The organism is Cytobacillus sp. Bva_UNVM-123 (genome assembly GCF_046351715.2).
GTDB lineage: Bacteria > Bacillota > Bacilli > Bacillales > Cytobacillaceae > Cytobacillus.
Map to the genome: position 1 here is coordinate 863817 of NZ_CM177772.1, position 230686 is coordinate 1094502.

Consider the following 230686-nt stretch of genomic DNA (forward strand, 5'->3'; position numbering starts at 1 on the left):
GTAACAGGGCTGGAGTTTGTTTTTAAGATGTATGATCTGAGATTTGGAATTTTGTAGGAAAAGCAGGAAATATGTAGGTTTATGTATAATTCTCATAGAGGAGACTTTTAACCTAATTTTTTTACATATTTTAAAAGTTATAGATATTTAATTTATTAACAAGTAAGGAGTTGACGGACTTTGGTGAATCATAAGGAACCTAATAGTAAGGAGGCTAGATTAAAAAATACTCATGTGCCTGACAAAGTTTATGCGTATTCATTACAAGTAAGGCATGCGCTTTTTGAACTACTAGATTGTACGGATTCTGAAATAGTAAGTATAGAGGTTTTTGATGACATTGCTATAGAAAAAGATGATGGAAGTATTGAAGCAGTGCAATTGAAAAGTGTTCTTTCAAATAATAATCCAATTTCAGATCGAGCTGTTGATTTATGGAAAACATTATACAACTGGTTGATAGCTGTTCAAGAAGGAGAACTGGACCCGGATAAAACTATTTTTAAGTTATTTATTGCGGCAGATAGAAAAGGGAACATTGTTAAACTATTTAGTAATGCAAACTGTTCCACAAAAGCAGAAGAAGTGTGGAAAAAAGCTAGAACTGAATTTTATGATGACACTGGAAATGAAAAAAGTATGGGTGATCAATATTCACTTTTTGTTAGAGGTTTTTTTAATCCAGTAAATAAATCATCTGCATGTAATATAATAAAAAATTTCAAACTAGTTACAATTGATAGTAGTCATACTACGGCTTTATACAATAAATTCTGTCAGAAAGCAATAATTCCTGACGAGCTTTTAGAATATGCATTTGATTATATTTTGGGGTGGATTGATAAAAAAACTGCAAAATTAATAGAAACAACTCATGTTATGTCTATAAGCTATTCAGAATATAAAGCTCAGCTTGTTGCAATCACTCGAGAATTAAATCAAAAACTAAGTCTTAAAGAATTAGCTCCAAGACCTTCAAAGGAAGATATAGAAAATGAATTAGTTATTTTGAAAAATTACTTGGGACAATTAGATCTTATTGAATGTGATTATACAGATAAAATTGAAGCAATTAGTGATTATTTAAGAGCATCAATAAACAGAACAATATGGGCGAGTCATGGTGATATAAGTGAGAGTAATTTATTAATTTATGAAGAAGAACTAGTAAAAAAGTGGAACAACAAAAGAAAGATTATTAATCTTACAGAAAAAAGTTTATCTCCCGAAGAAAAAGGAAATCTTCTATATTTGCGGTGTAAAGATGATAGTTTAAATATTGATTATTTAAGTGTACCGGGATTTTTCACACCAGGCTGTTATCATGCATTATCTGATGATTTGATAATTGGTTGGCATCCTGAGTACAAAAAATTATTCAAGATTGGATGCGAAAAAGATGGGACATCTGAGTAAAGAAGTAAGGAATATTCAAAATCCAACTTTTGGAGGATTTGTTATTTGGAATTTTGTACGTGGATATTACAGTAATAATTCTTCATTTACACCTTTTCCACTACTGTTCATTATATTGCCTATGGTATGTAGAGAAGATGTTGTTGAAGTATTAAATAGTACCAATAGACCATCTGGATTACGACAATTTGCTGATAAATTTCTGACTACTAAAGTATCAAAAAATGATATGTTATTGCAGATACATAGTGGAAGTTCAAATATGAAAGGATTAACTCTTGACTCTATAAGGGTTGCTTTATATTCATCTTTGATTTCAATGGATTATGAAAATGCCCTTGTTTTTCCAATTACAACAACTGAACATAAGAGCGAACCCAAATCAATAATTAAGTTTGGAAAAGCTTCAGAAAAGCTAGGATTCTGGTGTTCTCAGCTCACAATGCATGAGGTCTCACAAATTTTGAAAGTGAGGTTTTAATATGAATTTTCAAATAAAGAAATTAATATTATGGCCCAAAAAACCAAATTTCAAACCCAAAGAAATTGAGTTTAAACTCAATGAAATCAATATTATTACTGGAGCTTCTAGAACTGGAAAATCTGCAATTATTCCAATTATTGATTATTGTCTTGCTTCAGGTACTTGTTATATTCCTGTAAAAACTATAAGAAATGCTTGTAGTTGGTTTGGTATTGTGATTCAAGCGGAAAATAAGCAAATACTTCTTGCGAGACGTGAACCGGGTATACAAAAGTCTACTGACGATATGTATATTGCGGAAGGGGTAGATGTTGTTACACCTGAATTACCTGTTAAAAACACGAATAAAAATGTAGTAAAGAAATATTTAGACGAATTGGCAGCCCTTTCCTTTTTAGATTTAGAAGCAGACACAGATAATAAATATTTTGGAAGGCCTTCGTTCAGGGATTTAATGGCATTTTGTTTTCAACCGCAAAATATTGTAGCCAATGCTAATACTTTATTTTATAAAGCTGATACTACTGAGCATAGGACAAAATTAATTAATATCTTTCCATATATACTTGGGGCTGTTACACCGGAAATCATTGCTAAACGACATGAAATTAATGTTTTGTTAAAAGAATTAAGACGTAAAGAAAAGGATTTAGCAAAATTAATAGATGTGGCACAAAAGTGGAAAACAGAAATGGGCGGTTGGCTTGCTGCTGCCGTTGAGTATGGGCTATTAAAAACAAATGATGATTTGACGCAATTAACATTTGAAGATCAAATTGAGTTATTAGCTTCATTATCTCAAAAAAAAGCATCTGATGCTGGTGTTTTACGTGAAAATATCGAAACATCTTCTCAGGAAATAGTATCACTAAGAAAAGAAGAAAATAAGATTTCCCTTATGCTAACATCCTTTAAAAAAAGATACACCGAAATGACCCAATTAATGGAAAGCGTAGAAAGTTACAGAGAATCATTAACAATCCAAGTTGAAAGATTACACGTTTCAAAATGGTTAAGAAGTCTTAGTAATAACGACGAGACTTGCCCTATTTTCGGAAAGATAGATAGACATCCCAAAGAATTAATTGAAAAATTCTATACTAGTTTAATTCAATTGGAGAAAGAATCAGCATTTACAGAAAGTATACCCGCTGCATTTGAACGAGAATATGAGAATGTTAAAACTGAAATAATGAAACTAACAGAGCAACTAGTAGCAATACAGAAGAGAATCAATATTCAAAGTAATATTTTAAACGCTTCTGCTGAAGAAAAGTATACCATTGAAAATATCTCGAGATTTTTAGGTCAAATTCAGTATGTGAGTGAAACATTTAAAACAATTGGATTAGATAGTGATTTATCAACAGAGATAACTGAAATAAATGATAGACTAATAAGATTAAGGTCCCAAGTTAATGAATTTGCTATAAAACAAAGGATAAATTCAGCATTAAGAAAAATTGAAGGTTTTACTATCAAATTATTGCCTCACCTTGATTCAGAAAGACCAAATGATCCTGTAGAAATGGATTATGAAAATCTTTCTATTAAGGTTAGTGGTGAAGATGGCCGTGATGATTACTTGTGGGAAATTGGCAGTGGATCAAACTGGTTGGCATATCATATTTCTGTAACGCTAGCTTTCCATTTGTTTTTTAATAGTCAAACCCATTCTTCTGTTCCTAATTTCATGGTTTATGATCAACCAAGTCAAGTATATTTCCCGCAAAAATTATCAATTAAAGATTCAGGAAAAGATCTAGATCCTAAGTTAATTAATGATGAAGACCAAATCGCAGTAAAAAAAATATTCTTAACAATGTCAAAAGCATTGAAGGATTCAAACAATGGTTTCCAAGTAATTGTTTTGGAACATGCTGATAGTAGTATTTGGGGGGATATAATTGGAGTACATGAAGTATGTGAATGGAGAGGCGAGAACAATAAGTTAATTCCAGAAGAATGGATTAATTAAATTGGTTGTAAGGGAAAGAACAAATTTAAAAAGAGTAAAAATGAGATTTGAAGTATGTACAAATGATTAGGTTGGTAATCAGAATGGATTCAAATATTATTGCTATATTGGTCGGAGTAAGGGATGGTGTAACTTAATGGAATTTTCGTCTTTAAAAATCAAATGTTTTAGAAATTTTGAAGAAATTGACATACAATTGACAAATAAAAATGTAATTTTTGGATTAAATGATATAGGAAAAACTAATTTTTTGAGTGCTTTAAGGTTTTTGTTAGACCGAGATTATAGGAAATACGGACTTATTGATACTGATTTCTTTAATAAAAAAATAGATAGTGAAATATTTATTACTTTGGAAGTTAATATCGAAAATGAGAATAATGATGATAACAAAAAGATTTATACTGCTATGAAGGGAGCAATTTCATCTGATGCAAACGTAGTATATTTTCAACTCAGGGCTAAATATGATACAGAAACTCTCAGGGGTGAGCCTGAATTGTTTTGGGGGTCAGACCTAGATAATTTAGAACCAATTCCAAGTAATCAATCATTTTTTGAGATCGATAGATTGTTCAATGTAGTTTATATAGACTCGTCCATAAAGTTAGAAAATGAATTTAAGCGATATACAAAAGAAATTTTAAGAAGCGATACAAGTTTAGATGAAACTGAGAGAAAAAAGGTTAATTCTCATATTACAAAGTTAAATAAAAGTATTGGTAGTTTAAAAAGTATTAAGAAATTCGAAAACGATTTAGTAAGTGAATATAAAAATTTTCGGGATGAGAAAAATCTTAAAATTACAATTCGCTCAGAGATTGAGTTAAGTAATCTTTATTCAAAGTTGACACCGTATATTTTGAATAAAGATGATTCCGAAACATATCCAACAGGAGGTGATGGAAGAAAAAAGATTTTAGCATATACACTATTAGCACTAGAAAACAGAAGAAATGAAGATAAAAAAATCAATATATTTTTAATTGAGGAATTAGAGAATCATCTACATCGCTCTATGCAAATTGCGTTATCATATCAACTATTTAGTGATAATATTTTTAATTATTTATTTATTACAACCCATTCTTCTTTAATAGTTAGCCAAATGGATAATGTAAACCTTATAAAACTTTATAAAGATAAAAAAATTAAGGTTAAATCGTACACATATATAGTTCCAGAAGATTATAAAACTGTTAAGCAAAAATTAAATGAAAATTTATCTGAAGCTATTTTTGCAGATGTCGTATTACTAGTTGAAGGACCATCAGAGAAGATACTTTTTGAAAGAATAATGAAAGATAAATATGAGAGATATGAGAGTAACGGAGGATACATTCTACAAGTAGATGGAATAGATTTTAGTGAGTATTACAAGGTTTTGACTAGATTAGGAATAAAGGTAATTGTAAAAACTGATAATGATTTAAAACTAAACAAGACTAAAGGTGAATGTAATCTATTAGGATTGAATCGTGGTTTAAGACTAGCAGGGATTCCCCAAAAACCTAACATAACTGGAATTGATGTAGCAAAATATGAAAATGATCCTGAATATAAAAAAACATTACAAAAAATTATCTATGGAATAGATTACTTTGATGATTTTAAAATTTTGAAGGAAAAAAATATTTATATATCTCGCATAGATTTAGAAAATGATTTATACGAGATTGTTCCACAATTAATGGATCAACTTGCAAAGGAGCGCAATAGTAGCAAGAGTGGTATAGATTTTATGCAAGATGCAAAAATGATTAACATGATTGAGTTGTGTAGACTATTAAATATTAGAAAGTGCAATTCTATTTACAAACATGAATTTTTTGATTGTATAAGGGAGTTGAAAGAATCATGTACCCAATAGATATCGATATTCGGGAAAAGATACTGAATACGTCTGGAAATATTGTTGTAAGTGCAAATGCGGGAACAGGAAAAACATATACAACTGTAAAAAGAATAATACAAGATGTTAATAAAGTAACAAATTACCAAACATTTGCTGCAATCACTTTTACACGTAAGGCTGCAAAAGAAATAAAAGATAGATTAGGGTTATTCAGAGGTTCTGGTTTTATTGGTACTAATGATAATTTTGTTCTAACTGAAATTATTCAACCCTTCATGTACGATGCTTATGGTATAGATTTTAAAAAAGAAATCTTCCCAGACTATTCAAATCAAAATACAATTAACGATTTTAATGAAGGAATTGATAAAATAAGATCAAATGGCTTTATGTGTAAATATAGAGATAATCATAAAAACTTTGCCTTTCAATTAGGATTGGATATTCTTAAAAAATCACTTTCAGCAAGAAGATACTTAATGTCTAAATATTTTAGAATTTATATAGATGAATATCAAGATTGCGATGTTGATATGCATAAATTATTCATATATATATGTGATTACTTTGGAATATCATTATTTGTTGTTGGAGATATCAAACAATCAATTTATGGATGGAGGGGTGCATATAGTGATGGATTCAAAAATCTCATGATAAGAGAGGGATTCAGTACTTTTAACCTATGGCATAATTTCCGTTCAAATAAAGCAATTCAAAATTATTCTAACATATTTATGGCAGAGGCAAGGAGCAATTACAATGTTGTTGAATTTAAGAACGAGGTGCAATTAGTAATATACAACGAAGAAATGGATGCAATAAACTATATTGAAAAATGGATAAATAAAGAAACTAGCTGTTCTTTTTTGAACTATAGAAGAGATTCCGCGGAAGAATGGAGCAATTTATTGCAACAAAAAAATATTGATTTTGTTTATATTCCACATTCACCACTTGAAAATGGAGATATTGAAAGTGAACACGTTTGGATATCTCGCGTGATAGCATCTTATCTTTTAGAAGATAGGTACAACGAATACGATGTTTATTTAGAAATACCAATGCCGGAATCTTTTGAATTGAGAAAGATTAAAAGCTTATTGTTAAGAGTTGAGAAAAACAAAGAAGATGCAACTAAGTTCCACAATAGTTGTTTGGATTTATACTATTATTTAGGATACAGTTCAATAAATAGTAAAATAAATAATGAGATTAATGTATTATTTAGCGTTGTAAATGATCCAAAGTATATTCCATTTTATAATGCGAGTAAATACAAACTAACTACCTCTACAATTCATTCATCTAAAGGGCTTGAATTTGAGCAGGTAATAATAATGGGTAATGAATACAATTTCACCAATGATAATGATAGATTTTTGCATTATGTATCTGTTTCTCGACCCAAAGATAGGCTTTTAATATTACTAAAAAATAACTATAGGGGCCAAAAGTATCTAGAAGAAATTAGGAATGTTATAAATAAAACAAAAGAAATGGGATTCGAACTTAAATCTTCAGATGTAATAGAAGTTATCAATTTTACTTCAAATAAGGAGATTTTTTCAAACAGTTAAGATTTTGTATACTGTAATAATCTTGTAAATAATATTATCTAATTGATGGGGATCATTTTTTATATTGATTCTTCAATCAATTCTATTGGGAATAAAACTATAAATATTATTCTAATAAAAATGAAAATATGAAGATGAGTTTTAGCAAATATAGAAATTAAAGTGTTTTCAAAGAATTTGATCTCAACTCTTTCTGGTTTCATTTAAAAAGCAGATATAGGTAAAACCGAATCTGAAATAAACCTAAACTCCCATATTGCAAATGACCAATACTGGTATTTTTATATAATTTATACGGATATTTCTTATAATTTAATCTTTTTGCAATGTATCTCCTTACAGTTTTATTCGCCTGCAATGCCCTATATTTTATAGTTAAAGTTGCAAGGTTTAGCTATTTAATAATCCTTGCATTTTTACAGAACAAATCATTTTTAATGGTTAGACCGGTTTTTTCGGTGCGAAACATGAGTTTATACATATATCCATTAAAAAATTTAACTAAAAGGGGAATACTTTCATGAGCGGATATAACGCAGTATTAGCAAGAAATACAGAAAATGCTCCAAACGGTAATGGTCTATATTCACAAACTGTAGCTTTCTCTCATTACAATAATCTTTCAGCTCAATTACCTATCGAACCGAAAACAGGTAAATTGGTAGCTGGTGGTGTAAAAGAGCAGGCTGAACAATGCTTTAAAAATATTAAGGCAATTGTAGAAAGCATCGATCATGTTATGAGCGATGTTGTTAGAATCACTGTATTCGTTAAGGATATCCAAGATGTTGACGCTGTAGATGAAGTTTATAAAACATTCTTCCCAACGTATGTTCCTACACGCACGACAGTTGCAGTGGCAGCCTTACCTATGGACGCTTTGGTGCAAGTTGAAGCACTTGTTACAAACGGTGAAGGTACAATTCCAAACGCACCACAAGCAGGCGACCTTATTAAGCTTACAAATAACACGACAAATGCACCAACAAGTGCTCTATCTACACAAACTGTTTCTTTCTCTCATTACAATAATCTTTCAGCTCAATTACCTATCGATCCGAAAACAGGTAGATTGGTAGTTGGCGGTGTAAAAGAGCAGGCTGGACAATGCTTGAAAAATATCAAGGCGATTTTAGAAAGTATCGACGTTCCTTTTGATGATATTGTTAAAATCAATATTTTCCTTAAAGACTTGTCTGATACTGAAGCTGTAAATGAAGTTTATTCAACATTTTTCCCAGACTCAGCTATCGCGAGAGCTGTAGCCTATGTCCCTGCACGTACAGTAGTTGCAGCTTCAGCATTACCTATGGATGCTTTAGTACAAATTGAAGCAGTGGTGTCACACGGAGATGGAACACCTCCACAAGCTATTGAAGACAGACATGGAATCGTTATCTGGGCAAACAACACTGAAGATGCACCAAAGTGTTCACTATCTACACAAACTGTTGCGTTTTCTCATTACAATCACCTTTCAGCTCAATTGCCGTTGGATCCAAAAACTGGCCAATTGGTAGCTGGTGGTGTAAAAGAGCAGGCTGAACAGTGCTTGAAAAATATCAAGGCAATTGTAGAAAGCATCGACCACGTTATGGAAGATGTCGTTAAAGTGAATATCTTCGTTAAAAATATTGAAGATATGGATGCTGTAGACGAAGCTTACAAAACATTCTTCCCAGGCGGTACTCCTGCAAGAAGAACAGTTGGCGTATCAGCTTTACCTAAAGACGCTTTAATCCAAATCGATGCAGTTGTATCAAATGCTGAAGGAACACCTCGAAAAGCATAACAGGCATTTGTAAATACAGTAACGATCAAAGTTGCTTGTTAATGCCGATGCTGAATGCGAAATTGCATATCCTATTATAAAAAGGAGCTGTCTCAAAAGATAATTGAGACAGCTTCAGTTTTTTAACAGCGCAGCTTACTTCTCACTAATTGAGCAAATTTATGAGAAGTCTTTTTATTCATTTCTTTCGTAAATGCAGATAAACGTTCTTAGTAGTTTCAACATCACAGTGACCTAATCAATCCTCTAAGCCTCTATCGCTTTTTCAAGTAACAATGTATGAGTATGGTTCAAAGTGTGAGGTGTCAGCTCTGAATTTAATTTTGCTAACATCAGTAATCCCAAGTAGGAATCTTTCGAGTAGAATGGGAGAGCAGGCTAACAGTAATGTTCCAGAATTATTATTAAAAACAATGGTAATTATTGCTATAAAACATAATAATGGTATACTAAATATAGAGAAATATGGAAGGTGGAATTGGATTTGCCAACATCTTTGTAATGGTTAAATAACTAAATAGTACATTTCTTTTTTGAACATTATTGTTCAGTGACGGGAGAAGTGTGCCTATTTTTAGCCATTACAGGGAACGCAGGATAGTCAGTTGTTTTAATTCCAGCGGGATACCTATAAGGGTATTCTGCTTTTTTAATTGGGAAGTCTTTCTCCATTCAACCGTTTTTTTTTTTGCGTTCCTCTGAAAAAATAGGAGGAACAGGTTATGAGTTTTAATAATATATTTACTTATGAGATCATTGCTCAGGAAACACCTTATATAAAAAGAAATTGTAGTAAATGTAAAACGAACACAGAATTTTATTGTAGTGAAAAATTCAGGGTAAATGCGAATCAGAAAATAGTTGATATTTGGCTTATTTATAACTGTATACATTGTGAGGGAACTTGGAATTACCCTATTTTATCGAGAGTAAATATTAATAAAATTGACTCTATGTTAATTCAAAAGTTTATGAATAATGATAAAGAGACAATCTGGTACTATGCTTTTCAAATCAACAAATTAAGAAAACTATGTAATGATGTAAATACAGATATACGATACGAATTAAGAAAAGAAAAGCTCGATTCATTATCTAACGAGGTTACTATTAGACTTTGCTATAAATATGATTTTGGTCTTAGAATAGATAAATTAATAGCAGAAATTTTTGGCATTTCAAGGTCAAAAGTAAATAAATTGTCTCAGAACGGGACTATTTCACTAAATCCAAACATTAATATGAAGAGCAAAGTTATAGATAATTTACAAATTACAGTCAAAGGTGATTGGTACAAAGTTGATTCTTCGACATAAAAGTCCACTATCATTGTTAAGGCTATTCTCTAAGGGTTTCGTAATTTCAAAGTTTTGACATAGTTATTTGCGATTGATTCGTTAATCGCTGTCTTGATGGTATTCAAGCGTTTCATAAAAGTTCAGCGTCAATAACTCATTAAAATAAAAAATAGAAATATTTAAAAAGTTGATTGATCCTTGATTTAAGGGATTTGATCAACTTTTTTGTGCTTAAAAAGAAAAAAGTCCTCTGTATGCATTAGTATGACGATACGATGTGTATGAAATAATTCATATCCAAAACCTCTAATTTATATTACAATAGAACTAGTAGATATTTCCTGTATAAGGTACATTCTGTCAGATTAGGAATTATCATGTGTTTTTGAAATAAATAATTTAATACAAATGCGGAGTATGTAAATGGGAATTATTATAAGAGATATTATAGTTATCATAGCGATCTGGTTATTTGGTAATGAAGCACAGAAAGAAAAACAAAGAGAAAGCTTTAAACTTGCAGGGGTAATATTACTTGTATTTATCGGGCTACCAGCTGCTATTATTATAGGCATCATATTATGGCTTGAATTCTACGCCTAAACTAGATAAAAAATTTTAATACACATGCTAGTTTATTTAAACGGTTTCTAGCGATTAATTTTTGAATTATTAGAATTAGGGGGAAATAATGGAACAAAATTTTTGTAGTCAATGTGGAAATGAGCTTACAGTAGGATCTATATTTTGTGATAAATGTGGAGCTAGACTTGGCGATAGCAATAATCAAGTTGCAGCAACAATTCAAACTGGAACGGATCCTAAGATTAAAAAATACATATTCAATACGCTTTTAGCAATACTTCTTATACATTTAGCAGTATTTTTTGCTATAGGACTATTTTTATTCGCGACGATAAACAAAGCGATGTATTTTATATTACCTGTTCTCCCGATATATTTCGCAATACTTATTGGTTGTCTTGCCGCTGTTTATTTGTATTCCCGTTACTTTCCAACATCAACAATATCAAAATGGTTAGTAAAAATCTTTTTCTCAGGTTGTATTCTTAGTACAATTTTACTAGCATTAAATTTAATTCCATTTGGATTTGAATTTATTTTTATTGATAATGTAATTGATAAATATAATGCAGGTAACTATTTTTCAAGTTCTGATTTACGTAAAGTAATTTTAGTAGGAATAGTCATAGTGTTAATCACAATGGCAATTATTCTAGGATTCATTTCTTTAGTAATGAAAAGATGGTTTAAGAAAAATAATGAGACCTTTAAACAAGGGATTAAAAATTTATTTAAACCAAAATTCAACTGGAGATTAATGATGAAAATTATAAAAGAAGTACAATAATTTGACTGTAGACGAATTAAAAAATCCTACTGACAGGATGTAGTAATTTTTTAAGAAATTAAATGTAAAAATGGTAAATTCCCAATAAAGAGGCTGCACTTGAAATTTGTAAAAAACTGGTATTTTCGTACATATCGTTAAGATCGGTATACACTTTCATTTCACATGTAATTTATCTCCGAGGCACAGAGACAGGAACTTTGTCCCACCTGGGTAAAATAAAAAGACTTTCACATTAACGAATGTTGATGCTGGGAGTCTTTTTTTGTTGGATGCGTAGCAGAAGTTACAGAAGGAGGTTGGTTTTAATGGACAAATAGGGGAGTGCGCAGGGGGAAAAATGGTCAATAGAAGGTTCTAATAGACAAACTGGCGAGTGTACTGGGGGAAAAATGGCCAATAGAAGGTTCTAATGAACAAACCTGTGAATGTACAGGAGAAAAATGGTCAATAGGATGGTTCTAACGGACAAACAGGGGAGTGCACAGGGGGAAAAATGGTCAATAGAAGGTTCTAATAGACAAACTGGCGAGTGTACTGGGAAAAAGTATCCAATAGGATGGTTCTAACGGACAAACTGGCGAGTGCTCAGGGGAAAAATGGTTAATAGAAGGGTTCTAATGGACAAATCAGCGAGTGCACAGGGATAAAGTGTCCGATAGAACAGCTTCTAATAGAAAAAACAGCCAACATGTAGAGCGTAAATTGCCATGCACGATTCGACAACGCCTTAACCCTATTAAATTCTGTCATTTACTGTGAAAAATGATTATATTGCAATGGGATTATTAAAATGATATAAATGTTAATCAATATTGTGTTTCGGAATCAAAATTTTTAACTATTCCCATTGATTCGTTATAATGGGGATATATATGTGGTTCGGGGGTGTAAAAGATGTACATGTTTCTTACATATTTTGTTTCCCTTATTGTCATTATGATATCCGTATTTATTACACTTTTTTTCAAGAACGAGCTAGAGCGAATGTTTGGCGAAAAAAAAGACGTGCTCGCTTTTCATATATGTAATGTGATTATTATTTTAATGGTTTCTTATGGGGCGCAAGCAGTTATGATGATTTATGTAGCTGGCAAGGAATTCAATTATCTATTGCAATTCGTCCTCCTCCTATTCATGTGCCTGCCGATTTATTTTTTAGGGCACCGTGCTTTTGAAAAATATAACTCAGTTTATCGAAAATACGAACCTGCTGAAAACGGGAAAGTGATTGTTCTTAACGAGAAGTACTTAAAGAAGAAAAAACTGCCTTCAAAATTAAGAAATTATAATGAGGTTTTTAAGGAAAAATAAATTAATGATTCCTTAACAGAGTATAAACGACGTGCTCCTTTTGCAAAAAAAATACCATCATATACAAGCATTGACTAATTACTTGTATATGATGGCTTATTTTTTCTGTTCATTCACAATGGCGTCTGATTTTAGGAGACACTATTTCCATCACTCATTATCTAGTTATATCTAAAATGGCCACCGGTGAAGTGAAGCTCAATCAGTGGGGGTTTTCTTCATCCCCCACTGATTGTTAGTCACACCGAGCCTGATTGACTTTTCTAAGGGCTGAAGCCCAAAGAAAAGTCTTATTTCACTAATCACACTCAAAGCGCACGTCCTGTGGCTTTGCCTGACTAGGACATCCTGTCCGTCGTCGGGCTTTTACGGGCAGTTGATTCCCACTTAGAAATTTTTATTTCCCTCTATTACTTGAAGTGGGGGTCCTACTGCCCGTTAATCTGCGATAACCTCTCTGGTGCAGCATTGCGCAAAAAGGGGCTCGGTTCGCCTACACTGTATAGCTGCAAGTAGTGCATAGCTCTAGTACAGGCAGTGTAAAACAATCTTCGTAAGCTTTCATCACCGTAACTTTGAGCCGAGGCGTCATATATGATGACGGCATCGAATTCGATTCCTTTCGCCAAATACGCTGGTATGACGACAACCCCTTGCTCAAATTCAATCGAGTCCCTCTTCACAAGCTTTATTTCATCGAAACGGCTCAAGGCGTCGTATGCGGCAGTGCTTTCTGCAGCTGATTTGCATATGATGGCGATCGTATGATACTGTCCCTTTTGCAAGTCTTTTATTTTGGAAGAAATGGCGTGGTGCAATTCGGTATGATCGGATAGTTGTGTGAGTACAGGCATTTCACCTTCACGTTCAAAAGTGTGAATCTGTTCGCCACCAGGTACAAGTTTGCGTGTAAATTCAGTGATCGGTTTTGTTGATCTGTAGCTGCGTGTCAAGCTGATTGTATCTGTTTCATCCGCTCCATATAAGCTTGTAAGAGTATAGAAATCAGCCATTTCACTAGCATGGGCAAATATCGCTTGGTTAAAGTCCCCAAGCACAGTCATTTTTGCTGAAGGAAACAAACGTTTCAAAAACTCGAATTGAAACGGAGAATAATCTTGCGCTTCGTCTACAAGCACGTGTCTGATTGAGCTGTTTGTCTGAAACCCTTGAATCAGCTCTTTCAAAAATAAAAACGGAGTAGCATTTTCATAGAGCAGTTTTCCATCACCTAGCACTTTCAGTGTTAACTGACAAATATCCTCCCATTCCTCAGGCTTGTTCCCGTCAATCCATGGATTCATTCGCTCTGGATCAGTGAAAAGCTGCTGGTATATTCCCGTAATGTCGATGAAATGAAGTGCTCGAATCCATTTGCGCAATGGCTTCAACTTCTTTCGTAAAATCATCCGCCCGAGCCATCTACTTTCTCTTTCATAATCTCCAAACGAATCTTCCGAAAAGCCTCGTTTTTTCTGTAATTGGGAATAAGCCTTTTGATATTCTTCTTTACTGAGCAACTCGATTTCATCCTCTACCCAAGGCTTGTTCAGCTCGAGTTTTTCGGTTTCATTTATTCGCTCATTCAGCCATTCTTTCAGCTTTTCAATTCTGTTGTGAAAGCGGAGTGAGGTGTCAATCGTGTAAAACCTTTCTGTGATTTGTTGGGCGGTGACAATCGGTCTTCCTCTGAATTTAATTCCTTTGAATAGCATACCTGATAACTCAAGAGACTGTCTGTAAGCTTTAATCGTTTTGAAAAAATGGGTTGAGGCCTTGAAGCGGAGGCCTGCTAATCTAGTCTGATAAGACAGGTCGTCCGTTTGAGTTAACACATATTCCAGTTGCTCGTAAGGATCCTCGACGTAAAATGCATTGCCTAGCCGATGGTATAAGTACTCCTGAAATGTAACCTGTTGCATATTTTCTTCACCTAGTTCAGGCAATACATTGGATACGTAGCTATTAAACATTGTATTAGGCGAAAACAGAATGATTTGATCGGCTTTTAACCATTCACGATATTTGTAGAGCAAGTAGGCAATTCTCTGCATGGCAGCAGATGTTTTGCCACTGCCAGCCGCACCTTGAACAATGAGCAGCCTCCCACGATCATGGCGGATGATCTGGTTTTGCTCCCTCTGAATGGTAGCCACAATGCTGTGCATATGTTTGTCTGTTCCTTTGCCAAGTACCTGCTGTAAAATCTCGTCTCCAATCGTGAGACTCGTATCGAACATCGATTCCATAACGCCGTTGCGGATTAAGTATTGCCACTTTTTCTCCAGCTTACCGCTAATCACTCCTCCTGGCGTAGTGTATTCTGCTGGTCCTGGCGGGTAATCGTAGTAGACACTTGAGACCGGAGCCCGCCAGTCATAGATCAAGAAGTTTTCTCCGCTTGAATCTGTAAGTGTGGAGACGCCGATATAGATTTGTTCCTTAGTAGAAGTTCCTTCTTCCGTGAAATCAATTCGTCCGAAATAAGGAACTTCATGCATTCTTCGCAGGGCAGATAGCCGATTGTACGCATGTCTGTGGGTGCTTTGGCTGACGCTTAAGTCTTGAGCCTGTTGTCTTAAGCCAATAATCGTCTCCAAATAATCGTCAAAAGTGTCGATATTAACCTTGACGTCATCCCAAAAGTGTTTACGAATATGGACCACTTCTTTACGTCGCTTGCCAGTCTCGTCTTCCAGCTTGTCAATTTCCGTTGTAATGGTCTCTATGACGCTGTCTAATCGTTCTTGCTCCTGCCGAAGTTCTCTGTTCATATCAAGCACTCCTTTTAAAAAAAATGAAAAATGGGGGTTGACTCAAAAGGAATCTATAGTGTATAATTAAAATAGGGATAAATATACACTATAATAATAAAGATATGCATCTATATAAATTTACCATGTTTTTGTACTTAAATCAATGTTTTTTGACATTTTTACCACAGTCTTTTCGGCTGTGGTATTTTTATTTTTGTAGTGAGAATATTTTAAACTTTAGGGGAAAGTTCAATGGGCTCATTTTAATGGAGAAACATGTAATCCATAGGTAATAATTGAGTGAATGTTCATTCATTTTATGATAAAATCAATAAAAACAGAGAATAGTGAAGGAGGGATAATCCATGCTACTTAAGAAGGATTTTGAAGAAAAAACGATAAATGGAGTTCTGATGGGCAACGGAACCATTTCTTTTAAAAATGTAAAATTAAATGTGTATAGTTTTTTTATTGATGGTGTCCTCATTGATACTGGAGCTAAAACTTTAGAGAAAGAATTTAAACCTTTTTATAAGCAACTAGACATTGATCAAGTCTTAATCACACATTTTCATGAAGACCATACAGGGTGTGCAGCGTTTTTACAGAAAGATCTGAAATTACCGCTTTTTATGAGTGAAATTATGATCGACAATTGCAAGAAGAAGGCGGATTATCCATTGTATCGTCAGTTGTTCTGGGGCAAGCGTAGACCGTTCCAAGCAGCCGCAATCGGTGAAACAGTAACCTCTTCAAATGCGGCATGGAAAGTAATCAAAACCCCAGGGCATGCCATCGATCATCTTGCTTTTCTAAATGAGGGGACAGGTCAGCTTTTCACTGGCGATCTTTATTGTCAAGAGAGGACAAAGGTTATTCTCCGGGAGGAAAGCATCCCGACCATTATTGAATCATTAAAGAAAGTGTTAACGTATGATTTTGAAGATGTTTTTTGCAGTCATGCAGGTTACTTGGATAATGGGCGCACAGCTCTAAAGCGAAAGCTGGATTATCTCCTTAACCTGCAAGGAGAAATATTAAGGATGTTTGATGAAGGGAAAACGCCTGAACATATTACTTCTGCAATGTTTCCGAAAAAATATCCAATAACACGATTATCTTCGGGTGAATGGGAATCTATTCATATTGTGCATTCAATTCTTCGTGAACAGCATAAATTTTTTGCACAAAAATAGTATTATAACGAGTTTGGTATCTAAAAAGGGTGGGATTGTTAATTTCATGTAGATTTTCAAAAACATTATAAAACATATAGGTTTGATAAAATTAGAAAAACCTTTTCATTTTTCTATGGGTATTATTGATTTTTAAAAAATGGAAGTCCGAAATAGTTAGAGTAATGGAATATTGATATAACCAGCATCCGTATAAGGGTGCCGTTTTTTTGATCTCAGAAACACTAAACTTAAATGAACATCAGGTAAAAAGTGGTTAGTAACAAAGTCCATTTGTGTTAAAATTTTCTTTTGGGGATTACTTAATTCTCTTTAATTCACGTAATTCTGTTTCTTGTTCAATTGAACGGAATGAAAGTGTTTGAAGTATTTTTTCCTGGCGTTCTTGATTTTCTTTGAGGAGGCTTACATCGCCTTTAATGTAGTTAACATCTTCTGACAAGGATTTTAATGTAGCATTCGTTACTTCTTGATTGTAGCGGATGGCTGAAATCTCCTCTTTCATACCATCCTGGCGCATCTCAATAGCTCCTAACCTTTTTTCAATACTATTAAATCTGTTGTCAATACCGTCAAATCTGTTGTCAATACTGTCAAATCTTTTTTCTATTGGCCGCAAACCTTCCTTTAATATAGATTCAAGCATCATTTTTAACTCACTGTTCATTCGTTATTCTCCTCTCTACCCTTTTGGGGCGAATATTTCTGTATGGAATAATACCTCAGCATGGATTGTTTATAGTTTCATTATAGATACAAGCTGTATCAAAATAAAGCAGAAAATATAAAGTGGATTGAAAGGTTGATGGTGATACTGAATTAATAAATGAATGATAATGATGAGAAGTCTTTTTTGTTAAAGATTCCTCTGTGGAATTTTCTGTGAATTTTGAGTGGATATTCATTCGTTTCTTGTTAAGCTGAAAATATTTCAGCATTAACTTGTTCGGGTGTTTTGCCTCCATCATCCAGCTTAATTACTTCTTTTGGGGGACATTATTATAAGTATAACTGAAGAGTTCGATTTCCTTTAGTCAACTAACTGATTTTTTACCGCATATAGAGCAGCCTGTGTGCGGTCGGCGAGCTCAAGCTTTGCTAGTATGTTGGATACATGAGTTTTAACCGTTTTTTCGGTGATAAACAGGGAGGAAGCGATTTCTTTATTGCTTTTTCCTTTGGCAATTTCTTTTAACACATCAAGCTCTCTTTTGGTTAGTTCCTCTGTTGCCTTCTTCCCTTGTTTTCCTTTATTGGACAAATTATTTAATAGGTGAGAAGTTGCTTTCGGATGAAGATCATTTTCTCCTCTCATCATTTTCTTCATGGAATTTACAAGCTCATCAGGCTGGATATCTTTTAACTGGAATCCGGAGGCACCTGCTTCAAGTGCAGGAATCACATGATCTTGATCGGAAAAGCTCGTTAACATCATAATTTTTATATAAGGATGTTCCTTTTTGATTATTTTTGTCGCCTCGATTCCATCCATTTCAGGCATGACTAAATCCATCAGAATAATATCAGGCTTTAGTGATTCAGCAAGCTCTACAGCTTCCTTCCCATTTGCAGCTTCCCCAACAATATCGAGATCCTTTTGGGTTCGAAGAAAGAGGACAAGCCCTTTTCTTACAACATGATGGTCATCTACGATTAATACGCGTATAGTCACGAACTATTCCCCCTTAGAGCTGAATTTGGATTTTGATTTCCAACATTCAAACAAATATACTTTAAAGCCTAAAGCGGAATCTGAATTTGAATTTCTGTCCCGCTTCCAAGCCCACTTGTTAACTGAAATTGACCATGCAATGCTTCTGTACGTGTTTTCATATTCCTTAAACCTAATGAAAGAATAGAAGGATTTTCTTCATAATGGAAACCGCAGCCTGTATCCTTAATGCTCATCACTACTTCATCTTTGTCAGCGTGAAATGTTAAAGCCACTTCTGTTGTATCGGAATGCTTTTTACAGTTGGCTAGAGCTTCTTGCCCGATTCGCCACAAAGCTTCCTCTACTTTTCCAGGAACATTGGTAGCTCCGGATACCTTCGTTTCTATGCATAGTCCGAGCATTTCAGCATAGCTTCTCAATGCACTTACTAAACCATTTTCTAGTCCAAGTGGCTTCAATTGCCATATTAATGCTCTCATTTCTCCAAGTGCCTGCTGAGCTAAATCTTGAATATAGCTGAACGTATGTTTAACCTCATCGTCAGGTGTCATTTCAACACCTGCTCTAGCTGTAAGGCTAAGAGAAAATAAGAGTTGGTTAACAGAATCATGGAGATCCTTTGCGAGGCGATTTCTTTCAGCAACGAGTGCAGTCTCCTGTTCTACTCGGGTTAACTTGATTCTCTTCAATGCTGTTCCAATTTGGTAAGCAACTGCTTCAAGCAAAGCGAGCTCATTCTTCTGAAAATGTGTCTTGTTTGGTGAACCGACATTTAAGATGCCGAACCGTTCCTGTCCAGCACGGAGCGGAACGGTAGCATGATGAGTCAGCCCACAAGTATCCCCAGCATTTTCTAACATCGCATCTTCAATTCGTTTACATTCGATAATATTTGTAGCCTTATGCAATTTTTGCTTTTTGTATTTATTTACGCACCAGCAATCTCCTTGGCACATTCTCCGCTTATTGTCATTAGCTAAAGCAGGAGGCAGAGCGACATCCGCAACAAGCTGATGCGAGCCATTTTCATCGATTAAAAAAATCCAGCCAGTATGCAAACCTGTCACATGAAGAAGCTTTTTCAAAACACCAGAGAGAATATTAGTTGTGTCTGTTCCTTCGTTCAGGAGCTCGGCAATTTCTTTTAAAATGGTTAATTCTTCATATTTAGCCTCTTCAGACATGCCTGTTCTCCTCCACGGACTTCGTATTTATTGTTATTATAACTTATTTCCAATCTTAAGGAACTCGATGATTTCTTGATTAGGCCCCTTATAAAAAACAGTTTCCCAGCCATTTTGCAGCTTATATGGCCCCTCGAGCTTGCGATTACGATCCATCAGGTGAACCACATCAAGAAGATTATCAACCTCGAAACAGATATGAGTTGTTTTAACGTTTTCTGTGGTTGCGATTAATTCAAGCCTGAAATTGTCCGAGGCTAGAAATGTGATTTCCTCATTCATAAAAGCAAACTGGCTTTCAATCTCTAAACCGAGAAGATTTTTGTAAAAAATAATGGCTTCCTCTAGATCATCAACTTCAATTGCATAATGATGAATACGCATGTGAGACCCTCCTATAAAGTGAAACTTCAATCAGTGGGGGTTTTTTGACGCACAGGATGTGTTAGTACAGATTAGCGATAGGACGTCGCGTTCTTAGTCTGCCTCATCCCCATTGATTGTTAGTTGAACCAATCGGACCTTTACTGACAGTTGATCTCCCACTTATGCTGCTTTGTTCCTCGCACCCTTGAAGTGGGAGTCTTACGACATACAGGACGTATTAGTGTCGACGTTGCCACAGGACGTGGCGTTCTTAGTCGACCTGCGAGTTAATAGTGAGATACAATTAAATTCATGTCCCCGAATTCATGCCATAAATAGCGTGATTGAATAGCTTCATCATATGCTTTTTGTAAGTGCTCTTCAGAAACAAAGGCTGACAGCATATCTAAGTGGCTTGCTTTCGGTTCATGAAAGCCGGTAATGATTCCGTCAACGATTTTTAAAGGATACTGTTGATGAATATAAAGGTTTGTCATCCCTGAAAGTGTATTATTTTGAGCTGCACTTTCAAGCGCGCGAACAACGGTTGTTCCGGCAGCAATTACTCTATTTCCAGCAGCTTTCGTCTTAAGAATCTTCTCCATTGTGTTCTCAGAAATATGATACTCCTCATGATTCTCTTCTGGTGATTGTTCAAGCTCATCATCGAGTAAATAACTTAGCCCAGTATGCAATTGAATATAGTCGAATTGAACGCCTTTTTGCGTGAGCGTAAATAGCAGTTCCCAGCTAAAAGCTCGACCAGCCGACGGCATTTCAACTGAACCCGGATGACTGGCAAATACGGTTTGATAATAATCTAATGCCCAAGGATGATGAATATATTCATAGCGAATCGGTTCGCCAAGATTATAGATAATATTGAATAAATCGGTTCCTCTTTTCGAAAACTGAATTGTTTTTAATGGTGAAGGGCCATTGTTTTCGATGATAGTGGCAGAAAAGTCTGGTGAAAATTGTAGGGTATCTCCAGTTTGAACATGGGCTGCAACGATTAATGCCTCCCATGTATCCTCATTTAAGCGTCTTGCCAAACGAACTTCCACTTGTGGTGCCAATTGTTCTAGTCTTCTTAACCATTTCCCTTTTAAAACGGCAGGGATTGTTCGACTATTATTCAAAATGACTAAATCCCCAGGTTCGAGATAATTCATTAAGTGATTGAATCGGTCATGACGAATGTCCCCTGTTGTGCGATTGAGTACCATCATTCGAACGTGATCTCTTCTTACACCTCTTTTTTCAGGAGGGTGGGTAGCATTTAATTCATCAGGAAGATAAAAATCCAATGCTTTAATGGCCATTATGACTCACCTTCTGACTGAGCCTCAAAACGCTGCCCGTTAATCGATTCAGACTTAGCCGAGGCTAAATATAAAAAGATATCTACAACATCCTCAGGCTTAGCTAAAGAATAATCACAATCAGGGACGGCTAATTTATGCATGTCTGTGTCCATTTCACCTGGATCAACCATGTTTACTCGTACATTCGTATGACTTAATTCATCTGCCCAAGTTTCGGTAAGTCCTTCAACAGCAAACTTGGAAATGCCGTATGCGCCCCATCCCGCATAGCCTGTATGGCCCGCTTCAGATGTCACATTAATAATGGAACCTTCGTTTCGCTCAAGCATGCCAGGAATCACTCTTCTCGTCACTAAAAATGTCGAAAAGACGTTGATTCTCATCACATCGATAAAATCCTCTTCAGGATAGTCGAGAAGCATAGGCATCGGACTTGGTCCCAATATCGAAGCATTGTTGATTAAAACATCAATAAATCCATACGCCTTCTCCGTTGTCGCAACGAATCGCTCGACATCCCGTGAGTTCGCTACATCAGCGGCTATAGCCAGCACTTCCGCTCCCAGCGCCTCAGCTTCTTTCTTCACCTTTAGAAGACCTTCTTCAGACCTCGCACAAATCGAGAGCCTTGCCCCTTCCTTCGCAAAAGCCAATGTCAATGCCCTTCCTAAACCTCTAGACGCTCCTGTAATCATCACAACTTTATTCTTCATTTGTTTTCTCTCCTTTTATCCTTGATAACTAAAGTATATAGATGACTTACAGTTTTTCCCTCGTAGAAAAGCTTGAACTTTTCTACGACTTTTGATGGAGGAGATGAAATAATGATGTGTTTTTTATCGTGGGAAATTGCGGACCGTGTCGGTGTGGGAAGGAGGGAGCGTCATGAAATAAAAAGTGGTGAGTGAGTGGTCTTGTAAGGAGTGAATGAGACCATGGTTAAGGTAAATTGGTGTGTTGAGTGGTTTCAAAGTGAGAGAATGAGACCGTGGTAAAGGTGAATTAGTGTGTTGGGTGGTCTCAAAGAAAGGGAATGAGACCGTGGTAAAGGTAAATTAGAGTGTTGGGTGGTCTCAAAGCGAGAGAATGAGACCGTGGTAAAGGTAAATTAGTGTCTTGTGTGGTCTCAAAGCGAGGGAATGAGACCGTGGTAAAGGTAAATTAGTGTGTTGGGTGGTCTCAAAGCGAGTGAATGAGCCCATGGTCAAGGTAAATTAGTGTGTTGAGTGGTCTCAAAGCGAGAGAAAGAGACCATGGTAAAGGTAAATTAGTGTGTTGAGTGTCTCAAAGTGAGAGAATGAGACCACGGTTAAGTAAATTGGTACCTGGAGTGGTCTCAAAGAAAAAGGAAGAGACCATCGTTAAGCCAAAAAGAAGCACGCTAAAAATAGGTTACTTTAAGCTCCAAAACATACTTGCAACCGAAAAAGATTGGTACTATTTAAAATAAGGGAATCACGAAGAAGAAGTATTCTTTTGTTCCTTTGATTCTTCAAGATTTGAAATTAATTCATTTTCATCTTTAATATTAAAATGGTTGAGAAGAAGATTTATTTTGCGGTTTAAAACAGAAAGCCGATAAACGACGTAAATGATAAAGGTTGATAGAGAAACAATGGCAAAAATCCATAAAAAAATAACGGTATATCGATCCATAAAGACACCATTCCTTTTTTTATCATTATAGCAATCTGACAATTAATTGGGACAAGATTTCTAACCCATATCCCGAAGCTTAAACGAAAAAGGTAGAAAAAAATCTTGTCTTTTTGGTGAATGCCGATTATAGTTAGGAGAGTAATTACACCTGTCAAGACAACGGAGGTTCATGATGGCAGAAAAAACGATTTCTCAGCGAAAGCTTCTTGGCATTGCAGGACTTGGATGGATGTTTGATGCAATGGATGTCGGAATCCTTTCGTTTATTATTGCAGCATTAAAGGTAGACTGGGGTTTGTCACCTCAACAGATGGGGTGGGTTGGTAGTATAAATTCTATTGGAATGGCAGTGGGTGCTCTCGTATTTGGTTTATGGGCAGATAGGATTGGCAGGAAGAATATATTTATTATTACTTTGCTATTGTTTTCACTAGCGAGTGGTATCTCTGCATTTACAACAACTTTATTTGCCTTTTTAGTTTTACGTTTCTTTGTTGGTATGGGACTCGGTGGAGAATTGCCAGTTGCCTCAACACTCGTTTCAGAAAGTGTGTCAGCAAAAGAGCGGGGACGTGTTGTCGTACTACTGGAAAGCTTTTGGGCATTTGGCTGGCTAATTGCTGCACTTATTTCCTATTTTGTTATTCCGTCATTTGGCTGGCGCGTTGCCCTTATTCTTACTGCTTTGCCAGCTTTTTATGCGATATATTTACGGCTCAACCTTCCAGATTCTCCGGCATTTTCACCTAAAAAAGTTGAGAAGCGAACGGTCGGACAAAATATTCGTGATGTTTGGTCGAAGAAAAATGCCCGCTCCACTTTTGTGCTTTGGGTTGTTTGGTTTATGGTTGTTTTTTCATACTATGGCATGTTCCTTTGGCTGCCAAGTGTGATGGTCATGAAAGGCTTTAGTATGATTCAGAGCTTTGAATACGTATTGATTATGACGTTAGCTCAGCTGCCAGGCTATTTCACTGCAGCATGGCTCATTGAAAAAGTAGGAAGAAAGTTTGTACTTGCGACCTATTTGTTAGGGACGGCAGGGGCTGCTCTCGTTTTCGGTCATGCTGAAACGACAGTAATTTTAATTGTATCAGGTATCTTACTATCCTTCTTTAACCTTGGGGCATGGGGAGCTTTATATGCATACACGCCTGAACAATATCCAGCGGTTATTCGCGGTACTGGCGCTGGCATGGCGGCAGCGGTTGGTCGTGTAGGCGGGATACTAGGACCACTCCTTGTAGGCTCCCTTGTTGCTGCAGGTTATTCAATCGGTTTTATTTTTTCACTGTTTTGTATAAGTATCGTCGTCGGTGTCATAACTCTTATATTTTTAGGAAAAGAGACACGGCAGATCGAATTAACATAGAATGCAGTAGGTATGAGAAACATAAAGTCGCTGAAGGACAAATCCGCGTTGAAAATCGTTAGAAATGTCCTTCACGAGGTCGTTGAAGGACAAAATTCTATTGAATCTCGGTAGAAATGTCCATCATGAGGTTGCTGAAGGACAAAATTCTATTGAATCCCGATAGAAATGTCCTTCATGTTGCCGTTGAAGGACAAAATCTTGTTAAAACTAGGCAGAAATGTCTTTAATGATTACTTGGAAAAGCATATGTGAATTGAATCGAGAGTTAAGTAATGAAAAACTTTCGAATGATAGAGAGTACATGTTTTCCCTTTTTCGCAAATGTCGCTAAAAAGTAATCAATTTATTAACTGCCAAAATAATGTTTGAATGAGCCTCAGAGTCGAGCGACTCTTCTGGAATGAGTATGAAAGAGCAGTTATTACTTTTTAAATAACTATAAATAATTTGAGCTTCGTCGATTTCATCTTTGCTAACTTCAATGGATGAAAGGCTGTCCTGATTTTTGAAGAAAGTTAGGATTGAAGATTTTATTTTTTCAGCCAGCAGATCTACGTCTGCTAGTGAAAACTGCTGACTGAAAAGGACAGTAGTTCGTTTTATGAGAAAAAGTTTCATCATCTCTTCGTTTAATTTTTCGCTGATGACGAGATTATGATTTTCTTCAGTGAACTCAATTACTTTTTCTTTTTTTAAAAGAGCATTAACGGCTTGAATACAATCCCTATATTTTGAGGCTGTTTCAAAATCATAGTTTTCAGAAGCGTGTTCCATCATTTGCTGCAAATCTTCGAGTATGCTCATGTTATTGCCTTGAAGAAAATCGATAAATTTCTCGATAATTTCATTGTATTGTTGAACGGCTGGGCCACCAAGGCATATGCCAAGACAAAGGCCTAAAGAATAATTCAAGCAAGCTGTATTCTTCTTAGTAGAATGACTACAGCATAATTTAAAGCACTCCTTAACCCCTTGAACCGCTCTTTCCACATGATTCTTACTAGTAAAAGGACCAAAATAAAGAGAACCGTCGTTTTTATCGATGCTACTAGTAATCTCCATTTTACGGTACCCATTGTCAATCTTGAACACGATATAAGTAAACGACTGTGGATTTTTCATCATTCGATTATATAATGGCTTATATTCCTTAATTAACTGACATTCTAACAGGAAAGCTTCAAATTCTGTGTCGGTTACGATATAGTCAAAATCCTTTAAATGCTTTTTTAGTTTGTTAATCTTTGGAGAATGCTGTTTCGAATTTTGGAAATAGGACTGAACTCGATTTTTTAAATTCTTTGCCTTTCCTACATAAATGATGTGACCAACGGAATCTTTCATTAGATAAACACCTGGAGATAAAGGCAGTTTTTTTACCTTTTCAGTTAGAAAAATATACAATCAACCCTTTGCTGGATACTATGTATCTAGTATTTTATCATGAGATGATTATGTTGTTTGTTTTTCAGTGTAAAAAACGTCGTTGGATTTTGTGAGTAAGACTGAGCAATGCAAAGGGTCAGGCTTGAGAACCTGACCCTAAAAATTTATATTAATCGTAAATTCCATTCCTTCGAAAGATGCTTTAGCATATGAACGCCAGCGGTGCTATTGCCATGCTTATCAATGGCAGGGCCGTAAAGACCAATTCCCCAACAGGTTGAACGATTGTTTGTCATTTTCGCGCTTGGAGGAACAGCAGCCATAATCCCTCCGGAAACACCACTTTTTGCAGGAATGCCAACGAACGCAGCAAATCGACCAGAATAATCATACATCCCACATGTGAGCATCAACGTTTTTGTTAAACTGGCAAGCTCTGTCGAAAAAATCTGTTCATTATGCTGAGGATGAACACCATCATTAGCTAAAATGACCCCTATCTGAGCCAGTTCAGAAATGTTCAATTCGATAGAGCATAATTTTAAATAAACTTCCATCGCTTCTTCCACTTCACCAAGAAGATATCCGGTTTGCTTGAGCCAATAAGCAATGGAACGATTTCGGTCCGCCGTTTTCCACTCTGACCAAAAAACCTCCTCATTGATGCTTGGCTTTCGGCCAATCATTTTTTCAATAAAAACGAGTAACGCATCTACTCTCTCTGCTGGGGAGTTTCCTGGCAGCAACGAAGCAACCGTAATCGCTCCAGCATTGATCATCGGGTTGAATGGCCGACCTGGATGACTTAGCTCTAACCGAAAAATCGAATTAAACGCATCACCTGTAGGCTCCACATCAACATATTCTAATACATTATTAATACTCCGCGTTGTACAAGCGTAAATGAAACTAATCACCTTTGAAATACTTTGCAGTGTAAAAGAATGCTCTGTATCTCCAGATTTCAAAACCGTCCCATCAGATGAAATGAGGCAAATCCCAAGAGCATTTGGATCCGCTTTTTGTAAAGCGGGAATATAACTAGCTGTCGCCCCACTTGTCGTAAACTTCTTATATTCTAAAATCCAATCATCAAGCTGCTGCTGCATGGAGTTTGTTTTGTTTGTTGGGTTCATTGGTTTATGTACCTCCGAAATATATTGTTGTCTTTCCAAAGTTCTATCAGTTACTGTATGGTCCTACGAAGAATGTTTTATTCCTCTTAAAAATACCATTTCTGAAATGGATATAGTAGTTAATTCTCTAAATTATCTATAACTAAAGTTAAATCCGAAAGAACAGCTATCATCCTGTACTTTCGGATTTTTGTTTTCGCCAACTTTTCTGTCCTTTTCCGAATTCAACAGGAGACTTACTGTAAGTGTCTCGTCAAAACACTGGGGTTCACGCAAAAGGTATAAATCAGTCCCAGCAAATTTCCTCACATATACATATGATTGAATCTTAAGATTTTTAATTAAGTAACTAAAAGGGTGATGATATGTTATGGGAATCATAAAACCAACTTGTAAGGTGCTCAGGCATGAAGCAACAATAGACATTGGACAACCAGCTGATTCATTTGTCTATTTCACGGATTTGACCGAAAATCACTATAAGGCACTGATCGACGTAAGCCTTGAAAGTCTGACCGGTGCACCTCTAAACGCACAACTTATCGTGACGCCACGAACCGGAAATCCCACCACTATCGATTTCACTGGGGCAGCTGCCATTCAAATAGAAGATGCTCGATCTGTAGCTTTAAGTTCTCCTATTGGATTTACAGGAGTTATTAAGATCATAAAAGACTTTTGTATTTGTTGTCCAAATTTTGGTGAGGTTCATAGACATGAAGATACTGTTTCCTTTAGAGATCAAAATTCCTTTTTACGGATTTGACTGAAAACCATTATAAGGCAATGGTAGTCGCCAAAGGTAGACAAGGGGGACAAGTCGTTGTGACACCACGAATGGGAAATACTCCGCCTATTCCAATCCCACCCCTTGGGCAAAGTGTCATTCAAATAGAAAATGCGCAAGCTTTATCAGTTACGACTGGTGCTACTCCTGAAGGAGCTCCAAATACTGTCCAGATCATAAAAGACTTCTGCATTAGCTGTCCCTAGGTAAGTTAGTTTTACTCTCCTAACGATTAAGTGAAAAATACAAGATAAAGGTTGATTTGTACTAAAAGTCGAAGAGGAAGTATATTTATAGGGAATTAATATGATGGCTGTAGCACAAAGAAACGAGCGGAGAGCCAGTATGTAATGCAGATTTAGCATATTTTACTGAAAATAAGTGTTATGTTAGAATTTAGTAAAATTGTACTATAAAAGTGACTGTCCCTTGATGATGTATAGTTGTTATACATAATTGGGGACAGATACACTATTCCTAAGGAGCATGTCATGAACAGTAATCTACGCATAAGCCTTCTAAAAGTAATGAGTGAATACCTAACTGCGAAAACAGAAAGCTTTGGCAGTCATCCACTTGGGGCATTTGTGAGAAGAGAGATTCCCAAAGAATTTACAACCCTCCCATTCATTGATGCAACAAAATATATTGTGACTGGATCTGTTGGGCAAGGAAATTGGGCTTCTGTTCCTTGGATCGCAATTATGAATCGAGTTATAACCGACTCTACACAAAGAGGGTACTACATTGTCTATCTTTTTAGCGAAGATATGAGTAGTGTATATTTGACTATTGCACAAGGCGTAACGGAAACGTCCAACAATGAAATGTTAAGGATTAAACTAGAAATCAGACAATCTATCCCAGATTCTAGTAATGTCCAAAAAGATGATAGTATCCTACTAGGAAAAAGCAAGAAAGCAAAGGATTATGCTTATTCTACGGCTATTTTTATAAAATATGATTTTGATAATATGCCAGATGAAAATATACTAGTTTCTGATTTAAAAGAAATGATCGATATTTATGAACATTTTATTAGTCTCAAGGAAGGAAAATCAACAATGAATTATGAGGAAGCTAATAGCAATGAAAGTATGGTCATTGAGCAGAAACCTATATACATAGCATACAAAGATCTCATCACCCATATTCACACCTACATAACTACTAAAGGATTCCTCTACACCAAAGATGAAATTACAAATCTCTTTCTATCGCTTAAAACAAAGCCCTTCGTCATCTTATCTGGGATTTCAGGTACAGGTAAAACGAAAATGGTTCAATGGTTTGCGGAAAGTGTGGGGGCAAATGAAGACAATGGCCAGTTTACAATGATTCCGATCCGTCCTGATTGGAACGATGGAAGCGATCTATTAGGCTACAAAGATATTAAAGGTGAATTTATTGAAGGGCCATTAACGAAGGTTATTAAGAAGGCAAATGAGCATTCTGATAAGCCTTACTTTGTTTTATTGGACGAAATGAATTTGGCCCGAGTGGAGTATTATTTTAGTGATATTTTGAGTGTGATGGAAAGTCGGAAATGGAAGGATGGGGAAATCGCTTCCTTGAGTTTACTCACAGAAGAAACAGCGGGATTTGATCTTAAGCTGCCAAATAATCTTTATATCATTGGAACCGTTAACATGGATGAAACGTCTCATCCTTTTAGTAAAAAAGTGTTGGATAGGGCTAATACGATTGAACTCAATGATGTTGATTTAGGGAATTTTACTTTTTTAAATGAACGTGAAACGTTAGAACATAGGAAGATTCCTCATGAAAGATTTGCATCAAACTATTTGTATATAAAAGATATGTTTCCAAAGCACAAAGAAGTTGTAGAAAAGGCGACGGGTGCGTTATTAAAACTTAATGAGGCTCTTCAAAAGATGCATGCACATGTTGGTTATCGTGTTCGTGATGAGATTTGCTTTTACCTTGCTTATAACGAAGAAGCTGAGCTTTTTACATTTAATGAGGCGTTTGATTATTGTGTATTGCAAAAAGTTTTACCTCGAATTGCTGGAAGTGATACGCGTGTTGAAAAAATGCTTCAGGAGCTTTATACGATTTTTACAAATAAGGCATATGAAGATGGGCAAGTCGACGTTGTAACTGACTTAACAAGCGCGAAGTATCCACGAAGTGCTGCAAAAGTTGCTGAGATGCTAAGGAGGTTTGAGGAAGATGGCTTCACTTCCTTCTGGGTCTCGTGAGGATGTAGAACTCGTACTGATTGAAACTGAACAATGCTCACTCGTAATCAAGGGGAAGCCCTATCATGAAAGATATGAAGGATTGAAGCAGTACCGAACGATGGATTTTAACGATTTGATGAACTTCGATGTTCGTGGTGAAGGAATTCTTGAACAGAAGGTATTAGATATAAATGAAGGGAAGCTAGTTACTTCTGATAAAGTACGGCCTACCTTTTTTGAAAATGGAATCTATCAGGTTATTGTTGTTCCTAAAGTGGAAGGAGAATTTTCTTTCTACCATGAGCATCCGATATTGAGACAAGCTGTTACACCAGTAAAGATAGGAAAGCAAAAGTTATTGATGGGAAATCTCCAATTTCAGAATGAAGTGGGGTATACCACTTTTGAAATTCGTTTAGAGAAGCAAACGATGCTTGAAGTGACCTTAGAAATTTTCCCAACGAAGCTTGATTATAAAGAGGACTATAAGAAGCTACTAGAAGAAGTAAATGATGAGATATATAATTTAGCCTTTCATTTCATTAGAAAAACATACTTAGGAGCTAGCTTGAAGTCTAGAGCAAATCCTTCGAAAGCGGAATTCTATCGGTTAATAAGCAAGCATTTCCTGCAATTCACACAGGCATTGCAACGAATCGAGCAACAACCCCATCGACAGCTTCAAACGACTCACGAAAAAGTGCGAGGGGATCAACTCAGCAAGCTTGATTATACAAGTCGTAGTTATTTACGAAAGAGAGCAAATTTGTTTGTCGAAGTGAAAAATGGAATCAAATTAGGCCAAAAACAAGTTATGCCAATAGAAGGTCTCAGAATTAAAAAAGAGGTCACAAGCGATACCCTTGAAAATCGTTATGTAAAATGGATGATCGAAAGGTTGATTTACAAATTAACCGATTTGCTAGATTCGATTCAAAAAGAAAGTAAGAGATGGAAGGATAGTTCTGATTCTGAAATCATTGGCCAAATTGAGAATATGAAAAAGCAACTAAAAGGCAAATTAAAGCAAACTTTTTGGAAATCGATTGGTCCGTTAAAACGCTCTGTTATGAGTTTGGTCCTACAAATGGCTCCAGGCTACCGAGATGCTTTCCAAATATATTTAACAGTCTCGAAAGGATTAATGCTTCAAGGAAAGTTTTATCAAATGTCTGTTAAAGATGTAGCAACTTTATATGAATATTGGACATTCCTTAAACTAGGACAAATTCTAGGCCGTAAATATAAAATGATTAGCCAAGATGTGATTAAAGTGAATCGGGAAGGACTGTATGTAAATCTTGAGGCAAACCAATCGGCTAGTCGTATTTTTCAACACCCAGTAACCGATGAAAAAATTATCCTCGCCTATCAGAAGAGAGAAAGGAATCTCCCAACTGTTAATCAAATACCGGATACGGTGTTAAGCATAGAGAAGAAAGGAAGGAATTATGCTTTCAACTACATTTTCGATGCGAAGTACCGGATTGATTACGCTCAAAATGGAGGCTATTATCATTCACGTTATGATAAGCCAGGTCCGATGGAGGACGATATTAATACGATGCATCGCTACCGAGATTCAATCGTAGCAGCTAATCAAGGTCCTTATGAACGAACTGCTTTCGGAGCTTATGTTCTTTTTCCATGGACTTATGAAAAGTTATATCAAGAGCATCATTTTTACAAAAGTATTAATGAAGTCAATATTGGAGGACTGCCTTTTCTTCCTAATGCAACGACGATGGTGGAACGATTTGTCGAAAGATTAATAGAAAAGAGTCCTGAAGAAATCCAGCGAGAAGGCATTCTACCAAGGGGAACACTAGAAGAATGGCAATCTAGCCTAGATGAAAAAGTATTAGTTGGACTTGTTTCAAGTGAGGAAGAATATGTTCGTTTTATCCAAGAAGGCTATTATGAAATTAGTAATTCTAGCTTGAAAAAAGGCTGGCAGGAGGCAAAATATGTAGCTCTATATGTGAAGTGCGGTGTTTTAAAGGAGAATGGTGTTATAGTTTATGGAAAAATCAAGGATTTAATGTGGATAAATGAAATAGTCCAATTTGAAGTTGAGCATTGGAAAAATCTTCAGACCGTTATCAAACCAGTAAACTATGGAATTGCTAGTTATATAATGACAACAATTACTAATCTTAACGAAGCAAAAGAGCTTCCTGAGCTATTCTTGAAATCTAAGGATGAACTGACCCTTTGGAAAATGCTTAGAAGGGTTTCAGATCGAATAAAGCTTGATTTAGATACTGTTAATATCGATGAGGCTGTGATGATAAAAGAATATCATATTAAAGGTATCAAAATAAATCTTGAACAGTCTAGGCAAGAGATGGTTTTTACCAATGGGAAAGAACAAAGTATTATCCCAGTGGAAAAATTGACGACAAATCCAACGTTTGTTTTTAAGATGTTAGTGGAGATGTTGACGAAATAGAGTGAATTATGAATTGTATCAGACACTAAGATTTAAGCATGCTGACCTGGTATCTTTTAAGGAAATTTAGCGAGCAATCTTACGCGTAATTCGCAAAAAGATGTAGTTCTTGAGAAGGAATTTTTCAAACTTAAGTAGAATTACTATTAGGCAGTCCTAAAAAATGCTTGGAGGTCATCTTTTGTTACTTTACAATTGATTCATATCATCTTTCTAAAAGTTAATATAAATTAGGAGAAGATGATGATATACAAAAACGCACTTGATGGTATTACTTCTGATATGTTAAAAGGATTTTTCGTGGATTGGCCTAATCCACCTAGTCCAGAAACACATTTGAAGCTGTTAAAAAACAGCAGCAAAGTGGTTATTGCGTTAGATGAGGCTACGAATCAAGTTATTGGATTTATTACAGCCATTAGTGATGGTGTTCTTTCTGCCTATATTCCACTTCTTGAGGTTTTACCAGAATACAAAAATAAAGGAATAGGCAAGGAATTAGTCAATCGGATGCTCAAGGAACTTGATAGCTTCTATATGATTGATTTATGCTGTGACGACGACTTAGTTCCTTATTATGATAAGTTCGGAATGATGAAGACGAATGGAATGATCTATAGGAACTATAAAATGCAAGCTGGAAACTAATAATGTGAAGCTAAGAGCGCTTGGGGGTTTTTTTGCCCAGGCGTTTTTGTGCTTTTGGTGGCCATTCATTCGGTTAGAAGCAACCGTTGAATATTAGAAAAGTTGTACAAATAAATACGAATAAATGTTCTATCTATGGTATAATCATGTATAACAAACCAAAAGGATGTGGTAAACTAATGGTAATTAATTTCGTATTGGAACAGCCTCCTGAGTATGGGTCAGTTGTTGATTATGATGGACTTTGGAAGAAGTTAATTTACGAATTGTTTGAGGAATTTGTCTTATTCTTTGCTAGCGATTTGTATGAGGATGTTGATTTTTTAAAGGAGTCAGAATTTTTGCAGCAGGAGCTTTTTCAAGAAATTATTCAGGAAAAGAAGGGAAGACAAGTAGCCGATCAAATTGTAAAGGTTTGTTTAAAAAATAGTGAGGAGAAATGGGTTCTCATTCATATTGAGGTACAAGGAAGCCGAGACCCGGACTTTTCAAAGCGGATGTTTCGTTATTATTACAAGATTTTTGATAAGTATAATCATGATATTGTTGCCATTGCCCTTTTAACCGATGACTCTAAACATTTTCGTCCCAGTCAATATCAATCCTCTTCCTACGGAACGAGCCTAGTATATAACTTTAATATGTATAAATTTAGCGATCATGATGAGGAAGAATTACTGAATTCCAACAATCCATTTGCCATCGCCGTCTTAGCCGCAAACTATGCCAACGAAGCCAAGCATGATGATTTGAAACGCTACCGATTTAAAAGTAAGCTTATGCGCCTGCTCTTAAAAAGAAGCGATTATCCCCGAGAACAACAACGTATTCATATTTCTACACTTATATACTTCATTGATTACCTATTGCAAATTCCAAAAGAACTAACTGAAAAGCTAAGAGAAGAGTTTATTTTAACAAAGGAGGACATCGATATGTTGTACATTGATAGGAAAAATCCACCGCCTACTTGGGGTGAAGTGAAGAGAATGGAGAGAAAAGAAGGAATTGTAGAAGGAATAGAAAAAGGCATCAAGAAAGGTAATGAAGAAGCAAGGAAAGAAGTTGCCAAAAAGATGTTAAAAGAGGGCTATTCCATTGAAATTATTGCGAAGTTGACGGAATTACCTGTAGAAGACATTCAAAATCTTAAGGAATAATAACTAGCATGGACCGCAAAACTCAATAAAAACCTCCAAACCATGATTTGGAGGTTTTTATAAGAAAAAAATCCCTCCCACCTTCCCCAAAACATTCTAAATCTTCCCTACTGAATTCCCCCACCCACTCTAGTACAATAGTAGTATCAAAAGTAAGAAGAAATGTAGGTGAAATTTCAATGGATACGATAAAAAGCATGCTTGCTGCCTTCAAGAAAAAAACAATTGCGCTCGCTGAACTTGAGCACATGTTGAAACCTTTTATTCATACATACGAAGAATTTGCTAACATGATTCTCACATTGGAAAATGAAGAAATTTTAACGATGGTGAAAGCGAAAGGACGGACAAACCGCACACCTTCTTTAGCCTTTCAGTATCGGATTAATAAAAGCGAGCTCGCTAGTGATTATCACAAGGAATTGCAGCGTTATCGAACGATCTTACATCCTGGTATCAATCTTGATGATTACTATTGTGACGACCTAGCCATTTGGGCGGAACACTTACCTTTCTTGTTAAAAATAGACGAATATGTGAAACAAAATGGATTTCCGAAGGACGAAGTACCAGCACCTGAACGCAGCTTTGAGCTAGTTGGCGATGAGAAATGGATAATAGAAAAGGGTGGAAAGGCCATTCTCGAGAAAACGGGGCTCTTTTCAGCATTTCATATTATTCCCGTTTCGGAACCCCTCATGTTTGCGATTAATCCCTTAAACATAAAGGAAGAACAACAATATCATCTCATTGTCGAGAACAAGACGACCTATCAAGGTTTACTTCCTGCCTTAAAAGAAACACATTTTTCCACCTTAATTTACGGTTGTGGAAAGGCTGTCATTAAGAGCATCGAGCAGTTTCCCATGCAATATCCAGTCTTAGCCAACCATCAGTTCTTTTATTTCGGTGATTTAGATAAAGAAGGGATTTCTATCTAGGCCTCATTGAATGAAAGAGAGGCTGCTCATCTTGCTCTACCGTTTTATTTAGCATTTTTAGAAAATGTTCCAGCAATCGGTAAAGAATATCAGCAGGAAAGAACTGCCGCAATTGAACAATTTCTCTGTTTCTTCTCATTCAAACAGCAGGAGCAAATTAGCAATCTGCTTGAGAAAGGAAAATATTATCCACAAGAAACGCTAAAATCAAAAGAATTACAGCAAATATGGAGGGAATCGGATTGGACAAGCATGACTTTAAAGATATAACGAACGGCTACCGTGAACGAATGCGACGCCTTGCCCTTTTCGATCCCTTATATGAATTGGATAGGAAAAGAGAACACGATCTTGTCGAAACGGTCATTGATATGAAGGGACTCGGCCTCCTTTCTTTGCTTTTCTTTTTCGAACAAAAGCTAATCAGACAATATAAGACGGGAGCCAAGCAACTTGCAACCTTTTTAAAACAGCTAACAGAAGGACAATACAGGCTAGATGAGGCAAATGTTGAAAAAATCGCCCGAACGATTATTCAAACGTTTCGGCCAACAACAGGGAAGAAACGAAGCTATTCTTTTTTCAATTGGGAAACGAATCAAGTTGAAATCATAGAGTACTCGATTTTAAAAGCAAATAATTTCGATATGAAAACAAACACACAATACTATACCTTGGATGAGGACGGCCTCGAACTAGTCTTTGCAACGAAAGAATTCTACAGTGAATTCCAGCTTTCGATTAATCAATTAATGTTAAGAAAACAACTCGATAAAGGAGAGTTCAAAGGTGCTTTAAGACAAATCAATGAAATGCGCATCGATGTCGAAAGCTTAGAAGAAAGAATCATGAAGCTTAAATATGAGATTCAACGGAGTATCGTTTCCGAGGAGACGTTTGAACGGTATAAGCAGCTTCTTGAAGATATTAATGGGCGGCTAACGAGAGAGGATGAGGAATTTAAAGAGCTTCGGCAGTTTGTGAAAGAAACACGGGAACGCCTTTATTCGAAAGATGTTCATAAAAAAGAAAAAAAGACATATGATCTGATTCTTTCAATAACACGAGAGCTAGAATCGGTTCACTATGACCATTCCCGTCTCTTAGAGCAAACATTTGCCTTAAAGAATACGACATTATTGACTGCACAGGAGTCACTCTACTATACAGGGATACAAGCATTTAACTTTGATCAGGATCTCGTTTCCAAGATTATCTCCATACCTCTGCCTCTTGAGGCGATGATCGGCGTACTTCATCCATTTTTCAAAGTTGAGGAAAATCTATTATGGTCTCCTTTAACAGTATTAGCAGTGCAAAATATAACGGAAGAGCGGGAAGAAAGAATAGAAAATAGTTTTGTCGAAGTGGAGAAGGAGCATCAAGATAATCCATATCGATTAGCACTAATAAAAAAGTACAAAGCATTGATGCAGTTATTTTTACAAGCATATGAGCTTAATAGAGGGAATACGCTCTCTCAATTTATCGATTATCTTGATGAAATGGGAGAAGCAAGCATATATGAGCAAAGATATTTCTATGAATTTTGGCTTGTTCTTCACCAACGTACTCCGATTGTGAATGGGGAAGTGAACGAGGAAGAAGGGAAAACGTTACTTGGTGAGGCATTCTCACTGCTAAGGAGTCGCACGTTAATTGTTCAAGAAGGTATCGGAGTCTTAAAATGCAATAAGCGTTTTTCGATGCAAGAGCTCATGATGAAGCTAGAGGGGGAAGAGGATGAATTACGCTGAACAAACGGTCATAAAGGCTTTTCAAATCTATACGACATTGGCTCGTGACGGGGTAGCTGATAAGGATGCTGTCCAGCAGTACCGAGCTGATGATGAAATCCGCGGACTACTCGATGCCTTTAGTCGCGAGGTCGATTGTGTCATTGTCGGTACGAGTGAACAGCTCTTTCTCATACCGGAGACGAGACTTTCTCAGTTTCATGTGAGCAATGATTGGATTAAACGAAATTATTTACGTTCAGGATCAACAAATGGAGATATTTATTTGCTTTATTTTTCGACCATTATCTTATTTGCTAGCTTTTATGATACATATCAAAGTGAGGAGCCGACAAGGCAGTTTTTGCGGATGGAGGAATGGGTGCGTTCTATCCAAGAGCGGATTGATCAATTAAAGACGCATGAGGAAGAAGAACTAAAACAATTAGAAAAAGAGTTCTCCTATAACTGGAGTTTAATTATTGAAAAATGGGAAGACATGGATGATATAAAGGAAACAGCGAAAAAGCAAAGTGGAAACACGATTAGCCGTTTTAGTTTCATGGATATGGTAAAACGATTTCTTGCTGCTCAAGAATTAATTCAAGATATTGGAAATGATGAGGTTGCACTAACGGAAAAAGCAAAAACGATCATTCAACGGTATTTTATGGAAGTCGAATATAATAAAGGCATTTTTGAGTTCATATTTGGCTTTGAGAGGAGGAATGACGATGCCGGCCATTAGTAAAGTACGGTTAACAAATGTCGTATATGAAGAGGGAAACAAGCGCTACAATGATGAAGTGTTTTTATTTGATGGGCATAATGGTGCGATTTTATTAGAAAACGGCGGAGGAAAAACGGTATTAATCCAAACTGCTTTGCAAGCGATTTTGCCGCATACCGATCTCGCCGATCGGAAAATCAAAACGACGCTTATACTAGAAAATGCGCCTGCCCATATTGCTATTGAATGGATTACAAATGATTCCCCGCGTCGTTATGTGGTCACAGCCGTTTCACTTTTTACGACGAAGCAGGGTCTAGATTCCTTACGCTATGTGTACGAATATGATGCGAATGATGCAAATGGTATTGAGGGCATTCCGTTTGTCCGGGAAGGAAAGGAAGGAAAACGGACGGCTGAACGAGGGGAAATGGTAGATTACTATGGGCAAATGCGAGATAAAACGTTTAGTGCTCAGACGTTTCCAACGATGAAGGAATACAAGGCTTATCTTGAAGAACAATATCATATTATTTCAAGTGAATGGGAAAGCATTGCGAAGATTAATAGCTCAGAGGGCGGAGTTGAAGTATTTTTCGATGAATGTAAAAGCACAAATCAACTGTTTGATAGACTATTAATTCCGACCGTCGAGAGCTCCATCGTTGGTCATGATACTGAGATGTTCGTGAATATGTTTGAACAACAGCATGAAAGCTTTAAGAATTATAAACGGCTCAAAGATACGATTGAAGAAAATAAGCAGATTAGCCAACAGCTTGAGGATTATGCAGGCACTTACGAGAAGCTCCATAAGCTCGAAGAGGAATACGAAAAGACAAAGCAGCGGGCAAAGGGAGCATGGAACGAAACGATTAGCGAGAAACAGAAGTTTATGGAAGAACAAATGGCGACCATTGAAAAGCATAAGGAATGGGAATCAAGCTCAAATGCCTATCATGTTAAAGCTGCTTCCTATGAAATTTTTGCGGATGACATACTGTTTAAGCATTTAGAAGCTGATTATTTAGAAGGTTTAGCTGAACTAACTGAGCATGAGGAAATGTTGAAAACATATAGCAAGGACTATTATTCTTTAAAGTTAGCGGAATTAAGGCTAGTACATAAAGAGCAAACTGATACATTGAGTCAAGTAGAAGAAGAATTGGATAAAATTGCGCAAACGGATGACGCTGTAGATTATGAAAATCAGTTAGAAGAATCGAAGCAAGCACTGTTAGGTTGGTTTTTGTCCAAAATGGAGGGGCTAGAAAAGGACAGGCATGGGCTAAGGTTTCAATTAAATCCGATTCTACATGAGATTCAGCAAGCTGAGAATAGCAACAAGGCATTGGCAGAGGAAGAAAAAACGCTGCGTGAAGTGCTTTCGAAATCTGTTAGTGTGATTGATACAAGAACAAAGGATATAGAAAGGCTGAAACAGCAATTACTCGCTAATCCTGATCAAGAACAGGTGAAAGAAGAATGGAATAAGTGGCAAGTACGGACACTGTTTCTTGATGAAGAAATTATACGCTTACAGCAGGAGTTAAAGAGGTTCACGCTTGAGGAGCAAGAAGCAGAAGGACGACGAGACGAGCTTCACAACGCTCAATCGAAAACGGTAATAGAGATGAATAAAACCGTTAATGAGCTTTCGAATAAGGAAAACGCGGAGAAGCTTTTAATTGAAAAACTAGCCACACTACGTCCGCAATGGCTGAAGCTAGAAAACATTCACTTATCACAAGACTCGGTTGAGAAAAGACTCATTGAGACGATTGATAACTTTGTGAAGGAAAAGAATAAGCTACTACATCGTGAACGTGTTGCGTATCGCTTTGAAGATGATTATGGAGAACAAGCTACCTTCTTCAGTGATCCTTTTCTTGCAAAACAGGTAGCCTCATGGAAAAACCAAGTTGATTTTCTTGCTACCGGTGTCGAATATGTTCAAATGCTCGAAAATAGCGAAAAGGAAAAATGGCTACAGTATCCATTATGGCCGATCACCTTAGTCACAACGAATAAAGCAAAGATGAAGGTGATCGAGAAGCTGAAGCATGTATGTGATCAGCTACAATTCCCTATTCAAGTTATTTCGACAGAAGAAGCTCTATCCATTCATAAAGAAGCTTCGTCAACGTCAAATCAGTGGATTTCTCCAAGACATTGGCACAACAATATGGATTCCCTTTCATTCGCTGAGTGGAAGGAACAAATTGGAGCATATGCGAAAGAAATGACCTTATTAAGGGAGCAAAAGGAAAAAGAAACGAAGCAATGGGAAGCGGTCTTACATGCCTTTGATCAATTTTTGACTACTTTTCCATATGAGCAAATAACAGTTCTTCAAGAAAAACATACACAATTGAAAAATCAACTTGCTGAACTAAAAGCAGCTGAACAAAAAGAAAAGGATTTAATAGAAGAATTTCGTCTAAAAAAGCTACGCAATCAGCAAACTTCAGAACAATACCGTGATGAAAAACAAGGATTAGATGGAAAAATAGAAAAAGGTATACAGTACTTCCAAATAGAAAAAGAAATAGAAGAAGAACAGAAAAAGGCAAATGAAGTGAGTGAGCGGCTTCAGGTAATAACGAGAGAGCTTACAGCATTAAAACGGCAATTAAAAAATCTAACAGAAGAGCGAAATCAGCTTCAGGAACGTGAAAATAACATAATTGCTCAATTGAGCGTAATGAAGCAAGACGAGGAATACAAATCACTAAACGGATTGACGCCCATTTTTACAAATGAGAGCAGTAAAAGCATCAAAGATAAAATCCTTACGACAGAAATGAAGCTTCATAAAATTAATATCGCACAAGGTGTATGGATTACCAAATGGGATGCAGCGACAGAAATGATTAAGCAGTTGAATTCCCAAATGAATGAACTGCAGAAAGAGCATAGCTACATTGATGAGGCGAGAGACTTTCCTGGCGATGGAAAACAACTGTTACAAACAATATGGAAACAAATAACGACCGCAAAAGAAAAAATTGATAAATTAACTACTGCTGTGAAAGAAAAGAGTACGAAGCAGGATAAACAAAGAGGTAAATGTGAAACAAAGATCGAGCAATTTAAACGTAATTTTCCAAATACGGAAATCGTCCTCTTTAACGATTCGCTAGAAGAGATTCAAATTGAACTAACAACAGAAAAAGAAAGCTTAGCACAGAGAAAGGATTACATTACTCAGGAGTTAAGAAGAATTGAGAAAGAACTGAAAGCAGTAGAACAAGCAAAGCTTGGTTTGGATCTTTTCGTAGAAGCACATCACTTCAATGCACCTTATGTCGTTCCACTTTCTGTACATCTAGAGGAAAAACTAGCCTTTACCTACAACCGGAAAGCTTTTGTCGAATCGATTACAGATGAGCTAAAGAGAAATAAGACACTCGTTGAAAAAGAACGAGTCAAAGTTGAGCGGGCGAAAAGGAAATTTCGAGATTTTTGTCTCAATCACATTACCGATATGAAGCTACAGCAAATGGCTATTAATGGCGTTGAGCATAAGCAGCAATATGAAGATATTCTTGATTTTAAGAAAAATATGCTATTGCGCATTGAGAAAATAACAAACTATGCAAATGAATATATTCGAAAAAGTGATGAAGACTTGCAGCTTTTCATCAACCAAATTCATTCACATCTAATGAATCTAGTCGAAGAGCTCAAGCAAATTCCGAAAAAAACAAAAGTGAAGGTGCTAGATGATTGGAAGCAAATCTTTTCGTTTACAATTCCAGAATGGGATGAAGAAGTTGGCAAGATGAGAATTCGGGATTATATTGAGTGGATTTTACAGCAATTAGAGTCCGAGCGTTTTATGAATGAACACGGAGTGCAGGATAACAGCAAAGCTCGAAAAGAACTCGAAATGTGGCTCCATTCGAAGCAGCTCCTGCGATGGGTAATGAATAATGAAGTGATGAAAGTGAGTTGTCGAAAAGTAACGAATGATAATAAAGTGACAACCCGTTCTTACTCTTGGGAGCAAAGCAACGTCTGGTCCGGCGGTGAGAAGTGGAGCAAAAACATGACCCTCTTCCTAGGAATTCTAAAGTTTGTTGCCGAGAAAAAGAAGCACTCCCCGTCCAATATGAAGCGTCACCGTTCGGTCATCCTTGATAATCCATTTGGAAAGGCGTCGAGTGGTCATGTGCTTAGTCCAGTATTCTTTGTCGCCGAGCAATTAGGCTTTCAAATCATTGCCTTAACGGCCCATGCAGAAGGGAAGTTTCTCCAAGATTACTTCCCAGTCATCTATAGCTGCCGTCTAAGAGCATCAGCAGATCCGAGCAAGAAAGTGATGACAAAAGAAAAATGGCTCCACCATGCCTACTTCCAAGACCATGAACCGAAAATACTTGACCGGTTAGGAGAGATTGAGCAACTTGCATTATTTGAGTAGAGACATGAGTTAGTATATTTGTTCCAATAAAATAGCTAAATATCGATTACACCAACATTTTGAGCGGAAAGTCTTCAGTATAATAGAAGGAATCTTCTAATTTAATTAGAATTACTATAGTGAGAAGTTCTAAACGCTTGAAGCAACTTATATTGAAGAAACAAGGGAAGGCGCAGCTCAGTCCCCTTGTTTCTTCTTATTAATTATTAGTTAAAACCCATACTCCTCATCCTTCCTCGCCCGAATACTTGCAAAAGTCTCAACCAGAATAACAGTATCTTCTACAAGACGCTCCAAACGGAAGATGATATCATCATTAACGATTTCCTTTCGTAAGAAATCTTTTTCTTCAATGAAGACATAGGTTGGGACAATATGTGCTTTCATATACGATAAAATGGGTTTTAATTGCTGTTCCACCATTAAATAATGTTTCGCTGTACCAGCGGTGACAATTGTGCTGACGACCTTATCACGGAATGCATTAACGGGTAAAAGGTCAAAGATGTTTTTTAATGTAGCGGGAATGGAGGCTTGGAAAACGGGCGTCCCGATTATAAGCGCGTCAGCAGACATGATCATTTCCGTTACATATTTCGTATCACCCTCATATTCAAAGTAATTGCGGCCATCGCTGAATGCCAAGTCGTAATCAGCAAGGTCAATTAAGGTAATATCATGGTCAGGATAACGACGCTTTGCAGCTTCCACTGTATAATTGAGTGCTGTGCGTGTTTTAGATCCGACTTTTGAGCATGAAAGGGCAACAATTTTCATCGATCTCACTCCTTCTATATGAATGTATTCGCCTTGGACTGGGCGAAACCGAGTTAACGTAATGAATGGAACCTATTTGTGTCAATTAATCATGTCAAAATGATAGTGGGTCCGAAAAACATGTCGTAACTGGTACAAGGAACCTTTCCCCATGTCCCTCCCCATGTCACTCTTATTTCGCAGTATGCTTTTTAATAACTGGCAAAATCTCAGTTGCAATTAATTCGATATTTTTCATAATTTGTTTAAATGGGACTCCTCCAAAGTCAATTTGTGCCATGAAGCGTTGTTGACCATATAATTCATGTTGATAGAGCATTTTTTCAATAATTTGCTGTGGGCTGCCGACCATTAGTGCATCACGGTAGTCTAAGCTTTGAGCAAATTGCTGTTTCGGATAGCCGCCTCCTCGAAGTGAAAGAAAGCCTGTATTAATATGTGGATAATATTCACGGAGGGCGTCCTGTGAATTTTCCGCTGTATAAAATAAACTTGTTGTTGCGATTGGCAATGTCTTAGGGTCAAAGCCATTTTGTGCCGCTGTTTCGCGATAGGCATCGACTGAGATTTTGAAATTCATAGCAGGTCCGCCAAGTGTCGTTAGCATCATGGGAATGCCGGCATTGCCTGCCTTGATTGCACTTGCTGGTGGACCGCCAACTGCACGCCAAATGGGTAATGAACCATTTTTCGGCTGTGGATATATTTCCGCTTTTTTCAATGGAGGGCGGAATTGGCCTTCCCAAGTAATACGTTCCTCGTTGTTTAGCTTCACTAATAATTCAAGTTTCTCTTCAAAAAGTTCTTCATAATCATTTACATCATAGCCCAATAGATCATAAGCCCCAATACGTGAACCGCGTCCAGCGACAATTTCTGCTCGTCCATGTGAGATTAAATCAATAGTGGCGAAATCCTCATATACACGAACAGGGTCTGAAACACTCAAAACGGTTGCGGAGCTAGCGATTTTAATATTTTTTGTAGCCTGTGCGATCGCACCAAGAATGACGGTGTGCCCTTGTGAGACAAAAAAGCGTTGATGGCTTTCGCCAACCCCAAATACATCGATTCCCGCTTCGTCTGCTAATTTGCTTGCCTCAATCAACTCATGAATACGCTCCTCAGCACTAATTCGTTTTCCTGTTAATGGATTTAATATATGATCGCCGAGTGAGTATAAGCCAAATTCAAGTCCTTTTTTCGGATCAATTCGATAGTTTTCCATTACTTTCAGCTCCTTAATCTAATGGTTCGAGCACAGCTTCAATTTCAGCTCGCTTTCCTTCTAAAAATGGTGGAAGACTGAGGTGTTGACCTAATTCTTCAAGTGAAGAGTCAGAAGTAAATCCAGGTCCATCTGTTGCGAGTTCAAATAGAATGCCGTTGCCGTCTCGGAAATAAAGGCTTTGGAAGTAGTAGCGATCGATAACTCCGGATGAATGCAAGCCTCGATTTCGAACTTTTTCCTCCCATTCATGAAGCTCCTCTACATTATTTACACGTAATGCTAAGTGGTGGATGCTGCCACGACCTGGTTTCTCACTTGGCCCCTCTAGCTGCTTGATGACAACTTCTCCAAAAGGTTGCTCCTTTACAGACTGAAGAAGTGCTTCATCCCCTGTCTTTGATATAACCGCAAAATCAAATAACTCTGTTAACATATTGACCGTGCGATTGAGGTAACGAACAGTTATTTCGATCGTACCCATTCCAAGTATTCGATGATTCTCCTCAACAGATGAATCTAGCCATGCTTGCCAAGCGGGTGGTGTTTCGGCATGGTTATGATTTAGCAGCACAAGTCTTAGTCCTTCATAATCCTCGAAGAAGAGTGCGTCACGCCCAGCATAGGTTGTGATTTCACTATGCTGCACATTTAATGAAGCAAAGCGATTTTTCCAGTACATTAAACTTTCATATGAGGGAACTAATAGACCAATTTGTGTGATTGCATTTGTTCCTCGAACGGTACGTCCTGCAACTGGCATTTCAAAGAATGTAAGCTCTGTGCCGGCACTGCCTGTTAAATCTCCATAAAATAAGTGATACATGGATGGGGCATCTTGATTTACCGTCTTTTTCACACGGCGTAAACCAAGAACTTGTTGATAAAACTCATTATTTTGTTTTCCGTTTTTCGTTAACATTGAAATATGGTGATGTCCTTTAATTAGGCTCATATGATTCTCTCCTTTTTTGATTAACTTGACTAATCAAGTGATAGGGTAAAAAAATTAGTCTTTTATTTTTTTCAAGTGACTATGTTTATGAACACGCGTGATTAATGAATACAAAGTTTTTAATTCCTCATCAGATAAAACTTCATTGAAAAAGGAAGATTGAAAGGCGAGCTGCTCTGGCAACGCTTCGTCAATAACAGAATGTCCCTTCCTTGTTAACTTTATTGTTTTTGTCTTCCAATCTTGCTCGCGCTCAATAAGACCTTCTTTTTCAAGGCGGGCCAGCATCCGAGAAATTCCCCCCTGTGTGACGGTCACTTTTTCGGCAAGCTCTGTTTGTGTTAAAGGTTCATATGTTTTTACTTGAACGAGCACATCAAATTGTGCTGTCGTTAAATCAAACTGTTTTAAAAAGTCATTTGACAGCTGATTACTTTGATTAGTGAAGCGCATAAGACGCAACCAGATGAGTGAGCCAATAGTATTGTTACGCAACTTACAATCCCTCCTTTGTTTAAAAGCTTACTATCACTTTACTACGCAATTGATAATAACGCAAGTAAAATATCTTGAATTAAATATATTCAACAAAAATGATTTCAGGCAATTAAAATGGGATAAAAATTTGTAAGTATTTTTTCCTGTGGGTAGAAAAAGATTTGTACTATGATAACGCTTTCAAACATAAAGTGAACTAATCTATATTTAGTTCACTTTATGTTTGAAAGGGGAATGGGAATGAATATTTTACTATGCTGTGCAGCGGGGATGTCTACAAGTCTACTAGTAACAAAAATGGAAAAGAGTGCTGCTGACCAAGGGTTAGATGTGACGATTTGGGCGGTTCCCGGGGATGCTGTCAGACATCATATTGATAAGGCAGATGTCCTCCTCGTTGGACCGCAAGTAAGGTATATGCTTCCACAATTGAAAAAGTTAGGAGGTGAGAAAGGGATACCAGTAGATGTCATAAATACGGTTCATTATGGAATGTGCAATGGGGCAGAGGTGTTGAAATTTGCAAGACAGCTAGTCACTAAATAGGAGAGTGATAGGGATGAGCAAATTTAATCATGTTTTGGAAAACAAGGTGATGCCAGTTGCAGCTCGAATTGCTGGACAACGACACTTACAAGCGCTGCGTGACGGACTTATTTTAACGATGCCTTTAATTATTGTTGGATCGATATTTTTAATATTAGGGTTCCTCCCGATTCCAGGATATGCGGAATTTATGGCAAGGACGTTTGGGGAAGCTTGGCTCACAAAGCTATTATATCCTGTTGGGGCGACATTTGATATTATGGCGCTTATCGCTGGATTCGGTATTGCCTATCGCCTAGCTGAAAAGTATGGAGTTGATGCGTTATCGGCTGGCGCCATTTCGGTTGCGGCCTTTCTACTAGCAACTCCATATCAAGTTTCATTTTTAGCAGAGGGGGCTACAGAAGAAGTACTCGTTGGGGGAGCGATTCCAGCTGCACTAATGGGGAGTAAAGGCTTGTTCGTTGCAATGATTATTGCGATGCTGTCTACTGAAATTTATCGATATATTATTCAGAAGAAAATTGTTATCAGAATGCCTGAAGGAGTTCCACCAGCAGTTAGTAGGTCCTTTGTTGCCTTAATACCAGGTGCTATTGTCATCACCGTTATTTGGCTTTTGCGCTTGCTTGTGGAGCAGACAGACTTTGAAAGCTTGCATAATATCGTAGCAATTATTTTAGGGAAACCACTCGGCGCTCTTGGCGGAAGTCTTATTGGAAGTTTAGTAGCTGTATTTCTCATTCAATTACTCTGGTCATGTGGATTGCATGGGGCTTCAATAGTTGGAGGGGTAATGGGCCCAATTTGGTTAGCATCAATGGATGCGAATAGAATTGCCTTTCAAGGCGGTGCTGAGGAACTGCCGAACATTTTCACACAACAGTTTTTCGATATTTTCATCTATATCGGCGGCTCAGGAGCGACATTAGCATTAGTTATTACCATGCTATTATTTGCTCGAAGTCAACAAATGAAGCAATTAGGCCGCTTAGCAGTAGGTCCTGGCCTATTTAATATTAATGAACCCATTACATTTGGGATGCCAATTGTTATGAACCCACTCTTGATTGTTCCGTTCATATTAGCTCCGCTCGCAATTACCGTCATCACTTATATTGCGATGTCAACAGGCTTTGTTGCAAGACCTTCAGGAATTGCAGTTCCATGGACAATGCCGCCAATTATCGGAGGCTACTTAGCTGCAGGCAGCAAGTTTTCTGGTGCTATTTTACAATTTGTCAACTTCATTGTTGCTTTTCTGATTTATTATCCATTTTTTAGAATGTGGGATAAACAGAAATTAGCTGAAGAGCAAGGAGCTGCTAAATAAAGAACTTCTAATGATGAAAAAGAACAGGAGGCTATAATGTCGAAACTAGTAATCAATGCAGATGATTTTGGCTATTCAAAAGGAGTTAATTTAGGCATTATCGAGGCATTTCAAAATGGAGTCGTTTCTTCAGCAACGATGATGACGAATATGCCTGGAGCGGAGCATGCGGCTGCATTAGCTCTAGAAAATCCAAAACTAGGAGTTGGAATTCATCTTGTTTTAGATTGTGGAGTACCCGTCAATGGTAATGTCCCCTCTCTAGTTGATGAGGAGGGCAGATTTCATAAAGCAGAAACCTTACTTCATACAGCGAAGCTTTCAGAGGTTGAGAAAGAGTTCATTAGTCAAATTGAAAAATTCCATTCATTTGGATTAGTTCCAACTCACCTTGATAGTCATCATCATATTCATGGACACGATAAAATATATCCAGTTGTTGAGAAGATTGCTGCGCTTTATCATCTACCAATCCGTAAAGTTTCGGCTGATCCGAATCATTCTAGCAACCGTCTTTTACAAACTGTGCAATTCTTTTCTCATAAATTTTATGGGGACGATTTATCTATTTCACTTTTCTTAGATTTACTAGAAGAGTTTGCTGGCTATGAAACAGTTGAATTGATGTGCCACCCTGCTTTCATTGATGAGCCTTTACTTGCAGGAAGCTCATATGCTCTCCAGCGTGTAAGAGAATTGTCTATTTTAACAGATCCATCTATTCGTGAAGCAATTGCAGCTAAAAAGATGAAACTCGTTACGTATAAAGAAGCGGTCAATGTTTAATTTGAGGGAGGGATAAGATGGAAAATCTGGAGCAAATAATCTTTCACATGATTCTTCATGGAGGGAATGGGAGAAGCTCGGCAATGGAAGCAATCGCTGCGGCAAGGGAAGCTAATTTTGTAAAGGCAAAAGAAAAATTGCAGGAATCTGCAGAGGCTATCGTGGAGGCACATAAAGTTCAAACTGCTCTTATTCAGGCTGAATTACAAGAAGAAAAAGCGATGATTTCTTTATTAATGGTTCATGCTCAAGACCATTTAATGAACGCGATGACGATTAAAGACTTAGCTGCTGAATTTGTTCATTTATATGAAATCGTTCAAGCAGAAAAGTAATGGGAGGTAAATGATTTGGCGAAAGGACTTAAGGTTGCCACCATTGGAGGAGGTTCAAGCTATACCCCTGAATTAATCGAAGGTTTTATTAAAAGATATCATGAATTTCCTCTAAGTGAGTTATGGCTTGTTGATATTGAGGAAGGGAAGGAAAAGCTTGAAATTGTCGGAAACCTCGCGAAACGAATGGTTCAAAAAGCAGGGCTTCCCATTAATGTGCATTTAACATTAGACCGTAGGGCAGCTTTGAAGGAAGCCGATTTTGTGACAACTCAATTTCGTGTTGGCTTGCTGGAAGCTCGTGCAAAAGATGAAAGAATTCCGTTAAAATATGGGGTTCTTGGTCAAGAAACGAATGGTCCCGGTGGGTTATTTAAAGGGTTGCGTACGATTCCAGTCATATTGGATATTTGCGAAGAGATGGAAGAATTATGTCCTGAGGCATGGCTAATCAACTTTACAAACCCAGCTGGCATGGTGACAGAAGCAGTCCTTCGCTATTCGAATATTGATAAAGTGGTTGGGCTGTGTAATGTTCCTATCGGTATGGAAATGGGAATTGCGAAGCTGCTGAATGTTGAACATTCGCGAATTCGAATCGACTTTGCCGGTTTAAACCATATGGTATATGGACTGGATGTATTTGTAGATGGAGTAAGTGTCAAAGATAAAGTGATGAATCTATTAACAGATCCGAAGCATACAGGCTTTGTCAAAAATATCCCAGGGTATGGATGGGAACCAGAATTTCTTCAGGCACTCGATGTCCTTCCATGCCCATATCATATGTATTATTACAAAACAAAAACGATGGTGGATAAAGATATTGAAAATGCAGAGAAGGAAGGCACACGTGCTGAAGTCGTTCAACGATTGGAAAAAGAATTATTTGAGCTGTATAAGGATGAAAATCTTGCCATTAAACCTCCACAGCTAGAAAAGCGCGGAGGCGCCTATTATTCTGATGCTGCTGTTCGACTCATTACTTCTATATATAATGATAAGGGCGATATTCAACCTGTTAATACGATGAATCGAGGGGCGATTGCAAGTATTCCTTATGAATCAGCAGTTGAAGTGAGTTGTATGATTACAAAAGATGGTCCTAGACCGATAACGGTGGGTGCTCTACCTGTTCCTGTTCGGGGGCTCGTCCAGCAAATTAAATCATTTGAACGGATTGCGGCTGAGGCAGCAGTAACAGGCGATTATAATACGGCATTACTCGCTTTAACCATTAATCCACTCACTCCGTCTGACAAAATTGCCAAAGCAATTCTTGACGAAATGCTGGAGGCGCATAAGGAGCATTTACCGAAGTTTTTCACGGTGCTCAATTGAATATAGATATAAAATATACGATAGAAGAATAGAATACAAGGGGCTGTCCGAAAACAAAGAGCCTGGCACCTCTAACACAATATATAGATAAAAAGTAGTTAAATCTACTCTATATTTTGTGTTGTGAGGAGAGAGCCAGGCACTTATCGGAAAGCCCCTTGTGTATTAATCACTTATAATCTCAAAACCGTTTTCGTTTTTTATTTGGCAATTTCGGCCAATATGGATGTGGAACATATTGAAGCATTGTTTTGAAAACAATTGCCCATTGCCTTTCATTAAGTGTTCCAATCGGGGTTTCAATACTTATCTTTAAGCTTCTTCGCAATTGCTTTAATTGCGGTGATGAAAATATCCCTCGTAAAGCTGCATTAATAGGAGCAGAAGCATTCCTGAATGCGTATTCTATCAGTCCAAGGAAAGCAAAGTAATCTTTGTTTGGAATAAACGGTTCCTTTCTTCTTACAATTTTAATCATCGCTGACTCTACTTTTGGCGGAGGAGAAAAATGCTCTTTTGCAATTCCTTTTACATAATAAATATCAAACCACATTCTCCAAACTAATATATATGGGTCCTTTATTGTTTTAGAGGTAAATCGTTTTGCTGCTCCTTTTTCCATGATGATGACTCCCCTTTGAAAGCGATTCGCTGGATTACTCAGAAGCATTTTCATAATGGGTGTCGTAATGGAATAGGGAATATTGGATACAACAATAAAATTCTCTTTGGGCAAATGGATTTTCATAATGTCTTGATGGATAATTTTCGTATTATGATTTTGTACTGTTTTTTCTCTGAGAATGTCAATAAACCTCGCATCATATTCCACTGCTAAAACTTTTCCAGCTTTTTTAGTTAATATGGTAGTTAAGGCGCCTTTGCCAGCACCTAATTCTAAAACCGTATCATTCATGCTTATATTTGCTTGTGCAACAATTTCATGAAGCAGTTTTTTATTATGCATTAAATGCTGTCCAGAAAAATTGGGAGGCTCACCACGACTTAATTTTTTGTTACTATACTTATGAATTTTCTTTGTCATCTTTATCATCCCTTCAAAATAAAAAAACACAGGCAATCTGCCTGTGATAGAGAGCAAAGGGAAAAAGCCCAACCATTTTATCATGATGGTTGAGTGAATAAAGATAGTTCACCAAATAAACCTCTCCTGAAAAAAGGAAAGTTAAAAAAGGGCATAAAAAAGAAAGGCAGCATGAGCCGCCTTTCTTCACTTTTATACTTTAATAATAAGATAGAATGAAGGTTTATTAAAAAAGGGCAGACTTATCCCGTTTACTCTGCACACAGACAGAGACTTTAAGCACTATTAAATTAGCGGCAAAAAGTACGAAAACGAAGTCTAATAAAATAAATCATCCCCATTTTTTAACAACCCTCCTTACGTTATTGAAACCCACTATTTATTGTACATATAATTCTAAAAAATGTCAAAAGACGGTTTTAAACGCCTTTCCAACTATGTAACCGCTTCAGCAATTTCCACCGTCCTTTAATAGAATTACCAATAGTCTTAGGAAGGTAGTTTTAGAAACATCTGCTCCAATTCAAACGAACTAAGCATCCTGCAAAAATCGACAAATATAAAAAATGGGTTTTTGTCCCAAAATGATAAAGATGTACTACAAAATTTAACATTTGTAATATTAGAAAGCTGAAAATAGCTATTTTATTTACAGTTGATTCAAAAAATGACTAATGGACCCCATTCATTTTAGTTCGTTACTCCTAATTAATATTTTGGCTTCGAGATAATTGCAGGAATTATATAACAGACATTTTTCGACATCGTTTTTGGGAGTATTTGACCAAATTGTGAACGGGTGGTAGAAAATAGATAAGCAACATAAATATTAGTGGATTTGTATAAAAAAACCATTTCATGTGATTTATGGGGGAATACATTGAATGTTGGAGTCAAAAAGGCGTGCATTTATATTTTTATCCATTTCATTACTATTAGCAATTATTGCAGGCTTATTCTTTCTACAGAAAATCAAAGAATTAAATAGCGAGTTAGGAGGAATGACGAAAATCTATGTGACCGCGACAGATATTCCATCACGAACATTGGTTCAGCCTAATCATGTCAAACAAGAAGAAATTCCAAACCGCTATGTTAATAGTTCTCATGTTACAAATGTGGATGATTTGATCGATATGGTATTGGTTGTACCGCTTGTTGAAGGAGATATTATCACTAAATCAATGCTTAAACCTGTCTCGAATACAATCGACGAGAACAATAGATTAGTTACTTTAATGCAATCTGATCGAATCCGATTTGACGAAGAATTAGAAGGATTAGATCGAATTGATATTATCATTTCCCATACATTTGATGGGAAACCAGTAACAGAAGTATTTATGAAGGATGTTTTAGTAGCAGGTGTTTTAAAAAGTGAGCAGCAGTTTACTGGAATTGCGGTAGAAATACAAGCAGACGCTGCACCTAAAATAATTCACATGCAAAATTATGCTGACTCTATGAGAATATTAAAAGCTAATGTGGGTAAAGCTGCTCGAGCTGCCGATGAGGAGGTAGAAGAAGTCGTTCAAGAAGAAGCGAATGAAATGACAGAGACATCTTCTCAAGAAGAAGCAGAGAAAAAAAATGAAAATGCAGAGAGTGAAAATGATAAATAGGTTGAACCGAATTTTGGAGGATGCTGATGAGTACTGAAATAAAAGTTTTACTCGTTGGGGAACATGAACAGTCAATAAACCATATTAGAGGCATTTTAAATAGTATGGATAAGATTGAAATTCTCTCATATTCCGATATGAAAAATGAATTGGATCGATTAGCACCAGATTTAATATTTTTAATTGAAGCAGAAAATGAGTCTCCAATCGATGCATTGGAATTTATTCTTGCAATTAACCCTTTAGCTGTAGTTGTTTTTATAGCTTTCTCTCAAGACTTCGATTTGCTAAAAAGTGTAATGAGAGCAGGCATTTCAGACTTCTTTGTTTTACCTGATGAAAATTCCATGCTTTATGGAAGATTAGACAGCATTACACAAATGGTCGTTAATCGAAAAAAGCAATTGGATGAAACAGCAGCCTCGAGTCAAACCTTCAAACGTGGAAGAGGAAAAATCTTTTCTTTTTACAGTGGAAAAGGTGGCTCAGGAAGAACACTAATTTCAAGTGCGTTTGCCCAAACATTAAAGTTCGAATCAACAGCTCAAGTCATTTTAATTGACTTGAATTTACAATATGGCGGGACAGAAACATATTTATCTATTGCCTCGAATCGCTCATTTGCGGATTTATTGCCAGTCATAAATGAATTAAATGAAAGTCATATTCGCAACGTATCTCAAATAGAAAAGCTATCTAAATTAGAAGTATTGCTTAGTCCAAGGGATGCGGAAATAGCAGAGCAATTGCCTGAAGGCTTTATCGCAAGATTATTAAGAACATGTAGAAGAAGCTATGACTTTGTGATTGTTGATTTGCCTGTAGCAATGAGTGTACATTCTTATGCGGCACTTGAAGAATCTGACAAAATTTTTTACGTATTAAATTTGGACACGCCATCGATTACGACATTGAACCAAGCCCAAGAGTTATTCCAAAGACTCGGAATTGAAACGGAAGGGAGATTAGAAATTCTCGTTAATAAAGTAGGCAGGGAAAATGAGCTGAATCCGAATGATTTAAAAAATATTTTAACGTACCCGATTGTTGCGAAACTCCCACGGGACCAAAAAGGTGTACAAGCGAAAATTAATAAGAGCGAACCTTTTAGAAAAGAGTCTAATGAAAAAAAGCTTGTTCCATTTGCTAAAGGAATAAGAAAATGGGTCATTCAAATGGTGGAATAAATCTTTAAAGGGATTGATGACGAAAATGTCATTGTTATTTGAAAGAAGGACGAAAATAAACAGAGAGCATCGAGATATAGTTGAAAATCATTATATTAATGAATTAGTTGATCATTATAAAACGCGAATTTTACGTGAAGCGAATTTAGAGAACTTAACAAGTCTTCCTCAAGGTGAGCTGCGCTTAAGAATTGAGCAATTAATCAGCCAATTTATGAGTGAAGAAAAGGTCATTATTCCGAGAATGGATAAAGATAAGCTCTTAACGAGAATCATTGATGAATCAGTTGGCTATGGTCCATTAGAACCGTTCTTGGAAGACCCGACAATTACAGAGATCTTAATAAATGGCTATAAAGAAATCTATATTGAAAAACTTGGCAAATTACAGCTAGCTCCAGCTTCTTTTAAAGATGATAACCATGTTCGACATGTTATTGATCGTATTGTTGCCCCATTAGGGAGAAGGATAGATGAAAGCTCGCCAATGGTGGACGCAAGGCTGCCAGATGGAAGCCGGGTAAATGCGGTTATTCCTCCGATTAGTTTAATTGGTCCTGTTGTTTCCATTCGGAAATTTCGGAAAGAGCCATTTCAAATGGAGGATTTGCTTCAATTTTCTTCCTTAAATGAAGACATGTCGATATTTCTAGATGCAGTTGTTCGAGCGAAAATGAATATTCTCATTTCTGGTGGGACAGGTAGTGGGAAAACAACTTTATTAAATGTGTTAGGAAACTCGATTCCTAGTGGTGAAAGAATCGTTACAATTGAAGACTCTGCTGAGCTTCGTCTTGATAAACCGAATGTCGTGGGATTAGAAGCAAGACCACCTAATGTTGAGGGAACAGGTGAAATTACAATCCGTCATCTAGTTAAAAACTCTTTACGGATGCGTCCAGATAGAATCATTGTTGGAGAGGTCCGTGGAGCTGAGGCATTCGATATGCTCCAGGCGATGAATACAGGTCACGAAGGTTCGATTACGACTGTTCACGCCAACACACCTTTTGATGCATTACGTCGTGTTGAAGGTATGGTCGTCATGGCTGGGATGGATTTGCCAACTCATATTATTAGAGAATATATCGTTGGTGCTTTAGACATTATTGTGCAAGGGGAACGTTTAACAGATGGAAAGCGAAAACTAACATCAATATGTGAGATTCATCGAGAAGATAGCGGAGAAATCGTGATTAAAGAAATATTTAAGTTTAATAGAACTGGAATGAAGAAAACGGGAGATGTCGAAGGTTATTTTATGCCAACGGGTGTCATTCCGAGATGTGTAGAAAGAATAAAAATGTTTGGAATTGAACTGCCAGACAGACTGTTTCAAACGAAGTGAGAGTTTTCTATTACATGTTGTTTTCATTTTTGCTTAATAGAGCGGATGAATGATGGGGGTGAGTACATTGGAAGTAGCAGTCATTTGTGGTCTTGCCGTATTGTTTTTCATTTGGGGTGCTTACAATTTATTAGGTTATCGAAAAGAAAAACGAGAAATCACGAAAAACTATGAAACGATGTTTAAAAGCGGCGAAGGAAGAGATAGCTTTATTTCTACGCTAGGAATTCGCTTTGATCGAACACCTTTTGCGAAAAAATATCGAAACAAATTATTACAGGCTGGTATTCATCTGCTTCCATCAGAGTTTTTTGCCATCATATTGCTTGGCTTGTTTGCCATTACTTTTATCATGAAGAATTTCTTCAAACTATCATTGCCTCTAAGTGTAGGAATTTCAATTTTAGTTTGTATTTTAGCGTATTGGCTCCTCTTTTTATTAAGACGAAACAAGTATGTGGATAAATTCAATAATCAAATTTCTGAAGTTTGCCGCCTGCTCGGAAACAGTACGAGAGCAGGATTAACGATAAGTCAAGGAATTGAAGTCGTTGCTGCTGAAGTGGGTTCACCTGCAAGAGAGGAATTTAAGGAGCTTGCCTACAATTTACGATTAGGGGTTAATTTCGAAAGTGCCTTAAAGGAAATAGAGAAAAAAGTACCGACTCGGGAAGTAAAGTTATTTGTTGCGGCCTTGTTAATTCAAAAAAAGGCTGGCGGTAATTTAACTAAAGTGCTAGAAGAAATGGCCAAAACGCTTGAGGAACGAAAAATACTTAGGCAAACGGTAAAAACAGCAACGGCTGAGCAGCGTTTTGTCTCTTATATTTTGCCGATCATGCCAGTCGTTATGATCTTAATGTTAAACACGACGATGGATAATTTCCTTCAACCGATATTGACCGTCCCAGGTTTAATTTTAAGTAGTGTCTTTATCATTGGAATGGTCATTGCATTTATTCTCGTGAAAGCTATTACGAATATTAAGGTGTAGACGATGGATGGAATTATATTAATCTCAATTATATTATTTTGGGTCTTTCTACTATTAAGCTTTATAAATATTTACAGCTACACGAAGGAAAAAGCAGCATTAAATATACATCTTAATGAGCTCATTGTGACAACACAATATGTGAAGTCAAAGCGGAAATCGTTAGATGAGCGCATAATACGGTATTTAATAAAGTATGCAAATGATTTTTCTACCTTAGGGGAAAGAATTAATTTCTATAGCGAAACGGATGATATTGAAGTATTGCTTCAAAAATCGGGGAATCCGTATCGTTTAACGACTTCTGAGTTTCAAGGAATGAAGATTGTCGGAGTTATTATTGGCTTTGGAATGGGCGTAATCTTTTTCTTCCTAGGATTGCCGTTGGCAAATGTTTCAGTCATAGCATTACCGATAATCGGGTTTTTAGCACCTATATATCTATTAAAACGAACAGCAAGAAATAGACAAAGTTTATTGCGAAGGGATTTGCCCGATTTCCTCGATACGATGAGCATAAGCTTGCAGGCGGGCTCAGGATTGGACCATTCAATAAAGGAAATTATCCATTACTATCCAGGCCCGATTGAGGAAGAATTTTCACGCTTATTATCAGAAATTGATTTAGGGATGCCGAGAGAAATTGCCTATCAGCAGCTCATAAATCGTAATGATAATGAAGATTTCCAATACTTTATTAAGGCCCTTGTTCAAGCGACAAGATTAGGTGTACCGATTTCACGAACTTTCAAGGAGCAAGCAGATGAAATTCGGGCGATCACATTAGAGCAAGTGAAGGAAAAGGCTGCTAAGGCGTCTCCAAAGGTGACACTCGTTATTACGTTTATCCTTGCCCCGTTAATTATGTTAATGGTTCTAGGGCTTGTCATTCTTAATATGATTTATGGCGAAAACAGCATCATAAATTTATTCAATCAATAATTGTCAGTACAACTAGACATTCATCTAACTTTTATAGCGGTTTTTGAAAGGGGTGATTGCCTATATGCCAAGGAAACCTATGTGACAAATAAATGTTATAACGTATCAAATAGCTTTTAGAATAATACGATTAAAAATATTGGAGGTAATAAAGAATGAAAGCAAGATTCAATACGATGGTAGGAAAATTTAAGGGGCTTTTAACGAATGAAAGAGGAGCGACAACATTAGAGTGGGTAGGACTTGCATTTGTGATTTTAATGCTGATGTTTGCAGTATCAGAAGCTATGTCAAATAATGGGGATGGCTTAGCGCAATCGATCGCAGGTAAAATTGCTGAACTAGTAGGAAGAGTTGGCTCAAATTAATTTGAATCCATAAACTAGGAAGGTTTGATTATGTTATGAAAATGCATCAAAGACTATTCGGAATTATGCTTATTTTTCTTCTCTTAGTTAGTTGTTCACAAAAAAAAGAGCAGGCTAATCAGCCTGCTCCTTCTGAAAAAAGTGAACAAACCACTGTGAGTGAGCAAGCAGAAGACAAGGGGAATGAAGAAAAGGTGGAGGTACAGGATGAGCAAGATCCTTTAAAGGCGCTTGCTTCAACACCTTTACCACAAACACTGGAGGAGATTGTCCAATATCCTGTCGGTAAATTTTCTTCCATGAATGAACCAGGAGTAGATGAAGCGTTAAATAAAGTACCTAAGCTTCCTGAGAGTATAAGTGAGGAGGATGAGGAGACATTATTAGCTTATTTATATTCTTTAATTAAGAAGGAATATAAAATGCCTGAACAAGCTTTCGCAGGTATTAATTCTATCGACGGTTCTAATCCTGATAAAACGGAGGAGAAAGAAACGTTCAATGTTGAAATCATTCTCGATGCGAGCGGAAGTATGGGGAAGAAAATTGGACAGAAAACGATGATGGAAATTGCGAAGGAAGCGATTAAGAAGTTTGCAGCTGACCTTCCAGAAGAGGCAAATGTCGGATTGCGTGTTTATGGACATAAAGGGAGCGGCTCAAATGCTGATAAAGCCATTTCCTGTGCCTCGAATGAATTAGTTTATCCGATTCAGCCGTACAATGAAGCGAATTTATCAGCGGCACTTGCAAAATTTAATCCAGCAGGATGGACTCCGTTAGCGCAAGCAATTATTGAAGCAGAGCAAGATTTAGCACCATATAAAGGGGAGCATCATCGCAATATTATTTATTTAGTAAGTGATGGAATTGAAACTTGTGGCGGGAATCCAGTAGCAGCTGCCAAAAGCTTAAAAGATTCAGAGATTTCCCCCATTGTTAATATTATTGGTTTTGCCGTGAGTGGAAAGGATCAGCAACAACTAAAAGATGTTGCCGCAGCGGCAGGTGGGACGTATGTGGATGTTCGCAATCTTGAACAGATGAACGAGCAATTTAAAAAAACAGTTGAGGAATTTAGTAAATGGATTGGCTGGAAGATCGAGGAAGAAAAATCAGTCATTCAAGAAAGAAATGAGCAGTTTTCCATTGCACACCAATCCATAATGAACTGGGGAGCAGATTTACGCCAAGAGCAGTATTTAATTCAAGGTGCCCTCATAAAGCTACAATCTGAAGGTAAAATCACAAATAAACAATTGAATCAAATTTATGATCGAACGACGAAATATTACCGTGAGCGGCATGATCAAGTAAATGAGTTAAACAAGGAATTAAGGGAAATACGAGAAGGAAATTTTGACGAAAAGCTAAAGAAAATTAGAGAAATGTACAAAGGAAAGTCTACAGATACAGATTAACTAAGAGAGGTAGATGGCGAAAGGGGGATTAATAAGAATGTTAAAAAGGTGGGTAAAAAATGAACGCGGGTCAGCCACAATTGAGTTTCTTTCAATGATTCCCCTTATTTTACTCGTGATGATGATTTTTTGGCAGTTTCTTGTGGCTGGCTATGCCGTGATCATTACGCAATCTGCCGCAAATGAAGCGGCAAAAATTTATTCAGTGACCGAGAGCAAAGAGCAAGCAACAGAAGCTGCCAATAAGATTGTTAGTACTTCGGGTGATAACTTAAAGCTACGTACGGATTATGAAATTATCAATCGCAGCTCTGGCAGCAGGGATTTTACAGCAACTGTAACAGTAGATATGAGGTTACAGTTTTTACCGAAGAAAATTCTCGGTGTCCTTCCACCAATTACATTCAATAAGGAAATTAGTGGAAAGGTGTTGAAGTAGTGGACAAGCATATTCGTAACGAAAGAGGCAATACGACCATCTTCATCATGGGAGCACTTGGAATTATGGCATTAATGTTCACCATTATTGGAAGCTTTGCAAACATATTTATTACGAAGGAGAGAGCATCGAATAATGCTGAACAGGCAAGTATTGTTGCAACAGGAGAAATTCTATTAGGGCTGGAAAATGCAATCGCAGCCTATGACAAATATCAATTTGACTATTATTCTTCAACAAATAATCTTGGAGAATATTATCTTGATTCAATTTTAAAAAAACTAGGTGATGCTAAGTCTGCTCTTTCAGGGCAAGGCTATTCACAAATTGAGATCGATCATCTAGCTAGTAATGCGGTCATAAAATCGAATTTACCAGGACTTCATAGTAATTTAAAAATGAATGTAGATATTGAACTGAACAGTGCAATTGGCAGAATTCACTCTGCTGTTGAAAATAATATTAGAGAAAATAAAGGGGAGCTTTCAGGGACCATTGTAAATATATTTAATAAGAATAAAAGAGTTGAAGTACAAACATCCACAAATTATAAAGCATTAAAATATGACCATCTTTATCCAGATGATAAACGAAAGCTGAAGCAAAAGGGAGAAGGATTGAAATTCGATTTTCTTGACAGCTATGGTTCTTTCAGCAGGCAAATTCACTTCCCTTAATTAGAATGAAAGGACCGAAAAAATGAATAGATGTTTGCGAGTTTTATTTGCGTCGATTGCTATTTTTGCGCTATTATTTGTTAATTTTGGCTCATATACAATTCAAGCATTTGCGAACGGAAGTGGCTCGTCTGGAGGCTCTGCACCGAAATGGGAAAAGCCAGTATGGGAAAAGCCTCAGTGGGAGAGGCCGAAGTTAGAAAAACCTCAATGGGATAAAACAGATTGGGAGAAGCCTAATTGGGATAGACCAGAATGGGAACAACCAAATTGGGAAAGGCCAGACTGGGAGCAACCAAATTGGGAACAGCCGGAGTGGGAGCAACCAAATTGGGAACAACCAGACTGGGAGCAACAAGATTGGCAGCAGCCAGATTGGAATGATCCGAGCGGGAATCATGACCCAAATATAAATGGCAGCCAAAATCCAAGCAACCCGACAAATCCATCACAGAACGGAACGAATGATCCAACAAATCAAGGTAATAATAGCCCGAATCAACAGCCAGGCGGGACAACAGATAACGGGGCTAATGATGATCCTTTTATAAACTGGAAACTTCCCTCATTTGAGGATGGCAGCAAGCATTTCTATAAGGATTTTATAGTCAAACCTGTTGAATTGCTAATGAAAGATTTAGACGGTACTCTTACCGATAAAGATATCGATAAATCAATAAAAAATTTATATAAAAATGGGTTTAAGCTTTTTACAAAGGATGACCCAACGATTAGTGGATTATTTGATGCCTATGATTTTGGAAAGAAAACGAAGGAATACTTTGATAAGGCTAAAACCTTTGAAACGTATAAAAAAATTAATGACTTAAAAAAAGCTGGAAACATTGCTGACGCAGCAAGAGAGTTGGAAAACTTAAGACAGGCTGGGAAGGCTTTTTCAACTGGAAATGCAGTCGTTTCGGCACTGACAATGCCGTTGACCATAATGGATACAGTTAATAATGTTGATAAGTTTAAAAATGCAACTACCTCGGAGGCAAAAGAAGATGCGGCGTGGGGACTTGTAGATAATGCGGGCAGCTTTTTAACAGGAGCAGCACCATTTGTTGCTATGATCCCGGGCGGACAGCCAATTGCTGCTGGAATGGTCGTTGTAGGAGTAGCTCTTAGTGGGATCGCTTTAGGTCGGAAGTTATGGAAAAACCGCGAAAAAATTTGGACTGATGTAAAACAAAAAACGAAAAAAGTCGTTGATACAGTTGTGAATACAGGGAAAAAAGTTGGAAAATGGTTTAAATCGATATTTGGCTAAAGGATGGGTTCAACAATGATCAATACAAAACCAACTCCAAAACATTTAGAAACGATACAAGAGTATAAAAAAATGTTTGAAAAATGGGACATGTGGGACTTCGCTTATTTTGACGGCAGTGAATATTATTTCCTCACTCTTTATAACCAGCCAATTCGAGGAATAACTGGATATCTCATTCTGAATCAGGCTGGTTTTGCCATTCCATTTTCCGAAGCCAAGCATCCAGCCTATTGCTTAATTAGTTATAACACCCTTGTCCATTTTGCGATATCTAATATTTTGCCACAAATACATAAGGAAATGGCTCCATATAAGCAGTTTGTTTCCTTATTACAAAAGCACCGGGCAGTAATACTGGCTGAATCACCCAATATGGGGGACTCTATTCATAAAATGATTACTTACACAGAGGATGCTTTACAGAATAGTGATAAATTAAATGAGATTATTCGTTCACTTTCTTATTATCAAGATAAAATTACAAAAGAAGTTGGGTTTTTCGATGACACCCTCCTAGCAAAGATGCAGGAGGAGGGTGCCAAGTATAATGAGATCATGTACGTGTATGGATTGAGGGAACGGGAAATGATGCCAGACTATCAGCAGCTCATTGATTTCATCCATTCAAACGCCTCTTCTCGTATACCGCGAATGGATAAATGGAAGTTGCTTCACTTAATAAAGGCAGCCATGCAATCAAATAAAGGTGCACTTGAAAAGTCACTTGCAGGATTTGAGCAAGATGAGAATGGCAATCGTGTAACGTTTGATTTAAATAATATAAGGGAATCACTTCAAAAGCAAAGAACGGCAGACGGTGTAGTGGCATTTAATAAAAAAAGCATTCCACTTATTCGGAATCAAAGATAATGGCGGGGATTACTGATGAAGAAAATTTTAGCTAACTCTCTTTATTTATACTCTAGCAAATTTTTACCGCTTATTTGCTTGTCATTATTAACGTTTGTGCCCTTATTATTATTGCATACAATTATCGTAAACTATATTTATCAAATATCAGCATTTATGGAATATCCAGGTGTCGTCGGGGATGCGGCCAATGGTATTTTTATGCTCATCTTTTTAATAATAGCTCAAGTGCCTTTTATTAAATTCACGATGCTTTATCATGAGGATGAAGACTCCTTATTTCGCAAATCATTAAGTTTCTTGCTTGATAAAATGATGTCCATTTATATATTTGCATGTCTATATGCAATTATCGTCTTTATTGGGGGTTTATTGTTTGTCATACCTGGCATTATCGCTTTATTACTATTCTATTATGTCCCCTATTTCATTGCAGATGGAGTAAATAAATATCGAACGGCGATAAGGAAGTCCGTCGAGATGATTAAGAAAAATGCAATGATTACAATTATGACGATTATTGCATTAACTTTGATTCAATTGTTTTTCGAAAATGTTCTTTTACTATTTATCTCACTCTATACTGATTCATATTTTGTGTTTTTAATAACAAAAATCATTCTGCAAATGCTGTTTTTGCCTTTACAAATTATTATTGTTACGAATGTTTTTATTCATATAAAAATGGCAGCAATTCATGAAGTTCAGCCTCGTATGGACTTTAAATATTGAGTTTAATTTAAAAAAATGCCGAGAAAAATTAGTAGAGGAGCTTGTTGTTTTATGTTCAAACTAACGTTTAATCGAAATACAAAAATAATACTCCTGCTTATTGCTGTTATCTCGGTTTTATTTTTAATGATAAATGGAACGAAAAATGCTGCGAAGGAAGCTCCTAAGGCGAATGCCATCGTTGAAGATGAAGCTGTCATGAGTGAGCAGGAGCGTGCTGATGAGCTTCGGATGAAACAATTAAATGTTGAGGAAATTATGGCAAACCTGCCTTCGACCTTGGAAAAGGTTGACCAAATCGTGAAATATCCAGTTGGCCCGTATTCAGGACGAAGCTATCAAGAGCTGACAGATGCTGAAAGAACGGAAATATTGCAGCAGTTTGAACAGCTGTCACAAATTGATGAAGCAAGCTTAAAGGGTCGATTGGAGTTAAGCAAGGAGTTAGAAGCGTATTGGAGACTTTCCTATTCATTGTTTCATGAAAACTATCCTGGACCAGATGAAATTTTAAAAGAATTAAATACGGTTTTATTTGGACGACCAGATCATGATGACGACCGGTACCGTTTTAAGGAGCATTTAAATGTTGAAATTATTCTAGATTCAAGTGGAAGTATGGCGAAGAAAATTGATGGGAAATCCATGATGGATATGGCAAAGGATGCAATTCGTGAATTTACTTCTGAGCTTCCAAAAAATGCAAAGGTTGCCCTCCGTGTATATGGTCATAAAGGGGGTGGCTCTGAAAGTGATAAAGCAATATCGTGTGCAAGCAATGAGCTTGTTTATGATTTGACAAAATACCGGCCAGCAAAATTGAATTCATCCCTCCGCAAGTTTAAGCCATCTGGTTGGACCCCGCTTGCAAAGGCAATTGAAGAAGCTCAAAAGGATTTAGCGCCGTATGACGGGAAAACACATACGAATATTATTTATCTCGTCAGTGATGGAATTGAAACATGTGGAGGCGACCCTGTTAAAGCAGCAAGTGAAATTGCCCATTCGGAAATAACCCCAATCATCAATATTATTGGATTTAATGTCGACAGTGAAGGGCAAAGACAGCTTAGGCAAATTGCTGATGCTGCTAAGGGAACCTATACAACAGTATTAAATCAGCAAGGCTTATCAGATGAATTCGACCGTTCGAAGGAAATCGCCAAGAGATGGGAGGAATGGGTCAATAGTGCCGTGGAGGAACTAGATGTTGAAAATGACCAGCAATGGGATAATATTTTCAATGCGGCAAATACATGGCTCGAAAAAAATAAGATGCAGCGGGAAAACATTATCGCTGTTATAGATGATTTACATAAAAGTGATCAAATCAGTGAACAAGCTGCAGATTTTCTTAAAAGAAAGGCCAATGATCAATCAAGAAAAATATTAAAACTAAGTACGGATTTAAGAGATGGACTTTGGGTTCTCAAAGACAAACAATATGTTGAAGTGAAGGAAGAAATCGAGAAATTATTTGATGAAAATGTAACGAAAATAAATAAGAAAAGGTGATCCTTGCCAGTTATTAAACCTTTCGTAAATCATGATGATACAAACCTTGGTTGGCGGAGTACCGCTCAAGGTTTTTTTGCTGATCAAGTTTCGATTACTGTTACAGTAGTGACTTTAGATTGTATTTTCTCTAATTATATGTAGGGATGTTGCTGAGAGTTATAAAATGAAGTCCGAGTTTCGTAGTAAACGGACAAAGTATAGTCTCAAAACCTTCGAGTGAGACCAAATATAGCAAAAAAACCACTTAATATGGTCTCAAAGCCCCCGAATGAGACCATGCAAAGCAGAAAAACCACTTAGTATGGTCTCAAAGCCTTCGAATGAGACCACGCTCCGCAGAAAAACCACTTAATATGGTCTCAAAGCTCTCGAATGAGACCATGCAAAGCAGAAAAACCACTTAATATGGTCTCAAAGCCCCCGAATGAGACCACGCTCCGCAGAAAAACCACTTAGTATGGTCTCAAAGCCCCCGAATGAGACCATGCAAAGCAAAAAAACCACTTAATATGGTCTCAAAGCCCTCGAATGAGACCACGCTCCACAAAAATCCAATCGAACATGGTCTCAAACCGAATATTTAAGCACTTCCCAAGACTATCAATATAAAAATTAGTTGAAGAAACCTTGCTCGTGAATAAACAAAGAGTTATTTTCCTAACCTAATCGTTTCACCTAATTTCAAAATCTTTAGCTTTTCCTGCTCAATATTTGCTCGTTCCCAGCTTTCATTTAGTCGGTCTAATGCTTCCCTAGGGGTATCATCTGCCAACCGAAAAGCATCATAATGCATAGGGATAAAGTAATTTGCACCTAATTCTAGGTGAATTTTTACCGCTTCCTCTGGTGTAATATGTTGGTTGTTCATAAACCATTCGGGCTCATAGGAACCAATCGGCATCATGACATAGTCAATGCTGAATTTGTTAGCAATCTCATTAAATTCGTCGTGATAGCCAGTGTCACCGACGAAGTAGAGTGTTTTTTCACAGCCTTCCAACATCCAACCGCCCCAAAGTGATTGATTTAAATCAGTTAAGGTTCTTCTCGTCCAGTGTCGAGAAGGGATAAAGGTAAACTTGATTCCTTCATAGTCGATGCTTTCCCACCATGATAACTCTTCTACTCTTGAAAATCCTTTTTTCTCAAATTGTTTTTTCAGCCCTTTTGGGACGAAATAAACTGGATGGCCTGGTAGTTTTTTTATGGAAGGGTAGTGTAAATGGTCGAAATGGCTATGGGATATAAGCACGACATCAATTTCAGGCAGTTCAGAGAGCTGTAAGCCAGGTTCTGATAATCTTCGTTCAAACCCCATTTGCATGGCCCATACTGGATCTGTCATGATATTTATGCCACCGAGCTGAATTAAAAAAGTCACATGTCCATTCCAAGTAATGGATGCTTCTGTGCGATTTTCCTGGAGAAAAGTGTAATCCACTTGTTCAATATGAGGAACGGAAAAACTAAAATCCTTCTTTTTAAAAAAGCGTTCATATCTCCATTTAAAAATATCTCGAAACCGAGGATTTTCAACAGCAATAAATTTTTTCTTCTTTTCTGTAGAAATGATAATCACCTCTAAATCAACAAAAATAGTTCAATCTCGTTTTAACTCAGCTTGTTTCGTTACTTTCACGATAAATAATTAAATATGCTTCGTTGTATTTTCTACGATACACAAGAAATTTAGTTTGGTAAAGAAATTGAACAGAGCAAAACATTTTTTGTGTTTGCACCTGAATGAATCCACTTTCTTATAACTTTGACGAATAGGATTCAATTCAAATATGATGGAAGCAAATGTTCATGAAAAAAAGATGTTAGGGTGTTTTTGATGAAAATTTTATTAGTAGAAGATGATAAAACGATTGCCTCTGGATTGGAATATTCCTTACAGCAGGACGGTTTTGAGACAATTATTTGTTTCAATGCAGAATCGGCAAAAAAGGTTATTTCTGAGCAATTAGGCGTCATTGATTTATGTTTATTTGACTTGTCCTTGCCTGATGGCAGTGGTTATGATTTATGTCGATTAGTTAAACAGCAAAGTGATAAGCCGGTTATTTTTCTTACTGCTTTAGATGATGAAGTCAATGTTGTAATGGGCCTTGATATGGGAGCAGATGATTATATTACGAAACCGTTCCGAATTCGGGAGCTGTTTTCACGAATTAAGTCTGTATTACGTCGCTACCATAAGCAATCGCACACACAAACGAAAACAATGATTGAAATTGAAAATATTCGTATTAATCCATTGGAAGGCAAAGTTTATAAAAATGGGGAGGAAGTGCTCGTAACCGCATTGGAATATCGGCTATTATTAATTTTTGCTAATCATATCGGACAAGTTTTAACGCGAAATCAGCTGCTCGAGCGGATTTGGGATGTAGCCGGAGACTTTGTCAATGACAATACGCTCACTGTTTACATCAAACGATTACGGGAAAAGTTAGAGGAAAATCCACAGCAGCCGACAATTATAAAAACAGTACGCGGTATGGGTTATAAGGTTGGTGACTAAGTATGCTGCGCAATCGTGAAATTCAATTGCTTGTCTTGATTCTAGGAATCATTTGTTTAGTCGCTACTGGCTTAGCAAATATTCTCCTATCATCACAAGCGGCTTTGTTCGTTTTTATCACTTTGATTGTGTTTATTAGCTGCACGTTAATATTTACAAGATGGCGTTATCAAGAGATGGCAAAGCTTTCTGGCTATTTGCGCCGTATTAGTAGCGGAGACTATATGCTTGATGTTCGTGATAATTATGAAGGCGAGCTAAGTATTTTAAAAAGTAATATTTATAAAGTAACTATCATGCTTTCAGAGAAGAGCAATTTATTGCAGCAAGAAAAAATAAGATTAACCGATGCGATTTCTGACATTTCACATCAGCTCAAAACACCACTTACCTCAATGATGGTGATGACTGATTTATTATCTGACCCGAAGCTTAATCCGACAAAGCGAGCAGAGTTTACCCATAATGTAGGTGTGCAATTAGAAAGAATGGAATGGCTTGTTTCCTCACTATTAAAACTATCGAAAATTGATGCAGGAACTGTAGTCTTTAAGAAGGACAAGATTCCCGTTCATAAATTGATTGAGAAGACTGTAGAGCCGATGTTAATTCCAATGGATATTAATGAGCAAACACTTAAAGTGAGTGGAGACCATCATGCTGCATTTGTTGGTGATCTTAATTGGACGACTGAAGCAATGATTAATCTCCTAAAAAATAGTGTGGAGCATACTGGAAATGGTGGAGAGATTACAATTTCTTTTCATGAAAATGCTTTATTTACTGAAATAATAATTAGAGATAACGGAAAAGGCATTCCGAAGGAAGATCTCCCCTATATTTTTAAGCGGTTTTATAAAGGGAAAAATGCAGATGAAGACAGTGTCGGAATCGGTCTAGCAATGGCGTATAGTATTATAAAAAATCAACATGGTGATATTGAAGTGGTGAGCGAATTAGGAAAGGGTACACAGTTTACGATAAAATTTTACAAACAAATCATCTAGACTTTGCTTTCTTCAATTTCCATTTATCTTTATATGAAAAACAAAATTGTCGTTGGTTTTATTGAACAAGCCTCGACGTGAACGAAGTAGTCGCCAAGCGTAGAGAAATAAAGCCGACGACATTTTCATACTGGATTGATAGTGAAAATTTCAATGATAGCTTTATCCCACTCTTAACTGGCAGTAAGACTCCCACTTCATAGATGCGAGGAACAAAGCAGCTTAGGTGGGAGATCTACTGCCAGTAAAGGTCCGATTGGTTCAACTAACAATCAGTAGGGGATGAAGGCAGACTAAATGCGCGACGTCCTGTCGCAATGCCTGCACTAGCACATCCTGTGCGTCGGAAAACCCCCACTGATTGAAGTTTCACTTTATGACTAAACTGTCACTTTAAAGTCACTTAATAGTCATTTTAGGCAGATATACTAAAAACCAACATGAATGCTATGGAGGTATAACAATGAATATTTTACAAATAGAAAATCTGTCTAAAGTTTATGGTAAGGGAGAAACGGCAGTGAAGGCGCTTGATAATGTTTCTTTCTCCGTTAAAAAAGGAGAATTCTGTGTCATTATCGGGCCTTCTGGTTCAGGGAAATCGACTTTATTGCATTTATTAGGTGGCGTTGATCGGCCGACGAGCGGGAAAGTTCTTGTTGATAATACTGATATTTATCAGCTCAATGAAACACAGCTTGCTATTTTTAGAAGAAGACAAATTGGTTTAATTTATCAGTTTTATAACCTTATTCCGATTCTAACGGTTGAAGAGAATATTACATTACCTGTGCTGCTGGATGGTCATAAGGTCGAACAAAAGCAATTTCAAGATATCGTTTCCATTCTAGGATTAAGTAATCGGTTATCTCATTTACCGAATCAGCTTTCTGGCGGTCAACAGCAGCGGGTTTCGATTGGCAGAGCTTTAATTAGCAATCCAGCAATCATGTTGGCTGATGAACCGACAGGAAATTTAGATAGCAAGAATAGCGGCGAGATTATGGAATTGCTGAAAATGTTCAACAAAACATACAATCAAACACTTATTGTTATTACCCATGACGAACGGATTGCTATGCAGGCGGATCGCGTCATTTCAATGGAAGATGGAAGGATTGCCAAGGATGAGGTGATTCGTCCATGAATATTATTAACAGACTGACATTACGTCATTTAAAGGAAAATAAAAGAAGGACACTTGTAACCATTGTTGGCGTTATTATTTCAGTCGCCATGATCACAGCGGTTGCCACACTCGGTGTATCTTTTATGGATTTAATGAAAAGACAAACAATTGCCGAGAATGGTGAGTGGCATGTTCAATATACGAATGTTAACGATGATCAGCTTACAGAAATTGAAAAGGATGAAGCAACGAAAAGACTCATCATTTCAGATGAGCTTGGCTATGCAACACTACAAGGTTCACAAATTAAAAGTAAGCCGTATTTGTTTATACAAAGTTTTAATGAGGTAGGATTGAATGAATTTCCGATTGAATTAAGTAAAGGACGTCTTCCACAAGCTGAAAACGAGATTATTATTTCCGAAGAGATTGCAGCTAATGCGAAAGTAAACTACAAAATTGGTGATCAAATAACAGTTGATATCGGTGACAGACATGCTGAGGGAGAAGAAACCCCACTATCACAAAATGATCCACTGCAAATGTCTGAGGAAGATGTGAGTGAAATACTGTCAACTAATCGGTCAGAAACGTTTACAGTTGTAGGGACAATTAAGCGACCAAATTGGGAGCCCGCTTGGTCGCCTGGGTATACAGTTATTACTTATGTTGATCAAAGCTTGCTGAAAGAAACGGATACGGTCGATGCAATTGTTGTTCTAAATAAAGTGAATTATTCTCTTTATAAGCACGCAGAAAAACTTGCTCAGAAAAATAATATTGAAAAAGTCTTTTATAATAGTGAATTACTTCGTTACTATGGATTAACGAATAATGATAATTTTAAATCGACGCTCTTCTCCTTAACAGCCATTATTATGTTAGTCATTATTATCGGGTCTGTATCTTTAATTTATAACGCCTTTTCGATTAGCGTCTCTGAACGATCCAGACATTTAGGGATGCTTTCTAGTGTAGGAGCCACGAAAAAACAAAAGCAAAATTCGGTATTTTTTGAAGGTGCCGTGATTGGTGCGGTTAGTATCCCGATCGGTATTATCGCTGGTCTTGCAGGAATTGCCATTACATTTATGTTTATTAATTCCATTATTTCAGGTGCGCTAAATGTGTCAGAGAAGCTTGAAGTTGTTATTACACCAATATCACTCATAGCAGCATGTGCCGTCTCGATCATTACGATATTTATTTCCGTGTACAGTCCAGCACGAAAGGCTTCCAAAATCTCGGCCATCGATGCCATTCGGCAAACACAAGATGTTAAATTGTCTGGAAAAATAGTAAAAACATCAAAGCTCATCCGGAAAATATTCGGGATGGAAGCAGATATCGGTCTGAAAAACTTGAAAAGAAATAAAAGAAGATATAAGGCTACTGTCTTTTCACTTGTCATTAGCATAATCCTCTTCTTATCTGTGTCGTTTTTTACAGGAAATTTAAAAAAATCAATCGAATTAACACAAGATGGGTTTAACTTTGATATACAAGTATCTAATTTTAGTGGAAATACAGCAGAGCTAGAGCCGCTAAAGAACCTTGAATATGTGACGAAATCAAGTATGATCGAGCAAATACACTTTTATTCATGGATTAACAAGGAAGCTCTTCCCGACATACTGAAAGAACAAGTGAATATAGATAAGCAGCTCCTTCAGGATGGAAAATATAACTACATTGTAAATGTGTATGCATTGGATGAAGAAAACTTTAAATCATACGCAAAAGAGGTAGGGGCAAATCTTCAAAAGCTTCAAAACCCAAATAGCTTATCTGCCATCATCATTAATAAGCTTACCTATGAAGATAAAAATATAGGCAAAGTTGTTGAAACAAAATCAGTCCATATGAAACCTGGAGAAAAAATTGAATTATATGATACGTATGATGAAATCGGAAATCAAAAGTATTTAAATGAAGTGGAGATTGACACAATAACGGATCAATTTCCAATGGGGGTTCGCCCTGCTGAAATCGGCGGAATCAATATCATTGTCTCTAAAAATACTCTGGATCAATTAGTTAATGAAGAGATGGATTATGGGGTTGGAGCATATTTGTACTTGAATAGTTCTGATCCAATGGCAACGCAAAAGGCCATTGAAGAAGTGAAGGATGCAAAGGTAAGTGTGTTTAACGTATACCAAATGAGAGAACAAGATGAACAGACAATTATGCTTATGTCAGTATTTACGTACGGATTTATTGTCTTGATTTCATTAATATCCATTGCGAATATATTCAACACGATCTCCACAAGTATTTCTTTGCGTAAGCGTGAATTTGCCATGTTAAGATCGGTTGGCATGACACCAAAGGGCTTCAATAAAATGATTAATTACGAAAGTGCTTTTTACGGAATAAAGGCTTTGTTATACGGACTGCCAATTAGTATCGTAACCATGTATTTTATTTACTTTTCACTGCGAAACAGCTTTGAATATGGATTTGCACTTCCTTGGCTGAGCATCCTTTATGTCATTGCGGCAATTTTTATCATCGTCAGCTTAGCGATGCTGTATTCAATTAAAAAGATTAAAAAAGAAAACATAATAGACGGATTGAAACAAGAAAATATTTAAAGCATTTTGCCAAGATGAATTAAATAGTAAGATTCTGTTCAAAAAAACCATTCTGATTTTCAGGATGGTTTTTTTATGGTGCCTTTACGGTGCCAGGCACCGTTCGTGGACAGTGTGATGGTTTTGTCATTATGGGGAGGACAGTACAATGGAGAGTGGCTGGAATTCTCCATTTTTTCGTAAAATTGAAGAAAATGTGACATTATTGCTTAGACGCTTTAATTCATTAAAAATAATAATTGTATCCTCTATTACAGTTATGTTACTATCGAAATATTATAAATAATTGAAAACATAGAAAATTTTAGAGAGAAAAGGGAGAAGAGGTTAATGAAGAAGTTTATGTCAGTCATCCTTTGTGTAGCATTGTTAATGCTTGCTGCATGTGGATCGGGGACAAAAGAAACAAGCAATGCTAGCGATAATAGCAACAAGGACGAATCGAAAACAATAAATATCGGAATCATTCAGCTTGTGGAGCATCCTTCTTTAGATGGAGCGCGTGAAGGCTTTATCGAGGCACTTAAAGATGCAGGCTATGAGGAAGGAAAAAACTTAAAAATTACTTATCAAAATGCCCAAGGTGATGTGAATAATAATTTAACAATTGCCCAAAACTTTGTTTCAGATAAGGTTGATTTAATTCTTGCTATCGCAACATCAAGTGCACAAGCAGTTGCTCAATCAACAAAAGACATTCCCGTTTTATTTACTGCCATTACTGATCCTGTTGGGGCCAGTCTTGTCAAAAGTCTTGAGGAACCTGGTGGCAATGTAACAGGTACATCAGATACACATCCTGAAGCGATTAAAAAGACAATTGGCGCGATAAAAGATTTCATTCCTGATGCTAAAAAGGTCGGAATCATTTATAATTCTGGGGAGCCTAACTCTGTTGTAAACGTTCAAAAAGCAAAAGAAGCGATTGAGGCGAATGGGCTAGAAGCGGTTGAAACAACCGTAACGGCTAGCTCTGAAGTAAAACAAGCTGCTGAATCACTAGTTGGAAGAGTGGATGTATTCTATATTCCGAAAGATAACATGGTCGTATCCGCTCTAGAATCAGTGATCACAGTTGCGAATGAAAAGAAAATTCCCACGTTTGCCGGAGAAGGTGATTCAGTAAAACGTGGAACATTTGCTTCATACGGATTTGAATATCATGATCTCGGATATACAACAGGAAAAATGGCAGTCGACATTTTGAATGGCAAAAAACCAAGTGAAATCCCAGTTGGTTTTCCTGAAAACTTAGAGCTGTTCATTAATAAGAAAGCGGCGGAACAAGAAGGCATTACATTAACGGAAGATATGCTGAAGGATGCCAAGGTCGTTGGCGAGTAACAGTTGCCAAACTAAAATAAAAGAAGGGCTCTCATAATGTCGAAATCGTCGACTTGAGTGACAGCCCTTCTTTTATTGATTATATAAAACTTAGGCAACTAACATGACTGAGCTTGATTTAATAATCACTTTCACATCAGAGCCAACAGTCAAATTTAAATCCTCGACAGCAGATATTGTAACGACAGAAGTCACTGCTTGCCCATCAATATCAACAGTCACTTGGGTGTTGACAGCCCCTTTTTCAATGGCAGTAACTTTTCCTGTTAATTGATTTCGAGCACTTATTTTTGCATCCCCAACCATTAGCATCGTAGAACTAGATTTAACGATTGCTTTTACATGTGAGCCAACTTCCAATGCTAGATCTTCGACAGCCGTTATTGTAATGATAGAAGTAATGGTTTGTTCACCTAATTGAACAGTGACCTTCGCATTTACAGCTCCTTTTTCAATTTCAGTAATTTTTCCAGCTAGTTGATTACGGGCACTTAACTTCATATAAATATATCCTCCCTCGACAAAATTTGACTTCTTTTGACATTGGTTACAATTTCAATATAAGAGGGATTTTGGGGCAATGTCAATTATTACGAGGATAAAATATCCAGTTAGTAAATGTTCAGTCAATCGTATTTGACTGTTTCGCAAGAGCTGCACGTTGTGGCAAATGCTTACGAATGGCGAAAATCAATTCCACAATGAAATAAAGAACAACAAATGGCGACAGCCAAATCCAGTATGAAGCTATTTGTCCATACATAGACGCAATGACTGGATGAATCCATTTCAGACAAATGACGGCTAAAAAAATCCAGCAAATTGAAAAGGATACACATATATGCCCATGAAACTGTAAGGGCAGCTTTGAATAATCCCACCATTGACGATGAAAAAAGGTTTGCAGCAGAAAGCCACTTACATACTCAACGACAGTAGGAATGAATAAACATAAAAGTAATATGAAGAGCCAATTTGTTTCAGGTGTAATCAAATAAACTAACATAACTGGAGCAAACCCATACATTGGCTTAACAGGGCCCCATAAAAAGCCATCTTTAAAAAATTTCCTCGTTGTTACAAAGCTATAACTGTTTTCTAGCAACCAGCCGAAAAATGAATAAATCGTAAAATAAAAAATCACTGCTGCAATCCCTAACATACTGATCATTTTTGAAAACCCCCATCATATAATAAAGCTTGATGGCTTAGGTTAGGCAAAATCTAACTGAAGTATGCAAAATTTTCCTGTTTTCAAAATGAGGAAAAAGTTTCTGCAAAAGTTCAACTCTAATTCGAAGGAGTATTGCTCTTAATTAACGCTGTTTCATTATGTAAAAGTTTTTCAATCTTGTCTGCTGGTAATGGTTTACTAATTAAGTAGCCCTGAATGCCATGGCAGTGATGGCGCTCTAAAAAATGAAGCTGTTCCAATGTTTCAACCCCTTCGGCTGTTAAATCAAGCTTTAAATGATGTCCAAGCGTAATGATTGTTTCGACAATTGCTTCATTATTCCTATCCTTTAATAAATCCCGAATAAAGGATTGGTCAATTTTTAGCTGGTCAATGGGCAGTTGGTGTAAGTAATTAAATGAACTATATCCCGTACCAAAATCATCAATGGCAATTTGCAGACCAAGCTCCTTTAAGGAATTTAGCATTGGAATGGCACGCTCAACATTCATGGCTAAGCTTTCTGTTATTTCTAGCACTAAAAAATGCGGTTCAAGCTTTGTTTTTTTCAATGCCTGTGCAATTGTATCAACTAAATCATCCTGAAAAAATTGTCTTAATGATAAATTGACCGAAATTCGTAAATGACTAAGCTGATTATTATGCCACTCCTTTAGCTGCCTACAGGCTTCATTGAGTACCCATTTACCAATTGGAACAATAAGACCGGATTCTTCTGCTAAAGGGATAAAATCCCCTGGTTGAATCAATCCTTTTTGAGGATGAACCCAGCGAATTAATGCTTCAACACCTACTACTTTCCCCGTTTTAATATTTAATTGTGGCTGGTAATGTAAAGTTAATTCATTTCGCTCAATGGCGTGATGTAATTCGTTTTCAAGAAGAATATTTTCTAATCTTGCCACATTCATATTTGGATGATAGCTTTTTAATGGCTGAGCGAATTTTTTTGCTTCATGTAACGCGATGTAAGCTTGCTGTAATAGTTGCTCTTCATTCGCAACATCTTTCGTATAGGTTGAAATGCCGATGGTAACATCAATATAAAAGGTAAACCCTTTTGATTTCATTGGCTCTTGTAGTTGCTTAATAATAGCTTTCGCCAAGTCATCAACGGAATTATTATCTGAATAATCCTCTAATAAAATGGCAAATTCATCACTTGCTAGTCTAGCAACTATCTTATTATCTGACTTTGTAAACTCTACTAGTCTATTTGCAACAGTTTGTAGAAATAAATCCCCAACATCGTTTCCGAGCGAATCATTAATGTTTTTAAAGCGGTTAATATTGATTAATAAGATGGCTAGCTGCTTAGCGCTACGAGGCTTATAAAAACTTTCGATTAATCGATCCTTAAAATAATTTCGATTCAGTAAACCAGTAAGCTCGTCATGATAGGCTATATACTGATTTTTTTCCTGTGCTTTCCTAAGAGCTTTTTGGGTTTCCTTCTGTTTTAAATAAGGTTCCTCAATCGTTTTTGAGTAAATTCCTTTTAGCAAAAAAAAGTAGCTAATGACTTTAAAAATATGGCCTAATAAATTCTCAAAATCATAGACCCCACTGTAGATGGTGAAAATAAATTCAGCGATTAATCCAAATCCAAAAGCGGCTATTAATGCTAAGTAGGATGAATTTTTATTGTTTTGATAGCGGTGAAATACGATTAGCAAGGAGATAAATAATAAAATACTAATGATATACTCTATCGTTACTTTCAAAGAAGTTAAACCAATTCCCTCCATGATTAAAGGCGGAAGGGAGGAAGGAAAAGCTAGAATAATGATGCATACAACTGCTGCAAAAATAAGTGAAATTGAAAAGAAAAGACCTCGCGTTTTTTCCCTAATGCTTCGATCCTTTACTACGAGAATAATGAATAATCCTAAAGCTACTGTTAATCTAGCCATAATCCAAAACCAAGTCGCAGTCTGAATAGAGCTTTCGACAAGAAAAAATGGCATTCCATCATATGTAAGAATGTGAAATACATCTAAAAGACAAACAGCTAAAAAAATGGAAGATACAAATAAACGATGAAGTGATAAACTATGGGGGAAAATAATCCAACCTTGAACGATAATGGAGAAAGCAACCGCCACACTAAATAACTCCAGCAAAATGTGGAGGGAGAGGAAGTTTTCAGGGTTATAAAATGAGTAAATAAAATCTTGAAATCGATGTGCGAATATTAATACAAAAAAGCCTATTAACAGCAAACCAACTGTTTTTATTTCGGCAGCTTTACCCATTCGAAAAACTCCCTCTAATGACAGTTTCACTTTATTGCTAGTCTATATTACCTGTATTTTATCATACTAAAAATTATGGCAATTACAATAACTTAATGCCCGTATTGAATTTTACACCATGATAATAGTGGAATTATTGTAGGCTATATTATAATGGGGGAATGAGTCGAAATTCGTTTTATTTTTACGAAAAGGCTTTGTTTTTTACAGGATTTCTCAATAATCTATCGAATAGAATAATATGTGAAGTTTGGAAAAATAAGATGAATGATCATATTCATTATTGAATGTTTAATAGATAACAGGAGGTTCTTTATGATCTATGAGCAAATGCACCCTTTAATTGAAAAAGTTTTGAATAATATTGAGAAAGTAATGATAGGAAAACGGAAAGTAGCTGAATTAAGTGTAATTGCCTTGCTTTCTGAAGGGCATGTCCTTTTGGAGGATGTACCAGGTGTTGGAAAAACAATGATGGTCCGGGCTCTCGCTAAATCTGTCGGGGCAAATTTCCGAAGAATTCAGTTTACACCAGATTTGCTGCCATCTGATGTTACCGGTGTTTCCATATATAATCCGAAGGAAATGGAATTTCAATTTAGGCCTGGTCCAATAATGGGAAATATTATTTTGGCAGATGAAATTAATCGAACTTCGCCAAAAACCCAATCTGCTTTGCTTGAAGGAATGGAAGAAAGCAGTGTTACGATTGACGGGGTTACACATAAGCTTGAAAAACCTTTTTTTGTTATGGCGACTCAGAACCCGATCGAATATGAAGGAACCTATCCTCTTCCAGAGGCACAGCTTGATCGATTTTTATTAAAAATGAAAATGGGCTATCCAGAAATGGCAGACGAATTGGAAGTATTAAATCGCGTCCAAAAATCAAGTCCGATTGAAGATTTACAGCCAGTCATTAATTTAGAAGAGCTTAGAGCTTTACAAGCCCAAATTAGAGAGGTTCGCGTAGATGATACCATTAAATATTATATTGTTCAGCTTGCAAACCGAACACGCACTCATAACAGTGTTTATTTAGGAGCAAGTCCAAGGGGCTCCATTGCATTAATGAGAGCGGCTCAGAGCTATGCATTCATGTATGGCAGGGACTATGTCCTTCCTGATGATATTCAATATTTAGCGCCAGCCGTTTTTGCCCATCGGATCATTTTAAAATCAGAGGCGAAGTTTGAAGGTATTACCGCTGAGGAAGTGGTTGAACATGTAATTGCTAGAACGCCTGTACCTTTTCAAAGGCTCGTGAAATAAAATGAAGCGTTTATTTGGCAAAATATTAGGAATATGGAAATTAATTATCCTATTCTTGCTTATATTGATTACTTTTTCTTATGCAATGTTTCAAGGTGGATTTGTCAGTTGGTTTTTGTTTTATAGTTTTTTGCCATTTGCACTGTATGCATTGATCATTGCCTTATATCCTTTAGGTTCTTTTTCAGTTAAGCGAGTTTTTCTGAAGAACGAGTATAATGCGGGTGAATCTTTAAAGGTTACGTTAATTTTAACTAGAAAAACAGCTTTTCCATTATTGTTTATAGTAATAGAAGATTGTGTAGGGAGCCAATTGAATTTTTCCAGACAAAGAAACACAGCGAAGTCACTCATATTTCCCGGCTTTCAAAAGGAAGTTGTTTACGAATATGAAATTGCTCGTCTACCAAGAGGAGAGCATTTCTTTCAGGCAGTTCGCTTAAAAACGGGGGATCCGCTTGGATTAATAGAAAAAGAGAAACATATTTCCATTCAAGATAAGATTATTGTTTACCCAAGCTTTGAGGAAATGATTTATCGTCCTCTAGAAAGTCAATATGACCAAGGGATGACTACATCTAAAGAGCGTGTTCAAAGGGATACGTCGATGGCGATCGGGATAAGAGAGTACCAGCCCGGCGATCGCTTTTCTTGGATAAATTGGAAAGCAACAGCAAAGCGTAATGACATAATGACAAAAGAATTCGAACAGCGACAATCCCATGATGTGTATATTATCATGGATTGTACATCGAATAGCCGCTTTGAAGCGGTTGTTTCATTTGCAGCCTCTCTCACTAGGGCAATTATTCGCAAAGGTGCCCAAGTCGGTTTTCTTGCTTCATCTGCAGAACGAATCGCCATTCCGATTAGGGGAGGAGCGAATCAGCAGCAGATGATCTTTTATCAGCTCGCAAAGGTAAAAGATGATAGCCAAGTTCCATTAGAGAGGATTTTAAAAGTTGAGGGAATATCTGTGCTGCAGAGTAAAAATCTTATGCTAATAACAGCAGAGCTTACTAGTCAGCTAATTGATGGAGTAGCCTCGAGTGTTGCAAATAAGAGTGCTGTTACGATTTACCTTGTAAAAAATGAAAAAGAATCACTGTCAAAAGGCGAGATTGCGCTAAAATCAGCGGCAAATGCTAGAGGATTGCGAGTGTTATTAGTTCATGATGGTCATTTCTCAACTGTTTTTAGTGGGGAGGTGGCAAAATGAGGGCTCGAAAAGTACAAAGAGATTTTGCGACATTTCTATTGTATGTGTTTGGCTTTCTTTTGCTTTGGGAATGGCTTAGACCTGTAGAACAACTAACCGATACTGCGAATTTATTTATTTTCCTTTTGTTTATAATCGTCTCATTTTTGTTAGCATATGTAGGAGCTCCGGTTATTTTATCAGTTTTCATTAAATGTTTATTCATTGTTTATGCCTTGCGCTATTTATATTTTGAAGAACCCTTTTTTCAATTTGATTGGTTTAAGGCTTTAATAGCTGATACGCTTGAAAATTTTACTTTCGTAATCGAGCGGGATTGGGAAAGCTTGAGCAATATTTTTCGCAGTCTTCTCTTTTTTGTGCTTCTATGGCTTATGACTTATTTACTTCAATATTGGTTGATTGCACGCAGACAATTATTCATTTTCTTTTTTATGACGTTAGTATATATAACGGTTCTTGACACGTTTACGGCTTATGATGCTGGATTTGCGATCATTAGAACGATCGTGTTGGGTTTTATGGTTATGGGAATGCTGACATTTTATCGATTGTTAGATAGGGAAGCGATTGTAAAGACAGGTTTATCACGAAAGTGGATGGCTCCGTTAATGATTTTGATCGCTTTAAGTGTTGGGATTGGATTTATTGCCCCAAAGGCTGAGCCAATATGGCCTGACCCTGTACCTTATCTTAAATCGTATGGGAAGGAAGGCAGAGGAGGAAGCGGCGGTATTCAGAAGCTTGGATATGGAATGGATGATTCCCGTCTTGGTGGTCCGTTTATTCCAGATAATCAAGTTGTGTTTAGTGCAGAAGTGGAATCGCGCCACTATTGGAAAGTAGAAACAAAAGATGTTTATACAGGTAAAGGGTGGATTTCATCCTTTTCAAGGGAAGAGAGAACATCATTTGAACTTGAAGATGAGGTTCCGATCGTTTCATTTAGTAATTCAGATGCAATAGAGAAGAAGTTGGAAACAGGTACGATTACAACCTTCCTTAATTATCCTCATATTGTATATCCGTTAGGAATTCAAAAGATATTAGTGCCACCGACGGTTTCTTTTGAATTAGAGGACGCAACTGAAAAAATTCGTACAGTCGAAAATGGAAATCCTGTTTCGTTAAAACAGTATGCACTTCAATTTGAAGTACCAAAGTATAGTATCACAGCTCTAAAGGAAGCAACTTCTGATGAAAACAGTCTCAATCAACAGTTTATGGAAAGATACACACAGCTGCCAGGTAGTTTGCCGCAACGAATTCAAGATTTAGCATTAGAAATTACAGCAGAGAAAGGCACCGTGTATGATAAGGTAAAAGAGCTCGAAAGATACTTCAATCAAACTGGGTATATGTATGATCAAACAAATGTTGCTGTTCCTGAACCAGAGGATGATTATGTTGAGCAATTTTTATTTGAAACGAAAAGAGGTTATTGTGATAATTTCTCCACTTCGATGGTTGTCATGGCAAGGTCAATTGGCATTCCTGCTAGATGGGTGAAAGGATATACTGAGGGAGAATATAAGCGACTTGGTAATTTTGGGAATAGTATTTATGAAATTACCAATAATAATGCCCATTCTTGGGTAGAAGTATATTTTCCTGGTATTGGGTGGGTTCCTTTCGAACCGACAAAAGGATTTACAAGTAATGTTCTATTTAATTATGATGTGACAAGTGATGATGCCCTTCAAGCCCCTGTTGTCGAGCAAAAGAATAACGACAGTACAAAGCCTGAACTAGATGAAGGTAAGAGTGAGAAATCTTCATCCTCTAGCTTTTCTTTTAAAAAAATCATCGCTTCTGTAAAAGAGTTCTTTGTGAAATCGTGGAAAAAGCTAGTCATAATTGTTCTAATCATCGCAGCTATGCTGTTCTTTATGTATCGAGTTCGAGGAAAATGGCTCCCACATTACTTAGCTTGGCGATTTAGATGGACAAAGAAGGATGAAAACTTTCCAAAAGCTTATTTGCTCTTACTAAGAGAGCTTGAACGCTTTGGCTTACCTCGTCAGGAAGGACAAACGCTAAGAGATTATGCAGACTATGTCGATCAATTTTTTCGAACAAAAAAAATGCGCCAGCTGACTTCACGCTATGAAGAGCTCATTTATCGTGGAGAGCTAGAACAAGGAAGTTGGGAAGAAACAAAGGAATTGTGGGAAAATTTAATTAAAAAAACTATTGCTTGACCAGAAATTTAACCTGTTGTTACAATAGGTTCGTTAAGTGAGATTATAAAATAAAAACTGAATGCAACCTTCATATATCCTCGATAATATGGTTCGAAAGTTTCTACCAGATCACCGTAAATGATTTGACTATGAAGGCAGAATAGTTTCTTTAGTGTTATTGTATGAACCAGGATTCTGCCTTCATGATTTTTGTGGAGGAAGAATTCTGTTTTTTTATTGGATAAATCAGAAGCTAATGCACTTCCGTAATTTCAATAAAATTACTATTGAGATTATCGTATGACGAAAGGATGTAACAAAAGCTTCATTTTTCTAATATTTTTTTTGCAAAGGTAAACAATAAGGAAAATATCGTTAATTTTCATTCAGTAGAAATTAAATCCAATGAGGTGAACCGTGTGACGGGGAAAACAGAATGGCAAAATCAAGAGAAAATTATTGTGCTTGACTTTGGAAGTCAGTATAACCAATTAATTACACGAAGAATTCGTGAATTTGGGGTTTACAGTGAATTACATCCTCATACAATTACAGCTGAGGAATTGAAGGAATTAAATCCAACGGGAATTATTTTCTCTGGTGGCCCAAATAGTGTGTATGAAGAAAATGCATTTCGTTGTGACGAGAAAATCTTCGAACTAGGCTTGCCGATCTTTGGAATTTGCTATGGAATGCAATTAATGACGATGCATTTCGGTGGAAAAGTAGAAAAGGCAAAGCAAAGAGAATATGGGAAAGCAGTCTTAAAGGTCGAGAAGCAGTCGAAGCTATTTGCCGATCTTCCTAACGAGCAAACTGTTTGGATGAGTCACGGGGACTTAGTTGTGGAAGCACCAGCTGGATTTACTATCGATGGTACGAATCCATCTTGCCCAATTGCTGCGATAAGTAATGAAGAGAAAAGCATGTACGGTGTGCAGTTCCATCCAGAAGTTCTCCATTCAGTTTATGGAAATGATATTTTGAAAAACTTTGTTTTTGGTGTATGTGGCTGTAAAGGCGACTGGTCTATGGAAAACTTCATAGAGGCCGAAGTTGAGAAAATTCGTCACACTGTTGGCAATAAAAAAGTTATTTGTGCTTTGAGCGGCGGTGTTGATTCTTCTGTAGTAGCTGTGCTTATCCATAAAGCAATTGGAGACCAGTTAACATGTATTTTCGTTGACCATGGGTTATTACGTAAAGGTGAAGCTGAAGGAGTTATGAAAACATTAGCAGACGGCTTCCATATGAATGTGATTAAAGTTGATGCACAGGAGCGTTTCTTAGGAAAGCTTGAAGGAGTTAGTGACCCAGAGAAAAAGCGGAAGATTATCGGAAACGAATTTATATATGTATTTGATGATGAAGCAGCAAAACTTGAAGGAATTGAGTTTTTAGCACAGGGAACGCTTTATACGGATATTATTGAAAGTGGTACGGCAACAGCTGCGACTATTAAGTCACATCATAATGTCGGCGGACTGCCTGAAGATATGCAGTTTACATTAATTGAGCCTTTAAACACTTTATTTAAGGACGAGGTTCGTGCTCTAGGAACAGAGCTTGGCATGCCTGATGAAATTGTTTGGAGACAGCCATTCCCAGGACCAGGTCTTGGCATTCGCGTTTTAGGAGAAATTACGAAGGACAAGCTTGAAATTGTGCGTGAATCTGATTATATTTTACGTGAGGAAATCAAAAAAGCTGGATTAGATCGTGACATTTGGCAATATTTCACGGTACTTCCTAATATCCGCAGCGTAGGTGTAATGGGAGATGCCCGAACGTACGATCATACGATTGGTATTCGTGCTGTAACTTCGATCGATGGAATGACTTCTGACTGGGCAAGAATTCCTTGGGATGTGCTTGAAGTGATTTCAACAAGAATCGTTAATGAAGTGCCACATGTAAATAGAGTTGTTTATGATATTACAAGTAAGCCACCTGCAACGATTGAGTGGGAATAGCAGTTAAATACGAACAATACAAAAAACGAACGGAAAAATGTTCGTTTTTTGTATTGACGCCTGCAAATTATGCTGATAAACTAAAAATGAAATTAGTTCATGTCGTATTACGTCGTATAATCTTGGGGATTTGGCCCAAAAGTATCTACCGAGCTACCGTGAATAGCTTGACTACGAGGTAAGTGTATGAATGCGAGTTTAATTATTTTAGAAAAAGGACTTTAGATAAGTTATATATAGATGATAGATTTCATCTATATTTATGTATACTTAGTTTAGTACTTTCCTTTTCTTAATGTCTCGTTTACTTTTACGCTTAACTTGTTGTCAACGCTCCGGTTATAAACCAGAGCGTATTTTTATTGTTATCGGTGTAAAACTAGTAAAAAGACTTTAGGGGGAAAAGTATGAAGAAGTATTTTCAGTTTGAAGAGCTTGGAACAAACTATCGTCGTGAATTTTTAGGCGGTTTAACAACGTTTTTGGCGATGGCTTATATTTTAGCTGTCAATCCAATGACATTAACTCTTCAGCATGTTACGAATTTTCCTGATGAATTAAGAATGGATTATGGTGCTGTATTTGTTGCGACAGCTTTATCTGCAGTAATTGGCTCAGTAATAATGGGACTTGTTGCGAGGTATCCGCTTTCCCTTGCACCAGGATTAGGGTTAAATGCTTTTTTTGCCTATACAGTTGTGCTTGCTAATGGAAGCCCTTGGCAGCACGCGCTTGCAGCAGTTTTTATTTCTGGGGTATTCTTTTTGCTTTTAACACTTACAGGATTGCGTGAAAAACTTATTAATGCCATTCCAATTGAATTAAAATTAGCAGTTGGGGCCGGGATTGGTTTGTTTATCGCATTTATCGGTTTTCAAAATGCAGGAATTATTGTCAATAATGATGCAACACTAGTAGGACTTGGTGATTTAACGAATGGAAATACATTGCTTGCGATTTTCGGAATTGTTGTTACTGTCGCATTGATGGTAAAAGGAATTAAAGGCGGTGTGTTTTATGGAATGATTATTACTACAATTGTCGGGATGATTTTTAAATTAATAGATGTCCCTGAAAAAATTGTAGATAAAGTTCCAAGTCTTGAACCAACATTTGGTGCATTATTTTCTTCTTTCGGTGATAGCTCCTTTTATACAGCAACAATGCTCGGTGTTATTTTAACTTTTCTTTTTGTAGATTTCTTTGATAACGCTGGAACACTTGTAGCAGTTGCAAACCAAGCTGGGTTTGTGAAGGATAATAAGCTTCCACGTGCAGGGAAAGCGTTAATCTCTGATTCTATTGCGACTATTTCTGGCTCGATTTTAGGAACATCAACTGTTACTTCTTTCGTAGAATCAACGGCAGGGGTTGCAGCGGGTGCTAGAACTGGATTTGCATCATTAGTTACAGCAGGATTCTTCTTATTATCTATGTTCTTCTTCCCATTATTGGCTGTCATCACGCCAGCTGTAACAGCACCAGCTTTAATTATCGTTGGTGTATTGATGGTTTCTTCTCTAGGGAAAATTGATTGGACAAAACTTGAAATAGCTGTTCCAGCTTTCCTAACGATGATATTTATGCCTCTTTCTTATAGTATTGCGACAGGCATTGCCGTTGGATTTGTTTTCTATCCTATTACAATGATTGTAAAAGGAAAGGCGAAAGATATACATCCGATTATGTACTTCTTCTTTATTATCTTCATCCTATATTTTATGTTTTTAAGCTAATGAAAACGGAGTCCTACAGTCATGGGGACTCCGTTTTTTGTATGCTTAATAAAAAATGATTTAAAAACTACTATTTTTTATTGACGAGTGAGGTGTATGATGTTATTATAGTAAAACAGTCATTGAGAGGTTAACGACTTTGTGAAAGAAATAAAAAAGTTGTTGACATCAAGATTGTTAAATGATATATTAATAAAGTTGCTTTTGAGCGACGTATTAAAAACTATTAAAATTATTTTTTATGAAATGCAGTAGCTTTGTTCTTTGAAAACTGAACGAACAAAAACGTCAACGTTAATTCTTTAGTCTTTTTTGAAAAGACAATTTATGAGCTAATCAACTCTTTATTGGAGAGTTTGATCCTGGCTCAGGACGAACGCTGGCGGCGTGCCTAATACATGCAAGTCGAGCGAACTTGCGGGAGCTTGCTCCCAAAAGTTAGCGGCGGACGGGTGAGTAACACGTGGGCAACCTGCCTGTAAGACGGGGATAACTTCGGGAAATCGGAGCTAATACCGGATAACTCTTTTCCTCACATGAGGAAAAGCTGAAAGATGGCTTTTGCTATCACTTACAGATGGGCCCGCGGCGCATTAGCTAGTTGGTGAGGTAACGGCTCACCAAGGCAACGATGCGTAGCCGACCTGAGAGGGTGATCGGCCACACTGGGACTGAGACACGGCCCAGACTCCTACGGGAGGCAGCAGTAGGGAATCTTCCGCAATGGACGAAAGTCTGACGGAGCAACGCCGCGTGAGTGATGAAGGTTTTCGGATCGTAAAACTCTGTTGTTAGGGAAGAACAAGTATCGGAGTAACTGCCGGTACCTTGACGGTACCTAACCAGAAAGCCACGGCTAACTACGTGCCAGCAGCCGCGGTAATACGTAGGTGGCAAGCGTTGTCCGGAATTATTGGGCGTAAAGCGCGCGCAGGTGGTTCCTTAAGTCTGATGTGAAAGCCCCCGGCTCAACCGGGGAGGGTCATTGGAAACTGGGGAACTTGAGTGCAGAAGAGGAAAGTGGAATTCCACGTGTAGCGGTGAAATGCGTAGAGATGTGGAGGAACACCAGTGGCGAAGGCGACTTTCTGGTCTGTAACTGACACTGAGGCGCGAAAGCGTGGGGAGCGAACAGGATTAGATACCCTGGTAGTCCACGCCGTAAACGATGAGTGCTAAGTGTTAGGGGGTTTCCGCCCCTTAGTGCTGCAGCAAACGCATTAAGCACTCCGCCTGGGGAGTACGGCCGCAAGGCTGAAACTCAAAGGAATTGACGGGGGCCCGCACAAGCGGTGGAGCATGTGGTTTAATTCGAAGCAACGCGAAGAACCTTACCAGGTCTTGACATCCTCTGCCAACCCTAGAGATAGGGCTTTCCCCTTCGGGGGACAGAGTGACAGGTGGTGCATGGTTGTCGTCAGCTCGTGTCGTGAGATGTTGGGTTAAGTCCCGCAACGAGCGCAACCCTTGATCTTAGTTGCCAGCATTCAGTTGGGCACTCTAAGGTGACTGCCGGTGACAAACCGGAGGAAGGTGGGGATGACGTCAAATCATCATGCCCCTTATGACCTGGGCTACACACGTGCTACAATGGATGGAACAAAGGGCTGCGAGACCGCGAGGTTAAGCCAATCCCATAAAACCATTCTCAGTTCGGATTGCAGGCTGCAACTCGCCTGCATGAAGCCGGAATCGCTAGTAATCGCGGATCAGCATGCCGCGGTGAATACGTTCCCGGGCCTTGTACACACCGCCCGTCACACCACGAGAGTTTGTAACACCCGAAGTCGGTGGGGTAACCTTTTGGAGCCAGCCGCCTAAGGTGGGACAGATGATTGGGGTGAAGTCGTAACAAGGTAGCCGTATCGGAAGGTGCGGCTGGATCACCTCCTTTCTAAGGAAAATGAAGTGGAAACTTCATAAAAAGACGTCATTTGTTCGTTCAGTTTTGAGAGAACAATCTCTCTTAATTGTCTTACGTAAGTAAGACGAAATTGCTGCTTAACTTTATATTGATTTGTGAATGTAAAGAGTGTTTGCTCCTGCGCCACAGCATATTCGAGGAAGTAATTCTTCAGCTCGTCGCAAGGTAGCACGAAGCTTTATCTTAGAAGCTTGTTCACGATGTGATTGAAGTCAGTGGCCTCGTTCCTTGAAAACTAGATAATGAAAGAAGAAGAAAAACCGAGTAATCGCCATTTTAGTATTTCTCTCTATTATTTAATAGAGTAAAAACCAATCACAATTCTTGCGAATTGTGAGGGTAATGAGAAGCAAGTAGATCAAGGAACCAAGTGAGTGAACCCCGGAGTGTGCATCAGCACATGAGGAGGTGAACGAGCGCAGGTGACGCAGAGATACGCCGCTTATCATTAGCCGAACAGGTTAAGTTAGAAAGGGCGCACGGTGAATGCCTAGGCACTAGGAGCCGATGAAGGACGGGACTAACACCGATATGCTTCGGGGAGCTGTAAGTAAGCTTTGATCCGGAGATTTCCGAATGGGGGAACCCGCTGTTCGTAATGGAACAGTATCTTTACCTGAATACATAGGGTAGAGAAGGCAGACCCGGGGAACTGAAACATCTAAGTACCCGGAGGAAGAGAAAGCAAACGCGATTCCCTGAGTAGCGGCGAGCGAAACGGGATTAGCCCAAACCAAGAGGCTTGCCTCTTGGGGTTGTAGGACACTCTACACGGAGTTACAAAGGAATGAGGTAAATGAACAGGTCTGGAAAGGCCGGCCAGAGAAGGTAAAAGCCCTGTAGTTGAAACTTCGTTCCCTCCAGAGTGGATCCTGAGTACGGCGGGACACGTGAAATCCCGTCGGAAGCAGGGAGGACCATCTCCCAAGGCTAAATACTCCCTAGTGACCGATAGTGAACCAGTACCGTGAGGGAAAGGTGAAAAGCACCCCGGAAGGGGAGTGAAATAGTTCCTGAAACCGTGTGCCTACAAGTAGTCAGAGCCCATTAACGGGTGATGGCGTGCCTTTTGTAGAATGAACCGGCGAGTTACGATTACATGCGAGGTTAAGTTGAGAAGACGGAGCCGCAGCGAAAGCGAGTCTGAATAGGGCGAATGTAGTATGTGGTCGTAGACCCGAAACCAGGTGACCTACCCATGTCCAGGTTGAAGTCCAGGTAACACTGGATGGAGGACCGAACCCACGCACGTTGAAAAGTGCGGGGATGAGGTGTGGGTAGCGGAGAAATTCCAATCGAACTTGGAGATAGCTGGTTCTCTCCGAAATAGCTTTAGGGCTAGCCTCATGTAGTAAGAGTCTTGGAGGTAGAGCACTGTTTGGACTAGGGGCCCCCATCGGGTTACCGAATTCAGACAAACTCCGAATGCCAAAGACTTATCCATGGGAGTCAGACTGCGAGTGATAAGATCCGTAGTCAAGAGGGAAACAGCCCAGACCACCAGTTAAGGTCCCAAAGTATACGTTAAGTGGAAAAGGATGTGGAGTTGCTTAGACAACCAGGATGTTGGCTTAGAAGCAGCCACCATTTAAAGAGTGCGTAATAGCTCACTGGTCGAGTGACTCTGCGCCGAAAATGTACCGGGGCTAAACGTATCACCGAAACTGTGGATGGACACCGTATGGTGTCCGTGGTAGGAGAGCGTTCTAAGGGCGTTGAAGCTAGACCGTAAGGACTAGTGGAGCGCTTAGAAGTGAGAATGCCGGTATGAGTAGCGAAAGATGGGTGAGAATCCCATCCACCGAATGCCTAAGGTTTCCTGAGGAAGGCTCGTCCGCTCAGGGTTAGTCGGGACCTAAGCCGAGGCTGAAAAGCGTAGGCGATGGACAACAGGTTGATATTCCTGTACCACCAAATTACCGTTTGAGCAATGGGGGGACGCAGGAGGATAGGGTAAGCGCGCTGCTGGAATAGCGCGTCCAAGCAGTTAGGCTGATAATGAGGCAAATCCCATTATCGTGAAGGCTGAGCTGTGACGGCGAGGGAAATAGAGTACCGAAGTTCCTGAATCCACACTGCCAAGAAAAGCCTCTAGCGAGGTAACAGGTGCCCGTACCGCAAACCGACACAGGTAGGCGAGGAGAGAATCCTAAGGTGAGCGAGAGAACTCTCGTTAAGGAACTCGGCAAAATCACCCCGTAACTTCGGGAGAAGGGGTGCTCATTTGGGTGAATAGCCCGGATGAGCCGCAGTGAATAGGCCCAGGCGACTGTTTAGCAAAAACACAGGTCTCTGCGAAGCCGCAAGGCGAAGTATAGGGGCTGACGCCTGCCCGGTGCTGGAAGGTTAAGAGGAGGGGTTAGCGTAAGCGAAGCTCTGAATTGAAGCCCCAGTAAACGGCGGCCGTAACTATAACGGTCCTAAGGTAGCGAAATTCCTTGTCGGGTAAGTTCCGACCCGCACGAAAGGCGTAACGATCTGGGCACTGTCTCAACGAGAGACTCGGTGAAATTATAGTACCTGTGAAGATGCAGGTTACCCGCGACAGGACGGAAAGACCCCGTGGAGCTTTACTGTAGCCTGATATTGAATTTCGGTACAGCTTGTACAGGATAGGTAGGAGCCTAGGAAGCCGGAGCGCCAGCTTCGGTGGAGGCATCGGTGGGATACTACCCTGGCTGTATTGAAATTCTAACCCGCGCCCCTTATCGGGGCGGGAGACAGTGTCAGGTGGGCAGTTTGACTGGGGCGGTCGCCTCCTAAAGAGTAACGGAGGCGCCCAAAGGTTCCCTCAGAATGGTTGGAAATCATTCGTAGAGTGTAAAGGCACAAGGGAGCTTGACTGCGAGACCTACAAGTCGAGCAGGGACGAAAGTCGGGCTTAGTGATCCGGTGGTTCCGCATGGAAGGGCCATCGCTCAACGGATAAAAGCTACCCCGGGGATAACAGGCTTATCTCCCCCAAGAGTCCACATCGACGGGGAGGTTTGGCACCTCGATGTCGGCTCATCGCATCCTGGGGCTGTAGTCGGTCCCAAGGGTTGGGCTGTTCGCCCATTAAAGCGGTACGCGAGCTGGGTTCAGAACGTCGTGAGACAGTTCGGTCCCTATCCGTCGTGGGCGCAGGAAATTTGAGAGGAGCTGTCCTTAGTACGAGAGGACCGGGATGGACGCACCGCTGGTGTACCAGTTGTCTTGCCAAAGGCATAGCTGGGTAGCTATGTGCGGACGGGATAAGTGCTGAAAGCATCTAAGCATGAAGCCCCCCTCGAGATGAGATTTCCCATAGCGCAAGCTAGTAAGACCCCTGAAAGATGATCAGGTTGATAGGTTTGAGGTGGAAGCGTGGTGACACGTGGAGCTGACAAATACTAATCGGTCGAGGACTTAACCAAAAACAATGATTACTCAATTTCTTCTTCTGATTATCTAGTTTTGAGGGAATGAAACCTCAACATAATTTGTTTATTAATAAATTATGCAATACATAGCACATTGAATGTTTGCTCCTGCGCCGTAGCATAATCGGAGAAGTAACTCCTCAGCTCGTCGCAAGCCAGCAAGGAAGATGATTCAATGATGTAGGCTTAGTGGCGATAGCGAGAAGGTCACACCCGTTCCCATCCCGAACACGGAAGTTAAGCTTCTCAGCGCCGATGGTAGTTGGGGGCTCTCCCCCTGTGAGAGTAGGACGCCGCTAAGCAAAATGAAGAACTGCTGAATAAGCTGTTCTTTTTTATTTAGAGATGTTCGTAAGAACATCAAGTAAGTAAATACGTGTGGGATATAAAATTTAGAGTAGAAACCCGAGGGTTTGAAGAAGCAAGGAGGTCAAGGAAGCAAAGGAGTGACACCCGGAATGTGCGACGCACATGAGGATGGAACGAATGCAGCTGACGCAGAGATCCGCCGCTTATTCAAAGCCGAGGGCAGCGCCGATGGTAGTTGGGGGCGCCCCTGTGAGAGTAGGACGTCGCTAAGCAAATGGAGAACAGCTGAATGAAGCTGTTCTTTTTTTATTTGAAAATGTTCGCAAGAACATCAAGAAAGTAAATACGTGTGGTAATAAAATAGAGAGCAGAAACTCCGAGGGTTTGAAGAAGCAAGGAGATCAAGGAAGCAAAGGAGTGACACCCAGAATGTGCGACGCACATGAGGATGGAACGAGTGCAGCTGACGCAGAGATCCGCCGCTTATTCAAAGCCGAGGACAGCGCCGATGGTAGTTGGGGGCGCCCCTGTGAGAGTAGGACGCCGCTAAGCAAAATGGAGAACAGCTGAATAAGCTGTTCTTTTTTCATTTCTTGATGTTCGTAAGAACATCAAGAAAGTAAATACGTGTGGTAATAAAATAGAGAGCAGAAACTCCGAGGGTTTGAAGAAGCACGTTTGAATATGCACCCTTGAAAAAGCTTCAGCGTACCGATTGAGCCACATCTAGCATATGCTTTCTGAAATCGGGACGAGGATATTGATGCATAATATAATTATAATCAATAAATAAATAGGAATGTGCGACGCACATGAGGATGGAACGAGTGCAGCTGACGCAGAGATCCGCCGCTTATTCAAAGCCGAGGGCAGCGCCGATGGTAGTTGGGGGCGCCCCCTGTGAGAGTAGGACGCCGCTAAGCAAATGGAGAACAGCTGGATGAAGCTGTTCTTTTTTATTTGAAAATGTTCGCAAGAACATCAAGAACGTAAATACGTGTGGTAATAAAATAGAGAGCAGAAACTCCGAGGGTTTGAAGAAGCACGTTTGAATATGCAACCTTGAAAAAACATCAGCGTACCGATTGAGTGACATCTAGCATATGTTTTCTGAAATCTTGAATAAGAACCTAACTTACAAGAGATTTATCGGACTCAAAATTATTTACAATAATAAAGTATTATAAGGCAATATGACAATACATTAAAAGATAAGTCAGAATGCCTTTTTTATTCCGCAATCTAGTCATTAAAGGGAGTCAATCTAACGTTTCCTTTAGAAACAGTTAGATTGACGAAAGAAGTTTATTCACTCGTATTTCTTTAAAATTATAGCTGCATTATGACCCCCGAAACCAAATGAGTTAGATAGACCAGTATTTATTTTCACTTGGCGAGCAATAGAGGGTACATAATCGAGATCACATAATGGATCAGGATTTTCTAAGTTAATTGTTGGAGGAATTATCCCTTCCTTTAAACTAATTGCTAAAGCAATGGCTTCAACTCCACCGGCTGCCCCCAACATATGACCGAGCATAGATTTATTAGCTGTTACTGGAATCTGATAAGCTTGTTTGCCAAACAGGCGCTTAATAGCCATCGTTTCGGAGATGTCCCCCACCTTTGTACTTGTTGCATGAGCACTAATAACATCAATTTCTTCAGGCGATATATTGGCATTTTTTAAAGCTGATCTCATTGCAAGATAGGCCCCTTTACCTTCCGGATGTGTAGCTACGATATGGTGTGCGTCAGAACTTGCCCCATATCCAATGACTTCTGCATAAATCTTTGCCTTTCTACGTAAAGCATGAGTTAAAGATTCTAAGATCAGAATTCCAGCTCCTTCTGACATGACAAATCCATCTCGATTTTCATCAAATGGACGACTAGCTTTTGTGGGATCATCGTTTCTAGTTGATAATGCTGTAGCATTACCAAAGCTTGCTATTGATAAGTCTGTTATCGCTGCCTCTGTTCCACCTGCAAACATAACGTCAACTTCTCCATAACGAATTAGTCTAAAGGCTTCTCCAATAGCTGTATTTCCAATTGCACAAGCAGAAACTGGTGACATAGAAGGTCCCATCGCGTTCCACTTGATACTAATTTGTGCTGCCGCAGCATTAGAGATCATGGCAGGTACTAGAGTTGGACTGACTCTTTTTGGTCCCTTCTGTCTAAGCACATCAATATTTTCGATCAGGGTTTCAATTCCCCCTATACCTGAACCTACGTATACACCTAACCTTTCAACATCTATCCGATCGAGATCTAACTCAGAATCTTCCCAAGCTTGTTCAGCTGCGGCCAAAACAAATTGAGAAAAACGATCTAACCGTCTTGCTTCTTTCTTTCCTAACACTTCATCCGCATCAAAATCTTTGGCAATACCTGCAATTTTTGCCTTATGACTAGTAACATCAAATGTATCAATAGTGGATATACCAGATTTCCCGTTAATCAAGTTGTTCCAAAATGTTTGGATGTTGTTTCCTATTGGGGAAACTACGCCCATACCGGTAATCACAACTCTTTCCACTTTTCATCCCTCCAAATTAGTAATTTACTAGTATTTTACTTCTTTTTTATCCTATTACAAGGGATAGTTTATCCTGGTATAATTACTACTAGGTTAAATTGATATGATAAGGAGTTTTTAAAAAATGAATGATAAAACTAGACTTGAAGCTTTGTCGACATTCTTAAAAGCTAAGCGTGCCCAAATTAAGCCTGAGTCTATTGGTTTGCCTGCCGGAACCCGGAGAAGGACTCCGGGGTTACGAAGAGAAGAGGTTGCACAATTAGCAGGTGTAAGTACCACTTGGTATACATGGCTAGAGCAAGGAAGGGATATAAAAGTTTCTTCAATCGTACTTGATTGTATTTCTACAGCTTTGCAATTAAATAATGATGAAAGAGGCTACTTATATGACCTAGCATTAGAGGCAAAACCGGAAATTACAAATCCAAAAAAAGATCAATCAGAGCTGAGTCCTTCTTTAAAACGAATACTTGCTGAACTAACATATTGTCCGACTATCATTACGGATCGACATTGCCATATTGTGGGCTGGAATCCTTCAGCTGCTTATGTTTTTTTAGATTTTGAACAAATACCGTATGATCAAAGAAATTTGATTCGTTTAGTGTTCACTAGAAAAGAATTAAAAGCATTGGCCGTCAATTGGGAACATTTTGCGAAAGGTTTTCTTGCCATTTTCCGTACCTATTATGGACACTATTTAGGCGATGGATGGTATAACCAATTTATTAAAGAAATGAGTCATTCACATTCAGAATTTCAGGATTTATGGCAAGAAAGTCAAGTAAGTAAGGCTCCAGAAATGATAATTGAATTCAGGCATGCTAAGGCAGGCAAAATGTTGTTTAATTTAACTTCTCTTCAGGTTCAAGGTGATATGGATTTACGGTGCAGTATCTATACACCAGTAGAGGAAACAGATACAGAAAATAAGCTAAAGCGATTAATGAAGAGGGTTTCCGTAGAAAATTATTAAAGTAATTTCATTACACTAGGTACAATAATATTGATTTCTGCTGCTGTTGCATATTTGATTAAAAGTCAATTGTAATTAAAGCATTGAGGGTACACTATAACTATTAATGAATGAAGGAGATTGTAGATTATGATTAAACCTTATTTGATGTTTAACCGAGAATGCAAAGAGGCTTTTCTTTATTATCAAAAAGCTTTTGATGGAGAAATAGTAGCTATGCAAACATATGGGGATATGCCTCCAAATCCTCAATTTCCTGTTGAAGAACATGATAAAGACCTTGTGCTACATGCGGAATTGAAATTAACTGAATCAGGTTATTTGATGGGATCAGATGGAAAAAGGGAATTACAGGATGCTGAAAAGGTGTGTATTAGTGTAGAGCTACACTCTGAAGAACGTGCGGCTTATGCTTGGAATGTACTTAAAGACGGTGGAACAATTCATATGGAGCTTCAACCAACATTCTTTTCTAAACTCCATGGTTCTGTAAAGGATAAATATGGGGTTACCTGGATATTTACAGTTAGATAGGGAGGAAATAAGGAATGACAATCGCAGTCATATATGGAGGCACCCGTCAAAATGGTAATGCAGAGGTACTTACAGAACATGTAATAAAAGGAATCGCTTCTGAAAAAATTTACTTAAGTGATCATACGATCCAACCAATCATAGATATGCGTCATTCACAAGAGGGATTTCAGGAAAGAAATGATGATTATAACTCGATCATCGACCGTATATTACCGCATAACATCATAATCTTTTCTACGCCTATTTATTGGTACAGCATGTCAGGAACGATGAAAAACTTTATTGATCGATGGTCCCAAACATTAAGGGACGCAAACTATCCAGATTTTAAAAATAAAATGGCTTCAAAAAAAGCATTTGTTGTTGCAGTTGGTGGAGATGATCCACAAATAAAAGGACTGCCAATGATTCAGCAGTTTAACTATATTTTTGATTTTGTTGGAATGAATTTTGGAGGCTATATACTTGGAGAAGGAAATAAGCCTGGAGATGTCCTTCAAGATCAAACAGCATTATTCGCAGCTTCACAACTTCATAATCAGTTAAAAATGATGTCATAAACAATTCTATATTCGAAAAAGACGACTCAATTTTTTGGAACAAAATGAGTCGTCTTCTTCATTTCATTTTCTCCTGCCAAATAGAAGTTGTACTTATGTTATCATTTTTATTATAGATGGTTAGAAAATATCGTTTCTATCGCAGATTAACGGACTGTAAGATCCCCACTACAAGATATTTAGGAAATAAAAATTTCTAAGTGAGGGATGAGGGTGCCCCCCTCTGATTGAAGGTTCGCTCTATTTTAAAGAAGGAGAGATGAGATTGTTAGAAAATAGTTTTATTATGGTTATTATTATTTTGACGATTAACATTATCTATGTATCCTTTTTTACGATAAGAATGATTTTAACATTGAAGGGAAGGCGGTATTTAGCCGCATTCATTAGTACAATTGAAGTTGTTATTTATGTTATTGGGCTAGGGCTCGTACTCGATAATCTTAATGAGATTCAGAATTTGATTGCTTATGCAGTTGGTTATGGAATTGGTGTAATTGTCGGAATGAAAATTGAGGAAAAGCTTGCTTTAGGGTATATTACGGTTAATGTCATAACGAAAGAATATGATAAGGACTTACCCAAAATGCTTAGAGAAGAAGGCTATGGGGTAACGAGTTGGGCTGCAAATGGATTAGAAGGTGATAGGATGGCCTTGCAAATTCTAACGCCGAGAAAATATGAGTTAAAGCTTTATGCGAAAATAAAAGAGCTCGATCCGAAGGCATTTATTATTGCATATGAACCAAAAACAATTTACGGAGGATTTTTAGTAAAATCCGTGAAGAAAGGAAAATTGTCTTCATGAGTAAAAGTAAAAAGAAAATGCTTTTTGAGGTTCATGAAAATGAAACAATTGATCATTGTCTGGAGCGCATCAAAAAAGCAGGATATACGCCAATAAGAAGAATGGAAAAGCCCATTTTTAAAGAAATAAAAATAGGTCAATCAGTGGAGTATGAACCGATCGGCAGTCAGATCATTTTTGAAGCGAAAGTCATTGATTAGAAAAACACGAACATTAAATATGGACTATATTTATAATGTTCGATTTTTATAGTTGACAGAGGTTCATTATCCTTGCTAAGATGTGACTAGATACTAAAAAACTAAATAACTACCCCCTCGTATAATAATGGGAATATGGCCCATAAGTTTCTACCCAATGACCGTAAATTATTGGACTATGAGGGAAAGCTATATGCCAGGAGCGGTGAAGAATAATTATTCTATGAGGATTATTCTTTTTTTCCTATGGTTATTATTGCCCGGACAAATTGCTTTCTCTCAACAAGAAGAAAGCTTTTGTGCGGGCTTTTATTGTTGGATTCTGTTAAAGGACAATGTTGATTTATGCATGTTTTGATTGGAGCGGAAGGTGCGAGACTCCTGCGGGAGGAAGGGACAAGGGAGACCCCACAGGTGCGTTAGCACCGAGGAGGCTCCCGGACCGCCCGCGGAAAGCGAGCAACCTGGAGCGGGAATCAAAAGCTAAAAGAACAGATTGTTAAAGTAATATCTATTAAATGGAGGCTACGAATGAAGGTACAAGTTGGCGTAATAATGGGAAGCAAGTCCGATTGGGAAACAATGAAGCATACGTGCCATCTCCTTGATGAACTTGAAATTCAATATGAGAAAGCTGTTATCTCAGCTCATCGCACTCCAGATCTAATGTTTCAATATGCACATGAAGCTAGAAATAAAGGGATAAAGGTAATTATTGCTGGTGCCGGTGGAGCAGCACATTTGCCAGGAATGGTTGCTGCCAAAACAACACTCCCCGTTATTGGTGTACCGATCCAATCTAAAGCTTTAAACGGTCTTGACTCTTTACTCTCTATCGTTCAAATGCCTGGCGGTGTACCCGTTGCAACAGTTGCCATTGGCAAAGCTGGAGCAGTTAATGCTGGACTGTTGGCCGCACAAATATTAAGCACATTTGATGTGAATATTGCTGAGCGGCTAGAACAAAAAAGAGAGAAGACGAAACAAGAAGTGTTAGAAAGTAGTGATGAGCTTGTCTAGTCGTGTTATTTTGCCAGGACAAACAATTGGAATTATTGGCGGCGGTCAGTTAGGACGTATGATGGCACTGTCTGCGAAAGCACAAGGATTTAGAATAGCTGTATTGGATCCAACTGAAGATTCGCCATGTGGACAAGTTGCGGACTACAAAATTATCGGGGAATATGGCAGTTTAAGCGCAATTAAGGAATTGGCCAATGTAAGTGATGTGATCACATATGAATTTGAAAATATTAATGCCGAGGCATTGAATTGGCTTTGTGAAAATGCTTATGTGCCACAAGGTACGTCATTACTTGAAATTACTCAAGATCGAATAACTGAAAAAACTGCCATTCAAAGAGCAGGTGCTGTCGTGGCACCATATGCCGAAATCCGAACGATTGAAGATATTTACGCTACTATCGATAAACTTGGATATCCTGCAGTTCTTAAGACTGCAAGAGGTGGCTATGATGGGAAAGGGCAATTTGTCATCAATGATGTGCAATTAGTTCCAGAAGCTGCTGAACTTCTTGAAAAAGGGGTTTGTGTTCTTGAAAAGTGGATTCCATTTTTCAAAGAAATCTCCGTCATTATTTGTCGGAGTGTTTCCGGGGAATCAGTCGTTTTTCCGGTAGGGGAAAATATTCATCAAGAAAATATCCTTCATCAAACGATTGTTCCAGCGAGAATATCGCATAATGCTCAAGAAAGAGCCATTCAGGCAGCTAAGCAGCTTGCGAATCACTTAAACCTAGTAGGAACTTTAGCTGTTGAGATGTTCTTAACAGAAGATGAGGATTTATATATTAATGAGCTTGCTCCACGGCCCCATAATTCAGGCCATTATTCAATTGAAGCTTGTGAAACTTCTCAATTTGAACAGCATATAAGAGCTATTTGCAACTGGCCACTTGGAAAAACAGATCTATTAAAACGAGCGGTTATGGTCAATATATTAGGAGAGCACCAAGAAGCATTGATAGAAAAAATTCCTTCTCTAGTCGATTGGAACATTCACTTATACGGAAAAAAGGATGCAAAACATAAACGAAAAATGGGTCATGTAACGTTGTTACGAGATTCAATAGAAGCTGGTTTAGAAGAAATTGAAAATAGCGGTATTTGGAACAAGGGACCTGTCCCTATGTTACACGATCGGAGGATAAAACATGATTGAACGGTATACACGCCCAGAAATGGGGGCGATTTGGACAGAGGAAAATCGTTTCCAGGCATGGCTTGAAGTGGAAATTTTGGCATGTGAGGCTTGGGCAGAATTAGGTGATATTCCAAAAGAGGACGTTCAAAAAATTCGTGAACATGCTACTTTTAACATTGACCGAATTAAAGAAATTGAAGAGGAAACAAGGCATGATGTTGTTGCTTTTACGAGAGCTGTTTCTGAAACACTTGGCGAAGAGCGTAAATGGGTTCATTATGGCTTAACTTCAACAGATGTCGTTGATACGGCACTTTCATACTTAATTAAACAAGCAAATAAAATTCTCCTTAATGATATCGAAAGCTTTATTGAAATTTTGAAAAATAAAGCGATTGAATATAAACATACGGTTATGATGGGACGTACACATGGTGTTCATGCAGAACCAACTACGTTCGGGTTAAAGCTTGCTCTTTGGTATGAAGAAATGAAACGTAATCTTGAGCGCTTTAAAGAGGCAGCAGCTGGGGTTGAGTTTGGAAAGATTTCAGGAGCGGTCGGCACTTACGCAAATATCGACCCATTTGTCGAAAAATATGTGTGTGAAAAGCTTAGCCTGCAACCTGCACCAGTCTCCACACAGACACTGCAGCGGGATCGGCATGCACACTATATGGGTACGATTGCTTTAATCGCAACATCCATTGAGAAATTCGCAACTGAAGTGCGTGGCTTGCAAAAGAGTGAAACACGTGAAGTGGAAGAGTTTTTTTCTAAAGGTCAGAAGGGTTCCTCAGCAATGCCACATAAACGAAACCCAATTGGCTCAGAAAATATGACAGGGATGGCAAGAGTGATTCGTGGCTATATGATGACGGCATATGAAAATGTTGCATTATGGCATGAACGCGATATTTCTCATTCCTCTGCTGAACGAATTATCATTCCAGATGCGACAATAGCATTGAATTATATGTTAAATCGCTTCGGAAATATCGTAAAAAATTTAACTGTTTTCCCGGAAAATATGAAACGAAATATGGATCGAACACTCGGTTTAATTTATTCGCAGCGTGTTCTATTAGCACTTATCGATAAGGGGCTAACTCGCGAGGAAGCATATGATACTGTTCAACCACGAGCAATGGAAGCGTGGGAAAAGCAAGTTCCTTTCCGAAGCCTTGTTGAACAGGACGAGACGATTTCAGCAAAGCTAAATACAGATGAGATAGATGATTGCTTTGATTATCATTACCATCTCAAGCATGTTGACACAATTTTTGAACGATTAGGATTATAAAGGGAAAGAGCAGTCTTTCCCCTGTTTATTGGTTTAAAATTCCCAATCTTCCGAATTAAAAGGAGTGAGACTATGGAAAAAGGAAAATTAATGTACGAAGGTAAAGCAAAGCGAGTTTATGAGACAAATAAACAAGAAGTCGTTTGGATTGAATATAAGGATTCCGCTACGGCTTTTAACGGAGAAAAGAAAGCGATGATCGCTGGAAAAGGCCGTTTGAATAACGAGATTACGAGTTTACTATTTGAGAAGCTGAAAGAGCGACAAATTGAATCTCACTTTATTAAAAGAATCTCGGAAACAGAACAGCTTGTAAAAAAGGTAAAAATTATTCCGCTTGAAACCGTCGTTCGTAACCTCTCAGCAGGGAGTTTTTCGAAAAGAGTAGGGATGGAAGAAGGAATCTCGCTACTAAGACCGATAGTTGAGTTTTACTATAAAGATGATGAATTAGGAGATCCGCTTTTAACTGAAGATCATATTGAGATTTTGCAGTTAGCTAGTAAAGCTGAGATTGAAGTTTTAAAGGAAAAAGCACTAAAAGTAAATAATGTTCTTTCGGAATTATTCGCTGAAATTGGCATCCGCCTTGTTGATTTTAAGCTTGAATTCGGTAAGCTCAGCTCAGGAGAAATCGTCCTTGCGGATGAGATTTCACCAGATACTTGTCGCCTTTGGGATATGGATACAAATGAAAAGCTTGATAAAGATGTATTCCGCAGAAACCTTGGAAGTTTAACAGATGCCTATGAAACTATTTTTGCTAGATTGGGAGGAAAATCGCATGTATAAAGTAAAAGTTTTCGTCACGTTAAGAGAAAGTGTATTAGACCCGCAAGGTACAGCTGTGAAAAGCTCGCTGCATTCATTAAATTACAACGAAGTTACAGACGTTCGCATCGGAAAATATATGGAATTAATGATTGAGAAATCGGAGCGTAATGTAGAAGAGATTATCAAGGAAATGTGTGAACGCTTATTAGCCAATGTAGTGATTGAAGATTATCGTTATGAAATCGAGGAGGCTGTTGCAAAGTGAGATTTGCGGTCATCGTTTTTCCAGGGTCGAATTGTGACATAGATATGTATCATGCTGTGAAAGATGAACTTGGATCTGAAGTTGAGTATGTATGGCATGACGAGGAAAGCTTAGATGGATTTGACGGAATTTTGCTTCCAGGAGGTTTTTCATACGGTGATTATCTTCGCACTGGTGCGATTGCTCGTTTTAGCAATGTGATGAAAGAAGTTATAAAAGCAGCTGAAGCTGGAAAGCCAGTATTGGGCGTCTGCAATGGTTTTCAAATTTTACTAGAGGCTGGACTTCTTCCAGGTGCGATGAGACGGAATGAAAGCTTGAAATTTATTTGTCGACCAGTCCAGTTAAAAGTAGAAAATCATGAAACGTTGTTCTCCTCAACATTTGATAAGGACGAGGTTATTACGGTTCCGATCGCCCATGGTGAAGGAAATTATTATTGTGATGAGGAAACACTCGCAAAATTAAAAGAAAATAAGCAAATTGTCTTTACGTATAACGGCTCCAATCCAAATGGAAGTCTAGAAAACATCGCAGGAATTATGAATGAAAAAGGCAATGTACTTGGCATGATGCCGCATCCTGAGAGAGCAGTTGATCAACTTCTTGGTGGAGCGGATGGGTTAAAGATTTTTCAATCAATCGTGAAAAAGTGGAGGGAAGCAAATGTCGTTAATGCTTGAACCAAATCCAGAGCAAATTAAAGCAAATAAAGTGTATACAGAAATGGGATTAACGGATGAAGAATTTGCGATGATTGAAAAGATTCTAGGTCGCTTACCGAATTATACGGAAACAGGTCTCTTTTCCGTCATGTGGTCGGAGCATTGCAGCTATAAAAATTCGAAGCCAGTTTTGCGCAAGTTTCCGACAAAAGGTGAAAGAGTGCTCCAAGGACCAGGAGAAGGAGCGGGAATTGTAGATATTGGTGATGAGCAGGCAGTCGTTTTCAAAATTGAAAGCCATAATCATCCATCAGCGATTGAGCCATACCAGGGGGCAGCAACAGGTGTCGGTGGCATTATCCGCGATGTGTTCTCCATGGGGGCACGACCAGTAGCAATGCTAAATTCCTTACGCTTTGGCGAATTGGACAATGCACGTACGAAATATCTGTTTAAGGAAGTCGTTGCAGGGATTGCAGGCTATGGAAACTGTATCGGCATCCCAACTGTTGGCGGTGAAATTCAATTTGATTCGAGCTATGAAGGGAATCCGTTAGTGAATGCGATGTGTGTCGGATTAATCGATCATAAGGATATTCAAAAAGGTCAGGCACATGGCATAGGCAATACCGTTATGTATGTCGGAGCAAAGACTGGTCGGGATGGAATTCATGGAGCAACATTTGCTTCAGAAGAACTAACTGATCAATCAGAGGAAAATCGTCCAGCCGTTCAAGTGGGCGATCCGTTCATGGAAAAACTTCTACTTGAAGCTTGTCTTGAACTAGTAAAGTCTGATGCACTTGTCGGTATTCAAGATATGGGGGCAGCGGGACTTACAAGCTCTTCAGCTGAAATGGCAAGTAAAGCAGGCTCAGGAATTGAAATGAATCTTGATCTTGTTCCACAAAGGGAAGCAGGCATGACTGCTTATGAAATGATGCTTTCTGAATCACAGGAAAGAATGCTGATCGTTGTCAAGAAAGGAAGGGAGCAGGAGATTGTTGAGCTGTTCTCCAAATATGATCTTGAAGCAGTAGCAATCGGCAAAGTAACAGATGATAAAATGCTCCGCCTTGTCCATAAAGGAGAGATTGTTGCTGATGTACCTGCAGATGCACTTGCAGAAGAAGCGCCTGTTTATGATAAGCCTTCAGAAGAGCCAGCCTACTTCCGTGAGTTTCAAGCGATGGAGAATGATATCCCTGTAGTGGACGATTATAAAGAAACATTACTTAACTTATTGCAGCAGCCGACCATTGCTAGCAAAGAATGGGTTTACGATCAATATGATTATATGGTTCGGACGAACACAGTCGTTGCACCAGGCTCTGATGCGGCAGTCATTCGAATTCGCGGTACGAAAAAAGGGTTGGCTATGACAACAGATTGCAACTCTCGCTATTTATATTTAGATCCGGAAACGGGTGGGAAAATTGCTGTTGCGGAAGCAGCGAGAAATATCGTTTGCTCTGGTGCCGAGCCATTGGCTATTACAGACGGGCTAAACTTTGGAAATCCAGAGAAGCCTGAAATTTTTTGGCAAATTGAAAAAGCGGCAGACGGTATAAGTGAAGCTTGTCTCGCACTTAATACACCGGTTATTGGCGGTAATGTCTCTTTATATAATGAAACGAGTGGAGAAGCTGTTTATCCAACGCCGATTATCGGTATGGTCGGTTTAGTAAAGGATCTGAAGGATGTAACAACTCAAGCTTTTAAAGCAGATGGGGATTTCATTTATCTTTTAGGAGAGACAAAGGATGAGTTTGGTGGTAGTGAACTGCAAAAGCTCACATACGGAAAAATCTTTGGTAAAGCGCCTGAAATAAATCTTCATGTAGAAGAAAAGCATCAGAAGCAAGTATTACAGGCTATTCAAGCAGGACTTATAGCCTCAGCCCATGATGTAGCAGAGGGAGGTTTAGCGGTAGCACTAGCGGAGAGTCTGATTAGTTCAAATAATCTTGGCGCAAAAATTTCGATTTCGGGTAATAACGTTTCAGCATTATTTAGTGAATCACAGTCTCGTTTCCTCCTTTCTGTTAAAAAGGAGCATCAAGCAGAATTTGAAAGCTTAGTAGCTGCAAAGCTAATTGGAGAAGTAACAGAGATGCCTGTTCTTCATATTACTTCAGAAGATGAACTTGTTTTAGTTGAAGACGTTGCAGAGCTTGAAAAGGCTTGGAAAGGAGCTATCCCATGCTTGCTGAAATAAAGGGCTTAAATGAAGAATGTGGTGTTTTTGGCGTATGGGGCCATCCAGATGCTTCACAAATTACTTACTATGGACTCCATAGCCTTCAGCATCGTGGTCAGGAAGGAACGGGAATCGTCGTTTCAGATGGGAAAAAGCTTACGGGAAAAAAAGGCGAAGGATTAGTGACAGAGATTTTTACAGCTGAAGCAATTGAGGAGCTTCACGGGAGATCGGCTATTGGGCATGTACGATATTCAACTGCAGGTGGAGGCGGCTATGAAAATGTCCAGCCTCTACTATTCCGTTCGCAAACTGAAAGTCTTGCATTATGCCATAACGGCAATATAACAAATGCCACGGCACTCAAAACACAACTTGAAGGTCAAGGCAGTATTTTTCAATCAAGCTCAGATACTGAAGTACTTGCCCATTTAATCAAGCGTGGGGGATTTTCCTCGTTAAAGGATCGAGTGAAAAATGCGTTATCAATGATTAAAGGTGCTTATGCATTTCTAATAATGACGGAAACAGAATTAATGGTGGCACTTGATCCAAATGGCATGCGCCCGCTTTCCTTAGGTAAAATTGGTGAAGCTTATGTGATTGCCTCAGAAACATGTGCGTTTGACATTGTGGGGGCAAAATTTATTCGCGATATTTTACCAGGAGAGTTATTAGTAATCGATGATAACGGCCTCCAATCTGAAATGTTTGCCCATGCTTCTAACTTGGCTATGTGCACGATGGAATATGTGTATTTTTCCCGTCCTGACAGTAATATTAATGGGATTAATGTTCATACAGCACGGAAAAATCTTGGCAAACAATTAGCACTTGAAGTGCCGGTTTTAGGGGATGTTGTGACAGGTGTGCCTGACTCAAGTATTTCGGTTGCAATTGGTTACGCAGAAGCGACAGGTATTCCATATGAAATGGGCTTAATCAAAAATCGCTATGTCGGGAGAACCTTTATTAAGCCGTCCCAATCGTTAAGAGAGCAAGGGGTAAAAATGAAGCTTTCTCCAGTTCGAGGGGTGGTGGAAGGAAAAAGAGTCATTATGGTTGATGACTCGATTGTGCGTGGAACGACAAGCAAACGAATTGTCTCGATGCTAAAGGAAGCGGGAGCAACAGAAGTGCATGTTTTAATTAGTTCCCCACCAATTGAGCACCCATGCTTCTATGGAATCGACACGTCTACAAAGGAAGAACTGATTGCTGCAAATTATTCGGTTGAAGAAATAAGACAGATCATTGGCGCAGACTCTTTAACCTTTTTAAGTGTTGAAGGGATGGTAAAAGCGATCGGGAGAAAATCTGATCATGGTTCTTGTGGACAATGCTTAGCCTGCTTTACCGGAAAATACCCAACAGAAATTTATCCAGCTTTGGTAGATGAGAAAGTTCCGGTCATTTAAGAGGCTTCGTATTTTAACTGTAAAAGGTGATTTTTTGCACCTGTTGATTGGAGCGGAAATCAACAGCCAAGTTAACAGAGCCTATAAGAATATAGCTCTTATTAAGAAGAATGTTGAATAAGCAGTAATAAATAGGAGGAACGGGAATGGCAAATGCTTATAAACAAGCAGGCGTGAATATTGAGGCTGGCTATGAAGCGGTATCTCGCATGAAAAAGCATGTGCAGAAAACAATTCGTCCTGGGGTGCTTGGCGGATTGGGCGGTTTCGGCGGCATGTTTGATTTGTCTGTCTTGAATTTGAAGGAACCTGTGCTCGTTTCAGGAACAGATGGAGTCGGGACGAAATTAATGCTCGCCTTCATGATGGATAAGCACGACACGATTGGAATCGATGCTGTAGCAATGTGTGTCAATGATATCGTCGTTCTGGGTGCTGAACCGATTTACTTTTTAGACTATATTGCTTGTGGAAAAGCAAATCCAGCCACAATTGAAGCCATTGTTAAAGGAATTGCAGAAGGCTGTGAACAAGCGGGCTGTGCATTAGTAGGCGGAGAAACAGCAGAGATGCCTGGCATGTATAAGGAAGAAGAATATGATCTTGCTGGTTTTTCCGTAGGTGCTGTTGAAAAAGCAAACATCATTAACGGGGCTAACATTGTGCCAGGAGATGCGTTAATTGGCCTAGCATCAAGCGGTATTCATAGTAACGGCTATTCGCTCGTAAGGAAGATTTTTTTCGAAAAAGCAAATATGGCTCTAACCGATCATGTTGAAGAATTAGGCTGTACATTAGGGGAAGAACTACTTCGCCCGACAAAAATCTATGTAAAATCCATTTTGTCCGCTCTAGAAAAATTCAAAATTAAGGGAATCGCTCATATTACAGGTGGTGGCTTTATTGAAAATATTCCCCGCATGCTTCCGGCTGGCTTAGGTGCTGAATTAATAGAAAGCAACTGGGAAATTCCAGCTGTATTTTCATTAATGGAGTCAATTGGTCAGCTTGAGCGCAAGGAAATGTACAATATTTTCAATATGGGCACGGGCATGGTATTAGCAGTCGATAAAGACATCAAAGATGACGTTATTGCCTATTTTAATGCTGTCGGTGAAAAAGCCTATCCTCTTGGAGTAGTAGTTGAGAACATTGGCGTTGAAATTAAGTAATTGTTTTTTGGTGGAAAGACCGATAAATCGCAAAATTGGCCGATAAAATTGTAAAAAAGGCCGATAAATCACGAAATTGGCCGATAAAATTGCGAAAAAGGCCGATAAAATCACAAAAAAGGCCGATAAATTGAAAAAGAGACCGATAAATCGGGAGAATCGCCGATATTTCTTCCAAACTAACCAATTAGAATTGATATATCCGAAAACTAGCAGATTAGTTTAAAAATTGTTCCAATTAATCGGATGAAACCGATGTTTTAGGGGGAGCCCATGAAAAAAATTGCGGTATTTGCTTCGGGAAGCGGTACAAACTTTCAAGCTATTATTGATTCCGTACAAGCAGGCAAGCTTGATGCAAATATTAAGCTACTAGTGTGTGATCGTCCACAAGCTTATTGTATTGAAAGAGCTGAGAAAGAAAAGATTCCGACTTTTGTTTTTTCTGCTACAGATTATGAGAAAAAGCAAGATTATGAACAAGAAATCTTACAAAGATTAATAGAACTTGAGATAGATTATGTTGTATTGGCAGGGTATATGAGGTTAATTGGCTTTACCCTACTCCAACAATTTGAAGGTAAAATCGTCAATATCCATCCATCCTTATTGCCAGCTTTTCCAGGTAAGGATGCAATCGGACAGGCGCTTGAAGCGAACGTAAAAATGAGTGGGGTGACCATCCATTTCGTCGATGAGGGAATGGATACGGGACCGATTATTGCCCAGCAGTCAGTTCAGCTTAGCGAAATAGAAACAAAAGCAAGCTTGCAGGCAAAAATTCACCATATTGAACATGAGCTTTATCCATCTGTTTTGCAAAAATTATTCAGTGAGATAAGTTTACACAGTCGCTGAAACTGACAAATTTTTTTCGAATAAAGTGGACTACATTTCATGATAATGTCGCAATGTCACGATTAAATCAGGAGGAGAATAGATGAAAAGACGGGCATTAATCAGTGTTTCCGATAAAACAGGAGTAGCTCTATTTGCACAGCAGCTAAGTGAGCAAGGGTTTGAAATTGTTTCTACAGGAGGAACAAAACGAGCGTTGGAAGAGCAAGGGATACCTGTTATTAGTGTGAGTGAGGTGACAGGCTTTCCTGAAATTTTAGAAGGACGTGTAAAGACGTTAAATCCAATGATTCATGGAGGATTGCTAGCTAAATTCAATGAGCCGAGTCATAAGCAGCAGCTAGAAGAGCATCATATCCAACCGATTGAAATGGTTTGTGTAAACCTATATCCTTTTCAGCAAACGATTGCTAAACAAGATGTATCAGTAGAGGATGCGATTGAAAATATTGATATCGGTGGACCTGCCATGCTTAGAGCTTCAGCTAAAAATCATGAATATGTAACAGTTGTTGTCGATCCCGTTGATTATGAAATTGTGCTTACCCAATTAAAGGACAATGGTGAAGTAGATAAGGAAACGAAACGTAAGCTTGCTGCTAAAGTATTCCGTCATACAGCTTCATATGATGCGATGATTGCCGAGTATATGACTGAACTTGTAAACGAAAAAACACCGGAAAAGCTAACGGTCACTTTTGAGTTAAAGCAGTCATTGCGTTATGGAGAGAACCCACATCAAACTGCAGCTTTTTATAAAAAGCCATTAGGCTCAAAATCGTCAATTGCTTCGGCTAAGCAATTACACGGGAAGGAGCTTTCCTACAATAATATTAATGATGCGGATGCCGCACTTCAGATTGTAAAGGAATTTGCTGAGCCAGCTGCGGTAGCGGTTAAACATATGAATCCATGTGGTGTTGGAACTGGAGAAACGGTATTTGCGGCATTTTCAAAGGCGTTTGCTGCCGATCCGGTTTCCATATTTGGTGGAATTATTGCTTTCAATCGAGAGGTTGATGCTGAAACGGCACATAAGCTTCAAGAGATTTTTCTTGAAATGATTATTGCACCATCCTTTTCAGAGGAAGCGACAGCGATATTGACAAATAAAAAGAACCTTCGTTTATTAACGATCCCTTTTGAAGCTCAGAAGCAAAATGAGGTGAAGTTAACTTCTATTGAAGGTGGATTACTTGTCCAAAGCTATGATCAATTTACATTAGAGGATGCGACTGTTTCAATTCCGACTGATCGAAAGCCAACTGAAGATGAATGGAATGCATTGAAGCTCGGTTGGAAAGTCGTCAAACATGTAAAATCAAATGCCATTGTCGTTACAAATGAGGAGATGACTTTAGGAATCGGTGCAGGGCAAATGAATCGTGTCGGAGCAGCCAAAATTGCACTTGAACAAGCTGGTAAACGGGCTGTTGGGGCCGTGCTTGCGTCAGATGCCTTTTTCCCAATGGATGATACAGTCGAAGCTGCGGCAAAAGCAGGGATTAAAGCAATAATACAACCAGGTGGTTCCGTCCGGGATGAAGATTCCATTAAAAAGGCGAATGAATATGGAATCGCAATGGTCTTTACAGGTGTACGCCACTTTAAACATTAGTACGTATGGGAGGTGTAAGTATGAAAATATTAGTTATTGGCAGAGGCGGACGAGAGCATGCGATATGTCGCAAAATAAGTGAAAGCCAAAACGTTTCTCAAGTGTTTGCTGCTCCAGGCAACAGAGGGATGGAAGATGTAGCAGAACTTATCGATATTCAAGAAAATGAACAGGAACGCCTCATCCAATTTGCATTAGAAAAGGATGTAGGGTTAGCGATCATTGGACCAGAAGTTCCATTACTGGAGGGGCTTGCAGACCGTTTTGAAGAAGCTGGTTTACTTGTTTTCGGTCCGAAAAAAGCTGCGGCTGTTATTGAGGGCAGCAAGGCTTTTTCAAAAGAACTTATGAAGAAATACGAAATTCCAACAGCTGAGTATGCTGTTTTTTCCAACTATGAGGAAGCGAAGGCTTATTTAGATAAAAAAAGTGTCCCGATTGTTATAAAAGCTGATGGACTGGCTGCTGGAAAAGGGGTTACCGTAGCCCTGACAAAAGAAGAGGCGGAAAAAGCTTTACAAGAAATGCTTCTAAATGATAGGTTTGGCGAAGCTTCCTCAACTGTTGTTATTGAAGAATTTCTAGAAGGAGAAGAAATATCTTTAATGGCATTTGTTAATGGAGAAAATGTCATCCCGCTTGAGATTGCTCAAGACCATAAGCGAGCATTTGATGGCGATATGGGACCGAATACTGGTGGAATGGGTGCCTATTCCCCTGTTCCGCATATTCGGAAAGAAATCATTCATGAAGCTGTAGAGAAAATAGTAAAGCCAACGGCAAAAGCTTTAGTTAAAGAAGGAAGACACTTCTGTGGAATATTGTATGCTGGCTTAATCATTACGGATGCGGGTCCAAAAGTGATTGAGTTTAATGCCCGCTTTGGTGATCCAGAAACACAAGTAGTCCTTCCGCGAATGAAGTCAGATTTAGTAGAAGTGATCCTTGCTGTTTTGAAGGGGGAGACTCCTGAAATTGTCTGGCATGAAGAGGCAATGATTGGCGTTGTTGCTGCATCGATCGGTTATCCAAATGAATATGAAACAGGCTCTGTCATACAAGGATTGAATGAAATTCAATCTGATGTTTTCATCTTCCATGCTGGTACAGATAAAAATCATTTAGGTGACTATGTTACAAATGGTGGTAGGGTCTTTCTTGCTGCAGCGAAGGCGACAACGTTAGAAATAGCAAAAGCAAATGTATATTCACAATTAGCAAATATTCAATGTGATGGGATTTTTTATCGAAAAGATATTGGGAATAAAGCTATCGAGCGCGTCCTTTCCTAGACTTTCGTAAAAAAGCATAAAGTAAAGCAACAATCCCGCCAATAAGGATGATTAACACAAAAGACATATCAGAAAAATATTCCCAAAACATCTCGTTCATCTCCTTTCGCCCCCAAATTGGGGGCTATTTTTTATCTTTAAAATTGGATAAGTGTCTAGCTTCAGCCTGCACTTTTCTTAAGTTGGATTATGAGGAATAATATCATGAAGATTTAATCCTTCCTCGTTATCCTTTTTCATCTTTACACCATTTTCAAACAGTGCGGTAATCGGACAGAAACGAACAATCCCTTCTCCTACCTTCATGGCACCACACATTGCCATGATTATATAAGATTCACGCAAAGGCATTTTTACAAACTTTGCCGTGCTCCAAGATAAAATGGTTAAACCGATTGTAATTCGAATTAATGCATTAACGATGCCGATATTCGGTTTGCAGCTCATATTCTACACCCTCTCCATTAAAATTATATTAAACTTTTCCTTCTTTACTGCGCTAAATAATGAAATGTGATACGATTAAAAAAACTGTGAAAAGGCTTTCTTTTTCGAATTAGATGCGTGTTAGCTTCCGCGCTTATCTACTTTATGTTTTTCTTTCTTAATTCAAAATCAACTTGGTTGTGCTGCGCAAGAAATCGTGTACTTTGTCGTTGAACTAAAATCAAGGATATTTCAGTCAAACACAATAGAATTAAGTGCATATAAATTTAAAAAAACCAAAACAAATGAGGAGGAGGGATTATTCGTGCTGGAACAGCGTTATCGTTGGAAAAATAAGCACTTGCGTGAGCATGTTTCCGTATTAGATGGAAAATTGCCACCAACAAAATTATTGAAAAATGCTCGATACTTAAATCAAGCATTTCGCAAGTGGATGACGGCAAATATTTGGATTTATAATGATCGCATAGTTTATGTAGGAGAAAAGCTTCCTGATAACATAAATCAATGCGAAGTCATAGACTGTGAAGGCTTTTTGCTCGTTCCAGGCTATATTGAGCCCCATGCTCATCCGTTTCAATTATATAATCCCCAATCTTTAGCTAGCTATGCATCCCAATTTGGTACGACAACATTGATAAATGATAATATGGTTCTCGCTTTACAGTTGGATAAAAAGAAAGCGTTTTCCTTTTTGAAGGAAATGAGAGCAATCCCTTCAACCATGTATTGGTGGTGCCGTTTTGACGCACAAACAGAAATACATAATGAAGAAACAATTTTTTCCCATAGTAATATTAAGGATTGGCTGGAGCATGATGCAGTTCTACAAGGTGGCGAATTGACAGCTTGGCCAAAATTATTAGCTGGTGATGATTTAATGCTCCACTGGGTGCAAGAGACGAAACGGATGAGAAAGCAAATCGAAGGGCATTTTCCAGGAGCATCTGAGAAAACTTTAGCAAAACTAATGTTGCTTGGGGCTAATTGTGATCATGAAGCCATTACAGGAGAAGAAGTATATAATCGTTTATTGCAAGGGTATATTGTTTCGTTACGATACTCATCGATTCGTCCTGATTTGCCTCAATTATTAGATGAAATGCATGAATTAGGCATCGATCAATATGATCATTTTATCTTTACGACTGACGGCTCATCATCTTCTTTTTATGAAAAGGGAATGAATGATGAGATGATTAGAATTGCCATGAAGAAAGGTGTACCCGTTATGGATGCCTACAATATGGCCACGATTAATATTGCGCGCTATTATAATATCGCTCATTTGCACGGGAATATAGCGACTGGTAGGGTTGCAAATATTAATTTCCTGGAAAATGAAACAAATCCAACCCCTATTTCTGTACTTGCAAAAGGAAGATGGGTTAAAAAAGATGGAGCTTCAACAGATGCCTATGAACCGATCATGTGGGACAATAGTGGTTTTGAACCGTTAAATATTAACTGGGATTTAAATATGGATGATTTACAATTTTCGATGCCTTTCGGGATTAAGATGGAGAATGCTGTTATCACGAAGCCTTATTCTATATCCTTAGATGTGACAGGCTCCGAATTATCAACCTCTCACGATGAATGCTTCTTCATGCTTATCGATCGACATGGGAAATGGCGCATTAACACTATCTTGAAAGGCTTTGCCACTCATTTACATGGCTTGGCAAGCTCTTTTTCTAATACTGGGGATATTATCTTAATTGGGAAAAATAAGCTAGATATGATGAAGGCTTTTAATCGGATCAAGGAATTAGGCGGGGGAATTACTGTTTCTGAAAATGGGGAAATTGTTCAGGAGATCCCACTTACATTAAAAGGAGTTATGTCCCAGGAAAAAGTAGAAACCTTAATTAAGCTAGAGAAACAGCTTTTGAAGTATTTGCGGGAAAGAGGCTATCTTTTTGCTGATCCAATTTATTCTCTCTTATTTTTTTCTTCTACACACTTGCCATATATTAGGATTACACAACAAGGAATGTTCGATGTAATGAATAAAACAGTTCTCTTTCCAACGATAATGCGTTAAAATATAAAAGGAAGGTAGAATAATCAGGGGTGTCTTATGATAAAAAAATGGATGGCGGCTTCTGTCGTGTTGCTCCTTCTCGTAACGGGCTGCAGCAAGAATGAGAAAACAGCCAACGATGAAAAAGATGATGAAATTGAAGATGTAATATCTGAAACAGATGAAGAAGCAGAGCTTCCATTCCAATATCCATTAACAGGAGTTGGTACTGAGGTTAAGGCGAGCGGTCGAGCTGTAGCGGTCATGATTAATAATCATCCTCAAGCACGTCCTCAATCAGGATTAGGGCAAGCAGATGTTGTATATGAATTGCTTGCTGAAGGAGATATCACCCGTTTTTTAGCAATTTTCCAAAGTGAGCAGCCTGAGAAAATTGGTCCCATTAGAAGTGCACGTGACTATTATATTGAATTGGCAAAAGGATATGATAGTGTATATATTGCACATGGCTATAGTCCAGATGCGAAAGCTATGCTTGATAAGGGCTACATCGATAATTTAAATGGAATGAATTACGATGGTACACTTTTCTATCGATCAAATGATCGGAAAGCTCCTCATAACTCCTATACTTCTTTTGAAAATATTTTAAAGGGAGCGGAGAAGCGAAATTATGAGATGGAGAAAGCTCCTGCTTCACTTGTGTTTTTAAGCAAGGAAGAAGTAGAAGATTTAAATGGAGAAAAAGCTCACTCAGCGATGGTTACCTATTTTACGAACAGCATCTTTAATTCTATTTATGAATATGATGAAGAGCTTGAAAAGTATAAGCGCTATTCAAATGGGGAATTAACAGCTGATAATGATTCTGGTAAGCCAGTGTTGCTGGATAATATCTTTATGGTTGAAACAGATCATAAAGTGATTGATAGTGCTGGTCGACGTTCCATTGATCTAACTTCTGGTGGCAGAGGTTATTTATTGCAAAAGGGTCAATGGAAAGAAGTGAACTGGGAGAATATAAAGGGGAAAATTCTTCCTGTCTCAAATGGGAAGCAAGTCGGGCTTGTTCCTGGAAAAACGTGGATAAATGTTATTCCTACTAATCCTGGATTAGAACAAACGGTTTCTTTTGATGTAAAGTAATCATTTTTCTTATAAAGGGGAATATAACATGCAAATTGATAAGTTAAGAGGAAAAGAGCTTGATCAATTATTCAATTCTATTTTGGCTTTAAAGGATTTAGAGGAATGCTATTTATTCTTTGATGACCTTTGTACTGTAAACGAAATTCAGTCACTTGCACAACGGCTTGAAGTTGCACGTATGCTCCGTGAAGGAAACACTTATCATAAAATAGAAACTGAAACAGGTGCGAGTACAGCAACCATTTCTCGTGTGAAACGAAGCTTGAATTATGGAAATGATGCGTATGAAATTGTGCTAGAACGAATTAAGAAAGAAAAAAGCTGAATAATTAGGCACTGAACAACTTGCCGTTTTATTTAAGAAAGTCACAAATCTCGAGGAGATTGTGACTTTTTTTGCTTAAAAGAGATTAAAAGCTCTCTGTTACAATGTGAATACTGTTTCGTTTCTGTATAGATAAACAAAGAATAAGTCCAACGATCACTACCGAAATTACCATCACATTAACATATTTACAAATAATGGATGTTAAGATCATCACATACTAAATGGATTAATTCGCTCACTAGCTTGCATTATTTGCTCATCCTACAGTTAATAGGAAAGTAACTCCAATCACTTGATCTGTTTTTTCTTACCATGACAAGTGATATAATATTGGAATGGAATGAATGATAGAATGGGGGAAGTATGGTGTACGATATTCACAAGTGGCGACATGTGTTTAAGCTTGATCCGAATAAATATATTTCTGATAATGATTTAGAGAGAATTTGCGAATCTGGAACAGATGCGATTATTGTTGGCGGGACAGATGGCATTACGCTTGAAAAGGTCCTCGATTTAATGGCAAGGGTTCGAAGATATACCGTTCCTTGTGCACTTGAGGTTTCAACCATTGATTCGATTACCCCAGGGTTTGATTTTTATTTTATCCCGACAGTGCTGAATAGTGAAGAAACAAAATGGATGACAGGACTTCATCATGAGGCAGTAAAAGAGTATGGTGAAATAATGAATTGGGAAGAAATTTTTGTCCAAGGCTATTGTATTCTTAATGAAGATTGTAAAGTAGCAAAGCTTACAAATGCAAAAACATATTTAACCAAAGAAGATGTAGTGGCTTATGCGATGATGGCAGAGAAAATGTTTCATTTGCCTATCTTTTATTTAGAGTATAGTGGAGAATACGGTGACCCTGAGCTCGTGTCGGCAGTGAAAAAAACACTCAAAAACACGACTTTATTTTATGGTGGGGGAATTGAAACACCTGAACAAGCAAAGGAAATGGCTGCAAGGGCAGACGTCATAGTCGTAGGCAATATCATCTATACAAACATCGAAGCAGCCTTAAAAACAGTCTAATCGGTGCCATCTAATTGGTGCCAGGCACCGGTCGTGGACAAAAGCCCTGTTTTTGTATGTCTGTGGTGGACAGTTTTAAATTAGTTCTAACTGTAATGATCGATTGAATAGAAGACGAAAAAGAGTTAAAATAAATAAAGAACATATGTTTGTATGGCGGTGAATATTAATATGAATTATTTAACGGATAAACTGTTAAATGGATTGAATTCCGAACAGCAAAATGCGGTTAAAGCTACTGATGGTCCTTTATTGATTATGGCTGGAGCAGGCAGTGGAAAGACGAGAGTATTAACCCATAGAATAGCGTATTTAATGGTTGAAAAGGGTGTAAATCCTTATAATATTTTGGCGATTACATTTACGAATAAAGCCGCACGTGAAATGCGTGAAAGAATTGAACGGATGATGGGGGGAGTAGCTGAGCAAATTTGGATTTCAACCTTCCACTCTATGTGTGTACGGATTTTAAGAAGGGATATTGATAGAATCGGCTATAACCGGAATTTTACCATCTTAGACACGACTGATCAGCAATCTGTCATAAAAGCTATTTTGAAGGATAAAAACCTCGATCCGAAAAAGTTTGATCCTCGTGCGCTTCTTGGCGCAATCAGCTCTGCTAAGAATGAGTTAATGACCCCTGAGGAGTACAGCAAAACAGCAGGTGATTACTATCAACAAGTGACAAGTGATGTTTATGCTGAATATCAAAAAAGATTAAGAAGAAATAGTGCGCTAGATTTTGATGACCTTATAATGATTACAATCCAGCTCTTTCAGAGAGTCCCCGAAGTCCTCGAATATTATCAGCGTAAGTTTCAATATATTCATGTTGATGAGTATCAAGATACGAATAGAGCACAATATATGCTCGTAAAGCTTCTTGCAGCACGTTTTCGTAATCTTTGTGTCGTTGGTGATTCAGACCAGTCAATTTATCGCTGGAGAGGGGCTGATATTGCGAATATCCTCTCATTTGAAAAGGACTATCCGAATGCACAAGTCATTTTACTTGAGCAAAACTATCGTTCCACGAAGAGAATTCTCCAAGCAGCGAATCATGTGATTAGCAGGAATATGAATCGGAAGGCGAAAAATCTTTGGACTGAAAATGCCGAAGGAAACAAAATATCCTATTATCGTTCTGATAGTGAGCAAGGAGAAGCACAATTCGTTGCTGGTAAAATTAAAGAGTTAACAAGAGATGGAAATCGAAAGTCGTCTGATATCGCGATTCTTTATCGAACAAATGCCCAATCTCGTGTAATGGAGGAAGTTCTGTTAAAATCAAATATCGAATACTCCATCGTCGGCGGCATAAAGTTCTATGACAGGAAAGAAATAAAAGATATGCTCGCTTATTTACGTCTAATTGCGAACCCAGCCGATGATATTAGTCTGCAGCGCATCATAAACGTGCCAAAAAGAGGAATTGGTTCTGGTTCAATAGATAAACTTGCTAATTTTGCCAACCTTCATGAATTGACAATGTTTGAGGCGCTTGATTCAATTGAACTAGTTGGACTAAGTCCAAAAATTACGAAATCGATTGCTGAGTTTAGAGATTTAATCAAAAATTATACGCAAATGCAGGAATATCTTTCTGTTACAGAGCTTGTTGAAGAAATACTTGAAAAATCGGGCTACAGGGACATGCTTGTTGCTGAAAAGTCAATTGAAGCTCAAAGTCGTTTAGAAAACTTAGAAGAGTTTCTCTCTGTCACAAAAAGCTTTGAGGATAGCAGCGAGGACAAAAGTCTAGTTGCATTTTTAACGGACTTAGCGCTTGTAGCCGACATTGATAAATTAGATGATGACGGAGAAAAAGCCGACGCTGTCGTATTAATGACACTCCATTCGGCGAAAGGACTTGAGTTTCCAATCGTCTTTTTAATCGGGCTAGAGGAAGGCGTTTTCCCACATAGCCGTTCTATAATGGATGATGCCGAGATGGAAGAGGAACGCAGACTTGCCTATGTAGGAATAACAAGAGCGGAAGAAGAGCTTTACATTACGAACGCGCAAATGCGTACATTGTTCGGCCGTACCAACATGAATGCTCCTTCACGTTTTATCAAAGAAATACCTGAAGACTTATTGGATGGATTACAGCCAGCTCAAAAAGCGGGAGCGTCATTCGGTCATACGCCATTCGGAACCTCGTTTCAAAGACAGCCTCAGAGAAAGCCTGTCATTCGACCAGCAACAAATGCAACAGGTGGAGATGAACTCGGTTGGAAAGTGGGCGACAAGGCTGTACATGGAAAATGGGGAACAGGCACCGTTGTGAGTGTTAAAGGAGAAGGAGAAGGGACTGAGCTTGACATTGCTTTTCCAAAACCTACTGGCATTAAACGCTTGCTTGCGAAGTTCGCACCTATTACGAAAGGATAGAAGGGGTTGAATAAATGGATCTTCAAACGGCTGAAAAAAAAGTAGTAAATTTGCAAAACCTCCTTAATCAATATAATTATGAGTATCATGTACTTGATCGACCTTCTGTTCCTGATGCAGAATATGATCGGCTTTTGAGAGAACTGCTCGAATTGGAAGAAGAATTTCCAGCGTTGCGAACAGCTGATTCACCGACACAGCGGGTAGGTGGAGAAATTCTTGATATGTTCGAGAAGGTTCGGCATGAATCACAAATGCTCAGTCTCGCAAATGCATTTAATGAGCAAGATTTAAAAGATTTTGATAGACGGGTGCGACAAGCTGTCGGAGATGCTATTTCTTATGTGTGTGAACTAAAAATAGATGGTTTAGCGGTCTCGCTTCGCTATGAAGCTGGTTTATTTTCACTAGGTGCGACACGTGGAGATGGAACTACTGGAGAAAATATTACGGCTAACTTAAGAACCATACGTTCGATTCCGCTTCGATTACAAAAAGAAGTTTCACTTGAGGTACGTGGAGAAGCATTTATGCCTAGAAAGTCATTTGAGTCTTTAAATAAACGTAGAGCAGAGAATGAAGAAGAAGCATTTGCAAATCCGAGAAATGCGGCGGCTGGTTCTTTACGACAGCTCGATCCGCGAATCGCAGCCTCCCGTAATCTTGATATTTTCTTATATAATATCGCAGATACAAGAAACATAGGGGTTACCTCTCATAGTGAAGCACTCAATTTCCTTGATTCACTCGGTTTTAAAACGAATAAAGAGCGAAGAACATACTCAAATATTGAAGAGGTTATTGAATATATCGAGTATTGGACGAAGGAAAGACCTAATCTTCCATATGATATTGATGGAATTGTCATAAAAGTAGATTCACTAGATCAGCAAGATGAACTAGGAGCTACAGCAAAAAGTCCTCGCTGGGCAATTGCCTATAAGTTTCCTGCTGAGGAAGTCATAACAACTTTAAAGGCAATCGAATTAAGTGTTGGAAGAACAGGTGTTATTACACCAACAGCTCTCCTCGATCCGGTTAAGGTTGCTGGGACGACTGTTGGGCGAGCTTCTCTTCATAATGAGGATTTAATTCGCGAAAAGGATATTCGCATTGGCGATCAAGTTGTTGTGAAAAAAGCCGGAGATATTATTCCGGAAGTTGTCAATGTGCTCGTAGAGCGTAGAACAGGAGAAGAAATTGAATTCCAAATGCCAACTCATTGCCCTGAATGTGATAGCGAACTAGTGCGTTTAGAGGAGGAAGTTGCGTTACGTTGCATCAATCCGAAATGTTCTGCACAAATTCGCGAAGGGTTAATTCATTTCGTTTCTCGTAATGCAATGAATATTGATGGTCTTGGTGAAAAAGTCATTAGCCAGCTATTTAGTGAAAACTTAATAAAAGACGTAGCGGATTTGTATAAGCTCACATATGAGCAGTTAATTCAGTTAGAGCGAATGGGTGAGAAATCTGTTACGAATCTTTTGCAAGCCATTGAAAACTCAAAGCAAAATTCTCTTGAAAAGCTTTTATTTGGTTTAGGGATTCGTCATGTAGGTGAAAAAGCTGCGAAAACACTTGCACAGCAATTTGAAACTTTAGATAAACTAAAGAGTGCCACACATGAAATGTTAACAAACATTAATGAAATTGGTGAAAAAATGGCAAGCTCCATTGTCACTTATTTCGAACAGGATGAGGTACAGGAACTCATCAATGAGCTTATTGCAGCAGGAGTGAATACGGAATACAAAGGGCCGAAGCTCGTATCTGTTGAGAATATTGATTCAATTTTTGCAGGAAAAACGGTTGTTCTAACTGGCAAGCTAGAGCAGCTGACAAGAAACGAAGCAAAAGAAAAAATTGAAGCATTAGGTGGAAATGTTTCTGGCAGTGTTAGCAAGAAAACAGATCTTGTCATTGCAGGAGAAGATGCCGGTTCCAAACTTGCTAAGGCTAGAGACTTAGGCATTGAGATTTGGAACGAGGAGAGGCTAGTTGAGGAATTAACTTAATTTTGATTTAAATAAAAGGTGGAAAAAGCCGTGAAGAAAATAATTGTGTTAACGTTATCTCTTGTCTTATTGCTTTCAGGCTGTGCACCGAACTTTAATAAGCAGGAAGAAGTTGTGCAGAACAAGGAAGATTCGAAAGCGAAAGCGATCATTCCTAACTATAAGATCTCAGATAAATATTATCATACCATTCTACATGATAAACCTGGGGAACCGAGTTATAAACCTGGGGAAACGAGAGGTCTTGTTGTTCAAAATATTAATACAAGAATTGACATAAATGAGTTTGAAACTGGATTGATGCGGGTTGCTCAAAACACATTCAGTACTGATAAATATATGTTTCAAGAGGGGCAATTCCTAAAAAGGGATGTAGTTAAGCTCTGGTTAAATCCGAAATTTACTAAAGAAGAAGTAGAAGCTAGAGGCTTAAAAGAAGAGCAAAACATCGGACTAAACCCGCTTGATAATGCTTCAGATGGAAAAAAGGAGTATTTGGCCCATATTCTGGAACATAACTACTATGCTAAAAATGATGATGGTAATTATAAATTAGCAGGGGCTGTGATAGGTTTAGCTCTGAACTCGGTTTACTATTATAAGGATGAGAATGACATCATGCGTGAAACAAAAATTAAACATGCTGAACTTGAAAAAGAAGGTAAGCAAATTGCGGAAGAAGTCCTTCGTCGTGTAAGAAATATAGCTGACTTAAAGGATATTCCAATTACCATTGCCTTATTTGAGCAGGAAAGCAAAACATCGGTTGTGCCTGGGAACTTTTTTGCCTATGCGAATGCAGGAAAGGAGAGTTCAAAGCTAGGCAACTGGGAGAAAGTTGATGAGAAATATTACCAATTCCCTTCAAGTGCTGCAAATGAAGCACATCGAGATGATTCAAATTCATTTTTGAATTTTAAACAAGATGTGGAAACTTATTTTCCAAATTTTAATGGTGTCATTGGCAGAGCTTTATATGCTCAAGGTCAATTACAGGAGTTAAACATTAATATTCCGATTCAGTTTTATGGAAAGGCAGAAGGAATCGGTTTTGTTCAATATGTAACAGGACTTCTTGTGCAACATTTTCCTGACTATATTTCTATACAAGTAAGCATTACATCTGTTAACGGTCCAGAAGCATTAATTGTTCGTAAAGCAGACCAAAAAGAACCTTTTGTTCATATCTATCAATAACTCGAACAATTTCCTTATTAAAATGGAATTTAAAAGCTAATTCGGAGTAATGATAAAGGGGATTCGATTCTAACTTCGCAATTTTTCGACGTTTGAAGTGATTTGACGATTCATGTTAAAATATGATGGGTACGGAAATATTATTAATATAGCAACAAGGAAATTTCTTGTTGTTATATTAGATACATAGGAGGATGGAATAATGGTACAACCATACAAGCATGAACCATTCACAAATTTTAAAGTAGATGAAAACCGTCAAGCTTATTTAGCCGGTTTAAAAACAGTTGAAGGTTATTTAGGACAAGATTATGATTTAGTCATTGGTGGGGATCGCATTACAACTGATGAGAAAATTGTATCGTACAATCCTGCTCATAAAGAAGAAGTAATCGGCCGTGTCTCAAAGGCAAACAAAGAGCTTGCAGAAAAAGCGATGCAAGCAGCGGTTGAAGCATTTAAAACATGGAAAAAAGTAAAGCCGGAAACGCGTGCAGATGTATTATTTAAAGCAGCTGCGATCATCCGTCGCCGTAAGCATGAGTTTTCTGCTCTATTAACAAAGGAAGCTGGAAAGCCATGGAATGAAGCGGATGCAGATACAGCAGAAGCGATCGATTTCTTAGAATATTATGCACGTCAAATGCTGCGCATTAAAGACGGCCAACGTGTGCATAGTCGTCCAAATGAATTTAACCGTTATGACTATATTCCATTAGGAGTAGGAATCATCATTTCTCCTTGGAACTTCCCACTTGCGATTATGGCGGGAACAACGGTTGCGGCGATTGTAACCGGAAATACGGTTCTTTTAAAGCCGGCTTCAACAACACCAGTTGTTGCGGCAAAATTCGTTGAAGTGATGGAAGAAGCAGGGCTTCCTGCAGGTGTGCTGAACTTCGTCCCAGGAAGCGGTGCGGAAGTAGGCGACTATTTAGTGGATCATAAAGATACTCGTTTCATCAGCTTCACAGGTTCACGTGATGTCGGTCTACGTATTTTCGATCGTGCTTCAAAAGTGAATGAAGGGCAAATTTGGATGAAGCGTTTAATCGCAGAAATGGGCGGTAAAGATACGATTGTTGTCGATAAGGAAGCTGATCTTGAATTAGCAGCTACTTCTATCGTCGCTTCTGCATTCGGATTCTCTGGCCAAAAATGTTCTGCATGCTCACGTGCTGTCATCGTTGAAGATGTGTACGATCAAGTGTTAAACCGTGTGGTTGAGCTGACAAATGACTTAACACAAGGAGACCCAGCAGACCAAAACAACTATATGGCAACTGTGATTGACCAAAGCGCTTACAATAAAATTATGAGCTATATTGAAATTGGCAAGCAGGAAGGAAAGCTGATGACAGGTGGAGAAGGAGACGATTCAAAAGGCTACTTCATTAAACCAACTGTATTCGCTGACCTTGCGCCAAATGCTCGTTTAATGCAGGAAGAAATTTTCGGACCAGTCGTTGGTTTCTCAAAAGCAAAAGACTTCGATCATGCGATTGAAATTGCGAATAACACAGAATACGGCTTAACAGGTGCGGTTATTACAAACAACCGTGCAAACATGGAAAAAGCACGTGAAGATTTCCATGTTGGAAACCTATACTTCAACCGTGGCTGTACAGGTGCGATTGTTGGCTACCAGCCATTCGGCGGCTTCAATATGTCAGGAACAGACTCAAAAGCAGGCGGCCCTGACTATTTATTGCTTCATATGCAAGCTAAAACAACATCTGAAATGTACTAATTTTTGTAAGAGTGGTTTGCCCAGTGGGGGGACCACTCCTTTTTTTGTTCGAAGAGTATGCTAATGAAATATCTAGATAGAAAGAGACTGTCCTATTTATATAAGCAAACAGAACAGTCTCAGAATAAAAATAATGCTACATAGCAGATCAAAAAAATCACGAGTAGAAATCATATTAAAAGGGCGATATTAGTCCTGATAACGATATCTCAACAATTAACTATACTGAGGACGCAGCTTCGCCCGTTTGTTAACATGCTGCTCTGCACTTAATGCTGCAACAGCACCATCAGCAGCAGAAATAACGGCTTGCTTGATCGGAGTTCTTCTCGCATCTCCTCCTGCAAAAACACCCTCTACATTTGTACGTAAAAGCTCATCAACCATGACATAACCTTCTTCATCTCTTATGACAAAGCCTTTTAAGAAGTCTGTGCCTGGCTTCATTCCGCCAAGATACAAGAAAACGCCATCAATCTCCCAAACTTGTTCTTCTTTTTTATCAGTCAAAATGACAATTTTCTCAACACTATCTGTCCCTACAATTTCTCTAAGACGATGGCGTTTATAAATTTCTACGTTCGCAAGAGATTCAAGACGAGAAAGATCAACATCCCCTTTTAAATTCTCAGTTGGTATTAAAAGCTTAACTGTATGACAGTATTTTGCCAGTGTTTCCGCCTCATGAATCGCTTCTTCATTATCACCTACAACCGCAACAACCTGATCTTGGTAGAACGCAGCGTCACATGTTGAACAATAGCTCACACCACGTCCAGTGAATTCCTCTTCGCCTTTAATCTTACTAGATGGAGCTTTTGCTCCAACCGCTATAAAGACACTTTTTGCTTTAACCGTCCCTTCGGCTAATTCAATTTTTTTAATTTCGTCTGTAAAATCAACTGAAAGAACCGTCGATCGAACGAATTCTGCTCCAAAATCATATGCTTGTGCTTGCATTCTCTCTAATAGTTCAAGCCCTGTAAGCTCTTCACGTACTCCTGGATAGTTGGCAATTTTATGTGTTATGGCAAGTGTACCCGCTTTAGGTGCTTTATCAATAACAAGCGTTTTTAATTTTCCTCTTGCCGCATACACTGCTGCCGAAGCCCCCGCTGGACCGCCACCAATTGTAACGAAATCATATACATCCTCAAGCATTTTTTCACGAACAGATTGAAAAATAGAGTGAGCAGCTTCATTGTTTTGTTCAGCATTTACTGTAGTTGCTGCTGCACGAACCGTTTCTTCAGTTAACCCAAGCAGTTTGAAAAACTTTTTTTCTTGAAAGCCTAGAACTAATTTTCCATCAATATATGTAGCAGGCGTACCGAAAACTTTACGTTCTTTTAATTGATCAAAATACTCTTTATGTATGGAAGCATTACGTTCTTCATATTCAAAACCCCATTCTGTTAGGGCAGCTTTTACTTTTTCACAATAAGGACAGCCAGTACTACTATAAACAATGATTTCCGGTTTAGCCATTAGATAAAACCTCCAAAATGTATTGTACATTTATAAAATACTATCTATTACAATCATAATATAAATACTAAATAAAAGTCAAACTCATTTAATAATTATTATAATTAAATTGATGAATTATTTACATTTTCTTCTGATTAACTGAGAACGGAACATGAAAAGTTTCATAGTACGATATGAGGTACAACTGTTGCTGCAAAAAGGTAAATTGATGTCCATTTTAAATTTTCTAAAAAATGGGTAAAAAAGTGTTTCATTTCACAAACTTCTGTTATATAATACAAATTAGTGAAATATATTGTATTATAACAACTGTAGTAAACATCATGATAACAGCTGAAACAAAATGCAACGGCACCTAATGATTTCACTTCAAGTATTTTTTGAACAAAGGAATTAATAATTGAGGGAGGAATAGTTTCATGTCTGATGCAAGAGTGCAACAACTAAAGGAAAGCTGGGAATTGGATGGACGATGGAAGGGGATTGAACGGCCATATAATGCGGAAGAGGTGATTAAGCTTAGAGGTTCGATTGATATTGAACATACATTGGCACTTAGAGGTGCGAAAAAGCTTTGGAAGCTAGTGAATGAAGAGGATTTCGTTCATGCATTAGGTGCTTTAACAGGAAATCAAGCCGTTCAACAAGTGAAGGCAGGCTTAAAGGCAATTTATTTAAGTGGCTGGCAAGTTGCTGCGGATGCGAACCTTTCGGGACATATGTATCCAGATCAAAGCCTCTATCCTGCAAACAGTGTACCAAGTGTCGTTAAGAGGATTAACCAAGCGTTACAGCGTGCAGACCAAATTCATTATTTGGAAGGGGATTCCACAGTCGACTGGTTTGTGCCTATTATGGCAGACGCGGAAGCAGGCTTTGGCGGGCAGCTCAACGTCTTTGAATTAATGAAGGGAATGATTGAAGCAGGAGCAGCAGGTGTCCATTTTGAAGATCAGCTATCATCGGAAAAAAAGTGCGGACATTTAGGTGGAAAGGTTCTGCTTCCAACGCAAACAGCAGTGAAGAACTTAATTGCTGCAAGACTTGCTGCAGACGTTATGGGGGTGCCGACATTAGTCGTTGCAAGAACGGATGCGAATGCGGCAGATTTAATTACGAGTGATGTGGACCCTTATGATGCACCATTTATAACAGGTGAACGTACACCTGAAGGATTTTTCCGAACGAATGCTGGTTTAGAACAGGCGATTGCGAGAGGATTAGCTTATGCACCATATGCAGATCTCGTTTGGTGTGAAACGGCAGAGCCTAATTTAGATGAAGCAAGACGGTTTGCCGAGGCGATTCATGAGAAGTTCCCTGACAAGCTGTTAGCTTATAATTGTTCACCATCCTTTAACTGGAAGGCAAAGCTTGACGACGAAACCATTGCCAAATTCCAGATTGAGCTTGGAAAAATGGGCTACAAATTCCAATTCGTTACACTTGCTGGCTTCCATTCATTAAATCACAGCATGTTCGAATTAGCTAGGGGCTATAGAGATCGTGGCATGGCTGCATACTCTGAGCTGCAAGAGGCTGAATTCGCAAGTGAGAAGGATGGATATACGGCAACACGACATCAAAGGGAGGTGGGGACAGGATATTTTGACCAAGTTTCAATGACCATTACAGGTGGGACTTCATCAACGACAGCGTTGAAAGGTTCAACTGAAGAGGAGCAGTTTACGGCTGCTAATTAATTATTACTTGCTTTAATGTCAGGTTCCATTCTATCGTGATTATTTTTTCTCCTATTATGCACCTCTCTTCGTTTGAAGAGAGGATTTTTTTGCTTACTTAGTAACATACTAACTTAATACAAACAAGTAAGAATAAAAGTGATGATATTTGCACCCTATGTTAAAATGAATCATACATAATTTATAAACGAAGTGTGTTAGGAGGTTGAAAGGTGTCAAATAACATCGACGACTATCTTCAACAAGGGATTCATGGTCAAAAACAAACAAATCCGGATGAGAGACGGAAATTTTTAGGGACAATTAGAGAACGAATTGTTATTGCCCTAACTCAATCACAAATTCGTGAAGCAGGAATTTATCCACAAGTAAGCGAGGCCTTTAAGAATAACAGCAATGCACATTTATATTTAAATGGAAATATGAATTACGCTGAGCTATCAAAATATACAGCTTTAGCGAATAAATATAAGATTGATTATACGATGGTAACGAATAAAGAACATAATTCTGACATCGGCCTTGCTCTTGCTTACGATTATGCGATTGATAAGGAAGAGATTTTTGTAACAAAGAAAATAGAAAAGAGAAAACTTCCGAATGAAAAGAAAAAAAAGGGAATGTTAAGCATCTTCTCGAAGGTTTTCAAGCGAAGAAGTCAAGAATGACTTCTTTTTTTGAGAAAAGAAACAAAGTGATAAGATTTCAGCTAGACGGTAAGTCAGATTAGAGTAATAGCAACCACTTTTCGAATATACTGGTCAGTTTTGAGAAAAAATCAGCGGCTTTTCCGATATACCGGCCAGATTTGAGAAGAAATCGGCCATTTATCGGAAATATCGGCCAGTATTGAGAAGAAATCGGCCATTTATCGGTTATATCGGCCAATTTTGAGAAGAAATCGGCCATTTATCGGAAATATCGGCCAGATTTGAGAAGAAATCGGCCATTTATCGGAAATATCGGCCAGATTTGAGAAGAAATCGGCCATTTATCGGAAATATCGGCCAGATTTGAGAAGAAATCGGCCATTTATCGGAAATATCGGCCAGTATTGAGAAGAAATCGGCCATTTATCAGTTATATCGGCCAATTTTGAGAAGAAATCGGCCACTTTTCGAATATATCGGCCAGTTTCGAGATATATCAGCAAGTCCCCAGATATTCCCCACTTCATTCCAATTAAACTTAATACTAAGAGAAATCCAATTATTTGGTGGTGATAGAATGAATCTAGTCGAATTAAGGCCGAAAAAACGCTCAGATTTTAGAATCCAAGTAGGCAAGTGGTTCTATACAATGAAGCGATATGTTGAATGGATGACAGACGGAAAAAAATATAGTCAGAATAGAAGCGAAAATCTTTTCTCGTATTCATTGTTTAGGCATCAAACGGTTTTATTAAGACAGCTAAAAGATGTCGATATGATATTACAATATAACAAGATTACTAATTTACAGATAGCAGTTCCACAATTAAATAAGATCATTGTTCATCCAGGAGAAACCTTTTCCTATTGGAAGCTACTAGGAAAAACAACATATAAAAAAGGTTATGTGGACGGGATGGTTCTTCATTACGGGACATATAAAAAGGGTGCTGGAGGAGGATTATGCCAGCTCTCCAATTTAATTTATTGGATCACTTTACATAGTCCATTAACTGTTACGGAAAGGCATCGCCACAGCTTTGATGTGTTTCCGGATACTAATCGGACTCAGCCATTTGGAAGTGGTGCCACATGTTCCTATAATTATCTTGATCTACAAATAAAAAATGAAACGAATCAATCTTATCAATTGCATCTTTATTTAACTGATACTCATCTTGTTGGTGAATAGAGGGGAGAAGAGCCGCCGCTTTATTCGTACGAGGTTTATGAAAAACAGCATGCAATCACACCAGCATATTGGGGAGGGTATCTTCGCCACAATGAAATACATCGGAAAGTGTATAATCGACAAAATGTCCTGCTTGAAGATGAATATATCACTGAAAATCATGCCATTATGATGTATGAGCCACTACTAGAAAGTAAAAATATAGATCGTTTATGAAGGAAAATATAGATTGTGGAAATCTACGACGGTGAATATATTTTTACCTTCATTCGAGAAACTGATGGAAGTTTCAATTTTGTGATAAAATAGCAGAGGAAATGGTTTACGTACGATATTTCATATTGCTTTAACGTGAGAAAGTTTGATAAGATTTAACTATTGTGTGATGGAACGAACATATTTGGAGGTGACGATCATGTCAAGAATTTCGATTGATCAAGTAAAGCATGTCGCGAACTTGGCAAGACTTGCAATAACAGAAGAAGATACAGAGAAATTCGCAAAGCAGCTCGATGCGATGATTTCTTTTGCTGAACAGTTAAATGAAGTGGATACAGACGGTGTAGAGCCTACCTCCCATGTATTACATATGAAAAATGTGATGAGAGAAGATATACCGCAAGTAGGATTGCCTCAGTCTGACGTACTGAGAAATGCACCAGATCATCAGGACGGGCAAATTAAAGTACCATCGATTATGGAGTAAGGGGGGAAGCGTCATGAGTTTATTTGATCATAAAGTATCAGACCTTCATGAGCTTTTACATAAGAAAGAAATAAAGGTGTCTGATCTAGTTGATGAATCATACAAACGTATTAAAGAAGTCGAGGATAAAGTACAAGCATTTCTAACATTAGATGAAGAAAATGCTCGTGAAACAGCTAAAAAAATGGATGAAAAGCTCGGAACGGAAGAGTCCAGTGGATTGCTGTTTGGAATGCCAATTGGTTTAAAGGATAATATCGTTACGAAAGGTCTGCGAACAACGTGCGGAAGTAAAATTTTGGAAAAATTCGATCCGATTTATGATGCGACCGTTGCAGGCAAATTACATAATGCAGAAACAATCACAATTGGAAAACTGAACATGGACGAATTTGCCATGGGATCATCCAATGAAAATTCAGCTTATAAAAAAACGCACAACCCTTGGAATTTAGACACGGTCCCAGGAGGTTCGTCTGGTGGATCTGCTGCATCAGTTGCGTCAGGTGAAGTATTGTTCTCACTAGGATCTGATACAGGAGGATCGATTAGACAGCCTGCAGCATACTGTGGTGTTGTTGGTTTGAAGCCAACATATGGCCGTGTGTCCCGTTATGGTCTTGTTGCATTTGCTTCATCCCTTGATCAAATTGGACCTATTACGAGAACGGTTGAAGACAATGCTTATTTGTTGGAAGCCATTTCAGGACTTGATCCGATGGATTCTACTTCTGCTAATGTCGCAGTTCCTAGCTTTGCTAACGCCTTAACGGGTGATGTAAAAGGAATGAAAATTGCTGTACCGAAGGAATATTTAGGTGAAGGTGTTGGAGAAGTCGCACGACAATCTGTATTAGATGCATTAAAGGTGCTAGAAAAGTTAGGAGCAACATGGGAAGAGGTGTCTTTGCCACACTCTCAATATGCGCTTGCGACTTATTATTTACTATCTTCTTCTGAGGCTTCAGCAAACCTTGCTAGATTTGATGGTGTTCGTTACGGCTATCGAACTGAAAATCCCCAAAATTTACTTGATTTATATAAAAAGACGAGAGCTGAAGGGTTTGGCGAAGAAGTGAAACGCCGGATTATGCTTGGAACATTTGCATTAAGCTCAGGCTATTATGATGCTTACTACAAGAAAGCCCAAAAAGTTCGGACATTAATTAAAAACGATTTTGATGAAGTGTTTTCTAAATACGATGTTATTATCGGACCAACTACGCCAACGCCTGCTTTCAAAATTGGCGAAAAGATTGATGACCCATTAACAATGTATGCAAATGATATTTTAACCATTCCAGTAAACCTTGCAGGTGTACCAGGCATTTCAATTCCTTGTGGATTTGCTAACGGCTTGCCGCTTGGTCTGCAAATTATCGGCAAACATTTTGATGAAAGCACGATTTATCGTGTTGCCCATGCGTTTGAGCAGGCAACAGACTATCATAAACAAAAACCTGCACTGTAAGGGGGGAGAAAGAATGGAATTCGAAACAGTTATAGGATTAGAAGTACATGTGGAATTAAAGACAGAGTCAAAAATATTCTCAGCAAGCCCGAATCATTTCGGTGCTGAACCGAACACGAATACAACAGTCATCGACCTTGGTTATCCAGGTGTATTGCCCGTTTTGAATAAAAAAGTTGTTGAATATGGAATGAAGGCTGCGATTGCACTTAATTGTGAAATTGCCCCGGTAACAAAGTTCGATCGAAAAAACTACTTTTACCCAGACAATCCGAAGGCATACCAAATTTCTCAATTTGATAAACCGATCGGTGAGCACGGCTGGATTGAAATTGAAGTAGATGGTTATAAGAAAAAAATAGGCATTACCCGAATTCATTTAGAAGAAGATGCTGGAAAGCTTACACATGGTGACGGTTATTCACTCGTTGACTATAATCGTCAAGGAACACCTCTTATTGAGATTGTGTCTGAACCAGATATTCGCACTCCAAATGAAGCATATGCTTATTTAGAAAAACTAAAATCAATTATTCAATATACAGGTGTGTCTGATTGCAAAATGGAAGAAGGCTCATTACGCTGTGATGCGAATATTTCCATCCGTCCAGTAGGTCAAAAAGAATTCGGCACGAAAACGGAATTAAAAAACTTAAACTCATTTAACTTTGTTCGTAAAGGACTGGAATATGAGGAAAAGCGCCAGAAGGAAGTAGTTCTTTCTGGAGGGGTGATCGGACAAGAGACACTTCGATATGATGAAGCGACAAATACAACGATACTCATGCGTGTAAAAGAAGGGTCAGATGATTATCGTTATTTCCCTGAACCAGATTTATTAGATGTTCATATTGATGAGGAATGGAAGGCGCGCGTTCGTGCAGAAATTCCAGAGCTTCCAGATGAACGGAAAAAACGTTATGTAGAAGAGCTAGGTTTACCTGCCTATGATGCGGCTGTTTTAACTGTAACGAAGGAAATGGCTGATTTTTTTGAAGCGACAGTAGCCTCAGGTGCAGAAGCAAAACAAGCTTCAAACTGGATGATGGGAGAAGTATCTGCTTATTTAAAGGCGGAGCAGAAAGAGCTTGAAGATACGGCTTTAACTCCAGCTGGTCTAGCTGGTATGATTAAGTTAATTGAGAATGGTACGATTTCCTCAAAGATTGCCAAACAAGTTTTTAAGGAGCTCATTGAAAACGGTGGCGATGCCGAGAAAATCGTCAAAGAAAAAGGCTTAGTACAAATTTCCGATGAAGGTGCTCTATTAAAAATTATTACAGAAGTATTGGATAATCATCCGAAAATTGTGGAGGATTATAAAAACGGAAAAGAAAAGGCTGCTGGTTCACTTGTTGGTCAAATTATGAAAGCAACAAAAGGACAAGCAAACCCTCCGTTAGTAAACAAGCTGTTATTAGAAGAATTGAAGAAGAGATAATAAAGGAAAGGGCTGTCCGATAAGTGCCTGGCTCTCTCCTCACAACACAATATAGAAAGTCGCTTTAGCTGCTTTTTATCTATATAAAGTGTTGGAGGTGCCAGGCTCTTTGTTTGGACAGCCCCTTTTAAAGTTGTTTTTTTCGACAGCGCCTTTAAATATTTCCCAGGAAAAGATACCGTTTTACAAAATTGGACAGGCATTAATTCATTTATGAAATTTGCTATATTTACTAATGTTAATAAGGTGATTGTCAATGAGTGTTTTAATCATTAAAGAGCTAGAAAAGCATGATGAATATACGATAGTATTTCCGGCTTTTAGTTTGGAAATTTCGGAGCATGAAGTAGTAGCTGTACATACGAGCACAAACGTTAGGTCTGCATTAATAAAAATGTTTATCGGTGAGCTTCCGATTGCGAATGGTGAAATAACTGTAAAAGCAAAAAGTCTTAAGCTTTCAAAACGAGATTATTTTTCTCACGTCGGCTTTCTTTTTCTCAATGAAGGACATTATGAGAGGCTTAGTGTAAAGGATAATTTTTCGTTTTTTAAGAAGCTGTATAACTCTCCTCTTTCTATTGCTGAGGCAATGAGTATTGTTCAGCTCGAAACGAAGAAAAATAAACGACTAAGCGAATTATCCTACTCAGAAAAGAGAAGGCTTCAAATGGGAAGATTGCTATTTCAAAATCCATCATTATTTATTTTTGAGGAACCTGATCAAAATGTTGATTTAGAAACGAAGCGGATATTTATAAAGCTACTGAGAGAACTAAAGGAAAAAGGAAAAGCAATCTTAATCATAACAGGTAATTTGGAAAGTGCAGTAGCTGCAACGGATCGGGTTTACCGTCTTGATGAAACTGGATTGCATCCTCTTGATATCCATCAGGAAGAGGAGGAGCCTTTTAAGGAACATACAGAAGTTGAAGAAAAAGAATTAGTGGATGAAACGAGAAAAGATGAAGAAATCATCGTTCAGCCAGTACGCTTCGAAAAAATTCCAACGAAGATAAATGATAAAATTGTGTTATTTGATCCACCAGAAATAGATTATATTGAAAGCAATGATGGACAATCAACGATTTATATTAACGGTGAGCTGTTTCCAAGTGTATTTACAATGAATGAACTAGAGAAGCGGCTGAATCCTTATGGATTTTTCAGATGTCATCGCTCTTACATTGTTAATCTGCAGAAAGTTCGTGAAGTCGTAACTTGGACGAGAAATAGTTTTACATTAGTGTTAGGCGATGCGAAAAAGTCATCTATCCCATTATCAAAAACAAAAATGACAGAATTAAAGGAAATGTTAGGGTTGAAGTAATCTCCATTCTACTTAAATAATGTACCATTCATCCTCAAAATAACTCTTTTCACAGAGAAAATAATGCGGCGATTCATAATGTCTAATACGATTAAGTCAGAAAAGCGAAAGCGTTTGGCTTAATCGCTGTTGTGAGACAAATCGATTTGGAGGATAAAAATGGAGAACATTATCGAAGTAACAAGATTAGCGAAAATGTTTGCAAATCAACCAGCATTAAAAGACGTTTCATTTAATGTGAAAAAAGGGGAGACATTTGGTTTTTTAGGACCTAGTGGTTCTGGAAAAACGACAACAATCAAAATATTAACAGCTCAGCTCGCACAAACAGATGGAGAGGCACTTTTATTCGGGGTGCCAGCTTCAAAGTTAAAAGAGGCCAATTTTCGGAAAAGAATTGGCGTATTGACAGATAATAGTGGGCTATATGAGCGCTTAACTGTATATGAAAATTTAAAGCTTTATTGTGATCTGTATGATGTAGCATATACACGAATCGATGAAGTATTAGAGATTGTCAATTTAATAGAAGCAAAAAAGAAGGCTGTTTCAAAGCTTTCTAAGGGAATGCTGCAGCGTGTAACTTTAGCAAGAGCATTTTTGCATAATCCAGATTTATTATTTTTAGATGAACCGACATCGGCACTTGATCCAGTAAACACAAAACATATTTATAAAGGTTTAGAAAATATGAAGGCGCAAGGAACGACAATATTCCTGACTACACATGATATGAATGAAGCAGAGGAACTTTGTGATCGCGTAGCTTTTTTAAATAATGGGGCGATTCAATTGCTTGATTCACCAAAAGCGCTTCGACAAAAATTTGCGGATGATACGCTAACAGTGGAGCTGACAGATGGGACGAAGGAAATTATTAATCGAGGTCCTAGCGGTGCAAAGAAAATGTATGATTTTATGTCAGAAAATAAAGTTGTTTCTATTTATTCTAATGAGCCTACACTTGGAGATATTTTTGTTGAAGTTACAGGGAGGAAACTATCATGATTTTTTCATTCAAACGTTCGATTGCGATTCTTCAGAAAGATTATAAAGATATTTCAAAAAACTTATTTGTTTCCTCATCGATTTTCATGCCGATTCTTCTAGCTTTTTTTTACGGTCAATCGGGAGTTGGAACGATTTATGAGCATTATATGGTTATCAATCTATCATTTTGCATAGTAGCTGCTTATATTCAATGCTCACTTATAGCCGAAGAAAAAGAAAAGAATACATTGCGCGGATTAATGCTTTCCCCAGCAAGCACACTTGATATATTAGCAGGCAAGAGTTTATTAAGCTTCATAACGACCATTCTTGTGATTGGGGTCTGTGTATATTTGACAGACTATAAACCTGAAAACTTGCTTATCGTTTCGATTGCGATTATTTTATCTACACTTTTTTATATCGGTTTAGGAACAGTGCTCGGGTTAGTAACAAAATCAGTCATGGAAGCATCCGTTATTATTTTGCCGTTTTTGTTCTTCTTCTCTTTCGGATCAATCTTAATAAATTTTGCTGATAAATACCCTATTTTAAAATTAGCTGAGTATTTGCCAAATGTCCAAATTATTGAATTGGCAAATGAGGTTCAACTAGGTGCTGGATTTACGGATGTGTGGTTTAATTTAATGATTATTGCTGCTTGGGTGGTTGCGATATTTATACTTGTAGTAGTCGTTTTTAGAAAAAGGATGATGGATTAAAAAGAAAAGCGCTAGGCGCTGGAGCTAGACAATTCTATATCTCTACACAGCAATAAGTAAAGCCGGTGTTGGCCTTATTCGAAAGTGAAACGAATAGGACATACCGGCTTTTACACTAGGCTAATCAATTTTTATTTTTCAGCTAATGCTCTTGTCAAGTTAGGAACGATTTGCTTTTTACGTGATACGACCCCTTTTAAAAGGGCGCTGTTATTTTCAAGTGTAACATCATATGCCTCTTCAACTGCTTTTGTTTCATTCCCAATTGCGATGACAACAGAGTCGCTGTTTAAAATATCTGTTAGGACAAATAGGAATAAATCTAATTCTTTCTTTTTAACGACTTCAGAAAGAATGGCCTCAAGTTCTGATTGACGACTAAGAACATCATTTAAATCAATGGCGTTAACTTGAGCAATTTCCGTTTTGTAGTTGCCCATTTGGAATTCTTTCGCATCAAGAGAAATTAACTCTTCTAATGATTTATCGCTTAAGTCTGCACCAGCTTTTAACATAGCAAGTCCATATTCTTCTGCATTTACTCCAGCAATTTCAGCAAGTTCACGAGCTGCTTTCACATCTTCTTCCGTGCAAGTTGGTGATTTAAAAAGTAATGAATCCGAAATAATTGCTGAAAGCATTAGACCAGCTGTTTCTTTACTAATTTCAATATCATTTTCACGATACATTTTTTTCAAGATTGTTGCCGTACAGCCAACTGGTTCAGCGCGATAATATAAAGGATCACTTGTTTCAAAGTTAGCAATTCGATGATGATCAATAACTTCAAGAATTTTTACATCACGAATATCATCTGCACTTTGTTGAAATTCATTATGATCAACAAGAATAACTTCATCAACTTCCTTTGATACTGCTTCAACAAGGCGAGGCGCAGAAGCTTTGAAATACTCTAATGCATAGTTTGTTTCACCATTTACTTGGCCTAAACGAATAGGTTCAGCATCAACACCTAGTTTTGTTTTTAATTGTGCATATGCAATAGCCGAGCAAATTGAGTCAGTATCAGGGTTTTTGTGTCCGAATACAAATACTTTTGACATAATCTTTCTCCTTAAATAAATAAAATAATAATGATCGTAACCTGTTGTTATTTTACCATATAAATAATCATGGGAAAAATCAAATTGCCTTGTTTTTTGGCGGAATACGGTCATCTTTCAGGTGCTTGTCATTTATTTTGGGTTCTTTTTTGTGAATATAATTATTGATGTTTGAGCGGTGAAGAAAAATTAATAATAATAGAAAAAGAGAAAAAATAAGTTCATGCCCTTGACCGGGTGTAAAAAATGAATAAATAAGCAATGAAACGCCAACTGACAGAGACCCATAAAAAACATATTTAGTTAAATAAATAATAAATACGAAAGAAAAATAGGCTACAAAAAACATCCAAATATTTGAGACAAGTAAGACGCCTGCTGTTGTAGCAATAGCTTTCCCACCTCGAAAGCCTGCAAAAATGGGAAAACAATGTCCGACTACCGCAATAAGTCCCGTAAACAATGGTTCGACTCCAATGTGAAAAAGGGCAGGCAATGATGCAGCAAGCACACCTTTTCCAACATCGACTAGTAAAACAAAAATAGCTGCTTTTTTTCCAAGCACTCGAAGGGTATTTGTCGCGCCGGGATTATGGCTTCCATGTTCCCGGATATCAATATTATAAAGAAATTTACCAACAAGAAGTGCAGTAGGAAAAGAACCGATTAAGTAAGCAAGCAGAAATAGTAATATTGTCATCAAATCATCCTTTATCGCAGATTAACGATCTGTAAGCTCCCCCACTTCAAGAAGTTGAGTTAAGGAAAAAATTCCTAAGTGGGGGATCAACAGCTCGTAAAGGCCCGATTGGTTTAACTAACAATCAGTGGGGAATGAAGGCAGACTAAGTGCGTTACATCCTGTCGCAACTCTGCACTAGTACATCCTGTGCATTGGAAAACCCCACTGATTGAAGTTTCACTTTATCGCAGATTTAAGATCTGTAAGCTCCCCCACTTCAAGAAGTTGAGTTAAGGAAAAAATTCCTAAGTGGGGGATCAACAGCTCGTAAAGGCCCGATTGGTTTAACTAACAATCAGTGGGGAATGAAGGCAGACTAAGTGCGCTACATCCTGCCGCAACATCTGTACTAGTACATCCTGTGCATTGGAAAACCATCACTGATTGAAGTTTCACTTTATCGCAGATTAATGATCTGTAAGCTCCCCCACTTCAAGAAGTTGAGTTAAGGAAAAAATTCCTAAGTGGGGGATCAACAGCTCGTAAAGGCCCGATTGGTTTAACTAACAATCAGTGGGGAATGAAGGCAGACTAAGTGCACTACATCCTGTCGCAACATCTGCACTAGTACATCCTGTGCGTCTGAAAACCCCACTGATTGAAGTTTCACTTTATCGCAGATTTACGAGAAATATTATCGATATTTTATCATAAAAAGTCTAGTATTGAGAGTTCCTAATAGGAAATACAAATCGTTTGTATCTTTATTTTAAGTTTATAACTATAATAAAGATATATAACAAAGAAAATGAAGGTGTTTAAAATGACAACTGCTATTATTTTAGTTATCATATTGACGCTCGCCTCAATTATATTTACACTTCTTTTTTTACGAAAAGGAGATCAAAATTATAGTAATTCTGCTAGACGAAACACGACGAATCTTACTGTCATATATGCTATAGCCATTTTTTTATCACTAATAGCTCTAGCTATATATATTCGGATATTTTAGTTTGTATACAAGCTCTTTTTTCATTGTAAAAAAATTTTTAAAAGAATGCTTGGGATTTGCTATTATCTCTCTTTTTGATAATAGCATTTTTGATCTCAGGCTTTTTTTTCTGTTCTAAAAAAATTTTTTAAAAAAATTTTATTTTATGTGTAGGGGAAAGTCATTTTATTTTCGTCTATTATGATGGAAGCTGTCAGAAAGGGGGAGAGAGTGATTAGCGACCAAGATCTGATCCTAAAAATTAATCATGGCAATGATCATGCTTTTCGTTTATTAGTCGAAAAATACCGTAATGATTTGTTCCGGACAATTTATGCGGTATTAAGAGACAATAAAGAAGCGGAAGATGCCACACAAGAAGTGTTTATTAAGATTTATACCTCTCTCTCCCAATATGAGAATCAAGGCTTTAAAACATGGATAACGAGAATTGCTGTTAACCATGCAATCGATGTGAAAAGAAGGAAGGATCGCAAGCAAGAAGATATGCTTGATTCAGTCCAATATGATACTATCGGCTCAGAAAGGGAAAGTGTTGAAACAGAAGTAATAAATAATGAGCGTCGAAACCTCGTGCGTAAAAAGCTTCACGAGCTTCCAGAAAACTATCGAAATGTCATTTATGATTTTTATATCGCTGAAAAAAGCTATCAGCAAATCGCTGAAGAGCAAGAAGTTCAAGTAAAAACAATTGAAATGAAACTATACCGCGCCCGTAACTGGATTAAAAAGCATTGGAAGGAGGAAGATTTTTCATGAAACATTATTCTTATGAAGAGTGGATGACATATGTGAAAAATGAGGTAGACAAAGAGGCCCGCGTGGCATTTGAAAACCATCTTTATAACTGTGACCAATGCTTAAATAGCTATCTTCAGGCGGTTGCGGAGGTGGAAAATGATTTACCGATCATTGAAAATGAAGCAGAATTTACGAATCTTGTTATGGCACAAATTGCTGAAAGCAAGCTGCCATCCCTTAAGGATAAAAAAGAAAGACGGAAGACTGGAAAACCATTTTATCAAACGGCTATTTTCCATTATTCAGTCGCAGCAGCAATGACGATTCTTTTAATGTCGACTGGGGTGTTTCAGTCGATTACAAAATATACTGAAAGTGTGCAAATGCCAAGCTTCCACCAAAAAGAGCTATCTGTAACGGAAGGGCTTGTTGATAAGACATTTGCTTGGATGGATTCATTAGACAAGAAAAGTAAGGGGGCAAAAAAATAATGAAAAATCCAATTATTGCATTTCTGCTGGGATTTTTCCCGGGAGGGGGCTTGCTATATTTAGGAAAAGTATTACGTGGGCTTGGCTATCTGTTCGGTGAGTTTGTTCTTATCGCCATTACCTTTTTGATCGTCGTAGATGGGGGTGGAGATATTGCTTTAATTGTCGTGTTCATCGGTGTAGTACTTTATATTATTAGCTTAGTTGATACGGGGATTACCGCTTCAAAGCTTCTTCATCCTAAGCAGCCTGTGCTTCAGCCAAATGGTATTGAAACAACGAGCGAAAACGACGTTGAGCGATTCCGGACAATTCTCCTTTCATTTATCCCAGGAGTAGGCCATTTTCAACTTGGCTTAATGAATCGAGGCATCACGATCTTAACTGCATTTCTTGGATTAGGTGTGATGGTATTTTTCGTAGCCATTTTGACACATAGAAGTGAGTTTTTAATATTTTGGGCTATTTTGCCCGTCATTTGGGTGTACGGTTTTTTCGATGCAATCCAGCAATTAAATTTAAAGCAGCGTGGTGAACAATTAGTTGACCGCACCATCTTGGAGGATTTCGAATCACGTCGAGAAGAGGGGAAAAAGAGCAAAGCAATTGCAACATTTCTATCGATTTTCCCCGGTGCAGGACATCTGTATCTCGGAATGCAGCGTAGAGGAATCCAATTAATGGCAGCATTTCTTTTCTCAATCTATATATTAGATGTATTGCGCTTAGGAATTTTCTTATTCTTCATTCCAATTATTTGGTTTTATAGCTTCTTTGATGGATTGCAAAGAGCTTCTAAATATGGGGATGAAGAGTTGGATGACACACCTATCATTTCTTATTTAATTAATCATCAAAAATGGCTAGGGATCGGGTTTGTTTTGTTAGGCTTGTATTATTTAACGACAAATATTCTTCTTCCGATTATGTCGCCAATGCTGGCCGAATTAATTAACATTGATCTCAGAAATTGGTTTGAGCGTTATTTCCAAACAGCTGTTGTGTGTGTACTGCTAATAGGTGGCGGTTTGAAGCTGCTTTTAGGAAAGAAAGACAAGAAGATCGAAGTGCCTGAAGAGTAGGATGGGCAGTATGATGGAACAGACAATGATCCATTAAATAAAAATGAATCACATAGAAAGGTGGTTTTTACATGAGAACGTGGCGGGTTGGTACTTTTTCAATGGGAGCCTCGCTCCTTTTTCTCGGTATCTTTCTTCTATTATCTCAAATATTCGGCTTTAAACTCGTACATGTTATGATGTCATGGTGGCCAGTCATTTTAATAGTTCTCGGACTTGAAATATTAATTTTTCTTTTTCTATCACGCCAAGAGAAGCCATTTTTAAAATATGACTTTTTTAGTATCTTTTTTGTAGGAATATTAGGAATGGTTGGGATTGGGTTTGCGATCGTCAGCTCGACTGGAATTTTAGACAAAATGGATGAGGCTTTACAAAGGGAAGAAAGAACGATCGATCTTCCTGAACTTGAATATAGCATTAAGAACACCGTACAGAGAATTGTTGTGGATACAGGTGACTATCCGCTTGCCATTGAAGGTACTTCAGATAATGCTATTTCTCTATTTGGAACGTACAGGGCTAACGCTGGGAAGAAAGAAAAGCTCCTTTCAAATGCAAATGATTACGTTTTAATTCGTGAAAAAGGCGATACGCTTTATGTGAGTATAAAAGGCCTCCCTAGTGAATCAGTCGGACCATTCAATCGATACAGCAGTAGCAGTCTTTCAGCGACAATTCTTATTCCGAACGATATTAAACTAGAAGTTACTGGAAATGATAATTCGATTGTGTTAAAGCCACGAGCCTTAACGAGCGATTGGACAATTGATCGAGCTTCGACCCTTTCTGTACAGATGGAAAAAAATAGTGATGTAATGGTTTTGGCAAAAGGGTTACTAGAGATTCAAGGTGATCAGACTAATTGGAATGTGACACGTGAGCAAGTAGAAGATGTAGAAGAAGTAGAAGAAACATACTCCGATGACGAGGTTTCGGAGCAGCCGATTAAACTAGCTACATACCAAACAGGTCAAGGAACTCACAAGCTGCAAGTCACGAATAGCTATCGGGTTGATGTAAACATAGTTAATTAAAGAAAATCGGTGTATATTTTGAGTAAAAGTCCAAAAGACGCGGTATTAAAGTTAAAAAAACACTAATTTCTTTGAGGGCTTCCGATTCGGAAGTCTTCTTTTAAGCCTATTTATCGTAATAATGAGAATAGGTTATGGATAAGGAAAAAAGTGGGTAGGCTAAATGTGGATTCCGATCGTTGAAATCCGTAAAAATTGCTTCCATTGAGGGTTTTCGATATGATGATTAAAAGATGGAATAAGGATATTAAGTTGACAAATAGGATGATGGGGAATGAAAAGAGCAAGAATTATTTATAATCCAACTTCTGGACGTGAGATTTTTAAGAAGAATATAGCGGATGTGTTACAAAAACTAGAAAGAGCTGGTTATGAAACATCTTGTCATGCAACAACTGGTGAGGGCGATGCGACAACAGCGGCTCGAATTGCAGTAGAGCGCCGTTATGATTTAGTGATAGCTGCAGGGGGAGATGGAACAATTAACGAGGTTGTGAACGGATTAGCCGAACAAGATTATCGTCCTAAGCTTGGGGTTATTCCTACAGGAACGACAAACGACTTTGCGAGGGCTCTCCAAATTCCACGTGATATTGATGCAGCCATCGATATTATTGTGAAGGGCGATACGATCCCTGTTGATATCGGCCGCATAAATGATAAATATTTTATTAATATTGCTGGCGGAGGAAGATTAACAGAGCTTACTTATGAAGTTCCGAGTAAGCTAAAAACGGTGATTGGTCAGCTCGCTTATTATTTAAAAGGGATTGAAATGCTCCCTTCCATTCGCTCCACTGAAGTAAGCATTGAGTATGACGGAAAGATTTTTGAAGGAGAAGCTATGCTATTTCTCGTCAGTCTTACAAATTCAGTCGGTGGCTTTGAGAAACTAGCTCCTGATTCTTCGATTAATGACGGAATGTTCTCGTTGCTAATTTTAAAAAAGACGAACCTTGCAGACTTTATCCGTATTGCAACATTAGCTATTCGCGGAGAACATGTAAACGATGCAAATGTTATTTACACTCAAGCGAACCGAATTAAAGTGCAGTCAAGCGAAAAGGTTCAGCTTAATCTAGACGGTGAATTCGGAGGGTTTTTACCTGCTGAATTCGTGAACCTTTATCGACACCTTGAAGTATTCGTACCAATTGACCAAATCCGTGAACAGGACTTGCCGAGAGATTGGGAAAGCAGCAGTAAATCATAGAATGAAGCTCGTTCCGATGAGGAGCGGGCTTTTTTAGTGTATTTATATAGAGTTGGGCAAAAATAAATGAACGTATATAGCTGATAATTTGGGTGCCGGCCAATGAGGTCGATTCTCTGGAAAGACGGAAAAGAATCGGCCTCAAAGGGTGCGAATAAGGTCGATTCTCTGGAAAGACGGAAAAGAATCGGCCTCAAAGGGTGCGAATAAGGTCGATTCTCTGGAAAGACGGAAAAGAATCGGCCTCAAAGGGTGCGGATAAGGTCGATTCTCTAGCAAGATGGAAAAGAACCGACCTCAAATAGTGAGAATTGATTCAGATCTCAGCAGTAATAATGAAGGAGATTTCGTATTCTTTCTCAGAATATGCTACAATTTCTTTTGGCTAGTAGGAAAATAAAAATTTATTAACGCACTAAAGGAAAAAACATTTAAATAAAATTAGCGTTTAAAATACCGCATAAGAAAAGCTAAGGTATTTGCTGAAAGTACTTGGCGAATTCCTAGTTTTTCCAATTAAATAATTTGGTGGGGAAGTAAAGAATGAATAGAACATTACCAGTGCAAAAAAATGATTATATAGATGTTATCGTTGAAGATTTAACGCATGATGGAGCAGGGGTTGCGAAGGTTGATGGCTATCCACTATTTGTCCCGAACACGCTCCCAGGTGAAAAGGCAAAAATAAAAGTGATCAAAGTAAATAAGGGGTATGGTTTTGGTAAGCTTATCGAGATTTATGAAGAGAGTCCATATCGAGTTAAACCTTCCTGCTTAATTTACAAGGAATGTGGAGGCTGCCAGCTTCAGCATGTAAGCTATGAAGGACAGCTGAAGGCGAAGGAGAAGCAGGTTCGTGATGTGTTAGAGCGGATTGGCAAGCTTGGAAACGTGAAAGTCCATCCCGTTCTAGGAATGCAAAATCCATGGCGCTATCGCAATAAGGCCCAAGTTCCGATAGGTGAACAAGAGGGGGGACTCATTGGCGGTTTTTATCAGCAACGCTCCCATCAAATCATTAATATGAAGGAATGCATCATTCAGCAAGAAAAAAATGATGAAGTGGTGCAAACGGTAATCGACATTTGCAGCCGTTATGGTGTTCATGCATATAACGAGGGAAAAAATAAAGGCGATCTTCGCCACATTATGGCACGCTACGGACTTGTAACGGGTGAGGTAATGGTCGTTCTCGTTACAAGAACGGCTGATTTACCTCACAAAAATAAAATGATTGAAGACATTATTTCACAAATTCAAGGGGTTAAATCCATTGTTCAAAATATAAATCCGAAGAAGACGAATGTGATTTTCGGTGAGGAAACGAAATTATTATGGGGAGAAGAAGTCATCTACGATTTCATCGGTGACATTAAATTTGCTATTTCTGCGCGCTCCTTCTACCAAGTAAACCCAGAGCAAACGAAAGTTCTTTATGAAAAAGCGTTAGAATACGCTAATTTGACAGGTGAAGAAAATGTCATCGATGCCTATTGTGGAATTGGTACAATCTCCTTATTCCTCGCCAAAAAAGCGAAAAAGGTATTTGGGGTAGAAATTGTCCCTGAAGCGATTGAAGATGCCAAACGAAATGCAGAGCTTAATAGTATTTCAAATGCTGAATTTGCAGTTGGAGAAGCAGAAGTCGTTATCCCGAGATGGTTTGAGGAAGGGAATGCTGCTGACGTTTTAGTTGTTGACCCGCCTCGTAAGGGCTGTGATGAAGCTCTTTTGCAAACCATAATTGACATGAAGCCCAAAAAAGTAGTTTATGTCAGCTGCAATCCGGGAACATTGGCAAGAGATTTGCGAATATTAGAAGATGGTGGATATAAGACAGTAGAAGTGCAACCGGTCGATATGTTTCCGCAGACGATGCACGTCGAGTGTGTCTCGCAACTCGTTTTAAAGATGTGAATCATAATAAACACTTCGCAGTAATAATAGACATCCATAGTGAGAGGATTTGGATTTGACATGATAGATAATTTTTGGCGTGATTTACCACGACCATTTTTTGTACTTGCACCAATGGAAGATGTGACAGATGTTGTTTTTCGTCATGTAGTAAGTGAAGCCGGTCGACCGGATGTATTTTTCACAGAGTTTACGAACTCGGATAGCTATTGTCACCCAGAGGGCATGAAAAGTGTGCGTGGCCGTTTGATTTTTACAGAAGATGAACAGCCAATGGTGGCACATATTTGGGGGGATAATCCCGAATATTTTCGTCAAATGAGTATTGGCATGGCAGAGCTGGGATTTAAAGGCATTGATATTAATATGGGTTGCCCAGTACCGAATGTGGCTTCAAGAGGGAAAGGGAGTGGCCTTATTCTCCGTCCAGACGTTGCGGCAGAACTTATTCAAGCAGCAAAAGCGGGCGGACTCCCTGTCAGCGTGAAAACACGACTTGGCTATAACGATGTAAATGAGTGGGAGAAGTGGCTGACACATATTTTAAAACAGGATATTGCGAACCTTTCTATTCATTTACGTACAAGAAAGGAAATGAGCGAAGTAGATGCGCATTGGGAGCTAATTCCGGAAATCAAAAAATTACGTGACCGTATCGCACCAAATACGCTTCTAACTATCAATGGTGACATTCCTGACCGTCAAACTGGGCTGCAGCTTGCTGAACAATATGGCATTGATGGCGTGATGATCGGGCGAGGTATTTTTAAAAATCCTTTTGCTTTTGAAAAAGAGCCAAAAGAGCATAGCAGTAAAGAATATCTTGATCTATTAAGACTGCAGCTTGATCTTCAAGATCAATATGCGGAAGTACTGCCGCGCTCAATCACAGGGCTTCATCGCTTTTTCAAAATTTATGTCAAAGGATTCCCTGGAGCTGCAGAATTAAGAAATCAATTGATGAATACGAAATCAACAGATGAAGTGCGTGCATTGCTTGATAACTTTGGAAAAGAATGTTGATGGGCGTGGATAGTAGTTGCGAAGCTTGAATTAATGTTGTAAACTGAAAAAACTCTTTCGATAAGAAGCAATCGTTTATTATAAAAAAATACATGGCAACTAACCGACAATGGCAGTTGCCTTTTCCTTTTTAATCAAAGATCTAATATGCTATAATTTGAGACTAGCTTACATATGGAGGAGGATAATCATGACAAGAAAGGCTTATGATGCGAAAGGGACGGTTGCTTCAGGACCGTATTCACATGCAGTAGATGCAGGGGAATTAGTATACTTTTCAGGACAAACGGCGATGAACTCAGTTTCAGCAGAAAAAATGAGCGGGGATATTACTGCTCAAACGAAGCAATGCTTTATTAACTTATTTGAAGTCTTAGAATCAGCTGGCCTGACACCAGATGACGTCGTTAAAGTGAATGTATATTTAACGGATATGAAATACTTTTCTGAGATGAATGAAGTATATAAAACACAGTTCTCTGAACCATATCCTGCTAGGACATGTGTAGCTGTTTTAGCATTGCCACTTAATGCGGATGTAGAGATCGAAATGATTGCAAAAAGACCATAACTTCTAGAAATTTAGTAAATGACTCCGGTATGCGTATGCTCCAGAGTCATTTTTTTCATATTTTAGCCTAAGTATTCTTGCTTGCTTCTTAAATATTCAGTATATTTTAATTAACACTACTAACGATTGAAAAAAAGATTCGGATATGAGAGATAATAGTCATGATGAAGGGAGGAAAGCTATATGTATGAACTTAAAACGAAGGAAAATGATCATAATGTCATTGAATTTATTGAAAAAGTTGAAAACATCAAAAAGCGGAAAGATGCCTATGACTTGCTAGATATTTTTTCTGAAGTGACAGGATTTGAGGCTAAAATGTGGGGACCTAGCATTATTGGATTCGGCTCTTACCATTATGTATATGCGTCAGGGCATGAAGGGGAAGCACCGTTAGTTGGCTTTTCACCTCGTAAAGCAAAAATCAGTCTCTATTTTACAATGGGGGAGAAAGAGCGAGAAACATTGCTAGAGAGTTTAGGAAAGCATACAACTGGCAAAGCTTGTGTTTATATTAATAAACTTGCGGACATAGATGTAGATATTTTAAAGAAGCTAATTGTCCATTCAGTTAACTACTTAGAGCAAAAATACTCTAAGAACTAATTTAAAAAAATGCTAATTATTCTATTGAGATTTAACAAAATTTCAATATATCTATTCAAAAATTTATTTCATTACAGGAGGTTTATTATGGGAAGAGTCGTTCATTTTGAAATTCATGTTAGTAATATGGAACAAGCAAAAACATTTTATGGAGAGGTATTTGGCTGGACGTTTGAAGACTGGAGCGGTTATGCAGGAATGCCGTACTTTGGAGTAAAGACAGGAAGTGAAGATGAGCCTGGAATAGATGGTGCTTTAATGCAACGGCAAAGCGCCTCACCTGAAGTAAATCAAGCCTTAAATTCATATGTTTGTACAATTGGCGTGGAAGATTATGATACAACGGCGGCTAAAATCTTGAAGCAAGGTGGTCAAGTGGCCATGCCTAAATATGCTCTCCCTGGAATGGCGTGGCAAGGCTATTATTTAGATACTGAGGGTAATATTTTCGGGATTCATCAGCCTGATGTGAATGCTAAATAAAGTAACATGATTGTCTAAAAAAGCTCATCCGATTCAATGGTTGAGCTTTTTTGTATGATATTTAAATGATAAATTGCTAAAAACGAATTTCTATAAACTAGTTCCTATGTTCAATAAAATTTTGTGCAAATTGATAAATATTATCAGATGGTACAGCCAAATTTAAATTTTGACCTTTATCAAATCCTGCTGTTATGAGTCCGACTAGCCTTCCATACATATCTAGCAAGGCTCCACCAGAGCTGCCATCAGAGATAGGAGCCGTAAATTGGATCATCGACATATTTCGAATTTCTCGGAAACCGGAAACAATGCCATCGGAAATTGTATTAAATAATCCTAACGGGCTACCAATTGCAACAATTTTCTGTCCTCTTACTAAATGACCGTCCGTTTTAACAGGAAGTGAAGAACAGTTTTTATTCACTTTAATAATCGCTAAGTCATGTTGCTGGTGATATTTAATGAAATGATCTGTTACATATTCATCCGTTTCATTTTCGTATAGTACTGAAAAATGATGTCCACCCTCAACGACATGTAAATTTGTTAAAATATACCCTTGACTATGAATAACAACACCAGATCCATAGCAAATTACATTGTTTTCACGATCATAGTTCTTAATCATTACAACCGAGTTTGATAGACTGGCCAGTTGTTCATAGCTAAGTTCTTCTGTTATAGGCAAGATTTTCCTCGGTTTTTCCATATTGGGTATCTTCGGCTGGGGAGCAAGGTTTGGCGTTGAAGACAAAGAAGCATTCCCGATAGTTACTGCAGGTGTGAATTCAGGGATTGATATGTGCTCCGTATACAGATTGCTACACTTATATAGTGTCGAGTATTTGTTAATTTCAGGATCTAAATCAATAATATCCCCTTTTGGATTCATATAGCATATATCACAGCCAAGCTTTGATAAAAAATATAAAAATAATAATTCATGATGTTTCATATCCCCGATAAAAACGACCTTTGGAGATAGGCTAGTAGACTTAAAAAGTTTTGGTAAATAGATTTCCATCCAATACAAAAATTTAATAACAAAGTTTTTAAATTGAGTAGCATTGGAAAGAGGATGAATTTTTTTAAACATTGAAAGAATTTGTTGAAAGGCAAGCTTTTTCGTCCATTCGAGTGTATCGTTATCTAGTTGTGTACACAGAGGTGTTTGATAAAGTGAATAAGAATCAGTTTGTGATTGATGAACAGATGTTTGCCAAAGATCCCAAATATTTGATAATCTGTTAATATCATTTATACTTGATATTCTTTCAAGCCGATGTAACCGTAGATAGGGTGGAGCTGACATGTTTAAAGAAAAACTTTGATCGATTTTATGAATATGCTCTATGTAAAGTTTAATAGAATTTGGTATACCAATATATCTCACAAATAGAACTTTTTTTGTAACAGAATCATTCTTATTTCTATTTAAAAGCATAAAATCCTCGAGAGGATTATCTGTTTCAATCAATTTAATTTTTAAAGGTTTTGTTTTTACGATCATTTCGATTCTCCAGTTAAAATTATTTATCTATTCCAATTATAGTTAAATTTTGAACGAGTGCCTAGTCAGATTATTTTTAGATTCATATTTGGTCGGTATTATGATTTAGTAAGCAGATTAAAAGCGAATATGTGAGAAGCGAAAGGGATGATAGGAAGATGAGTAAAATAAGTGAAAAAACAAGATTTGAAAATAGATTCACTGAAAATGTAATCGAGATTGCTGCTGTTACTGGGGCTTCAGGGACTGGAGCGGGAAGAGCAGGCGGTGACATAATGTGGAATGCCTCTATTGACTTGATTGCTTGGAGAAATTTACATAACAATGAACCTATTATAATAGAAGAGATGAGGCTAGAATGGTTAGTTGATGATAAAGAATGGGAAAAATCACGAGAGCTATTACAGAAGAATACCGTTGTGAGATTACAAGTACGTAAGTCAGAGAATTCCATGATGCTCGTTAAAGTTCTCGAAGCAAACTATCAAGATGACGAGCTGGAATTAATCTTGCAGGACTCACTGAAGCCAGTTTTTTATCATGATGAAATACTTGGCAAGTTCGAACTTGATAAGAGCATTAAACTTTTTGAAAAGGAAATTTCTTGGGCTGGAGAAGAGGGCACGTTATATTTTGATTGGGATGAAGATGAAAATACGATGAAGTCTGCATTGAAAACGGCTTATACACTTTTCAACGAGCAGGATGACTGGAATAGAAAAATTAGAATGTTTGCCTCTGAAGAATTGGTAGACTTAGCAAATGACTGGTTGCAAGATAATGATGAGGCAGAGATCGAAGAAATTACGAAGGAAATGTTCGTAAATTTCATGGAATTAAGCAGTATTTCAGTTTATCCAGATGGCGAGTTTGAAATCTTCTTTTTTGATGGAGATATGTTTTGGGGACATTCAATCATAGTCGATGGGAATATTAACGGAGAAATCAGCTCAGCTCATATTGCAGGATAAAATGAATAAGAGGATGTCCCAAAAGTATAACTTTGAACTGCACCCCAAAAGTTAGAGTAAAATCTGACTTTTGGGGTGCAGTTCACTTTTTGGGACACCCCTCGCAAAAATTAGTATGAACTTTGACAAAAAAATATTATTCACGAGCTCTTTAGGGTCAACTTCTTATAATCTTAATCTACATAAAAAACTTGTTTACTCTCAACATCTAAACAATTCAACCGTCCACCATATGCACAGCCACCATCTATTCCAATGATGTTATTTTTCCCAAAATAAACATCGTTGCTATCATGTAAGTAATTTGTTGGTGTATGCCCGAATACAACAGTCTTTTCTCCTTTATATCCAAGGTGGAATTCCTCACGAATCCAAACGAGTGTATGAGGATCTGTCGACCTTATTGGTGTTTCTGGATGAACTCCGGCATGAACAAAGATGTGAGTGTCTGTTTCATAGAAGAATGGAAGTTCTTTTAGAAATTCAATATGTGTACGAATGTCATCATTGATTTGAATAAGCTCAGGCATTTCATCCGTTGTATACCAATAGTCCGCATCGTCCTTGTCAATGTCATAGCCGTAATTTTGAAGCGTCTTAATTCCGCCGTTATAATACCATCTTTTCAAGCACATCGGGTCACCTTGAAAAGCTTCAATCATCATTTTTTCATGATTGCCAATTAAAGCAATGGCTCCCTCTGTCTTCAATTGTATGACCTTATTTAAAACAGCTCTTGAATGGGGACCTCGATCGACAAAATCTCCTAATAATAAAAGCTGATCCTCATTTTTGTCATATTGAACAAGCTCTAAAAGTCTTTCGAATTTTTCTAAATTCCCGTGAATATCACTAATAGCAAGCATTCGCTTCAACTGTCCCACATCCTTATTTACACTGAAAAAATAGTTCTTTTTATTCTAACATATTTATATTTAGATGATTGATAGATAGGCACATAAAAATATTCCTAATCTTTCCTCATATGTGAAAATGCCTAATGATTGCTATAATATTTATGATTATAAACGAAAAGAACGGAGCCATATGAGACAGATGAAAAAAACAATTGGGATCTTAGCACATGTTGATGCAGGGAAAACGACTTTTTCCGAACAGCTGCTTTACTATACGAAAAGTATTAAGAAGCGTGGACGAGTTGATCATCAAAATGCCTTTCTTGACAATCATGAGATTGAAAAGCAGCGTGGTATTACGGTATTTGCCGATCAGGGAATGTTTGAGTTTGGGGATACTACCTATTTCTTAATTGATACACCTGGACATGTCGACTTTTCTCCAGAAATGGAGCGGGCCATTCAAGTAATGGATGTGGCAATTATAATAATAAGTGCGGTAGAAGGGGTAGAAGGCCATACAGAGACAGTTTGGAGTCTATTAAGAAAGCATCGCATTCCAACTTTTTTCTTTATTAATAAAATGGATCGAACGGGTGCAGATATAAACCGGGTTTTAGCTGAAATTCGCAGTACTCTAACGAAGGAGGTTTGTGATATTTCGACGGCATTTATTGATGGAAAAATGGAAGATGAATTAATAGAATTTATTGCTGAGCGGGATGAAAAACTTTTGGAGCATTATATGGAAAAAGGGTATGCCCCTGATGTATGGCTTCAGAAAATGCAAATGATGATTCAATCTGCTCAAATTTTCCCCGCTTCAAGCGGATCTGCTCTACAGGATGTAGGAATAAATCAATTTCTAGAAAAACTGGAATTATTGTCGGCTACTGATTTTCCTACTCGTGATCCTTTTGCCGGAAGAGTTTATAAAGTGCGTTATGAAGAAAACGGTACGAGAGTCACTTTTATAAAAGCACTAAGTGGTGTGTTAAAAGTGCGGGATGAAATGACGTATGGGGATGATATGACAGAAAAAGTGACACAAATTCGCCGTTATAATGGAAGTCAATACGAGCAAATCAATCAGGTAGAGGCAGGTGAGCTTTTTGCGGTTACGGGATTTTCTAACGCTCACATAGGGGATGGAGTTGGTGCTTTGAAGGAAAAAGCGATATACGAAATGGTCCCGACATTGCGTTCGAAAGTGGTGTTTGAATCTGGAGTAAACATGAAAGAGGCTTTACGACATTTTCGTATGCTAGAAGCAGAGGACCCTTCACTAAATGTTGTATGGGAGGAGCGTATGCAGGAAATCCATCTGCATGTCATGGGGGCCATACAGCTAGAGGTTTTAGAGCAAATGGCCTTAGAGCGCTTTCGGTTAAAAATAGGCTTTGAGAAACCAGAGATCCTGTATAAAGAAACGATTCATTCAGAGGTCTTTGGATATGGTCATTTCGAGCCGCTTCGTCATTATGCAGAAGTCCATCTGAAGCTAGAGCCTGGAAAAAGAAATAGTGGTATCGTTTTTGAAAGTGAGTGCCATACTGATGATTTATCACGTGGATTACAAAATCTTGTTGGACAGCATTTTGTTGAGCGGGAACATCACGGTTTACTGACTGGATCGCCATTAACTGATATGAAGGTTACATTGTTGACAGGCAGAGCTCACAATCAACATACACATGGCGGTGATTTTCAGGAAGCCACCTACCGTGCATTAAGGCAAGGATTGGAAAAAGCTGATAACATTTTGCTTGAGCCATATTATCAGTTCAAAATAAAAGTAGATATAGACCAGATGGGGCGGGTGTTAGCAGATATCCAGACAGCTTTTGGACGTTTTCATCCCCCAGTTACAGAAGGAGAAAAGGTCATGATAACAGGGATTGCTCCTGTTGCGACCTTTATGGATTATAGTACAGCACTTGCCTCTTTCACCCAGGGAAAAGGGCGAATTAGCTTAACGTATGCAGGCTATCATCACTGCCATAACGAGCAAGAAGTGATCGGAACAATCAAGTACGATAAGAATGCCGACCCTGATTATACTTCTTCCTCGATTTTTTGTACAAAAGGCCAAAGCTATACTGTCAAATGGGCTGAGGCTGAAGGAATGATGCACTGTTTAACGCAAATTAACAGGTAATAAGAGAGCTTCAAGATGTTGAGGAAACTATAAAAGCAGACGATTTAACAGATGCAGAAAGTGATGTTCTGTTATAACGTCTGCACTCGCACATCCTAATCGAACTCAATATGAAAAGTCTTGCCATCAACTAATAAATCATGAGAACCCCCATCTCGTATGTCATCTGTCGTGAATGTGAAAGAGCTTAGTTTATTCATTGATGTAGCTGATTCATTTAATAACGCAAGCACTCCTTTTCGTTCTTCATTTGGCTCATAATCAACACGACTAACACTTTTTGTTCCCATTAAAGTATCTTCAGAATAAATAAAGTTTTTTTCAGGCACATCATAGATCATGTTGTTATTAAAGGAAGCAGTTTGCATACTGAAGAATTGAAGTTCTTTAGAACTCGTGTTTTCTACAGAGTAGGAAATTTCATAATAAGTAATGTCCTTGTCAATTTCTTTTCTTGATAAGGATACTCGATCTTCTATTTCTTCGTAGCTTAAATTTTCATCAGAATATAATTGAAAAATTTCTGTTTGATCTAACCCAGTGAAGCTCTGTAAATACTCCTTTGTCTGTTCGGTCATTTTTGATAAGTTAATCACTTTTATTTCATGGATCGTCAATTTCATTGGTAAAATATCAAATGTTTGATTGATTTTATATAAATGTAAAAGAGTAAATGTCCCCCAGTCATTTTGTCGGACATTTTGTCCAGCTTCCGTAAGGTAAGTTCCTCCGTAATCATCAACCGTCATTATTTCTTCTACCTCTTTTATTTTCCCTACTGGTTGATTTGTCTGCTGTTCTTTAGGTGAATCTTTTGGAGAAATGGCGAGATAGGCAATCGGAATCAAGCTTATGAAGATAAATGCCGATAAAGATATAATAAGTTTTTTCTTCATTATTGAATTAAGTCCTCTACTGTGAAATATTTAAGGCCCTCACTATAGTATCATTTTTAAAAGTATTTATAAAAATAAAATTACCTACTCGTTGAATAGGAGAAGTATTTTCAAATGGCAGAAAAGAATCTAGAAGCATGACTCAGAAAATATATTGCCTAAATAAATGATAAAAGTTAGAATAGATTCACTATTGAAAAGGATTAGAGGAAAAAACACATGACTTCATTTAGAAACTTGCATCCATTAGTATGGAATATTGTGATCGGAACGGTTTTTGGAAGAATGGCAACGTCTATGAGCATTCCCTTTTTAGCGATTTATTTAACGAAGGTAAAAGGGGTTTCAGCAACTGAAACAGGCATCATTATTGCGGTTAGCTCATTTGTCGGAATTGCGACTAGCTTTTTTGGCGGTTATTTTTCCGATCGATTTGGACGAAAAAGAGTTTTATTAATCTCTATTTTTCTTTGGTCATTTGTATTTATTGGTTTTGGCTTAGTTGAAGCGGTTATCGGTTTCTTTTTTATGAATGCGTTAAATGGCTTTTGCCGTTCTGTATTTGAACCTGCTTCACGAGCATTGCTTGCTGATTTAACAGAAGCAAAAAATCGTTTGCTTATTTTTAATCTTCGATATACGGCGATAAATGTCGGTGTCATCTTTGGTCCGCTGCTTGGCTATTATTTAGGATCATCTGAATCAACCTATGCTTTTTTTATCGCTGCAGGTGTTTATGCTTTATACGGTTTCTCACTCCTATTAACTTATCAAAAGACATCTATTAAAACGACCCCAATAGAAAGTGAAGATAATAGTAAGCGAGTTACAATGAAAGAAGCTTTACTAATCACGAAATCAGATACGATCTTATTGTGGTCTTTAATCGGCTTTATTTTAACCATTACGGGGTATTCTCAAATGTCATCTACCTTGCCCCAGTACTTATCGAACACGTCACTTATCGAAAATGGGGCAAAAACCTTTTCAATCTTATTAGCCTCGAACGCAGTGATCGTCATTCTCATTCAATATCCGCTCTTAACGATTGGAAAAAAGTATTCCCCTCTCCTTTCGATTATGTGTGGCAGTATGTTGACCACTGTAGGTCTACTTGGCTTTGGTTTAGCAAAAGGGATGCCATCCTGGTTTTTGGCTATGTTATTGTTTACGGCTGGAGAAGTGTTAATGTTCAGCATGACAGATTTATTCATGGATAATATTGCGAAGCCCCATTTACGCGGCACGTATTTTGGGGCGATGGGTTTTACACAGATAGGGAATGTCATTGGCCCTGCACTAGGCGGTTTTTTACTCGATTTCTATGGGTATGATGAGCCTATTTACGTATTTGGCTTATTAAGTTTATCCTCCTTGCTGGCGATTCCAATCTTATTAGGGGTCATGAAAAGGATGAAAAAGCAGAAGGAACATGCGGTTCATACTTCTTTGTAAAAGTGTTATAGATTTGATAAAAAGGTGGGGAAGCTGATCACAGGATAGCTTTGCCGCCTTTTTTGTTTTTTCGAAAAGAGTAGGAAACTTGTGGAAATAGTCAGGCAAACCGATTCCCGAAAAGCTCCCTCAGCTTGTGTAATGGGAATTAGTCAAGCCAACTGATTCCCGAAAAGAGTAGTCACCTCGTGGTACGGGAATTAGTCATGCTAACTGATTCCCGAAAAGCGTCCTCACCTCGTGTAACGGGAATTAGTTAGGCCAACCGCTTCCCGAAAAGCGTCCTCACCTCGTGTAACGGGAATTAGTTAGGCCAACCGCTTCCCGAAAAGCGCCCTCAGCTTGTGTAATGGGAATTAGTCAAGCCAACTGATTCCCGAAAAGAGTAGTCACCTCGTGGTACGGGAATTAGTCAAGCCAACCGATTCCCAAAAAGCGTCCTCGCCTCGTAGCATGGGAAATATAATGAGCCAGATGACTATTTTTAAATAGAGCAATTAATCATGCTTGTTTAATGTGTTCAATGCATTTTTATTATAAAATTGTATTGATAAATGATAAAAAGAGGATGGCAATTGTTTGAATACTGTTATATAATTTAATCATAAAATTAAATTTGTTATATAACAACCCACAAAAAAATCAATGAAGGGAGCAATAAAACATGAGCAAAACGGACTCGATTGCACGGAGAATATTAGGGTGGAAGTTAAACAGATGGGATCGTTGGTATGATCGTGAAAAGGGTGTTTTCATTCATGATTCAGAGTTTCAGCCGGAAGAAAATCTTGAGCATGCCATGCTAATAGTAGAAAGATTGGAACTGCTTGGGTTTAAATATACGACAGATGGGTCTTTTGAGGTTGCCTTCAATGATGTGAAAGAAACTGGTGAAACGTTAGCTCAGGCCATTACGAATGCTGCTTACACAATTATCGAAAATAATTCAGTAACAAGTACAAGTAGAATGTGGTAATCTTTGTTTTTCATAGATACATTTTTTATGAGCACAGACAATATGTCTGTGTTTTTTTATATTTCTAAACATTGATTTTACTCGATAATACAAAATATTACAAAAAATCACCCTATTTGACTGTACTATTTTTCGTATGTCTGTATAATGGATGTTACAGAATATTTTCCGTTAAAATCCAAAATAGGGAATAATAGAATTTTTTGCTATTTTAGATGATTGGAATAAGAATAAAACCTTTTGTTTGCTAGTAGGAAAGTTTAAGTGTTTATGAACGCACTAAAAAATACTCTTCAAATAATACGACTGCTAGCAACATCGTATAAGAAAAGCTAGGGCATTCGCTGAAAGGACTTGGTGAATTTCAAGTTTTTCTACTAAAAAAGGTGCAATAAAGGGGAGTCAAAATGAATAAATCGATTATCATCCATGAGTTTAAAATGATGAGTACGAGTAGGAAAAATATATTATTTGTCATTTCTTTAGTTGTTTTGATTTTGAGCTATTGCTTTTTAATTCTTCCAAACCAGCAAACATCTGATTCTTTTAATCCTAACGAGGTAAAGAAGGAGCTTGAAGATCTAGCTGCTATTCAGAAGGGAAAAGAGTCGAGAGGGGCAACAGGTTTTAATAGTATGTCTGGACAATCCCCGTATGCAGAAAATGCATTAAAGTATAATATTCAAAGCAAGCTTGTTACGGCTTTTGAAGACGGAGATTTTGTTCGATTCACCCATTTGCGGATACAAGATTTTTCATATTACGGCATTATGGAGACAATAGGAGGTACAAACTATTTTACATCCCCTTTTCCAGCTTTAGATTATAGTCATGTGAACACAAAAACCTTTCTCCGTTATGAAGGATATTTAAATGAGAAGCTGCCTATCACATATGAAATGATTGAACAAAAAACCGCATTGCAAACGCTCCAGAACTTTATTTTAGGATCATTTGTATTAGCGATTATATTTTGTGCCATCTATTTCAGCAGTGATATGTTGTCAAAGGATAAACAAAATCAAACAATCTTACAGGGGCTACCAATATCTTGGTATAGATTAATAAATTTAAAATCGCTTGTAGCCTTTACATATACAATGGCCATATTAGTCGGTTTATTGTTACTAACGGTTGGTGTTCTTACGCTATTAAATGGGTTTGGTTCTTTTGACATTCGTATTCCGGTTACCCTTAAGAAGAATGAAGAAATATTTCAATATCTTCAATATGATTATGACACAATTTCAATGGCAAAATTTCTTTTAATGGCATCTGGATGTGTAGTTATTCTTGTTTTTCTTTTTACAAGATTGAATGCGATTTTAAGCCTACTATTCAAAAATACTTGGTTAGTTCTCATGGTGAGCACGATTATTTTGTTTGCAGAACGGATTTATTTTTCAAGAACAAAAAAAGCCTTATTTAATTTCGAAATAAGTAATTATCCGCAAACGTATTTTGAATTTGGCAAAGTCATTACTGGTGATAAGAATTTCTTAGTTAATTTAGAGACGATCACCTTTGAAAAAGGGATGCTTGTCTTACTGGTTACACTTCTTATTATAGAGATTGTTCTTTTTGCCGTTTCCCGAATTGTTAACAAGCGTCGCTTCTATCAAGGTATTTAACATCATTCGGCAAATAATTACTTATGACAAGAAACTGCAGAAACGGAAGTCTAAAATTCAAAAAAATGAGCTGAATATAAATATGTAAGGCGAATTTTCTGCCATTTCACAAAGAAAGGAAATGGAATATGTTCTGGAAATATACACATTTTGAGACTAAGTTATTATTGCGTAATCGAAAAAACTGGTTTGTTGCTCTATTTTTGCTGATTTTTTATTTAATCTATTTTAGTTATCCGAATCAAGAAGAGCCGATTTCATTAAAAGAACAAAAAAGACAAGAAGCAATGGAAATGAACGCTATGTTTGAATATATTCAGGATGACCGTAAGGAAGTTCCTGAAATTGGTGAAGTCTACGATATTCTCACACAGCAATCTTCATTAATTAATTTTCAAGTGTATTTTTTAGGGATGGGGCATGATAGTGAGCAATATATTGAAAATGGCTTAGAATTAAATCAATTGCGCCTTAAAGTCCATGAATTAGGGAATAAAGGTCTACCAAAGCATTTCATTAAACCAAAGGAAGAAATTTTAAAAGAGAACGCCCTTTTACACTATATTAAAGAAAATCAGCTGCCGATTGAAACGAACTCATTTGTGACAAATTTTTACTTTGTCAATGCTTTGCAAACGATGAGCGGGCTCTTGTTTCTATGTATTATTTTAATAAGTGGAAGTGAATTATTAGTTTTTGAACAACGGCATCGAACTGTTGTGAAAGGCTTCCCTTTATCTTTTATGAAGAAAATCCATAGTAAAGTAGCAGTCCATTTTATTTACATTTATACATTTTTGGTCATCGGGTTTTTTGTAGGGGGAACTTATGCTGCACAGAAGCTTAATGCGGGGGATTTTTCTTTTCCAATTTTAATTTATAAAAATGGAGACTATTTAGCAGTTTCTACAATCCAGTATCTTGTTTATATTTTCATCGGATTAGCGATTGCAACGATTCTACTTCTCTATTTTTCTATTTTGCTTAATATGTTGTTTCGAAATGCATTTGCCAATATTCTTGTTGGTTTAGGTGTTTTTATGCTTCCGGATTTGCTTATGGCCTCTGGCATAAAGGCTAATTTTTTATCCCCGATTAAATATATCGATCTCGTAAGTGTGTTATCAGGTGACCTTGCCATCAAGTTAGGAAACAATCACTTAGATTTTTATTACTCGCTGGCATGGTTAGCTGGTTTAACACTTCTTATCATTAGTATCATTTATTCAATTAATCTGTATATGTATCATCGAAAGCCGAAAGATTTACCACTAGAAAAAGCATTTTAGAATTGGTTTTGGTAAAGCTTATGTTTATTTTGTAATGATGTAGATTGGAGCGGAAATTGATTCGTTATACAGAACCTCAATAAAAAAAGGAGATGAGGATACCCATGATTAAATTAAAGGATGTCTCCGTTGCTTATAAGGACAAGGTCGTATTAGATAAATTATCTTTAACGGCTGAAAAAGGAGAAATCATTGGCTTGGTTGCTCCGAATGGAACTGGAAAAACGACATTATTCAATGTGATGGCTAATTTTTTGAAGCCTAATAATGGCGCTGTCATATTTAATGGAAAGTTCGGGTATAAATCGGAAAAAAATGAGCTCTTTATTCGTAAACAGCTCGCAACTTTTCCAGATCAAGATGATTTATTTGAAGAACTGACAGGGATAGACCACATGAATTTATACGGGAATATGTGGAAGGGTACAAAGAAGCATGTACCAAAAATTATTGAACGATTAAAAATGAGTGGGTATGTAAAACGAAAAGTTAAAACATATTCGTTAGGGATGAGGCAAAGATTGTGCTTTGCAATGATGGCTGCTGCCGACACACCGGTCATGCTGATGGATGAAGTAATGAATGGACTTGATGTTGCCAATGTAGCGCTTATCTCAGACTACTTAATGCAAATGAAGAAAGAAGATAAGCTCATTTTTGTTGCTTCCCATTTACTTGAAAACTTAGATCTATATGCTGATCGTGTGCTTTTTCTAAAAGACGGAACGATCATTCATCAGCAGCATTTCAATGAATCGACAAATGATTATCTTAAAGTAGAAATAAAGCCAGAACAGTATAAACAGCTTTTACGAGATTTCCCTTTACCTGAGGGGCATTATTTTATTGCTGATTATTTATGCTGCATCCCTTTAGCGCAAATGGATGTACGAGAAAAGACGAAATGGATTGAACGTTTACTCGCATATAAAGGCAAGGAGCTAACGATTGGCCCTCTAGGGACGATGGAATACTATGAAAAGTACTATTATGAGGCTTAAGATATGAAAAAGGCTATTATTTCTATGTTTATTGTGAGTCTAATCGTCTTAACTGGCTGCCAACAGCTCTCGGAAAAGGTATTAGTTTATCAAGAAAACTATGAGATTATTGGAACCGAGAGAGAAGAAATTATTGGCGAGGTAAGTGATACGATTTATGAATCGATCGATCGAAGTAATTCGGCAGCAACTAATGTATTTATTGAACCCATCTTACAGGAAGGAAATGATCTAACTCTTCCTGAAGGTAGATATGAAATTACGGCCATGATGGCAGGGAATGTATTTATTCGTGATGAACATGGAACATTGTTATTTCATGATATTATTGCACGCTCTCCATATGGTGTAGAGAGGATCACAGTTGATGTTAATGGAAAACATATTATCCATGTGGATGGGTTTGACAATGTAATGATAACCCCAGTATCGACACAATTATCTAATGAGCTGAGTCCTGGAATTTGGGAAGTTGGCAAAGATATTAAAGCGGGGAATTATACTGTAAAGGGGAAGGGTCTTGGGTATTTGCAAATTTTTGAGCAAGGACAGTCTCCTCAAGTGTTTGAGGTTATTGGATGGGGAAGTGAATCTGTAAGTGAGATTCAGTTAAAAGATGGACAAAAAATAAAAATTACTGGTGCACAAACTGTACAATTTAATACGAATGATACTTAATAAGGTTCATTTTGAGAAGGAGGCTGTCCCGTGAAAATAATTTACGGAACAGCCTCCTTCTAGATTATTATTCCAGTTCAAAGTTTGCTTGACCAACACCGAGATCAGTATTAACAGTAATGATTACATCCGCATCTTCGTATGCTTCATTAACATAGACGCCATTTCCTTCAGAAATAAAGCCTTTGAAATTAGACTGGCCAATTCCTTTAGATGCTTTGATTTTTACCCCTACATCTCTCGGGAGAATGATAGTAGACTGTCCAACACCCATATCTAAATCGACATGAAAGCTTTCCTTCCGTTTTCCACTTAAATCAATCGTAATGTCGCCTACTCCTGCATCAACAGTTAACTTACTTAGTTTCACCCCTTGTAAATCAAGATTTGTTGCTGAGGCTCCTGCATTTACTTCAAGATTTATGGGAACATCATTTGTAAGCTCGAGATCCCATCTATTTTTAATATTTCCCATTTTTAGACCAGAGAAGCTCTTTTTCGTTTGCTCAATTGTTACTTTTCCTTTTTTGCCTGAAAGCTTGTATTTCACTTTTGGTTTAAGCTCATCAATATTGTATTCAATTTCTCCTTCCACCCATTCCTTTGCTCCTCCAGAAACATTTAGTTCCCCGACAGCAGTATTTAAGGTCACATCTAATTGTTTCGCTTTATCTTTCTCAACAAAAACTTCTGAATCCTTTTCTTTTCCTATAACAAATGAGTTACATCCTGTTATCCATAATAAGCTGGCTGCCATAATTAATCCTAAAGCTAATTTCTTTTTCATTGTTATACTCTCCTCTAAATTTGTTTCTGTTAATCCTATTGTAAGGCATTCACAGAAAAGTTTACATCGGCGTTGGAATGAATTCCCACTAAGTCTTAAGTCTTAGTTATATTTTTGATAAAATAACAGGAAATTTTTTTCAATCTCATCGTTTCATGTCAGGCATTGCCTGAATAACCGCTTCACAGCCCTTTTATTATGGGAAGAATGGCATATGCAGCTAAGCTTGATGGAGAAAAAGGAATTAGAGCGAATAGTGTTGAAGATATTATAGAAATAAAAAAACAGTTGACCTTCCGATCATTGGGATCATTAAAAAGGATTATGAAGGCTCTGAACTATACGGGAACGAGATTAAAGGATATATTAGAAAGTAAGTTCAAGATACCAGTCAAGGTAGAAAATGATGTCAATGCAGCAGCCCTTGGTGAAAAGCATTTTGGAGCAGGCAAAGAATGTAAGGTGGAAGTTATTTCACAGCTTTATTTTTTGGATTTACTTTATTTTGAGTATTTTATCAGAACAAATAATGAGGCTGCAAACAACCAAGAGCTTACGGCAAAGGCTGTTATTGAGAAGCTGCAATAATGATCTTGATTCGAAGGAATGGATGAAATGGACAATAAAGTTCTTTTTACAGATATTCAAATATATTCAGAAGCTGGTATGATAGAAAAAGGGTTTATTAAAATAGCAGCTGGGAAAATTGTTGAATTAGGTTCGATGTCTGAACTTATTTATGATGAAGAATATGAGGAATTAGCTCATGCTAAGCACTGTACAGTTATTCCTGGTCTGATTGATGTCCATATTCATGGTGTTGACGGAGCAGACGTAATGGATAGTACGAAGGATGCTCTTGATACGATGGCAGCTGCACTCCCTAAGGAAGGAACAACAAGCTTCCTTGCTACTACGATGACCCAATCAGAGCAAGCAATCGAAAAGGCATTAATGAATGTAGGAGAATATATTGAAGAACAGTCATTTAACAATAAAGCAGAGGTCCTTGGAGTTCATCTCGAAGGACCATTTGTCAATAAAAAAATGGCAGGTGCCCAACCGATTCAATATATCATCAATCCACAAGTAGATTTGTTTGAAAAGTGGCAGGAAATTGCAAAGGGCTATATTAAACTTGTGACACTTGCGCCTGAAATCGACGGAGGACTTGAGCTTATCCGTTATTTAAAAGCAACGGGTGTCATTGCCTCTATTGGCCATTCACAATCAACTTTTGAAGAAGTGAGTGAAGCAATTGAAGCTGGTGCAACTCATGCTACCCATCTTTTTAATCAAATGAGTGGTTTGCATCATCGCGAGCCAGGCGTAGTTGGGGCTGTATTTTTAAGAGATGAATTAAAAGCAGAGCTTATTTCCGATGGGGTACATGTCAAACCAGAAGTTGTGAAATTGGCCTATAAAATGATAGGGTCTGATCGAATCATCCTCATTACTGATTCGATGAGGGCAAAATGCTTAAAGAATGGTACATATGATTTAGGTGGACAAAATGTAATGGTTCAAGATGGAAAAGCGACGTTAAAGGATGGAACATTAGCTGGAAGCATTTTGAAACTTGGGGATGCATTGAAAAACATGATGTCGTTTACAGAATGCACTCTTTCGGACGTTGTTCAAATGGGAGCAGTCAATCCAGCAAAGCAATTAAATGTATTTGATCGCAAGGGAAGTATAGCCATTGGAAAGGATGCCGATCTCGTTGTTTTGGATAGTCATTATAATGTGTATATGACATTCTGTAATGGACGGCTCGCTTACGATAGAGGAGGGATACATACTCATGAAAATCATAAAAGTAAAAAACTATGAAGAGCTTAGCAAAGAAGCAGCTGTATTCGCCATAGAAAAAATTCGAAAATCCCCGAATATGAAGCTCGGTTTAGCAACTGGCGGAACACCTGAAGGGATGTATGAGGAATTGATTAAGGATCATCAGGAAAATCATACTTCATATGGTGACATAACGACCTTTAATTTGGATGAGTATATTGGGCTTGATGGGAAACATGAAAGCAGTTATCGCTATTTTATGAACCATCACTTATTCAATCATATCGATATCGATAAGGCAAAAACACATATTCCGAATGGAAATGTGAAGGACAGTACGGTTGAATGTACTCAATATGAACAGCTAATTAAAGAAAATGGCGGGATTGACCTTCAATTACTCGGCATTGGGGCCAATGGGCATATCGGCTTTAATGAACCGGGCTCGTCTTTTCAGTCTAGAACTCATATTGTTGAACTGACTGCCACGACGCGAAACGCAAATGCCCGCTTCTTTGAGAAGCTTGAAGATGTACCTACACATGCCATCACAATGGGCATATCGACAATTATGGAAGCGAAAGAAATTTTGTTGCTTGCTTCAGGAGAAGGAAAACAAGAAGCCATGAGGCAACTTTTATCAGGCGAAGTAAGTGAAGACTTCCCGGCTTCCATCTTAAATAATCACCCAAACGTCACAATCATTGCCGATGAAGCCGCATTGGCCAAAACAAAATAGTATTTTAGTAGTTTTATAGCTGGTTAATGAGACCACCGCTAAGTGAAAACTAGCGTATCTGTGGTCTCAAAGTGAGTTAATGAGACCACCGCTAAGTGAAAACTAGCGTATCTGTGGTCTCAAAGTGAGTTAATGAGACCACCGCTAAGTGAAAATAAGCATGTCTGTGGTCACAAAGTGAGTTAATGCGACCACCGTTAAGTGAAAATAAGCATGTCTGTGATCACAAAGTGAGTTAATGCGACCACTGTTAAGTGAAAACAAGCATGTCTGTGGTCACAAAGTGAGTTATTGAGACCTCCGCTAAGTGAAATCTAGCGTATCTGTGGTCTCAAAGTGAGTTAATGCGACCACTGTTAAGTGAAAACAAGCGTGTCTGTGGTCACAAAGTGAGTTAATGAGACCACCGCTAAGTGAAAACTAGCGTGTTTGTGGTCACAAAGTGAGTTAATGAGACCACCGCTAAGTGAAATCTAGCGTATCTGTGGTCACAAAGTGAGCTAATGCGACCACTGCTAAGTGAAAACAAGCGTATCAGTGGTCACAAAGTGAGTTAATGAGACCACCGCTAAGTGAAAACAAGCGTATCTGTGGTCTCAAAGCGCTTCAAGACCATCATTCTATAACAAAAAAAGGATCAAGTAGATGATTATCCATCTGCTTGATCCTTTTTAATAGTATAAATTATCGAATTCTTACTTCTGTTTCGGCATCAAAGAAATGAACTTTGTTCATATTAAAAGCAAGTTCAATTGTTTGGCCGCCTTGGAAGTTAGTATCTGCATCTAAGCGGGCAACAAAGTTTTGGCCTTCAATATTCGTATAGATCATTAATTCTGCGCCTGTTAGCTCTGCAACATCAATCTTCGTCGAAATGGCAGCTCCTTTTGCGGAGGCGATAAAGCTAGAATCATTGCTCACGTCTTCAGGGCGAACACCCATAATAATTTGTTTGCCGACATAGCCTCTGTCACGTAAAACATTCATTTTCTCTTCTGGAATGGTAAGCATCGTATTGCCCACTTTAAACCCTGTATCTTCAAGACTGCCAGAAATGAAATTCATGGCAGGAGAGCCAATAAATCCACCAACAAAAACGTTTTCAGGATTATCATACACCTCTTTTGGTGTCCCAACTTGCTGAATAAATCCGTCTTTCATGACAACAATCCGTGTTGCCATTGTCATCGCTTCAGTCTGATCATGTGTTACATAAATCGTTGTCGTTTGTAATCGTTGGTGCAGCTTAATAATTTCAGAACGCATTTGTACACGCAGCTTCGCATCAAGATTTGAAAGCGGCTCGTCCATTAAAAATACTTTTGCATCACGTACGATGGCTCTTCCTAAAGCAACACGCTGGCGTTGTCCACCAGATAATGCCTTCGGTTTGCGGGATAAATATTCATCAAGACCAAGGATTTTCGCTGCATCTTGGACACGGCGGTCGATTTCAGCTTTAGAAAATTTACGCAGCTTTAAGCCAAATGCCATATTATCATAAACGCTCATATGTGGATAAAGGGCATAGTTTTGAAAAACCATCGCAATGTCACGATCCTTTGGCGGTACATCATTTACCCTTTTCCCATCAATATAAAAATCGCCCTTTGAAATCTCTTCAAGTCCGGCAATCATACGTAATGTTGTTGATTTACCACAACCAGATGGACCTACGAAAACAATAAATTCTTTATCATGAATATCAAGATTAAAATCTTCAACAGCTGTTACTTTATTATCATAGACTTTATAAATATGCTCGAGTTTTAATTCTGCCATTTTTACAGCCCCTTTTGTTTATATCGCTAACTTCATAAATATATTGTAAACAAAAGAGCGATTATCTGAATATGGGCGGGCTGCACAAATTTTTTCGCGAAAATTTAGGCGATGCTTCTATGCGGCTACTGATAATCCAGTTGTGATAACAGACATGCAAGATACACGGTTATTGAACTATGAAAATCCTTTAAGTTTATACCTGTTTTCTGTGTAAACTTATCTAAGCGGTATTGCAGTGTGTTGCGGTGAATATAAAGCTGCTTTGCTGTTAATGTTGCATTTGAGTTATTCTCCAAAAAGCTCATAACTGCCTTTAATAGTTCAGGTTCATCGGCAATCTTGGAAAGTAATTGGGACTTGAGCCATTCTTGTAAATTCTTTGGCAGCTGCTCAGTAAGCATAAAAGGAAAACACATTTCAAAATTATGAAAAGATTGAGATGGCATGAGGCGGACAGCCTGTTTAAAGAAAAACTTATCAAGCTTTAATTGTTCTGGCCACTCTTTTGATAATAGTTGAACCTTCCCACAATAAAAATAAGCCTTTATAAAAAAGTCGCTTTCAAGCATTTGACTTAAGGGAGGAAAGAGCTTTTCATTCGTCTTTGGATCTGGATTATGTTCAACAATTACCCCGTAATCTTGATTTTCCCAGAGGATAATAGAATCATCATGAAAAAAACCGTAAATGGCTTCCTCGAGGTCCATTTGTTCCCATGCCATACCTTGGAATTGAAAAAGAATAAGGCGATAGCTTGAATCATCCTCACTTAATGGAAGTTCTCCATTTAAAAAAAGAAAATCATACCACTGCTGTACTTTTGGGTTGATGGAAACAGGCAATGTTTCATAATGAAATAACGTCTTCAGCAAAGAAAGCTCCTGTATATGAACAGCATCAAACGGAATGCCAAGCCACTGGGAGCTATGATGATCTTTAAACCAATGGAAATTAGCATAAAAGTTAAAATTAGGTTTCTCATTTAATAGTAATGAATGACGGTAATAGGTTTGTAATTTTGCAAGCATAGGAAATCTCTCCGATATATTAGAAGTATCCTTACATTATTTAGTAATATATAAGTAATCGTAGTATTTTAAGGACTTTATTGTCAATGGAAGTGACAATTCCTTTCAAGTAAAATAATCTATTTGTTATGCAACAGTTTTTTTAAAAAAAGTTGTATTATAAAAAATGTTGACAGGTAGGAATTAAACGACGTATTATTTATGTAATCGATTACAATTAAAAATCGATTTTCTTATATTTCATTGTGTAACGGGTTACACAAATGAATAAATTATTTTTTTGTTTAATATGTAACGGGTTACATGTTTTATGACCCATAAGTATCAGCAGGATATTCGAGGGCTAAATAGAGGTGACCAAGTGAGTACTAGTACCATTAAAGATGTAGCAAAAGCGGCAGAAGTTTCTGTTGCGACCGTTTCAAGGGTTTTAAACAATAAGGGCTATGTGAATGAAGAAACGCGAAAACGAGTTACAGAAGCAATCGCGAAGTTAGACTATAAACCAAATGCGGTGGCAAGAAGTCTGTTTAAGAAGCAATCAAGAACAATCGCACTCATCGTACCGGACATAAAAAACCCGTTCTTTCCAGAGATTGCAAGAGCTGTAGAAGATGTGATGAATGATAAGGATTATACGTTAATTCTTTGTAACTCAGATGAAAATGAAGAAAAAGAGAAGAAGTATCTCGATATGATGAAGCAGAAATATGTTGACGGCGTCATTATCGTCACAAGTACACTGGCCCCAAAACATATTAAAGATAATGGAATTCCGATTATCGCTTTAGATAGACCCATTGAGAACAATATCCCTTCAGTGACTGTGAATAATTTTGAAGGTGCTAGACAAGCTGTGCAATATTTGAAAGCTATTGGCTGTCAAAAAATTGCTCATATCCGTGGTCCGAAAAATGTCATGAATGCTGATGAACGTTATAAGGGTTATTTAGCGGAAGTTGGAAATGATTCGTGGTTTCAGAATGATTATATTGTAGATGGAAACTATAATATGGAGCAAACTACCAAAGCAACAAAAGTATTACTAGAAAAATATCCAAACATTGATGGGATTTTTGCTGGGAATGATTATATGGCTGTCGGTGTCGTAAAAGCTGCTACACAAATGGGAAAAAGAATTCCAGAAGATCTTTCTATTATTGGTTTTGACGGCATTGAATTAGGGCGATTAACGAATCCAGAAATTACAACGATGTCTCAGCCGATCTATGAGATAGGGACGGAGGCGGCTAGACTTTTGTTAGATTTAATTGAAGGTAAAAAGGTGGACAAAATGCACCATCAATTTCATGTAACTTTAAAAGAAGGCCAATCAACGCAAGCTTTGAGGTGAGGAAGTTGTCAAGCAAGAAAATTACAGTAATCGGTAGCATTAACATGGATTTAGTTACAGCAACAAAGGTAATCCCAAAAGTCGGTGAAACAGTTCTCGGTGAATCATTCCAAACAACCCCTGGTGGTAAAGGTGCGAATCAAGCAGTTGCGGCAAGTAGGTTAGGTGCTGATGTGACGTTAATCGGTTGTATTGGTCATGATGCTTTCGGCAGAGAGCTTCCAGAGTATTTAAGGAATCAAGGCATTAAGATTGACTATATTAAACAAATAACTGATGTTTCAACAGGAATTGCAGCCATTACTCTAGCAAAAGGCGACAATAGTATTATTGTCGTTCAAGGCGCTAATTCCTACGTTACTCCAGAAATGGTTGAAGAGCATGAGTTTGTGATAGCCAATAGCGATATCCTCCTTCTTCAGCTAGAAATACCAATAGAAAGTGTAGAAATGGCAGTTAAAATTGCAAAAAGAAATAATGTGAGGGTCATATTAAATCCGGCCCCCATTCAGCCTCTTCCAAAGACACTATTGCAAGAGGTTGATTATGTAACTCCGAATGAACATGAACAAGAAATTTTACTATTTTCAAATGATTGGTCTGAGGAAGAAAGAAAAGAATTATTAAAGAAGTGTATCGTGACGAAGGGCTCAAAGGGAGTGACCTTTTTTCAAAATGGTGAAACGGAGATTCCGTGTTTCACAGTAGATGTTGTCGATACGACTGGTGCAGGAGATACCTTTAATGGTGCATTTGCCTTTTCACTATGCAATGGTGCAAAGCTTGAAGAAGCTTGCCAGTTCGCTAATGCAGCAGGCGCCTTGTCGGTGACGAAGCTGGGTGCTCAAAGTGGAATGCCAACATTGGACGAAGTGAATGAACTTCTTACACAACAGAAAGGACGAATCATTTGAAAAAACATGGGATCTTAAACAGTCATATTTCAGAGGTTCTGTCTAAGCTCGGTCATACGGATATGATTGTCATTGCGGATTGTGGGCTGCCGATTCCTGATGAAACCATTCGTATCGACCTTGCCTTGAAAATAGGGAGTCCAAGTTTTATGGAAACACTTCAAACGGTACTTGAAGATATGGCTGTTGAAAAAATTACGATTGCCAATGAAATAACGAAACATAATTCAGAACTTGAGAAAAAAGTAGCTGACCTTTTTACTAATACTCCAATTCATTATTGCAGTCATGAAGAATTAAAGGAACAAACAAAGCGTGCGAAAGCGGTGATTCGCACAGGTGAAGCAACTCCATATGCAAACATTATTTTACATGCAGGAGTGATTTTCTAATGAGCGTACAAGCTGTAATCGAAATGAAAGGGATAAGCAAGTCTTTCTCTAATAATAAAGTGTTGGAGAATGTTGAGTTTAACATTTTACCTGGGGAAGTTCATGCGTTAATGGGGGAAAATGGAGCAGGAAAATCAACGCTTATGAAAATCTTAACGGGCATATATGAACGTGATGCTGGGACCATTGTAGTAAAAGGACAGGAAGTTCATTTTAAAAATGCGAAGAAAGCTGAAGATGCAGGGATTGCTGTCATCCATCAAGAGCTAAATATCATTCCGAATTTAACCGTTGCGGAAAATATGTTTCTTGGAAAAGAACTCTCTATTAGTCCAATTGGAATAACGAAAGATAAAGAGATGAAACAAAAAACGAAGGAATATTTAAATCGTCTCGGTATTGATATCGATCCTTCCATTGAAGCGGGACAGTTATCGGTCGGGCAGCAGCAGATGATCGAGATTGCCAGAGCAGTCGCTGCTAAAACCGAAGTTTTGATAATGGATGAACCGACTGCAGCTTTAACTGATCGGGAAATTGAAGCTTTATTTAAAGTAATTGCATCTTTAAAGACACAGGGAGTCGGTATTGTTTACATTTCCCATCGGATGGAAGAAATTTTTCAAATTTGTGATCGAATTTCTGTCCTTCGAGATGGAGAATTTATCGGAGTAAAAGCAATCAAAGATACATCCTTTGATGAAATTGTGAAGATGATGGTCGGCCGCCAGCTCGGTGAGCGCTTTCCAGATCGGGATAATGAAATTGGTGAAGAGCGATTTAAAGTCGAAAATCTCACAAGTAAAGATAAATTCTCGGATATTAGCTTTTCTGTCAGGCAGGGAGAAATATTAGGAATTGCTGGATTAATGGGCGCGGGTAGATCCGAAATAATGGAAGCAATTTTTGGATATCGTTCCTTAAGCAACGGGAAAATGTGGATTGATGGGGACGAGGTTACAATCAAATCCCCGTATGATGCGATAAAACGAGGGATTGGATTTATTACAGAAGATCGTAAAAGCAAAGGATTAGTTCTTCCTTTGTCGGTTAGGGAAAATTTTTCACTTACAAATCTTCTTAAAATATCTAAAAACAGTATGATCTCGATGAAAAAAGAACAAAGCTTCGTCAATGACATGATTCAAAAGCTCCATGTTAAAACGTCAAGTAGTGAGTTAGCAGTCAGATCCCTTAGTGGTGGGAATCAACAGAAAATAGTGATTGGAAAATGGCTTGGCATTGAGCCGAAGATTCTTATTTTAGATGAACCAACACGCGGAGTAGATGTAGGAGCGAAGAAGGAAATTTATCAAATTATGAATGAACTTACAAAGCAAGGGGTTTCAATCATCATGGTTTCATCGGAGCTTCCTGAAATATTAGGAATGAGTGATCGAATTGCCGTCATTCATGAAGGCCGATTGACAGCCATACTCGATAAATCCGAGGCAGATCAAGAAAAAATTATGCAAGCAGCAACAGGGGGGAATTAATATGAAATCTACAAGCTTGTTTTCAAAACAGCTTCAAAAAGTAGGACCGCTTATCGGTTTAATTATCCTAACTGTTATTTTAGCCATTATTAGTCCTAGTTTTTTAAAATTAGACAACATCTTTAACGTCTTACGCCAAGTATCCATTAATGCATTAATTGCGTTTGGGATGACTTTTATCATTTTGACGGGAGGAATTGATCTCTCTGTCGGTTCAATGCTTGCTCTTTCGTCAGCCTTAACAGCAGGCCTCTTAGCAAGTGGAATGGATCCAATACTAGCGATACTTCTTGGATTACTGGCAGGTACAGCGATGGGAGCCCTTAATGGATTTATTATTACAAAAGGAAAAGTAGCTCCGTTTATTGCCACACTGGCAACAATGACCATCTTCAGAGGTTTGACTTTAGTTTATACCGATGGTCGTCCAATTACTGGTCTAGCGAAAGAGTCTACTCTAGTTGAAATGATGGGACGTGGTTATGTCGGATGGATTCCAGTTCCTGTAATTTGGATGCTTGCTAGTTATTTTATTCTATATTTCATTTTGAAAAAGACAACTTTTGGTCGTAAAGTTTATGCCATTGGTGGAAATGAAGAAGCTTCGATTTTATCAGGCATCCGTGCTGATCGAATAAAGCTTTTAGTATATTCCCTTACAGGTACATTATCGGCTTTGGCTGGAATCATTCTTGCTTCACGTTTAAATTCTGCACAGCCAACAGCGGGAACCGCCTATGAATTAGATGCGATTGCCGCAGTCGTCCTCGGCGGAACAAGTCTTTCAGGAGGAAGGGGCTGGATTTTCGGAACATTAGTAGGGGCGCTTATTATTGGGGTATTAAATAATGGGATGAATTTAATGAATGTAAGCTCCTTTTATCAACAAGTTGTTAAAGGGGGTGTTATTTTACTCGCCGTATTGCTAGATAGAAGAAAAACCGCTTAATGATTGCAAATAGGAAATTGTTTCGTCCATACGTTAAATTAAATTTGAATGAGGAGGATGTATCATGAAAAAGCTATTCAACGGATTTTTAATCATGACAATCATGATGGTGATTTTAGCAGGGTGTTCAACGAAAGCACCAGGCACTGATAAAGATAATGCAACTGAAGGAAATAATGCAGCTAAAGGTGAAAAAGTAAAGATTGGTCTTTCTATTTCAACTTTGAATAATCCATTCTTTGTTTCATTAAAAGATGGTGCTGAGGCTGAGGCGAAAGCACAAGGTGCTGAACTAGTCATAATTGACGCACAAAATGATTCTGCTAAGCAAGTAAGTGACATCGAAGATTTAATACAAAAAGGCATCAGTGCTTTAATCGTAAATCCGACTGATTCTGCAGCTGTCGTATCTGCTATTGAATCAGCCAATAGTGCTGGTATTCCAGTAATTACTGTTGACCGTAGTGCTGAAGGTGGAGATGTAGCCGCACATATCGCTTCTGATAACGCAGCAGGAGGGAAAATGGCTGGAGACTTCATTCTTGAGAAATTAGGAAATAAAGGGAAGGTTGTTGAACTAGAAGGAATTCCAGGTTCTTCAGCTGCACGTGAGCGGGGAGAAGGCTTCCATAAAGCAGTCGATGCTGTGGCAGATATAAATGTTGTGGCAAAACAAGCGGCAGACTTTGACCGTGCTAAAGGTTTATCGGTTATGGAAAATATTTTACAAGCAAATAAAGACGTTCAAGCAGTATTTGCACATAATGATGAAATGGCACTAGGTGCACTTGAAGCCATCCAATCAGCAGGCTTAAAAGATGTCATTGTTGTCGGTTTTGATGCAACTGATGATGCAGTAAATGCAGTAAAAGAAGGAAAAATGGCTGCTACCGTTGCCCAAAAACCTACGGAAATTGGTAAACAAGGTGTAGCGACAGCTGTGAAGGTTGTTAATGGGGAAACAGTTGATGAATTTATTCCAATTGAGCTTGAGTTAGTAACGAAATAGGATTGAACATAAATGGGAGTTGCCATGTTTGAATGGCAACTCTTTTCCTTTTTATTTTGTCTTGTTTCGTTTTGGAGTTACCTTTACAATAATAGGTAATATATGTAAGGTGTTGATAATGTGCAAAAGGATCATCTGGTTTTATCGTTAAAAGGCAAAAATATTTTAATTACAGGGGTAAGCAGACCGAAGGGGATTGGAGCGGCGATTACAAAAATATTAGCTGAAGCGGGTGCAAATGTTGTAACACACGGCTTTTCAAGCTATGATGCAGACTTACAATATCCTGATGCAACCGCTAGTTTTGCCAATAATTTAGCAAATGAGCTGACTGCAAAAGGCTTATCTGTAACAGCATTAAACCCATCTGACCTTTCTCTACAACATACTCCAGAACAAGTGATGGCTCAAGCAGGGGAGAAATTAGGTTATTTAGACGGTCTTGTCTTAAATCATGCTTACTCTGTTTGTGTACCGATCGGAGAGTGGACAGCAGAGCATATTGATCATCATATGAATATTAACGTCAGAGCTGCCATGCTATTGATTCAAGCTTTCGCCAAACAAATACCAGCGAATAAAAACGGTGCGATCACCATGTTTACGAGCGGGCAATATTTAGGACCGATGACAAGAGAAATAGCCTATGCAGTTTCAAAAGAAGCGATTATCGGTTTATGCAAGCAAGTTGCCATAGCTCTCGCACCTCAAAAAATTCGGGTGAATTGTGTGAATCCAGGTGCAACCGATACAGGATATTGTGAAGGGGAGCTCTATCAGAAAGTTGCGAGCATGTTTCCCTCAGGAAGATGGGGGACTTCAGAAGATGCGGCGAAATTAGTTCACTTTTTACATAGTGATTATGCCAACTGGATTACTGGTGAAGTGATTGCAAGTGAAGGTGGATTTAGAAGAGATATCATCATAGATTAAATGATTAATGGAAGAATATCCTGCTTAATAATGGATCTACATACGATCATTTAAAGTCGAACTTTATTAAGCAGGTGTAGATATTTGAGCATTATTTATATGAATTTATGAAATTGACGTCCTTTTTTATCCGTGAAGCATGTGTTGCTCTTTATTCGTATTCTTCTTTCGATAAAACTCAAACACTATAAATACGAAAAGAGCAAACAATAGAGTCAATATAGCTGACATGACATTCGTATCCGGAATATATACGTCCCAGAATGAATTAATGAAGGCATGGAAGATTATACAAAGAAATATACTTTGTGTGGCCGTGTAAATGACTGTAAGTAGAAAAGATAGAGCTAAGGCACTTATCGTGAACCAGAGAAAATTCATGCTCACTTGGTTTGAACCTAATACAAACCATAATGGCAAATGCCACACTGCCCAAATGAATCCGACAATAAGTGTGCTTGTAAATCTTGACCATTTCTTCTGCAATGTAGGCTGTAAATACCCTCGCCAGCCAATTTCCTCTACGCCTCCTCCTATTATCATTATTGGAAATAATATCAAGGCAAGATATAGAGGATTTTCCATATGTGCTCCGCCCCAAAGCGTTGGTAAAAAGCAGGCTGCAAAGGCTAATCCAATTGTAAATAGATACCATGTGAATGGGTGCTTTGGATTTTTTGCATTCTGAATAAATGCTTTAAAATCTTCAGTTGAACTGTATTTCTTTTTTAACAAAATTTCACTTATAGCAGGGGTAACTCCACCTAGAATAAATAAGATCATGGACAAAGGAGTTCCAAACTTCAATAGGCTTAATTGTGTTAATATTGCTAAACCTCCCCATATTATCCAAGAAGAGATGAAGGTGTATCGTAAAAATCTACTTATTTCTTTTCCCATATGGAACCTCCTTATTTAGAAGCTAACAATAACAATACAGATTTGCACAATGTATTCATTAATCGAATTTCATCAAATTGAACTTGTCCTTCCTTGAACATTCCATAACATTTCTGTAAAACAACATCTTTAACAATGCCATCAATTGATGTCATGATAAATGTTAATAAATCTTCCGGAGAGACTTTAGGTTTAAACCTTCCAATTGAAATCCCTTCATTAATTTCGCTAAACAGCTTCTCCACTAAATATTGTCCGCTTTCATTTTCTCTAATGTTCGACAAGATTTTTTCTTGTCTTTCAGGATTGTTTGCAAATAAAATTGTGAGTTCAAATTGTATTTTCCCAACTGTCGATAAGTTGTTTTTTATGTATTCTCCGAGAAAGGCAAACAGTTTTTCGATAGACTCTCTAGGAGAATGACTATTTTCAATAATCGCATCGACATCTTGCTTATAATCAGCATTAGCATTGGACTGATTAATGAGTGCTACAAGGATTTCATCCAGATCTGAATAATAGAGATAAATTCCTCCTTGACTCACGCCTGAAGCTTTAATAATATCTCTCATCGTTATTTCATGGAGCGGCTTAACTTTACATACTGATATCGCGGCCTCTAAAATAGCTTTTTTCTTTTTTAGAACGTATTCATCATTTACTTTTGGCATTGCAACCTCCTTATACATTAAAAATGACCCATGTGTCATTTTTAAATGTATTCTAATTTAATGACATTGTCAATATAAAAATGACACTATTGTCATTTTTTATACTTTCTTACAAGGCGACGAGCATTATTGTCTCTTTTCAAATAGAGCAATGTTCAGTTTCTACAGATAAATTAAACGCTTTTAGAAACATTTGACTTACTTGCTAATGAATAGTATTTTTATATAGACCGTTCGTTATAATTTATTGATGGAGTGAGATTATATGCCAAGATCAACTGATACGAGATTAAAAATATTATCAACGGCTTCAAAGCTGTTTCAAATTCAAGGCTATCATGGAACTGGAATCCAGCAAATCATAAAAGAATCTGGTTGTCCGAAAGGTTCACTTTATTATTATTTTCCGGAAGGAAAGGAACAACTAGCTGAAGAAGCCATTAATCGCCTTTTAGAATTGGCTTTTATCGAATTAGAACGATTTTTTCCACCTTCTGAACATATTATTGATTCCCTTGAACATTATTTTTCGATCCTAACAAATTTTGATTTTGACTTTGACCATGAAGGATTTCCGCTTGCATTAATGGCTTTGGAAACTTCTCATATGAGTGAAAGATTGCGCCTTGCTTGTCAAGAAGCTTACGAGGCAATCTTACAATTTTGGGAGAGGAAATTCATAGAATCAGGTTGGCCTCAAAAAGAAGCAGAAGAAATCTCATTTATTATGTTCACAATGATGGAGGGGAGCAGTATATTTGCCATTACGAATAAGTCCAATGAACCGTTGAAGAAAATAAGCGAAAGCTTTATGAAAATAGTTAGATCCAAGCAAAGGGAGTTGACGGATATTGAGTAATAGTATGAAAAAAGAAAAATATGAATATTTAGTGGATGATCCAAATGTGAAAGTTTTACCCATTATGTTGTCTTTAATAATTGGCGCTTTTTTTGCAACATTAAATGAAACACTGTTAAACATTGCCCTTACTACACTCATGAAAGAATTTAGCATTCAATTAACGACAGTCCAGTGGATGACAACGGGCTTTCTATTAGTGATGGGCATTGTCATTCCGATTTCTGCCTTATTGCTGCAACGGTTTACAACTAGACAGATGTTTTTAAGTACGATGCTTGCATTTACGCTCGGAACGATTATTTGTGCATTAGCACCGAATTTTTATATCCTTTTGGCTGGACGTTTTTTACAGGCTGTAGGAACAGGGCTGTTAACCCCGATCATTTATAATGTGTTCTTATTAATATTTCCAGAACGTCGGGGAGCAATAATGGGAACAGTTGGATTGGTTTTTATGTTTGCCCCTGCCCTCGGCCCTACGTTATCCGGGCGTTATTGTTGACTATTTAGGTTGGCGTTACTTATTTATTATGGTCATTCCATTTGCATTGTTTTCTATTTTGTTTGCCTATAAATATTTAGTCAATGTTTCAGAGACGACAAAACCAAAAATTGATTATGTATCGGTCGTCTTATCGAGTGTTGGTTTTGGTGGAATCGTTTATGGGTTTAGCTCGGCAGGTGCTGCGGAGGCTGGATTTATGGCCACATCGGTTTATGACTCTATTCTAGTAGGTGTCATTGCTATTGTACTCTTTGCCGTTAGACAGTTCAGGCTGGAAGAACCGATGCTTAATTTAAGAGTGTTTCAATTTCCTATGTTTAGCCTAGGTGCCATAATCTACGTCATTATTATTATGGCCATGCTATCTTCAGAAGTACTCTTACCTATGTATATGCAAGGACCTTTAGCTATTACAGCAGCAACAGCAGGACTTATATTATTGCCGGGAAGTATTTTAAATGGGGTCATGTCACCGATTATGGGTTATCTGTTTGACAAGCTTGGACCTCGTAAACTACTAATCCCAGCCACACTTATATTAAGTGGCACAATGTTCATATTAAGTCGAGTTAGTTTAGAAACACCGATTTGGCTGCTTGTTGTTTGCTATATATTATTAATGCTTACAATTTCAGCTATCATGATGCCCGTGCAAACGAATAGTTTAAATGAGCTACCGAAGAAATTCTATGCACATGGAACAGCCATTTTAACGACTTTAAATCCAGAGCAGGTGCAATTGGGGTATCCGTATTTACTGGAATCTTAACAGCCCGACAAACTAGTTTAATAGAAAAGGCCACTGATTCCACAGCCCCAAAAGTAATTCATGAAGCTTTTGTAGGTGGCATGGAACTTGTTTAACTTCTAGCATTAGGCATGGCTTTACTTGCTTTTGTTATTTCACTTTTCGTATATCGGGCATTGCCGAAAGAAGCTGCGGCTGAGGAGAAGTGATTTATAGAAAGACATGACTTTTTTTGAAGGAAAGTGAGAAGCATATGCGAATAACTATCTAGATGCATTAAATATTTATTCTTTATTTTGATGGTGTATAGTAATGCATTTAATGCTTGCTAACTTCTTAATATGTGACATAATCGAAGTAAAGAAAGAGGAGATTTTCAAAGGAAATCTATAATAATTTAGCTAAAGAGAGTAACAATCAAATCATTATTAAGTTAAAATGATATTAGTGCGAATGTGAAGCGAACATGAATTTCGTGGAGCATTCGCACCAAAAATTATCATTTTATTTATAAACTTCCCTATTTAATATACTTATTTCTTTAATTTATAAAGAGAATAGCGATTATTTTGAGTGAGATTTGACATTTTTAAGTGAAATCTATCAAAAATCGCTGTCGCACTCTACTTGAGTGCGTGGATTGAAATAGTTTTTTACTGTCCCTATCCATCGAAAAAGATTTGTCGCACTCTACTTGAGTGCGTGGATTGAAATATTTTATACTTTAATGAATGGTTAAGGGTCTATAGTCGCACTCTACTTGAGTGCGTGGATTGAAATGACCATCCGAAAGAAGGAGTGAAAAAGAAGTTATGTCGCACTCTACTTGAGTGCGTGGATTGAAATATCCGAATAAGGTCGTACTGGCTCCATTAGTAAACGTCGCACTCTACTTGAGTGCGTGGATTGAAATATCGATCTTCTTTACATACATATTTTTGTTTGGGTCGCACTCTACTTGAGTGCGTGGATTGAAATATTTAAATGGAATCCACGATATGATGCGTCAGGATGTCGCACTCTACTTGAGTGCGTGGATTGAAATTCAAACGCTTGGGATTTTGCTTCTGTCCCAAATAGTCGCACTCTACTTGAGTGCGTGGATTGAAATCACGATATGGTACAAATGATGGAACGCCTAACAAGTCGCACTCTACTTGAGTGCGTGGATTGAAATAGAATGCGGCAGCTCGTCACCTTGAACATGAAAGTCGCACTCTACTTGAGTGCGTGGATTGAAATTTTAACATTTGTAGTCTCACTAAAAATCTCACGAGTCGCACTCTACTTGAGTGCGTGGATTGAAATAATAACTCCTCCAAAGCTTAATATAACATTTTCAGTCGCACTCTACTTGAGTGCGTGGATTGAAATAATTTATCTAAATCATCTGTTTCGTTATTTCCTCGTCGCACTCTACTTGAGTGCGTGGATTGAATTAAATATGTATTTGGTGGAGACGGAGGGAGTCGATGTCGCACTCTACTTGAGTGCGTGGATTGAAATGATAATTCGGTTACCCTTTGTGCCCACCAACAAGTGTCGCACTCTACTTGAGTGCGTGGATTGAAATAAAAAAATCACGTGCCATTGTTAGTGGTTTTAAAGTCGTACTCTACTTGAGTGCATGGATTGAAATGTGAATGTCGTAATTGTGGCTTAAAGAAAAGAATGTCACACTCTACTTGAGAGTGTGGATTGAAATTATCAAAGTAAGGATAGAACGGCAAGAACTTTTGGTCACACTCTACTTGAGTGTGTGGATTGAAATACGTTTTTCAAATCGAGTCTGACCGCTTCCAACGGTCGCACTCCACTTGAGTGCGTGGATTGAAATAGTTAGGAGCAAATTGGAGCAATCAGAACAGGTGTCGCACTTGCGGGTTTAAATAACTCGTATTGTAACAAGTGAAGTTCGTTTTAGCGTCGCACTCTATATGCGTACGTGTATTGAAATATGATAAAAACAGCTTGCTAGATTAGCAAATTAATGTCATACTTTTCATGATTACATGGATTAAACCGATTCTTGCCAACCTATCAAACTTTGAAAGACGGACACTTTAAATTAAGACAAAACATTCATAAACTTTAGTTCTCATCTATAGATGAAGATTTTTTACTCAAAAAAAAGAAACAGTAAATTTACTATCAAATTGTTACAAAGTTGTTGAATATCTATTAAATCTGGAGATTCTTAAGTTCCTTATGGAACCATAGAATCTCTTTTTTGTTATAATTTAGTAAATATTCAACGGTATTTTATACTTTTTGGAGGTATTTGATAATGTATATAGCTCATATTCGTGAAAAGGATAAACAAATTCAAACGGTTGAAACTCATTTATTAGAAGTAAAGGAGATCGCAGAAGGTTTTGGTGAAAAAATTGGTGTGAAGCATATTGCTGGACTTGCTGGTATGCTGCATGACATGGGGAAGTACACAAAGGAGTTTCGGGATTACATAAAGTCAGCTGTTTTTAATCCAGAAACGGCACCTGCCCGTGGTACAGTCGATCATTCCACTGCTGGTGGAAAGCTACTCTATGACTTATACCATACAGAAAAAATAAAAGAAATTCCGGCTAGGTTAGCAGAAATCGTTGGCAATTCCATCATATCTCATCACTCCTATTTAAAAGACTTCTTTAATGAGAACTTGGAATCTCCATATTTGAAAAGAGTGCAGAAAACGGACTTACCAGAGTTTTCCCATACTAAAGAAATGTTTTTTCAATCAGTAATGAGTGAAAAGAATTTTGCCAATTATGTTGAAAAGGCGGTTGCTGAGTTAAAGGTCTTTCTTGAAAAAGACCAAACGAAACCAACTGAGCAAAAATGTATGTTTTTAACAAAATTTATTTTCAGCACATTGATTGATGCAGATCGAACAAATACAAGATTGTTTGAAGAAAATAAGTCGTATCACTCTCCAGAAAACCACAAGCAAATATTCGAATCTTATTATGAAAAATTAATGAGGAAAGTAACTTCTTTTCAACAGCATGAAAATGCAAATACACCAATCAATGTATTACGCAGTAAAATGTCCGAGCAGTGCGATGCATTTGCGGAAAAGCCATCAGGTATTTATACACTATCCATACCTACGGGCGGTGGAAAAACATTAGCAAGTTTGCGATATGCGTTGAAACATGCTCAATTATATAATAAGAAACATATTATTTATGTTGTTCCTTTTACAACGATTATTGAACAGAATGCAGAAGAAGTTAGGAGGATTTTAGAAGACGATGGAAATATATTAGAGCACCATTCTAACGTCATTATGGATATGGATGAAACTGATGAAGATGAAAATCATGATGGCATTATGAGTACAAAGGAGAAGTTGAAACTAGCGAAGGATAATTGGAATTCACCGGTTATTTTTACAACGATGGTACAATTTTTAGATACGTTCTATGCGAAAGGAAGCCGAAATATTCGTCGGCTTCATAATTTGAGTGAAGCAGTTATAATATTTGACGAAGTACAGAAGGTGCCAACTTCGTGTGTGTCCTTATTTAATAATGCACTTAATTTTCTAAAAACATATGGAAACAGCAGCATAGTGCTTTGTACGGCAACACAGCCAGCACTTGATTTTGTTGAGTATAAATTAGATATTGCCCCAGAAGCAGAGATGATTCTGAATCTTGATGATGTCATTACAGCATTTAAACGTGTAGAAATGATAGATATGGCCACTAGGCGTACATTTAATAATGAGAAATTAGCTGAGTTTGTGGAAAAGCGGCTGGAAACTAGCAAAAGTATACTAATCATATTAAATACAAAAGCGGTTGTAAAAGATTTATATGAAAAACTAAATGATAAATTGGAAGGTATCCCAATTTATCATTTGAGTACAGCAATGTGTGCAGCACACCGTAAGCAAAATTTAGGGACAATACGGGAGCATTTAGATAAGCAGGAACAGGTCATTTGCATAAGCACCCAGTTAATTGAAGCTGGGGTGGATGTTAGTTTTTCCTGTGTCATTCGTTCAATTACAGGATTAGATTCTATTGCTCAAGCGGCTGGACGCTGTAATCGCCATGGGGAAATGGGCATTCAAAAAGTTTATATCATCGCTCATGAACAAGAGAACTTGAATCAATTACAAGAAATTCTGAAGGGCAAGGAAATTACGAAAAAGATATTAAAAGATATACAGTTACATCCTGGCAGTCACGGAGGACAATTACTTTCACAAAAGGCAATGACGAGGTATTTTCAGGAGTTTTATGATGAGCTTTCTCCTAATCTACATTATTATGTGAAAAAAATTGATAAGAATTTGACAGACTTATTAATGCAAAAGCGAACAAAAAACATCTATTGTCAAGCATACAAGCATCAATATAAAAGAGAACTAGCGTTATTTCTCGTTAATAGTTATGGAACAGCAGCACAATACTTTCAAGTAATCGATCAATTGACAACTTCTGTGATTGTTCCATTTGAAGAAGGTAAAGAAATAATCGCAGATTTAAATGGAAACCAGACAATTGAAGATCTAGGGAATCTACTCAGAAAAGCTCAGCAGTACACAATAAACTTATATAAACATGAAATGGATAAGTTAGTGGAAAACGATGGGATCGAAACAGTATGTGATAATCAAATATATGTTTTGAAAGACGGAGCTTATAATAACGTTTATGGAGTAGACGTGGAGAATGAAAGCGGATTCGGAGTAGAAATATACTAATATATGAATATTTTGTATATTAACTCCTAAATATGTTGAAACTGGAATCTGGAAAAGCTAGGATATAAGTATATGTAATAGTAAAAAAGTAGGAGGTGACTTTATGCGAAATTCAATAGAGTTTGAAGTTTATGCACCTTATGCCTTGTTTACAGATCCGCTCACAAAGATGGGCGGAGAGAAGATGACGTACAATGTACCTACATACCAAGCGTTGAAAGGAATTGTGGAGAGCATTTATTGGAAACCAACGATTATGTTTATCATTGATGAACTCCGAATTATGAATCAGATTAAGATGGAATCAAAGGGAGTTCGTCCGATTGAGTATGGTGGCGGTAATACATTAGCGAATTATACATATTTAAAGGATGTTCGCTATCAAGTAAAGGCTCATTTTATCTTTAACCCACACCGACCTGATATGGCATTTGATCGCAACGAACATAAGCATCACAACATCCTGAAGCGCTCATTGCAAGCAGGAGGCAGGCGGGATATTTTCCTCGGTGCCCGAGAATGTCAAGGATATGTAGAACCATGTGCATTTGGTTCAGATGAAGGGTATTACGACCATTTAGAAGAAATGCATCTTGGCACAATGGTACATGGGATTAATTATCCGGATGAGACAGGACATAATCAAATGGAAGTACGTTTATGGAACCCGGTAATGGAAAAAGGTATTATCCGCTTTATAAGACCAGATGAATGCACAAATGTTCGTGTCCTGCAAGAAATGGAACCGAAAACATTTGACAGTTCCAATATAGAAACAGTGGATATGCTTTGGCAGCAATTAGAAGATGGGAGGTGAAAACGATGAGCTGGTTGCTTAACTTGTACGAAACATATGAAGCAAATATTGACCAAGTTGGAATTATTGATCAAAAGCCCAATGGACAAAAATATACATTGCTACCAGTATCACATACAACTCAAACAGCACATATTGAGGTCAGGGTGACGCCGGGTGGTGATTTCCACTCAGCTGAGGTAATTACGGATAAAAATAATGCCGTAACGCTTATTCCAGCTACAGAAAAGTCAGCAAGCCGTGCTGGAAAGGTAGTAGCGCCATACCCTTTACATGACAAACTCATCTATGTCGCCGGAGATTTCACGAAATATGGAGGTCAAATCAAAACAGATGAACATCCCTTTTCCTCCTATATTCGTCAGCTGAAGAAATGGGCGGAATCTTCTTATGCGACTGATAAAGTAAAGAGTATCTACATTTACTTACAAAAAGGACAATTGATAAAAGATTTGGTAAACGAGAAAATATTGTGGCTTGATTCCAATGAACAGTTGCTCGAAACTTGGAATAAAAAAGAGGAAAAACCACCAATTTTTTCAACTGTTACAGGTGGACAGGAGAGTGCTTTTATACGTTTTACCGTCCGTGATGCTGAAGAATTAGTGGATAAAGTATGGGAAGATCTCGATATGTATCAGTCATTTATCCAGTTTTACAATGAAATGCTCGGTAATGAGGATGTTTGCTATGTAACGGGGAAATTACTACCGAGTACAGAAAGACATGCTAATAAAATAAGAAATGCTGGTGATAAAGCGAAGCTGATTTCTGCTAATGATACGAGCGGCTTTACTTTTCGTGGACGTTTTAAAGAATCTGCACAAGTAGCAAACATCAGCTATGAAGTGTCACAAAAGGCACATAATGCGCTGAAATGGCTAATTAATAAGCAGGCAAAAATTGTTGACGGTAGAGTGTTCCTCGTTTGGGGCAATGATTTAAAAGAAATTCCAGACATCGCAGAAGATAGTTCGATTTTTACTCAGGACGAGACGGCAGATGAAACTGAGGGGAAGAGTGGAACTGAGAACACCCTTAAATATTATGCAGAACAAATTTCAAAAGCCATTGCAGGGTATAAGGCAGATTTAAAGGCAGGAGAAAAGGTACAAATTTTAGTGCTAGATTCTGCAACGACTGGAAGAATGGCAGTGTTATATTATCGTAGTTTAGATAAAGCTTTTTATCTAGATAAGTTGAAAGAATGGCATACAGGCTGTGTTTGGCTACATCGTTATCGTAAAGATCAAAATGGAAAAACAAAAATGTTTTTTGGGGCTCCAGCACCTCGTGACATTGCTTTCGCAGCATATGGGCCAAATGCAAGTGAGAAGATTATTAAGGGCCTAATGGAGCGAATCATTCCGTGTATTGTTGATGGTCAGAAAATTCCGTTAGATATTGTGAGAAGTTCTTTTCATCGTGCTTCAAATCCAGTAGGAATGGATAATTGGGAATGGGAGAAGACGTTAAGTATAGCTTGTGCATTAATTAATAAAAAGGAGGAGGGATACACAGTGACATTAGATCAGGGAACGAATGATCGTGATTACTTGTTTGGTAGATTGCTTGCGATTGCAGATGTTTTGGAACGGAATGCCTTGGGAGATGATAAACGTGCAACGAACGCAAGAAGATATATGAACTCTTTCGCCCAGCATCCAGCTAGAACATGGTCAACAATTCAGTCAGCACTACAGCCATATCAAGCTCGTTTAGGAGAGAATGTCTGGTATTATAATAAGCTTTTGGACGAAGTTGGCTCAAGAATTGAGATAGATAACTTTAATAATAAGCCACTTTCAGGAAGGTATTTGTTAGGTTTTTATAGCCAGCGACATGATTTATATCAGAAAAAGGATAAAAAGGGAAGTACGGAAGTAACACAAAATGAGGAGGAATAATAAAATGACGACTTTAGATCATAAAATTGATTTTGCAGTTGTATTTTCGGTAACAAAAGCAAATCCAAACGGAGACCCGCTGAACGGCAATCGTCCGCGACAAAATTATGACGGTCACGGTGAGGTTTCAGATGTAGCCTTAAAACGGAAAATCCGCAATCGTTTATTGGATATGGAAGAGTCCATTTTTGTTCAATCTAATGATAAAAAAGCGGATGGTTTTAATAGTTTAAAAGAAAGAGCGGATGCCAATGAGGAATTGGTGACTGCCCTAAAGTCAAAAAATAATGCTGCTGAATTATATGCGGACGCTGCTTGTAAAGCATGGTTCGATGTTCGTAGTTTTGGACAAGTATTTGCTTTTAAAGGTTCAGGTAATAAAGGGGTTTCGGTAGGAGTTAGAGGACCAGTTTCTATTCATACAGCAACAAGTATTGATCCAATTGATATTACAAGTATGCAGATTACAAAAAGTGTTAACTCGGAAACTAGTGAAAAGAAAGGCTCCGATACAATGGGGATGAAGCACCGCGTTGATTTTGGTGTTTACAAATTCTATGGCAGCATTAATACACAGCTAGCTGAAAAAACGGGCTTCTCGAATGAGGATGCTCTCAAGTTAAAAAATGCCCTTATTACTTTATTTGAGAATGACGCATCTTCATCACGACCAGATGGCAGCATGGAAGTGCTAAAAGTGTGCTGGTGGGACCATAATTCTAGACTTGGGCAATATTCTTCGGCCAAGGTGCACCGTTTACTAGAGGTTAACAGCCTTAAAGATGAACCGAAAGCTGTTGCTGATTATGAAATTATTGTCCATGAATTAGATGGATTAAAAGCAGAGATTATTAATGGTTTATAATGATGAAGAACAATATTTGATGCTATCCGGCATTCAGCATTTTCTATTTTGCAGACGTCAGTGGGCGCTGATTCATATAGAACAGCATTGGGAGGAAAATGTCCGAACAGTAGAAGGGAAGCATCTTCATGCAAAAACGGATCAGCCTTTTATCCGGGAAAAGCGTGGCGATAAGCTTGTTGTTCGAGCAATGCCGGTTAAGTCAAATGAATTGAAAATTTCCGGTGTATGTGACGTCGTGGAATTTATTCGTAACGAACAGGGAGTAGAACTGTCTGGTATGGAAGGGAAGTTTCTAGCTTACCCAGTAGAGTATAAGCGTGGAAAGCCCAAAACAGATGAATCGGATATTATGCAGTTAACCGCACAGGCACTCTGTTTAGAAGAAATGCTATTATGTGATGTGAACACAGGTTATATTTTTTATAATGAAATTAAGAATCGGGTTGAAGTTCCCTTGACTGCTGAACATAAAAGCAAAGTCAAAAAAATAGTTGTAGAAATGTATGATTATTATAAGAAAAGATACACGCCGAAAGTGAAAACGGGAAAGTTTTGCAAAAGCTGTTCCCTTCAACATATTTGTTTGCCCACTTTAATGAGTAAACGATCTGTTAAAAGCTATATTGAAGGGATGGTCGGCGGATGAAAAAACTTCTAAATACACTGTTTGTTACTCAGCCTGATTCTTATTTATCGTTGGATGGAGAAAATATTGTCATTTTACAAGACGAAGTAAAGAAACGGATACCGCTACATAATTTGGAGTCAATCGTTACTTTTGGATATACTGGTGCTAGCCCAGCACTCATGGGATACTGTGCCGATGAAAATATTCCAATTATCTTTTTAACTTCTAGCGGGCGTTTTCGCGCTAGAGTAGTTGGTAAGAGCAGAGGCAACGTAGTTTTACGGAAAACCCAATATCGTCTATCAGATAATGAGATAGAATCGGCCCGAATAGCCAGGAATTTCATTACAGGAAAAGTATTTAATCAAAAGTGGATGTTAGAACGAGTAACGAGAGACTATCCAATAAGGGTAGATACTGCCAAATTTAAAGAAGTATCCGCACAATTGTCAGACCTTATGAAGGAAATTAGAGTCTGCGACGATTTAGAAAGACTAAGGGGATTAGAAGGACAAGCAGCCATCAGCTATAACAAGGTATTTAATCAAATGATTTTACAGCAAAAGGAGGATTTCTATTTTCATTCTCGTTCACGCCGCCCCCCTCTGGATAATGTCAACGCAATGTTGTCTTTTGCATACACATTGCTTGCAAATGATACTGCGACAGCATTGGAAGGCGTTGGTCTCGATGCATACGTCGGATTTTTGCATCGAGAGCGTCCTGGTCGGATATCGTTGGCATTGGATGTAATGGAAGAATTACGTGGTATTTATGCGGATAAATTTGTTTTAACATTAATTAATAAGAAAATATTTAATAAGGATGATTTTGTAAAGAAGGAAAATGGTGCTATTTTGATGACAGATGAAGCAAGAAGGAAATTCCTGTCTGCATGGCAAAATAAGAAAACGGAAAAGATTACCCATCCATATTTAGGAGAAAAAATCCAATGGGGTTTAGTCCCACATGCCCAAAGTTTATTACTGGCGAGATATTTACGTGGTGATTTAGATGAGTATCCACCTTTTCTCTGGAAGTAGGTGTATCGTTTGTTAGTATTGATTACTTATGATGTAAGTACTGTTACGAGTTCTGGACAAAAGCGGCTTCGCAAAGTCGCTAAAATTTGCCAAAATTATGGACAAAGAGTGCAAAATTCAGTGTTTGAATGTATTGTAGATGCAACACAATTTACAACTTTAAAATTAGAATTGCTTTCAGTTATCGACGAATCAAAGGACAGCCTAAGATTTTATCAGCTGGGAAATAACTATAAAACGAAAGTAACACATATAGGGGCTAAAGAATCGGTAGATCTTGAAGGACCATTAATATTTTAGTGCGAATGCCAAGTGCACATAAATTCCCTAGGACATTCGCACCTGTAAAAACAGCAAGAAAGTAAGATAAACATACAATATAACTACTGTTCCTTGAATATATAAGGAAAATAGTGATTTTTTAATAGGAAAAGGTGTAATTTTTCTTTTTTTGTATAAAAATCGCTGTCGCACTCTTCATGAGTGCGTGGATTGAAATTGGCGGGAAGTCTTTAGATTGGATGCTACTGAACCGTCGCACTCTTCATGAGTGCGTGGATTGAAATAATTTGTTGAGCAAAGAAAGCGACTTCGTTACCTAGTCGCACTCTTCATGAGTGCGTGGATTGAAATCCGATTTTTATTGAGTTTTTGCTAAAACGAGTAAATGTCGCACTCTTCATGAGTGCGTGGATTGAAATAAAGTATTAAGTACGTCCCAGATAGACATCTAAAGTCGCACTCTTCATGAGTGCGTGGATTGAAATTTTTATATCGTAAAATATCCATACATTACATATCAGTCGCACTCTTCATGAGTGCGTGGATTGAAATTGAACGATCAAATACTCCTGCGATAAAAAGAATTTGTCGCACTCTTCATGAGTGCGTGGATTGAAATTTCGCCCTTCTCTCGGCTTAGTAAATCGGTATACCGTCGCACTCTTCATGAGTGCGTGGATTGAAATAATTTGAGACATTCCATTAAATTCCATTTAAATCACCGTCGCACTCTTCATGAGTGCGTGGATTGAAATTTTATGAGCAATAATAAAGCTGTTTGTTAACTTGTCGCACTCTTCATGAGTGCGTGGATTGAAATATTTGTACCCCTCCAAATCATTAGCACTCCTAATCCGTCGCACTCTTCATGAGTGCGTGGATTGAAATCAACCTTTATGTTGCTAAACTATAAAATTAATAATGTCGCACTCTTCATGAGTGCGTGGATTGAAATCTGTTTTTAACTCCACGATATCAATGAGCCTTCCAGTCGCACTCTTCATGAGTGCGTGGATTGAAATTCGTTGCTACAGGAGCTCGTATAGGCGAAATTTGCGTCGCACTCTTCATGAGTGCGTGGATTGAAATTGTTGTACCAGCTGCTTCATTGCGTGTAGTCTCGAGTCGCACTCTTCATGAGTGCGTGGATTGAAATATCAAGATAAAAACTCTGTCCACTGTCAATTACTTGTCGCACTCTTCATGAGTGCGTGGATTGAAATTCGCAATCTGTTACCAAAATTTTTTCTGAACTCGTCGCACTCTTCATGAGTGCGTGGATTGAAATGCCTAACCATTTACCCCACTCGCCGTGAGGAATCGTCGCACTCTTCATGAGTGCGTGGATTGAAATAACAACTTCGTAATTGAGTCCCTTTGTCCAGGTGTCGCACTCTTCATGAGTGCGTGGATTGAAATTCTAATGCAGCTTGCATTGAGTCTTGTAATAGACGTCGCACTCTTCATGAGTGCGTGGATTGAAATATGACATATCCTCCACTCTCTGTTTTCATCTCACGTCGCACTCTTCATGAGTGCGTGGATTGAAATTGTGGGATTTAGAGGGGCGCTGAGTGAGAAAATTGTCGCACTCTTCATGAGTGCGTGGATTGAAATTAATTATTAATCCTACAAATATAGATATACTTAAGTCGCACTCTTCATGAGTGCGTGGATTGAAATAATTTCTTGTTGCTTTAAATAAAATGTTGAATTTGTCGCACTCTTCATGAGTGCGTGGATTGAAATAACATCCGCACTTTGCTGTTCAGCTTCCAATTCGTCGCACTCTTCATGAGTGCGTGGATTGAAATATCAACATTGAGAAACGATTTTATAATGTACTTTGGTCGCACTCTTCATGAGTGCGTGGATTGAAATTAGTAAAATACAAACAGTTTAATAGTTTAAAAAGTCGCACTCTTCATGAGTGCGTGGATTGAAATAGCAATCACAGAATTCCCTTTACAATCCGTTAGAACGTCGCACTCTTCATGAGTGCGTGGATTGAAATAGCAAGGTATACATCACGCATTCCAGTCTCTTTATGTCGCACTCTTCATGAGTGCGTGGATTGAAATAATCGTAGGGTTTGTGATTCCTTGTACATTAGCTACAAGTCGCACTCTTCATGAGTGCGTGGATTGAAATTCTGCTTGGATACCAAAGGCTATCATATTACGAGTCGCACTCTTCATGAGTGCGTGGATTGAAATATAGATTTGCGAATAAGCCAGGATACATGCTCGTCGTCGCACTCTTCATGAGTGCGTGGATTGAAATTTGTTGTATGCCCTGGGCGATGGGTAGAATAGTGTCGCACTCTTCATGAGTGCGTGGATTGAAATACTTCCTACATCAGCGAGCTCTTTTAAACCATATGGTCGCACTCTTCATGAGTGCGTGGATTGAAATATCAGATGAATTGTCATGGTAGAAATTAAATCAGCGTCGCACTCTTCATGAGTGCGTGGATTGAAATTTTGTAACCACTACACCTGATCTCAATCCAATATAGTCGCACTCTTCATGAGTGCGTGGATTGAAATTTATGTCGGTTTAATTACCCAAACAAATATCGACGTCGCACTCTTCATGAGTGCGTGGATTGAAATACTTTTTTTATTAGCTTGACATGATATCCCATTTACGTCGCACTCTTCATGAGTGCGTGGATTGAAATAGAGGGTATTATCAAAGAAATAATTGCGTCTATTAAGTCGCACTCTTCATGAGTGCGTGGATTGAAATTTAACGGCGATTGTAAGACGTGTTTTTCTTTTAGTCGCACTCTTCATGAGTGCGTGGATTGAAATAAGATTGTGATTTTTATAGAATGATCGAAGAAAAAGTCGCACTCTTCATGAGTGCGTGGATTGAAATATTCAGAGCAAAAATGTTGGCGTTACCTACAAAGGGTCGCACTCTTCATGAGTGCGTGGATTGAAATACGCTAAACTAGAAGTCCAGGAAATTGAACTAGGTCGCACTCTTCATGAGTGCGTGGATTGAAATATTTTCAGTTTGTGTCCCTGCATCTCCAGTTAGAGTCGCACTCTTCATGAGTGCGTGGATTGAAATCTCTTCGTCATCTAAACCATTTGTAGTGTGAAACGGTCGCACTCTTCATGAGTGCGTGGATTGAAATCTAAAGTCATCAGCCCAACTTTGCAAATTAGCCTGTCGCACTCTTCATGAGTGCGTGGATTGAAATCATCCATATCTTTTACAGGTGAGCCAGGTCTCCACCGTCGCACTCTTCATGAGTGCGTGGATTGAAATAGATATTTGCGGCCAATGATTTTGAATAACTCCAGTCGCACTCTTCATGAGTGCGTGGATTGAAATATCTGTTGTTTGTTCGAGAGCAGCGCGATAGTAAGTCGCACTCTTCATGAGTGCGTGGATTGAAATGCAACAATTAATCAAGGTGACTTAGTAGCGGCAGGTCGCACTCTTCATGAGTGCGTGGATTGAAATGAGCTGGTCTTGAATTACGAGAAGTGTTGTCAAAGTCGCACTCTTCATGAGTGCGTGGATTGAAATGCCAATTGTGTTAGCTCCCAAAGCTAGATCTGTAAGTCGCACTCTTCATGAGTGCGTGGATTGAAATGATGGAACATCGCTTATATTTCTACGTCCAGCAACGTCGCACTCTTCATGAGTGCGTGGATTGAAATTAGTTTCTTCTGTAAGTACTTCGTACTCTTCAACGGTCGCACTCTTCATGAGTGCGTGGATTGAAATCCGTCGCTGTCCTCCACAGTAATGGTCGCTAACAGTCGCACTCTTCATGAGTGCGTGGATTGAAATCTGCTAACTCTATTAACTCGCTTGAATGTGGCAGCTCGTCGCACTCTTCATGAGTGCGTGGATTGAAATCTTGCTGGCGTGAAAAGTCTAGCAACTTATTGTAGTCGCACTCTTCATGAGTGCGTGGATTGAAATAATTTCCTATTTTTTCGATGCTTATAGGTTAAAGGTCGCACTCTTCATGAGTGCGTGGATTGAAATATTTAAAATACTATTGCTCACACTCGTAAGATTTTGTCGCACTCTTCATGAGTGCGTGGATTGAAATAACTCATGTAACAAAAAATACTAATAATTACATCACGTCGCACTCTTCATGAGTGCGTGGATTGAAATAAATTATGAGCTTTTTAATTAAAAAGTATACGATTGTCGCACTCTTCATGAGTGCGTGGATTGAAATATGACATCAAGAAACCACTCTATAAAGCCAATAGGTCGCACTCTTCATGAGTGCGTGGATTGAAATGATAAAAGAAACCAGGCTTTTTATATTTTTCATGTCGCACTCTTCATGAGTGCGTGGATTGAAATCCCGCACGAACTGATACTAAATGGTGGCATGAATACGTCGCACTCTTCATGAGTGCGTGGATTGAAATAATCATGCGTTGATTATCTACGTGCGTGGGAACTTGTCGCACTCTTCATGAGTGCGTGGATTGAAATTGAGAAAGTTGAACAAAAAAAGGCACAATACATTGTCGCACTCTTCATGAGTGCGTGGATTGAAATTTGGGAAATTTCGATTTGTCCAATTACCTCGGCGTCGCACTCTTCATGAGTGCGTGGATTGAAATGAAAATTGCTGCGCGTGAGTACGGGGATGCCTCGCGTCGCACTCTTCATGAGTGCGTGGATTGAAATATACTCGAACAATCCCATTGTGTCATATCGGTCAGCGAGTCGCACTCTTCATGAGTGCGTGGATTGAAATATAAATCTTATTCTAATGAAACCAAACTAACACTGTCGCACTCTTCATGAGTGCGTGGATTGAAATCAACGCTGTGCTGCTTCTGCAACAGTCATATTTGTCGCACTCTTCATGAGTGCGTGGATTGAAATCGTTCTTTAATGCCTGCGGATAAAGGCATAAAAAATGTCGCACTCTTCATGAGTGCGTGGATTGAAATGAGTGGTTTTATTCAGGAGCATATATTGCAACATGGTCGCACTCTTCATGAGTGTGTGGATTGAAATTTATATAAATGTTAATTGTACAACATTTATATGTCGTCGCACTCTTCATGAGTGCGTGGATTGAAATCAATGTTTTGAAACATACGATAAAATGATTTTGGTCGCACTCTTCATGAGTGCGTGGATTGAAATTTCTTCCACATTCGCTTGATCAACTGCGAAGAAATGTCGCACTCTTCATGAGTGCATGGATTGAACAAATGGCGGGAAATCCGAGGCGGGGCGCTGCGATTAGGGTACAAAAATAAAGCAGGTAGAGAAAGGCATTTATTCCTCTACCTGCTTCGTTTCATTTCTATTTGCTTTAATACTCTCAAAAGTTTTTGTCACAAAATCTTTGATGTGTGTTTGCGGAAAGGGTGCCAAATTTTCTACAGCCTTTTTTGCAAACTCATATGCTTTATTCCAATTGTTCAATTCATCATAACAAAGTGCCTTGTATGAGTCCATTACATAAAAGAGCGATAGATCGAATGGATGATGTAAACTTGTTGGGATGTTAATCTTTTCAAGCCATTCGAGTGCTTCTTCAAAAAGCTTAAGACCATACAATGCCTTCCCTTTTTCAAGATAGAAATGAGGTTTGTAACTATCAGTCACTTTTGAATCGGCTAAAAACTGCTCAATGGTTTTGAGCGCTTTTTTGTAATCTTGCTCATCAGCAATCAAGTTCTCTATTTCCATAAGGTGATAAAATAAAAAAGAATGAGTGTCATCAGCAAATTCTCCATATTGCTTTAACTTTTTTAAATAGTACTTATTTTTAACTTTATCCTTTTCCATCATTGCATGGGCAGCAGCAATTCGATAGAGATCATCAATTAAATAAAAAATTCGATGCTTCTTTGAAAAATCGATGGCATTTTCCATTACACGAGTTGCAGAATTTGTATCGCCGACAGCAAAATGAAAGATCGCTTCATGATAATCTAGATCAAGCTTTGTCATTGGGTCAATATATGCTTCATTCGCCTCAATTTTAGCACGTTCACTTAAGAAGATTTGGAGGGATTGTTCATAGTCATGCTCGATAAATTTCTCATGTGTACGAAAGATCCCAATTTTAGCGCGTTTTGATGTTATATTCAGCTGCTCGTAAAGGTTTGCCGCTTTATTCGCAAAATCTCGCCAATTTTCATTTTTTTCCTCATAAAGACAACGAAAGTAAATGTCTAATAATCGTGCTGATTCATACCCTCCTGTTAAGTTTGCAAGATACGGATCAATCAGTTTGATTATTTGCTTCGTATTCGTTTTTTTCATATCAGTCTCTGAATTGTATAATTTTTCAGCTTCCTCCAGAATATCTCTTAATTCCTGTGAGCTAACATCCTCTAATAACTCAGACATTTCTACATCTAGTTGCTGGGCAATATAAGCTAGACTGTCCATTGAAGGCTTGGCCTTGTTATTTTCAATTAGGCTGAGCATGCCTTTTGTCAGTTCTTTTCCTGCAAGAGCTTCTAGTGTCATTTTTTTCTGTTTTCTTAATTTTCGTATTCGTTCACCTAGCATTTCCAATAGACACGCTCCTAGTTTTTATGGTTAGTTTAATTATATTAAACTTTTTCTTGAAATGGAAGTGCTTAACATGCTATGATTTGTTTAATTAAATTAAACTTTCCTAAAGGGTGTGTTGAAGTGGAAGAGGCATTGAAGCTAAAAAGGGCGACCTATCATTTATGGACGTTTACAATTAGTAAACTAATTTCATCTTTTGGTGCGCAAGTGTATTCGTTTGCGATTAGTTTTTATATTTTACAAATGACAGGCTCTGCAACGAATTTTGCAGCAAACCTTATTTGTGGAATTTTGCCGCGGGCGCTTGCTGCTCCGTTTGCTGGATATGTTGCAGATAATTATTCAAGGAAGAAAATCGTCATTTTTGCTCAAGTCGGAACAACCATTGCCATTGGTGGACTTCTGATTGTAAGTCTTAATTATGGTTTATCACTGATAGCCATTTATACGACAACATGTGTTTTATCGCTAACATCAACCTTTTCTGGGGTAGCGTTTACATCGTCCATTAGTGGACTTGTAGATAAAGAGAGAATCCAGAAAGCAATGTCATTGAATCAAATGTCGATTTCCTTTGCTTCAATCGGGAGTCCTGCAGTTGGGGGCTTATTATATGGAACAGTATCCATGCCAGTATTCCTGATTATTTACATGTTTGCATCAAGTATTGCGATTATTCTTGAATCAACGATGAATTTTAATCTCTTTGCCAATCGGAAAGAGAAGGTTGAAGGAGAACAAAAAGAATCAATGTGGCAAAGCATGAAAGCGGGACTGAATTATTTGAAATTTCAGCAAGTATTGATGGCAATTATTTGGATTGCCTTACTAATAAATTTCTTGTTCGGTGCCTATCAAGTAGGTTATTCGTTCATCCTCATTGAGAAAATGAAAATGGATCCTACTCATTTCGGAATCACTGAAGGTGCCTTCGCAATAGGAATGTTATTATTATCAATTTATTTCTCCACACGAAAAGAAGTTAAATATCCTTTACTCGTTTCGAAGCGAGGAATTATTGGAATGGGAATTTTTATGGGGGCGATTGGTTTTCCTCTATGGATTGCGCTGCCTTATAGCTTTATGTTTGCTTATTATGTAATCATAATGTTTGGTTTCGGCGGTTTGATGATGATTGTAAATACCCCCATTCAAGTCATGTTGCAGAAGCGAATTGATGATGATTATAAAGGTCGGGTTTTTTCTATTCTGGAAACGATGTCTATTGCGCTTATGCCATTGGGAATGGTGATTTACGGATTCCTCTATGATGTTTTTCCAGCCCAGTTCATTTTGTTATTGTCGGCAAGCCTCCTTATTATTGTCGTGCTTATTCTTGCGAGACCATCTGTCCTAAGAAATGCACATCCTGAGCTTTCAAAGGATAAACATGTCAAGGAAGAAGCCGCGAGAAGTTTTTTGTGAGGAAGTAAATAGAAGGTTAGAGGAATAATTATTTCGGATGTCGAAATAAGAGGTGGAAAGTATTTAATAGGGGAGGGGATGGATTATGTCAATTCAAGCGACGATCTTATTTGCCAGTGATTCACATATTCAAGCGAATCCATCAATCAAGCAATTTGTTGAAAATGGTACGGCGGATTTTACATCTTTGTTTCTTGGGGAAAAATTATTAGTTGTTTTGAAAGAAATGAAGGAAGATAAGCAAACTTATGAAAAAATTCGCATGGTGGCAGGTACGGTTGCGCGTGAGCTAAGCGGACGGAAAGTGGACATAGCTATCATTCAAGCTGAAGGATTGAAGGCAGCCTTTCCAAAACTGCACAATGGTGGAATCGTAACGGCTTTTGTAGAGGGTTGGCATTTAGGTGCCTATAAGTTTCTCACGTATAAATCAAAGAAATCTGCTTTTCGGACGGAATTGCAAGTTCTTGGAGAAGGGGATGTAAAGCCATTCATTAAAATGGGGAAAATTCGTGCGGAAGCGACTGCTTTTTCGCGCGATTTAATGAATGAAGTGCCAAATGTATTAAATCCAGAAACATTTCCAACTGTTTTACAAGAAGAATTTGCTCATACAAATGTTAAAGTCCATGTGTTTTCTAAAGAAAAGCTTGAAGAAATGGAGATGAACGGGGTATTGACTGTCGGACGTGGCAGTAAATATAAGCCTTCGTTTGTTGAACTTATCTATAGTGGAGACAGCTCAAAGCCGCTTGTGGCACTTGTTGGAAAGGGCGTTACATTCGATACAGGTGGAATTAGCTTAAAAAGCGGGATGGATTTAAGTACCATGCGTATGGATATGGGGGGAGCAGCTGCAGTTGCTGGCGCGATGAAGCTATTAGCAGCAGCACAGGCGAAGGTAAATGTTATCGCATTAATTCCAATTGTAGAAAATTCCCCTGATAATACGTCCGTACTTCCAAGTGAAATTATCCGTTATAAAAACGGGCATACGGTACAAGTAGGAAACACAGATGCAGAAGGGCGTCTTATTTTGGCTGATGCATTAATTCGCGCAGGGGATTTGAAAGCGCAGTATGTTGTTGATATTGCAACTTTGACAGGAGCGATCGTGAATGCCCTTGGTTCGAAAATAGCGGGTGTGTTTGGAGATGAGCAGCTATCATCCGAAATGAAGCGAATTGGCAAAGAAAACGGAGATTTTATTTGGCCAATGCCATTAGTCGATGAATATGAAACATATTTAAATAGTGATTATGCCGACTTTAACAATATTAGTTCTAGAGGTGAAGCAGGGTCTATTACAGCTGGATTATTCCTTCGTCGCTTTGTACCAAAATCATGTAGATGGCTGCATGTCGATATGGCTGGAGTCATGCAAAGTCCTGAGACGGGCTATTATCCAAAATCAGCAACAGGCTTTGGTGCTAGATTGCTAGCTGATTTTACCGTTCACATATCAAAGTAATATATCTGAAATAGAGAAGCCAATATGAGCTTTCCAAATCTCATATTGGCTTCTTCATTTTGTTATTATGATAGTATGCTCTCCTTGTCAAATCCATTATTAATCTTTTGGTCCACACCATCAGGGTCAACAAAATTTGTACATGAAAATCCTGTTGACGTGACGATGCAAGCCCCAAAATTTCTTGAGCCCCCTCCAGATGGTTCTTTTATAGCTGATTTTGGAGAAATGGATAAAGAATTACCAAAATTAACGACTCCGCCGGAAACTTGCTGGATTTGTATTTCTTTAAAATTTGAGGTCATCGTACACATACACCCTTTTCTAATAAATATCTTTCATTCATTAATATATTCTTCATGTATGTTTTTGAAACTTGCTTCCTTTTAAGTGACAAAAGAAGAGTTTAATAATAAATTATGTTAATATTATATAGAGTGTGGAAAATGACTAAATGGTTTTTAGATAAATGAATTTTCCCGACCACTTTTTTGGGGGAGATATTTGATGAACAAAGAAGGAATGGTTTCATCACATAATGCTGGCAAAGCTGTAAGTGTAAGCGAGCATAGTATGCCAAGCTTAGTTACAGATTTGAAGTCATTATTAAAACTAAATGTTTTAATTGCAAATGTACTGCCTGTTTTTACTGGCTTTTGGTTGGCTCTTTATTTTACTGGTGTATCTTTTAGTGCACACTGGGCTCTTTTTTTTCTGACGATGCTAGGAAGTACGTTTGTTATGGCAGGGGCACTAGTTATTAACAATTGGTATGATGTTGATATTGACACAATTATGGATAGGACGAAAAACCGTCCAACTGTAACAGGTCATATATCTTTGAGGACGGTATTAATATTAGGGTTTTCTTTATCAATCCTTGGGTTTATTTTCCTTTTTTTTACGACGATTGAAGCAACTGTATACGCTTTCATAGGTTGGTTCACATATGTTGTGCTATATACGATGTGGTCAAAACGCAAGTATACACTTAACACGGTCATTGGTAGTGTTTCAGGCGCAGTTTCACCTTTAATTGGATGGACCGCGATTACCAGTGGTTTTCAATTAGTGCCAATCGTGCTATTTATGATTTTATTTATTTTTCAAATGCCCCATACGTTTGCAATTGCCATTAGAAAGCATGATGAATACAAGGCTGCAGGTGTAGCGATGCTTCCTGTCGTCTATGGTTTTGAGATGACAAAACGGCAAATTTTAGTATATGTCGCTTGTTTGCTTCCGTTGCCATTTTTCATAGGAGTACTCGGTACAACTTTTCTTGTCATTGCCACTTTGTTAAATGTAGGTTGGATTGTTCTAAGTATAAATGGATTTTTTGCAAAAGATGATGAAAAATGGGCAAGGTGGATGTTTCTTTATTCTGTAAATTATATTGCCATATTATTTATATTGATGGTGCTCGTGACTTTTTAATTAAATAAGTTTCCTTGCTTTAAGCTTATTGTTGTCAGGATGTTTCATTTTATTTGATTGTCCTTCTTCATGTTTGTGAGGTTGACAGATATTTTTTGTTGTTGTAGACTACATGTAACAATTTAATAAGACCTCACTTTTTACTAGTGAGGTAGAGGCGCGGTATTTAACAGTCTTTCGTGGAGCTTGAGAAGCTTTGATACGTTAGAGAAGGAAATATCGCCGAAGCTTGTAATATTCTCAGTATTGCTTGCTGGGTCTGCAGTGAATAATTGCAGGACTGTCTCAATAAACTTCCCGGTTTATTGAGTTGTGCTATCTCATGGAGGGAAAGTTGAGGACTTCTGGGCATCTATATATTTCGAGACCTGAGTTTACCTCAGGTCTCTTTTTATTTTGTAAATTGCCGGAATATAATATTAATTTCGTGCATGTTTGCCCTGATTTTCTAAGCTTGCTTAGGTCCATCATTCTACTTATATGACAAGTGGTTGTCATACCTTATTGAGTGGAAAAATATATTTAATTAACATATTTAAAGGGGAGAATTCGTAATGAGACAAAAACTATCAATTTTATTAACATTATCATTATCTATGATTCTGCTATTAGCTGGATGTGGTACAAGCAAATCAGAAAAAACATCAGGAAGCGGAGAGACAGAGAAAGATACTTTTAAGGTTGGAATGGAAGCTGGATATGCACCTTTTAACTGGACCCAAATGAATGATTCAAATGGCGGAGTGAAAATTGATGGCAATGCTGAATATGCCGGCGGTTATGATGTAGAGATAGCAAAGAAAATTGCTGAAGGATTAGGAAAAGAATTAGTGATCGTGAAAACGGAATGGGACGGCCTTGTACCTGCATTAACTTCAGGGAAAATTGATGCCATTATTGCAGGGATGTCACCAACAGATGAGCGTAAACAAACAATTGATTTCTCAGAGAACTATTACACTTCTCATTTTGTTATGGTTGTAAAAAAAGGTGGACCTTATGAAGGTGCAACCTCTATCCAAGACTTCAATGGTGCAAAAGTAACCGGACAGTTAAATACCTCTCACTATGCAGTTATCGATCAAATAGAAGGTGTAAAGAAACAGCCTGCTATGGATAATTTCCCTGCCATGCGTGTAGCACTTGAATCAGGAATGATTGATGGATATGTGTCAGAGCGTCCTGAAGGAATTAGTGCATCTTCAGCTAATCAAAATTTTACCATGATTGAATTTGCTGATGGCTTTAAAGCAGATGAGGCAGATACAGCAGTTGCTGTTGGACTTATTAAAGGCAGTGAATTAACGGAGAAAATTAATGAAATCTTATCAGGTATCTCTGAAGAAGAGCGTCAAACCATCATGGACACTGCAATAAAAAATCAACCAGCAGCAGAATAATGATGAGATTGATACCGGCTGCATCTAATGGCAGTCGGTTTTTAGATTTAAATCAGAGTCCGAGGCGCTTCAGCATTTCTATTTGTCTAGCTTCAGCGCCTAGCCCCTCGAGGTCATAAGCCAATCCGTTAAGAAGGTTAAAGAACAACCTTCATAGCGGCTTGTCTTATGCTTGTCGGGGCTGCCCAAGGCGCTTCAGCATTTCTATTTAGGGGGGAAAGTATGAGTTTAGAGTATATTTTAACGATGGTTGCAAACAATTGGCCGATGTTCCTTCGGGGAGCAGGGATGACACTTTTTGTCGCGATTATAGGAACAATTATTGGAGCCATTATCGGCTTATTGGCTGGAGTGATTCGTACGATTCCCGTGCCAGAACGAAGAGTAAAACGAATATTTTTAAAAGTGGTTAATGCTATTTTATCTATTTATATCGAATTTTTCCGAGGAACACCGATGATTGTGCAAGCAATGGTTATTTATTATGGCTCTGCCTTAGCTTTTGGCATTGATATGGATCGTACGTTTGCAGCAATCGTGATTGTCTCCATTAATACTGGAGCATACATGGCAGAAATCGTTCGCGGTGGTGTTATTTCGATTGATAAGGGTCAATTTGAAGCGGCTCAAGCCATTGGAATGAATCACGTTCAAACGATGCTGAATGTCGTATTGCCGCAAGTTATCCGCAATATATTACCTGCGACAGGAAATCAGTTTATTATTAATATAAAGGATACATCTGTGCTGAATGTTATTGGTGTAACGGAATTATATTTCCAAACAAAGACCGTTGCAGGCATTAGCTTTAAATATTTTGAACCATTCTTTGTTGCGTGTATTTTGTACTTCGTGATGACATTTAGTGTGACATTAATTTTACGTTATTTTGAAAGAAAATTAGATGGACCAGAAAATTATAGCATGAAAGAACAAAAGTCTCTTTAACTTTGCAATGGATTTTTAGTGAAGGCTGTTTTCGTAAAGTTTGTTGGTTTTTAGTGCAATTTTTGTTTAATTATCTGAGTTGTTTGGAGCGGAGGGTACTTGACTCCTCGAAAATGCATTCGCATTTCCTTCGTGCGATGTTCATTCAAGGATGTTTATTCAATGTCCTTCGGGAATGGAGGGAAGCGTGAGACCCCACAGGCGCAAGCGCCGAGGAGGCTCACGTCCCTCCCCGCGGAAAGCAAGCGCCCGTAGCGGAAATCAACGGGCAAAATTTAAATGCAAAAACAACAATATATGCGAAAAGAACATTAGTCAAAAGTGCAAAGGTAAGTATGATTAGCAGAAGGAGGAGCACATTGGAAAAAGTAATCGATATTCAGCATTTAAGCAAATCCTTTGGAACGCATGAAGTATTAAAAGATATAGATTTTTCAGTAAATAAAGGCGAGGTTGTATGCATTATCGGCTCATCAGGATCTGGTAAATCTACTCTTCTTCGTTGTATAAATCTATTAGAAAAACCAAGTGGCGGTCAAATTATTTATCATGGCGAAAACATTTTGGATGATAAGCATGATATTTATGAGTATCGAACAAAGCTAGGAATGGTATTTCAACAGTTTAATTTATTTAATAATCATGATGTTTTGAGCAATTGTATTGTTGGACAAATAAAAGTATTAAAGCGTTCGAAACAAGAGGCTGAAAAGGTAGCGATGAAATATTTGAAGATTGTCGGAATGGAGAAATATGTGAATGCAAAGCCGAAGCAATTATCAGGCGGTCAAAAACAACGAGTTGCTATCGCTCGCGCCCTTTCGATGGAACCAGATGTTATGTTGTTTGATGAGCCAACCTCAGCTCTTGATCCCGAAATGGTAGGAGAAGTGCTCAAGGTCATGGCAGAGCTGGCTGAAAGTGGGTTAACGATGTTAATTGTAACGCACGAAATGGGCTTTGCAAAGGAAGTATCTGATCGGGTTGTCTTTATGGATAAAGGGGTTATTGCTGAAGAAGGGACACCTGAACAAATATTTAATCATCCAACACAGGAACGAACGAGGGAATTTTTGAAGCGAACATTAACACATCACTAATGAATGAAGAGTCAGTTTTCTTCAGTATTCTTTACTGGAGGAGACTGACTTTCTTTATGATTAAGCTGGCTGAAAAGGGTATTTTATGTTCAGTATTGAATAAATACCTATATTAACGTTGGAAGGTGGGAGAAGGAATAATGACATTAAAGTTTCAGAAGAGGGAAGAATGGTTTAAGTTTAGCGATAATCAGGGAAACTTGATTAAACGTAAAACGGAGATTCGAATTTGCCCAGTGACAGGGGAGACGTCGCGAATTGTGTTTGATGGGGGTCTGGCTCCCAAAGCACCAGATTATACGAAGATAGCGGAGGAAACAGGTGGGGCTAAGTGTCCGTTTTGTCCAGAAAATGTCTTAAAAATGACACCTCATTTTCCAAAAGAAATTGCTGAGAAAGGCAGGATTTTTAAAGGGGAAGCGACTGTTTTTCCGAATCTTTTCCCATATAGTAAGCATAATGGCGTTGTCATTTTTTCGGGCAAACATTATATTCGTTTAGAGGAATTTACAGTAGAGTTGTTAAAAGACGCTTTTTTAGCAGCACAAGACTATATTCAAAAGATCATAGAGACTGACCCAGAATTTCGCTACGCATCAATCAATTGGAATTATCTCCCTTATTCAGGTGGGAGCATCCTTCATCCTCATATTCAGGTTATTGCGTCGGACGCTGCAACAAACTATCAGAAGCTTATTGAGGAAAAGCAAAAGGCTTATGAAGGAGACTTGTTATTAGCCCTATATGATGCGGAAAAAACGATAGGAGAAAGATGGATTGGTGAAAGAGGAAATGTCGCTTGGATGCATGCATATGCACCAAAGGGTCAAAACGATTTCATGGCCATTTTTCCTCAAAAATACTCCATCTCTAGTATTGAAGAGCAAGATTGGGAGAACTTTGCGGAAGGGCTGTTAGGGGTTTTCTCTTCATTAATAGAGCAAGGATTTGCAAGCTTTAATATGGCACTAAATGTATCAGTAGATGAGGAATCGAAGCAGTCTATTCATGCCCGCCTCATCCCGCGTTTTACGTTCGGAATGCTTGATACGAGTGATATTAACTTTTTCCAATCTCTTCATCAAGAGCCCCTTACGTACAAAGCACCGGAAGATATTGCACTAAAAGCACGAATGCATTTTAATAAAAATAACTAATAGTGAAATCAAAAAGAAAGGTTTAAGGATGAGGAGCATTCCAAATTCTTAAACTTTTTTAGTTAACAGGGAAATCTAAGTGTATAGAAAAGAGCTTATTCCTCAAATGGAAGAATAGGCTCTTTTTTTACTATGGACAATATCCGTTGAGGCTTTTAATATTGGTATATTTTTATAATGACTGGAAAAGAATAACTTTAAAGTATTTATTACGAAAGTGGTGATTGAGAAATGAGTGAGCAAAACTCAAAAGATCAAATGTCCCGTCGAGACTTTATTCGTAAAGGAAGCTATGTAGCAGGAGGAGCAATCGGTGGTGGAATATTAGGAGGATTAATTACACAGCAATTTATAAAACCGAATACAGGGACAAAAATAGGTGGAAATGTAGGGAATGGCCAAGTAGAACGCTATTCTCAAGCGTTAATGTATTTCTCCAATCCCGAGGACTTTAAAGTTCTATCACAAGCAACTGAACGAATTTTTCCAGCCGATGATCTCGGTCCTGGGGCTATTGATTTAGATGTTCCTTATTATATTGACCATCAATTAGCAGGGACATGGGGCAATAATGCAAGGGATTACATGATGGGTCCTTTTTATAAAGGGTTAGATACACAAGGCTTTCAGTCCCATTTAAGACGAAATGAAATTTTTAGCCAAGGAATTGCAAAAATTCAAAGCTATAGTCAAGAGAAGTACAAGAAAAAGTTTACAGAGCTGACTGATCAAGAGCAGGATGAAGTTTTAACTGCTTTTGATACAGGAAAAGTGGACATGCAAGGGATAACCTCAAATGATTTCTTTAAATTGCTGAGGATGTCCGTTCTAGAAGGTGCTTATGCAGACCCATTATATGGTGGCAATCTCGATATGGGGGGCTGGAAAATGAAGGAGTATCCAGGAAATCAAATGACTTATTTGGATAAAATCGAGGCGAAGGATTTTCTTGTCATTGAACCAAGCAGTCTTCATTCTCATATGCCATCTCAAAGTAAACAGCAGCCATAAAAATACCGTAGTGATAAAAGTAAAAGTTAAGAAATCAATTTAGTTAAGGGTTAATACACCATTCTTTAGTAAGAGAGGAAGGTTAATTTGGCAAAAACATTACCAAAAACGGATGTCGTAACAGTTGGTGTTGGTTGGGCTGGGGGGATTATTGCAGCCGAATGTACGAAGAGCGGATTAAAAGTTGTTGGTCTTGAGCGAGGAGGAAACCGAAATACGCAAAATTTCGCCATGATTCATGATGAACTAAGATATGCAATCCGCTATGATTTAATGCAGGATGTTTCGAAGGAGACGATTACGTTTCGGAATAAACTCGATCAAAGAGCATTGCCAATGAGGCAATTAGGTTCATTTCTATTAGGTCAAGGTGTTGGCGGGGCAGGCGTTCACTGGAATGGACATACTTTCCGCTTTCTCCCATATGATTTTGAGATTAAAACTAAAACAATTGAACGCTATGGCAAATCAAAAATAAAAGATGATTACTTAATCCAAGATTGGGGAATTACCTATGATGAGCTAGAGCCATACTACGATAAATTTGAAAAAACATGTGGAATCTCAGGTGAACCAAATCCGCTAGGGGGAAAACGCAGCAATGATTACCCAACTCCCCCATTGAAAAGTACAGTGATGACGAATAAATTTAGAGATGCAGCAACAAAGCTAGGATTACATCCATTTGCCATGCCAGCTGGTAACGTATCCGAGGCATATACGAATCCAGATGGAGAGAAGCTTAATGCCTGCCAATATTGTGCTTTCTGTGAACGCTTTGGCTGTGAATATGGGGCTAAATCAGATCCGACTGTGACCGTTATTCCAACTGCTACGAAAACAGGAAATTTTGAGCTGAAAACTCATGCAAATGTTATTGAAATCTTGCATAGTGGAGGGAAAGCGACAGGTGTAAGATATATTGATACAATGTCTGGAGAGGAAATGATCCAGCCAGCAGATGTTGTTGTCTTATCAAGTTATGTATTGAATAATGCCAAGCTTTTGCTTGTTTCGAAGCTTGGAAAGCCATATGATCCAAAAACAGGAAAAGGAGTTATTGGCAAAAATTATTGCTACCAGCTCAATCCAGGTACTACTGGATTTTTTGAAAAGGAAAGATTTAATTCCTATATGGGTGCTGGTTCACTTGGTACAGTAGTAGATGATTTTAACGGTGACAACTTCGATCATAGTGATCTTGATTTTATTCACGGAGGATCCTATGTCGTTACTCAATCTGGGGCTCGTCCAATTGGCACAAATCCTGTCCCCTCCGGAACACCGCTATGGGGGAAGGAGTTTAAACAGAATTCTATTAAATATTTTACTCGGACAATTGATTCTTGGTTTGAAGGAGCTTCTATGCCACATAGAAACAATTATTTCGATTTGGATCCAACATTCAAAGATGCCTACGGTGTTCCATTGCTAAGAATGACCTATAATTTTACTGAGCAAGATCGGAAATTAAATGACTACTTAAACGAGCAAAGCGATAAAGTAATGAAGGAAATGGGTGCTGATATTATCGAGAATTATGGTAAGCTTGCCGATTATAATATTGTACCATACCAAACCACCCATAATGTCGGTGGTGTTATAATGGGAACTGATCCAACAATATCAGCAGTTAATACGTATTCACAAATGTGGGATGCAGATAATGTCTTTGTTGTCGGAGCGTCCTCGTTTCCACATAATAGCGGCTACAATCCAACAGGGACTCTTGGGGCATTAGCGTACCGGGCAGCAGAGGGAATTATCAAATTCAGTAAAAGCGGCGGGAAGCTTGCTTAAAATGAGAAAGCTTCTTATAGGCTATGACCTATGAGAAGCTTTCTTCTAAAATAACTTAAGCTCTCCGATTCGCTTTACAGCTTCAACAATTCTTCCTTCATCCACTAACAAGCCTACACGGATATATCCTTCTCCATAATCGCCAAATCCTTTACCTGCAGCTACTACTACGTTCGCTTTTTCAAGTAAGTAATCAGAGAATGTCTCACTTGTAAAACCGGATGGAATTGGGAGCCATGCGAAAAAAGAACCTTTCGGAGCTTCAACCTTCCAGCCAATTTTTTGGCATTCCTCTATTAGCACATTTCGTCGACTTTCATATCGGGAAACAAGCTCTTCGACACATTGCTGGTTAGCAGTTAACGCAACAGCTGCTGCTTTTTGAACGGCGGGAAAGAGGCTGCAATACATATGATCTTGAATAAGGTTGAGCGCTTCAATTATTTTTGGATTTCCTACGGCAAATCCAACTCGCCATCCAGCCATATTATATGTCTTCGATAACGTATACATTTCGATTCCTACTTCTTTTGCCCCTTCAACTTCGAGAAAACTGACAGGTTTTTTGCCATCAAATCCGATCGCTCCATAGGCAAAATCATGTAATACGACAATTTGATTCTCTTTTGCAAAAGCGACTGTATCTTCAAAAAAAGCAAGATCAGCAGTAGCACCTGTCGGGTTGTTCGGATAGTTAAGATACATCAGCTTTGCTGCTTCTCTTTGCTCAGTTGGAATCGCTTCATAGTCTGGTAAAAAATGATTTTCTGCTTTTAATGGGAAGGTTTCATACTGAACATTTGCTAATACAACACCTGATAAATAATCAGGATAGCCTGGATCGGGCAGCAGCATTAACTCGCCTTCATTTAACAAACACATTGGCAGCTCAACAAGCCCAGTTTTCGTTCCAAATAAAACGGCAACTTCAGTGGCGGGATCAATCTGAACATCATATTGTTTTTGATAAAATGCAGCTGCTGCTTCTTTTAATTCTCTAATCCCGCGAAATGGGGAATATTTATGTGTTTTCGGATCTTCGGCAGCCGTTTGTAATGCTTTAACGATATGGGGAGGTGTGGGCTGATCAGGGTTACCTTGCCCCAAATTAATAATGTCACGTCCCTCTTCGATAGCTTTGCTAACTTTCTCAACAAGAGTTGCAAAAAATTGAACGGGAAGTTTTTTTAAACGCTCTGAATATTCCATGATAAACCCCTTTCCTAAAGGCTCTGTTATACGTTAATGTTGATCTATGTACCGCCTTATAAGCACGCGTGTTCTCTACGTTATTCGTACCGAATAAAACCCGTTCACACATACACATAAGGCAAGAATCAACAACATTCATTAACACAGCACTCCTAAAAAATAATCTATTATTGATATCTAAGCGAGATGATATTGATTGCGAATTAATTCAAAATTCTATAGTCTTTAGTTAAAAATGTCTAGGGGGAAGCAAAATGAAAATTGCTTGTGTACAAATGAATATCGTATTTGCAGATCCAGAGAAAAATTTTTTAACCGTGGAAAAATATGTCGAAGAAGCCGCAAAAGCTCAGGCGGATACCGTAATTTTTCCCGAAATGTGGAATTCGGGCTTTGCGCTTGAACAATTAGCGACATTAGCGGATGAAAATGGTGAGAAAACAAAACAATTGTTATCATGGCTTGCGAAAGAATATCAAATCAATATCGTCGGCGGTTCGGTAGCAACGAAAAGAGAAGCTGGCTTTTTTAACACGATGTATGTTGTGGACCGAAGTGGAAAAATCTCGGCACAGTATGATAAGGCCCATTTATTTAAATTAATGGATGAACATTTATTTTTGCAGCCAGGACAAAGTGATAACTTGTTTGAATTAGATGGAATAACTTGTGGAGGGGTCATTTGCTATGAGCTCCGTTTTCCAGAATGGTTTCGCACCCACACATTAAAGGGGGCAAAAATTATGTTTATTCCTGCCCAATGGCCGAAGCTGCGGATTGATCATTGGCAAACACTTTTACAAGCTCGTGCCATTGAGAATCAATGTTATATTGTTGCAGTTAATCCTGTTTGTACGAATCCAAATAATGAATTCAATGGGCATTCTATGGTTATTGCTCCTTGGGGAGAGATTCTTTTAGGCAATCAAACAGAGGAAGGTCTTTACTATGCAAAGCTTGATTTAGAAGAGGTGGAGCGTGTAAGGAATACAATACCTGTTTTCCAAGATAGACGGACTGACTTATATAATAAATAATAAACAGATAAACAATATTAAAAAAAATTATAAAATCCATTATTGTAGCGGTTTAATTGGGATGAAAGCATCTTCCAAGGAAAGAATAAAGGTTTAAATGATTGACAAGTTTGAAATAGGTTTGTATTATCATAGTTATTAATTTAATCATGTAACTTATCCAGAGAGACCGAGGGACTAGGCCCTATGACGTCCGGCAACCCCCTTTAATGGGAAGGTGCCAATTCCTGCAGAATGTGTTTCATTCTGAAAGATAAGTCGAAATATGTAGCTTTGTTTCGATGCCTCTTTCAGTTGAAAGAGGCTTTTTCTATGTCTGAATACTTATTTATCGCAGAAAAAAGAGGTAAAACGATGATTGACATTCAAAATCTTTCAAAAGAATATAAAACGAAAAATGGCACCATTATTGGAGTGGATCATGTTTCATTAACGATTCAAAAAGGAGAAATCTATGGAATTGTAGGTTATTCAGGAGCTGGAAAAAGCTCGTTGCTCCGCTGTATTAACTTATTAGAGAGACCTACTTCAGGAAAAATTGTAATAGACGGAAGCGATCTTACGTCTTTAAAAGGAGAGCAACTGCGCTTAGCCCGATTAAAAATCGGCATGATCTTTCAACATTTTTATTTAATTAGCCAAAAGACAGTATTTGATAATATTGCTTTTTCATTAAAAGCTGCAAATGTTCCCAAAAAAAATATTAAAGCTAGAGTTGAAGAATTACTTGAAATGGTTGGACTTTCTGATAAAAAAGATGTTTATCCTTCTCAACTTAGTGGGGGGCAAAAGCAGCGAGTTGCAATCGCTAGAGCACTTGCGAACAATCCGAATGTTCTATTATGTGATGAAGCGACATCTGCACTAGATCCAAAAACGACAAAATCGATCTTAACTTTATTAAAAAAAATAAATCAAGAGCTCAATATTACGATTGTTTTAATTACACATGAAATGGATGTCGTGAAGGAAATATGCAATCGAATGGCAATCATGCAGGGTGGAAAGGTGATCGAGGAAGGGGCAGTGTATGATATTTTCGCTAACCCTAAGGAGGAGCTTACGAAAGAGTTTATTGCAAGTGTTGTTTCCTTTGAAATACCTGCAGTTATCTTGAAGAATTGTGTGGGACCGATAGTGAAGGTGATGTTTAAAGGAGGAATCGCTGGTGAAGGCGTTATTTCAGACATGCTCCAGAAACATAATGTAAAAGGCAATTTCCTTCATGGTTCCATCGAATATATTCAAGAAATGCCGCTCGGAATTTTTATTATGGAGCTGAGAGGGCTGCAAGAAGAGGTAGATGCGGCTCTTCATTATATTGAAACGAGAGCCGTGCAAGTGGAGGTGCTGCGAGATGGGATTTGATTTTGCTCACTTAATGGAGTTAGTGCCAGATATTAATAAAGCGTTCATTCAAACGATTTATATGATTTCAATCTCATTAGTTATCGCCATTATCATCGGATTGCCGATGGGCGTTCTTTTATACATTACGGATAAAGGCTTATTTTTAGAAAATCGGATTATCAAAAATAGTTTAGGTTTTGTCGTTAATCTCATTCGTTCTGTCCCATTCATTATATTGTTGGTAGCTTTGCTTCCAATTACCGGTTTTATTGTCGGTACAACAATTGGCCCAACAGCTGCAAGTGTTTCTCTTTCTGTAGCTTCCATCCCTTTTTTTGCTCGTATTGTTGAATCAGCTTTACGAGAAATTGATAAAGGGGTCATTGAAGCCGCGATTGCTGCAGGTGCTACTCCAAGAATGATCATTAAGGATGTGCTTCTGCTTGAAGCAAGATCTGGGATTATCTCAGGTATCACTTTAACACTAATAAGTCTAATAGGGTTTTCCGCGATGGCCGGAACGGTTGGTGGCGGAGGAATTGGTGATTTAGCCATTCGATTCGGCTACTATCGCTATGACGATACAATCATGATTACTACGGTTGTCATCTTAATTGTTTTAGTTCAGTTTATTCAACTTTTCGGTGATTTTATCGCCAAAGTTGTAGATAAAAGATAAAAAGTAATAAGAAAGTGGGAGAAATTAATGAAAAAATGGTTTGTTGCAATTATTTTATTAGTTGTGGTAGGAGCACTAGCTGCATGTGGCAGTTCTTCAAGCAGTGATAAGACAAGCTCAGATTCAAAGAATATTAAATTTGGTGCCACTGCTGGACCATACAGTGATATGTTGAAAAAAGCGATTATTCCAGGCCTTGAAAAAAAAGGCTATAAAGTAGAAATAGTAGAATTTAGTGACTATATTCAACCGAATAAAGCTTTAAATAATGATGATATTCAAGCAAATCTATTCCAGCACTCTATTTACTTAGAAAATTTTGCGAAAGAAAATAAGATGGATTTAACAGCCTTAATTGCTGTTCCAACTGCTCCAATGGGTATTTATTCAAATAAATTTAAATCTTTAGATGAAATAGCAGACGGAGCAACAGTAACCATTCCAAATGATCCAACAAATGGAGCTCGTGCATTCAATACTCTTCAAGATGAAGGCTTAATTAAAGTGGATGAAAATGCAAATCCGCTGACTGTTTCTGAAAAGGATATTATTGAAAATAAGAATAACCTCGTATTCCAGCCGATTGAGGCAGGTCAGCTTCCACGCTCAGTAGATAGTGCAGATCTAGCTGCAGTACCTGGTAACTTTGCATTAGCTGCAAAAATGGATTTACTTAGTGCATTAACACTTGAGAATATGCTTGATCCATATCGCAATATCGTAGCGGTAAAAACAGAAAACAAGGACGCTCAATTTGCTAAAGATATTCAAGAGGTAATCGAATCAGCAGACTTTGAAAAAGTAATCGATGAAGAATTTAAAGGCTTTGGCAAGCCTGAATGGATGAAGAAGTAATTGCTTAGAAATGAGGATTGAAAATGGACACAATTACTGTTCATGGAGCGCCGAGTGAATATATTCTACAAGAAGGAATATTAGAACAGCTAGAGGTAAAGCTATTAGCGCGAAAACTTCAGAAGGTTCTTATCGTTCACGGACAAAAATCATGGAAAGCGGCTAAACTATTTTTTCCGAAATTTACTGAAGTATCATCTGAAGAATATACGTATAGTGGAGAATGTTCTTTAGAAGAAATTGCTGTCATTGCGAAAATGGTTCATGATCAATCATTCGACGCCATTATCGGGGTTGGCGGTGGAAAAGTACTTGATCTTGTAAAATCTGTTGGTGAAGCAACAAATCGCTCATCAATCCTTATTCCGACGCTCGCATCCAATTGTTCTCCGTGGACACCAGTAAGTGTAATTTACGACGAATTCGGGAGATTTTCACGGTTTGATATTTATCCAGTTGGTGCAAGTCTTGTGCTTGTAGAGCCAAGAATATTACTCGCTGCTCCATTAAATATGCTTATTGCAGGGATTGGTGATACGCTGGCAAAGTGGTATGAAGCAAATGTGCAGATGGAGAGTTTAGAAAATAAGCCGGTTCCGCTGCAAATATCTTTTTATACGGCGAGACAGTGTAAGGACTTACTTCTTAAGCATTCAGAAGGAGCTATTAGTGCTGTCAAAGCAGGGAGATTAAATGATGATTTTATTAAAGTAGTTGAGACGATTATCGTACTCGGGGGAATGGTAGGAGGATTTGGTGATCGTTATGGAAGAATTGCAGGTGCACATTCCATTCATAATGGACTAACAGTCATCAAGGAAACTCACCACGCTTTACACGGGGAAAAAGTTGCATATGGCATTTTAGTTCAACTTGTTCTAGAAGAAAAGTTGGATGAGATTCAGCAATTACTCCCTTTTTATCGCAAGCTGAAACTACCAGTATCGCTAACCGATTTAGGTGTTGCCAAAATCGATAAAAACGTCATTGCAAGAATTGCCGAAAAATCAACTGTGCAAGAAGAATCAATCCATGTCATGCCACTTGGACCAATCACACCGAATCGTGTAATGGAAGCAATCACTATTCTTGAAGAGTCTATTTCCTATTAAGGAAATAGGCTTTATTTTTTAGGCTGTATTCGTAAAGTTTCTTGCCTATATGAAAGTTTAAGTTATTAACGTGCTAAAGTGATTTGAAGTTTAAATAATAGTAGCGTTTACAATACCGCATAAGAAAAGCTAAGGCATTTGCCGAAAGGACTGGCAAACACTAAGTTTTTCTAACTTTTTAGTGCAATTTTTGTTTTGTTATCTGAGTTGATTGGAGCGGAGGGTACTTGACTCCTGCGGGAATGGAGGGAAGCGTGAGACCCCACAGGCGCAAGCGCCGAGGAGGCTCACGTCCCTCCCTGCGATCGCTGCGTACCCGAAGCGGAAATCAACGGGCAAAATTTAAAGGGAAATCAACAATATATGCGAAAAGAGCATTTTAAAAAAGCTGAAGAATAGCACTTGAAAATATACCCATTGCTATTTTTCCAATTGAAGTATCATAATAAAAATAATTATGGATAATGTGATATTTCTAAAATAAAATTATTACTAATATATGCTATAATTATTTTGAAAAAATAACAGTTAGGGGTTATCGCTATGTTGAAAGATCTATTTATGGGCCTTTCCCAAAACCAATTTCTTAATAGTGCAGCGAAAAAGTATGGCTTAAAGCTAGGTGCGCAAAATGTCGTTGCGGGAACGAATATAGAAGAAACGATCCAAAGTATTAAAGAATTAAATGCACATGGAATCTCATGTACAGTTGATAACTTAGGTGAGTTTGTCTTCAAAAAAGAAGAGGCTACAGAAGCAAAAGAACAGATCCTTGCCGTAATTGAAGCGATTCATGTGCATAAAGTCGATGCTCATATTTCACTAAAACCAACGCAATTAGGGTTAGATATTGATTATGACTTCTGCTTAAGTAATTTAGAAGAAATTGTTGCAAAAGCAAACAGTTATGATATCTTTGTTAACTTCGATATGGAAGACTATGGTCATTTACAGCCATCTTTCGATATTCTAGATGATCTTTCGAAGAATTATGATAATGTTGGCACTGTTATTCAAGCTTATTTCTATCGAGCTGAAGAAGATATTCAAAAGTATAAAAATTTCCGTCTTCGCATTGTTAAAGGTGCATATAAAGAGCCGGATGAATATGCATATCAAGATAAGAAAGACATTGATGCAAACTATATTAAGTTAATTGAGTGGCATTTGCTGAACGGAAAATTCACATCAATTGCAACACATGACCATAATATTATTAATCATGTGAAAGAATTTGTGAAAAAGAATCAAATTCCAAATGATAAATTTGAATTCCAAATGCTTTATGGTTTCAGAAAAGAACTTCAATATAAATTAGCAAGTGAAGGCTATAACTTCTGCACATATGTGCCTTTTGGAAAAGACTGGTATGGCTATTTCATGCGCCGCCTTGCTGAAAGACCACAAAACTTAAATCTTGTTGTGAAGCAAGTATTTAATAAAAGGACGAATACAGTTATCGGTGTAGCAGCTGGGGCTTTTGCACTTGGAAGATTATCTAAGAGAATCAAAAAGAAGAAATAATTAAATTAACGATTTTTATGTCAAAGTTCATCCTAATTTTTACGCTGAGTTGATTGGAGTGGAAGACGCGAAGACTCCCGCGGGAAAAGCGGACAGGTGAGACCCCGCAGGAGCGTAAGTGACGAGAGGCTCAGCGTTTGCCCCGCGGAAAGCGAAGCGTCTGGAACGGAAATCAACATACAGGTTAATAAGAACATAGATAAAGAGAGTGCCCTAAGTTATACTTTGGGATACCCTCTTTTTTTGTGTTCATGAACGAGCAAAAGAAAGAAGTGACAAAATTTTTAATAAACTTCGAAATAAAGATTCCAATTTAAATAAAAATAGTTAAAATCGATAATAGGAGGAGATGAGAATGAGTTTAACTTATAAAAATATCATCGTAGCAGTTGATGGATCGGATGAAGCGGATTGGGCTTTTAAAAAAGCAATTGAAATCACAAAGCGAAATGATGCGGAATTGCATATTGTACATATTTATGAACTAAGAGTATATCCATCTGATGCTGCCTCAATTAAAGCAAGAGCCGAAAAGTTTGGCAATGAACTTTTACAGCGGTATTTGAAAAAGGCTAAGGAGGCTGGACTTCAAAAGGTAAGCACCTTATTGGAATTTGGCTCTCCGAAAGCAGCGATTACGAAGAAAGCTAAGAAAGTGATTAAAGCGGATTTGATTATATGTGGAAAAACAGGCTTGAATGCTGTTGAGCATATGTTTATCGGGAGTGTGTCAGAAAATATTGCCCGGTCCGCACATTGTGATGTATTAATCGTAAAAACACAAAAAAATGAAGAATAATGCGGATTTAAAACATGCAAATCATGTCGGTTCAATATTCAAAAAATTCTATTGACAGCGTTTTCAGTAGCTAGTATACTTCAACTAACAAGTTAATAATTTGTGACGGAGATTTGGAGATTCACACAGTTTAGCCTTTAGAAAAGGTTTATTCTGTTGTGGATCTCCTTTTTTGTTGCAAAAAGCTTCCAAAAGGGAAAGGAGAAAAAATATGACAGCATTTATGGGTGAATTAGTAGGAACGATGATTTTAATTGTTTTTGGGGGTGGAGTAGTTGCTGGCGCCAATTTAAAGAAAACATATTCAAATGGAGGTGGGTGGATTGTCATTACGCTAGCTTGGGGTCTAGCTGTGACAATGGGGGTATTTGCTGTAGGTTCAATTAGTGGTGCTCATTTGAATCCAGCTGTTACATTAGGTCTTGCGATCAATGGTGATTTCCCATGGGGGGATTTGCCGAGTTATATTCTTGCCCAAATACTCGGTGGGTTTTTAGGGGGAGTTATTGTCTTTCTTCATTATTTGCCACATTGGAAGGCAACAGATGATCAAGGCGCAAAATTATCTGTTTTTTCAACAGGTCCTGCCATTCCTAACCCATTTGCCAACTTATTAAGTGAAATGATAGGTACATTTATTCTTGTTCTTGGCCTTCTTTTCATTGGAGCGAATCAATTTACAGATGGCTTAAATCCGATAGCTGTTGGATTATTAATCGTTGTCATCGGGATGTCGCTGGGTGGAACTACCGGTTATGCCATTAATCCAGCCCGTGATCTTGGGCCAAGAATTGCTCATTTTCTTCTTCCGATACCAGGAAAGGGAAAATCAAATTGGGGTTATGCTTGGGTTCCGATTGTTGGACCGATGCTCGGTGGATCACTTGGAACCATCTTTTATCAAATGGCTTTCTTAGGAAAATTCACAAGTACGACTTGGATTGTATTAGGCATAACGGTCGTAGTACTATTTTTAGTATATGTAGTTAGTAAAAATAAATTTAAAGATACAGACACATCGAAAGTCGCAGCTTAGCTTGTTCCAAGAAACTAAAAAAATTGAACGGGGGAGAATAATGGAAAAGTTTATTATGTCTTTAGATCAAGGAACGACAAGTTCAAGAGCTATTCTTTTTAATAAGAAAGGTGAAATCGTTCATATTGCCCAAAAGGAGTTTACGCAGCATTTTCCGAAGCCAGGTTGGGTAGAACATAATGCGAATGAAATATGGGGTTCCATTCTTGCGGTTATTGCAAGTGTTCTTTCTGAGTCAGGCGTAAAGCCAGAACAGATTGAAGGAATTGGGATTACGAATCAGCGTGAGACGACGGTTGTTTGGGATAAGGAAACAGGTGTACCAGTTTATCATGCAATTGTATGGCAATCTAGACAGACGAATGAAATTTGTGAGCAATTGAGGGAGAAGGGCTATAACGAGCTATTTCGTGAAAAGACAGGATTATTAATTGATTCTTATTTTTCTGGCACAAAAGTAAAATGGATTCTTGATCATGTTGAAGGAGCAAGAGAGAAGGCAGAGGAAGGAAAGCTCTTATTTGGAACAATTGACACATGGCTAATATGGAAGCTTTCTGGAGGAAAAGCCCATGTAACTGATTATTCCAACGCTTCAAGAACATTATTATTTAATATTTATGATTTGAAGTGGGACGATGAGCTCCTTGAAATCCTAACGATTCCAAAGGCGATGCTTCCAGAAGTAAGACCATCTTCGGAAATATACGCAAAAACAACTACTTATCATTTCTTTGGACATGAAGTACCCATTGCTGGAGCGGCAGGCGATCAGCAGGCTGCTTTATTTGGTCAGGCATGCTTTGAAAAAGGTATGGCAAAAAATACTTACGGAACAGGCTGTTTTATGTTAATGAATACGGGAGATAACGCAGTACGATCAAAAAATGGTTTGCTTACAACAATCGCCTGGGGCATTAATGGAAAAATTGAATATGCTTTAGAAGGTAGTATTTTCGTTGCAGGATCTGCCATTCAGTGGCTGCGTGATGGATTAAGAATGTTGAAAAATGCAAAAGATAGTGAAGGCTATGCAGAAAAGGTGGAGTCTACTGATGGTGTATATGTCGTACCAGCATTTGTTGGATTAGGAACACCTTATTGGGATAGTGATGTAAGAGGAGCAATATTTGGTTTAACAAGAGGAACGTCAAAGGAGCATTTTGTCCGCGCAACATTAGAATCACTGGCTTACCAGACGAAGGATGTACTTTCTGCAATGGAGGCTGATTCATGTATCGAATTAAAAACATTACGGGTCGATGGTGGTGCAGTACAAAATAGCTTTTTGATGGCATTCCAGAGCGATATTTTGAATGTGCCAGTTGAAAGACCAGTAATTAGCGAAACAACGGCACTTGGTGCGGCTTATCTTGCTGGCCTTGCTGTCGGCTATTGGGAAACTCAAGAGGAAATTCGAACACAATGGGCGATTGATCGAGCATTTGAGCCGGTGATGACAGAGGAAACTCGAACTTCACTTTATGACGGCTGGAAAAAAGCTGTTCAAGCTACAATGGTTTTTAAATAAGACCTCTCCCTATTTTTTCGAAACAAAATTATGATATAATATAAGTAAGTTAATAGCTCGGTAGGAGAAACGGAGAGACCACAAAATCATTATCGCCCAATCGATAGTGAATTTTGTGGTCTTTTTGTTCTCCTGCCTTTGAATAGATTAAATTTTTAATTTAGAAGAGTGTTTAGCTCCTATCCATAGCAATTTATGAACTTTCTTCATACATTGCTAAATAAGGTGCTTGTGCTTTTCTTAGAAAGAAGGAGATGTCATTGATCAAGTTTTCGAATAAAGATCGCAATCAGCTTATTACACAGTTAAAAACGATCCATCATGATCTGCTAATAATTGGGGGTGGCATTACTGGTGCAGGTATTGCTTTAGATGCAGCAACTCGTGGAATGAAAACAGCACTTGTCGAGATGCAGGACTTCTCAGCTGGGACGTCAAGCCGGTCAACAAAGCTTATACATGGAGGTCTGCGTTATTTAAAACAATTTGAAGTGAAAATGGTTTCCGAGGTTGGGAAGGAAAGAGCGATCGTTTACGAAAATGGCCCACATGTGACAACACCTGAATGGATGCTCCTGCCCTTACATGCTGGAGGGACCTTTGGGAAATTCAGCACATCGATTGGCTTACGAGTGTATGACTTTTTAGCCGGCGTGAAAAAGACAGAGCGGAGAAAGATGTTAACAGCTGAAGAAACATTACAAAAGGAGCCGTTATTAAAGAAGGCAGGACTAAAAGGCGGCGGCTATTATGTTGAATATCGCACAGATGATGCAAGACTGACAATCGAAGTCTTAAAAAAGGCGGTAGAAAATGGGGCGCTTGCATTAAATTATGCCAAGGTTGAGGAGCTACAGTACGAAAATGGCAGACTTATTGGTGTGCTCGTATGTGATCAATTAACAGGTGAAAAATATCGTTTGACTGCAGAAAAAGTTATTAATGCAACAGGTCCCTGGGTTGATACCATTCGTGAATTAGACAGTTCGAATAATGGAAAAACATTAAAACTGACGAAAGGTGTGCATATCGTCATTGATGGCTCACGTTTTCCTCTTAAACAAGCCGTCTATTTTGATACACCAGATAAGCGGATGGTATTTGCGATTCCAAGAGAGGGGAAAACATATGTTGGAACGACAGATACTTTCTATGACATTGATCCGATCAGCCCGAGGATGACGGCAGAAGATCGTGAATATCTTATTTCGGCCATTCACTTTATGTTTCCTGAAGTAAGAATCACCGATGATGATATTGAATCAAGCTGGGCTGGAGTAAGACCGCTTATTTGGCAAGAGGGAAAAGATCCGTCGGAAATATCTAGAAAGGATGAAATTTGGCAATCTGAATCAGGTTTAATCACAATCGCAGGTGGAAAATTAACAGGCTATCGAAAAATGGCTGCAACGATCGTAGATCTCGTTGTAAATCAGTTTAAAGAGGAGAAAAAAATGGCCTTTAAGAGCTGTCAAACGAGAGATTTACGAATTTCTGGTGGTGATGTTGGAGGTTCAGCAAAATGGCTAAACTACATTGCAGAACAAACAAAAGCAGGTCAAACAGTTGGCTTAACAGAGGAAGAAGCGAATCATTTAGCAGCATTATATGGATCAAATGTCCCTGTTGTCTTTCAATTCATTGAAGAAAATGCAACGAATTTGGAAAAAAGCGGCTTGCCAAAAACTCTTTTTGCCAAGCTTCATTATGCGTTAGCAGCAGAAATGACGGCTACACCAGTCGACTTCTTTTTCAGGAGAACTGGCGCTATCTTATTTGATATTCAATTAGTTCAAACATATAAAGCGGCTGTCATTGACTATATGAGTAATTATTTTCATTGGGATGAAGAAACAAGAAATATACGTGAAAAAGAGCTTGAGAATGAACTTGCTATGATCCGTTAATTTCATTTGGAAGAGGACAATAATGAACAAAGCCTGTATTGTTTGATATAGTTAAGAATAATTGGAAAAAATAGAGCTTCACAAAAGGCGGGCGACAAGTTCATGCAAAAATTAACGGTTATTGTTCATCGGAATAACGGGCTACATGTTAGGCTTGCAGCTGCACTTATCACAATGTTGAAAAAGGAAATAAAAGATAGTGAAATATTAAAAAATATTTTTGTTGAATTTCGTGGAAAACAAGTGGACGTAATAAACTTACTATCATTAGTCTCTCTAAAAATTGGGCAAGGTGAGCAGTTTACGATCTGTTTTGCCAAGGAAGTTGCAGACTCTATTTTATATAAAATTGAACAGTTATTTGAACAGACTGAACTTGAAGATTATCGTTACACGGAAACCGATCGGCTTCTTATGGAGAACTCTGTTATCCTTCAGGAGGCCATTGCAAATTTACCGAATGGGATGATTGTTGTTAACAAAGAAAATATGATTATTTTTGTGAATGAGGCTGCTGCACAACTGTTTGAAATGCCAGCTAGCAAGCTATTAAACGAACGTGCAGATGAAGTGATTCCACACTCGAAGCTCCATGAAATACTTCAATCAGGTGAAACGCATATTGCAGAAAAACAAGTATTAAAAAATTATACCATTCTCGTAAATCGGGCCCCGATCTTTTTTAATTCAATGATTATTGGGGCTGTTTCCATTTTCCAAGATATCTCCTATTTAGAAAAAGTTCATTTTGAGTTAAAAAGAGAAAAGGAGCTACAAGAGCGCTTGAACCTTGTGCTTGCCTCTGTTTCTGAGCTCATTGCTTTAACTGATAAAACAGGAAACTTTATGTACATGAATGAACAGATGGATTTTTTTCTTTCACAAATGCACATAAAAAAATCGATTGAAAGCTTTATGAGCAAAAAGGATTGGAAGAAGTTAAAGGAAGAGAAAAAAACCGTAAATATGATGAAGAGATTTTCAAAAGAACGTTTATTTATTTTAACGATGAATCCAATTGTCATAGAACAGGAGTTTCAAGGAATTGTCCTCTCATTAAGCCCCTATAATGAAATGAAGGCATTGTTGGAAAAATTAGACGTAATGGAAAAACGAACGGAGTATTTGGAGAAAGAATTATCAAAGCATTTACAGCTAAATCATGCTTTTCACTCAATCATTGGTAACAGTGAAATATTACTAGAAAGCTTAACAATAGCGAATAAAGTGTCAGTGACAAATTCAACTGTTTTAATAACAGGTGAAACAGGTACAGGCAAGGAGCTTGTCGCAAGGGCTATTCATGAATCAAGTAAACGGAAAAAGGAACCATTCATTCGTGTTAATTGTGCGGCTATTCCTCATAATTTAATTGAAAGTGAATTATTTGGCCATGAGAAAGGTGCGTTTACTGGTGCGATCAAAACGCATCAAGGAAAATTCGAGCTTGCCAATAATGGAACGATCTTTCTTGATGAGATTGGGGATCTAGATTTAGATTTACAGTCAAAGCTTCTCCGAGTTCTTCAAGAAAGAGAAATTGAACGTGTAGGCGGAAAGAAAATTATAAAGTTAAATGTACGAGTCATTGCAGCCACACATTTAGACATTCAACAGTTAGTCGATGAAGGGAAGTTTCGGGCAGATTTGTTTTATCGGTTAAATATTATCCCGATCCATTTACCACCACTTCGGAGCCGGAAAGATGATATTCCGTTATTAGTCGATCATTTTCTAAAAATATTCAATGCTCAGTTGGGAAAAAGTATCAAATATTATGAAACAGGTTTTTTAGAAGCAATGGGGCGCTACCACTGGCCAGGAAATATACGAGAGCTGCAAAATATTGTTGAGCGGACGATCGCATTAACAGAAGAGCAGACGCTTTTTATGAAAGATTTGCCTGATTATATTAGAAATGGTGGACAAGCTTCACCTAGTCAGCGAATCAATAATGAAATTTTGCCTCTAGCCCACTATGAAAAACAAATTTTTGAACAGGCTGCACCACACTATCCTAGCTATAATCAGTTAGCTCAAGCACTTGGAATAACCCATAAAACGGCTGCAAGTAAGCTAAGAAAATATCGATTGGAGCATTTACTTGGGAAAAAGTATCAAAAGCTTGAGAAAAATTCCCCGAAAATGAGTAATCTATGAGCGCAACTCTAAACTTTTTGAGTTGGCATGATATTTGCATAAATATTTAGTAGTAAAAACAACTAGGAGATCTTTCATCAACCTTAGCATAAAAATTAGAGGAGGATAAAAGATGAAAAAACTAATTAATCATCCTGATCAAGTTGTGCAAGAAATGGTTGAGGGTTTTATAGCAGCATACCCGAATAGGCTTAAGCAAGTTCCAAATACATCTGTCATCGTTCGTGCTGATGCACCAGTGCAGGGAAAAGTTGGGATCGTCAGTGGGGGAGGCAGCGGGCATGAGCCTGCACATGGTGGATTCGTTGGCTTAGGTATGCTAGATGGAGCGGTAGCAGGCGAAGTATTTACTTCACCAACACCAGACCAAGTGTTTGAAGCGATTAAAGCAGTGGATGGTGGAAAAGGTGTCTTACTCATTATTAAAAACTATACTGGCGATGTCATGAATTTTGAAATGGCTGCAGAATTGGCGGAAGCAGAGGGCATTCAAGTTGCAAAGGTCATTGTAAACGATGATATTGCTGTTAAAGATTCAACGTATACGATCGGAAAAAGAGGAATTGCCGGAACGATCTTTGTACACAAAATTGCTGGAGCAAAGGCAGAACTTGGAGCTTCTTTAGAAGAGGTAGCAGCTACAGCGAATCATGTAATTGAAAATCTCTGCTCAATGGGAATGGCTTTAACACCATGTACAGTGCCAGCTGCAGGGAAGCCAGGTTTTTCAATTGGAGAAGATGAAATCGAAATTGGCACTGGAATTCACGGAGAGCCAGGAATCGAAAGAATGGCGATTAGAACAGCAGATGAAGTGACAGACATTTTATTATCAAAAATAGTAAACCATTTACAATTAGTGGAAAATAGCAAGGTTGCCGTCTTGATCAATGGACTCGGCTCTACACCTTTAATGGAGCTTTATATTGTAAATAGAAGACTAGCTCAAGTGTTAAAAGAGCGTGAAATCATTGTACATGAAACCTTTATTGGGGAATATATGACTTCAATTGAAATGGCAGGCTGCTCCATAACACTTCTTCGACTCGATGATCAATTAACTGAGCTGCTGGACGCGAAAGCAGATACAGTAGCTTTTAGAAAGTAGGGATAACCATCATGGGATTCGGGATAAATGAAACGAAAGCATGGATTCAACATGTAAGTGAATCGTATGAAAAGCATAAAGCCTATTTGACAGAGCTTGATCAGGCAATTGGCGATGGGGACCACGGCATTAATATGTCAAGAGGGTTTAAAGAAGCAGCACAAAAAACGGCGCAAGCATCATATGTAGATTTAGGTAGTTTATTTAAAGATATTGGGATGACATTATTAGGGAAAATTGGAGGGGCATCAGGTCCATTATATGGTACGGTCTTTTTAAAAGCAGCTTTACCGTTGAAAGACAAACAAGAGATGACGATTTCAGACTTGATTGAGGCTCTTTCAGCTTCTCTAGAAGGCCTAAAGCAAAGAGGGAAAGCGGCTATTGGAGATAAGACGATGATCGATGTATGGGAGCCAGCCATCCATTTTCTTGAAATTCATAAAGATGAATTAGATTGGGAGGAGTTTACCGATTTTGTAGAAGAAAGAATGCTAGATACATCCCATTTAGAAGCGAAAAAAGGACGCGCATCTTATCTTGGTCCACGTTCAGTTGGTCATATTGATCCAGGTGCAGCTTCATCTTATTATTTCTTCAATGAACTAGCAAACATTTTTAAAGGAGCAAGAATATGAGTTATGTTGGGATCGTACTCATTTCACATAGCACCGATCTTGTCAACGGGCTAGCAGCTTTACTGAAACAAATCCAAGCTGATGTACCACTTGCTGTTGCAGGTGGCACGGCAGAGGAAGAGATCGGTACAGATGTATTCAAAATCAAAAGCGCCATTGAATCAGTCTATTCTGAAAAAGGGGTAGCGATTATTTTTGATCTAGGTAGTGCACTTCTTAATGCAGAAATGGCGCTTGAGATGCTAGATGAGAGCTGGCATATAAAAATTGCTGATGCTCCTTTAGTAGAAGGTGCTTATGCGGCAATTGTTGAATCAGGCGTAGGCGGTGACTTAGCTGAAGTAATCACTGCAGCAGAAGGTGCAAAAGGATTGAATAAATTAGGATAGGCAGCATATAGTTGAGGTGAGCATAATGATAGAAAAAGAGATAACCGTTACGATAGAAAAGGGACTTCATGCCCGTCCTGCCGCTGAACTTGTTAAAAAACTAAATGGATTTCAAAGTATAGTAGAGTTTCATGTCGGTGGAAAAACATATAATCCGAAAAGTGTTTTAAGTATGATGACAGCCTCGATCGGACAAGGAGAGACGATTCGAGTAGTGATAAATGGCAGTGATGAAGAAGAAGTAATCGAACTATTAACTAAATTTTTATGAAAGGTGAGAACATGAGCTTTAATGGTCAAAGAATTATCCCAGCTGTTAAAAACATGAAACAGTTTGAAACTTTTCTTGACAGCAGTTATGAGTATGGTATTTTTCTAGATACTCATATTGCTCAATTAAGACAGGTCTCACAAATGTCAAAAGAGAAAAAGAAGAAAATTCTGATTCACTCTGACCTTGTTCAAGGATTAAAGAATGATGAATATGCGACTGAATACTTATGCCAAGAGATAAAACCATTCGGGATTATTTCAACGAGATCGAATGTCATTTTGAAGGTAAAGCAAAAGGGATTAATTGCTATTCAAAGAGTTTTCATTCTTGACTCTCAAGCACTTGAAAAAAGCTATATGATCTTGAAAAATTCAAAGGCAGATTACGTTGAAATTCTCCCTGGGGTGATTCCTAGCGTCATTAAAGAAATGTCACAAAAGATAGAAATTCCGATCCTTGCAGGCGGACTTGTGCAAACAATCGATGAAATGGCCTGTGCTATAAATGCAGGAGCACTTGCCGTAACCACATCAAGTAGAGAACTTTGGAAAAGAGCTGAAAAAATAAAATAGGGACAGAGGGATAGATTCGTACACCCAGTAAAAATGAAATGGGATAATGAATCTTTTCCCCTGTCCTGCTTACTTAATTGCAGATAAAGCTAATTTTTTGATTGTCATATCGTCCATCGGGGGGTTATGCAAGCCAGCTCTTACATCCCGATAATATCTTTGTAAAGGATTGCTTCGCTGAAGACTTTTGGCGCCGACAATTCTCATTGCTTTATCAACTATCGAGATGGCAGAGTTCGTAACAGCATGTTTGACAGCACCGAGTTCATTTGTAAGATATACTCTTCTTTCTTCATCATCATAAGCCTCTGCAACACTATAGAGGAAATGTCTTGTTTGCATAAGCTCTAAATCAATTTCGCCAATCAATCGCTGTACATTTTCCAACTGGCTAATTGGCCCAGCAATACTATTCGGAGAATGATGATTCGCAAAATGGATGGCATAATCTCGTGCGGCTTGGGCAATGCCTAAATAGCAAGCCGGAATATGGAGAAGCCAGCCATTCAATTCATTCCCTCGTGGCCCTTCAAAAAGTTCAACAAGCATGGAATTAGGAACTTTTACATTTTGGAGAACAAGGTCATGACTTCCTGTACCTCTCATAGAGATCACATCCCATGTTTCTTCAATATTTAATCCCTCTACATTTTTGGATATGAGAAAAAATCCGGTTGTTTGTTTTTTTTCAATCCATGCTGACGTTAGAAAATGTGTTAATACTGGAGACATTGTCGTAAAGTTTTTTCGTCCAGAAATAATCCAATAGTCGCCCTGTTTAATCGCATAAGTTTCAGGACGGCCGCCTCTAGTTGGACTCCCAGTTTGCGCCTCACTCACAGCTCGGTTCACTAAAGCTCCTTTCACAACTTCTTCTGCAAATAAGCTTAGCTGCTGCTCGTTCCAACGCTTATTTTCATAAATCTCACCAACCCCACCAACATGCCAGCCGATAGAAAGTGCCGTATTGGCATCGAAACTTGCAAGTGTTTCTTGGAAAAGAATCATATCATATACTTTCAAACCTTCCCCACCATATTCCTCCGGAAGTGTAATTTTCGAATATCCTAATTTTACCAATTCATGAATATTTTCTTTTGGAAAGATTGCGAGTTCATCCACTTCAGCTGCACGATTTTTAAAGCTTTCTTTTTTACTATGCAGCTTTTCTATCCATAATTTTTGAGTTTTTGTTTTTACAAATAAGCTCCCCAACATTTTCCCCTCCAAAAATGGTTTGAAATCAAAACGTTCTATTTATCATATTCAAAACAATTAATTCCGAGTAGTTTTATTGGAATAAATAATAACGAAGCAAAGTTTGATTGTCAATAATATTTCCTAAAAATTGTAATAGATATATTACGATTGTTAATTAACGATATATCGATTATAATTATCGATATAAAAAGGGGGATTGAAATGAGAAAACGGAGAGGGTTTGTGCAACTGGCTGTTTTGCATTTATTAAAGGAAGAATCGATGCATGGCTATCAAATTATGAAGCAGTTGGAGGAACGATCGAACGGTGCTTATTCAGCAAGCGCTGGAACAGTCTATCCTGCACTTCAAGAATTATTGGAACAACATTTGATTGAATTACATATTGAATCTGATAAAAAGGTTTATTTTATTAATGAAAATGGAAAAAAACGGTTAGATGAATTAAGCAGGAATATGGAAGGCGATTTTTGGACTGAATGGAAAGAGAAGATGATCTGGAAAAATTCCGAAGAGTCGCTACAACTGAGAGCAGCAATGGAGCAGTGGGAAAAAGAATTTCGGAAAGCTGTGAAGCAAGCACGGGGCAATCGTGAAAATGTCCTTGAGTTAATCGCCTTTATCGAAGAAATGACCAATCGTTTAAAAGAGAACAGCAATAAGTAAGGGGAAATTTAATGAAGGCCATAAAAAAATTACTACCATATATGAAGCCATACACCATTTTTGCTATTTTAGGGCCGCTTTTTATGTGTATTGAAGTGGTGATGGATCTTTTACAACCAACGATTATGCAGAAGATGATTGATACAGGCATTGCTAGTCAAGATAATGGCTATGTCATAAAACTAGGACTTTTCATGCTAGTAAGTGCAATCGTTGGATTAATTGGCGGGGCAGGAAGCTCTATTTATGCTGCGAAAGCGGCTGTTCATTTTGCAACAGATATTCGCAAAGATGTGTTTAAAAAGACGGAGCAATTTTCAAATCAAAATATCGACTCATTTGGAACTGGAAAATTAATCACCATTTTGACGAATGATATTACGACGATGCAACAGTCTGTGATTATGACATTACGTATTTTTGTAAGGGGACCATTGTTGTTTATCGGATCGGTTGTAATCGTGTGGATGACAGCTAAAGAGTTATTTCCTATATTACTCGTAGCAATTCCTATTCTGATCTTATTAATCTATTATTTTTCTGTAAAGTCAGGGAAGCTTTATTTGAATGTCCAAAAAGCAATGGATCAGGTGAATACGAAGCTTCAAGAAATGTTAGCCGGTATTCGAGTGATCAAAGCATTTAATCGCCATGATTATGAGAAGAAGAATTTTAAAATTGTAAATGATTTGCTTACGAAACGAAATATGAAGGCTGAACAGCTTATATTAACGTTAATGCCTATTATGATGTTCGTTGTGAATATAGCGATTATCGCGGGACTGTGGATGGGAGCGATAAAGGTAGATGAAGGCACACTTCAAGTCGGCGTCATTTTAGCCTTTATTAACTACTTAAACATTATGATGAATGGATTAATGAGCAGCAGCCACGTATTGATGCAAATTGCGCGTTCTTTTCCTTCCGCTGGGCGAATCGTCCAGACACTTGAAACGAGTATTGATATTACAGAGCCTGAGCATCCTTCTATAAGAAGTGATATACGAGGGGATATAGAATTTAAACAAGTAAACTTTAGCTATAGTAAAAATGGGCAGTATGTGCTTAAAAATATTTCGTTTAAAGCGAGTGTTGGACAAACGATTGGGATTATCGGTTCAACTGGGAGTGGGAAATCAACGCTAGTGAAACTCATTCCGCGCTTGTATGACCCAGATTCAGGAGATATTTTCATAGATGGAGTGAACGTAAAGGAGCTCCCGCTTGAGAAACTCCGTAATGCGATCGGATTCGTTCCACAAAAAGCATTGTTGTTTTCAGGAGCTATCGAGGATAATTTGCGTTTCGGGAAAGAGGATTCAACTACAGAAGAGATGGAGCAAGCTGCACAATCAGCAGCAGCCAATGAATTTATTCATCGGTTCGATGATCATTTCTCTCACCTGCTTATGCAAGGGGCTACAAATCTATCAGGTGGTCAAAAGCAGCGGCTTTCAATGGCCCGTGCCTTTATCCGCGAACCGAAAATTTTAATACTCGATGATTCAACATCAGCAATTGATGCTTTGTCCGAATTAGCGGTGCAACAAGCTTTAAGGGAAGTATATGCCAATACGACTGTATTGATCATTTCATTAAAGATTTCCTCCATTATACATGCAGATCAAATCATTGTGATGGATGATGGGGAAATTGCAGCGATTGGCACACATGATGAATTACTTATACAAAGTAAAGAGTATCGTGATATATATGCTTCACAGAGTGGAAAGAAGGTTGAAAATGTATGAGTAAGTCTGCCGCACAATCGAATTCAAATATTATGAACCGAGTCCGTGGGCCGAGAGGGGTGAGCGTGCCGGTTACAAAGGCAAGGAATCCGAAAGGCACGATGAGACGAATTTGGTTATTTATGGGGAAACAAAAAGCGGCATTAATTGCTTCTGTCATTTTTGTGATCCTTTCTACTTTGTTAGGGCTGCTTGGACCTTATATGATCGGGATGATCATTGATGAATACATTATTCCAAAGAATATAACTGGAACGCTCAAGTTTTTGGCTATACTTACAGCTGTCTATATCGCTACCGCCTTATTTACTTGGCTGCAAACATTTATGATGGTTCGAGTATCATTACAGACGATCAGAAATTTACGGCAGGATTTATTTAATAAGTTTCAAACCTTATCCTTGAAATTTTTCGATAAGCGCACACATGGCGACTTAATGAGCAGGGTGACGAATGATATCGACAGCTTGAATAATGCATTAAGTCAAAGTGTGATTCAAATCTTTTCGGCAGTACTGATGATTTCAGGAGTTACCATTGCAATGTTCTCACTTAATTGGGTGCTAGCCATTGTGACGTTGCTCGTCATTCCATTAATGATGTATACGACGAAAAAATTAATTACGTACAGTGGTAGCCATTTTATAAAAAGACAAAGAGATTTAGGCGAATTAAATGGATTTATTGAAGAAAATATTTCGGGAAATGAAGTCATAAAGCTTTTTGGAAAAGAAGAAAAAATGAATCGCCAATTTTCGGATGTAAATCAACGATTACGTCAATCCGCCATGGCCGCAGATACTGTTTCTGGATTTCTAGGACCTGTTAATAACTTTATTAACAACCTCGGACTTGGACTAGTAATTGCGATTGGAGCTGTACTGACCATTCATGAACTAGCTACAGTTGGAATTATTGCCGCTTTTGTCATTTACTCTCGGCAATTTTTTAGACCAATCAATCAGCTTTCAAATCTATTAAATATGTTTCAGTCAGCGATTGCTGGTGCAGAGCGGGTATTTGAAATTATGGATGAGACGCCAGATTTACAGGATAAAGAGAATGCTATAGCCGTTCATTCTTTCAGAGGCGATGTTGAATTTTCACATGTCTCCTTTCGGTATGAGGAAGGCATAAATATTTTGAAAAATATCCATTTCCAAGTGAAAGCAGGGGAGAAAATTGCCCTTGTCGGACCAACTGGTTCAGGGAAGACAACGATCATTAATTTGTTAATGAGGTTTTATGATGTAACCGCCGGTGAATTGAAGGTAGATGGTCATGATATTCGTGACTATCAATTAAGTGGGCTGCGGAAAAAAATCGGGGTTGTCCTTCAAGATACGTTCTTGTTTTCAGGAACCATTATGGAAAATATTCGCTATGGACGTTTAGAGGCAACAGATGAGGAAGTTATAAATGCGGCAAAAATGGCTTCAGCTCACCAATATATTCAACATTTACCTGATGGTTATCATACACAAATTACTTCCGGTGGAGCTAATTTAAGTCAAGGTCAGCGTCAATTACTAGCCATTGCGCGGGCTATTTTAGCCAACTCAGACATTTTGATTCTCGATGAAGCAACATCTAGTATTGATACAAATACCGAAATAGAAATTCAAAAGGGAATTATTCGCTTAACCGAAGGGAGAACAAGCTTTATTATTGCCCACCGCTTGAAAACGATCGAAAATGCCGATCGCATTCTAGTCATTCAGCAAGGGGAAATCATTGAGTCAGGTACACATCAAGAGCTTTTACAGGAAAAAGGGTTTTATTTCGATATGTATGAGAGCCAGTTTAATATTTGAGGGAATAGCTAGTCTATTTCAGTAGAAACTAGCTGAAACGTCCTTGTATTGCGTTAAAATCATTTATCCAGTTTAAACTAATCTCTCTACTCTAACACAGTGAAAGAAATGTATAAAACGCTTTATAGGTAAGTGTTTTCAAACCTAGTATCAAGAGGCTGCTCAATCATGGTGGTGCTGAAGGACAAGTCTCGTTGGAATTCGTAGTAAAATGTCCATCAAGGTGGTGCTGAAGGACAAATCCCGTTGGAATTCGTAGTAAAATGTCCTTCATGGAGATGATGAAGAACAAGTCTCGGAGGATTACTATAAAATAGGGCTGCCCCAAAGTCATTGAGAAATGGCTTTCGGGGCAGCCTTTTTTTATCCAGTAATAAAGTTTTACTGTCTCCCATACTAAAGCAGGTTTTCAGCTTTAACTTAGTGCAAGCCAAATTTTTCTAATAATATTTAGCAAAAAAGGGAATTTTATTATCAATTGAGTTCGTATGTGGGGAGTGAAGAACATGTATAAAAGACAGGAAAAATTGTTGGTATGGACTGCTTTCACGGTTGCTGGCATTTTGCTGCTGTCGTTGTTGGGAAGGATTTTTGGTAGTTAAGGAGGTGAGGTGGTTTGGGAAATGCGGACGCCGTTTTTTATAGTCGAGTACTAACGGAATTGACATTATCATTCCATATTATTTATGCAACGATAGGTGTTGGCGTTCCATTAATGATTTTCATTGCCCAGTGGATCGGGATTAAAAAGAATGATGAACATTACATATTGCTTGCAAGAAGATGGGCGCGGGGCTTTGTTATTACGGTGGCAGTAGGAGTTGTGACTGGAACAGCGATCGGTTTGCAGCTGTCTCTCTTATGGCCTAACTTTATGGAGCTTGCTGGCAATGTTATTGCCTTGCCATTATTTATGGAGACGTTTGCTTTTTTCTTTGAAGCGATATTCTTAGGGATTTATCTTTACACATGGGATCGGTTTGAGAACCAGAAGAAGCATATGCTGTTGTTAATTCCCGTCGCGGTTGGTGCTTCTTTTTCTGCTTTTTTTATTACGATTGTCAATGCGTTTATGAATGCACCTCAAGGCTTTGATGTAGTGAACGGAGAACTCGTGAATGTGCAGCCGCTTATAGCGATGTTCAATCCTGCGATGCCGACAAAGGTTGCTCATGTCATTGTAACAGCTTATATGACCGCTGCGTTTGTGTTGGCAGCTATTGCTGCTTTTCGCATGCTGAAAGGGTCTGAGCATATTTATCACAAAAAAGCCCTTTATTTAACGATGAAGCTTGGAATGATTTTTTCACTTGTATCAGCGATGATTGGGGATTTTTCGGGAAAATATTTAGCTGAGTATCAGCCGGAGAAATTAGCAGCAGCGGAGTGGCATTTTCAAACAGAAGAGAATGCGCCCCTTATCTTATTTGGGATTATGAAGGATGGCGAAGTGAAATATGCGATTACAATTCCTTATGCATTAAGTATTTTAGCCCATAATAATCCGTTTACTGAAGTTATTGGACTTGACCAGTTTCCAGTTGATGAGACACCACCACTCTATATTCATTATTTATTTAATATTATGGTTTTCATCGGCATGTGGATGGCCTTATTATCTGCCATATTTGTTTATGGATCGATTATTGGCTGGTCTTTTATTCGTTCCAACTGGTTCCTTCGTCTAATTGTGTTAGGAGGCCCCCTAACGATCTTAGCCATTGAAGCTGGTTGGTGGCTCGCTGAGGTAGGTAGACAGCCGTGGATATTGCGGGGATATATGAAAACCGAAGAGGCTGCGACTTCGAGTGGACAGGTTGATCTCATGCTGATGTTGTTTGCAGGGCTATATCTCATATTAGGGATTGGCACTGTTGTCGTATTAAGAAGAATGTTCAAAAGAAACCCTGTTGAAAAAGAATTGGAAGATCGGCGTGTAGGAATGGGTGGTGAAATTCATTGACATTAGAAATCATAGGAATCTCCGTTTTGTGGTTGTTTTTGTTCGGATATGTCGTTGTCGCCTCAATCGATTTTGGTGCTGGAGTGTTCAATGCCTATCATACTCTTTTTGGAAGAGAGCATATACTAACGAATATTATTCAGCGCTATTTATCACCGGTCTGGGAAGTTACGAATGTTTTTCTCGTTTTTTTCTTCGTAGGAATGGTTGGTTTTTTTCCGAAAACAGCTTATTACTATGGGACAACATTGCTAGTTCCAGCGAGCATTTCCATCATATTGCTTGCTATTCGAGGATCGTATTATGCATTTGAGACGTATGGGGCAAGAGGGCATAAAGGGTATAGCTTTATGTATGGTTTGTCAGGTCTGTTCATCCCTGCTTCTTTATCAATCGTCCTCACAATTTCAGAAGGC

Annotated in this window: 188 protein-coding genes, 3 rRNA genes, 4 pseudogenes, 2 CRISPR repeat arrays and 5 riboswitches (1 of these 202 running past the window's edge); of the genes and pseudogenes, 158 read left to right on the forward strand and 37 right to left on the reverse strand. The window is 37.9% G+C overall.

What is annotated here, in order from left to right; all coding sequences use genetic code 11:
- Nucleotides 1-183 precede the first annotated feature (183 nt).
- The 10 genes from KDN24_RS04315 to KDN24_RS04360 all read left to right on the forward strand — a co-directional run bounded on the left by KDN24_RS04315 (nt 184) and on the right by KDN24_RS04360 (nt 13089).
- The gene (locus tag KDN24_RS04315) at nt 184-1416 is read left to right on the forward strand and encodes an ABC-three component system protein (RefSeq protein ID WP_491348464.1); all 1233 of its coding nucleotides are present in this window, start codon (nt 184-186) and stop codon (nt 1414-1416) included.
- The gene (locus tag KDN24_RS04320; protein ID WP_409970885.1) at nt 1400-1897 is read left to right on the forward strand and encodes a three component ABC system middle component; all 498 of its coding nucleotides are present in this window, start codon (nt 1400-1402) and stop codon (nt 1895-1897) included. The genes KDN24_RS04315 and KDN24_RS04320 overlap by 17 nt, the downstream gene beginning before the upstream one ends.
- Nucleotide 1898: 1 nt before the next feature.
- Nucleotides 1899-3878, forward strand: coding sequence for a DUF3732 domain-containing protein (locus tag KDN24_RS04325; protein WP_409970886.1), 1980 nt, complete (start codon nt 1899-1901; stop codon nt 3876-3878).
- Between the two features lie 136 nt (nt 3879-4014).
- A complete protein-coding gene (locus KDN24_RS04330; protein ID WP_409970887.1) occupies nt 4015-5748 on the forward strand; it encodes an ATP-dependent nuclease in 1734 nt (577 codons plus the stop codon).
- Nucleotides 5736-7313 (forward strand): UvrD-helicase domain-containing protein, encoded by a 1578-nt coding sequence (locus KDN24_RS04335; RefSeq protein ID WP_409970888.1) that lies wholly within the window; start codon nt 5736-5738, stop codon nt 7311-7313. Before KDN24_RS04330 ends, KDN24_RS04335 begins: the two co-directional genes overlap by 13 nt.
- Before the next feature lie 520 nt (nt 7314-7833).
- Nucleotides 7834-9105, forward strand: coding sequence for a RidA family protein (locus KDN24_RS04340; protein ID WP_491348317.1), 1272 nt, complete (start codon nt 7834-7836; stop codon nt 9103-9105).
- A 722-nt stretch (nt 9106-9827) separates the two neighbouring features.
- Nucleotides 9828-10421, forward strand: a complete 594-nt coding sequence (locus KDN24_RS04345) for a DUF1062 domain-containing protein (RefSeq protein WP_409970890.1) — start codon at nt 9828-9830, stop codon at nt 10419-10421.
- A gap of 405 nt (nt 10422-10826) precedes the next feature.
- Complete coding sequence (locus KDN24_RS04350; RefSeq protein WP_409970891.1) at nt 10827-11006, forward strand: hypothetical protein; 180 nt, start codon at nt 10827-10829, stop codon at nt 11004-11006.
- Between the two features lie 88 nt (nt 11007-11094).
- Nucleotides 11095-11775 (forward strand): zinc ribbon domain-containing protein, encoded by a 681-nt coding sequence (locus KDN24_RS04355; RefSeq protein WP_409970892.1) that lies wholly within the window; start codon nt 11095-11097, stop codon nt 11773-11775.
- An 897-nt stretch (nt 11776-12672) separates the two neighbouring features.
- Entirely contained in the window at nt 12673-13089 is a 417-nt protein-coding gene (locus KDN24_RS04360; RefSeq protein WP_491348318.1) for a hypothetical protein, read from the forward strand.
- A gap of 428 nt (nt 13090-13517) precedes the next feature.
- Here KDN24_RS04360 and helD read toward each other — a convergent pair whose 3' ends face one another.
- A complete protein-coding gene (helD, locus tag KDN24_RS04365) occupies nt 13518-15863 on the reverse strand; it encodes an RNA polymerase recycling motor HelD (protein WP_409970894.1) in 2346 nt (781 codons plus the stop codon).
- A gap of 347 nt (nt 15864-16210) precedes the next feature.
- Here helD and KDN24_RS04370 point away from each other — a divergent pair, with 347 nt between their 5' ends.
- Nucleotides 16211-17041 carry an MBL fold metallo-hydrolase gene (locus tag KDN24_RS04370; RefSeq protein ID WP_409970895.1) on the forward strand — a complete coding sequence of 277 codons (831 nt, stop codon included), beginning with the start codon at nt 16211-16213 and terminating at the stop codon, nt 17039-17041.
- Between the two features lie 298 nt (nt 17042-17339).
- Here KDN24_RS04370 and KDN24_RS04375 read toward each other — a convergent pair whose 3' ends face one another.
- The 7 genes from KDN24_RS04375 to KDN24_RS04405 form a co-directional block, all read right to left on the reverse strand.
- Nucleotides 17340-17708, reverse strand: a complete 369-nt coding sequence (locus KDN24_RS04375) for a hypothetical protein (protein ID WP_409970896.1) — start codon at nt 17706-17708, stop codon at nt 17340-17342.
- A gap of 363 nt (nt 17709-18071) precedes the next feature.
- On the reverse strand, nt 18072-18713 hold the full coding sequence (locus tag KDN24_RS04380) for a response regulator (RefSeq protein ID WP_409970897.1): 642 nt from the start codon (nt 18711-18713) through the stop codon (nt 18072-18074).
- Between the two features lie 68 nt (nt 18714-18781).
- Nucleotides 18782-19900 (reverse strand): GAF domain-containing sensor histidine kinase, encoded by a 1119-nt coding sequence (locus tag KDN24_RS04385; RefSeq protein ID WP_409970898.1) that lies wholly within the window; start codon nt 19898-19900, stop codon nt 18782-18784.
- Nucleotides 19901-19936: 36 nt separating this feature from the next.
- Nucleotides 19937-20284 carry a VOC family protein gene (locus KDN24_RS04390; protein ID WP_409970899.1) on the reverse strand — a complete coding sequence of 116 codons (348 nt, stop codon included), beginning with the start codon at nt 20282-20284 and terminating at the stop codon, nt 19937-19939.
- Nucleotides 20285-20553: 269 nt separating this feature from the next.
- Nucleotides 20554-21591, reverse strand: a complete 1038-nt coding sequence (locus tag KDN24_RS04395) for an S-adenosylmethionine:tRNA ribosyltransferase-isomerase (RefSeq protein ID WP_409970900.1) — start codon at nt 21589-21591, stop codon at nt 20554-20556.
- Complete coding sequence (locus KDN24_RS04400; RefSeq protein ID WP_491348319.1) at nt 21591-22307, reverse strand: SDR family NAD(P)-dependent oxidoreductase; 717 nt, start codon at nt 22305-22307, stop codon at nt 21591-21593. Before KDN24_RS04400 ends, KDN24_RS04395 begins: the two co-directional genes overlap by 1 nt.
- A 742-nt stretch (nt 22308-23049) precedes the next feature.
- Nucleotides 23050-23250 (reverse strand): hypothetical protein, encoded by a 201-nt coding sequence (locus KDN24_RS04405; protein WP_409970902.1) that lies wholly within the window; start codon nt 23248-23250, stop codon nt 23050-23052.
- Nucleotides 23251-23425: 175 nt separating this feature from the next.
- On the opposite strand from KDN24_RS04405, the gene niaP reads away from it, so the two are divergent.
- Nucleotides 23426-24625, forward strand: coding sequence for a niacin permease NiaP (gene niaP, locus KDN24_RS04410; RefSeq protein ID WP_409970903.1), 1200 nt, complete (start codon nt 23426-23428; stop codon nt 24623-24625).
- 330 nt (nt 24626-24955) lie between these two features.
- Here niaP and KDN24_RS04415 read toward each other — a convergent pair whose 3' ends face one another.
- Nucleotides 24956-25972, reverse strand: a complete 1017-nt coding sequence (locus KDN24_RS04415) for a GIY-YIG nuclease family protein (protein ID WP_491348320.1) — start codon at nt 25970-25972, stop codon at nt 24956-24958.
- 206 nt (nt 25973-26178) lie between these two features.
- A complete protein-coding gene (locus tag KDN24_RS04420) occupies nt 26179-27150 on the reverse strand; it encodes a glutaminase (protein ID WP_409970905.1) in 972 nt (323 codons plus the stop codon).
- A 370-nt stretch (nt 27151-27520) separates the two neighbouring features.
- Between KDN24_RS04420 and KDN24_RS04425 the strand changes: the two genes are divergently transcribed.
- From KDN24_RS04425 to KDN24_RS04480, 12 genes and pseudogenes are all read left to right on the forward strand, one after another.
- Nucleotides 27521-27916 (forward strand): hypothetical protein, encoded by a 396-nt coding sequence (locus tag KDN24_RS04425; RefSeq protein ID WP_409970906.1) that lies wholly within the window; start codon nt 27521-27523, stop codon nt 27914-27916.
- 59 nt (nt 27917-27975) lie between these two features.
- The gene (locus KDN24_RS04430; RefSeq protein ID WP_409970907.1) at nt 27976-28143 is read left to right on the forward strand and encodes a hypothetical protein; all 168 of its coding nucleotides are present in this window, start codon (nt 27976-27978) and stop codon (nt 28141-28143) included.
- Nucleotides 28144-28428: 285 nt separating this feature from the next.
- Nucleotides 28429-29571, forward strand: a pseudogene (locus tag KDN24_RS04435) (McrB family protein); the annotation flags it as partial.
- Between the two features lie 186 nt (nt 29572-29757).
- Complete coding sequence (locus KDN24_RS04440; protein WP_491348465.1) at nt 29758-30159, forward strand: DUF8727 domain-containing protein; 402 nt, start codon at nt 29758-29760, stop codon at nt 30157-30159.
- Entirely contained in the window at nt 30131-32593 is a 2463-nt protein-coding gene (locus KDN24_RS04445) for a DUF2357 domain-containing protein (protein ID WP_409970908.1), read from the forward strand. Before KDN24_RS04440 ends, KDN24_RS04445 begins: the two co-directional genes overlap by 29 nt.
- A gap of 243 nt (nt 32594-32836) precedes the next feature.
- Nucleotides 32837-33241 carry a GNAT family N-acetyltransferase gene (locus KDN24_RS04450; RefSeq protein WP_409970909.1) on the forward strand — a complete coding sequence of 135 codons (405 nt, stop codon included), beginning with the start codon at nt 32837-32839 and terminating at the stop codon, nt 33239-33241.
- Nucleotides 33242-33420: 179 nt separating this feature from the next.
- Nucleotides 33421-34401 carry an RpnC/YadD family protein gene (locus tag KDN24_RS04455; protein WP_409970910.1) on the forward strand — a complete coding sequence of 327 codons (981 nt, stop codon included), beginning with the start codon at nt 33421-33423 and terminating at the stop codon, nt 34399-34401.
- A 179-nt stretch (nt 34402-34580) separates the two neighbouring features.
- On the forward strand, nt 34581-35342 hold the full coding sequence (locus KDN24_RS04460; RefSeq protein WP_409970911.1) for a Wadjet anti-phage system protein JetD domain-containing protein: 762 nt from the start codon (nt 34581-34583) through the stop codon (nt 35340-35342).
- 6 nt (nt 35343-35348) lie between these two features.
- Nucleotides 35349-35612 carry a hypothetical protein gene (locus tag KDN24_RS04465; protein WP_409970912.1) on the forward strand — a complete coding sequence of 88 codons (264 nt, stop codon included), beginning with the start codon at nt 35349-35351 and terminating at the stop codon, nt 35610-35612.
- The gene (locus tag KDN24_RS04470) at nt 35585-37099 is read left to right on the forward strand and encodes a replicative DNA helicase (RefSeq protein ID WP_409970913.1); all 1515 of its coding nucleotides are present in this window, start codon (nt 35585-35587) and stop codon (nt 37097-37099) included. The genes KDN24_RS04465 and KDN24_RS04470 overlap by 28 nt, the downstream gene beginning before the upstream one ends.
- On the forward strand, nt 37086-37826 hold the full coding sequence (locus tag KDN24_RS04475) for a DUF6063 family protein (protein ID WP_409970914.1): 741 nt from the start codon (nt 37086-37088) through the stop codon (nt 37824-37826). The genes KDN24_RS04470 and KDN24_RS04475 overlap by 14 nt, the downstream gene beginning before the upstream one ends.
- Nucleotides 37813-42234 (forward strand): coiled-coil domain-containing protein, encoded by a 4422-nt coding sequence (locus KDN24_RS04480; RefSeq protein WP_491348321.1) that lies wholly within the window; start codon nt 37813-37815, stop codon nt 42232-42234. The genes KDN24_RS04475 and KDN24_RS04480 overlap by 14 nt, the downstream gene beginning before the upstream one ends.
- A 210-nt stretch (nt 42235-42444) precedes the next feature.
- Here KDN24_RS04480 and KDN24_RS04485 read toward each other — a convergent pair whose 3' ends face one another.
- The 4 genes from KDN24_RS04485 to KDN24_RS04500 form a co-directional block, all read right to left on the reverse strand.
- On the reverse strand, nt 42445-43011 hold the full coding sequence (locus KDN24_RS04485; protein ID WP_409970955.1) for an NADPH-dependent FMN reductase: 567 nt from the start codon (nt 43009-43011) through the stop codon (nt 42445-42447).
- Nucleotides 43012-43183: 172 nt separating this feature from the next.
- On the reverse strand, nt 43184-44239 hold the full coding sequence (locus KDN24_RS04490; RefSeq protein WP_409970916.1) for an LLM class flavin-dependent oxidoreductase: 1056 nt from the start codon (nt 44237-44239) through the stop codon (nt 43184-43186).
- Nucleotides 44240-44252: 13 nt separating this feature from the next.
- Complete coding sequence (locus KDN24_RS04495; RefSeq protein WP_409970917.1) at nt 44253-45194, reverse strand: ring-cleaving dioxygenase; 942 nt, start codon at nt 45192-45194, stop codon at nt 44253-44255.
- Nucleotides 45195-45248: 54 nt separating this feature from the next.
- On the reverse strand, nt 45249-45689 hold the full coding sequence (locus tag KDN24_RS04500; RefSeq protein ID WP_409970918.1) for a MarR family winged helix-turn-helix transcriptional regulator: 441 nt from the start codon (nt 45687-45689) through the stop codon (nt 45249-45251).
- Nucleotides 45690-45932: 243 nt separating this feature from the next.
- On the opposite strand from KDN24_RS04500, the gene KDN24_RS04505 reads away from it, so the two are divergent.
- From KDN24_RS04505 to KDN24_RS04525, 5 genes are read left to right on the forward strand one after another with little or no spacing between them, the layout of a single operon-like run.
- Complete coding sequence (locus KDN24_RS04505; protein ID WP_409970919.1) at nt 45933-46238, forward strand: PTS sugar transporter subunit IIB; 306 nt, start codon at nt 45933-45935, stop codon at nt 46236-46238.
- Between the two features lie 13 nt (nt 46239-46251).
- A complete protein-coding gene (gene celB / locus KDN24_RS04510; RefSeq protein WP_409970920.1) occupies nt 46252-47571 on the forward strand; it encodes a PTS cellobiose transporter subunit IIC in 1320 nt (439 codons plus the stop codon).
- Between the two features lie 36 nt (nt 47572-47607).
- Nucleotides 47608-48357, forward strand: a complete 750-nt coding sequence (chbG, locus tag KDN24_RS04515; protein WP_409970921.1) for a chitin disaccharide deacetylase — start codon at nt 47608-47610, stop codon at nt 48355-48357.
- A 17-nt stretch (nt 48358-48374) separates the two neighbouring features.
- The gene (locus KDN24_RS04520) at nt 48375-48692 is read left to right on the forward strand and encodes a PTS sugar transporter subunit IIA (protein WP_409970922.1); all 318 of its coding nucleotides are present in this window, start codon (nt 48375-48377) and stop codon (nt 48690-48692) included.
- Nucleotides 48693-48707: 15 nt separating this feature from the next.
- Nucleotides 48708-50033, forward strand: a complete 1326-nt coding sequence (locus tag KDN24_RS04525) for a 6-phospho-beta-glucosidase (protein ID WP_409970923.1) — start codon at nt 48708-48710, stop codon at nt 50031-50033.
- Between the two features lie 181 nt (nt 50034-50214).
- On the opposite strand, the gene erm is transcribed toward KDN24_RS04525, so the two are convergent.
- A complete protein-coding gene (gene erm, locus KDN24_RS04530; RefSeq protein ID WP_409970924.1) occupies nt 50215-51078 on the reverse strand; it encodes a 23S ribosomal RNA methyltransferase Erm in 864 nt (287 codons plus the stop codon).
- A gap of 884 nt (nt 51079-51962) precedes the next feature.
- Here erm and KDN24_RS04535 point away from each other — a divergent pair.
- The 13 genes from KDN24_RS04535 (at nt 51963) to KDN24_RS04595 (ending at nt 64469) form a co-directional block, all read left to right on the forward strand.
- Nucleotides 51963-52700: an SAF domain-containing protein gene (locus KDN24_RS04535; RefSeq protein WP_409970925.1), complete on the forward strand. Its 738-nt coding sequence runs from the start codon at nt 51963-51965 to the stop codon at nt 52698-52700.
- Between the two features lie 26 nt (nt 52701-52726).
- On the forward strand, nt 52727-53887 hold the full coding sequence (locus KDN24_RS04540) for a CpaE/TadZ family protein (protein ID WP_409970926.1): 1161 nt from the start codon (nt 52727-52729) through the stop codon (nt 53885-53887).
- Between the two features lie 25 nt (nt 53888-53912).
- Entirely contained in the window at nt 53913-55235 is a 1323-nt protein-coding gene (locus KDN24_RS04545; protein ID WP_409970927.1) for a TadA family conjugal transfer-associated ATPase, read from the forward strand.
- A gap of 58 nt (nt 55236-55293) precedes the next feature.
- A complete protein-coding gene (locus KDN24_RS04550) occupies nt 55294-56229 on the forward strand; it encodes a type II secretion system F family protein (RefSeq protein ID WP_409970928.1) in 936 nt (311 codons plus the stop codon).
- 3 nt (nt 56230-56232) lie between these two features.
- Nucleotides 56233-57171, forward strand: a complete 939-nt coding sequence (locus KDN24_RS04555; protein ID WP_409970929.1) for a type II secretion system F family protein — start codon at nt 56233-56235, stop codon at nt 57169-57171.
- A 155-nt stretch (nt 57172-57326) separates the two neighbouring features.
- Entirely contained in the window at nt 57327-57539 is a 213-nt protein-coding gene (locus KDN24_RS04560; RefSeq protein ID WP_409970930.1) for a hypothetical protein, read from the forward strand.
- Between the two features lie 35 nt (nt 57540-57574).
- Complete coding sequence (locus tag KDN24_RS04565) at nt 57575-58960, forward strand: VWA domain-containing protein (RefSeq protein WP_491348322.1); 1386 nt, start codon at nt 57575-57577, stop codon at nt 58958-58960.
- 37 nt (nt 58961-58997) lie between these two features.
- Nucleotides 58998-59399 carry a TadE/TadG family type IV pilus assembly protein gene (locus tag KDN24_RS04570; RefSeq protein ID WP_409970932.1) on the forward strand — a complete coding sequence of 134 codons (402 nt, stop codon included), beginning with the start codon at nt 58998-59000 and terminating at the stop codon, nt 59397-59399.
- Entirely contained in the window at nt 59399-60076 is a 678-nt protein-coding gene (locus tag KDN24_RS04575; protein ID WP_409970933.1) for a hypothetical protein, read from the forward strand. The genes KDN24_RS04570 and KDN24_RS04575 overlap by 1 nt, the downstream gene beginning before the upstream one ends.
- Nucleotides 60077-60098: 22 nt before the next feature.
- Nucleotides 60099-61349 (forward strand): hypothetical protein, encoded by a 1251-nt coding sequence (locus tag KDN24_RS04580; RefSeq protein WP_409970934.1) that lies wholly within the window; start codon nt 60099-60101, stop codon nt 61347-61349.
- Between the two features lie 15 nt (nt 61350-61364).
- Nucleotides 61365-62222: a hypothetical protein gene (locus KDN24_RS04585; protein ID WP_409970935.1), complete on the forward strand. Its 858-nt coding sequence runs from the start codon at nt 61365-61367 to the stop codon at nt 62220-62222.
- A gap of 15 nt (nt 62223-62237) precedes the next feature.
- Nucleotides 62238-62954 carry a hypothetical protein gene (locus KDN24_RS04590; RefSeq protein WP_409970936.1) on the forward strand — a complete coding sequence of 239 codons (717 nt, stop codon included), beginning with the start codon at nt 62238-62240 and terminating at the stop codon, nt 62952-62954.
- Between the two features lie 51 nt (nt 62955-63005).
- Nucleotides 63006-64469, forward strand: a complete 1464-nt coding sequence (locus KDN24_RS04595; protein ID WP_409970937.1) for a vWA domain-containing protein — start codon at nt 63006-63008, stop codon at nt 64467-64469.
- 652 nt (nt 64470-65121) lie between these two features.
- Here KDN24_RS04595 and KDN24_RS04600 read toward each other — a convergent pair.
- Complete coding sequence (locus KDN24_RS04600; protein WP_409970938.1) at nt 65122-66051, reverse strand: MBL fold metallo-hydrolase; 930 nt, start codon at nt 66049-66051, stop codon at nt 65122-65124.
- 258 nt (nt 66052-66309) lie between these two features.
- Here KDN24_RS04600 and KDN24_RS04605 point away from each other — a divergent pair, with 258 nt between their 5' ends.
- From KDN24_RS04605 to KDN24_RS04630, 6 genes are all read left to right on the forward strand, one after another.
- A complete protein-coding gene (locus KDN24_RS04605) occupies nt 66310-66999 on the forward strand; it encodes a response regulator transcription factor (protein WP_409970939.1) in 690 nt (229 codons plus the stop codon).
- 2 nt (nt 67000-67001) lie between these two features.
- Nucleotides 67002-68006 carry a sensor histidine kinase gene (locus KDN24_RS04610; RefSeq protein WP_409970940.1) on the forward strand — a complete coding sequence of 335 codons (1005 nt, stop codon included), beginning with the start codon at nt 67002-67004 and terminating at the stop codon, nt 68004-68006.
- A gap of 463 nt (nt 68007-68469) precedes the next feature.
- Complete coding sequence (locus KDN24_RS04615; protein WP_409970941.1) at nt 68470-69153, forward strand: ABC transporter ATP-binding protein; 684 nt, start codon at nt 68470-68472, stop codon at nt 69151-69153.
- Entirely contained in the window at nt 69150-71732 is a 2583-nt protein-coding gene (locus KDN24_RS04620; protein ID WP_409970942.1) for an ABC transporter permease, read from the forward strand. The genes KDN24_RS04615 and KDN24_RS04620 overlap by 4 nt, the downstream gene beginning before the upstream one ends.
- A 148-nt stretch (nt 71733-71880) precedes the next feature.
- Nucleotides 71881-72018: a hypothetical protein gene (locus tag KDN24_RS04625; RefSeq protein WP_409970943.1), complete on the forward strand. Its 138-nt coding sequence runs from the start codon at nt 71881-71883 to the stop codon at nt 72016-72018.
- 44 nt (nt 72019-72062) lie between these two features.
- Nucleotides 72063-73076 carry an ABC transporter substrate-binding protein gene (locus tag KDN24_RS04630; protein ID WP_409970944.1) on the forward strand — a complete coding sequence of 338 codons (1014 nt, stop codon included), beginning with the start codon at nt 72063-72065 and terminating at the stop codon, nt 73074-73076.
- 90 nt (nt 73077-73166) lie between these two features.
- On the opposite strand, the gene KDN24_RS04635 is transcribed toward KDN24_RS04630, so the two are convergent.
- The 3 genes from KDN24_RS04635 to KDN24_RS04645 form a co-directional block, all read right to left on the reverse strand.
- Complete coding sequence (locus KDN24_RS04635; protein WP_409970945.1) at nt 73167-73577, reverse strand: TOBE domain-containing protein; 411 nt, start codon at nt 73575-73577, stop codon at nt 73167-73169.
- 121 nt (nt 73578-73698) lie between these two features.
- Nucleotides 73699-74247 carry a putative ABC transporter permease gene (locus KDN24_RS04640; protein WP_409970946.1) on the reverse strand — a complete coding sequence of 183 codons (549 nt, stop codon included), beginning with the start codon at nt 74245-74247 and terminating at the stop codon, nt 73699-73701.
- A 119-nt stretch (nt 74248-74366) separates the two neighbouring features.
- Nucleotides 74367-76526 (reverse strand): putative bifunctional diguanylate cyclase/phosphodiesterase, encoded by a 2160-nt coding sequence (locus tag KDN24_RS04645; RefSeq protein WP_409970947.1) that lies wholly within the window; start codon nt 76524-76526, stop codon nt 74367-74369.
- Nucleotides 76527-76841: 315 nt separating this feature from the next.
- Between KDN24_RS04645 and KDN24_RS04650 the strand changes: the two genes are divergently transcribed.
- The 8 genes from KDN24_RS04650 (at nt 76842) to rrf (ending at nt 90536) form a co-directional block, all read left to right on the forward strand.
- On the forward strand, nt 76842-77798 hold the full coding sequence (locus tag KDN24_RS04650; protein ID WP_409970948.1) for an AAA family ATPase: 957 nt from the start codon (nt 76842-76844) through the stop codon (nt 77796-77798).
- Between the two features lies 1 nt (nt 77799).
- Nucleotides 77800-79017, forward strand: coding sequence for a DUF58 domain-containing protein (locus KDN24_RS04655; protein ID WP_409970949.1), 1218 nt, complete (start codon nt 77800-77802; stop codon nt 79015-79017).
- Entirely contained in the window at nt 79014-81218 is a 2205-nt protein-coding gene (locus KDN24_RS04660; protein WP_409970950.1) for a DUF4129 domain-containing transglutaminase family protein, read from the forward strand. Before KDN24_RS04655 ends, KDN24_RS04660 begins: the two co-directional genes overlap by 4 nt.
- 50 nt (nt 81219-81268) lie before the next feature.
- Nucleotides 81269-81370, forward strand: a riboswitch (purine riboswitch).
- 249 nt (nt 81371-81619) lie between these two features.
- Nucleotides 81620-83173, forward strand: coding sequence for a glutamine-hydrolyzing GMP synthase (gene guaA / locus KDN24_RS04665; protein ID WP_409970951.1), 1554 nt, complete (start codon nt 81620-81622; stop codon nt 83171-83173).
- A gap of 92 nt (nt 83174-83265) precedes the next feature.
- Nucleotides 83266-83367: riboswitch (purine riboswitch) on the forward strand.
- A 213-nt stretch (nt 83368-83580) separates the two neighbouring features.
- Nucleotides 83581-84909, forward strand: a complete 1329-nt coding sequence (locus KDN24_RS04670) for an NCS2 family permease (protein WP_409970952.1) — start codon at nt 83581-83583, stop codon at nt 84907-84909.
- Between the two features lie 344 nt (nt 84910-85253).
- Nucleotides 85254-86803: ribosomal RNA gene (locus KDN24_RS04675) — 16S ribosomal RNA — on the forward strand.
- A 489-nt stretch (nt 86804-87292) separates the two neighbouring features.
- Nucleotides 87293-90228, forward strand: a 23S ribosomal RNA gene (locus KDN24_RS04680).
- A gap of 191 nt (nt 90229-90419) precedes the next feature.
- Nucleotides 90420-90536 (forward strand): 5S ribosomal RNA (rrf, locus tag KDN24_RS04685).
- The 16S, 23S and 5S rRNA genes sit together here, the layout of an rRNA operon.
- A gap of 1316 nt (nt 90537-91852) precedes the next feature.
- On the opposite strand, the gene fabF is transcribed toward rrf, so the two are convergent.
- Nucleotides 91853-93088 (reverse strand): beta-ketoacyl-ACP synthase II, encoded by a 1236-nt coding sequence (fabF, locus tag KDN24_RS04690; protein WP_409970687.1) that lies wholly within the window; start codon nt 93086-93088, stop codon nt 91853-91855.
- Nucleotides 93089-93212: 124 nt separating this feature from the next.
- Here fabF and KDN24_RS04695 point away from each other — a divergent pair, with 124 nt between their 5' ends.
- From KDN24_RS04695 to purD, 17 genes are all read left to right on the forward strand, one after another.
- Nucleotides 93213-94067 carry a helix-turn-helix transcriptional regulator gene (locus tag KDN24_RS04695; RefSeq protein WP_409970688.1) on the forward strand — a complete coding sequence of 285 codons (855 nt, stop codon included), beginning with the start codon at nt 93213-93215 and terminating at the stop codon, nt 94065-94067.
- Nucleotides 94068-94196: 129 nt separating this feature from the next.
- The gene (locus tag KDN24_RS04700; protein ID WP_409970689.1) at nt 94197-94601 is read left to right on the forward strand and encodes a VOC family protein; all 405 of its coding nucleotides are present in this window, start codon (nt 94197-94199) and stop codon (nt 94599-94601) included.
- Between the two features lie 14 nt (nt 94602-94615).
- Nucleotides 94616-95164 carry a flavodoxin family protein gene (locus tag KDN24_RS04705; RefSeq protein ID WP_409970690.1) on the forward strand — a complete coding sequence of 183 codons (549 nt, stop codon included), beginning with the start codon at nt 94616-94618 and terminating at the stop codon, nt 95162-95164.
- 259 nt (nt 95165-95423) lie between these two features.
- Nucleotides 95424-95972: a DUF2179 domain-containing protein gene (locus KDN24_RS04710; protein WP_409970691.1), complete on the forward strand. Its 549-nt coding sequence runs from the start codon at nt 95424-95426 to the stop codon at nt 95970-95972.
- Nucleotides 95969-96172, forward strand: a complete 204-nt coding sequence (locus tag KDN24_RS04715) for an NETI motif-containing protein (RefSeq protein ID WP_409970692.1) — start codon at nt 95969-95971, stop codon at nt 96170-96172. Before KDN24_RS04710 ends, KDN24_RS04715 begins: the two co-directional genes overlap by 4 nt.
- A gap of 97 nt (nt 96173-96269) precedes the next feature.
- Nucleotides 96270-96371, forward strand: a riboswitch (purine riboswitch).
- Between the two features lie 332 nt (nt 96372-96703).
- Nucleotides 96704-97192 carry a 5-(carboxyamino)imidazole ribonucleotide mutase gene (gene purE / locus KDN24_RS04720; protein ID WP_409970725.1) on the forward strand — a complete coding sequence of 163 codons (489 nt, stop codon included), beginning with the start codon at nt 96704-96706 and terminating at the stop codon, nt 97190-97192.
- The gene (purK, locus tag KDN24_RS04725) at nt 97179-98354 is read left to right on the forward strand and encodes a 5-(carboxyamino)imidazole ribonucleotide synthase (RefSeq protein ID WP_409970693.1); all 1176 of its coding nucleotides are present in this window, start codon (nt 97179-97181) and stop codon (nt 98352-98354) included. Before purE ends, purK begins: the two co-directional genes overlap by 14 nt.
- The gene (purB, locus tag KDN24_RS04730; protein WP_409970694.1) at nt 98347-99639 is read left to right on the forward strand and encodes an adenylosuccinate lyase; all 1293 of its coding nucleotides are present in this window, start codon (nt 98347-98349) and stop codon (nt 99637-99639) included. The genes purK and purB overlap by 8 nt, the downstream gene beginning before the upstream one ends.
- Before the next feature lie 72 nt (nt 99640-99711).
- A complete protein-coding gene (gene purC / locus KDN24_RS04735) occupies nt 99712-100431 on the forward strand; it encodes a phosphoribosylaminoimidazolesuccinocarboxamide synthase (RefSeq protein ID WP_409970695.1) in 720 nt (239 codons plus the stop codon).
- Nucleotides 100424-100678 carry a phosphoribosylformylglycinamidine synthase subunit PurS gene (purS, locus tag KDN24_RS04740; RefSeq protein ID WP_409970696.1) on the forward strand — a complete coding sequence of 85 codons (255 nt, stop codon included), beginning with the start codon at nt 100424-100426 and terminating at the stop codon, nt 100676-100678. Before purC ends, purS begins: the two co-directional genes overlap by 8 nt.
- On the forward strand, nt 100675-101361 hold the full coding sequence (gene purQ / locus KDN24_RS04745) for a phosphoribosylformylglycinamidine synthase subunit PurQ (RefSeq protein WP_409970697.1): 687 nt from the start codon (nt 100675-100677) through the stop codon (nt 101359-101361). Before purS ends, purQ begins: the two co-directional genes overlap by 4 nt.
- On the forward strand, nt 101345-103561 hold the full coding sequence (gene purL, locus KDN24_RS04750) for a phosphoribosylformylglycinamidine synthase subunit PurL (RefSeq protein WP_409970698.1): 2217 nt from the start codon (nt 101345-101347) through the stop codon (nt 103559-103561). Before purQ ends, purL begins: the two co-directional genes overlap by 17 nt.
- Complete coding sequence (purF, locus tag KDN24_RS04755; RefSeq protein ID WP_409970699.1) at nt 103546-104961, forward strand: amidophosphoribosyltransferase; 1416 nt, start codon at nt 103546-103548, stop codon at nt 104959-104961. Before purL ends, purF begins: the two co-directional genes overlap by 16 nt.
- A gap of 146 nt (nt 104962-105107) precedes the next feature.
- Complete coding sequence (purM, locus tag KDN24_RS04760) at nt 105108-106133, forward strand: phosphoribosylformylglycinamidine cyclo-ligase (protein WP_409970700.1); 1026 nt, start codon at nt 105108-105110, stop codon at nt 106131-106133.
- 273 nt (nt 106134-106406) lie between these two features.
- Nucleotides 106407-106991, forward strand: a complete 585-nt coding sequence (purN, locus tag KDN24_RS04765) for a phosphoribosylglycinamide formyltransferase (RefSeq protein ID WP_409970701.1) — start codon at nt 106407-106409, stop codon at nt 106989-106991.
- 82 nt (nt 106992-107073) lie between these two features.
- Nucleotides 107074-108609, forward strand: coding sequence for a bifunctional phosphoribosylaminoimidazolecarboxamide formyltransferase/IMP cyclohydrolase (gene purH / locus KDN24_RS04770; RefSeq protein WP_409970702.1), 1536 nt, complete (start codon nt 107074-107076; stop codon nt 108607-108609).
- 20 nt (nt 108610-108629) lie between these two features.
- Nucleotides 108630-109901 (forward strand): phosphoribosylamine--glycine ligase, encoded by a 1272-nt coding sequence (purD, locus tag KDN24_RS04775; RefSeq protein ID WP_409970703.1) that lies wholly within the window; start codon nt 108630-108632, stop codon nt 109899-109901.
- Here the strand turns inward: purD and KDN24_RS04780 are convergent.
- Both KDN24_RS04780 and KDN24_RS04785 read right to left on the reverse strand, forming a co-directional pair.
- The gene (locus KDN24_RS04780; RefSeq protein ID WP_409970704.1) at nt 109879-110001 is read right to left on the reverse strand and encodes an EYxxD motif small membrane protein; all 123 of its coding nucleotides are present in this window, start codon (nt 109999-110001) and stop codon (nt 109879-109881) included. The genes purD and KDN24_RS04780 overlap by 23 nt on opposite strands.
- A gap of 77 nt (nt 110002-110078) precedes the next feature.
- Nucleotides 110079-110348 carry a YgaP family membrane protein gene (locus KDN24_RS04785; protein ID WP_409970705.1) on the reverse strand — a complete coding sequence of 90 codons (270 nt, stop codon included), beginning with the start codon at nt 110346-110348 and terminating at the stop codon, nt 110079-110081.
- 304 nt (nt 110349-110652) lie between these two features.
- Here KDN24_RS04785 and KDN24_RS04790 point away from each other — a divergent pair, with 304 nt between their 5' ends.
- The 8 genes from KDN24_RS04790 to pruA all read left to right on the forward strand — a co-directional run bounded on the left by KDN24_RS04790 (nt 110653) and on the right by pruA (nt 122212).
- Entirely contained in the window at nt 110653-112395 is a 1743-nt protein-coding gene (locus KDN24_RS04790; protein WP_409970706.1) for an adenine deaminase C-terminal domain-containing protein, read from the forward strand.
- A 36-nt stretch (nt 112396-112431) separates the two neighbouring features.
- On the forward strand, nt 112432-113481 hold the full coding sequence (locus tag KDN24_RS04795) for a DUF3048 domain-containing protein (RefSeq protein WP_409970707.1): 1050 nt from the start codon (nt 112432-112434) through the stop codon (nt 113479-113481).
- 28 nt (nt 113482-113509) lie between these two features.
- A complete protein-coding gene (locus KDN24_RS04800) occupies nt 113510-113809 on the forward strand; it encodes a YerC/YecD family TrpR-related protein (RefSeq protein ID WP_409970708.1) in 300 nt (99 codons plus the stop codon).
- Nucleotides 113810-114178: 369 nt separating this feature from the next.
- Nucleotides 114179-114850, forward strand: a complete 672-nt coding sequence (pcrB, locus tag KDN24_RS04805) for a heptaprenylglyceryl phosphate synthase (RefSeq protein ID WP_409970709.1) — start codon at nt 114179-114181, stop codon at nt 114848-114850.
- A 171-nt stretch (nt 114851-115021) separates the two neighbouring features.
- Nucleotides 115022-117247: a DNA helicase PcrA gene (gene pcrA / locus KDN24_RS04810; RefSeq protein ID WP_409970710.1), complete on the forward strand. Its 2226-nt coding sequence runs from the start codon at nt 115022-115024 to the stop codon at nt 117245-117247.
- A gap of 14 nt (nt 117248-117261) precedes the next feature.
- Nucleotides 117262-119265: an NAD-dependent DNA ligase LigA gene (ligA, locus tag KDN24_RS04815; RefSeq protein ID WP_409970711.1), complete on the forward strand. Its 2004-nt coding sequence runs from the start codon at nt 117262-117264 to the stop codon at nt 119263-119265.
- Nucleotides 119266-119295: 30 nt separating this feature from the next.
- Nucleotides 119296-120462, forward strand: coding sequence for a CamS family sex pheromone protein (locus KDN24_RS04820; protein WP_409970712.1), 1167 nt, complete (start codon nt 119296-119298; stop codon nt 120460-120462).
- A gap of 202 nt (nt 120463-120664) precedes the next feature.
- A complete protein-coding gene (pruA, locus tag KDN24_RS04825; protein WP_491348323.1) occupies nt 120665-122212 on the forward strand; it encodes an L-glutamate gamma-semialdehyde dehydrogenase in 1548 nt (515 codons plus the stop codon).
- 216 nt (nt 122213-122428) lie between these two features.
- Here the strand turns inward: pruA and KDN24_RS04830 are convergent, their stop codons facing one another.
- Nucleotides 122429-123700 carry an FAD-dependent oxidoreductase gene (locus KDN24_RS04830; RefSeq protein ID WP_409970715.1) on the reverse strand — a complete coding sequence of 424 codons (1272 nt, stop codon included), beginning with the start codon at nt 123698-123700 and terminating at the stop codon, nt 122429-122431.
- Nucleotides 123701-124122: 422 nt separating this feature from the next.
- Here KDN24_RS04830 and aceA point away from each other — a divergent pair, with 422 nt between their 5' ends.
- The 9 genes and pseudogenes from aceA (at nt 124123) to KDN24_RS04875 (ending at nt 133908) form a co-directional block, all read left to right on the forward strand.
- The gene (gene aceA, locus KDN24_RS04835; protein ID WP_409970716.1) at nt 124123-125406 is read left to right on the forward strand and encodes an isocitrate lyase; all 1284 of its coding nucleotides are present in this window, start codon (nt 124123-124125) and stop codon (nt 125404-125406) included.
- A 212-nt stretch (nt 125407-125618) separates the two neighbouring features.
- Nucleotides 125619-126074, forward strand: a complete 456-nt coding sequence (locus KDN24_RS04840; RefSeq protein WP_409970717.1) for a YueI family protein — start codon at nt 125619-125621, stop codon at nt 126072-126074.
- 559 nt (nt 126075-126633) lie between these two features.
- Nucleotides 126634-127464, forward strand: a pseudogene (locus KDN24_RS04845) (VanW family protein).
- Between the two features lie 199 nt (nt 127465-127663).
- Nucleotides 127664-127954: an Asp-tRNA(Asn)/Glu-tRNA(Gln) amidotransferase subunit GatC gene (gene gatC, locus KDN24_RS04850; protein WP_409970718.1), complete on the forward strand. Its 291-nt coding sequence runs from the start codon at nt 127664-127666 to the stop codon at nt 127952-127954.
- A gap of 13 nt (nt 127955-127967) precedes the next feature.
- Nucleotides 127968-129425 (forward strand): Asp-tRNA(Asn)/Glu-tRNA(Gln) amidotransferase subunit GatA, encoded by a 1458-nt coding sequence (gene gatA, locus KDN24_RS04855; RefSeq protein ID WP_409970719.1) that lies wholly within the window; start codon nt 127968-127970, stop codon nt 129423-129425.
- 13 nt (nt 129426-129438) lie between these two features.
- On the forward strand, nt 129439-130866 hold the full coding sequence (gene gatB / locus KDN24_RS04860) for an Asp-tRNA(Asn)/Glu-tRNA(Gln) amidotransferase subunit GatB (RefSeq protein ID WP_409970720.1): 1428 nt from the start codon (nt 129439-129441) through the stop codon (nt 130864-130866).
- Nucleotides 130867-131122: 256 nt separating this feature from the next.
- Nucleotides 131123-132196: a LytTR family transcriptional regulator DNA-binding domain-containing protein gene (locus KDN24_RS04865; RefSeq protein WP_409970721.1), complete on the forward strand. Its 1074-nt coding sequence runs from the start codon at nt 131123-131125 to the stop codon at nt 132194-132196.
- A gap of 159 nt (nt 132197-132355) precedes the next feature.
- Entirely contained in the window at nt 132356-133204 is an 849-nt protein-coding gene (locus KDN24_RS04870; RefSeq protein WP_409970722.1) for an ABC transporter ATP-binding protein, read from the forward strand.
- The gene (locus tag KDN24_RS04875; RefSeq protein WP_409970723.1) at nt 133201-133908 is read left to right on the forward strand and encodes an ABC transporter permease; all 708 of its coding nucleotides are present in this window, start codon (nt 133201-133203) and stop codon (nt 133906-133908) included. The genes KDN24_RS04870 and KDN24_RS04875 overlap by 4 nt, the downstream gene beginning before the upstream one ends.
- 131 nt (nt 133909-134039) lie before the next feature.
- On the opposite strand, the gene KDN24_RS04880 is transcribed toward KDN24_RS04875, so the two are convergent.
- Nucleotides 134040-134972 carry a manganese-dependent inorganic pyrophosphatase gene (locus KDN24_RS04880; protein ID WP_491348324.1) on the reverse strand — a complete coding sequence of 311 codons (933 nt, stop codon included), beginning with the start codon at nt 134970-134972 and terminating at the stop codon, nt 134040-134042.
- A gap of 79 nt (nt 134973-135051) precedes the next feature.
- The gene (plsY, locus tag KDN24_RS04885; RefSeq protein ID WP_409970724.1) at nt 135052-135672 is read right to left on the reverse strand and encodes a glycerol-3-phosphate 1-O-acyltransferase PlsY; all 621 of its coding nucleotides are present in this window, start codon (nt 135670-135672) and stop codon (nt 135052-135054) included.
- A gap of 1180 nt (nt 135673-136852) precedes the next feature.
- On the opposite strand from plsY, the gene KDN24_RS04890 reads away from it, so the two are divergent.
- The 10 genes from KDN24_RS04890 to KDN24_RS04935 all read left to right on the forward strand — a co-directional run bounded on the left by KDN24_RS04890 (nt 136853) and on the right by KDN24_RS04935 (nt 145833).
- Nucleotides 136853-137428 carry an RNA polymerase sigma factor gene (locus KDN24_RS04890; RefSeq protein WP_409971232.1) on the forward strand — a complete coding sequence of 192 codons (576 nt, stop codon included), beginning with the start codon at nt 136853-136855 and terminating at the stop codon, nt 137426-137428.
- Complete coding sequence (locus KDN24_RS04895) at nt 137425-137901, forward strand: anti-sigma factor family protein (RefSeq protein WP_409971233.1); 477 nt, start codon at nt 137425-137427, stop codon at nt 137899-137901. The genes KDN24_RS04890 and KDN24_RS04895 overlap by 4 nt, the downstream gene beginning before the upstream one ends.
- Nucleotides 137898-138983, forward strand: coding sequence for a hypothetical protein (locus KDN24_RS04900; protein WP_409971316.1), 1086 nt, complete (start codon nt 137898-137900; stop codon nt 138981-138983). Before KDN24_RS04895 ends, KDN24_RS04900 begins: the two co-directional genes overlap by 4 nt.
- A 71-nt stretch (nt 138984-139054) precedes the next feature.
- On the forward strand, nt 139055-140020 hold the full coding sequence (locus KDN24_RS04905) for a hypothetical protein (protein WP_409971234.1): 966 nt from the start codon (nt 139055-139057) through the stop codon (nt 140018-140020).
- A 274-nt stretch (nt 140021-140294) separates the two neighbouring features.
- Nucleotides 140295-141233 carry a diacylglycerol kinase gene (locus KDN24_RS04910; RefSeq protein ID WP_409971235.1) on the forward strand — a complete coding sequence of 313 codons (939 nt, stop codon included), beginning with the start codon at nt 140295-140297 and terminating at the stop codon, nt 141231-141233.
- A gap of 543 nt (nt 141234-141776) precedes the next feature.
- Nucleotides 141777-143150, forward strand: a complete 1374-nt coding sequence (gene rlmD, locus KDN24_RS04915; RefSeq protein ID WP_409971236.1) for a 23S rRNA (uracil(1939)-C(5))-methyltransferase RlmD — start codon at nt 141777-141779, stop codon at nt 143148-143150.
- A gap of 60 nt (nt 143151-143210) precedes the next feature.
- Complete coding sequence (locus KDN24_RS04920) at nt 143211-144173, forward strand: tRNA dihydrouridine synthase (RefSeq protein ID WP_409971237.1); 963 nt, start codon at nt 143211-143213, stop codon at nt 144171-144173.
- Between the two features lie 190 nt (nt 144174-144363).
- Entirely contained in the window at nt 144364-144744 is a 381-nt protein-coding gene (locus tag KDN24_RS04925; protein WP_409971238.1) for a RidA family protein, read from the forward strand.
- Between the two features lie 183 nt (nt 144745-144927).
- On the forward strand, nt 144928-145350 hold the full coding sequence (locus KDN24_RS04930; protein WP_409971239.1) for a DUF1801 domain-containing protein: 423 nt from the start codon (nt 144928-144930) through the stop codon (nt 145348-145350).
- Nucleotides 145351-145437: 87 nt separating this feature from the next.
- The gene (locus KDN24_RS04935) at nt 145438-145833 is read left to right on the forward strand and encodes a VOC family protein (protein ID WP_491348325.1); all 396 of its coding nucleotides are present in this window, start codon (nt 145438-145440) and stop codon (nt 145831-145833) included.
- Nucleotides 145834-145930: 97 nt separating this feature from the next.
- Here KDN24_RS04935 and KDN24_RS04940 read toward each other — a convergent pair whose 3' ends face one another.
- The gene (locus tag KDN24_RS04940; RefSeq protein WP_409971240.1) at nt 145931-147346 is read right to left on the reverse strand and encodes a trypsin-like peptidase domain-containing protein; all 1416 of its coding nucleotides are present in this window, start codon (nt 147344-147346) and stop codon (nt 145931-145933) included.
- A 158-nt stretch (nt 147347-147504) separates the two neighbouring features.
- Here KDN24_RS04940 and KDN24_RS04945 point away from each other — a divergent pair, with 158 nt between their 5' ends.
- Entirely contained in the window at nt 147505-148317 is an 813-nt protein-coding gene (locus KDN24_RS04945) for a DUF2262 domain-containing protein (RefSeq protein WP_409971241.1), read from the forward strand.
- Nucleotides 148318-148490: 173 nt separating this feature from the next.
- Here KDN24_RS04945 and KDN24_RS04950 read toward each other — a convergent pair whose 3' ends face one another.
- Nucleotides 148491-149192 (reverse strand): metallophosphoesterase family protein, encoded by a 702-nt coding sequence (locus tag KDN24_RS04950; RefSeq protein WP_409971242.1) that lies wholly within the window; start codon nt 149190-149192, stop codon nt 148491-148493.
- 181 nt (nt 149193-149373) lie between these two features.
- Between KDN24_RS04950 and KDN24_RS04955 the strand changes: the two genes are divergently transcribed.
- Nucleotides 149374-151332 (forward strand): GTP-binding protein, encoded by a 1959-nt coding sequence (locus KDN24_RS04955; RefSeq protein ID WP_409971243.1) that lies wholly within the window; start codon nt 149374-149376, stop codon nt 151330-151332.
- 95 nt (nt 151333-151427) lie between these two features.
- Here KDN24_RS04955 and KDN24_RS04960 read toward each other — a convergent pair whose 3' ends face one another.
- Nucleotides 151428-152228, reverse strand: coding sequence for a hypothetical protein (locus KDN24_RS04960; protein WP_409971244.1), 801 nt, complete (start codon nt 152226-152228; stop codon nt 151428-151430).
- 219 nt (nt 152229-152447) lie between these two features.
- Between KDN24_RS04960 and KDN24_RS04965 the strand changes: the two genes are divergently transcribed.
- From KDN24_RS04965 to KDN24_RS04990, 6 genes are all read left to right on the forward strand, one after another.
- On the forward strand, nt 152448-153683 hold the full coding sequence (locus KDN24_RS04965; protein WP_409971245.1) for an MDR family MFS transporter: 1236 nt from the start codon (nt 152448-152450) through the stop codon (nt 153681-153683).
- A 664-nt stretch (nt 153684-154347) separates the two neighbouring features.
- Nucleotides 154348-154659, forward strand: coding sequence for a BC1872 family protein (locus tag KDN24_RS04970; protein ID WP_409971246.1), 312 nt, complete (start codon nt 154348-154350; stop codon nt 154657-154659).
- 407 nt (nt 154660-155066) lie between these two features.
- The gene (locus KDN24_RS04975) at nt 155067-156290 is read left to right on the forward strand and encodes an ABC transporter permease subunit (RefSeq protein ID WP_409971247.1); all 1224 of its coding nucleotides are present in this window, start codon (nt 155067-155069) and stop codon (nt 156288-156290) included.
- 128 nt (nt 156291-156418) lie between these two features.
- A complete protein-coding gene (locus KDN24_RS04980) occupies nt 156419-157579 on the forward strand; it encodes a hypothetical protein (RefSeq protein WP_409971248.1) in 1161 nt (386 codons plus the stop codon).
- 104 nt (nt 157580-157683) lie between these two features.
- Nucleotides 157684-158580 carry an ABC transporter ATP-binding protein gene (locus tag KDN24_RS04985; RefSeq protein ID WP_409971249.1) on the forward strand — a complete coding sequence of 299 codons (897 nt, stop codon included), beginning with the start codon at nt 157684-157686 and terminating at the stop codon, nt 158578-158580.
- Nucleotides 158581-158583: 3 nt separating this feature from the next.
- Nucleotides 158584-159258 (forward strand): hypothetical protein, encoded by a 675-nt coding sequence (locus KDN24_RS04990; RefSeq protein WP_409971250.1) that lies wholly within the window; start codon nt 158584-158586, stop codon nt 159256-159258.
- Nucleotides 159259-159325: 67 nt separating this feature from the next.
- Here KDN24_RS04990 and KDN24_RS04995 read toward each other — a convergent pair whose 3' ends face one another.
- On the reverse strand, nt 159326-160045 hold the full coding sequence (locus KDN24_RS04995; RefSeq protein ID WP_409971251.1) for a toast rack family protein: 720 nt from the start codon (nt 160043-160045) through the stop codon (nt 159326-159328).
- Nucleotides 160046-160177: 132 nt separating this feature from the next.
- On the opposite strand from KDN24_RS04995, the pseudogene KDN24_RS05000 reads away from it, so the two are divergent.
- From KDN24_RS05000 to nagB, 4 genes and pseudogenes are all read left to right on the forward strand, one after another.
- A pseudogene (locus KDN24_RS05000) lies at nt 160178-160389 on the forward strand (N-acetylmannosamine-6-phosphate 2-epimerase); the annotation flags it as partial.
- Nucleotides 160370-160633 (forward strand): ROK family protein, encoded by a 264-nt coding sequence (locus KDN24_RS05005; protein ID WP_409971252.1) that lies wholly within the window; start codon nt 160370-160372, stop codon nt 160631-160633. The pseudogene KDN24_RS05000 and the gene KDN24_RS05005, both read left to right, overlap by 20 nt.
- Nucleotides 160634-160660: 27 nt before the next feature.
- Entirely contained in the window at nt 160661-161878 is a 1218-nt protein-coding gene (gene nagA / locus KDN24_RS05010) for an N-acetylglucosamine-6-phosphate deacetylase (RefSeq protein ID WP_409971253.1), read from the forward strand.
- Nucleotides 161850-162578 (forward strand): glucosamine-6-phosphate deaminase, encoded by a 729-nt coding sequence (nagB, locus tag KDN24_RS05015; protein ID WP_409971254.1) that lies wholly within the window; start codon nt 161850-161852, stop codon nt 162576-162578. Before nagA ends, nagB begins: the two co-directional genes overlap by 29 nt.
- Nucleotides 162579-163262: 684 nt before the next feature.
- On the opposite strand, the gene msmX is transcribed toward nagB, so the two are convergent.
- Nucleotides 163263-164360 carry an oligosaccharide ABC transporter ATP-binding protein MsmX gene (msmX, locus tag KDN24_RS05020; RefSeq protein ID WP_491348326.1) on the reverse strand — a complete coding sequence of 366 codons (1098 nt, stop codon included), beginning with the start codon at nt 164358-164360 and terminating at the stop codon, nt 163263-163265.
- A 125-nt stretch (nt 164361-164485) separates the two neighbouring features.
- The gene (locus KDN24_RS05025; RefSeq protein WP_409971255.1) at nt 164486-165391 is read right to left on the reverse strand and encodes a PucR family transcriptional regulator; all 906 of its coding nucleotides are present in this window, start codon (nt 165389-165391) and stop codon (nt 164486-164488) included.
- A gap of 361 nt (nt 165392-165752) precedes the next feature.
- Here KDN24_RS05025 and KDN24_RS05030 point away from each other — a divergent pair, with 361 nt between their 5' ends.
- The 7 genes from KDN24_RS05030 to KDN24_RS05060 all read left to right on the forward strand — a co-directional run bounded on the left by KDN24_RS05030 (nt 165753) and on the right by KDN24_RS05060 (nt 172438).
- Complete coding sequence (locus KDN24_RS05030) at nt 165753-166745, forward strand: LacI family DNA-binding transcriptional regulator (RefSeq protein WP_409971256.1); 993 nt, start codon at nt 165753-165755, stop codon at nt 166743-166745.
- 5 nt (nt 166746-166750) lie between these two features.
- Entirely contained in the window at nt 166751-167659 is a 909-nt protein-coding gene (gene rbsK / locus KDN24_RS05035) for a ribokinase (RefSeq protein ID WP_409971257.1), read from the forward strand.
- Nucleotides 167656-168051 carry a D-ribose pyranase gene (rbsD, locus tag KDN24_RS05040; RefSeq protein WP_409971258.1) on the forward strand — a complete coding sequence of 132 codons (396 nt, stop codon included), beginning with the start codon at nt 167656-167658 and terminating at the stop codon, nt 168049-168051. Before rbsK ends, rbsD begins: the two co-directional genes overlap by 4 nt.
- On the forward strand, nt 168051-169547 hold the full coding sequence (locus KDN24_RS05045) for a sugar ABC transporter ATP-binding protein (protein WP_409971259.1): 1497 nt from the start codon (nt 168051-168053) through the stop codon (nt 169545-169547). Before rbsD ends, KDN24_RS05045 begins: the two co-directional genes overlap by 1 nt.
- A 1-nt stretch (nt 169548) precedes the next feature.
- The gene (locus KDN24_RS05050; protein WP_409971260.1) at nt 169549-170496 is read left to right on the forward strand and encodes an ABC transporter permease; all 948 of its coding nucleotides are present in this window, start codon (nt 169549-169551) and stop codon (nt 170494-170496) included.
- 64 nt (nt 170497-170560) lie between these two features.
- Nucleotides 170561-171505 carry a ribose ABC transporter substrate-binding protein RbsB gene (rbsB, locus tag KDN24_RS05055; RefSeq protein WP_409971261.1) on the forward strand — a complete coding sequence of 315 codons (945 nt, stop codon included), beginning with the start codon at nt 170561-170563 and terminating at the stop codon, nt 171503-171505.
- A 120-nt stretch (nt 171506-171625) separates the two neighbouring features.
- Complete coding sequence (locus KDN24_RS05060) at nt 171626-172438, forward strand: SDR family oxidoreductase (RefSeq protein ID WP_409971262.1); 813 nt, start codon at nt 171626-171628, stop codon at nt 172436-172438.
- A gap of 126 nt (nt 172439-172564) precedes the next feature.
- Here the strand turns inward: KDN24_RS05060 and KDN24_RS05065 are convergent, their stop codons facing one another.
- Together KDN24_RS05065 and KDN24_RS05070 are read right to left on the reverse strand one after the other, a co-directional pair.
- The gene (locus KDN24_RS05065) at nt 172565-173338 is read right to left on the reverse strand and encodes a CPBP family intramembrane glutamic endopeptidase (protein WP_491348327.1); all 774 of its coding nucleotides are present in this window, start codon (nt 173336-173338) and stop codon (nt 172565-172567) included.
- An 11-nt stretch (nt 173339-173349) separates the two neighbouring features.
- Nucleotides 173350-174009, reverse strand: coding sequence for a TetR/AcrR family transcriptional regulator (locus KDN24_RS05070; RefSeq protein ID WP_409971263.1), 660 nt, complete (start codon nt 174007-174009; stop codon nt 173350-173352).
- Between the two features lie 265 nt (nt 174010-174274).
- Here KDN24_RS05070 and KDN24_RS05075 point away from each other — a divergent pair, with 265 nt between their 5' ends.
- The 9 genes and pseudogenes from KDN24_RS05075 to cas2 all read left to right on the forward strand — a co-directional run bounded on the left by KDN24_RS05075 (nt 174275) and on the right by cas2 (nt 186404).
- Nucleotides 174275-174868, forward strand: coding sequence for a TetR/AcrR family transcriptional regulator (locus tag KDN24_RS05075; RefSeq protein WP_409971264.1), 594 nt, complete (start codon nt 174275-174277; stop codon nt 174866-174868).
- A gap of 4 nt (nt 174869-174872) precedes the next feature.
- A pseudogene (locus KDN24_RS05080) lies at nt 174873-176333 on the forward strand (MDR family MFS transporter).
- Between the two features lie 406 nt (nt 176334-176739).
- A CRISPR array of direct repeats spans nt 176740-177961; the repeat unit is 32 nt; unit sequence GTCGCACTCTACTTGAGTGCGTGGATTGAAAT.
- A gap of 447 nt (nt 177962-178408) precedes the next feature.
- Nucleotides 178409-180841 (forward strand): CRISPR-associated helicase Cas3', encoded by a 2433-nt coding sequence (cas3, locus tag KDN24_RS05085; protein ID WP_409971317.1) that lies wholly within the window; start codon nt 178409-178411, stop codon nt 180839-180841.
- Nucleotides 180842-180944: 103 nt separating this feature from the next.
- A complete protein-coding gene (cas5c, locus tag KDN24_RS05090; protein WP_409971265.1) occupies nt 180945-181658 on the forward strand; it encodes a type I-C CRISPR-associated protein Cas5c in 714 nt (237 codons plus the stop codon).
- A 5-nt stretch (nt 181659-181663) separates the two neighbouring features.
- On the forward strand, nt 181664-183565 hold the full coding sequence (gene cas8c, locus KDN24_RS05095) for a type I-C CRISPR-associated protein Cas8c/Csd1 (RefSeq protein ID WP_409971266.1): 1902 nt from the start codon (nt 181664-181666) through the stop codon (nt 183563-183565).
- A 4-nt stretch (nt 183566-183569) separates the two neighbouring features.
- Nucleotides 183570-184430, forward strand: a complete 861-nt coding sequence (cas7c, locus tag KDN24_RS05100) for a type I-C CRISPR-associated protein Cas7/Csd2 (protein WP_409971267.1) — start codon at nt 183570-183572, stop codon at nt 184428-184430.
- Entirely contained in the window at nt 184420-185079 is a 660-nt protein-coding gene (cas4, locus tag KDN24_RS05105; protein WP_409971268.1) for a CRISPR-associated protein Cas4, read from the forward strand. The genes cas7c and cas4 overlap by 11 nt, the downstream gene beginning before the upstream one ends.
- Nucleotides 185076-186104, forward strand: a complete 1029-nt coding sequence (cas1c, locus tag KDN24_RS05110; RefSeq protein ID WP_409971269.1) for a type I-C CRISPR-associated endonuclease Cas1c — start codon at nt 185076-185078, stop codon at nt 186102-186104. The genes cas4 and cas1c overlap by 4 nt, the downstream gene beginning before the upstream one ends.
- A gap of 9 nt (nt 186105-186113) precedes the next feature.
- Complete coding sequence (gene cas2, locus KDN24_RS05115) at nt 186114-186404, forward strand: CRISPR-associated endonuclease Cas2 (RefSeq protein WP_409971270.1); 291 nt, start codon at nt 186114-186116, stop codon at nt 186402-186404.
- Between the two features lie 167 nt (nt 186405-186571).
- Nucleotides 186572-191601: a CRISPR direct-repeat array (repeat unit 32 nt; unit sequence GTCGCACTCTTCATGAGTGCGTGGATTGAAAT).
- A gap of 68 nt (nt 191602-191669) precedes the next feature.
- Here cas2 and KDN24_RS05120 read toward each other — a convergent pair.
- Complete coding sequence (locus KDN24_RS05120; RefSeq protein ID WP_409971318.1) at nt 191670-192917, reverse strand: helix-turn-helix domain-containing protein; 1248 nt, start codon at nt 192915-192917, stop codon at nt 191670-191672.
- 126 nt (nt 192918-193043) lie between these two features.
- Here KDN24_RS05120 and KDN24_RS05125 point away from each other — a divergent pair, with 126 nt between their 5' ends.
- On the forward strand, nt 193044-194348 hold the full coding sequence (locus KDN24_RS05125) for an MFS transporter (protein WP_409971271.1): 1305 nt from the start codon (nt 193044-193046) through the stop codon (nt 194346-194348).
- Between the two features lie 85 nt (nt 194349-194433).
- Nucleotides 194434-195819 carry a leucyl aminopeptidase family protein gene (locus KDN24_RS05130; RefSeq protein ID WP_409971272.1) on the forward strand — a complete coding sequence of 462 codons (1386 nt, stop codon included), beginning with the start codon at nt 194434-194436 and terminating at the stop codon, nt 195817-195819.
- A 65-nt stretch (nt 195820-195884) separates the two neighbouring features.
- Here the strand turns inward: KDN24_RS05130 and KDN24_RS05135 are convergent, their stop codons facing one another.
- Entirely contained in the window at nt 195885-196124 is a 240-nt protein-coding gene (locus KDN24_RS05135) for a spore germination protein (RefSeq protein ID WP_491348328.1), read from the reverse strand.
- 202 nt (nt 196125-196326) lie between these two features.
- On the opposite strand from KDN24_RS05135, the gene cyoE reads away from it, so the two are divergent.
- The 7 genes from cyoE (at nt 196327) to KDN24_RS05170 (ending at nt 204672) form a co-directional block, all read left to right on the forward strand.
- Nucleotides 196327-197256 (forward strand): heme o synthase, encoded by a 930-nt coding sequence (gene cyoE / locus KDN24_RS05140; RefSeq protein WP_409971274.1) that lies wholly within the window; start codon nt 196327-196329, stop codon nt 197254-197256.
- A 144-nt stretch (nt 197257-197400) separates the two neighbouring features.
- A riboswitch (Lysine riboswitch) is annotated at nt 197401-197582 on the forward strand.
- A 228-nt stretch (nt 197583-197810) separates the two neighbouring features.
- Nucleotides 197811-198656, forward strand: coding sequence for a transporter substrate-binding domain-containing protein (locus tag KDN24_RS05145; protein ID WP_409971275.1), 846 nt, complete (start codon nt 197811-197813; stop codon nt 198654-198656).
- Nucleotides 198657-198878: 222 nt separating this feature from the next.
- Nucleotides 198879-199604: an amino acid ABC transporter permease gene (locus KDN24_RS05150; RefSeq protein WP_409971276.1), complete on the forward strand. Its 726-nt coding sequence runs from the start codon at nt 198879-198881 to the stop codon at nt 199602-199604.
- A gap of 359 nt (nt 199605-199963) precedes the next feature.
- A complete protein-coding gene (locus tag KDN24_RS05155; RefSeq protein WP_409971277.1) occupies nt 199964-200704 on the forward strand; it encodes an amino acid ABC transporter ATP-binding protein in 741 nt (246 codons plus the stop codon).
- A gap of 140 nt (nt 200705-200844) precedes the next feature.
- The gene (locus KDN24_RS05160) at nt 200845-201861 is read left to right on the forward strand and encodes a hypothetical protein (RefSeq protein WP_409971278.1); all 1017 of its coding nucleotides are present in this window, start codon (nt 200845-200847) and stop codon (nt 201859-201861) included.
- Between the two features lie 231 nt (nt 201862-202092).
- The gene (locus tag KDN24_RS05165; RefSeq protein WP_409971279.1) at nt 202093-202872 is read left to right on the forward strand and encodes a gluconate 2-dehydrogenase subunit 3 family protein; all 780 of its coding nucleotides are present in this window, start codon (nt 202093-202095) and stop codon (nt 202870-202872) included.
- An 87-nt stretch (nt 202873-202959) separates the two neighbouring features.
- The gene (locus tag KDN24_RS05170) at nt 202960-204672 is read left to right on the forward strand and encodes a GMC family oxidoreductase (protein ID WP_409971280.1); all 1713 of its coding nucleotides are present in this window, start codon (nt 202960-202962) and stop codon (nt 204670-204672) included.
- Between the two features lie 45 nt (nt 204673-204717).
- On the opposite strand, the gene KDN24_RS05175 is transcribed toward KDN24_RS05170, so the two are convergent.
- Nucleotides 204718-205881, reverse strand: coding sequence for a pyridoxal phosphate-dependent aminotransferase (locus KDN24_RS05175; protein ID WP_409971281.1), 1164 nt, complete (start codon nt 205879-205881; stop codon nt 204718-204720).
- 257 nt (nt 205882-206138) lie between these two features.
- On the opposite strand from KDN24_RS05175, the gene KDN24_RS05180 reads away from it, so the two are divergent.
- From KDN24_RS05180 to KDN24_RS05255, 16 genes are all read left to right on the forward strand, one after another.
- Nucleotides 206139-206921 carry a carbon-nitrogen family hydrolase gene (locus KDN24_RS05180; RefSeq protein WP_491348329.1) on the forward strand — a complete coding sequence of 261 codons (783 nt, stop codon included), beginning with the start codon at nt 206139-206141 and terminating at the stop codon, nt 206919-206921.
- A 153-nt stretch (nt 206922-207074) separates the two neighbouring features.
- A riboswitch (SAM riboswitch) is annotated at nt 207075-207181 on the forward strand.
- Between the two features lie 94 nt (nt 207182-207275).
- The gene (locus KDN24_RS05185) at nt 207276-208289 is read left to right on the forward strand and encodes a methionine ABC transporter ATP-binding protein (RefSeq protein WP_409971319.1); all 1014 of its coding nucleotides are present in this window, start codon (nt 207276-207278) and stop codon (nt 208287-208289) included.
- Nucleotides 208279-208950, forward strand: coding sequence for a methionine ABC transporter permease (locus KDN24_RS05190; protein ID WP_409971284.1), 672 nt, complete (start codon nt 208279-208281; stop codon nt 208948-208950). The genes KDN24_RS05185 and KDN24_RS05190 overlap by 11 nt, the downstream gene beginning before the upstream one ends.
- A 27-nt stretch (nt 208951-208977) precedes the next feature.
- Nucleotides 208978-209805, forward strand: coding sequence for a MetQ/NlpA family ABC transporter substrate-binding protein (locus KDN24_RS05195; RefSeq protein ID WP_409971285.1), 828 nt, complete (start codon nt 208978-208980; stop codon nt 209803-209805).
- Nucleotides 209806-209828: 23 nt separating this feature from the next.
- The gene (locus KDN24_RS05200; RefSeq protein ID WP_409971286.1) at nt 209829-210917 is read left to right on the forward strand and encodes an iron-containing alcohol dehydrogenase family protein; all 1089 of its coding nucleotides are present in this window, start codon (nt 209829-209831) and stop codon (nt 210915-210917) included.
- Nucleotides 210918-211460: 543 nt separating this feature from the next.
- Nucleotides 211461-212441, forward strand: coding sequence for a proline dehydrogenase family protein (locus KDN24_RS05205; RefSeq protein ID WP_409971287.1), 981 nt, complete (start codon nt 211461-211463; stop codon nt 212439-212441).
- Nucleotides 212442-212796: 355 nt separating this feature from the next.
- Nucleotides 212797-213240: a universal stress protein gene (locus tag KDN24_RS05210; RefSeq protein WP_409971288.1), complete on the forward strand. Its 444-nt coding sequence runs from the start codon at nt 212797-212799 to the stop codon at nt 213238-213240.
- Nucleotides 213241-213451: 211 nt separating this feature from the next.
- Nucleotides 213452-214276, forward strand: a complete 825-nt coding sequence (locus KDN24_RS05215) for an MIP/aquaporin family protein (RefSeq protein WP_409971289.1) — start codon at nt 213452-213454, stop codon at nt 214274-214276.
- 40 nt (nt 214277-214316) lie between these two features.
- Nucleotides 214317-215807 carry a glycerol kinase GlpK gene (glpK, locus tag KDN24_RS05220; protein ID WP_409971290.1) on the forward strand — a complete coding sequence of 497 codons (1491 nt, stop codon included), beginning with the start codon at nt 214317-214319 and terminating at the stop codon, nt 215805-215807.
- 263 nt (nt 215808-216070) lie between these two features.
- Nucleotides 216071-217714, forward strand: coding sequence for a glycerol-3-phosphate dehydrogenase/oxidase (locus tag KDN24_RS05225; RefSeq protein ID WP_491348466.1), 1644 nt, complete (start codon nt 216071-216073; stop codon nt 217712-217714).
- A gap of 102 nt (nt 217715-217816) precedes the next feature.
- Nucleotides 217817-219874 carry a sigma 54-interacting transcriptional regulator gene (locus KDN24_RS05230; RefSeq protein ID WP_409971291.1) on the forward strand — a complete coding sequence of 686 codons (2058 nt, stop codon included), beginning with the start codon at nt 217817-217819 and terminating at the stop codon, nt 219872-219874.
- 112 nt (nt 219875-219986) lie between these two features.
- A complete protein-coding gene (gene dhaK / locus KDN24_RS05235) occupies nt 219987-220982 on the forward strand; it encodes a dihydroxyacetone kinase subunit DhaK (RefSeq protein WP_491348330.1) in 996 nt (331 codons plus the stop codon).
- An 11-nt stretch (nt 220983-220993) separates the two neighbouring features.
- Nucleotides 220994-221620: a dihydroxyacetone kinase subunit DhaL gene (gene dhaL / locus KDN24_RS05240; protein WP_409971293.1), complete on the forward strand. Its 627-nt coding sequence runs from the start codon at nt 220994-220996 to the stop codon at nt 221618-221620.
- Nucleotides 221617-222009 (forward strand): dihydroxyacetone kinase phosphoryl donor subunit DhaM, encoded by a 393-nt coding sequence (gene dhaM / locus KDN24_RS05245; protein ID WP_409971294.1) that lies wholly within the window; start codon nt 221617-221619, stop codon nt 222007-222009. Before dhaL ends, dhaM begins: the two co-directional genes overlap by 4 nt.
- 25 nt (nt 222010-222034) lie before the next feature.
- Nucleotides 222035-222280, forward strand: a complete 246-nt coding sequence (locus tag KDN24_RS05250) for an HPr family phosphocarrier protein (RefSeq protein ID WP_409971295.1) — start codon at nt 222035-222037, stop codon at nt 222278-222280.
- 11 nt (nt 222281-222291) lie between these two features.
- A complete protein-coding gene (locus KDN24_RS05255; RefSeq protein WP_491348331.1) occupies nt 222292-222855 on the forward strand; it encodes a glycerol-3-phosphate responsive antiterminator in 564 nt (187 codons plus the stop codon).
- 69 nt (nt 222856-222924) lie between these two features.
- Here KDN24_RS05255 and KDN24_RS05260 read toward each other — a convergent pair whose 3' ends face one another.
- Entirely contained in the window at nt 222925-224073 is a 1149-nt protein-coding gene (locus KDN24_RS05260) for an acyl-CoA dehydrogenase family protein (protein WP_409971297.1), read from the reverse strand.
- A gap of 204 nt (nt 224074-224277) precedes the next feature.
- On the opposite strand from KDN24_RS05260, the gene KDN24_RS05265 reads away from it, so the two are divergent.
- The 5 genes from KDN24_RS05265 to KDN24_RS05285 all read left to right on the forward strand — a co-directional run.
- Nucleotides 224278-224742, forward strand: a complete 465-nt coding sequence (locus KDN24_RS05265) for a PadR family transcriptional regulator (RefSeq protein ID WP_409971298.1) — start codon at nt 224278-224280, stop codon at nt 224740-224742.
- An 11-nt stretch (nt 224743-224753) separates the two neighbouring features.
- Complete coding sequence (locus KDN24_RS05270) at nt 224754-226493, forward strand: ABC transporter ATP-binding protein (protein WP_409971299.1); 1740 nt, start codon at nt 224754-224756, stop codon at nt 226491-226493.
- A gap of 32 nt (nt 226494-226525) precedes the next feature.
- Nucleotides 226526-228307, forward strand: a complete 1782-nt coding sequence (locus KDN24_RS05275) for an ABC transporter ATP-binding protein (RefSeq protein ID WP_409971321.1) — start codon at nt 226526-226528, stop codon at nt 228305-228307.
- Between the two features lie 616 nt (nt 228308-228923).
- The gene (locus KDN24_RS05280) at nt 228924-230270 is read left to right on the forward strand and encodes a cytochrome ubiquinol oxidase subunit I (RefSeq protein WP_409971300.1); all 1347 of its coding nucleotides are present in this window, start codon (nt 228924-228926) and stop codon (nt 230268-230270) included.
- Nucleotides 230267-230686, forward strand: partial view of a cytochrome d ubiquinol oxidase subunit II gene (locus KDN24_RS05285; RefSeq protein ID WP_409971301.1) — the start only. 594 nt of this gene lie beyond the right edge of the window; 420 of the gene's 1014 nt are visible here — the first part of the coding sequence; it begins with the start codon at nt 230267-230269; its stop codon lies off the right edge, out of view. Before KDN24_RS05280 ends, KDN24_RS05285 begins: the two co-directional genes overlap by 4 nt.

Bases quoted from the DNA above. Each gene is read 5' to 3' on its own strand.
- KDN24_RS04635 (WP_409970945.1), bottom strand. From the start codon at position 73,577: ATGAAGTTAAGTGCCCGTAATCAACTAGCTGGAAAAATTACTGAAATT.
- KDN24_RS04570 (WP_409970932.1), top strand. From the start codon at position 58,998: ATGTTAAAAAGGTGGGTAAAAAATGAACGCGGGTCAGCCACAATTGAG.
- KDN24_RS04660 (WP_409970950.1), top strand. From the start codon at position 79,014: ATGAGGGCTCGAAAAGTACAAAGAGATTTTGCGACATTTCTATTGTAT.
- glpK (WP_409971290.1), top strand. From the start codon at position 214,317: ATGGAAAAGTTTATTATGTCTTTAGATCAAGGAACGACAAGTTCAAGA.
- ligA (WP_409970711.1), top strand. From the start codon at position 117,262: ATGGATCTTCAAACGGCTGAAAAAAAAGTAGTAAATTTGCAAAACCTC.
- KDN24_RS04475 (WP_409970914.1), top strand. From the start codon at position 37,086: ATGAATTACGCTGAACAAACGGTCATAAAGGCTTTTCAAATCTATACG.
- aceA (WP_409970716.1), top strand. From the start codon at position 124,123: ATGTCTGATGCAAGAGTGCAACAACTAAAGGAAAGCTGGGAATTGGAT.
- KDN24_RS04910 (WP_409971235.1), top strand. From the start codon at position 140,295: ATGAAAAGAGCAAGAATTATTTATAATCCAACTTCTGGACGTGAGATT.
- KDN24_RS04355 (WP_409970892.1), top strand. From the start codon at position 11,095: ATGGAACAAAATTTTTGTAGTCAATGTGGAAATGAGCTTACAGTAGGA.
- gatC (WP_409970718.1), top strand. From the start codon at position 127,664: ATGTCAAGAATTTCGATTGATCAAGTAAAGCATGTCGCGAACTTGGCA.
- KDN24_RS04620 (WP_409970942.1), top strand. From the start codon at position 69,150: ATGAATATTATTAACAGACTGACATTACGTCATTTAAAGGAAAATAAA.
- cas5c (WP_409971265.1), top strand. From the start codon at position 180,945: ATGCGAAATTCAATAGAGTTTGAAGTTTATGCACCTTATGCCTTGTTT.
- KDN24_RS04700 (WP_409970689.1), top strand. From the start codon at position 94,197: ATGATTAAACCTTATTTGATGTTTAACCGAGAATGCAAAGAGGCTTTT.
- KDN24_RS04650 (WP_409970948.1), top strand. From the start codon at position 76,842: ATGATCTATGAGCAAATGCACCCTTTAATTGAAAAAGTTTTGAATAAT.
- KDN24_RS04395 (WP_409970900.1), bottom strand. From the start codon at position 21,591: ATGGCCATTAAAGCATTGGATTTTTATCTTCCTGATGAATTAAATGCT.
- KDN24_RS04925 (WP_409971238.1), top strand. From the start codon at position 144,364: ATGACAAGAAAGGCTTATGATGCGAAAGGGACGGTTGCTTCAGGACCG.
- KDN24_RS04595 (WP_409970937.1), top strand. From the start codon at position 63,006: ATGTTCAAACTAACGTTTAATCGAAATACAAAAATAATACTCCTGCTT.
- dhaK (WP_491348330.1), top strand. From the start codon at position 219,987: ATGAAAAAACTAATTAATCATCCTGATCAAGTTGTGCAAGAAATGGTT.
- nagA (WP_409971253.1), top strand. From the start codon at position 160,661: ATGGACAATAAAGTTCTTTTTACAGATATTCAAATATATTCAGAAGCT.
- KDN24_RS04985 (WP_409971249.1), top strand. From the start codon at position 157,684: ATGATTAAATTAAAGGATGTCTCCGTTGCTTATAAGGACAAGGTCGTA.
- KDN24_RS04565 (WP_491348322.1), top strand. From the start codon at position 57,575: ATGAAAATGCATCAAAGACTATTCGGAATTATGCTTATTTTTCTTCTC.
- KDN24_RS04800 (WP_409970708.1), top strand. From the start codon at position 113,510: ATGCAAATTGATAAGTTAAGAGGAAAAGAGCTTGATCAATTATTCAAT.
- cas1c (WP_409971269.1), top strand. From the start codon at position 185,076: ATGAAAAAACTTCTAAATACACTGTTTGTTACTCAGCCTGATTCTTAT.
- KDN24_RS05205 (WP_409971287.1), top strand. From the start codon at position 211,461: ATGTTGAAAGATCTATTTATGGGCCTTTCCCAAAACCAATTTCTTAAT.
- KDN24_RS05185 (WP_409971319.1), top strand. From the start codon at position 207,276: ATGATTGACATTCAAAATCTTTCAAAAGAATATAAAACGAAAAATGGC.
- KDN24_RS04955 (WP_409971243.1), top strand. From the start codon at position 149,374: ATGAAAAAAACAATTGGGATCTTAGCACATGTTGATGCAGGGAAAACG.
- KDN24_RS04375 (WP_409970896.1), bottom strand. From the start codon at position 17,708: ATGAACAGTGAGTTAAAAATGATGCTTGAATCTATATTAAAGGAAGGT.
- KDN24_RS04345 (WP_409970890.1), top strand. From the start codon at position 9,828: ATGAGTTTTAATAATATATTTACTTATGAGATCATTGCTCAGGAAACA.
- cas7c (WP_409971267.1), top strand. From the start codon at position 183,570: ATGACGACTTTAGATCATAAAATTGATTTTGCAGTTGTATTTTCGGTA.
- KDN24_RS05120 (WP_409971318.1), bottom strand. From the start codon at position 192,917: ATGCTAGGTGAACGAATACGAAAATTAAGAAAACAGAAAAAAATGACA.
- KDN24_RS05145 (WP_409971275.1), top strand. From the start codon at position 197,811: ATGAGACAAAAACTATCAATTTTATTAACATTATCATTATCTATGATT.
- KDN24_RS04995 (WP_409971251.1), bottom strand. From the start codon at position 160,045: ATGAAAAAGAAATTAGCTTTAGGATTAATTATGGCAGCCAGCTTATTA.
- KDN24_RS04350 (WP_409970891.1), top strand. From the start codon at position 10,827: ATGGGAATTATTATAAGAGATATTATAGTTATCATAGCGATCTGGTTA.
- KDN24_RS04645 (WP_409970947.1), bottom strand. From the start codon at position 76,526: ATGGGTAAAGCTGCCGAAATAAAAACAGTTGGTTTGCTGTTAATAGGC.
- KDN24_RS05160 (WP_409971278.1), top strand. From the start codon at position 200,845: ATGACATTAAAGTTTCAGAAGAGGGAAGAATGGTTTAAGTTTAGCGAT.
- helD (WP_409970894.1), bottom strand. From the start codon at position 15,863: ATGAACAGAGAACTTCGGCAGGAGCAAGAACGATTAGACAGCGTCATA.
- KDN24_RS04325 (WP_409970886.1), top strand. From the start codon at position 1,899: ATGAATTTTCAAATAAAGAAATTAATATTATGGCCCAAAAAACCAAAT.
- cas8c (WP_409971266.1), top strand. From the start codon at position 181,664: ATGAGCTGGTTGCTTAACTTGTACGAAACATATGAAGCAAATATTGAC.
- plsY (WP_409970724.1), bottom strand. From the start codon at position 135,672: ATGACAATATTACTATTTCTGCTTGCTTACTTAATCGGTTCTTTTCCT.
- KDN24_RS04460 (WP_409970911.1), top strand. From the start codon at position 34,581: ATGGATACGATAAAAAGCATGCTTGCTGCCTTCAAGAAAAAAACAATT.
- KDN24_RS04370 (WP_409970895.1), top strand. From the start codon at position 16,211: ATGCTACTTAAGAAGGATTTTGAAGAAAAAACGATAAATGGAGTTCTG.
- KDN24_RS04545 (WP_409970927.1), top strand. From the start codon at position 53,913: ATGTCATTGTTATTTGAAAGAAGGACGAAAATAAACAGAGAGCATCGA.
- pcrA (WP_409970710.1), top strand. From the start codon at position 115,022: ATGAATTATTTAACGGATAAACTGTTAAATGGATTGAATTCCGAACAG.
- KDN24_RS05180 (WP_491348329.1), top strand. From the start codon at position 206,139: ATGAAAATTGCTTGTGTACAAATGAATATCGTATTTGCAGATCCAGAG.
- KDN24_RS04705 (WP_409970690.1), top strand. From the start codon at position 94,616: ATGACAATCGCAGTCATATATGGAGGCACCCGTCAAAATGGTAATGCA.
- KDN24_RS04490 (WP_409970916.1), bottom strand. From the start codon at position 44,239: ATGGAAAACTATCGAATTGATCCGAAAAAAGGACTTGAATTTGGCTTA.
- KDN24_RS05070 (WP_409971263.1), bottom strand. From the start codon at position 174,009: ATGCCAAAAGTAAATGATGAATACGTTCTAAAAAAGAAAAAAGCTATT.
- nagB (WP_409971254.1), top strand. From the start codon at position 161,850: ATGAAAATCATAAAAGTAAAAAACTATGAAGAGCTTAGCAAAGAAGCA.
- KDN24_RS04335 (WP_409970888.1), top strand. From the start codon at position 5,736: ATGTACCCAATAGATATCGATATTCGGGAAAAGATACTGAATACGTCT.
- KDN24_RS04495 (WP_409970917.1), bottom strand. From the start codon at position 45,194: ATGAGCCTAATTAAAGGACATCACCATATTTCAATGTTAACGAAAAAC.
- KDN24_RS04795 (WP_409970707.1), top strand. From the start codon at position 112,432: ATGATAAAAAAATGGATGGCGGCTTCTGTCGTGTTGCTCCTTCTCGTA.
- KDN24_RS04625 (WP_409970943.1), top strand. From the start codon at position 71,881: ATGGAGAGTGGCTGGAATTCTCCATTTTTTCGTAAAATTGAAGAAAAT.
- KDN24_RS04980 (WP_409971248.1), top strand. From the start codon at position 156,419: ATGTTCTGGAAATATACACATTTTGAGACTAAGTTATTATTGCGTAAT.
- KDN24_RS05255 (WP_491348331.1), top strand. From the start codon at position 222,292: ATGAGCTTTAATGGTCAAAGAATTATCCCAGCTGTTAAAAACATGAAA.
- msmX (WP_491348326.1), bottom strand. From the start codon at position 164,360: ATGGCAGAATTAAAACTCGAGCATATTTATAAAGTCTATGATAATAAA.
- niaP (WP_409970903.1), top strand. From the start codon at position 23,426: ATGGCAGAAAAAACGATTTCTCAGCGAAAGCTTCTTGGCATTGCAGGA.
- purH (WP_409970702.1), top strand. From the start codon at position 107,074: ATGAAAAGACGGGCATTAATCAGTGTTTCCGATAAAACAGGAGTAGCT.
- KDN24_RS04320 (WP_409970885.1), top strand. From the start codon at position 1,400: ATGGGACATCTGAGTAAAGAAGTAAGGAATATTCAAAATCCAACTTTT.
- KDN24_RS04450 (WP_409970909.1), top strand. From the start codon at position 32,837: ATGATATACAAAAACGCACTTGATGGTATTACTTCTGATATGTTAAAA.
- cyoE (WP_409971274.1), top strand. From the start codon at position 196,327: ATGAACAAAGAAGGAATGGTTTCATCACATAATGCTGGCAAAGCTGTA.
- KDN24_RS04415 (WP_491348320.1), bottom strand. From the start codon at position 25,972: ATGAAAGATTCCGTTGGTCACATCATTTATGTAGGAAAGGCAAAGAAT.
- KDN24_RS05075 (WP_409971264.1), top strand. From the start codon at position 174,275: ATGCCAAGATCAACTGATACGAGATTAAAAATATTATCAACGGCTTCA.
- KDN24_RS05200 (WP_409971286.1), top strand. From the start codon at position 209,829: ATGGACACAATTACTGTTCATGGAGCGCCGAGTGAATATATTCTACAA.
- KDN24_RS04390 (WP_409970899.1), bottom strand. From the start codon at position 20,284: ATGCGTATTCATCATTATGCAATTGAAGTTGATGATCTAGAGGAAGCC.
- KDN24_RS04890 (WP_409971232.1), top strand. From the start codon at position 136,853: ATGGAAGCTGTCAGAAAGGGGGAGAGAGTGATTAGCGACCAAGATCTG.
- KDN24_RS04445 (WP_409970908.1), top strand. From the start codon at position 30,131: ATGGCTTCACTTCCTTCTGGGTCTCGTGAGGATGTAGAACTCGTACTG.
- KDN24_RS04615 (WP_409970941.1), top strand. From the start codon at position 68,470: ATGAATATTTTACAAATAGAAAATCTGTCTAAAGTTTATGGTAAGGGA.
- KDN24_RS04865 (WP_409970721.1), top strand. From the start codon at position 131,123: ATGAGTGTTTTAATCATTAAAGAGCTAGAAAAGCATGATGAATATACG.
- KDN24_RS04640 (WP_409970946.1), bottom strand. From the start codon at position 74,247: ATGATCAGTATGTTAGGGATTGCAGCAGTGATTTTTTATTTTACGATT.
- KDN24_RS05210 (WP_409971288.1), top strand. From the start codon at position 212,797: ATGAGTTTAACTTATAAAAATATCATCGTAGCAGTTGATGGATCGGAT.
- KDN24_RS04880 (WP_491348324.1), bottom strand. From the start codon at position 134,972: ATGTCAAAAGTATTTGTATTCGGACACAAAAACCCTGATACTGACTCA.
- gatA (WP_409970719.1), top strand. From the start codon at position 127,968: ATGAGTTTATTTGATCATAAAGTATCAGACCTTCATGAGCTTTTACAT.
- KDN24_RS04440 (WP_491348465.1), top strand. From the start codon at position 29,758: ATGTTTCCAAAGCACAAAGAAGTTGTAGAAAAGGCGACGGGTGCGTTA.
- KDN24_RS04895 (WP_409971233.1), top strand. From the start codon at position 137,425: ATGAAACATTATTCTTATGAAGAGTGGATGACATATGTGAAAAATGAG.
- KDN24_RS04695 (WP_409970688.1), top strand. From the start codon at position 93,213: ATGAATGATAAAACTAGACTTGAAGCTTTGTCGACATTCTTAAAAGCT.
- KDN24_RS04405 (WP_409970902.1), bottom strand. From the start codon at position 23,250: ATGGATCGATATACCGTTATTTTTTTATGGATTTTTGCCATTGTTTCT.
- KDN24_RS04630 (WP_409970944.1), top strand. From the start codon at position 72,063: ATGAAGAAGTTTATGTCAGTCATCCTTTGTGTAGCATTGTTAATGCTT.
- purF (WP_409970699.1), top strand. From the start codon at position 103,546: ATGCTTGCTGAAATAAAGGGCTTAAATGAAGAATGTGGTGTTTTTGGC.
- KDN24_RS04670 (WP_409970952.1), top strand. From the start codon at position 83,581: ATGAAGAAGTATTTTCAGTTTGAAGAGCTTGGAACAAACTATCGTCGT.
- KDN24_RS04330 (WP_409970887.1), top strand. From the start codon at position 4,015: ATGGAATTTTCGTCTTTAAAAATCAAATGTTTTAGAAATTTTGAAGAA.
- KDN24_RS05190 (WP_409971284.1), top strand. From the start codon at position 208,279: ATGGGATTTGATTTTGCTCACTTAATGGAGTTAGTGCCAGATATTAAT.
- KDN24_RS04455 (WP_409970910.1), top strand. From the start codon at position 33,421: ATGGTAATTAATTTCGTATTGGAACAGCCTCCTGAGTATGGGTCAGTT.
- KDN24_RS05260 (WP_409971297.1), bottom strand. From the start codon at position 224,073: ATGTTGGGGAGCTTATTTGTAAAAACAAAAACTCAAAAATTATGGATA.
- KDN24_RS05025 (WP_409971255.1), bottom strand. From the start codon at position 165,391: ATGCTTGCAAAATTACAAACCTATTACCGTCATTCATTACTATTAAAT.
- purB (WP_409970694.1), top strand. From the start codon at position 98,347: ATGATTGAACGGTATACACGCCCAGAAATGGGGGCGATTTGGACAGAG.
- KDN24_RS04930 (WP_409971239.1), top strand. From the start codon at position 144,928: ATGTATGAACTTAAAACGAAGGAAAATGATCATAATGTCATTGAATTT.
- KDN24_RS04340 (WP_491348317.1), top strand. From the start codon at position 7,834: ATGAGCGGATATAACGCAGTATTAGCAAGAAATACAGAAAATGCTCCA.
- KDN24_RS05130 (WP_409971272.1), top strand. From the start codon at position 194,434: ATGTCAATTCAAGCGACGATCTTATTTGCCAGTGATTCACATATTCAA.
- KDN24_RS04935 (WP_491348325.1), top strand. From the start codon at position 145,438: ATGGGAAGAGTCGTTCATTTTGAAATTCATGTTAGTAATATGGAACAA.
- purD (WP_409970703.1), top strand. From the start codon at position 108,630: ATGAAAATATTAGTTATTGGCAGAGGCGGACGAGAGCATGCGATATGT.
- chbG (WP_409970921.1), top strand. From the start codon at position 47,608: ATGTCGAAACTAGTAATCAATGCAGATGATTTTGGCTATTCAAAAGGA.
- KDN24_RS04590 (WP_409970936.1), top strand. From the start codon at position 62,238: ATGAAGAAAATTTTAGCTAACTCTCTTTATTTATACTCTAGCAAATTT.
- KDN24_RS04710 (WP_409970691.1), top strand. From the start codon at position 95,424: ATGAGATTGTTAGAAAATAGTTTTATTATGGTTATTATTATTTTGACG.
- KDN24_RS05050 (WP_409971260.1), top strand. From the start codon at position 169,549: ATGAAATCTACAAGCTTGTTTTCAAAACAGCTTCAAAAAGTAGGACCG.
- KDN24_RS04870 (WP_409970722.1), top strand. From the start codon at position 132,356: ATGGAGAACATTATCGAAGTAACAAGATTAGCGAAAATGTTTGCAAAT.
- KDN24_RS04655 (WP_409970949.1), top strand. From the start codon at position 77,800: ATGAAGCGTTTATTTGGCAAAATATTAGGAATATGGAAATTAATTATC.
- KDN24_RS05135 (WP_491348328.1), bottom strand. From the start codon at position 196,124: ATGACCTCAAATTTTAAAGAAATACAAATCCAGCAAGTTTCCGGCGGA.
- KDN24_RS04965 (WP_409971245.1), top strand. From the start codon at position 152,448: ATGACTTCATTTAGAAACTTGCATCCATTAGTATGGAATATTGTGATC.
- KDN24_RS05065 (WP_491348327.1), bottom strand. From the start codon at position 173,338: ATGGGAAAAGAAATAAGTAGATTTTTACGATACACCTTCATCTCTTCT.
- KDN24_RS04920 (WP_409971237.1), top strand. From the start codon at position 143,211: ATGATAGATAATTTTTGGCGTGATTTACCACGACCATTTTTTGTACTT.
- dhaL (WP_409971293.1), top strand. From the start codon at position 220,994: ATGGGATTCGGGATAAATGAAACGAAAGCATGGATTCAACATGTAAGT.
- KDN24_RS05265 (WP_409971298.1), top strand. From the start codon at position 224,278: ATGAGAAAACGGAGAGGGTTTGTGCAACTGGCTGTTTTGCATTTATTA.
- celB (WP_409970920.1), top strand. From the start codon at position 46,252: ATGAGCAAATTTAATCATGTTTTGGAAAACAAGGTGATGCCAGTTGCA.
- gatB (WP_409970720.1), top strand. From the start codon at position 129,439: ATGGAATTCGAAACAGTTATAGGATTAGAAGTACATGTGGAATTAAAG.
- KDN24_RS04960 (WP_409971244.1), bottom strand. From the start codon at position 152,228: ATGAAGAAAAAACTTATTATATCTTTATCGGCATTTATCTTCATAAGC.
- KDN24_RS04875 (WP_409970723.1), top strand. From the start codon at position 133,201: ATGATTTTTTCATTCAAACGTTCGATTGCGATTCTTCAGAAAGATTAT.
- KDN24_RS04555 (WP_409970929.1), top strand. From the start codon at position 56,233: ATGGATGGAATTATATTAATCTCAATTATATTATTTTGGGTCTTTCTA.
- purS (WP_409970696.1), top strand. From the start codon at position 100,424: ATGTATAAAGTAAAAGTTTTCGTCACGTTAAGAGAAAGTGTATTAGAC.
- KDN24_RS04610 (WP_409970940.1), top strand. From the start codon at position 67,002: ATGCTGCGCAATCGTGAAATTCAATTGCTTGTCTTGATTCTAGGAATC.
- KDN24_RS04605 (WP_409970939.1), top strand. From the start codon at position 66,310: ATGAAAATTTTATTAGTAGAAGATGATAAAACGATTGCCTCTGGATTG.
- purC (WP_409970695.1), top strand. From the start codon at position 99,712: ATGGAAAAAGGAAAATTAATGTACGAAGGTAAAGCAAAGCGAGTTTAT.
- KDN24_RS05275 (WP_409971321.1), top strand. From the start codon at position 226,526: ATGAACCGAGTCCGTGGGCCGAGAGGGGTGAGCGTGCCGGTTACAAAG.
- purL (WP_409970698.1), top strand. From the start codon at position 101,345: ATGTCGTTAATGCTTGAACCAAATCCAGAGCAAATTAAAGCAAATAAA.
- purE (WP_409970725.1), top strand. From the start codon at position 96,704: ATGAAGGTACAAGTTGGCGTAATAATGGGAAGCAAGTCCGATTGGGAA.
- KDN24_RS04485 (WP_409970955.1), bottom strand. From the start codon at position 43,011: ATGAAAATTGTTGCCCTTTCATGCTCAAAAGTCGGATCTAAAACACGC.
- KDN24_RS05175 (WP_409971281.1), bottom strand. From the start codon at position 205,881: ATGGAATATTCAGAGCGTTTAAAAAAACTTCCCGTTCAATTTTTTGCA.
- KDN24_RS05150 (WP_409971276.1), top strand. From the start codon at position 198,879: ATGAGTTTAGAGTATATTTTAACGATGGTTGCAAACAATTGGCCGATG.
- KDN24_RS04360 (WP_491348318.1), top strand. From the start codon at position 12,673: ATGTACATGTTTCTTACATATTTTGTTTCCCTTATTGTCATTATGATA.
- KDN24_RS05195 (WP_409971285.1), top strand. From the start codon at position 208,978: ATGAAAAAATGGTTTGTTGCAATTATTTTATTAGTTGTGGTAGGAGCA.
- KDN24_RS04715 (WP_409970692.1), top strand. From the start codon at position 95,969: ATGAGTAAAAGTAAAAAGAAAATGCTTTTTGAGGTTCATGAAAATGAA.
- KDN24_RS05165 (WP_409971279.1), top strand. From the start codon at position 202,093: ATGAGTGAGCAAAACTCAAAAGATCAAATGTCCCGTCGAGACTTTATT.
- KDN24_RS04990 (WP_409971250.1), top strand. From the start codon at position 158,584: ATGAAAAAGGCTATTATTTCTATGTTTATTGTGAGTCTAATCGTCTTA.
- purN (WP_409970701.1), top strand. From the start codon at position 106,407: ATGAAAAAAATTGCGGTATTTGCTTCGGGAAGCGGTACAAACTTTCAA.
- KDN24_RS04535 (WP_409970925.1), top strand. From the start codon at position 51,963: ATGTTGGAGTCAAAAAGGCGTGCATTTATATTTTTATCCATTTCATTA.
- KDN24_RS04585 (WP_409970935.1), top strand. From the start codon at position 61,365: ATGATCAATACAAAACCAACTCCAAAACATTTAGAAACGATACAAGAG.
- KDN24_RS04975 (WP_409971247.1), top strand. From the start codon at position 155,067: ATGAATAAATCGATTATCATCCATGAGTTTAAAATGATGAGTACGAGT.
- erm (WP_409970924.1), bottom strand. From the start codon at position 51,078: ATGACAAAGAAAATTCATAAGTATAGTAACAAAAAATTAAGTCGTGGT.
- purK (WP_409970693.1), top strand. From the start codon at position 97,179: ATGAGCTTGTCTAGTCGTGTTATTTTGCCAGGACAAACAATTGGAATT.
- KDN24_RS04425 (WP_409970906.1), top strand. From the start codon at position 27,521: ATGGGAATCATAAAACCAACTTGTAAGGTGCTCAGGCATGAAGCAACA.
- KDN24_RS04940 (WP_409971240.1), bottom strand. From the start codon at position 147,346: ATGATCGTAAAAACAAAACCTTTAAAAATTAAATTGATTGAAACAGAT.
- cas4 (WP_409971268.1), top strand. From the start codon at position 184,420: ATGGTTTATAATGATGAAGAACAATATTTGATGCTATCCGGCATTCAG.
- KDN24_RS04780 (WP_409970704.1), bottom strand. From the start codon at position 110,001: ATGAACGAGATGTTTTGGGAATATTTTTCTGATATGTCTTTTGTGTTA.
- KDN24_RS04385 (WP_409970898.1), bottom strand. From the start codon at position 19,900: ATGTCTGAAGAGGCTAAATATGAAGAATTAACCATTTTAAAAGAAATT.
- KDN24_RS04505 (WP_409970919.1), top strand. From the start codon at position 45,933: ATGAATATTTTACTATGCTGTGCAGCGGGGATGTCTACAAGTCTACTA.
- dhaM (WP_409971294.1), top strand. From the start codon at position 221,617: ATGAGTTATGTTGGGATCGTACTCATTTCACATAGCACCGATCTTGTC.
- KDN24_RS05045 (WP_409971259.1), top strand. From the start codon at position 168,051: ATGAGCGTACAAGCTGTAATCGAAATGAAAGGGATAAGCAAGTCTTTC.
- KDN24_RS04580 (WP_409970934.1), top strand. From the start codon at position 60,099: ATGAATAGATGTTTGCGAGTTTTATTTGCGTCGATTGCTATTTTTGCG.
- KDN24_RS04905 (WP_409971234.1), top strand. From the start codon at position 139,055: ATGAGAACGTGGCGGGTTGGTACTTTTTCAATGGGAGCCTCGCTCCTT.
- KDN24_RS04945 (WP_409971241.1), top strand. From the start codon at position 147,505: ATGAGTAAAATAAGTGAAAAAACAAGATTTGAAAATAGATTCACTGAA.
- purM (WP_409970700.1), top strand. From the start codon at position 105,108: ATGGCAAATGCTTATAAACAAGCAGGCGTGAATATTGAGGCTGGCTAT.
- rbsB (WP_409971261.1), top strand. From the start codon at position 170,561: ATGAAAAAGCTATTCAACGGATTTTTAATCATGACAATCATGATGGTG.
- KDN24_RS04540 (WP_409970926.1), top strand. From the start codon at position 52,727: ATGAGTACTGAAATAAAAGTTTTACTCGTTGGGGAACATGAACAGTCA.
- KDN24_RS04400 (WP_491348319.1), bottom strand. From the start codon at position 22,307: ATGAAGAATAAAGTTGTGATGATTACAGGAGCGTCTAGAGGTTTAGGA.
- pruA (WP_491348323.1), top strand. From the start codon at position 120,665: ATGGTACAACCATACAAGCATGAACCATTCACAAATTTTAAAGTAGAT.
- KDN24_RS04520 (WP_409970922.1), top strand. From the start codon at position 48,375: ATGGAAAATCTGGAGCAAATAATCTTTCACATGATTCTTCATGGAGGG.
- KDN24_RS04480 (WP_491348321.1), top strand. From the start codon at position 37,813: ATGCCGGCCATTAGTAAAGTACGGTTAACAAATGTCGTATATGAAGAG.
- KDN24_RS05250 (WP_409971295.1), top strand. From the start codon at position 222,035: ATGATAGAAAAAGAGATAACCGTTACGATAGAAAAGGGACTTCATGCC.
- KDN24_RS05230 (WP_409971291.1), top strand. From the start codon at position 217,817: ATGCAAAAATTAACGGTTATTGTTCATCGGAATAACGGGCTACATGTT.
- KDN24_RS04420 (WP_409970905.1), bottom strand. From the start codon at position 27,150: ATGAACCCAACAAACAAAACAAACTCCATGCAGCAGCAGCTTGATGAT.
- KDN24_RS04785 (WP_409970705.1), bottom strand. From the start codon at position 110,348: ATGAGCTGCAAACCGAATATCGGCATCGTTAATGCATTAATTCGAATT.
- KDN24_RS04830 (WP_409970715.1), bottom strand. From the start codon at position 123,700: ATGGCTAAACCGGAAATCATTGTTTATAGTAGTACTGGCTGTCCTTAT.
- KDN24_RS04970 (WP_409971246.1), top strand. From the start codon at position 154,348: ATGAGCAAAACGGACTCGATTGCACGGAGAATATTAGGGTGGAAGTTA.
- KDN24_RS04560 (WP_409970930.1), top strand. From the start codon at position 57,327: ATGAAAGCAAGATTCAATACGATGGTAGGAAAATTTAAGGGGCTTTTA.
- rlmD (WP_409971236.1), top strand. From the start codon at position 141,777: ATGAATAGAACATTACCAGTGCAAAAAAATGATTATATAGATGTTATC.
- KDN24_RS05215 (WP_409971289.1), top strand. From the start codon at position 213,452: ATGACAGCATTTATGGGTGAATTAGTAGGAACGATGATTTTAATTGTT.
- KDN24_RS05270 (WP_409971299.1), top strand. From the start codon at position 224,754: ATGAAGGCCATAAAAAAATTACTACCATATATGAAGCCATACACCATT.
- KDN24_RS05005 (WP_409971252.1), top strand. From the start codon at position 160,370: ATGAAGGCTCTGAACTATACGGGAACGAGATTAAAGGATATATTAGAA.